Here is a 227,138-nt window from a genome sequence, read left to right on the forward strand (position 1 = left end):
GGCGGCGCCCCCCCCCCCCCCCCGGCTGCGGGCGGCGACCTGGGCCTGATCTCTCTGGAGGTCGAGGGCCAGCCGCTCGGCGCGCGAGGGCAGGGGGGCTGCGGCCGGCTGGCTCGCCGCGGCGGGGGCGACGGCGCCGGCCCGGCCGCGGTCGGCCCGGGGCGAGGGGAGGCGGAAGGCGAAAGCCATGACGCAGGCGCCGATCACAAGCGCGGCCTGGCCGGCGGCGAAGACGAAGACCAGCGCTGCGGCGCTCATGGCCGTCTGCGGGTTCAGGCGCTGGGCCAGCCGTTGTTCGGCCAGCGTCGCGATCCAGGGCTCGATGACCGAAAGCATCAGGACGATCAGGAGCCAGGCCACCAGGGGGGTGAGGGCCGCGGCGGCGATGGCGCGCACCCAGCCCACGAACAGGCCGCGGGTGGCGGGGATCAGCGCCAGGACGATGAAGACCGGGCCGATGGCGGTCAGGACGCCGATGGCCAGGGTGGCGGCCGAGATCACACCCGCGCTGGCCAGGAAGAGGACGCCCGAGGCCGCGGCGGTGGTTTCGGCGGCGGCGGCCTGCGGGCTGGAATAGCCCTTGGCGTTCGGCCCGGCGAGCTGGCCGTAGGCCGCGCCGGTCTCGCTGAACTCGTCATAGGCCGCCTGGAGCCCGTCGACCGGGCGCGACGCCAGCGAGGTCCCGTCCTCGGTGAATGGGGCCGAGACGATGGCCGCGATCTCGGTCGGCGCGCGGCCCGCCACGTCGAACACTAGCGACTGGAAGGTGGCCCAGCTGGTCACGAGCGCCAGGATCAATCCCACCTTCAGCGCGATGCCGGGGGCGTCCGAGAGGCGGGCGGCGCCCTGGGCGAACAGCATCCGGTAGCCGATCAGGGCCACATAGATCGTGAGGATCGCCGTGACCGCACCCTGGAAGACGGGTGAACCCGAAGTCAGCGCCGTATAGCCGCCCTCGGCGTAGACGCGCGTCTGGCATTCTACCGTGGCGAGCACGCCCCGGATCACGCCGTCGTCGATCATGGCGGCGCAGGCGGTGCTCATGCCGCGTTCCGACCCTCGCGGGGCTCGCCGCCGGCCATGAAGCGGGGGAGCCAGGCGTCAGGGGCGTCGCCCACCTCGCCGCGCAGGGCGTCGAGCCGGCGCACGGCGCGCTCGGTGCCGGCCAGCACGGCCAGCTCGCCCGACAGGCCGGTCAGGTCCAGCCGGGCGACGACGCTGTGGTCGCCGCGCTTGATGAGGAAGCAGCGCGAGGTGTCGGGCAGGGTGCGGACCAGCTCGAACTCGTGCTCGGTCAGGCCGAAGCCGTCCACGTAGTCCGCCGCCTTGGCGCGGGCGTTGGGGAAGAAGATCTGGGTGGCGGCCTGCTCGATGATCGCCGAGGCGATGCGGCTGTCCAGCGCGTCCGATGCGCTCTGGGTGCAGAAGCCCACCACGCCGTTGCGCTTGCGGATGGTCTTCTCCCAATCCTTGATCCGGCGGACGAAGACCGGGTCGTCCAGCACCTTCCAGCCCTCGTCGACCACGATCAGGGCCGGGTCGCCGTCCAGCCGCTGCTCCAGCCGGTGGAACAGGTACATCATGGCCGGCACGCGGACGGTGGGCGAATCCAGCAGCCGGGTCATGTCGAAGCCCAGGATGCGGGTCTCGACGTCCAGCAGGTCGGCCTCGTTGTCGAACAGCCAGGCGTGGTCGCCGCCGTCGCACCAGGCGGCCAGACGGGCCGAGAGGTCGCCCGCGTGGGGCCGGCGCGCGCCGCGGAACAGCTCGCGCAGATAGCGCAGGCGCCGATGGCCGGGCGGCTGGGCGAAGTTGGCGTCGATCGCGTCGGCGATCATCAGCCGGTCCTCGGCGTCCAGCACCTCGCCTTCGGAGGTGAGGAGCTGGGCCACCCATTCGGCCAGGAACGCCCGGTTCCCCGGCGTGTCGGACAGGGCCAGGGGGTTGAAGCCGGTGGGCTCGCCCGGCGAGATCACGTCGTAGCGGCCGCCGATGGCGCGGATGAAGGGCTCGGCGCCGCGGTCCTTGTCGAAATAGGCGATCTTCGGCTTCAGCCTCTCGGCCTGGGCCAGGAGGAAGGTGAGCAGCACCGTCTTGCCCGAGCCCGAGGGGCCGATGACGGTGAAGTTGCCCAGGTCGCCGTTGTGGAAGTTGAAGTGGTAGGGGCCGAAGGCCGTGGTCTCCAGCACCGCGATGGCCGGCCCCCAGTGGTTGCCGTCGGCCTGGCCGGTCGGGTGGTTGTGGAAGCTGGCCAGCCCCGCGAAGTTGCCGGCTGAGATCAGCGCCTTGCGCGAGATGAAGCGGAAGTTCCCGGGGAACTGCGCCCAGAAGGCGGGTTCGAGGTTCACGTCCTCGCGCACGGCCACGGCGCCGGTCTCGGCCAGGGCCGACTGCACGTCGGCCACGCCGGCGTCCAGCGCGTCCAGGCTGTCGGCCTTGGCCAGGATGGTCAGGTGGTGCTCGCCATAGGCCGCGCGCCCGGCGCCCACGTCGTCGCGGGCCTGGGCCAGTTCGCCGCGCAGGCTGTAGGCGTCGTCCTCGGCGGCCTTGAGGCGGCGCAGCGCCAGGCCCATGCGGTCCAGCGCCGCCTGGCGGTCCACGAACGCGAAGCTCTCGGTGAGCACCATCTCCATCGGCAGGCGCAGGACGCCGTCCAGCAGGCCGGGGGCGGTGCGGGCCGGATAGTCCTTCACCGACACCATCGCGCCGAACGCAGGCTCGGACGCGCCGGGGCCGAACTCCATGGCGTCGAGGCCGAAGCTGAGCCGGCGGGTCCCGAGCGCCTGGGCGAAGTCGCCGCCGGGCGCCAGCACGGGCCGGAGCTCGCCGTTCAGGATCAGGCCCAGGAACTCGGCGGGCTCGGAGCGCTGGGCGCCGCCGGGGCCGTCGTAGCGGCCGAGCGTGCGCGCGCCATAGGGGGCCAGGGCCGCGGCGAAGGCCTCGCGCGTGGCGTGCAGCTCGCGCAGGTCGCGGGCGATCTCGCCGTCGCGGGCGCGGGGTCCTTTCATCAGCCGTTCGAGGAGACCGGCCGAACCCTGGGTCGGGCGCAGGACGAGGGTCAGGAAGATGTCGTTGACGTACAGGCGGCGGCTGGCGAGCTGATCGCGCCACCGTTGGTCGAGGGTTTCGCAGAAGGGCTCTTCCGGCGGCGGCGGGAAGGCCGGCGTCACGCGGCGGCGCACGACATGGTGCCAGAGCGCCAGCCGCGAGCTGGCGGCGCCGCGCAGCACGGTCTCGCGAACGGCCTTGCGGTAGTTGAGCTCCTCGTCGGGCGCGGTCTCGAACGGGAAGCCCGCCAGATGCAGGGTCTGGATCAGCACGCCGTCCTTCGTGCGCAGCGTCACGTCGTCGGCGTGGGCGAGGTAGGGCAGCCGGTCGCCGACTGCGGCCTCGCGCGGGGCCAGGATCCTGGCGGCCGCGGTCGTGAGGAAGGTGTCGCTCATGGCCTGTACGAGTTCCCGCGCCAGAAGCTGAAGTTCTTCACTCGCGGGCAGGTGGAGAGCCGGGTGACCCAGAGATCGAAGAAGCGCGGCTCACGCAGGGATCCCACATAGCCGACAGCGTGGATCACGGCCGCGATGAGCAGCGCCCAGAAGGAACGGGTGATCAGGAACGCCTCGGCCGTCACGACCAGGTTGAGGACCATGTAGGGATAGGTGACGCCGCCGATCATCTGGGGCCGCGTGAGCGCCGCGAAGACGGGATCGGAGGCCAGCCGGCTCATGGTTCAGAGCCCCCCGGCCAGGGAGCGGATGCCGGCCACGATGGTGACGGCGCCGAAGATGATGAAGATGCCGACCAGGGTGACGATCCCGCGCCGCCAGTCGAAGCGGCCCACCAGCATCAGATAGCCGATGATGGCCACCGCGATGACCGCCGCGGTGGTGGCGAGATTGCCGAGCAGGGTGCCCTGGACCCAGTTCAGCGCCGCCAGAAGGGGTGACGAGCCGGCCGGATCGGCCTGGGCCTGAGCGTGCGCGGGCGCGGCTGCGAAAGCCAGAACGGTCGTGAGGGGGAAAAATCTCTTCATCGGTCTCACTCCGCGCGGGCGCCCAGGGCCGCGGCGGCCCCGAGGCGCGAGAGGATCGCGCGCACGTAGGTTTGGGTTTCGGCATAGGGCGGGACGCCGCCGTACCGTTCGACCGCCTTGGGGCCGGCATTGTAGGCCGCCAGCGCCAGCTTCAGATCTCCGAACCGCCGGATCTGCTGAGCCAGATAGGCTGCGCCGCCGTCGATATTGCCTTTCAGGTCCGAGGGGTCCACGCCGAGGTCGCTAGCGGTTGTTGGTAACAGTTGCATGACACCGCGCGCGCCTTTTGACGAAACCGCCGCATGATTGAAACGCGACTCCTGCCAAGCCACCGCCTCGACGATCTCGGCCGGCACGGCGTGGCGCTCTGACGATTCCCGGATCAGCCGGATCACCTCCTCCGGCGGCGCGCGGACCAGCGGGGCGGGCTCGGGCGGGAGAATCGGCGTGACCCCCGCCGACGTGTGAACCTGCGGGCCGGCGTAGGTGGTCACCGCGCCGTCCTCGCCGATCTCCAGAACCTGGGCGGCCGCGCCTGACGCCGAGGCCATGACCAGGGCGACGGCCGATCCAAGAACCCCGAACTGCATCGCCTTGAGCGCCATCTTCCGCCCCGATCCCGAGCCCCGACGTTAGCCCATAGGCCCTCGGCGCGACCAGTACGCATCTCGAGCGCGGTGGAATTGCGACAAGGCGTCGCCGGTGCGCGTCGGCGTCGCAACGGAGGCGCCACGAAACCGAAGCCGAAGTGTCATCCGCCTGTCCGCGCGCTGTCACCGGCGGTCCCTAAGAACGCCCCCGACGGCGGGGAGACGGCTCCGGGGGATGGCTTCGGACGGAGCGCCCGCCTGCACGCACAAGCGTCTCGCGGGAGATCAACATGACCGGCGTCAAGCTCAAACTCATCCTCGTCAGCTCTCTGAGCGCGCTCGCGCTGGCGGGCTGCGGCGGGGCGGACAACGTCGCCTCGCCCGGCGAAGGCGCCTTCCCGCCCACCAGCGGCGGCGGCGGTGGCGGGGGTGGCGGCACGACGCCGCAACCTGGCCAGCCGGCTGCGGATTGCCCGACGGGCTTCTCCAACGTGGGCCTCGTAGCCAACGGCACGCTGCGCGCCTGCCAGCTTCCGTCCCTCATCCTGGGCAACCTCGTGGTGCCCAACCGCGACGGCACGGTCTACGCGATCAGCGGCCGGACGGATGTCGGCCAGGATCGCGGCGCCGATCCGAACAATCCCATCGCCGGCGCACAGCAGGGCATCCTGACCATCGAGCCGGGCGTCCGGCTCTTCGGCTCGGGCGGCCTGGACTATCTGAACATCGTCCGCGGCTCCCAGATCTTCGCCGAGGGCACCGCCACCAGCCCCATCATCTTCACCAGCCGCTCGAACATCGACGGCAACTCGGGCGCCGACCTCATCGGCCAGTGGGGCGGCATCGTGATATCGGGCCGCGCTCCGATCGCGAGCTGCCCGGCCGGCACGACGCCTCCGAACATCAACTGCGTGGCCACCTTCGAGGGCGGCGTGTCGCTCTACGGCGGCAACAGCCCCACCGACAACTCGGGCCGGCTGCGCTACATCCAGGTGCGCTATCCGGGCTTCGAGGTGCAGCCCAACCGCGAGCTGAACGGCATCACGTTCAACGGCGTCGGCTCGGGCACCACGGTCGAGTACGTCCAGGTCCACAACTCGTCGGATGACGGGATCGAGTTCTTCGGCGGCACCGTGAACGCCAAGCGCGTCGTGATCACCGGCGCCGACGACGACAGCATCGACACCGACGAAGGCTGGCGCGGCGGCATCCAGTACCTGATCATCCGCCAGCGGGCGAACGGCGGCGACCGCGCCTTCGAGATGAGTTCGGCCGGCGTCCAGGCGTCGCTGAACTCGCAGCCCAAGATCGCCAACTACACCGCCATCGGCTCCACGCGGACCGGCGCCGGCGACGTTCAGATCCTCAACACGGGCACTGGCGGCCGCTTCATCAACGGCATCCATGTGTCCACGAACCCGAACACGGCCTGCCTGGACGTGGACGACACCTCGACCGTCGCCGCCGCGCCGCGGTGGGACTCGGTGGTCTTCGCCTGCGCCATCGCCTTCCGTGAAGACACCAACGTCACCGCCGCCCAGGTGGCGACCCTGTTCAACGCGGGGGCCAACAACTCCTCGACCCACACCTCGACCCTCTCGGGCTTCGTGAACGGCTCGAACGAGATGGGCCGCGTGGCGACCAATCCCCAGGCGATCTACGCCTTCTTCGACAACGTGACCTACATCGGCGCCGTTCGGGACGCGAGCGACACCTGGTGGCAGGGCTGGACCTGCGGCCTGTCCACCGGAAGCAGCTGCTGAGCCGGCGAGGCGGGGTCTTCGGACCCCGCCGCCTTCGCGCGATGTCGAACTCCAGAGGCCATCCTCACATGACCCATTTCAAGCGCCCGCTCGCCGGGCTTCTGCTTTGCACGACGGCGCTGATGGCGCCCGCCCTGGCCTGGGGCCAGGATCCCGGGACCGAGGTGGACGAGGTGGTGGTCCGCGGCAAGTACATCCCCGAAGTGATGCGCGAGACCTCCGAGGTGGCTTCGATCGTCACCGCCGAGGACCTCGTGCGCCAGGGCGACGACACGGCGGCGGCGGCGCTGACGCGGCTGGCCGGCCTGAGCCTCGTCAGCGGCCGGTTCGTCTATGTGCGGGGCCTGGGCGAGCGCTATTCGTCGGCCTTGCTGAACGGATCGCCGCTGCCCAGCCCGGAGCCGCTCCAGCGGGTGGTTCCGCTGGATCTCTTCCCCTCGAACATCCTGGCGGGCGTCACGGTCCAGAAGACCTACTCGGTCAACTATCCGGGCGAGTTCGGCGGGGGGCTGATCGACCTGAACACGGTGGGCGTGCCCGACCGGCCGTTCGTCGCCATGGGCGTCAGCCTGGGCATGAACTCCTCCACCACGCTGAAGCGGGGGCTGACCTACTTCGGCGGCGGAAACAGCGACTCGTTCGGCGTCGACGACGGCACGCGCGAACTCCCGCTGCTGATCCGGCGCGGCATCGAGACGGGCAAGCGGATCGACTCGTCGAACTTCGATTCGACGACCCTCACGGCGATGGGCCGCAGCTTCCAGAACGCCAACATCAACCTGCTCCAGTCGACCGACAACGTGCCGATCAACGGCAGCTTCGATGTCTCCGCCGGGACCGCCTGGAACTTCGACTGGGGCCGGCTCGGCGTCGTCGGCATCTTCGGATACGACAACGGCTGGTCCACGCGCCGCGCGACCCAGCAGGAGGGCGTGGTGAACCTGGACGGCCTGTCGGTCCAGGAAGACCTGTTCTCGAACTCGACCCAGAACGACATCGTCCTGAACGGGCTGACCCAGGTGGCCCTCGAGCTGGACAACCACAGCTTCAAGTGGACCAACCTCTACGTCCGCAACGTGACGAAGGAGACCCGCTCGGTCACCGGCGACAGCGCCCGGGCCAGCAACACGATCCGGGACGACTCCACCGCCTGGTATCAGCGCGAGCTGATCGACACCCAGATCACCGGCCGGCATGAGTTCGGGGACCTGGAGATCCTGTGGCGGGGCTCCTACGCCCGGACCGAGCGCGACGTGCCCTACGAGCGTTCGCTCCGCTACCGGCTCGTGGGCGGCGAATACCTGCACAACCCGCAGCTCGATGCGAACTTCATCCGGTTCAGCGAACTGGAGGACAAGACGTCCGGCGCGGGGATCGATTTCCGGTACCGCCTGCAGAACCCCTGGATCGCCGACCTCACCCTCTCGGGCGGCTACGCCTGGTACGACAACGAGCGCATCTCGGACTCGCGGGTCTTCCGCTTCACCATGAACTTCACCCCGGACCTGAACTTCCAGCGCCAGCGGGTGGACTTCCTCTATTCCGACTACAACATCGGTCCCGAGGGCCTGATCCTTCGGGAGGTCACGGGTTCGGACGGGGCGGCCGCCTACTCGGCCAGCCTGGTCACGCACGGCGCCTATATCCAGGGCGAGGGCGAGATCGCGCCCGCCGTCCGCGCCACCCTGGGCGTGCGCTTCGAGACCGGAACCCAGGACGTCCAGGCGATCGACCTGTTCTCGCCCACTCCGCTTGAAGGCCGCAGCCTCAAGAACGACTACTGGCTGCCGGCCGCCACGGTCACCTGGAACTTCGCCGAGGACCAGCAGCTCCGTTTCGGCGCGTCCAAGACGATCGCCCGCCCACAGTTCCGCGAGCAGGCGCCGCAACTCTACCTCGATCCGGAAAGCGACCGGACCTTCATCGGCAATCCGTTCCTCTTCGACAGCGAGATCATCAATCTCGACGCCCGCTACGAGCGGTATTTCGACCGTGGGCAGTTCGCCACGGTGGGCCTGTTCTACAAGGACATCGACCGGCCCATCGAGTCGGTGGTGAACGAGTCCGGCTCCGGCCTGCAGCAGAGCTTCCTGAACGCGCCGCGGGCCGTGGTCTACGGCGCCGAGGCCGAGTTCAAGAAGTTCTTCGAGTTCGAGACGGGCCAGAGCTGGGTCGACAATGTGCGCTGGCTGGTCGCCGCCAACTACACCTACACGAAGTCCGAGGTGAAGGTGGGGGCGGACGACGTCGTGTTCCCACGCACCAACCTGGGCCTGCCGGCGCCGGCGCGGAACTTCGTCATCGACGGCACGCGGCTCCAGGGGCAGTCGAAGCACCTGGGCAACCTGCAACTGGGCTTCGAGACGCTGGACGGCATGACCCAGGCGACGCTTCTGGCCAACTACGCCAGCAAGCGGAGCACCGCGCGCGGCCAGGCGGGCGCGCCCGACTTCGAGCAGAAGCCGGGCGTGATGCTGGACTTCACCTTCCGCCACAAGTTCGAGCTCTGGGGCCAGGCGTTCACGGCCGGCGTCGAAGCCCGCAACCTGCTGGGCGAGGAGTTCGACGAGTTCCAGAAGCGCGGGGGCGACATCATCCGGCTCAACAACTACGAACTGGGCCGCAGTCTTTCGATCAGCCTTTCCGCCAGGCTCTGAGCCGGCGGCCCTTCTCGGGAAACAGCCGGCCCGGCGTCCGTGCGCCGGGCCGTCGCTGTCCGCTGCGGCCCCGGATACTACGAGTGATCCGGAAGTGTCGCAGAATCGTCACGGAACTTTTGCCGGGGCCACCCGTGCAGTAGCGTTCGCCTCCTGAAGAGCGGCATGGAGCCGCCGAAGGAGGAACAAGCGATGCGGCTCATGATCTGCGCCCTTGCGGTCTCGGCCTTCTCGATGGGCGCGGCTGTGGCGGGGGACGCCCCCTCGGCGGCCGCCAAGGCGACCGACGCGGCGGCGCGTACGGCCCCGGCCCGCACGGTCTACATCTGCGATTCCACGCCCGAGACGCGCCGTGGGTTCGCCCGGGAGTTCGGCCGGACCGAGTTCGTCACGGCCCGCGACGCCGTCGCCCGCGGCCAGGCCTGGGCGGCGCCCAAGTGCGTGACCTCGCTCGAGGCTGCGCGCCTCAGGGAACTGGCGGCCCGCTAGGCGCGGGCTCGCCGAACGCGGGCTCGCCGAACGCGGGGTCTTCTGCGTCCGTTTCGCTGGGGGCCAGAGGTTCGGGCGGCTTTCCCGCGCGGATCGCCTCCACCATCGCGATCACGGCGTCGGCGACGACCTCGGGCCGGTCATTCTGGACCAGGTGGGACGAGAACACCGTGCGCTGCCAGCCGAAACGGACGTTCGACGCCATCTGCATGTGTTGCAGCTCCCATAGGGAACGCGGCCTGTCATAGCCGACCTGAGGGGCGGTCGCAGCCGTGTCGGATGCGGTTATGACGTAGGTGGGAACCTCGGCCAGGACGTACCGCGTCCGGCTTGCCTGGGCCGACGTCGAGGTGAAGATGGCGTCCAGCTCGGAGAGCCGGTTGCGCCAGGTCTGGGGATCCCGGGCGATCTCCGCGGCGCGTGCGCCGCCTCTCTGACAGTCGCCCCACGCAGCATCGGGGGGTGTTCCAGGCCGCTGGGGCGCCTCGGCTGTCGTCAGGCATCGCTGCAGTCGGCTCCGGATACCGGTGAGGCCGTCGCGGCCGGCGGGCGCAAGACGCTCGACTGTGGGGTCGGCCAGAACCAGTCCCTTGACCTCCTGCGGGCGCCGCGCCGCGAACAGCCGTGCGTAGAGGGCGCCTGCAGAATGGCCGACCAGCACGTAGGGGCCTTGCAGGCCGGCGGCGTCCAGGCCTGCATCGAGGTCGCGCGCGATCGCGGCGCCGTCCCGGGGTTCCGGGCCGGGGCTGCTGAAGCCGTAGCCCGCCCGGTCGTAGGCGCAGACGTGCGTGACCTTGGCGATGCGCGGCTGGACCTTGGCCCAGCCGCCCGCGCCGGCGCCGAATCCCGATTCGAGAATCACGGTGGGCGAGCCGCGGCCGCTGCACCGGAAGTTGAGGTTCCGGCTATCTGGCAGTGTGGCGACCGTTCCGGGGCGATCCTCGGCTGACGCGGTGCTCAACGGGCCCGTACCGCAGCTTGCCGCCAGAGCCACGGTCGCCGTCACGGCCAGGACCGGGAGCAGGCGTGACATCCCTCGGGCGGGGCGGAGCGGCATGTGACTTGCACCACGGATAGCGTCCGTTTGACCGGACTCATCGGCTGACCGACAATTGCACAGCGGCGGCAGACTGCTAGTTAGTGACGACGATATTCTCGGAGGGGGCTGGTGGAGACGGTCTACGATTGGATCACCGTGGCGATCTTCGGCGCCCTGGTCGTGCTATTCCTGCACAGGTCGGTGCAGCCCGGGGAGCCGCAGGACACGATCCTGCACTATCTTCCCCCCTCCGTGGGGTGCGCTGTGGCCAACTGGTTCGGCAACGAGGGGCAGGGCCTGATCTCGTTCCTGATCGTCCTGGTGGTGCTCGTCTACATCGTCCTTGTCCTGAAGCCGTTCGGCATCAAGTTTCCGCCTGAGAAGCGGTAGCTAACGGTCGGGCCCATACCGGTGGAGCAGGCGTAGGCCCACATCGCCGACGCTCGACCACAGGCTCAGCGCACCGCTCCACTGTCGCCCAGCAGGCATGGCGCAGTCCGCAGGATGATCGAGAGGTCGAGCCAGAACGAGCGACGTTCGACGTACTCCAGATCCAGCGCGACGCGGCGGCGGACATCGTCGGCGGTGTCCACAGGACCGCGAGACCCGTTCACGGCGGCCCAGCCGGTGAGGCCGGGCTTGATCCGGTGGCGGTGAGCGTAGGTCTCCACCAGCTTGCTGGCCTCAGCGCCGCCGCTGAGCATTCCGATGGCGTGGGGTCGGGGACCGACGACCGACATTTCGCCGGTGACGATGTTGAAGAGTTGCGGGAGTTCGTCGAGGCTGGTCCGGCGGATGAAGCGACCCACGCGGGTGACCCGATCGTCGTCGGCCGTCACCTGCCGTGCGGCGCGGTGGTCGCTGACCTCGGTCCGCATCGAGCGGAACTTCCAGACCGTGATCTCTTCGTTCATGAGGCCGTGGCGTTTCTGTCTGAAGAAGACAGGCCCCGGGCTGTCCAGCTTGATGGCGAAGGCCACGGCTGCCATCACGGGGGCGAGGGCCACGAGCGCGCCAAGGCTGAGCGCGAGGTCCAGGATCCGCTTCGCGAGCAGATAGCCCGAGCGTTCCGTGGCGCCGGAGACGTGCATCAGGTCGAAGTCGGCAATGCGGCCCATCGCCCGCGACTGCGCGTCTTCGTCATCCTCGTCCAGCAGCAGGGAGATGGGATTGGGGACCGGCGCCAGGCGTTCCAGCAACTGGGCGATCCGGGGCCCTGCCCGCGGGGGCACGGTGATCACGATGCGGTCGACGAAGGGTAGGATGCGATAATCGATGAGGTCGGCGGTCTTGCCCAGGACAGGAACGCCATGGATATCCGGCCCGACCCGGTCGCGGCGGTCGTCGAAGACGCCCAGGATGTTGACGTCGCGGGTCCGGAGCGCCCGACGGATCAGCCGCTGCGCCGCAGGCGTGCCGCCCACTACGATCAGATTGGGGGTCAGCAGGCCTCTGGCTCGCAGACGGCCAAGTACCACGCCCCATGCGAGGTGCGTGGACATGAGCGCGGTGGCCGCCGCCGCCGCCCACGCCACACAGGCGATGGCCGGGAAGGTCGGGTCTAGCAGTCCGCAGACGGCGCCGGCGCCTCCACCCGCGGCGCCCGCTGCGATCAGGAGGCGGCCGAAGCGGCGGCGAAGCCGCTCCCGCATGTTCATCGAGTAGGCCCCGGTGGCGACCAGAAGGACCAGGGCCAACATCGGCGCTCCCAGCCACATCACCGGGGGCAGCGACATCGCGGCGCTGGCGATCCATGAGGCCAGGATCAGCGCCAGAGCGTCCCCGGCCTGAAACAGGCGCGCGAGGCCTGAACCGGAGATGCGGGAACGGACAGGCTGGAGACGTTCGGGTCGGAAGGGGCCGCGGCGTGCGGGACCTGTGACTTCCTTTTCGGGAAGGGCGCGATGTGCGCCGCTGTCGTCCGCCATTCTGGCTTCCCCTCGATCCTTGTCGGCGGGGACTCTAGCGGCCGGCCCTGAGCGATCCGTTAAGGCGGCGGATCAGTAGGCGTTGGTGTCCCCGAAGACGAGGGGAATAGTCCGCCAGACAATCTTCACGTCCAGTCCGAAGGACCAGGTGTCGATGTACTCGTTGTCGGATTCCACCCGGTCGAGGATGGCCTGGAACTCCCTTACCTCGCCACGAAAGCCGCAGATCGCAGCATATCCCGTCAAGCCTGGGCGGGCGCGGAAGCGGCGGGCATAGCCCGGAACCTGCTCGGTCCACAGTTCGTCATGCGCCACGGCGTGCGGACGGGGTCCGATCAGAGACATCTCGCCGCGGAGCACGTTGAGGAGCTGCGGCAGCTCGTCGATCGAATACTTACGCAGGATGGCGCCCAGAGCGGTGACGCGGGAGTCGTTCTGGGTGGCCTGCCGCACGACGGCGCCGTCTTCCTCGACCCGCATGGTGCGGAACTTGAAGACGGTGAAGATCACGCCATTCAGGCCGGTGCGCCGCTGACGGAAGAGCGCCGGACCCGGGCTTTCGAGGCGCACAAGAAGCGCCACTGTGAGCAGGAGCGGGAGGAAGAAGAGCAGGGCGCCGGCCGAAAGCACGATATCGAACGCACGTTTGCGGCGGCTGGTCGCCACAGGCATGGCTGCGGGCGCTTCAGTCGCCGGGGGGCGGGGGGCGCCGCGAGGCGTCCATTCGGCCGCCTCGGCGAAGGTGCGCAGCTCCGCCAGGCTATTCATAGCACCGCCGCCGATCCGGCCGTTCGCCGGGGAGTTGACGCAGGAAGGCGTCCATGGCCTCGGCGCTCCAGAGCCTGACGAGCACCCGGGGGCCACGTTCGCTGAGCTCCGTTCGGAACTGTGCAGGACCGTCCGCATCGGCGGCGTTCGCGCCGACGAAGCCGTAGAATGCCGTGCGGATCCTGTCCACGTCATCCTCGATGCCAAACCGCGTTTCAATTCCGGACATGTTCCCCGATCGCCCCGTGGACCATGCCCCTGCCGGAGCAAGAGCCGCGCCAGGGTTCCCGTCCCGTGGGCGGCGTGGTCTGAACTATATTCGGGTCGGCTCCGCATCCGGTTGCAGCCGTGCTTAACAAAATGTCACCGCCGGGCCGTTGGTCCGATCAGTAGGCGTGGGGATCGCGAAATATCACCAGGGCCGTCTTGGCGAGGATCGCCACGTCGAGACCCAGCGACCAGGCGTCGATGTACAGGTTGTCGGCGTCGATCCGATCCTGCATGCCGCGGAGGTCGTGGATTTCACCCCGCAGGCCGTTCACCTGGGCGAGGCCGGTCAGGCCCGGCTTGGCGCGGAAACGATCCGCATAGGGGCCGATACGAGCGCCGTAGTAGTCATCATGAGCCAAGGCGTGAGGCCTGGGCCCGACCAGGGACATATCGCCCTGCAGCACATTCAGAAACTGGGGCAGTTCGTCGAGGCTGAGTTTGCGAAGAATGGCGCCGACGGCGGTGATCCGCTGGTCCCCTCTTGTCGCCTGACGAACGTCGGCGCAGTCCTCCGTCACCGTCATGGTGCGGAACTTGTAGATCGTGAAGATCTGGCCCTGATGCCCCGTGCGCCGCTGCCGGAAGATCACAGGCCCGCGCGATTCCGCGCGGATCGCCAGGGCTATGGTGAACAACAGGGGCAGAAAGACGAAGAGCGCGGCGGCCGCGCCCACGATGTCGATGATCCGCTTGCCGGGGCTGGTCGCCACGGAAAAGGTCGCGGCCGCAGGTTGCTGCGGCGCAGGTGGGATGGGCGCGTCGATCGTCCTGGCGGCGACGTCCGTCATGGCGCTCTCGAAATCACTTCAACCACGCTCGGGCCTACCCGATTTGTTTACCGCAAATGTTAGCCAACTTCCGACACGCGCTGTTTACGCTCGCTGAGCAAAGTGTGACACAGCCCACGAATTGGGCGGCGCCGGAGTAGAAACATGCCGTCCGACGTACCGGTCGAACTGATCGCTCCCAGGACCGTCACGGAGCAACTGGCGCCGCGCCGGCTGCCTGTCGGTATCGGCCTCACGGTTGGCGCCTGCGCCTCGGTGGCCCTGTGGACCGTCATCGCCTTCGGGATTCGTGCGCTCTTCGCCTGACGGCGACTGTCCGCTCAGCGTCCGAAAAACAGCCAAACCCCATAGTTCGAGCGCCTTCTACGCGTCCTCCGGGCTGTGGGTCAATCTGACACACCTGTCGGGGGAGTCTGTGGACAACTCCGCGTCCAGGTTTCCAGGCCCCTTGATCCGACAATCCGGAATTCCCCTGCGGCGCCCCGCGCGCTAGGGGAGGGCGTCTGCCGTCGCCGCCCTCGGGGAGCGCCCGATCTCGACTTCGCCGATCCTTCCCGTGATCCTCTGCGGCGGCGCCGGCGCACGGCTATGGCCGGCGTCCCGCCCCGGCCGATCGAAGCCGTTCGTGCCGCTGACCGGGGAGCGGTCTCCATTCCGCGCCGCCCTGGATCGCGCGCGTGCGGTCGCGACCGGCGAAATCCTTGTCGTCGGCGGTGTGTCGGACGCCGCGCGGATAGGGCGGGAAGCCGACGAGGCGGGCGTCGTCGCCCGGATCGTGCTGGAGCCGTCGCCGCGCGGCACGACGGCCGCCATCGCTGCGGCCGCGGCATGGGCCAGGCGCGGGCCGGGCGATGTCATTCTGGCGATCATGCCGGCCGATCATGAGATTTCCGACGACCGGGCGTTCGCCGCCGGATTGCGCGCCGCCGCGGCCGTGGCGGAGGCGGGGGCCATCGTGACGCTGGGGCTGCGGCCCGCCGCGGCGTCCGACGCGGTGGGCTATATCCTGCCCGGAGCGGCGGAGAATGGCGCCCTGGCCATATCGGGCTTCGTCGAAAAACCCGCCGCCGAGCGGGCGGCCGGCCTGATCCGGGATGGCGCCCTCTGGAACGCCGGAGTCTTCGTCGCCTCCGCCGATGCGCTGGCGGGCGAATTGAGCCGCTGGGCGCCTGCGGTCGCCGCGGCCGTTGAGGCAGGGTTGGAAACGGCGACCGTCTCGGGCGCGTGCGTGAGCCTGGGCCCGGCGTTCGACGCCGCGCCGGCGGTCGCCTTCGACCGGGCGATCATGGAAAAGACGACGCGCGGCGCCGTCGTGCCCGTGGATTTCGCCTGGTCGGACGTGGGCGCCTGGGACGCGGTCCTGGCGGCTTCGCCGCGTGACGCGGGAGGCTCCAGCCTCACGGGCGATGTCCACGCCCGGGATGTCCGGCAGGTGCTGGTGCGCGCGGCGCCGGGGATACGGGTGGCGGTCGCGGGGGTCGAGCGGCTGGCCGTGGTCGCGGAGGCTGACGCGGTGCTGGTGTGCGGTTTGGACGCCGCGCAGTCGGTGCGTGTGTTCGCCGGCGCACGCCCGCCCCCGAAGTTCGCGGACCTGGCGTCCGCCGCGACGGCGCTGGACTCCTGGCTCTCCACGGCGGCCCTGCCGCTCTGGGCGACCGTGGGGGTGGACGAGAGCTCTGGGCTGTTCCGGGAAGCCCTGACCTGGAAGGGCGAACCCCAGGATCCGCGCTGCCGCACCCGCGTACAAGCCCGCCAGGCCTTCGTCTTCGCCGCGGCGGCCCGGGATCGCCGTCCGGGGCCTTGGGACGCCGTGGCGCGGCGGGCGTTCGACGCCTTCCGCAGACGAGCCGCAGGGCCGGACGGCCTGTTCGCGACCGTCCTGTCGCCTGACGGCCGGATCACGGACCCGGAGGCGCGCCTCTATGAACACGGGTTCGTCCTGCTCGCGCTGGCGGCGCTTGGAGACGAGGCCCAGGCGCGGCGGGTGCGTGGCGCGCTTGATCGCTTCCGCCATGCGGCGGGCGGCTTCCGTGAAGCCGGGGACGCGCCGTTCCAGGCCAATGCCCATATGCACCTGCTGGAGGCGGCCCTGGCCTGGGAGGCGATCGATCCGGCGCCGATGTGGCGGGACCTGGCGGACGAAATCGTGACGCTGGCGCTGGAGCGCTTCGTGACGGCGGAGACCGGCGCGCTGCTGGAGTTCTTCGCCGCGGACTGGTCGCCGCTGTCGGGCGACGCGGCGGTGGTCGAGCCGGGTCACCAGTTCGAGTGGGCCTGGCTGCTGGCCGACTGGGGACGAAGGCGAGGAGACCCGCGCGGCGAGGCGACGGCGGCGCGGTTGTACGAAGCGGGGAGGCGCGGCGTGGATGCCGGACGCGGAGTCGCCGTGAACGCCCTGACGCCCCGCCTGGATGTGCGGGACCCCGCGGCCCGCCTTTGGCCTCAGACCGAACGACTGAAGGCGGCCTTGAGCCTGGGCGCCGAGGACGACGCCCTGGAGGCGGCGAACGCCGTCGCGGCGTTCCTGGACACGCCGGTCCGGGGGGTCTGGCGCGAACGCATGTACGCGGACGGCGCGTTCGTGGAGGAGCCGTCGCCGGCGACGTCGCTCTATCACCTGTACCTGGGGATCCGGGAACTGCGGCGGTTCGCGCCCGAAGCGTGCTAGACCGCGGCCATGGTGCTGAACCCCTTCACGCAGACGCCGGCGCGGATCGCGGTCATCGGGCTGGGCTATGTGGGGTTGCCGCTGGCGGTGGCGTTCGCGGCCGCGCATGAGGTGGTGGGTTTCGACATCGGAGCCGAGCGGATCACCGAACTCAGGGCCGGGCGGGACCGGACCCTGGAGGTGGAGCCAGGCGCCCTGGCCGCGGCCGGGCGCCTGACGTTCAGCGACGATCCGGCCGACCTCGCCGGCTGCAACGTCTTCGTGGTGACGGTGCCCACCCCGATCGACGCCTACAAGCGGCCTGACCTCTCGGCCCTGCTGGCCGCCAGCCGCACCGTGGGCGGCGCGATCGGGCCGGGCGGCGTGGTGATCTACGAATCCACGGTCTATCCCGGCGCGACCGAGGAGGACTGCGTGCCGGTCGTGGCCGAAGTGTCCGGCCTCACGTTCAACCGCGACTTCTTCGCCGGCTACAGCCCCGAGCGCGCCAATCCCGGCGACCCGAACCACCGGTTGGCCGACATCGTGAAGGTGACGGCGGGATCGACGCCGGAGGCCGCGGACTTCGTGGACGCGCTTTACGTCTCGGTGGTTCGGGCGGGCACGCACCGGGCCAGTTCGATCCGCGTCGCGGAAGCGGCCAAGGTGATCGAGAACACCCAGCGCGACCTGAACATCGCCCTGATCAACGAGTTCGCCCTGATCTTCCGTCGCCTGGGCGTGGACACGGCCGAGGTGCTGGCGGCGGCGGCGACCAAGTGGAACTTCCTGAACTTCCGCCCCGGCCTGGTCGGTGGACACTGCATCGGGGTGGACCCCTACTACCTGACCCACAAGGCCGAGGCCGTCGGCTACCGACCCGAGGTGATCCTGGCCGGCCGGCGCATCAACGACGGCATGGGCGGACACGTGGCGCGGGAACTGGTGAAGGAGATGATCCGCCGTGGCGTCCTGGTGCGAGGCGCCCGGGTGCTGGTGATGGGCCTGGCCTTCAAGGAGAACACGCCGGACCTGAGGAACACCCGGGTCATCGATATCGTGCGCGAGCTGGAGGACTACGGCGCCGCGGTCGATGTGTGGGACCCCTGGATCGCCGCGGAGGAGGCGGCCGCCGAGTACGGCCTCAACCTGCTCGAGGCGCCCGTGGCGGGGGCCTACGACGGGGTGGTCCTGGCTGTCGCCCACCGGGAGTTCATGGCTCTGGGCGCCGACGCGATCCGGGCGTTCGGGCGTGAGGCGGCGGTGGTCTTCGACGTCAAGGCGGCGCTTCCGAAGGCGGCGGCCGATCTCCGCCTGTAGCCGGACGCCGTGCATGCAGGCGATGGCGCCTATCTCCTGCGCACTTATCCAAAAGCCGGTCCGCAGCCAGGAAGTTCTCTGGCGGGGTGCAATGAACCCGGTCAGCTTGGCCGTGCCCTTCGGGGCGTTTCCTCCCTGAACTCGCCGCGCCTGCTGGGCGCGGCTTTTTCGTTTCAGGCGGATCGTTCGGCGGGCCAAGCAGAAAGGGCGGCTCCCGGAGGAGCCGCCCGCAGCGCGTCGGAGGCGCGCCTCAGAACGTGTAGTTGACCTTCGCGTAGTAGAAGCCGCCCTGCCAGTCGACGATCATGTCCGAGCGGTAGATGCGGCCGTTGGTGGCCGACTCGCCGATCTTGTCTCGGTCGGGGTAGTTGTCGAACAGGTTGCGCACGCCCAGCGTGATGCGCGCCTTCTCGGTCACGTCCCAGCTTCCCTCCAGGTCGATGAAGATCTCGGGGTTCCATTTCTGGATGACGGGGTTCGTCACGCTGAACATGTTCTTGTACGGCCCGTAGACGCTGGCGCGCGCGACCCCGGTGAACGGCCCGAACTTGTGGAACGCGGTCATCGATCCGCGCCAGCGCGGCTCGGAGTGCTTGAAGTCGTAGACGTATTCGCCATCGAAGAAGGTCCGCGTCACCCCGCTGGGGTCGATGATCACCTTCACCTTGTCGATCACCGGCATGTTCCAGTTGAACGCCGTGCTGAGCGTCGTCGTGTGACCGTTCTCCCAGTTGTGGGCGTAGGTCGCCACCACGTCCACGCCCTGGATCTGGGCGTCGAAGGCGTTCTGGAAGAAGTTCACTTGGCCGATGGTGTTGGCTCCCGGCACGTTGGCCGCGATCAGGGCCGCCTGCAGCGCCGGCGTCACGGTGATGGGCGTCACCGCATAGAACATATCGTCGATCTCGATGTAGTAGGCGTCGACCGACAGGGTCATGCCCGGCATCGGCTGGGCCGTGATCCCCACCGAGAAGTTCTTCGACTCCTCGGGCTTCAGCGGCTGGGCGCCCAGGAACTGGGCGACCGGGTTGGTGGCCGGGAACAGGCCCTGGGCCACCGGCTGGCCGTTGTTGATCACCGTCGAGACGATGGTGGTGAAGTTCTGGCCCGTGGTGGGCGCCCGGAAGCCGGTGCCCACCGAGCCGCGGACGGCGAAGATGTCGTTGATCTCGAAGCGGCCGGCCACCTTGTAGTCGACGGTGGAGCCGAAGTCCGAGAAGTCCTCGATCCGCAGGGCGGCCTGCACGAACAGCCGGTCGCTGAGATCGGTGCTGGCCTCGACGTAGGCGGCCTTGGAGTTGCGCGTCAGGCGGCCCGCATAGAGCGGCGGGAAGCCCGGCGCCCCGTTCGAGCCCACGCCCAGGACCGCATAGACCGGGTTGGTGAAGGTGCGGCCGTCGATGACCTGGGTCATCGAGTTGCAGATGATGCCCTGGTTCTGGGGCGCCGTCGGGCGCAGCGTGCGCTGGGTGACGTCGGCCTCGTCGGTGCAGAAGTCGTACGGGTCCTGCTGGGCGTAGGGCCCCGCGATGTAGGCCTCCAGGTTCCCGGCCCGGATCTCGTAGCCTTCCTTGCGATACTCGGCGCCGAAGGCGATCGCGATCGGTTCGGGCGTGAAGCCTGCGAACTCGTAGGTGAAGTCGGCGTTCAGCGCGAGCTCGTCCGAGCGCAGGGTTCCCTGGTTGAACTCGGTCGGGCTGGCCTCGCCCAGCGAGAAGTTCACGGTATGCTCGAGGTCGTAGCGGAGCTTGTCCACGCCCCAGCGGGCGCTGAGGTCGAAGCCGAAGGGGCCGTATTCGCCCTTGTAACCCCCGACGATGGAGTAGTCGGTGACCGTGCCGAAGTATTCTGGCGTGAAGCCCAGCGGAAAGATCTGGTTGGCTGAGAACAGGCGGCCGTCCCGCATCCGGATGAAGTCGTCCAGGTTGTTGGTGGAAGCCCCCACGTCCACCGGATTGCGGTAGTTGAAATCCTCCTTCTGGTGGCTGCGGCCGTAGTTGCCGAAGGCGTAGAGTTCGCCCACGCCCAGCTCGTAGCCGGAGTTCACGAAGACCCGCGTGTACTCGCCCTCGGGCTGGCCCCATTTCTGCGGGATGCGGTTGTAGAGGCCGGCGTAGTTCACGCGCTGGGCATAGGCCGCCGTGAACGGCGTGCCCGGCCCCGTGGTTTCGGTGGCGAACAGCGGGATGCAGAAGCCGGCGTTCTGGTTCGGGATGTTGCGGTTGCAGAAGGTCTGGACCCGCGCCGTCGGCTGTTCGGTAGCGTACTCGAACGAGGCGTGCACGAAGCCGTTTTCGCCCAGGGCGAAACCCTTGTCGCCGCTGATGATGACCGCCTCGCCGTCGCGCTCGTAGTACTGGCCGGCCTGGATCGACAGGCTGCCGCCATCCGCGGAGTCCTTCAGGATGAAGTTTATCACGCCGGCGATGGCGTCCGAGCCGTACTGGGCGCCGGCGCCATCGCGCAGCACCTCCACGGACTTGAGCGCCGAGGCCGGAATCTGTGCGGCGTCCTGGGCCTGGACGCCGCTGCCGCCGGTCACCACGAGGGCCGAGCGGTGCCGACGTTTCGAGTTCACGAGGAGCAGGGTCTTGTCCGAGGGCAGGCCCCGAAGCGAGGCGGGCCGGATGAACGTGGCGCCGTCGGAGATCGGCTGACGGGTCAGGGTGTACGACGGGATCAGCGTCTTGAGCAGGTCCTGCGTGTCGGTCACCGAGATCGACTGAATGTCCTCCGCCGAGAAGGCATCGACCGGCACGGGGGATTCCAGCACCGTGCGCGGCTTGCTGCGCGATCCCGTGACGATGAGTTCCTGAACCGTCTCGGGCTGAGCCGCCGCGGGTGCGGCGATCGTCATGGCGCCCGCGGCGATGCCGGCCAGCAGAAAGCCGCGCTTGGCTCGCGAGGCGGCGGGATGAATGGCGCTTTGCGTGGCGCCAGTAGATACTGTTTTCACTGCAGGACCCCCTCTTTGAATGTTGGGCCCTTCTCTGCGTTCCCCCGCCCCGCTTCGGTCGCTCCGCCAAGTCTTCGACAGCGAGATGTCATGCCTCGTCCGTAGAAGCTGTCGGCGAACACCGATTGATCGGGTGAGGAACGCACCGTGACGTAGTCGAAGCAAGCAGCCATCGCGTACGATTTGGTATCATGCCTCAAAATTGCGCGATGGATTACGAACTGGCCGGGTAAATAATCAAACCTTCGTCTATTTGACTGAAATGAATATTTTGATCTGATAATTTTTGAAGTATTTGAGATTTCTACAATCTCGTCAGTTGTCAAATTCAGTGGCGGTGGGCGCCCGATATCTGGGCGACACCCGGTCGGCATGCAGCCGGGTCGGCGCAATCCCTTGCCAGCCGAGGCTGGTCCGGCGGGATTCCGGAAAGCCGTCGGCCGGGCGGCGCATGAACTGCTCCGGAGTCCCTCATGGGTCTGAGCCGCCGCCGATTTCTCCAACGCCTGGGCGCCGTAGGCGGCTATGGAGCCGCCTATTCAGCCATGACCACCCTGGGTCTCATGGCGGCCACCTCCGCGGGGGCGGCGCCCCGGCTGCCGGCCAATCTGGGATCGGGCCGCACGGTCCTCATCCTGGGCGGCGGTGTCGCCGGACTGGTCGCGGCCTATGAACTGGAGCGCGCCGGATTCTCGGTGACCCTGCTGGAGGCGCGTGAACGACTGGGCGGGCGGAACTGGACGCTGCGCGGCGGCGACAGGGTCGAGATGGCAGGGACGCCCGACCAGACCGTCGGATTCTCGGACGGCGTCTACCTGAACGCGGGACCCGCCCGGATTCCGAGCCATCACGAGGGGCTTCTGGCCTACTGCCGCAAGCTGGACGTGCCGCTCGAGGTCGAGGTGAACTCCAGCCGCAGCGCGTACTTCTGGGCGGCGGGTTCGAACGGCGGCAAGCCCATCCAGATGCGGCAGGGCGTCAACGACACCCGCGGCTATCTGTCGGAACTTCTGGCCAAGGCGTTGAACAAAGGGGCGTTGGACCAGGAGCTCTCGGCCGATGACAAGGCGCGGCTGATGCCGTTCCTGCGGGCCTACGGCGACCTGGACGAAGGCATGGTGTTCCGGGGGACCGAGCGCTCGGGCTTCGCCGAGCTGCCGGGCGCCGCCTCGCAATTCGGATCGCCCCGGTCGCCCGTACCCTTCCGCGAACTCCTTGCGAACGAGCAACTGCGTTCGACGCTGTTCGAGGACATGCTCTACATGCAGGCCACCATGTTCCAGCCGGTCGGCGGCATGGACCGGATCGTGGCCGGCTTCGAGCGGGCGATCCGCAGTCCGATGATCCGAAACGCCGAGGTGACCCGGATCCGTCAGACGGCGCAGGGGGCGGCCGTCAGTTGGCGCGATCGCCGGACGGGCGCCGAGAACCTGGCCCAGGCCGAGTTCCTGATCGTGACCCTGCCGCTGAACATCCTGGCGAAGATCGACACCAACTTCGCCGCTCCGGTGAAGGCGGCCATCGCCGACGTGCCGTACGACTATTCCAACAAGATCGGGTTCGAATCGCCCCGCTTCTGGGAGCGGGAACAGATCTATGGCGGCATCTCGTTCGTGGGCGGCGAGACCTCGCTGGTCTGGTATCCCTCGAACAACCTGCACAGCGAGCGGGGGATGTTGCTGGCCTGCTACGGATCGGGGCCGGGCGCCCGGATGTTCGCGGACCGTCCGCTCGCCGAACAGATGGACATCGCCCGCGGCGTCGTGGGCCGTCTGCATCCGGGTCAGGAAGGCCTGCTGGAAAGGGGCGTGGTGGTGAACTGGAGCAAGATCCCGTTCAACTTCGGTCCGTGGCCGGCCTATGGCGGGCAGGGCGGTCAGGAAGGCCACCTTGACCACCCGTCCTATCGGCTCCTCAATGAGCCTCACGGCCGGGTCTATTTCTCGGGCGCGCACCTCAGCCAGATGCCGGGCTGGCAGGAAGGCGCGGTGCTTTCGGCCTATCGCACGATCGGCTTCCTCGCCGAGCGGGCCTCTCAAACCACGGCGTCGACGGGACGCCGGTCTGCCCCCGCCGCCTGAATCTCGCCGCGGCCTGAACCTCACGGAGCATCAATGCGCAGTCCTGTTCTTCCCGCCCTGATCCTGACGCTGGCGGGGTCGCTGACCGTGGCTGGAGCCGCTCAGGCCCAGAACGTCCACGTCAATCCCTCCAACGGCTTCATCTCGCGGGCGGTGAAGGTGCCGGCGGGCTCCGAGATGCTGTACGTGAGCGGAATCACGCCCCAGGCGGTGTCCGGCGCCCCGGCCGACCGGCCGTTCGGCGACACCAAGACCCAGGTGCAGAGCGTGCTGAAGCAGATCGGCGAGATCCTGGCCGGGCAGGGCTACGGCTTCGAGGACGTGGTGATGATGCGAATCGTCCTGGTGGGCGATCCCGCCAAGGGCGGCGGCATGGACTTCGCCGGCATGATGGAGGCCTACAACGAGGTCTACGGCCCGCTGAAGAACAAGCCCGCGCGCATCACCTCCCAGGTGGCGGCGCTGGTCCGGCCCGGCATGTTCGCCGAGATCGAGGTCCAGGCCGCCAAGCCCGGCAAGTAGGGTCCTAGCGGAGCGTCGCCACCTGGGCGTCGCGGTCGCGGTGGAGGGCGTCGACCGCGGGCGCGTTCAGCTTCGCCAGGGCCGTATCCATGGCGTCGGCGTAGCAGGCGCTCCTGCGCACCGCGACCTGGACGTCGCGCACGCTGCCGCGCTCGGCGCCGCAGGCCTGGGCGGCGGCAATGTCCAGCCGGCGCAGCATCACCGCGGCGTCCTGCGAGTCGGAGAGGTTCAGGCCGCCCGTGCGGACGGCGACCGACGTGCCGGCGAGGGCCGGTGCGGCCGTGAGGGCGGCGACAGCCGCGATGGCGAACAGCTTCATGGGGGACTCCTTCCTGGGCGGCCGGTCGTGATCGCCAGCCTTCGGACCGTAAGGTAGTGCGCGAAAAGGGGGCGGAGAAGCCGCCTATGCGCTTGTTTCACGGGCACGTGACGGAAAGAAGGTCCAGTTCGCCGAAAAATGCTTTGAACCCTTGTGGCGCAAGGGGTTGCGGGGCGGCCTCCGGCCGGCTCAGCGCCAGGAGAGCTGGTTCTTCGGGAGCCGGCTGGACGGGTCGTGGACCTCGATCCGGTGCGGCGGTCGCGGTCCCCAGCGCCACAGGACGAGGTTGGGATCGGCGGGTCCGGCTCCGCGCGCGAAGCTGGGGACCAGAAGCCCTGCCGCCCCGCCGTCGGCCAGGCGGCGGATCGCGGCGTGGGATCTCGGATCGCGGCCTTCGGCCAGGTCCAGCGCCCACGGGCAGGCCAGGGCCGCCGGATCGACGCCCGCGGCGGCGCAGGCGGTGTCGTCTCGGAGGTCGACGATGTCCTCGCAGTCCACCGCATAGCTGCACAGGAGGAGGGGCTCCAGGCGGTGGGCGAAGCCGGCCGAGGCCTCGCGGACCGCGCCCATGGGCGTCAGCGACAGGTAGAGCGCGGGCTGGCCCCGGCGGTTGAAACGGCCGCCGCGCAGGGCCGCGCCTTCGCCCGACAGGGGCGACCAGGACCAGCGGGGGTCGTGGGCGCGATAGGCCTCGCCGGCGAACCTCACCGGAGAGGCCTCAGGCGTAGCCGCCGCTCGCCACGTGATCCAGGTAGTCGCGGACGGCCCCCGCCTGCCCGGCCTTCACGAGGGCCTCGGCGGTCCGGTCGCCGAACGCGGGGATGGGCTCGGCGCGATACCAGGCCATGGCCTGGGCCGGGCCGCCCGCCCAGGCTTCCACGCGGCGCAGGATCTCCAGCATCTCGCGCAGGCGGCCCTGGGTCTTGGGCGCGTTGCGGCGCTCCACCTTCTGCAGCGTCTCGCGGGCGAGGCCGGCGGTCTCGGCGATCTGGGCCTGGGTCATGCCGAAGAGAGCCGTGACGCCGTCGAGGTCCATGGCGCCCGGGCGGCGCAGGACGCCGGCCGCGGAGGGCGCTGCGGCCACCGGGCGCTTGCTGGCGCGAACTCCGGTCCGAACTGTGGCTGAGCGCGCCATGCGCCGGCTCCTTTGCCTCAATACAGGGACAATATGGGCGACATGCCGGCGTCCCGCAAGCGCGTTCAGACCCCGTAGTAGTCGCGGTACCAATCCACGAACCGGCCGACTCCCACCTCCACGGAGGTGGAGGGCGCATAGTCCAGGACGGCGCGGGTCTCCTCGGTATCGGCTTCGGTGGCCGAGACGTCGCCGGCCTGCATGGGCATGAAGTTGATCTCGGCCTTGCGGCCCAGCTTCGCCTCCAGGACCTCGATGTAGCGCATCAGCTCGACGCGGCGGCCGGCGCCCAGGTTCAGGATGCGCCAGGGGGCGGCGCTGGTGGCCGGGTCGGGGTGGGCGGCGTCCCACCGCGGGTTGGCCGCCGGCGGCCGGTCCAGGGCGGCGACCAGGCCGTCGACGATGTCGTCCACATAGGTGAAGTCGCGCTGCATCCGCCCCTCGCCGTAGACGTCGATCGGCCGGCCGCTGAGGATGGCGTCGGTGAACTTGAAGAGCGCCATGTCGGGACGCCCCCACGGGCCGTAGACGGTGAAGAACCGGAAGCCGGTGGCCGGAACGCCGAACAGGTGGGCGTAGGCGTGGGCCATGGCCTCGTTGGCGAGCTTGCTGGCCGAATAGAGGGTGATCGGATGGGTCGCGGCGTCGTGGACGCCGAACGGCAGGGTGGCGTGGTTGCCGTAGACGGAACTGGTCGAGGCGTAGAGCAGGTGTTCCGGCGGATGGGCGCGGCAGCCCTCCAGCACGTTCAGGAAGCCCACGACGTTGGAGTCCACGTAGGTCTCGGGGCTCTCCAGGCTGTAGCGGACGCCGGCCTGGGCGGCGAGGTTCACCACATGGCTTGGTCGGGCCGAGGCGAAGACCGCCGGCATCCGATCGCGGTCGGCCAGGTCGACCGTCTCGTGGCGATAGGTGGGGTAACCCTGAAGGATCGCCAGGCGGGCGGCCTTCAGCCTGGGGTCGTAGTAGGCGTTCAGGCTGTCGAGGCCGACCACCCTCTCGCCCCGTTCCAGCAGGCGGCGGCTGAGATGGAAGCCGATGAAGCCGGCCGAGCCGGTGACCAGGATCGTCAAGGGATGGCCTTTCGCGCCCGCGGGGAAGTCCGCGAAGCGTGCCTAGAGGCGGCCGCGTTGCAAGGACCTTAAGGGATCAGCGCGCGGCGAAGCGCCGGTCGCGCAGCCGGGCGACGCGAGCGCTCTCGGCCGCCGCGGCCGTGGCGCGGGCCTCGGCCACGTCACGGGCGCGGATCTGGGCCATCACGGGGAACAATCCCTGGAGCGATGCGGTGACCACGCCCATGCGCCCTTCACGCCAGCCGCCGCGCGCGAGGTAGGCGGACAGGAACGTCGCTACGCCCCGGGCCACCCCTGTGATCGCGGCGGGCCGTCCGGCGCGGTCGGCCAGATCCTCCGCGGCGAGCAAGGTCCGTCGATCCAGCCGCGCCAGGAGACCGCCGACGTCGGCGCCCAGCATGCGCCGAATGGCCCCCTTCAGCGCGCCGCCGGGCCTGCCCTCGAGCGTCGCGGCGGCGTCGAGGCGGGCCGGCGCCCATGTCTTGAGGCCTCGGCGGTAGAGGCGTGTCCCGCGCCGGGCGCTGAGGGGGCCGACCCAGCCGTCGCGGATCAGCGTGTCCCCCAGGTAGTTGTCGATCGGCAGGTCGTAGTGGTCACCGTCGGGCCGCATCTGGAGGACAGCCCGGATTTCCCACGCCAGGTGCGCATCGATCAGTTCGTCGGGCTCGACTTCGAGGATCCATTCGCCCGTGCAGGCCTCGGCGCCGGCCGCCTTGCGCTGGCTTTCGAGCGGAAAGATGCCGTCCAGGACGAGGCAGCCGTTGCGGCGGGCGATCTCCTGGGAGCGATCGGTGCAGCGATCGGCGACCACCACGACCTCGTCGCAGAAGGACAGCTTGCGCAGGCATTCCGCCAGCATGGCGTCCTGATTCTGCACGCACACGAGCGCTGATAGCCTGATCACCCGGACCCCCGTCCCGATCCTGTCGATTCGTAAGACGCCGCGCGTCCGGAACACCCCCCAGCGTCGCTGTGGGAATCGTCAGAATGTCGCAGCCAGCCTCACGCCGAAGGTCCTCGGGCGCTGTGGGGTGACCTGGCGCACCTCGCCGAAGCTGAAGGGGTTGCCGTAGGCGAAGGTGTCGCCCTCGGCGTCGAAAGGATTGACCACGAAGGCCATGACCCGCCAGTCGCCGGACGCGATCTCGGCGGAGATCCGGGCGCGAAGGTAGGCCTGGCTCTCGGAGGGCAGGGTGGCGTCGAAGCTGAGCGCGGACCGCCCGACATAGCTGGCCTGGCCCACCACGCGGAAGGTGAGGTCGCCGGCCAGCGGTCGTTCGTAGAGCGCCAGGGCGCCGGCCGAGAGGTTCGGCACGCCCGGAAGGTCGTCCCGGATCCGGGTGGCGAAATCGAAATTGGGGTTGCGGATTCGCGAGTCGGAGAGGTTGGCGTTGACCTGAAGAGAGAAGCCGGACGCCCAGTCGTAGGAGACCTCGGCCTCGACGCCGACGATCTGCGCATCCCCGACGTTGGCGGTGTAGGACAGGCCCGACGTCCGATACTGGTCGGTCTGGACGTTGCTCCAGTCGTCGAAGTAGGCGGCGGCGCGTACGGCCAGGCGCCCGTCCAGCCGGCGGACCTTGGCTCCGACCTCGAAGTTGCGCAGGCGATCCTGGGCGAAGGTGGCCCGCTGCTGACGGATGGGGAAGAAGCCGCTGGAATTGAACCCGCCGGGCCGGTAGCCCTCGGAGACGAGGCCGTATACCAGGTCGCCGTTCTGGAACTCGCGCTGGATCGCGAGCTTCGGCGAGAAGCCCTTGAATGTCCGGCGCCGGTCGAATGAGCGGGGACCCAGGAAGCCCTTGGGATCGATCTCCGCCGTCGTATGGACCCGGTTCTCGAAGACGCGGCCGCCGACCGTCGCGGTCCACCCGTCCCCGAACTCGTAGGACGCCTCGCCATAGACGGCGAACTCCGTCAGGCGGTCCTTGCGGAACTCGGTGTAGGGGATCGAGACCCCGCCGGGAGAGAGCAGGCTGAGCTGGGACGGGCTGCGCTCCACGGAACGCGCGCCGTAGACGCCGAAGAGCCAGCCTGCCGCCGTCCCTTCGTGCGAGCGCAGGACGAGGTCCTGGACCAGCATGTTCGAGCGCGTGGTCTCCACATAGGCGCCCAGGTCCGTGGTCGGGGTGGTGAAGATCTCCTCCAGGCGCTCGGTGGCGTCGTACTGGCTGGAGAAGACGTGGTGCACGTAGTTGAGCGACGCGGTGAGGCCGCCCCAGCCGAACGCGCCGTGAAGGGTGGCGCCGCCGTAGGAGAAATCGTTGTTGTGCGCCTCGCGGATCTGATTGGCGCGCCGGGGCGCCGAGCCGCCGCCCGCGTCCATACGGGCGATGGCGTACTGGGTGTCGTTCGAGCGCAGATGCTGCGTGGCGGCCAGAGCGTCGAGTCGCCAGTCGTCGGCGAGCACCATCCGGAGCGCCAGCCGGCCACCGTCGCGCCGGGTCTTGTCGACGTTGGCCAGGCCCAGGTTCACATCGTCGAGGTAGCCGCCCTGGATCTCCTTGTAGGCCACCAGCCGCAGGCCCATCCGGTCCTTCACGATCGGGAGGTTGAGGTAGCCGTCCACCTCGCGGCTGGCGTCGCCGCCTTGCGTGAGCGCGCCGGCGGCCGAAGCGCCGGCGAAGACGTCGGAAAGGTCGGGCTTGGCGGTCACGATCCTGTAGATGCCCGCCAGGGCGCCCGAGCCGTAGAGCGCGCCCTGAGGCCCCCGCACGACCTCCACGCGCTCGATGTCGACCAGACGAAGATCCGGGTCGGGCGCATTGAAGTTCACGGGAGCGTCGTCGAGATAGGTGCCGACCGTCGAGCGGGTCCGGCCTGTGAAGGCGCCGTCCGAGAGTCCGCGGATGAGCAGCTTGTCGCGGCCCGGGCCGAGGTTGGTGGTCAGGACCCCGGCGAGCTGGCCGATGGATTGGCCGACATCGACGCTTCGCGTGCTTTCGACCTGCTGGCGCGAGATGGCGCTGACGCCTGCCGCCAGGCGATCTGCGGCCGCGGTCCTCTTGGTCGCGGTGACGACCACCTCGGACACCAGCGCCGGTGGTCGCTGGGGTTCCGGGCGTGGCGCCTGGGACGCGGGAGGCGGCGCGGGCAGGATCCGCACGGTCTGCCCGTCGATCACCTGCCAGCGGCAGGGGGCGTCCCGCAGCAGCAGACGCAGAGCTTCATTCAGCGTGTGACGTCCGGTCAGCGAGGTCCGCCCGTCGGGGCCGCAGTTGGTGGTGCCCAGCACCGAGACGTTGGCCTGGAGCCCCAGGTCCACGAGGGCGTCGGCGTAGGCGCGGGGCGGTATGGAGAAACGATAGCGTGCGTCAGCGCCTTCGGCGCGCCCCGCCACGCAAGCGAGGGCCACGCCGCCCAGCACCGTTCGCAAAGGCAGGCTGCGCCTGTCTATGGTTCCACGCCCTCGTCAGCGGGCCGGCGCTCCATCGCGCCGCAGGATCAAGCCCGCGTCGGAACGTACCGCGCTTATGGGAACCAGCAAGGCCAGGCGACGAATGACCGCGGCTTGATCGTCGATCACCAGGACCCCCGAGATGGGCGTTGCGGCCAGGGCGGGATCCTCGATGCGGATCGGGGTGGCGAACTGCTGATTGAGATCGGCGACCACGTCGCTGAGGGGCTGTTCGCGATAGACGAGCCGGCCTGAGCGCCAGGCGAACACCTCGGCGGGCTCCGCCGCCGCCACCCGCTCATCGACGACGCCCTCGCGGTGGTCCAGCCGCTGGCCGGGGTGCAGGCGATAGGCGCGTCCGGCGGCGCCTTCGGCGGGCCGCACCTCGACCGCCCCTCGCGCCACCGTGACGCTGAGGCGTCCATCCAGGCGGCGGACGTCGAACTGGGTGCCCACGACCCGCACGGTGCGGTCGCCGGCGGCGATCACGAAAGGCCTGCGCGGCTCATGGGTGACGTCGAAGACGGCCTGGCCGCGCTCGAGCATCACGCGCCGGCCGTCCCGGGCGAGGGTGATCGACAGCGACGTGCCGCCGTTCATATCGACGGTGGAGCCGTCCGCCAGTTCGAGCGTGCGCCGCTCGCCCTTTGCGGTGACGTAGGTCTGGGTCTGCGGAGCGGATAGCTGAGGCGCGACCACGACAGCCAAGACCGCCGCGGCCGCGATGGCGCCGAGGCCGGCGACCGCACGACGGTCGAACGTCCGGGGAGGCTGTTCCCGGCGGGTCGCGAGCGCCTGGCCCACGGACCCGGCCGCCGCAGCGTAGTCCTGGGAGACGGACAAGGCGTCGTCGAAGGCCCGGACGTTGTCGGAGGCCGCCGACAGCCAGGCGTCGAACGCCACCGCCTCGGCATCGCCGAGGTCGTCGGCTTCGAGCCGCACGACCCACGCGGCGGCGTCTTCGCGCCGGGCGTCGTCGTCGTATCGCCGAGCGTTGATCATGAGCCCTTTCGGCGCTGCGGTGAGCAGCGGCCCTCCAAGGGCATAGACGGCGCCGACCCCCCGTTCCCCCCAGGTGTGGGATACAATTTATGGTAGATCATCGCCCCAACCTTGCGGTGAGCGCCTTCAAGGCGGCCGAGACGTGCTTCTCCACGGATTTGACCGACAGGCCCATCACGCGCGCCGTCTCGGCGTGGCTCCGGCCTTCCAGCTTGTGGAGGCGGAACGCGCGCCGCTGCTGCTGCGGCAGGCCGGCTGCCGCCTCGACGAGCTGTCGGAGGCGCTGGCGCGAGGCCACAGCTTCATCGGCGGGGGCGTCGTCGACGATGTCCTCGCGTCCCAGGCTCGCATGAGCCACGACCCGCCAGGCGCTGTCGCGCGCCGCCGCACGGGCCTCGCCGCGTGCGCGGTCCAGCATGACGTTGGTGGCGATGCGATAGATCAGGGCCACCGGGTTCTCGGCGGTGACCTCGGGGTCGCGGGTGGCGAGCTTGAGGTACAGTTCCTGGACCAGGTCCTCGGCCAGCGATGGCGACCCTGTCCGCGCGGAATAGAAGCGCAGGAGGTTGCCCCGACGCTCCATGAAGATCTCCAGCAGGGGGTCGGTCGGGCGCTGCGGGCCCGGATCGGCGCGCGCGCTCATCCCTGGCGCCGGAGCGTAGGGGCGGGCGGGGCGGCGCAGGTCTCCAGGCGGATCATTCGCGCGGCGGTCTCCCGGAAGGGCCGGACCAGAGATGCCGTATTCCAGCCCCTTCGCCAACTTTCGTCTCGCAGCTTCGTTGCGTCCGGATGGGGGGAGAGCTGCTGCGGCGGCGTCCTGGCATGCGACGTCATGGAGTTTGCGGCGCCGGGGGGCGGCCGCTTTCGGGGGTGACGTCAGGGGCGTACGGGCCGCGGGGGAGCGGCCCGTACGCCCATCCTCGGGACGGACCGATTCGCTTCCGAGGCGAATCCGCGTCCCGATTCCGCCGCATGGCGCCTCTATGCAGCCCTATCCACAGACGATCCGTAGGATCAGAGGGACTTGAGTCGCCTTGCGCTGGCCCGCGGTATGCAGGCGAGCTTTCAGTCTTTATGAGATTGCTCTCGGTGAGAGAGCGCAGGGGCTTGTCCCACTGTGCCAAATTGGGGTTCGAGGAGTCGTTGCTTATGAACCAGAAGACCGTACCGGGACTTGCGCCCGCGCCGACGAAACACGCCAAACTCGTCCAGTGGGTGCGTGACATCGCCGAGCTGACGCAGCCGGACAGGGTCGTCTGGTGCGACGGATCCGACGAGGAGTGGACCCGGCTGACCGATGAACTGGTCGCTTCCGGCACCTTGAAGCGCCTGAACCCCGAGAAGCGGCCGAACTCGTTCTACGCCGCTTCCGATCCCCGCGACGTGGCGCGGGTGGAGAGCCGCACGTTCATCTGCTCGGAAAACCCCGAGGACGCCGGCCCGACCAACAACTGGCTCGACCCTGCCGAGATGCGGGCCGACCTGAAGGACCTGTTCGCGGGCGTCATGCGCGGCCGCACCATGTATGTCGTGCCGTTCTGCATGGGCCCGCTGGGGTCGCGGATCAGCCAGATCGGCGTCGAGATCACCGACAGCGCCTATGTGGCCGTGTCCATGCGTGTCATGACCCGCATGGGCAAGGGCGCCCTGGAGATGCTGGGCGACGACGGTTTCTTCGTCCCCTGCGTCCACACCGTGGGGATGCCGCTGGCGGACGGCGTCAAGGACGTCGCGTGGCCCTGCAACGAGATCAAGTACATCGTCCACTTCCCGGAGAGCCGGGAAATCTGGTCGTACGGCTCGGGCTACGGCGGCAACGCCCTGCTCGGGAAGAAGTGCCTCGCGCTGCGGATCGCGTCGGTCATGGCCCGCGACGAGGGCTGGTTCGCCGAACACATGCTGATCCTGAAGCTCACCTCGCCCGAAGGCGTGGTGAAGTACATCGCCGCGGCGTTCCCCAGCGCCTGCGGCAAGACCAACATGGCCATGCTGCAACCCACGCTGAAAGGCTGGAAGGCCGAGACGATCGGCGACGACATCTGCTGGATGCGGTTCGGCGACGACGGCCAACTCTACGCCATCAACCCCGAGGCCGGCTTCTTCGGCGTGGCGCCCGGCACCGGGATCGAGACCAACAAGAACGCGATCGACACGCTGTGGGGCAATTCGGTCTTCACCAACGTCGCGCTGACCGACGACGGCGACGTCTGGTGGGAAGGCCTGACGCCCGAAGCGCCGGCGCACCTGATCGACTGGAAGGGCCGCGACTGGACGCCCGACAGCGCCGAGCCCGCCGCCCACCCGAACGCCCGCTTCACCGTGCCGGCGTCGCAGTGCCCGGTGGCCGCGCCCGAGTGGGAGGACCCGGCCGGCGTGCCGATCTCGGCCATCCTGTTCGGCGGCCGCAGAGCCTCGGCGGTGCCGCTGGTGACCGAGGCCCGCGACTGGCGCCACGGTGTCTTCATGGCCTCGAACGTGGCCTCGGAAGGCACCGCCGCGGCCGAGAACGCCATCGGCGAACTGCGCCGCGACCCGTTCGCGATGCTGCCCTTCTGCGGCTACAACATGGGCGACTACTTCGGCCACTGGCTGAAGATGGGCGAGACCGCTCCGGACCCGGACAAGCTGCCGAAGATCTTCTTCGTGAACTGGTTCCGCAAGGACGAGCGCGGCAAGTTCGTCTGGCCGGGCTTCGGCGACAACAGCCGGGTGCTGAAGTGGATCGTGGAGCGCCTGGACGGCAAGGCCGACGCCGTGGACACGCCGATCGGGCGGGTGCCCGCGCGCGCCAGCCTCGACGTGTCGGGCCTGACGCTGACCGATTCACAGCTAGACCTGCTGCTGACGGTGGACCCGGCCATCTGGGCCAAGGAAGCGGCTCTGATCCCCGAGTTCTACGAACGCTTCGGCGAGCAGACGCCCAAGGCGCTGTGGGACGAGTACGAAGCCCTGGTGACCCGCCTCCAGTCGGCCGGCGCGCCCGCGCGGGTGGTGGCGGCCGAATAGACGGGATTGCGCCGAAGGCGGCGGCCCTCAATATAGTCAGCTGACTAGGTCGCCGTGCACGCCTGGAAACTCGAAACCGCCAAGGCCCGCCTCAGCGAGGCGGTGCGCGAAGCCAAGGCCAACGGCCCGCAGACGATCACCGTGCGCGGCCGGGAGGCCGCCGTCGTGATCTCCGCGGAGGAGTATCGCCGCCTGACGAACCCCGAGGGCGGCAAGCACTGGGTCGATGCGCTGCGCGAGATCGGCCCGATCGACATCGAGTTCGAGCGCGATCCGTCGCTCTTTCGCGATATCGATTTCGACTTGTGAGAGGCTGGCTGCTCGACATCAACGTCGTCTCCGAGCCCATGCGGGCGCGGCCCGACGCCCGGGTGCTTGACTGGCTGCGCGCTGCGCCTCCATCGCGGACGTACCTCAGCGTCCTGACGCTGGCGGAGATCGACCAGGGGATCGAACTGCTCGCCCTGCAGGATCCCAGGCGCGATCGCGTCATCCGCTATCGGGACGAGGTCGGGGCGTGGTTCTCGGGTCGCATCCTGCCGCTCGACAATGAGGCGGTCCGGCTCTGGGGCCGGATGGCGGGGCGCTATCGGAAGGCTTTCGGGGGCAAGGCGCCAGCGGTCGACGCCTGCTGACGGCGACCGCGCAGCATCATCGCCTATATCTGGCCACACGCAATCTCAAGGATGTGCGGAACCTGGGCTGGACCGCCTTCAACCCCTGGACAGACGACCCCGCGGACTTCCCGATCGCGACCTGAGCGGCTCAGCCGCCCGAGACGACCCGCAGGTTCGGTGCGGAGGGCTTTTCGCCGCGGACCTGCGCGACAAGGTCGAACAGGGCCCGACGCACGTCGTCGACGTCGCCGCCGCGCGCGATGGCGGCGAGTTCCTCGAGGTGGCCGGGGGTCACGCGCAGCGCCGAACCGGAGACCACCTCCATGACCTTCGGCGCGGCGGGCAGAGAGGTCTCGGTCTCGTCGAGAAGGGCCTCGGTCAGCTTCTCGCCGGGGCGCAGGCCGGTGATCTCGATCTCGACATCGCGGCGGCCGGACAGCGCGATCATCTGTCGGGCGAGATCCAGGATGCTGACGGGTTCGCCCATCTCCAGCAGGAACAGGCGCGAGTCCTGGCGGTCGTCCTCGTGGCAGGCGGCCGTGGCGTGCAGGACGAGCTGGGCCGCTTCCGGGATGGTCATGAAGAAACGCGACATCTCGGGATGGGTGACCGTCACGGGCCCCCCGCGCTCGATCTGGGACTTGAAGATCGGCACCACCGAGCCCGAGGAACCGAGGACATTCCCGAAGCGGACGGCCGAGAAGCGGGTCCGGCTGTCATTCGTGGTCTGTTGCGCCTGGATCACGGCCTCGGCCAGGCGCTTCGTGGCGCCCATGACGTTGGTGGGGTCCACGGCCTTGTCGGTGGAGATCAGCACCATCTGGCCGGCGCCGCAGGCCTTGGCGGCTTCGGTGACGTTCCAGGTCCCGACGACGTTGGTCAGCAGCCCCTCGGACGGGTGGCGTTCGACCATCGAGACATGCTTGAGCGCCGCGGCGTGGAAGACGAGGTCGGGCGCTTCGCGCTGGAACACCTCGATGGCGCGTGGGGCGTTGCGGACGTCGCAGAGCACGGCCTTCGCCGCGATGTGCGGGAAGGTCTCGCGCATCTCGCGCTCGATCTCGAACAGGGCGGTCTCGGAGAAGTCGAGCAGCGTCAGATGGGCGCAGCCGAAGCTCGCGACCTGACGGCACAGTTCGGCGCCGATGGAACCGCCGGCGCCCGTGACCAGGACGCGCCGGCCGGCCAGGAGGCGGCCGACCGCGCGGCGATCCAGCTCGATCGGGTCGCGCGCGAGCAGTTCTTCGATGTTGATGTCGCGCATCGGGACCAGGGTGAGCCCGTCATGCTGGGCCAGCTCGACGATGGACGGCAGGCGCAGCAGCCGGATGCCGTCCGCCTTCAGCCGTCCGAGTTGCTCGGCCGTCAGGCCCCTGAGCTTGCCGGGCTCCTCCAGGAACAGGATGGCGCGTGGATAGCGGTTCCAGCGGCGCAGATCGGCCAGGGCCTCGTCCAGATTGTCGATCGCCTCCAGGATACACACGCCGCGGACGTTGGCGCCCACGTCGCGCCGGTCGGTGCCGATGATGCCGACCGGCGTGTAGCTGCGGTCATGGCTGCGGGCCATGTCGCGCAGGTACGTGTCGGCCAGCGAAGGTGGCCCGATGAGCAGCAGCGACGGCGTCTGGGCGAGGCGGTCGCCGATGGCCTTGAGGGGGGACAGCGTCTCGAGCGCGTGTTCGTGGATCGCCCGGCGCAGGATGCGGACTCCCATGGCGATCACCATCTGGAAGACCGGCGCCATGATCAGGGTGGAGCGCGGCAGGCCTTCGGCGCGGTCCAGGACGAACACGGCCAGCAGGAAGACGCCCACCGTCAGCAGCGCGCAGCGCGCCAGCACGAGGGCGTCGGGGATCGACACATAGCGCCACGGCGACAGCTCGCGCCGGAAGAGGGCGCCGAACATCCCGGCGATGGCGGCGTAGAGGCCCGCCAGTTGGAAGACGCCCAGGGCGCCCTCCTGGCCGAACCCCAGTTCGGGTTGGGTCGGGGCTACGAAGAAGGCGACGCCAAAGGCGACGGCCGCGAGGAAGGCGTCGAACACGACGGTCTGGGCCCGGACGGCCATCCGCTCCATGCGCCGAACTCCGCTCTCGTGTCGATTCGTCACCATAGGCCGAGGTACGGTCGTCGCCAGTGAAAGTTGCCCGGGCCGTGAAAAACCCGAGCCCGCGTCGGAAATGAGGCCTGGGCCGTCGTGGGGTCGCGGTACTTAGGAAGAGACGCCGGCAGCCGCAAACGAAAAGCCGCCGCGGCGAGCCGCAGCGGCTTTCCCAGATCGAGGTCGGTTTGCGTTACCAGGACAGCGCGATGCTGGCCACGACGCGACCGTCGCCGTACCCGGCGGGGTCATTGGCCTTGGACACGTTGGTGTCGTGGTAGCGGACGTCGAAGCTGACGTTGTCGGTCAGGGCATAGCCCAGGCCCACGTTCCAGGTGGTGTAGTCGAGGCCGCCGTCCTGCTCCTGGCGGCCCAGGGCGGCGCTGATCGAGAACTTGGTCTCGGGAATGTCCATCGAGGCGTTGGCCTCGTAGTAGATGGCGTCGTCCGCCGCGCCGAAGAAGTTGGGCGAGTAGGCGATGGTCGCCCCCAGGGTCACCGGGCCGAACGGCGCCGAGGCCGAGGCGCTGAATTCCCAGAAGTCGTAGTCCGAAGCGCCCTTGTCGATGTAGCCGTAGTAGATGACGCCGAAGTCGAACGAGACGTTGCCCAGGGTGGGCGTGATCCCGGCGTACAGGTCGAACTCGGCATCGGTGCTGTCGAGGAAGTCGACGTTCGAGGCCCACGCCCCGGCGTAGAAGATGCCGGCGGTCACGTCGACGCCGCCGGAGATCTGAGGATCCTGGTCGGTCTGACTGAACCCGCGGTAGACGTAGTCGGTCGCAGCCCCAAGGTTGAAGGAGAACGATGGCGAACCGTCGTCCTGCGCCTGGGCGGCGCCAGCAAAGCAGAGCGTGGCGGCAGCGGCCGCCAGCGCGATCTTGAGCGTTCTCATTGAGTATCCCCTCTCATGTCCGCCCGGTCGCAACCGGCGGGCGAGGCCATCGTCGGCGCCCGGCGCTTCAGATCAACGCGAGGGGAGTGTTGCGCGAGGATGCGGCAAGCCCTGACCAATCGAAAGGCGCCCTGTGCGGCGGGCGCCTTCCTATTGTGCAGTTCCGCGTGGGCGCCAGGCGTCAGCGCTGGGTCAGCGCCGCGAATCCCAGATGCGATCCGGCGTCGACCAGCAGGGTTTCGCCCGTGACGTGGCGCGAGGCGGGGGCCGCCAGGAAGACAGCCGCCGCGGCGATGTCCTCGGGCGTCGAGGCGGCCTTCAACGGCGTGGCGGCGGCGGCGTTGGCGCGCACCTTCTCGGCCGCCTGCTCGCCCAGGCCCTTTCCGAACCAGGGGGTATCGATGAAACCGGGGCAGATCGCGTTGACGCGGATCCTGGGCGCGAGCGCGCGCGCCAGGGACAGCGTCATGGTGTTGAGCGCGCCCTTGGACGCCGCATAGGGCACCGACGAGCCGATGCCGACCACGCCGGCGATCGACGCGGTGTTGACCACCGCGCCCGGGCGCGGGGCGGCCTCGAGCAGCGACCGGCAGGCGCGGACCATCTGATAGGCCCCCACGACATTCACCGCATAGAGGTCGAGGAAGTCCTGACCGGAGACCGCGTCCATGTCGGCATGGTTGGCGAACTTGGTCGTGCCGGCGTTGTTGAACAGCGCGTCGATCCGGCCGAAGGGTTCGGCCGCGGCGGCGATCCGCCGACAGTCGGCGTCATTGGCGACATCGCCCTGGACCAGGACGGCTTCGGCCCCGTGGGCGCGGATCTGCGAAGCCGTCTCCTCCGCGTCGGCCAGGTTGCGCGCATAGTTCACCACGACGGCCTTTGCGCCACGGGAGGCCGTCTCGACGGCGATGGCGCGGCCGAGACCGGTCGACGCCCCCGTGACCAGCACCACGTAGTCCTGAAAATCACCCTGGGCCATCTGGGAGGTCTCCTGCCTTGTTCCACTGTCGTTGTTCGGGCCCCTACTAGCGTCTAAACGCCACCGCATGGAAGAGACCCACCTGACCCAACTCGGGCGTGACGTTCGGGGCTTCGACAGCCCCGAGGCCGCCGTCCTGGAGCGCGTGCCGAATCCCCATCCGGATGCGGCCTATCTGGTCCGGTTCACCGCGCCGGAATTCACCTCGTTGTGCCCGGTCACCGGCCAACCCGATTTCGCGCACCTTGTGATCGACTACGTCCCCAGCGCCTGGCTGGTCGAATCGAAGTCGCTGAAGCTCTATCTCGGCGCCTTCCGCAACCACGGCGCCTTCCACGAGGCCTGCACGGTGGCCATCGGCCGTCGCCTCGTCACCGAGCTGGAGCCGACCTGGCTGAGGATCGGGGGGTACTGGTATCCGCGCGGCGGGATTCCGATCGACGTGTTCTGGCAGAGCGGGCCGCCGCCCGAGGATCTGTGGCTGCCGGATCAGGGCGTCGCCCCGTATCGCGGGCGGGGCTGAAGCGATCTTCGACAGAGGAATTCGTTAATAAAATCTTTTTGTTGAGCCCGAATATTACTGTATTTCAAGTAATTTAAAAGTAAAATGTACCAAATATAGAGTATTGGAGGCGTTGGAGGTTCGCCCTGAAGCTTGGGCGTAAGCCTCCGCCGCGGCGAGACGGGCGAAATCGGGATCGAGAGCGAAGTTCGGGCTTCCCAAGAGCTTTCGGGAAGCCTATAGCAGAACCTGCCCAACTCTCCTCGGGCGTGTCACTTCAGGCCGGGCGTCGCGGAGCGGCGCCCGGCCGCCGTGGTTCTGGGACGGCTGGTGCGGACGCCGAGGTTCAGGGCGTCCAGTGCGTGACGAGCGTGGCGGGCGCCGGGCGTTCCCGCTCCAGTGGCGCTTCCCTGGCGGCGCCGATCATCACGAAGCCTGCGATCCGCTCGTTTTCGGCGAGGCCCAGCAGGGAAACGGCCTCCGGATCATAGCTGTACCAGTCGGTGATCCAGTTGGCGCCGAAACCCATGGCGAGCGCCGCCTGCAGCAGATGGGCGCAGACCGCACCCGCGGAGAGGACCTGTTCCCACTCGGGGATCGCGCCAGGCTTGGGCGAGGCGATCACCGCGACGGCGAGCGGCGGCGCCTTGAGCTTGCCGAGCTTGGCCGCCAGGACGGCGTCTCCGCGCCCCTGGGCCATGGCGTCGAGGCGCGCGGCGAAGACATCCTTGGCGTCTCCGGCCAGGACCACGAAGCGCCACGGCGCAAGCTTGCCGTGGTCGGGGACGCGGGCGGCGATGCGCAGCATGTCGTCCAACTGCGACGCGGTGGGCCCTGGCTCCGTCAGGGTCAGGGCCGGCGCCGACCGGCGCAGGGCCAGGAAGTCCAGGACATCGGGACGGGGCGCGATCGCGAGGGCGGCGCCGAATGCGGGGGCAGAGGGGAGGGCGGAGGTCACCTGCGGGATTTAGGGAGCGTGCGCCCGGAAGCCAACCGGAACGTCCCGTAAACCTTCGCCTAACGATGCCGGGGCAAGGATCGCGATCCTGTGCGGGAGCTTTCAGGAGCCGGATGATGCGCAAGCCCGCCTGGCTCCGGCCTCATGGCGCCCCCTGGGTTCGGGGCGCGGCGACCCCCGTCTTCGACAATCCCTGGATCTCGGTGACGACGTATGCGGCGACGGCGCCGACCGGCGCGGCGGCCACCTATGGTCTCGTGGGCTTCAAGAATGTGGCGGTCGCCATCCTGCCCTTGTTCGAGGACGGGACGACGGTTCTCGTGGGGCAGCATCGCTTTCCCGCGGGCGACTACAGCTGGGAGATTCCGGAGGGCGGGGGGCCGCTGGACCACGATCCGCTCGAGAGCGCCCGGCGGGAACTCGCGGAGGAGACCGGACTCCAGGCGGCCGAGTGGCGCGAAATCCTGCGGGCGCAGCTTTCGAACTCGGTGACCGACGAGCGCGCCGTGGGCTACCTGGCGACCGGCCTGTCGCCGGCGGCCGGCGACGCACGGCCGGACGACACCGAGGCGCTGGCGCAGGTCCGCGTCCCGTTCCGCGAGGCGCTGGACGCGGCGGTCGACGGCCATCTGCAGGACGCGCTGACGGTGGCGATGCTGTTGAAGGCTTTCTATATGGCGCAGCGAGGGCTTCTGGCGCCGGCCCTGTCGCGCGCCATGCTAGGTTGAGGCGAAGGGACCCTGATGGGCCGGGAGGACGCCATGAGTCAGCGCCTGGAGGTCGTGAACCCCACGGCGCCGCCGCCCGTCTGGGCGGCGCTGCGCAACGAGGCCTATGCCGCGGCCAAGAGCGAGGCGGCGCTGGCCAGCGTGCTGGCGGCCGTGATCCTGAACCACGACACCCTGGGCGATGCGCTGAGCTACCAGCTCGCGCGCAAGCTGGGCGACCAGGAGCTGCGGGCGATGAGCCTGCGCGACACGATCGAGGAGGCCTATGACGCCGACCCCGCGCTCGTGGAGACCGCCGAACTGGACCTGAAGGCCGTGTTCGAGCGCGATCCGGCCTGCCGCGGCTATGTCCAGCCGTTCCTGTTCTTCAAGGGCTTCCTGGCGCTTCAGACCCAGCGGGTGGCGAACTGGTTGTGGAACGAGGGCCGCGAGACGCTGGCGTTCTATCTCCAGAGCCGGTCGAGCGAGTTGTTCCAGGTGGACGTCCACCCGGCCACGCGGATCGGCCGCGGCGTGTTCATCGACCACGGCACCGGCATCGTCATGGGCGAAACCGCCGTGGTCGGCGACGACGTCTCGATGCTGCACGGCGTCACCCTGGGCGGGACGGGCGCGGAGCGCGGCGACCGCCACCCGAAGGTCGGCAAGGGCGTGCTGCTGGGCGCGGGCGCCACGGTGCTGGGCAACATCCGGATCGGCGACTACGCGAAGGTCGCCTCGGGTTCCGTGGTGCTGAAGGACGTGCCGCCAGGCTGCACGGCGGCAGGCGTGCCGGCCCGCCTCGTCAACTGCCCGACCTGCGAGGAACCGGCGAAGAGCATGGACCATACACTGGCCGAGGCGGTGTACGATTACGTCATCTGAGGTTTCGTCCCCGGCCGCCTTTCTGTAGGTTCGCGCCGGAATCGACACCCAGGAGCGTCAGCGTGGACGAAAAGACCATCCGCAGGATCGAGGGCCACCTGCGCGGCACCTTCGCCAACGCTCGGATCACCCTCATGCCGCGTCCCAAGCAGAAGGATTCGGCCGAGGTCTACGTCGGCGAGGAGTTCATCGGCGTCGTGTTCGAGGACGAGGACGAGGACGGCTCGTTCATGTTCGAGATGGCGATCCTGGCCGAGGACCTGCCGTAGCTCCGCCTATCGGACGCGCGTGACCGTCAGCGTCCGCGCGGGAACGGGCCCCAGGGGCGGCTGCGGCCGGCGGGAGTCGAGCCAGTCTCCCCACAGATCGCGCGGCAGCAGTGCGACCTGACGGTCGTGGTAGGCTCCGACGTCGGGACCGGGGGCGCAGGTCAACAGCGTGAAGCGGCCCTCGCGGATCAGGCCCGCGACACAGAGGAAGCCGCCCTCCGCGGCCTCGAACAGCCATTTCGACTTGGGTCCTTTGGGCAGGTCGTTGTCGCGGGTGAACTCATAGAAGCCGGTCATCGGGACGAGGCAACGCCCTGACGGGAAGCGTCGGCCTTCCGAGCGGAAGTTGATGACCGGACCACGTGGCCCGGGAAAGCCCCAGGGCAGGTCGGCGAGACGCGCGCCGCCGTCGCCTCGGCCGGCGAGCACGAAGGCCTTGTCGGTCGGCCGGATCGAAGCGCGAGGCTCGAGGTTCGGCGCGCCGCCTTCCCAGTCGACGTCGATCCGGAGCCGGCTGAACGCGTCCAGGATCTCGTCGAGCGCGGCCTGGAAGCGGAACTCGTTGCACATTGTCAGGCTCCAGGCCGAACGTACGTCCGAACCTGACGTACCGCATAGGTAGTGTGACGGTTCTCCAATCCCGCAGGCGATCCGAAGGGAATCTTCCCGAAGGAAGGACGCGGACCGGATTGAGAACAAAGCAAGAACTCTGGATCGTGGGGGTGTGCGTGAAGAAGCCAGTTGATCCGACGCTGAAAGCGCAGCGGGCGGCGCGGGACCGATTGATCCGGCGTGAGCGCCAGGATCGCGCCCGTGCCGAGGCCGCGGAAGTCGCGGCCGGCGTCGCCGAGACCGTGGCGCTCAGCCGGGCGCGGGGGGCGGCGGTGGCGGGGCCGGCGGACAGGGCGCGCGCCGGGCCGCATCGGCGACAGACCGGGCTGGAGACGCTGGCGGCGCGGGGGCGGATCACCCCCGGGGCGATGGTGGCCGGGGTGCGCTACGGCGACGCCTATCGGCGGGTGAAGCATGAGGCGCCCCTGCCTTCCAGCCTCGCGCCGCGGCTCGGCGGTGCGTTCGCGGGGCCCGACCCTCGAAGCGTGATGGCCCAGGCGGAGCGGACCGCGGCGGCGCGCCTCAGGCTGGCGGGCTGGCGGGAGACCCTGTCGCGGCACCCGGACCTCGTGACGGCCTGCGACCTCATCTGCGGTGAGGAGATGACCCCGCGCGAAGCGGCGGGCGCCGACCGCGAGGCCGTACGGCTGGAGACTCTGGTCCGGGTGGCGCTGGACCTGCTGGCGGCCGAACCGTGAAAAGATTTTGCGCCCTGCGTTGGGAACAAGCGCAGCCGTCCTGCATTTCAGGAGCAGGACGCCGCTGGTCATCCCCCCCGACACGGGTGGCGTCCAAAGGCCCTCGGCGTTCCGCGCCGAGGGCTTTTCCCTGGGAGAGGGAGCCGGGCGAGGCAACGCACAGCCCGCCGCCTCATTTCGTCTCCAGCGCCCGCCTGGTGGTGGCTTCGACGGCGGCGCGGGGGATGAGGCGGATGGTGGAGGTCGCCTTGGCGAGGACATTGCCGTCGAGGTCGGTGAGCCGACCTTCGGCGAAGCACGTGGATCGGCCCGCGCGCTCTATCCAGCCCTCGGCCAGGACCCGACCCGGGCGGGCGGGGGCGAAGTAGCTCACTTTCAGTTCCAGCGACATGGGCGTGACGTCCGGGGACCGGGAGATGGAGGCGTGCGCCATCGCCGCGTCGATCCAGCCGCAGACGAAGCCGCCCTGAGCCACGCCGCCCGAGTGGCACATGTGCGGCCCGACCTCGTATTCGATGACCGCGCGACCGGCCTCGAGGCTGACGACGCGGACCTGGCCCAGCGCGGAAGCGAGGCTTGGGGCGGTGGAGGCGGACATGGGCGGGGTTCCTCGGGATCGTTCCTGTCCACGCCGACGTGCCGGAGCCGCGGCGGGAGGGTCAAGAGGCATGGCGTGATCCCACGGCCCGGACTCCAGGGTCGCGCCGAAAGGCGGTCGTGTGCCGCTAGGGAAATCTGGTCATCTGCGCTAGAAATCGGAATCATGCTTCACGTTTCTTTTCTTCGCAGTGGGATGGACGACCGATGAACCTCGACCTGAGCCCGGACGACGAACGGTTCCGCCAGGAGGTCCGGCGCTATTTCGAGACCGAGTACCCCCAGGGAATCCTGGCCAAGGTCCGCAACGGCCAGCGGTTGACCAAGGCGGACCTCCGCGCCTCGGAACAGGCGTTGAGCGCCAGGGGCTGGCTGGCCCCGGGATGGCCCGAGGCCTACGGCGGGCCGGGCTGGAGCGTCACGCAGCGGTTCATCTTCGATGAGGAACTGGAACGGGTGGGCGCGCCCAACGTATCGCCGATGGGCCTGCTCTACGTCGCGCCGGTGATCATGGCGTTCGGTACGCAGGCGCAGAAGGACCGGTGGCTGCCCGACATCCTGGCCTCGCGGGTGTTCTGGGCCCAGGGGTATTCCGAGCCCGAGGCCGGGTCCGACCTCGCCAGCCTGCGGACGGCGGCGGCGCTGGAGGGGGACCACTATGTGGTGAACGGCGAAAAGACGTGGACCAGCCTGGGCCACCACGCCGAGTGGATCTTCTGCCTTGTGCGGACCCAGACGACCGAGCGGAAACAGGAGGGGATCACCTTCCTCTGCATCGACATGGCGACGCCGGGCGTGCAGGTGACGCCGATCATCTCGATCGACGGCGGGCATTCCCTAAACCGGGTGAGCTTCCAGGACGTGCGCGTGCCGGTGGAGAACCGGATCGGCGAGGAGGGGCGCGGCTGGACCTACGCCCGGCACCTGCTGAGCCACGAGCGCACCTCCTACGCCCACGTGGCGGCCAAGCGGCGGCAGATGGAAAGCCTCAAGGCGGCCTCGGCCGCGGCGCCCTGGGGGGATCTTCTGAGGGGGGATCTTCTGGAGTCGCACGGCGGGTTGCGGCGGCGGTTCGCCGAAGTGGAGATCGGGCTGACGGCGCTGGAGATGACCACCTACCGGGCGCTGGCGCCGCTGAGCAGCGGCCAGGCGCCGGGCGACGAGGCCTCGATCCTGAAGATCCACGCGACCGAGACGGCGCAGGCGATCACCGAGCTGTTCGTGGGCCTGGCGGGCGAGTACGCCACGCCGTTCTTCGCGGACCGGCATCGGGATGACTGGCGCGCCGGCCTGGAGGACATCCCCGCGTTCGCCGCGCCGGGCGTGGCGGACTATTTCGCCACCCGCGCCCAGACGATCTACGGCGGGACCAACGAGATCCAGCGCAACATCATCGCCCGCCAACTCGGGCTGTGAGGGCGGGGGCCCCTGAACGGCGGGGACGCCGCAAGGGATAAATCGCGGAGATCGCAGAGATACGCAGAAGGGCGGCGCAGCCTCGGAATCCTCTGCGTTCTCTGCGGTTGAATCCTCGCGCCTCCGGCGCGCGTCGCCGCCCAGTTCTCGCGGGTCAGCCACGGCGCCATGTCCCAGCGGTCGCGGGAGGGGGCGTGGAGCCGGGCGACCGCGCGGGCCGGCGCGGGCGGCTAGCTGTCGAGGCGGTCCAGGCGGGACAGGGCCTCGCGGACGTCGGCGAGGGGGACGGGCTCGGGCGTGCCCAGGAGCCAGCGCAGGCGCGGCTCGTCCTGGACGGCGGAGGCGTCGGACGCCCAGGAGGCCAGGACGGCGCGCTTCTCCGCGGGGGCGAGGCCGGGGTCCTTGAGCACGTCACGGGGATGGGCGAAGCCGACGGCGGGTCGCAGCCACCGCTCGAAGGCGTCGCGCAGGCTGGCGGCGGGCGGCCTGAGAGGCGGCCTGGGCGGGGGTTTCGGAGCGGGCGTGCGGAGGTTGGCTTCAGAGGTGGCGATTCGCATGTCGTCGTCTCCCCGAGGGTTCCTGTGGCGTCCTTTCTCAGGCCGCGCCCGGCGGAAATCGGGGCGCGGACGGCGCAGGATCTAGGTGCGGCGCGCGGAATTTCAAGAGGACGGCGCGGCCACAAATTGTTCTCTATTTGTTCTTGACTTGCGCCCGCGTTCGGGGTAGGGTTGCGTCAACGTCGGAAAGTGCGCCTTGGGGCCATCGTCCCCCGCAGGACGGCCTGAGCTTCGGCGCGTTTCCGGCAGCTTCACCTTGTCGGCTGGCTTCCGCCGCCTTTGCGCGGACGCGGCCCGCCTCTGCCCCGGGGTTCGCCGGGCGGTCGAGGAAAACCCATTCATCACACGCCGCGGCAGGCGGCGAAGGAGGCTCTCATGGGCAGGAAACCCGGCGTGGGCAGGAAATCCGGGCGGCCGGTCCGCTTCTCGCGCCTCCTGGCCGAGGCCATCTGCGAACGGCTCGCCCAGGGCGAGCGCTGGTCGGAGATGTCCAAGGAGGACGGGATGCCCGGCTATGTGACCTTCTACACATGGCTGGAGAAGAAGCCCGGCTTCGCCGCCCAGGTGGCCGCGGCGCGGCGCATGGCGGCGGACTATTGCGTGGACCAGGCGCTGAAGGTGGCCGAGGCTGCGACGAAGGACACGGCGAGCGCCGACCGCCTGCGTGTGGACACCCTCCTGAAGCGCGCCACCCAGGTCGCCACCGAGGGGCGGGACGATCGCGCGGCAGCGGCCCAACCCGACACGCGGCGGGTCGAGGTCGTCTTCTATGCGCGCCACTTCGAGCGCTATACGGACGCGGACGGGCGCCAGGCGGTCCGCGAAGTGGTTCCGCTCTCCCGCCTGGCCGTCAGCGACGCAGACGCCGAGGCGGCGGCCCGGCAGGTGGCCAGCAGGGCGCCGCGCAAGGGCCGGCCGAACTGATGCCGCGGAAGACGACGACGCCGACCGAGGACACACCCCCGGTCTCCAATCTCCTGGAGCTGGGCCTGCCCCGCGCCTGGATGCCGCGGCCGCACCAGGAGCCGCTGTGGCAGGCGCTGCTGGGCGGCGCCCGGCGGGCCGACGTGGTGGCGCACCGGCGATGGGGCAAGGACGAGGTGGCGCTGCACTGGGCCGCCTGGCAGTGCCATGCGCGGGTCGGCAGCTACTGGCACCTGTTCCCCGACGGCGCCCAGGGCCGACGCGCGCTGTGGGACGCGGTGAACCCGCATACGGGCCGCCGCCGCATCCATGAGGCGTTTCCCGACATCATGGGGCCGGAGTTCGTGGACGGGGAGATGAAGGTGCGCCTGCGCAACGGGTCGATCTGGCAGATCGCCGGCGGCGACCACTACAACGGTCTCGTGGGCGCCTCGGTGGCCGGCGTGACGTTCTCGGAGTGGGCGCTGATGGACCCGGCGGCCTGGACCTACATCCGCCCCATGCTGCTGGAGAACGACGGGTGGGCGCTGTTCCTCTGGACCCCCAGGGGACGGAACCACGCGACGCGGTCGTTCGAGGTGCGGGCCAGGCGACCCGACTGGTTCTGCCAGAAGTCACCCGCCACCGAGACGCAGGTGTTCACCCCCGAGCAACTTGAGAACGAGCGGTCCGAGCTGGTCGCGGAACTGGGTTCGACGGAGGCGGGCGAGGCGCGGTTCGCGTCGGAGTACCTCGTCGACTTCGAGGCCGCCGAGCCGGGGACGTACTACGCGAGCCTATTGGGCGAGGCCGAGCGCGCCGGCCGGATCGGGCGCGTGCCCGTGGACCCGTCCCTGCCGGTGGACACGGCCTGGGACCTGGGCATCGACGACTATACGGCGATCTGGTTCTTCCAGCAGGCCGGGCGCGAGATCCGCGTGGTGGACTATTTCGAGACCAGCGGCGAGGGCCTGCCGTCCATCGTGCGGCAGGCGATCGCCGGGCGTGAGGCGCTGTGGGGAGCCCACCACCTGCCGCATGACGTCATGGTGCGGGAACTGGCGACGGGCCGGTCGCGCTACGAGACCCTGCGGTCGCTGGGCCTCGGGCGCATCGACGTGGGGGCGGCGGCGGATCCCGAGGAGCGCGTGAACGCCGCGCGGCTGATGATCCCGATCTGCTGGTTCGACGCGGAACGATGCAGCCTGGGTCTCGAGCGCCTGCGACGTTACCGGAAGCGGTTCAACAGGGCCACGCGCAGCTATGTGGGCCCGTTGCACGACGAAGCCAGCCACGCAGCGGACGCCTTCGGCGCCTATGCGCTCAACCGGCAGGCCGCGCCCGCCGCGGCCAGGCCGCGGCGCGAAGCGAGCCGCCCGGTGGCCGGGCCGCTCTCGTGGATGGCCTGATGTTCGGTCGGCTCCGGTGATCCGGGCCGGCGCGCGTCGAACGCCCGCCACGGCCAATCCGGCAGGCGTTAACGCCTTGGGTTGAAAGGGCGTTAAGGCTGGCGTGGATACGATGAGTTATCAGGCGTTTACCGCCTTCCGCGGTGGCGCCAGGACGTTACCCATGCCGTCGTTCGTACACGACATCCTGCACGTGATCGCCTCGCGACCCCTGACCAGTCTCCTGGCCCTGATCGCGGCGGTTCTCTATGTCCGGCTGATGACGTCCGACCCCCGAACCCATTGACCTGGCCACGCTTGCAACCTTGACTGCGCGACAGCGTTCCAGATCAGAGGCAATGGAGGGTTCGGCATGAACGGCGTGGGACTTATCGGCGCGATCCTGATCGGCATCCTGGCCGGTTGGATCGCGGAGAAGATCATGAAGCGCAACCACGGGCTGCTGACCAACCTGGTCGTCGGCGTGGTGGGCGCGTTCCTGGGCAGCTTCATCGCCACGAGCCTGGGCATCGGCATCGGCTCGGGCGTGATCCCCAGCCTGATCACGGCCACGCTGGGGGCGATCCTGCTGCTGTTCATCGTGGGCCTGATCCGCAGCCGGCGGGCGTAGGGCCGGCGGCGGGGGTCGGCGCGGGGCAGAGCGGGCCGCCTTGGCGCTCTTGGCGTCGTGGCGGTCGTCTTCCCGCGCCTGCGGCGCGCCGTTCGCGGTTGGAGACAGCAGAGGGCGCGCCGGGAAGCGCTCATCCTCGGGCTGGGGCACGTCCGAGGCTGCAAGAGTTCTTATTTTGTTCTTGACGTGCGCCCGCAAAAGATGTAGGGTTCAGTCAACGTCGAGATTTGCGCCCGGCGCGGCCCATCGGGGGGTTGCGGAGGGCGCGTCGCCGCCGGGCGGCTGACGTTTTCGCAGAGAGTTTGTGACGACCGCGGCTCACGGGCCGCGAACCCGCCGGGACGGTCCCGCGCGGGCTCTTGGAGCGGCGATCCGAAGGTATCGCCGCTCCAAGTTTCTGTTTCAACGCGCGTTTTCTCCGAAAACCGGTTCCCACCTTTCGGAACGCGCTCCGACGCATGGGGCCAGGCCTTTGTCCGACGACACCATCCTCGAAGACGCCCGCGAGGCGTTCCGGCTGGCGGCCGACGCCGAGGCGGAGAACCGGCGCGAGGCGCTGGACGACCTGCGCTTCGCGCGCCTGGGCGAACAGTGGACGCCGGACGTCCTGCAGCAGCGGGCGCGGGAGGGGCGGCCGGTGCTGACCATCAACCGGCTGCCGGCGTTCATCCGCCAGGTGGTGAACGACGCGCGGCTCAACAAGCCGGCGATCGCGGTGCACCCCGTGGACGACGCGGCCGACCCCGAGACGGCCGAGGTGTTCAACGGCCTGATCCGCCACATCGAGCAGAGCTCGGACGCCTCGGTGGCCTACGACACCGCGCTGGACTTCGCCGTGACCAGCGGGGTGGGCTACTTCCGGGTCAACACCCGCTATGCGGCCGACGACGGCTTCGACCAGGAGCTGGCGGTCGAGCGGGTGGCGAACCCGTTCTCGATCTATGGCGACCCGGAATCGACCGCGGCCGACAGCGCCGACTGGAACACGGCCTTCGTGGTCGAAAGCCTGCCGCGGGCGGCTTTCGCGGCGCGATGGGCCGGCGCCGAGGCGGCGGACTGGGGCGAGGGCGACGCCGGGGCATGGACCTGGGGCCGGGATGGCCGACCAGGGGCGGGCGAGCGGGTGCGGGTGGCCGAATACTGGCGCCGCGAGCGGGTGAGCCGCACGATCCTGGCGCTGTCGGACGGCCGCGCCATCGAGGAAGCCGCCTATGCGGCGCAGAAGGCGATGTTCGATGCGCTGGGCGTCACCGTGGTGGGGCGGCCGCGGCAGGCGGCGAGCCATCGGGTGACCCAGCGGATCGTCTCGGGCGCGCAGGTGCTGGAGACCATGGACTGGGCCGGACGGTTCATCCCCATCGTGCCCGTCTACGGCGAGGACCTGATGGTGGACGGGCGGCGGCGGCTGCGCAGCCTGGTTCGCGACGCCAAGGACCCGCAGCGGATGTTCAACTATTGGCGCACGGCGTCCACGGAGCTGGTGGCGCTGGCGCCCAAGGCGCCGTTCATCGGCCGCAAGGGCGCGTTCGACAGCGACGCGGAGAAGTGGGCCACGGCCAACACCCGCAGCCACGCCTTCCTGGAATACGACGGGCCCGAGCCGCCGATGCGCCAGCCGTTCGCCGGCACGCCGGTGGGGGCGCTGCAGGAGGCGCTGAACGCCTCGGACGACATGAAGTCCATCATGGGCCTGCACGACGCCAGCCTGGGGGCGCGGTCGAACGAGACCAGCGGCCGGGCGATCATGGCGCGGCAGCGGGAAGGGGACGTCTCGACCTTCCACTACATCGACAACCTGAACCGGGCGATCCGGCACGCGGGCCGCATTCTCGTGGACCTGATCCCGAAGGTGTATGCGACCGCCCGGGTGGTGCGCGTGCTGGGGCCGGACGGCGCGGCGCGGGGCGTCCCGCTCGCGGGCGGCGGAAACGGCGACGGTGGCGCAGCCCTGAAGGCCGCCGGCCGGATCTACGACCTGGGTGTCGGGCGCTACGACCTGACGGTGCGCGCCGGGCCCAGCTTCACCAGCCGCCGGGAGGAGGCGGCGAACCAGATGATCGAGCTGATCCGGGCCTATCCGGCGGCGGCGCCCCTGATCGGGGACCTGCTGGCGCGCAACCTGGACTGGCCCGGCGCCGACGAGATCGCCCAGCGGCTGGCCGCCATGTTGCCGCCCCAGGCGAAAGGCGAGGGGGGCGCCTCGCCCGAGGCCGAGGCGGCGAAGGCGCAGATGGCCGGGCTGGCCCAGTCGTTGTCGGGGGCGCTGGCGGCGGCGCGGGCCGAGGTCGCGGCCCTGAAGCAGGACCGGGCGCACGAGGCGCGGAAGCTGGAGATCGAGGCCTTCGAGGCCGAGACCAACCGGCTGAAGGCCTTGCAGCGGTAGTCGACCGACGACGCTTGCGCTGGCGCAATGTTCTTTATATGTTCCAAGAGGGCGGGCGATGTGGCGAGAGGCTTGGGATCATTCAGGGGCGACGAAGCGCGAGGGCCAGCCGGCGAGGGCCGATATGCATGCGGCGCGCAGGCGGGATGCCTATGCCCAACAGCTGGGCGCGCCCGGCCGGTTCGACGCGACCCAGGGCGTGCCGACGAAGGGCGGCGGGCGGCTGTCGCCCGAGGCTTGCGAGTTCCTCTTCATCGGCGGCGCCGGCGTGGGCGGAGACTATCTCAAAGGCTTCCGCCGTGCGTTTGAGGCGGCGGGCATCCAGAACGTCCGCGTGCCTGGAGAGTCCCACCCGGCGCGGCGCGTACAGTTGGGCTCCGACGTGTCCTGGATCACCAGGATGAACGATCTCGACTTCGCCAGGTCGCTGGTCGGCATGCCGCAGGCGCAGGCGGCCGCAAGGCGGTCGCGGTCGCTGGGGGACGAACAGTTCAATCTGGGCGGCTATTCCTATGGAGCGGCGGCGGCGGCGGCGCAGGCCTATGCCGTGGCCGAAGAGGGGGGCAAGGTGGACAATCTGGTCCTGGTGGGCGCGCCCATCAACGCCGACCTCTATGGGGCGGTCCGAAAGCACCCCAACATCCGGAACGTCATCAATGTCGATCTCGACCAGCATGGCGATCCGATCCGCGCGGGCATGACGGACGATCAGATCGCCAGGGCATTTCCCAGGATCGGGGTGCAGTTCTTCGACCAGAGACACCCCGGCCACTTCTACTACAGTGGCGTAGGCCCCGAGCATGACCGGCGTCGCAAGGGCCTGGCCGACATGCTGGTGGAGCGCGGGGTTCGATGATCGTGCGGGGCGTGGCTGCGGTTCTGTATGCTGTCAGCATCCTCTGGTTCTGCATCTACTACGTCGGGTCTCGATGGCTGTTCTTCTTCTACAATCCAACGGCCCGCGAACTGGTCTGCCCCGGACATCCGGTCCTGTTTGCGATTTTCTGCTGGTACGCCGTCGTGTTCGGGCTGATCGCCCTGGTGATGCGACCCAGCCTGCCGAGGGGCTTGGTGTTCCTGACGCTCGTACTGCTGGATCCACTTCTCCAGACGGGCTGCTGGGTCGCGACCGGGGAGCTCGGGACCATGCCTGGCTATGGCGGGTACTCGGGCTGACTGTGACCGGCGTCGCACCGGCTTGGCCGACACGTTCCTGAAGCGCGGCGCGCGACGACCCTGCGGCAGCCTCAGGAATTTTGAACCGCAGAGAGCGCAGAGGTCCGCAGAGGATGCAGGGATTCGAAGCTGACCCGGCTTCTCTGCGATCTCCGCGTCGCCTCTGCACCCTCTGCGGTTTCTCTTTTCCGGCGCTGACGCGCTGCATGCGATCGCCCTGCTCCCCGAGGGGACAGGTCAGCGCAGCCTTGTCCTTTGCGACGCCACCCATATCCGCTCCGGCGCCGCCGGAGCCCTCACGCCCAAGGAGTCCCATGGCCTACCAAGACCCCATCACTGCGGGCGACGCGCCCGTGCGCCCGGACGGCGAGCTCGAGGTCGTCGAGACGGCCCCCGAGACTTTCGAGCTGGAGCTGGACGGCGAGGTCCACGCGCTGCCCATCGGCTTGAAGGGCGCGTTCCTGCGCCACGCCGACTACACGCGTAAGACGCAGGAACTGGCCGATGGCCGCCGTGCGCTGGAGACGGAGCGCGAGGCCTTCGTCCGCGAGATGGCGAAGGGCCGCGCCGAAGGCCAGCACCGGCGGCAACTCGCGGCTCTGGACGATCAGCTCGCCGCCTTCGAGGCGGTGGACTGGGAAGCCTATGCCGCGGAGGACGCGCGCAGCGCCCAGGCTTTGTGGGCGCGGTTCCAAACCTTGTCCGCCGCGCGCGGGGATCTGGCCGAGGCGGTCGCCCGGGCCGACGAACGCGAGACGCTGGAGGCGGCCCAGGCGGCGGCGCAGGCCATGGCCGAGACCGGCGCGCGGCTGCGCGAGGAGATCGACGGCTGGTCGCCCGAGGTGGCGGCCAGGCTGGTGGAATACGGCGAGGCGTTCGGCGTCACGCGGGAGGAACTGGCCCGGATGGCCGACCCGCGGCTCTGGAAGCTGCTGCACAAGGCCTGGCGGGCCGACGAGGCCGCGCGCGGCGAGGCCGGAGCGCAGGCCCGCAGCCTGCAGCCGGCCGTGGTCCTGGGCGGCGGCGCCGGCGGCGGTGGCGGGGTCCGCGACGAGCTGGCCACCCGCGAATGGATGCGCCGGCGCAACGCCCAGGCGGCGAAGGGAAGCTGAGCCGTCCGACCGACGCCGCGCCAGACCAGCTGAGTTTTCGGGGCCGCCCCGGCGAGCGCGCCGGACAAGGCGGGACCCCGTTCGTGGGGAAGCCCGCTTGCGTCCCCTTTTTCCGACCTGACTCCGCGGCCCTGCGGGGCCGGCGGATCGAGCACGCGCCGGCCCCCGGGAAGGGGCGCGCCTCGATCCGCCCTGCGGCGACCCATCCATTACAGAGGACATCGAGACGATGCCGAACACCATTCTGACGGCCACCGCGGTGACGCGGGAGGCGCTTCGCGTGCTGCACCAGAAGCTCAACTTCGTGGGCACCATCACGCGCGACTATGACGACCGCTTCGCCCAGGACGGCGCGAAGATCGGCGACACCCTGAAGATCCGGCTGCCGAACCAGTACACGGTGCGGACCGGCTCGGTGCTGGACGCCAAGGACACGGTGGAGACCTCCGTGGACCTGAAGGTCCAGACCCAGAAGGGCGTGGACCTGAACTTCACGTCCGCGGACCTGACGCTGGGCCTGGACGACTTCTCGGAGCGCGTCCTGGAGCCGGCGATGAGCGTGCTGGCCGCCAACATCGAGGCGGACGCCATGAGCATGTACCAGGACGTCTACAACCAGGTGAGCAATCACGGCCTGCCCGCCACCTTCGCCGGCGTGCTGGGCGCGCGGAAGATGCTGGTCGACAACCTGGCTCCGCTGACCGGCCGCACGTGCAACCTCAACACCCAGGACAACGTGGACCTGGTGGACGCGCTGAAGGGCCTGTTCAACGACAAGTCCACCATCGCGCGCCAGAACCGCGAAGGCTTCATGGGCCGGACCGCCGGGTTCGACTTCATGGAGAACACCCTGTGGCCCAGCCACACGGTGGGCACGAAGGGCGGCACGCCGCTGGTGAACGGCGCCGGCCAGACCGGCTCGACCCTGGTCACCGACGGCTGGTCGAACAACTCGAACGTGCTGAAGCGTGGTGACATCTTCACCATCGCCGGCGTCTTCCGTGTGCACCCCGAGACCAAGCAGTCGACGGGCCAGCTCCAGACCTTCGTCGTCAACGACGCGGCCGGCGTGACCTCGAACGGCTCGGGCCAGGCCGCGATCTCGATCAGTCCCGCGATCGTGGGGCCGGCAGGATCGCCCGCGAACCAGACGGTGAGCGCGCTGCCTGGGGACAACGTGGCCATCACCGTGCTGGGGACGGGAAGCCAGGCGCACGGGATCAGCCTCGCCTATCAGAAGGACGCCTTCGCCTTCGCGACCGCGGACCTGATGATGCCGCGCGGCGTGGACTGGGCGTCCCGCGAGGTCTTCGACGGCGTGTCGATGCGGATCGTGCGCCAGTACGACATCAACAACGACAAGTTCCCATGCCGTCTGGACGTTCTGTACGGCTTCCGGACGCTGCGTCCGCAACTGGCCTGCCGCCTGGCCAACCGCTGACGTCGAGCCCGCTTTCGACACGGAGCGTCGGCGGGCCGCACGCCCGCCGCCGTTTCCCGCGCCCTTCGCCCTTTCGATCCCCTGGAGACGGCCGCTGCGCGGCCGACGTCCCGCCATGAGGCCTGCCATGAAGCCCTTCACCCCCGCAGATGACGCGACGGCGTCGATCGCCGCCACGACCTCGAGCGCCAGCGCGGCGATCAAGCAGCAACCCACAGGCGCGCACCAGATCCGGCTCTACAACGCCGGCGCCTCCACCGTCTTCTGGGCCCTCGGGCCGTCGGGCGTGACAGCCGCGCTCACGGATATTCCGCTGCCCACCGGCGCCATCGAGGTGATCACCCTCGCCAACGGCGCGGCCAACCCGGCGACGCATGTCGCGGCCATCACGGCTTCGGGATCGGCGACGCTCTATGTGTCGACCGGCCTGGGCCTCTGACGCGCATGACGCTGCATCTGGGCCAACGCGGGCCGGGACATCAGTCGCGGGTCGCGCCGGGCGCCGCCGATCCCGGCGGCCCCGAGAACGCCGAAGCGGCGGCGCTGTTCGCGCGCTTCGAAACCGATCCGGGACCCGAGCGACGCGCGCTGATCGACGCCTGCATCGGGGCGCTCAAGGCGGCCGGGGTGTGGGCCAAGCTCGACGCCTTCTACATGCTGGCCGCGCATGATGCCCAGGCCGCACGGCTCAACTGGATCCAGGACGCTTTCAACCTGCAGCCGGGCGGCGCGGGTACGCTGACGTTCACGGCCGACCTGGGCTGTGAGAACGGCGGCACGGCCGCCTACCTGGACACCGGTTTCAACGACCTGACCGGGTCCGCGCTCTGGACCCAGGACGGGATGGCCGCTGGCGGCTACGTCAATGCGTGGGCCGGCGTCGGCAACTACTTCCTCGGCGTGTTCGGCGCCGCCAACCTGCGGATTGGAGCGTCGGCCAGCAACATCAACACCCGCATCCATTCCGCAGGATCGTTCAATCCGGCGTTCGCCGCCTCGCTTCCCGGCCACGTGGTGGTCGTGCGCAGCGGCGCCGCCAGCAGCCGGGTGCTGCGGAACGGGGCGCAGGTGGGCGGCATCTCCACCGCCGCCAGCATCGCGAGCGTGGATGCGGCTGTCGTCGGGCTGAGATCCGGAGCGTCCCACTGCGCCGACCGCCTGGCGTGCCTGCATCTGGGCGGTGCGCTGTCGAACGCCGAAGGCGCCGACCTGTACGCGGCGATCCTGACCTACCTCACGGCGCTGGGCGCCCAATGACCCGCTAGGCGGGCTCGCGCCCGCCGGCCTGAACACCAGGACACATCATGGCGATCACCACCTATGCCGAGCTGAAGGCGGCGGCGGCGAACTGGCTCGTGCGCGGCGATCTGACCGCGCGCATTCCCGAGTTCGTGACGCTGGCCGAAGCGCGGCTCAATCGTGTGCTGCGGCATCGACTGGCCGAGGCCGAGGCGCCGCTGACGGCGACGGGGGGCGTGCGCCGCCTGTCGTTGCCGGCGGGCTTCACGGAGCCGCTGCGCCTCTGGCTGGAACGAGCTGACGGGCGACTCGAGCTGCCGTTCGTCGAGGCCAGCCTGCTGCCGTTGACGGCGGCGCGCGGCGAACCGGCCGCCTGGTCGATCGACGCCGAGGCCGTGGCTTTCGACCGGCCTTGCGACCAATCATACGGGTTCGTCCTGAGGATGCTGCGCGGGTTTGCGCTGTCGGACGTCGCACCGACCAACGCCCTGCTGTCCGAGGCGCCCGACGTCTATCTGTTCGCCACCCTGGCCGAGGCGGGGCCGTTCCTGCGCGACCCCGAACTGACCGGCGCCTACGAAGCCAGGCTCGAACGGGCGATCGGCGAACTGGACACAAAGCACGCCCGCAGCCGCAAGCTCGGCGCCCTGCGCGTCGAGCGGGGCCTGATGGCCCTGGACGCCGGCCGATGAGCACGCCGACCGTTCTTCCCGTAGGTCCCGACACGCCCGAAGCGTTGCGTCCCCTGCTGCGTTCGCTGGCCGAGGCGGTGGCGGCGCTGGCGTCGCCTGGCGCTCCCACGCCGGTCTTCGCCGCCCAGGCGGACGCCCTGCCGCCGGCGTCGGCGCACCCCTACGCCCTGGTCCTCGTGACCGATCTCCAGACCCTGGCCCATTCGGACGGAACCGACTGGATCCGCCAAGACACGGGAGCCCCGATCCCCTGATGCCTTCCTCCTGGTCCTCATCGCTTCGCTTCGAGCTGCAATTCACGGGCGAGAACATCAACCTTTGGGGCGAGAAGCTGAACGCCGTGCTCGTCCATGCCGACTACGCCATCGCCGGCTGGCTGACGAAGGCGCTCACCGGCCACGCCGCCCTCACCACCACCAACGCCGGCGCCGACGAGGCCCGAGCGGCGATGATCCGGTTCACGGGCGGCGGCGGGCCGTTCACCGTGACGATACCCCCTGTGAGCAAGGCCTACCTGATCTGGAACGCATGCGCCGGGCCGGTCACGATGACCACCGGGGCGCCCGGGACGGTGACGCTGGACGCCGGCGACATCGCCTGGATCGCCACCGACGGCGGGGCGGTGAAGACGCCGGGCTACGGCGGCCTGTCGATCAAGGAGTATGTGGCCGCAGCCGGTTTCTCCCAGGTGGAGTTGCCCGCCCAGACCGCCAACGCCGGCAAGTACCTCAAGACCGATGGTGCGAACGCCACCTGGGAGGCGCCGGCCGCCACCGACCTGGCGGACTACGCCACCGCGATCCAGGGCCTCCAGGTGGCGCTCGCCGTCGCGCTCTAGGCCGAGCGACCTCGAAACATCCGGTTTTTGATCCAAATCTTTATTTCAACAGGATTTTTCTTCCGAACGATTTCCTCGTTCCGGAAGGCGCCTCAGGAGCCCGAACCATGGCCGTAACCCCCAACTCCATCGTCACGCCCCAGACGCCGAGATCCGCGAGCGTGGGGCTGACCACTGGGAACACCACCTTCACCACCTCGCCGACGAATACCGCGCTGCTGGTGACCGCGGGGCCGAACGGCGCGCGGGTGACACGCCTTTGGGCCGTGCCGCTGGAGCAGATCAACGCCGCCAACAACATCCAGCTCTACCGGAGCCACGATGGGGGCACGACCAAGTTCCTGGCGGACTCCAAGCTGATGGCGACCATCAACCCGGGCGCCGCGGTGGCGAATGCGCCGACGGACTTCGGCTATTCGGACGACAACCCGCTGATCCTGGCGGCGAACGAGCGGATTTATGTGGCCGAGGGTCAGACCGAGGCCGTGAACGTCACCGCAGAATGGGCGGACTACTGATGGCCGCGCCGGGGCAGACGCTGCGGGGGCTTGTCGGGCAGGGGATGGATGGGCGGAAGAAGAAATTCTCCACGGCCGCCTTTTGTTATCCGGCCGGCTCGTTCACATGGATATGTCCTGTGTCGGGTTGGTGGCTGTTCACCAACTGGGGGAGCGGTGGGAATAGTGGTGGTGGTAGCCCCGGCGCTAGCGGCGCTTTCACCCAGACCCTTGTCTACCTAGCGAGAGGCGAGCCGGTCGCCATTTTCAATGGCAATCCGTCGTCGGGGTTGAGTAGCACCTTTACATTCCCGACTGGACGCATCGTGGCGGCTGGCGCCGCGATCTCCAACACACCGGGCGGTGCCTCTGGCGGCGACATCAACATTGACGGTTCCCCTGGGGGCTCCGGTTCTCCAACGTCGGATGGCAAGGGCGGTAATGGAGGGATCGCGGGTCTGGGCGCAACTGGTGGCGCAGGCTCACCGGGACGCAGAGGCTATCGCGGGTCTAATGGCGGGACCGGCGGTCCAGGATGTGGCTCCAGTAACGGCGCACTGGCTGGTCTCGGATTTGCGATCATCGTGCGTCAGGACAGCTCTGTTCTGCTGTAAGCAATCGCTTTGGCGTGTTGAACGGCTTCCGAGATCACGGTGTCCCAGTCTCCACGCTTCGGCTGGCGAAAGATGCGAATGGACGGATACCAAGGCGTGTCACTACGCCCTCGAAGCCATCGCCAGTCGGCGTGATGTGGCAGCAGCAAGAAGCAGGGCTTCCCCATGGCTCCAGCGAGGTGGGCGGTCGCCGTATCCACACTGATCACGAGGTCAAGAGAGGCCACCAAGTCTGCAGTGTGCTGAAAATCGCGCGCGCCGGTATCTTCGGGGTCGAGAGAGAGGGTTCCAGTCTGTTTTAACAGGCCCGCAGCGATGTCAGGCGGCATTGAGCGATTCGGGTCTGGGTAAGGATTGCCGCGCCAGGCGATCCCGATGCCTCCTTTCCGAGTTGTAGCCGCGCCACTCAAATATGGACCGCTTGATATGCGCCCTCCCATGAGGCGGGGGAGTGATCCACATAGTACCCAAGCGTCATGCTTTTGGATTTTCACGTCGCCAGAAGCTGCAAATGTAGCGACGCCGAACTGCGACAGCAGGGTGACAAGATCGGGCTTTGTGAAGAGCGTGACCTCCACTCCTTGAGAGCGAAGCATCGGCACGTATCTGGCGAACATGATCTGATCGCCAAAGCCTTGCTCGGGTAGCACCAGCAGCGATTTGATGGGGGAGCCGTCCCACTCTGGAAAGCTCAAACGGCCGCCCCATCCCACTCGGGCCGGACGATGTTCCCACAGTCCCCAACCCTCTTCGTACTTTCCTTCGCGAAGCAGAAGGAAGGCGAGATGAAATTTCGTTCTATCTGAGGGCGCAACTGCGATGGCCCGCCGCAGCACCTTTATCGCCTCGTCTGTGCGCCCCGCAGCATCCTGAGCAACTGCAAATTGTACCACATCCATCATGCTATCTTAGCAATAGAAGGGTTGATCCGCATTGCTCAGCTTCCCTACCCCTGACATCCACACGCTAGCAGGGAGGCACCTCGCAACGCATCCCGAACTCTCCGCAGCCCAATCCGAAACACTGACGGGCGGCCACGCTAGTCCAACCAGAGAGCCGCCCTCCTTCATACTAGGCTGACTCAAGTTCGCCGATGAGCGCGCCGGCTGGAATGCGCCACGCCCTTGCGATGAGGCGGATCTGATCAATCGTGGGTTCGCGCTTGCCGTTCATGATTTCGGACGCCCGTGACCGGGAGCCGATCAGGCGCCCCAGGTCAGCTTGTGTCCGGCCGTTCTGTTCCATCATGAACTTCAGAACCTCAAGCGGACTGGCCTTGGGGATCGGGTAGTGGGCGCGCTCGTAGTGCTCGATGAGAAGCGCGAGCGCTTCCACCCGTGCGCCCGCCTCGGATGCGGGGTCGGGATCGGCGTCGAAGAGCGGGCGGAGCGTCTTCAGGGCGGCTTCATACTCTTCCTCGGTGCGGAGCGCGCGGACCTGACTGAAGTCGATCATGGTCACCACCTCTAGAGCTTCGTGACGTCTATAGCGTCGTACTGTGCATGGGTTCCGACGAAAAGGACCCACAGGCGCCCGGATCGGAAGCCGATCAGGCCCACGATCCGGTATTTGTTGCCCCCGACGTCAAAGACGACCTTGGCGTTTCCGACCCAATCGGCGGTGTTGAAGGTCTTCTTCACGTCCGCGAAGCTGGCCCACTCAGCACTTTCGATGGCAGCATGCCATGCGGCCATCGCCACCAGAGCACTGGCCCGTTCCTGGGCCGGCCGCGAATTGCAGAACTCGATCAGGGTCCGGCGGGCGATGATCCTCATGAACCAACCTTAGCACGTTCCCAACGGTGGAACGAAGGGTCCTGAATATGGAACAAGCTTCCGCAGCGCCACCCAATTGAGAATCCACTGAATGCCCTCGAGCGGCGCGCTCGCCGCATAGAGGTTGTCACGAACCCTGAGTCGTCATGTTGCCTTGGGTAGCGCCCGCCGATGACGATCAAAAATGGAACTTCGATGTCGAAGACTGGCATCGCTGCTTGTACTGCGGAAACGGCTTCCTTGGCGAAGACGTCGACGCTGACTCCTGCACGCGCGGCCTCTGTCAAACCCCGGGTCAGGTCGGTCCCGGGGCGACCTCGAGGACTCCTGCTTTCACCAGCGTCGCGGCGCAGCGGGTGAGGGTGGGGAGACCGACGGAGAGGCGTCGGGTGGCGTCGCCGACGGTGATGTCGCCATCGGCCGCCAGGATGAAAAGACGCTCGTAGAGGTCCAGAGGGGGCGCGAGCGAGCCGAAAAGAGGATGGGCCAGGAGGGCCTTTACATCCGCGGGCGTCGTGCCGGGCGTGACGGCCAGGCGTGTCGCGGCTCCGATCGCGGCCGTAGGATAGTGGCCGAAGGCATGGAAGGGGTCCAGCCGGGCGGCGGAGACCTTGGGCGCGGCCTTGAGCCACTTCGCCGTGGCGGGGTCGGCGACGGCGGCGGCGCGCCGGGCGTTCAGGTCGGCCCACAGCTCCTGGTATTGCCGGTAGACGACGGGCCAGTCGAACAGTTCGCGGGCGCGTCGGCGTCCCGCCTCACCCATGCGGCGGCGCAGATCGGGATCCGCAGCCAGGGTGGCGATCGCGCGCGCATAGCCCGGAATGTCCACGGCGGTGGATGCGCCGGCGAGCCAGCAGTACTGGTCGTAGCTGGCGGCGCTGGTTTCATAGGCCCGCGCCAGCGCCTGGCCCATCCCGGCCGCCGGCGCCCACGTTCGGACGCGGAATCCATCGACGCCGTCGCGGACGGTGTCCTTGTAGCCGTTCCAGTCCGACACCACGACGGGAAGACCGGCCGCCATCGCCTCGACGGGGGTGAGGCCGAACGTCTCCTGGATGCTGTCGGACGGTGAAGCGAAGAGATCGGCCGCGGCCCAGGCCCGGTCGCGGGACGGAGCGTCGCGGCCGTCGACGAAGATCACCCGGACGTCCGGGGCGAACTGTGCAGCGCCGGTCCGATAGGCGGCCTCGACGCCGCTGTGCGCGAACCAGCCGCAGAAGATGACGGCCATCCGCCGGCCGGTCTGCTCCGCGGCGAGCTGGAAGCCTCGGAGGATCGGGATAGGGTGGGCCTTGGCGTGGAAGGCCAGGCGTCCGACGAAGAGGCCCGCGACCTCGTCCTCGGCCAGGCCCAGCGCCGTCCGGGCGGCCGTCCTGGCGGGTGGCTCGAATGCGAAGTCATCGCAATGGACGCCGAGCGGGATCAGCGGAAGTTGAGGTCCCTGCGGACGGATATGTTCGCCGAACCGCCATTGCAGGTATTCGGTCTCGGCCTCCTGGACCCGCCGCACGGTCTCGACCACGGCGCTGGAGGTGCAGATCAGAGCGTCCCACGGCATCACGGCCTCACGCAAGGCGCCGGTGATCTGGTCCATCGAATCGACACTGGCCGTCGTGTGGGTGACCCCGCAGATGGAGAAGGCGGCGGGCCCGGCCCGAAGGCGCAGGCGGGCATGCTTCGCGACCGTGGCGTCAGCGATGTAGAGCATGCCCAACTCGGCGAAGCGGTGAAGGTGGTCCGAGTGGACCCAGTCCGCCGTCGCCGTGGGGTCGATGCCTCGCACAATGTTCGCGAAGCGCTCAGCCGACGCCTTCGATGACGTGAAGCCGTGGATCGGGCGACCCTCGCGCGCCTGGACCGCGGCGCGCAGAAAGCCGTAGCCCGCAGCCTGGCGACCCATCAACTGCGCCTTGGCCATGTCGTAGGCGTCGGGTTCGGCGCGGAGCACGGCCTGGGTGGCATGAGTGTCGGTCACGGGCATCCCTGATCTGTCGTGATGGCCCGAGGTGCGGGCGAGTTCCGGCGACGGTCGAATTCTGGCGGCGGCGGATGAATGAGGCCTCGCGGCCCGCGGCACAAGCCGAGCGAACCTACAAGGATGAGATAGGCATGAAGGCGCCCCTGGATCCCCCGGCCGGCCTGCACGGGGACGATACCGCATATGCGGCCGCCGGCCGCTGGGCTGACGGCTCGAACGTCCGGTTCCGCCTGGGGCGGGCCGAGACCATCGGCGGCTGGGAACGGCTCACGGCCGAGCCGCTGTCGGGAGTCTGCCGGTCGATCTTTCCGTGGACCGACAACGCGGGTGTGCTCGACGTGGCCTTCGGGACCCACGATCACCTCCAGGTTTGGCGCGGCGGCGAGCTCTTCGATGTCACGCCCGAGACGGGCTTCTCGCCCGGCGCCGTCGATGGGGCGGGGTCCGCCGGCTATGGCACGGGCGGATATGGCGTCGGCGGCTACGGGTTGGCGTCGGCCGACGACTACTTCCCGCTGACATGGTCGCTCGCGGCCTGGGGCCAGCATCTGCTGGCCAGCCCGCGGGGGCAGACGATCTTCGCGTGGACGAACGACACGGGCGCGGCGGCGACGCCGCTGGCCAACGCGCCGGAGAACGTGACCCACATGGTCGTGGCGCCGCTGGGCGGCGGCTATCAGGTGTTTGCGCTGGGGTGCAACGAGGAGGTGTCCGGAGACTTCAACCCGCTGTGCGTCCGCCATTCGTCGGTGCGCAACAACACGCAATGGAGCACCTCGGAGAGCGGCTCGACGGCGCGGGAGTACATCCTGACGGGCGGCGGCCGCATCGTAGCGGGCCGGATGTGCGGACCTGCGCTGCTGGTCTGGACGGGCGACGCGCTGTTCCTGGGGACGTTCGTGGGCGCGCTGAACCAGCCGTGGCGTTTCGAGCGTGTCGGGCGGAACTGCGGCCTCATCGGCCCGAATGCCGCGGTCATCGTGGGGCAGGCAGCCTATTGGGTTTCGCCCGACCGGCAGTTCTACCGCTATCCGCTCGGTGGGCAGCCCCAGCCGATCGCCTGTCCCATCCGCAGGGACTTCGCCGAGGAGCTGGCGGCCAGCCAGGGGGACAAGGTGTTCGCCTCGTCCAACGCCGAATTCTCCGAGGTCCGGTTCGACTATCCCGACCGGCGCGACGGCTATGAGAACAGCCGCTACCTCGCCGTGGCCGTGGCGGGGCCCGACGCCGGCGCCTGGCATCGTGGAATCATGGCCCGCACCGCCTTCGTCGACGCCGGGCCCTCGGCCTATCCCATCGCGACGACCTATGACGGCGCGGTATTCCTGCACGAGAAGGGGCGTTCGGCCGATGGCCAGCCCTTCGACTGGCACGTGGAGTCGGCGGAGATCTATCTGGACCCGGAGCGGGTCTCCCTTGTCCGTGGGCTGTGGCCGGATTTCCGGAGTCAGGCAGGACCGGTCCGCGTGGACGTGACGGCCCGGCTGCACCCGCAGGACGAGACGCCGATCACCGCGGGCGCGCAGATGGCCGTGGGGGAACCGAGGACCGACCTGCTGCTCAGCGGCCGGCTGTTCCGGGTGAAGTTCTCGGGGTCGAGCGCGCCAACAGGCGCCCGCATCGGGCGTCCCACGTTCGACACCGCGCCGGCGGGCCTGCTGTGAGCCCGGAGGACTGGCGCCGCGCCGCCCCGGCCCTGCAGGCGGCCCTCGACCACGCCGGGGCGACCCACACCCTGGACGACGTGCGAGGCATGGTCGCGGCCGGAGAGGCGCAGGCCTGGGCGGGCCAAGCCGCCTGGATGGTCACGACGTTGGAGAACGACCCGCGTGACCGACGGCTGATGATCTGGCTGGCGGGTGGCGACTTCGACGAACTGGTGAACCGGCTGCGGCCCGCAGCCGAACGCTGGGCCAAGTCGGCCGGATGCCGGCGGGCGGTGATCGCGGGACGTTCCGGCTGGGAGCGAGTCCTACGGTCGCATGGATATGCGCCGCTGGCGCGTCTCATCGCAAAGGAGCTTTAGATGAGCTTTAAGATCGGCGGCTCGGCGTCGAAGAGCACTTCGACCTCGACCCGCAACTCGCAATCGACCACCACGCCCATCGTTCCGGAGTGGGCCACGGGCGTCACCCAGACGGCCGCCCGCCGGATCGGCGATCTGCTGGGGCAGGACCCCTACAGCTTCGTCGCAGGGGTCGATCCGCTTCAGCGGCAGGCGGCGCAGAGCGCGGCGTCGCTGGGGCAGTGGTCGATCCCGACTCAACCCGGCGTCCCGAGGGCGCCGGACGATGCGGACTGGCTCTCGCCCTACATGACCGCGAACACCCCGTTCGCCTCGGGCGGCAAGGCCTACAACTACGTCGATCCGTATCTGGACCCCTACCTGAACCAGGTGGTGGATGCGACGGCCGCAGATTACGACGCCAACGCCGGCCGCGTGCGGGCGCAGCAGGCGCTGGACCTTGCCGGTTCGGGCGCCTTCGGGGGTTCCGGCGCCGCCATCACCCAGAGCATGACCGAGGGCGAACTGGCGCGCGGGCGGGCGACGGCGCTTTCGGGTCTGCGGTCGCGGGCGTTCGAGCAGGCCCTGGGCGCGGCGGCGGGCGACGCGGACCGAGCGACCCAGGCTCGGATTTCCAACACCCAGGCGGCCCTCCAGGACTGGGCGCAGAAGACCGGCCTGGGTCTGCAGGCGCAGCAGCAGATGCTGGCCGCCGACGCCAACCGGCGCGCCAACGTCGGGGCGCAGGCCGATCTGGGCGCCATCCTTCGGGCGGCCGAACAGGAGCGGCTGGCGGCGCCGGTCACCAGCGCGCAGCAGATCGTGGCCATGCTGAGCGGGCTGCCGATCGGGTTGTTTACCGGGGAGCAGAAGGTCGGGACCGAGACTGGGACGGAGAAGACGAAGAGCGTGGGCGTGAACGCTGAACTCACCGGCCCACTACCAGGCCAGAAGAAGGCCGGCACGTAGTCGGGGAGGTTTATATGGCGACCTCATCCGAGCGGCTGGCCGCGCTGGAACAGCGGCTGAGCGACCACGAGGCGAGATGCGAGGAGCGTCTTTCCGAGATCCGGTCCACTGCGGCGTCCACCCTCAGCGCCGTCGAGGCGCTGAAGGGACGGGCCTGGGGCGTGGCGGCGGCGCTGCTGGCCTGGGCGCTGGCCCAGCTCTGGAGCGCCGGGCTCACCCGCGTCGAGCGTCTGGAGACCGCGCGCGAACGCCCTGTGGTGGAGGCGATCCATGACGCCGCCTATTGAGGTTCGCTGGCTCTGGCGGCGAATCTACACCTACGCCGCGACGCTCATGAACAGCGCCGGCGTAGGCGCGATCGTCTGGAAGCTGGACGACCCCGGCGCGCTGAAGTGGCTGGGGCTGGCGCTGATCGCCGCCAACGTGGTCATGGCCACGCTGTACCTGGCCGGCGCCACGGTCACGGACTGGGCCAAGCTGGCCGCCGCCGCGCGCGGTCCGCGCGACTGACCCTTCCATCAGGAACCGAGCATGACCACACGCCTCACGGCGCACTTCGCGCTGGAAGAACTGACCACGACGCTTCATCGCGGGATCGACAACGCACCGCCCCCCGAGGTGGTGGCGAACCTGCGCCGGACGGCGGAGCGGATGGAGCATGTCAGGGCGATCCTGGGAGATCGGCCCATCACGGTGAGCAGCGGCTACCGCAGCCCGGCCCTGAACCGGGCGGTGGGGGGCGCGCCGCGTTCCGCCCACCTTTCTGGCCAGGCGGTGGACTTCAACTGTCATGGCTTCGGACCGCCCCTGGCGGTGTGCCGGGCTCTCGCGGCGTCCGACCTCTCCTTTGACCAGCTCATCGAGGAGGGGACCTGGGTCCACATCAGTTTCGCGCCTCCATTGCGCCGCCAGATTCTCACCAGGAAGCCGGGCGGGGGCTATGCGTCGGGGCTGCGCGCATGATGCTTCGCCTTCCCACCCGCACGACGCTGGGCCTCGCGGCTCTGGGTCTGATCCTGACCGTCGCCCTGTCCCTCTACTGGAAGGGCCGGCTGGACGGGGCCGCACGCGAACGCCCCAAGGCGGAGGCGGCCCGGGCGCAGGCCGCAATCGGCGCCCTCGAAACCCGCGGAGAACGGGACAGCGCCGCGCGTGCGGCATCCGCAGCGGATGTCGCGGCGGCGGCGACCGGCTCCCTGATCGACATCGCCCGCAACGCCCAGACCTCGGAGGACGCCCTTGCGCCACTGGATCCCGATCGCAGCCGCCGCCTGCATGCTCACGACAGCCGCCTGTGCGAGTGGGCCCCAGAACTTGCCGGCTGCGCCCAGGCTGGAGATGCCGCCGCAGGCGCGACGACCCTGCGACCTGCACCGGCTGCCCGACGCTCCGACGCTGGCCGACCTTGAGGTGGGCTATGCGGCCCGGGGCGCCCAGATCGTAGCCTGCGACGCGGCTCGCCGGCTGGCGGTCGAGACACATGCCGCTGAGCACGCTCTGGAGGATGAAGCTCGCGCGCGCCGACGTTAGACACGATCCAGGCTAGATGAGGGGACAACGCGGGCGCGATCAACGTCCAGTGCGACCGTGACCTGCGTGCCCGGCCCGCTGGGCGCACCCTGAGTCCGCAGCCGTAGCGCCAGACCATCGATGTCCAAGACCAGTTCGTTCATGGCCCCCGCGAAGCGGGCGGCGACGACTTTGGCCGAAACGCCTGTCGCAGCCAACGTCAGTGTCTCCGGACGAACCAGGAGAAAGGCGTCGCCATCGGCGATCCCGGGTGCGGACGCCGTGCCGAAGGGGGTCCTTGCCTGACCATCCCTGACCGTGGTGGGAACCGCATTGACGTCGCCCAGCATGCCGGCGGCTTCGCGAGAGATCGGATTCAGGTAGCAGTCTCTGGGTGTTCCGCGCTGGATCACCGCGCCTCGAGACATCAGCACCAGATCGTCGGCCATGAGAAGCGCGTCCTCGGCGTCATGGGTGACGATCAGGACTGCCGCGTCCGCTTCGCGCAGTGCGGAGAGGACCGTGGCCCGAACCTCAGCACGGAGATGCGGGTCGAGACCGGAGAACGGTTCGTCCATGAGGACGACGGCCGGATCGCGGGCGAGCGCGCGGGCGAGGGCGGCGCGCTGCTGTTCGCCGCCGGACAGCGTATGGGGCCAATCGCGCGTGCGGGACCCCAGGCGAAGCTGGTCAAGCAGGGCCAGAGCGCGCCGACGACGCTCGGCCGCCGGCCGGCCGCGCAGGCCGAACATCACATTCTCGAGCACGTCCAGATGCGGGAAGAGAGCGTAGTCCTGGAAGACGAGGCCGACGCTGCGCCGCTCGGGCGGGACAAACGTCGCCGGGCCCGCCAGCATGGTCTCGCCGGCCAGGATCCGTCCGTCGTCCGGGACTTCGAGGCCCGCGATGAGACGCAACAGGGTGCTCTTTCCGCAGCCCGAAGGGCCGAGCAGGGCCGTGATGCGGCCGGGCCGCAACTCGAGGTCGATACGGTCCACGGCGGTGCGGTCGCCGTAGTGCTTCGTCACACCCTGCACGCGGATATCGGCCGGGCCCAGGCTCACGCGGCGTCCTCTCCGGGCCTTGAGACGGTGATCCGCCGCGTCAGCCAGACGACCACCGGCAGCGCTGCGGCCACGATGAGCAGCGCCGGCCATCCGGCGTTGGCGAGGCGTTCGTCGCGTGCGTAGTTGTCGGCCATTACTGCGAGGGTGTCGAAGTTGAAGGGCCGCAGGATAAGGGTCGCCGGCAGCTCTTTCAGCACGTCGATGAACACCAGGAGAAGCGCAGTCAACAAGGCTCCGCGAGCCATAGGCGCCTGCACCGCGAGCGCCGCGCCCACTTCGCTGCGCCCCAGGTTGCGGGCGGCGGCGACCATCGAAGGTGTCACGCGCGAGAGACCTGCTTCGATGGGCTCCAGCGCCGCGGCCATCAACCGGGCGGCGTAGGCGAAGATGAGAAGCGTCAGACCGACCCAAAGGCTCGCGCTGCCGCCCGGGGCAATTTTCCAGAACAGGGCGGCGGGCGCCAGGAGGCCGATCGCCATGACCGCGCCGGGTGTGGCGTAGCCCAGGCTCGCCAGACGTGCGGTCACAGGGAGGCGGCCGGCGCCGAGGGCCAAAAGAGCGGCCAGGAACACTGTGGCCACGGCCCCCGCGGAGGACAGCGCGACGGAGTGGGCCGACGCCCGCAACAGCCGCGGCCATTCTGGCGTGACGCCCATGGCGGCGAGGCCAAGCCAGATTGCGGGCAGCAGGAAACCGACAGTGAGGAGCACAAGGCAGAAGCCGCTGGCGGCCAGCGCCCTCGCGCCTTTGAGCGGCGACGCTTCGAGGCGCCGCCAGCGGATGTTGGCGGCGTCGTGCGAGCGGCCTCGCCGGCCGCTGCGTTCAATCCACAGGAGTATGGCGGCCGCGGCCATCAGGGGCAGGGCGAACTGGGCGGCCGATGTGAGCGAACCGTAGACGAACCAGGCGCGAACGACGCCGGTGGTCAGGGTCTGGACGCCCAGGAACTGGACCGCCCCATAGTCGGCCAGGGTTTCCATCACCGCCAGGGCGACGCCCGCGGCCAGCGCCGGCCGGCAGAGCGGCAAGGCTGCGCGAAGGACGGCCTGACCCGGCGAGCACCCCAACATCCGCGCAGCTTCCAGCGCCTGAACCGACTGGTTCATCAAGGCGGCCCGCATGGCGAGATAGACATAGGGATAGAAGGCGCAGGACAGCACAAAGGTCGCGCCGCCGAGCGTACGCATATTGAACGGCAGATCCGCCCCCCACCGGGCACGCGTCCATGTACGCAAGTCACCCGCCACGTCCAGAAAATCGGCGTAGGCGTAGGCGACGGCGAACGCCGGGATCGCCAGGGGGAGGGCCAAGGCCCAAGCGAACAGGTCGCGTCCGGGAAAGCGATGCATGGCGACCAGCCAGGCCGCTACGGCGCCCACCACGGCGGTCGATACGGCCACGCCAGCGGACAGGGTGATCGACGACAGGGCGTAACGCGTCAGATCACGCGCCGCGATGTCGGCCGTGGCCTGACCCGACATCGCGGCCGCGACGACTCCGGCCAGAGGCAGCATGGCCAGAGCCGCAGCCAGCAGAGCCAGGATACGCAGCGGCGATCCGTCAACGCCGCCGCGCAAGACCGGCATCACGACCGTGCGCCCCTAGCGCCAGCCCGCCGCGCTCATCAGGGATTGCGCTTCGGATTGCCGGGGGCCGTAGGTCGCCACGGACATCGGGTGGGCTTGGAACCCGGCGTAGGCATCGACCGGCGCCGGGGCCGGCACGGCCGGGTTGGCGGTGAATTCGCTGTTCTTCTCGGCGACGATATTCTGGGCCTCAGGCGAGGCCAGGAATTCCAGGAATCTCACGGCGTTCTCGCGGTTGGGCGCGTTGGCGGCCACGCCGCCTCCCGAGATGTTCACGTGCGCGCCCTGGCCGTCCAGAGAAGAGAATGCCAGCTTCACCTTGTCGGTCACAGCCTTGTCCTTGGCGTCGCCGCCGCCGGCCATGCGGATATAGTAGTAGCTGTTCGTCAGAGCGATCTCGCAGACGCCCGCTCCGACAGCGCGAATCTGGTCACGGTCGCCGCCTTCGGGAGGCCGAGCCATGTTGGCCACCACGCCCTTCACCCACTCTCCGGCCTTCTGGGGACCCCAGGCTTCGATCAGCGCACCGACCAGCGAGAGGTTGTAGACGCTGTCGGCCGAGCGCACGCAGAGCTTCTTGCGGAAACGCGGAGAGGCGATCTCCTCGTAGGTGTCGATCTCCTCGGGCCGCACCTTGGCGGGGTCGTAGGCGACGATCCGAGCCCGGCGGGAGAAGCCGAACCAGCGCCCCTCAGGCTCGCGCAGATTCGCCGGGATGGCCGCCTCGAGCGCCGGCGACGAGGTGGGTTGCAGCAGGTTGGCGTTCTGGGCTCGCCATAGCGCGCCGGCGTCTGCAGCCAGGAACACGTCCGCAGGACTGGACGCGCCTTCGCTGGTCATGCGCGCGATGAGTTGATCGGGATTGCCCTCGATGCGGTTGACCTTGATCCCCGTCTCCTTGGTGAAGCGTTCGTAGAGGGCGAGATCGGCGTCATAGTGGCGCGCAGTGTAGAGATTCAGCTCGCCGGAGTCGGTCGGGGCTCCCGCCTTCTCGGTATTCGATGGGCTGCAGGCCGCAAGGGCCAGCAGGGCGGCTGCGGCAAGAGGAATGGAACGGGTCATGGGGCCTCCTTGGGGGTAGGAAGTCTGCGTCAGGACCTGAGCGCAGTGCGATCAATCTCGGAAAGCCTATGCCGTCCGGTGAGCGCCATTGTCGCTTCCAGTTCGGCGCGTAGCATATGAATGACGTGCGAAACGCCAACGGCGCCGGCGGCGGCCAAGCCCCAGATATAGGGGCGCCCTATGAGAACGGCGCGAGCGCCCAGCGCGAGCGCCTTGAAAGCATCACCGCCGCTGCGAACACCTCCGTCGAACAGTACGGGAGCCCGATCGCCGACAATCCCGGTAACCTCGGGTAGCACATCGAGGCTTGCCGGCTGGCCGTCGAGCACCCGGCCGCCGTGGTTTGAGACGATGACACCATCTGCGCCCTCGTCCAATGCGCGGACCGCATCCTCGGCCGTCATCACGCCCTTCACGAGGATCGGTAGCGACGTCTGGCTCCGGAGCCAGGCGAAGTCGCGCCAGGTCGCGGCCGCGGCGAGCAGCGGGCCGCCCAGCAGGACGGGTTGGCCGGCTCGCGCGGTATGGCTGGGTGGCGGCGGCACGCCGCGCAGGTTGGCGGCTTCGATCTCCGGGGGCAGGCGGAAGGCGGCGCGCTGTTCACGCGGCCGGAAGCCGCTAATCGGGGCGTCCGCGGTCACGACGAGGGCGCCGTAGCCGGCGGCCTCGGCCCGACGGACGAGGTCCAGCGTGACGGCGCGATCGGGCTGGATGTAGAGCTGAAACCAGAGAGGGGTCGCCGCCTGGCTGGCCACGTCCTCAAGCGTGACGCTGGCCTGGGTGCTGACGACAAGGCCGGCGCCGCCCGCCGACGCGCCCAAGGCGGTCGCCAGCTCGCCGTCGGGATGGGCCAGCCGGTGAAAGGCTACAGGCGCGAGAAGGATCGGGAGACCGAAGCTCTGATTGAAGAGCTCCAGGTTCGTGTGGCCATCGGTGAGGTCGGCGAACACGCGGGTGCGCAGCGTCAACTGTGAGAAGGCGCCGACGTTCCGGGCCACAGTGACCTCATCCGACGCGCCCCCGGAGAGGTACGCCCATGCGGGTTCGCTCAAGCGCTCCCGGGCCGCAGCCTCGTAGTCGCCGACAGTCGCTATCGTATGCGGGATTGCCTGAAGCTTCGGCAACGGGCCGCTCACGTCTGCGACCACGACCGGAGGAGGTTGTGGTAGAGGCCAGTCAGCCGCACCACAGACGGGTGGTCGGGCGTATCGACCCGCAAAGCGCGGATGGCGTCGTCCAGTTCCAAGAGCATCTCACGCCGCTCGGTCTCGCGGACCATACTCTCGATCCAGAAGAAGGCGGCCAGGCGCTCGCCTCTGGTCACGGTGGTGACCCGATGGACAGTACGGGCGGAATAGAGCGCCATATGGCCTGCTGGCAGCTTGATGCAGGTGGGGCCGAACTCCCCGTCTATCACCAGTTCGCCACCGTCGTAGTCGTCGGGCTCGCTTAGAAAAAGGGTGGCCGACAAGTCGCTGCGAAGACGGTGCGGGGAGCCAGGAACCGAAAACACTGCGGCGTCCACATGATCCCCATAGACGCCGCCACCCGCATAGCGATTGAATCGCGGTGGGAGCACCTTCAGGGGCAAGGCCCCGGCGAGAAAGCGCTCGTTGCGGGCCAGCCGCTCCAGGATCAGACTCCCCAACTGTGCAGCGACGGGATCGTCGTCGGCCAGTTGCTGGTTCGCCTTCACGCGTTCCGCCACAGGTCCGGCGGTCGCCCGCCCGTCGCGCCAAGAAGCGTCCCGGAGATCCTGGCGAAAGGCGCGAACCTCTTCATGAGAGAGGACCGCGGGGATCGCCAGCATCATCTTCAGGACACTCCCTTGCGTCGCCGCCAACCGGCGGCGAGCCGCCCGTCGGTCAGAAGCGGAATGCGGCCGTCATCAGAAAGGCTCGAGGCGTCCCCAGGGTAGCCCGGCTGCCGTTCCAGTTGGTCGATACAGCATGCTTCTCATTGGTGAGGTTGTCGATGTTCAGCCGCAGATCGATCGTCTCGTTGACCTCATAGGACGCGTAGCCGTGGAGGAGCGTGTAGCTGGGAAGCTTCCCAAACATGCCGTTGGGGATGATCCGGTTCGCATCGTCCGGCCGTCCCAGGAAGGACGAACCGACGTGCTGGACGCCGCCGCCCAGTGTGAGGCCGAACGGGAAGCGGTAGGTGGTCCAGAGGTTGGCGGTCACATCTGGCGTGAAGGCCAGCTTGTCGCCGCTGGCGCGGAGGAACGCGCCGTAGTCGGCGGGATTGGCTCGCCGGCGCACTTCGTCCAAGTAGGCGCTGTGTTTGCGCTCGCTGTCGATCCAGGCGAGACCGCCATAGACTTCCCAGGCCTCGGTGATCCGCCCGGAAACACCGATCTCAACGCCCTGGACGACCTGTTTGCCGTAGCCTTTGAGGCTGTCCGCCGTCTCGCCCACATCGCGCCCGGTGATGGGGGCGTTGCGCTTGACGGTGTGGAAGACCGCGGCCGTGGTCGACAGGCGACCTTCGAACAGGTCCCACTTGAGCCCGACTTCATAGTTGTCGGACCGCACGGTCTTGGCGCCGGCCACAAAGCCCGGGAACGCATTCTCGCCCGTACGCGAAATGTCGGGATTCGAAAGATAGGAGCCGGGGGGCTGCGCCGCCGTGCCAACCGAAGCGTAGAGGCTGGCGTTCGGCGCAGGCTTGTATACGAGGCCGATCTTGCCGCCCCAGTTGGTGTCTGACAGCTTGAAGTTGGCCAGGGCGCCAACGGGCGCTCCGGCGGCGGTCCGGCTCTGGATCTCGGCATCGTAGCTTTCGAGGCGGATGCCGCCCGTGATCTGCCATTGCTCGCCGATCTCGATAGTGTCGTAGACATAGGCTGCGACGGTATCGACCTTGACCTGGGCGCGTTCGGTGGGCGCCAGGACGGCCCCCGCCGCCCGATCCGGGTTGGGGTCGCGCAGGCTGGCTGCAGGAGGATTGACGGTGCCCAGCCGATCGGAGTCGGATTTCTCGCGCGTGAACTCCACGCCCGCGGCGATGCTGTGCGACAGGCTGCCGGAGTCGAACCTGACCGTGAGGTTCGTGAAGTTGGTGAGGGTCTCGTTCTTTCGACGATAGAACTGGGTCTGGGTCGGAACCAAAGTGGTGGCGGCTGTGAAGCCGGTCGGTACGGTGAAGCGCGCGTCGCGGTCCACCTCGGAGAACCGGGTCTGATTGGTGATGCGCAGACCCTCGGCAAACTGCCCTTCGAAGCGCAGAAGCACGGCGTCGCTGCGGGTGTCGTCGAAGTCGGAGCGCAGGCCGTAGAACGCATCGCGCGGCGCGCCGGCGGTCAGCGGATTGTAGGCGGCCGTCCCCTTGATCGAGGCGCCTGGCACGCCCCATTCGGGCCGGTCGTCCTGGCTGACGTGCTCATAGGCGAGGATCGCCCTGAGATTGGGCGAGAGTGTCGCGGCCACCGAGGGCGCAATTCCCCACGTCTTCTTGCGGGCCAGTTCGCGCCCCGGGACGCCACTGTCCTCCAGAACGGCGTTCAGGCGCACCGCGAGGTTGTCTGCCAGTACGTGGTTGATATCGACCAATCCACGCTTGCGGGTCTTCGAGTCATACTGGTCGAAGCCGATACTGACCGCGCCCGAGACGGCGTTCTCGCTCCCCGGGCTCTTGGTGACGATGTTCACGTAGCCGCCAGGGCCGCCACGGCCGTTGTCGGCGGCAGGACCCTTGACCACTTCGACGCGTTCGACGTTGAACACATCACGCGCATAGCTGCCTGAATCGCGCGAGCCGTCGATGAACACGGAGCCGCTGGCGTCGAACCCACGCATGCTGAAGTTGTTGGTCGACGTCGAAAAACCGTTCTCGCCGGCGTTGAAGCTGATGCCCGGCGTGTTGCGCAGCACCTCGGTGAGGTTGCGTGCGCCGCGCTCCTCGATGATCTGCTGAGGGATGACCGAGACGGTCTGAGGGGTGTCGAGCAGCTTCGCCGTGCGCTTGGGCGATTCCGCATCGGTCGCGCCCAGGACCTCCACCGCGCTGACCGGGGTGCCTTGGGAGTCGTCGAACGCCTCGGCGATGGCCGGGCTCGATGACGCCAATGCGCCGACCAGGGCCACAAAGGCCGTTCCCGTCGGTCCCGCCACGGCCTTCCAGCCGGTCTCAGCGCTTTTCGTTCTCTTGTCCACGTCCGTCACACCCATCAGAATGATAGTCACTCGCAGTCGCGCTTTGCGGAGCGCCGGGAGCGAGTGTCAATGGCCGAGGCCGCCAGGACGTTCAGGGCAACACTTTGAAATGATTCAGCGACATACCCGACATGATCTGGTGGCGAATCCGGGGCCGATCGTTCGTCAGCCGTCTCCACCGGCGACCATCCTTGTCGTCGACGATGATCCCGCGATGCGGATCCTGCTTGCCGATCTGCTTCGCAAGAACGGCTTCCACGCTCGCGGTGCGGCGAGTGGAGCCGAAGCCTGCGACGACGTGGCGGCGGGCGATGTGGACCTGATCCTGCTCGACGTGATGATGCCCGGGATGAGCGGTTTCGATGTCTGTCGCGCGCTGAGACGCGATGCGGACGGTGGCCCGCCGATCATCATGGTGAGCGCGCGCGGAGAAGAGGCCGATCGTGTCGCTGGATTGGAACTGGGCGCTGACGACTACATCGCCAAGCCCTTCGCGCAGAGTGAACTGCTGGCGCGCGTCCGCGCGGTCCTTCGCCGAGGCGCGGCGGGGCGTGCGGCGGGGTGGGGGCGGCCCCAGCGTCTGACGTTCCTGGGCTGGATCGTGGATCTGCGCCGGCGAGAGGTCTTCACGCCGTCCGGCGCTCGGGTCGATCTCTCGGGCGCCGAATTTGATCTCCTCGTGGCTCTGCTGGAACATCCGCAACGGGTGATCGGCCGGGCCGCGCTGCTGGAGATGTCGCGTGTCCGGCTGGGAAGCCCGTCGGATCGAAGCGTCGACGTGCTGATCAGCCGACTGAGGCGCAAGCTCGAGGGGGAGGACACAGGCGAGTTGATCCGAACCGTGCGCGGCGCCGGGTACATGTTCGTGCCTGACGTCGAGCAGGTCTAGGAGGTGCTAAGCCGCGTTTGGCCCGACGGACTGGTGGCGCGCATTGCGGTGGTGATGTTCCTGGCGCTGTCGATCGAATGCCTGGGAGGCGAATGGCTGTTTCAACGGGCGGAGGCCGAGCGGGTCGCCGAAGCCCGGCTGCGCAGGCTGGCGGAACACCTCGCGGTCGCCGACCGCATCGTTGCGGACCTGCCTCACGCCACTCGCGATTCCAACCTGCGGCGCCTCTGGCCGGGCGACCCGAACCTGCGCTGGACGGCGGATGCCGACGGGGGGGTGGCTCGTCTCGACGCCGCCCCGATGGAGGAGGTCCGGGCCGCCCTCGACCGTGCGACCCCGGCGTTGTCGTCTCGTGGCGTGCGGCTGTCGGCCACCTCGGCGCCGGGCCGCCTGGCGGGCGCGATGCAGTTGCAGGACGGGTCATGGCTTCGCTTCGAGACCCGGGATGTGGCGCTCGCATCGCCAGTTCTTGAACGCCTGGGGGGGCCGCTCCTGACACTGCTGGCTGGCGTCAGTATCGCCACAGCGGGCCTGGCCGTGATGGTCGCGCGTCCGCTGCGACGGCTGGCCTGGGCGGCCGACCAGGTCGGACGGGCGGAAGACCCCGTGGTTGTTCCGGAAGAGGGGCCGAAGGAGGTCCGGCTGGTGGCCGGCGCCTTCAACGCCATGCGCGACAGGTTGTTGCAGCAGGTGGATGAACGCATGCAGGCCCTGGCGGCCGTCTCGCATGATCTTCGGACCCCGATCGCCCGCCTGCGCCTCCGGACATCGGAAGTCCGGCCGGCCCGGGTCCGCCACGGCGTACAGCACGACCTCGACGACATGGATCGTTTCGTGACGTCCGTGCTCGACTATCTGCGAGGCGGCGACGCCGAGGCGCTGCAGGCCGTGGATCTGGCGACCATCATCCAGACCATTGTGGACGAAGCCCAGGATGCCGGCGCAGACGTATCCTACGAGGGGCCTCGGCGCCTGGAAGCCTCCACGCGGCCCGTGAAGTTGCAGCGGGCTGTCCTGAACCTGGTTCAGAACGCCGTTCGGCATGCGGACAGGACAGTCGTGTCGTTGCGTCGTGAAGGCGCGAGCGCGGTCATCGTGGTCCAGGATGACGGTCCTGGCATTCCGGCCGACAAGCTCGAGGCCGTCTTCCAGCCGTTCTACCGGATCGAGGATTCCCGGAACCGGGTGACCGGCGGCGCCGGTCTGGGCCTCTCGATCGTGCGACGCGCCGCCGTTCGGCTCAAGGGGCAGGTCTCGCTTGTGAACCTCTCGGGCGGGGGCCTGCAGGCGACGTTGGTCATCCCCCTGGAAGCGTCCTCCTAGAGGGGCCGTCGCTGAGCTCTGCTCAAGGCGCGCCGGCTATCCGTCCTGTCCAAACGCGGGCCAGCTCATCGACATGACCACCCGTCGGATCGAGTGGGGACGGGCGGGTTTCGAGGCGCGATTGCGTTGATCGGCGCAGCAATCCAGCGTCTGGCCTCGACCTTCCTAGGTCCGCCGGGGCGGAGGATCGAAGCCTACGGGCAAATAGCCGCGCAGGAAGGCTTCGACCGCCACGGATACCGGACCGGAGATCGGCCGCTTGCCGGCCTCCATCTCGAGGATTCGGCTTTCGCCGTGCTTGTCGGCCGAGCTGAAACGAAGCGCACGGGCGAGGTCCGCAGGAGACCAGCCCATAGCCTCACGCGCCTGGCGCAAATGATCGCCGGTCTCTATCACCGCGCGGCTCCGAGGCTACGCCAGACGGATGAGTGCGCGCCTGTCTGGCCACAAGACACCTTCATATAGAGTTCCATCTCAAAAAGAATGCGGCGTCCGCCTTCGGTCTGCTGGAGCGCGGATGTTCCTAGGGCAGTAGCCTTTCCAGGGCCAGACGCCACGGATGGGCTGGCGCAATTGCTCGGGGCGCACCGCCAGGAGCGCCTTTGTTCCGGCCGGCAGCGCCCCGGGATTGCGGACCGCCAGGCGACCGCAATGTCCGGTGCTGAGGACGGCGCCGGCGGGTGAGGACGATCTCGTCAGTGAGTGCCCCTGGGCTCGAACAGCGCGCTTCTCGGGCTCCAGGCTGGCGATGAACCTTGCTGGGTCCGATGCCGGAAGGTCGGCGATGCCGAGGAAGTCGGGCAGTTCGTTGTCCGTCACGCCGTCGCCTCCGCATTGCGGTAAGGGCGAGAACGGGCGCCGAGCGAGTCCCCCGGATTTCCCCCACCTTGTTGGTATTCGCGAGTTGTTCTGGGGTTTTCCGGTGGGGAGTGGGATGATCTCTATCCCCACTCCCCTAGGAAGAATGGTGCCGCCGGGCAGGATTGAACTGCCGACCTCAGCCTTACCAAGGATGCGCTCTACCACTGAGCTACGGCGGCGAAGGCGGGCGCTATAGCGGGAGCCGGGCGTGACGTGAAGCCCAAATTGACGTCAGGGGCGCTTGACGGGGGAGACCCAGCGCCGCAGGTGGAGCGGATGGCGAAAGGCGACGACGAGGGACGGGGGCCGCGGGATCCGCGCGAGGCGAAGCTGGCCCAGGCGCTGCGGGCGAATCTCCGTCGTCGGAAGGCCTCGGGCGCCGCCCCGCCGGCGCCGAAACCGCAAGGCGTCTCCACGGATTGACCGCTTGGCGCGTCCGCGGCGCGCAGGCTAGATACCCGCGGAGAGGCGCCGCGACGGACTGCGACGCCACGTGCGTCGTAAGGATACCGATTGGATCGCATCGCCATCACGGGCGGCGCGCGGCTGCAGGGCGAGATCCCGATCAGCGGCGCCAAGAATTCGGCCATCAAGCTGATGGCCGCCAGCCTGCTCACCGAAGACCCGCTGCGCCTGACCAACATGCCCCGCCTGGCGGACACCCGGTTTCTCGGGAAGCTGCTTCAGCGCCTGGGCACGGAGGTGGTCGAGCGCGACGGGCCGGACGGGCCTGAGACTTTGCTCACCACCCGCGAGATCGTCAGCGGCTTCGCCCCCTACGATCTCGTCCGGCAGATGCGGGCCTCGTTCAACGTGCTGGGGCCGTTGCTGGCGCGCTCGGGGCAGGCCAAGGTCTCGATGCCCGGGGGCTGCGCCATCGGCGCGCGGCCGGTGGACCTGCACCTCAAGGCGCTCGAAGCGCTGGGCGCCGAGATCGACCTGCACGAAGGCTATGTCTACGCCCAGGCCCCTCGCGGGTTGCGGGGCGGTGAGGTGGAGTTTCCCTTCGTGTCGGTCGGCGCCACCGAACACACCCTGCTGGCCGCCGTGCTGGCCGAGGGGGTGACCGTGATCCGCAACGCGGCCTGCGAGCCCGAGATCACCGATCTCGCGGACTGCCTCAACAAGATGGGCGCCAAGGTCTCGGGCGCCGGAACGCCCACCATCCTCATCGAGGGGGTCGGCCGCCTGTCGGGCGCGACCCATGCCGTCCTGCCCGACCGGATCGAGACCGGCACCTATGCGCTGGCCGCCGCGATGGCGGGCGGCGAGGTGCGGCTGACCCGGACGCGGAGCGACTTCATCCAGGCCCTGATCGACAAGATGGTCGAGGCCGGGGTCGAGGTCATCCCGCACAATGACGGCCTGACGGTCCGGCGGAACGGCAGCCGGTTGCGCGCGGTCGAGGTGACGACCGATCCCTATCCGGGCTTCGCGACGGACCTCCAGGCCCAGTTCATGGCGCTGATGACACTGGCTGACGGCGAGAGCGTGTTCCGCGAGACCATCTTCGAGAACCGCTTCATGCACGTTCCCGAACTGGCCCGCCTGGGCGCCGACATCTCGGTCCACGGCGGGGAGGCGCGGGTGCGCGGCGTGGCGGAACTGCAGGGCGCCCAGGTGATGGCGACTGACCTTCGCGCCTCGGTGAGCCTGGTGATCGCCGGGCTGGCTGCGCGCGGCGAAACCATCGTCAATCGCGTGTACCACCTGGATCGCGGCTTCGAGCGGCTGGAGGAAAAACTGGGCGCCTGCGGCGCGCAGGTCCGCCGCCTCAAGGGCGAAGGGGTCGCGGAGGAAGTCGAGTAGGCATGTCCCAAACGCCGCTCCAGCTCCTGGCCATCGATCCCGACGACCTGGCCGTACTTTCCGTCGCACTGCAGGACGCGGTGGCCAAGGTGGGGGACATCGCCTACGAGCCGAAGGCGCGCCGCCTGACGATCGCCTTCAACCGCTACCGATGGGAGGCGGGCGGCCGCCAGCGGGTGCGATCGGCCCTGCAGGTGGGCGGGGTGATGGGGGTCCAGACCCGCCGGATCCGCCGCGAGCGTCGGGATGCGGTGGTGGAGCTGCTGTCCCTGGACTTCAAGGCGGGCGAGGCGCCCGGCGGCGTGCTGATGCTGACCTTCGCAGGGGGCGGCGACCTGCGGGCGCAGGTGGAGTGCGTGGACGCGGTTCTGGCCGATGTCTCGGCCCCCTGGCCCACGCCCAGGACCCCGCAGCACGGCGCGTGAGCGGATAGCCTTCGGGCGCCGCGACGGGTAAGAGAGCGCGCCATGCGCCGTTTCCATTTCTCCGATCCCGGGTTCGACACCGCGTTCCCGGCCTTCGTGGCCGAGCGCCGGGACACGCCCGAAGAGGTGGACGCCATCGTTCGCGACGTGCTGGCGGCGGTTCGCGCCGAAGGCGTGGCCGCGCTCATCCGCTACGCACGTGAGTTCGACCGGTTCGAGCTGACCGAGGCGAACCTGCGGGTGCCGGCCGAGGAGATCGAGGCGGGCGCGGCGGAATGTCCTGCCGACGTGCGCGACGCCATCGCGTTCGCCGCCCGCCGCATCCGCGCGTACCACGAGCGGCAGCGGCCCGCGGACCAGCGGTTCACCGATGAGGCGGGTGTCGAACTCGGCTGGCGCTGGACGCCGCTGGAGGCCGTGGGAATCTATGTGCCCGGCGGCCGGGCCGCCTATCCTTCCACGGTGCTCATGAACGCGGTGCCCGCCGCCGCCGCCGGCGTCGGCCGCATCGCGATGGTGACGCCCCCCGGACGCCTCCAGCCCGCCGTCCTGGCCGCCGCGAAGGAAGCCGGGGTGACCGAGATCTGGCGCGTGGGCGGCGCCCAGGCTGTGGCGGCCCTCGCCTACGGCGCGGGACCTGTCCGGCCGGTGGACAAGATCGTGGGCCCCGGCAACGCCTTCGTCACCGCCGCCAAGCGTCGGGTCTACGGGACCGTCGGGATCGACGCCCTCGCCGGACCGTCCGAGATCGTGGTGGTGGCCGACGGCCTGAACAATCCCGAGTGGATCGCCGCCGACCTCCTGTCCCAGGCCGAACACGACCCGGCCGCCCAGTCCATCCTGATCACGGACGACGAGGCCTTCGCGGCGCGCGTGGAAGCCGCTCTCGAGGCGCAACTCGGCGCGCTGGCGACGGGCGAGGACGCCCGCGCCTCGTGGCGGGACCACGGGGCGGTGGTGATCGCGCCGCTGGACGAAGCCCCCGGTCTGGTGGACCTGATCGCGCCCGAGCACGTGGAGTTCGCGACGGATGCGCCCGAGCGCCTGGCCGACCGGGTGCGCCATGCCGGGGCCATCTTCCTCGGCCGGCACGCGCCCGAGGCCGTGGGCGACTATGTCGCGGGTTCGAACCACGTGCTGCCGACCAGCCGCGCGGCGCGGTTCTCGTCGGGCCTGTCGCTGTTCGATTTCCTGAAGCGCACCTCGATCATCCGGTGCGACGAAGCCGCGTTCGCGGCTCTCGCGCCGGCGACGATCGCGCTGGCCGAGGCGGAAGGGCTGCCTGCCCACGCCCGTTCCGCCGCGATCCGGATGGGGCAGGGCGCCTGAGGTCAGGAACCCTCGGCGACGGCCGGGCGTTGCCGGCCGAAGTGTCCGAGGTTAAGCCCAGAACGTGTTTGTAACTGCAGAATCCTCCGAGGCGTCGGCCGACGCCGCGACGAAGCCGGCCTTCACCGAACAGGTGGTCGCCACGACGACAGGCGTGGTCGACCACCTCCTGAGCCTCGACCCGCGCATCGCCGGCCTGAATCTCGTCGCCTCCGCCATCGTTGTTGCGCTTGCTGTGGGCCTCGTCTGGGGCGTGGGCCGGGTGCTCGACTACTGGCTCGCGCGGGTCTCGGTCGCGGGGGCTGCGGCCGAAGCCGAGGAGGCGCGCACCCGGAAGGCGGCGCGCCTCACCTGGGCGCTCTTCCGGCTCAGCGTAGGACTGGCGGTCTTGGCCGTCCTGCTGGATGTCTGGGGCATCGACGTCCGGGCGTGGCTGTCCGGGGGCGCGGGGGCCCGGCTGGTGCGCCTCGTGCTGGTGGTGCTGTTGGCGACCGCGCTGGTGGAGCTCGCGGGCTTCGTCATAAAGCGGCTCATCGACGGCTTCGCGCGCCGGAGCGGCGATCCTCGCCGGGCCGCGCAGCTCCGGACGCTGGGACCGCTTCTGACCGGCAGCGCCCAGACCATCCTGGTCGTGGTCGGCGTGCTCACGGTGCTCACGGAGATCGGCCTCAAGGTCGGTCCGATCCTCGCCAGCGCCGGCGTCCTGGGCATCGCCGTGGGTTTCGGGGCCCAGACCCTGGTGAAGGACTTCCTGACCGGGGTCTTCCTCATCGCCGAGGATGTCGTCTCGGTGGGCGACAACGTCCAGATCGGGAGTTCCAGCGGCACGGTCGAAGCCATGACCCTGCGCACGATCCGCCTTCGCGACGCGAACGCCACGCTGCACATCTTTCCGTACAGCGAGGCCCAGGTCATCCATAACCGGACCAAGGTCTTCTCCTCGTACCTCGCCGAAATCCCGATCAGCTATGACAACGACGTCGACCGGGCGCTGGAGGTCGTGCGCAAGGTGGGAGAGGGTCTTCAGGCCGATCCCCAGTATGGGCGGATGATCACCCGGCCATTCGAGGTGATGGGCGTGGACCGCCTCGCCGACAACGCCGTCTACCTGAAGGCCCGGCTCACGACCCAGCCCCGCGCCCAGTGGGAGATCGGTCGCGAGTTCAACCGACGCCTCAAGAACGCCTTCGACGCGGAGGGCGTCCTCACCCCGGTCAAGACGACGCCGGTCGCCGCCCAGCCGCTGGAGGAACAGTTCCCGGCCGCCGCCGAAGAACCGCCCGCCGACGGCAAAACCTGAACATGGCCTGTCCGCCATCGCGCCGGGGCGGTTCAGATGGGGGCCGCTAGGAACCTGGTCATCACGAGATCCATGACGGACTGGAGATGACCATGCGGATCCTGCCCTCAAAGACCCATCGCGGCCTCGCGACGCCCCTGATCGCCGTCGCCCTGCTCCTGGGTGGAGGCGCGAGCGCCAACGCCGGGGTCCTGGGCTGTACGGCGCCCGGCGGCAAGCAGGAGGCCGGCGCCGTGGTCGGGGCCCTGGTCGGGGGCTTCATCGGAAACCAGGTGGGCGGGCGCAACGCCACCGGAGAGACCGTCGCCGGGGCGGCGCTTGGCGCGGCCGCCGGGTCCGCCATCGGCTGCGAGGCGCAGAAGGATCGCGCCAAATCCGCGTCGACCTACACCCAGGGCGGATATCGTCTGTCGCGAAACGTTTCGCCGGCCCGCTACAGCCGGATCGACGGCCCCTTCGTGGCCCTGAGCGGTGTGAACGTGCGGTCGGCGCCGACCACAGGCTCGGCTCGGGTCGGCCGCCTTCAGAACGGAGAACGCTTTCAGGCGCTGGCCCAGGTGCGTGGGACAGACTGGATCCTGGTGGGCCGGAACGGCGTGGGCGTCGGCTATGTGCGCGGCGACTTCGTGCGGCCGCTCAATCCACGCTACGCCGGCCGTTGATGCGGGGCCGGCCGGACATCCCGCGCCTGCGCGTGGGGTGTCCTTTTTGTCCCAGCTGAGCTGTCTGAGCGGCCGATGCAGACTGTCGGGATGACGAAGCCCCCCGGATTGCAATAAAGCTCCGCCGAGGAGCCATGGCCGAAGACCCGAGCAAGACCCACCGGCTGCAGTCCGTCGAGCTTGACGAGGAGTCGCTCGCGGCGGTTTCGCGCGACCAGGAGCAGGAGCGCCAGATCGCGATCTTCGATCTGTTGGAGGAGAACCACTTCCATCCCGAGGGCGCCGAGGGCGGCCCCTACGACCTGCGGATGGGCCTTCTGGAGAACCGCCTGGTCCTCGACGTCCGCGGCCCTGCCTATGAGCGCCGCCACATCCTGTCGCTGTCGCCGTTCCGGATGCTGATCAAGGACTACTTCATCATCTGCGACAGCTACTATCAGGCGATCCGCAGTTCGACGCCGCAGCAGATCGAGGCCTTGGACATGGGCCGGCGCGGCTTGCACAACGAGGCGTCCGAGCTCCTGCGTACGCGCCTGGGCGGCAAGATCGAGACGGATCTCGATACCGCCCGCCGGCTCTTCACCCTGATCTGCGCCCTGCACTGGCGGGGCTGAGCTTGATGGCGGCGGACCCCGCGAAACGGCTGCCGGACGCCGTTCTCTTCTGCTGCAACTTCAATCAGGTGCGCTCGCCGATGGCCGAATCGCTCCTGAAGACCTTCGCCGGCACGCGGATCTTCGTGGATAGCTGCGGTCTGAAGCGCGGCGATTTCGATCCCGACGAGGACGACATGGAGGTCGACCCGCTCGCCGCCGAGGTCATGCGCGAGGTGGGTGTCGACCTCTCCGGCCACCGCTGCAAGACGTTCGACGAACTGGAGGACGATTCCTTCGACCTGGTGGTCTCCCTCACGCCCGAGGCGCAGCACAGGGCGGTGGAGCTGGCCCGGGGCCGGTCGGCCGAGATCGAATACTGGCCCACACTGGACCCCACCCTGACCGAAGGCTCGCGGGAGCACAGGCTCGAAGCCTACCGCCAGGTCCGCGACGGGCTCGCCCAGCGTATCCGGCGACGTTTCGGCCTGTGAGGAGGCCATCGACGTTGTCATGGCCGATGCGCTATACTGGTCGCCGGAATAGCGGCTCGCGGCCCGACGGCGCGAGCCGTCGTCTTATGTAGAGCCGCTGAGGATCAAGGGAGCCGCATGGCGAAAGAAGAACTGCTGGAGTTTCCAGGCACGGTCAGCGAGGTGCTGCCGAACGCCACGTTCCGGGTGAAGCTTGAGAACGATCACGAGATCATCGCCCATACGGCCGGCAAGATGCGCAAGAACCGCATCCGGGTTTCGGCCGGCGACAAGGTCCTGGTCGAGATGACGCCGTACGACCTGACGAAGGGCCGCATCACCTTCCGCGTCCGCTAGACGGCCCGAGGCTGCGACTTGGCTTCTGAGCCGCGCCTCGTCCTGGCTTCCGCGAGCCCGCGCCGCCTCGAACTCCTGCGTCAGATCGGCTTCGCGCCGGACGCCGTCGAGGCCGCCGAACTGGACGAGACTCCCCAACCCAAGGAAACGCCGCGCGTCCTGGCCGGCCGGCTGGCCGAGGCCAAGGCCGCGCATGTCGCCGCCCGGCGGCCGGGCGAGTACGTGCTCGCAGCCGACACCGTGGTGGCTGTGGGCCGGCGGATCCTGCCCAAGGCCGAGGACCGGCGCGAGGTGGCGTCGTGCCTGAGCCTGCTCTCCGGCCGCGCCCACAAGGTCCTGACCGGCGTATGCGCGCGCGCCCCGGACGGCCGTGCCGCCAGCCGCGTCGTGGAGAGCCGCGTGCGCTTCAAGCGCCTGTCGCCGGCCGAGATCGACGCCTACCTTTCCAGCGGCGAGGGCGTGGGAAAGGCCGGGGGCTACGCCATCCAGGGCCTGGCTGGCGCCCTCGTCATGTCGCTCCAGGGGTCTTACTCCGGAGTGGTCGGCCTGCCGCTGTACGAAACCGCGAGCCTTCTCACCGGCCTCGGTTACCGGCGCTCATGAGCGAGCGTCGCGCCTATCTCGACTCCGGCCTCGGCGAGGATCGCGGCGTGGTCACCCTGGACGGGCGGCCTGAGCGTCTCTTCCTGCGCCGCGAGGGGGATGATCCGCGCCTGCTGCTGGGCGCCCGCCTGGTCGCGCGCGTCGAACAGGTGGAGCCGGCCCTGGCCAGCGCCTTCCTGGACCTGGGGGGCGTCCAGGCCATTCTGCCGTTCAAACCCGACGCACGGCCTGTGCGCGGCGCGGCCGTGACCGTGGAGATCCGAAGCGAGCCCCGCGAGGGCAAGCTGGCGACGGTGCGGACCCTGGGGACGGGGGAGGGGGCGCCCCGACTGATCGAGCCGGCCCCGACGCTCGACCTCGCGGTGCGGGGGCTCGTTCGCGAGGGACGGGTGACGATCGGGCCTGAAGCCCGGCGCGTGGCCGACGAGGCCGAGGACGAGGCGTTGCAGACGATCCACGCCCTGCCGGGGGGCGGGACGATCGCCATCGAACCCACGCGCGCGCTGACGGCCGTGGACGTGGACCTGGGCGAACGCAAGGGGCCGGACGGCAAGCGCGCCGCGCGTCAGGCCAACCTCGCCGCACTTTCCGAGGCCGCGCGCCTCCTGCGGCTCAAGGGGCTGGGAGGCCTGGTGGTGGTGGATCTGGTGGGGCGTGGGCATGATGGCGCGGCGCTTCTGGCGGCGGCCCGCCATGCCTTCGGGCCGGACAATCCCGGCGTCGCCATCGGGCCCGTCGGGCGTTTCGGAACCATGGAACTGTCGATACCGCGCCGCGCCGCGCCCGTCCTGGAGCGGTTGCGGCGACCCGAGGGCGGACTCACGGACGCGGCCCTGGCCCATCGCCTCGTCCGCCGGCTGGAGGCCGAGAGCGCGGCCCAACCGGGAGCCCGGCTCGAAGCCCGGTGCGCGCCCGGTGTGGCCGCGGCGGCCGAATTCCCGGCGCGCCGCCTTCTCGAGCGGATTGGAGCCCGTTTCTCGATCCTCACCGAGGCAGGGCGGCGGCGGGACGACTTCGACGTGGGGCCGGCGCGATGAGCTGTCCCATCTGCGGCAAACCCCCTCTGCCGGCCTATCGCCCGTTCTGTTCGAAGCGTTGCGCCGACGTGGACCTTCAGCGTTGGCTGACGGGGGCCTACGCCGTGCCCGCGCAGGAGGACGAGAGTGGGCCGTCCGGCGATCTCGCCGGGGGCTCCGGGGACGATTGAGGACGTCTCACGGGCCCGCTGGACTTACGGGAACGCCTCTTCTATAGACGCGGCTCCCGCGCGCCGGGACCCAAGCCTGGGTAGCTCAGTTGGTAGAGCAGCGGATTGAAAATCCGCGTGTCGGTGGTTCGAATCCGCCCCCAGGCACCATCGCCCCCAGCACATCGATTTCATCAGCCTGATTTTGTGGGTCCGATTTCGGCGACCTCGGATCGCCGAGATTGCTGCATTGCAGCATGTCGGCGCCGCTTTCGATGGTGAAACGCAGGGCGTGCAGCGCTTCTTGCATGTGCAGCGCACAATCCGTGCGGATGCGTCAGTATTTTGACTGCGGCGGGCAAGCTTCTGCCCCTTGACGCTTCGACAAGGGGTTGCCAAAGGGTCATGCCGCTCTCTTACAAAGCGGTAAGACTTTGGGTTCCTCTCGTGGGAGTTCAAGGCCGTCCGCACCGTTAGAAACGCCAATCCTGCCTCAGTCGGGAGTCCGCGTTTTGGGTCGGGCGCAGCGACAGCGCCTCTGGCGTTTCGGTTCGCGCATGCGGGCTGGGCGCCAGGGTTGTTTCAACTAGGGTGGAGACGCTCTCGCGCGACGACCCTCCGGCCAATCGTGCTAGACCAACCAGGAACTGGCGACAGATGCTCGACAACAAACTCAAGACCACGTTTTCCGCTCTCTTCGGCGCCGCGGCGCTGATGATGAGCGCGCCGGCGTTCGCTCAGGACGCCGCCCCGGCCGCCCCTGCCGCCGCCGATGCGGCTGCGGTCCCGGCCGCCGACGCTGCGCCTCCGGCCCCCGCGGCCGAAGAAGCCGCCGATCCGCCCACCATGAAGAACGCCGGCAAGCTGAATGTCGGCACCATGTTCATGGACTCCGACCCGGTCGTGAAGGTGATCATGATCGGCCTGGCCCTGGCTTCGGTGTTCAGCTGGGCTCTGCTCATCGTGAAGATCCTCGAGTTCAACGCCCTCAACAAGGCGTCGGACGGCTTCGTGGAGAACTTCCGCAGCGCCAAGTCGATCAACGACATGAGCCGCATCGCCCTGTCTGAAGAGTATGACGGGAACCCGCTGGCCGACATGGCCGCCGCCGCCGCCCAGGAGATCGAACTCTCCAAGCAGGCGGGCCTGTCCATCACCGGCGAGCACCGCGACACCACCATCGATCGCGCCCAACACGCCGTGAGCGCCGTTCAGGCGACGCTCGCCCGTCGTCTGTCGGGCGGCATGCAGTACCTCGCGTCGGTGGGTTCGAACGGTCCGTTCATCGGCCTGTTCGGTACGGTGTACGGGATCATGAACTCGTTCATCGGGATCGCGAACACCAACACGACCAACCTGGCCGTCGTGGCGCCCGGCATCGCCGAGGCCCTGCTGGCGACCGGCCTGGGCCTCTTCGCGGCCATCCCCTCGGTTATCTTCTACAACTACTTCCAGACCCGCATCTCCGCTTACGGCGCGCGGTCGGAAGGGTTCGTGGCCGAGCTGATGAACGCGATCTCCCGGCAGCTCGACAAGGGGGCCTAATCTAGATGGCCGCCAAGATCTCCAGTTCCGGAGGCGGGCGCTACCAAGAGGATCAGAACGCCGAGATCAACGTGACGCCTTTCGTCGACGTGATGTTGGTTCTTCTGATCATCTTCATGGTTGCGGCGCCGATGGCGGCCGTGACGGTCAAGGTGAATTTGCCACCGGCCGTCGCCCCGCTCGGCACCAATCCCCCGAAGCCGGTCTACATCTCGATCCAGCCGGGCGGGAACCTGTACATCCAGGACTTCCGCACCGACCTTCCGATGCTGGGCGACGACCTCCGCAAACAGCTGGGCGAGTCGCGCAACCCCGAGAAGGAGCGGATCTTCATCCGCGCGGACAAGGACGTGCTCTACGGCGACTTCATGGGCGTGATGAACATGCTGCAGGACAACGGGTTCTACAGCGTGGCCCTCGTCGGCGAAGACAAGTAGGTGGCGCCCATGTCTGAGACATCACCTGACCACGCCATCGTCCGGCACAATCCGTTCGATGACCCGAAGCCTCCGCGCCGTCCGGGGATGATCATCGCCCTTCTGGTGGCGGTGGTCGTGCACGCCGCGCTCGGGGTGTATCTGTGGAAGGCGCGCTTCGACCCGAAGTACAAGGAGTACTCGGACGAGGTGACGGACGTGTCGATCATCAAGCCCGTCCCGCCGCCTCCGCCGCCTCCGCCGCCCCCGCCGCCCCCGAACACGCCGCCGCCGCCGCCGCCCAAGCTGCAGCCGCGGCCGCCGGTGGCGGTGCCCGACGTGCCTTCGATTCCGCCGCTGCCGGTTCCGCCGGTCGAGCGCCGGATCGAAGAGCCCCGGCCTCCCGCGGCCCCGCCGCCCGAGCCGCCGCGGCCGTCGGTCATCACCAACCCCGATTGGCGTCGTCGTCCCTCGGGTGAGGACATCGCCAGGTTCTACCCCGACCGCGCTTCGCGGATGGAGGTGGAAGGCCGTGCCACCCTCAGCTGCTCGGTCACCGCCCGCGGGACCTTGGAGAACTGCTCGGTGGTCGAGGAGCAACCGGACAACATGGGCTTCGGCGACTCCGCCATGCGCATGAGCCGGCTGTTCCAGATGCGGCCGCAGACCAGGGACGGCCAGCCGGTCGACGGTGGGACTGTGCGGATTCCAATCCGCTTCACCCTGCCGAAGTAGGCGGTCGAACTCCGGACGTCAGGGCCCCGGCTGCGTGAGCAGCCGGGGCCTTTTCGTTTGTGCGCCGACATGTGGGATGTCGGCGACGTGGATACGATGGGCCCGTCCGGCCCGACGGGACGCGCTCCGGCGCGCTTTCCGAAGGACGCGGTTCGACCTTAAGAACGGCGGGCGGCCCCACAGGGAGGGCCTGGAGCCGAAGAACGTGCCGGAACGGTCACAGCCAAGTATGCGGTCCGGAGGCGTGCTGGCGCGTGACCCTGTGGGCGACGGGCTTTTCCTCGCTGTCGTCGCAGCGCTGATGCCTCTCTTTTCGGTGGTGAACACGCTCAGCGTGTTGGACGAACACCGTCGGCGCGGCGAGCGGCTGCCGTTCTGGGAGCCCTTGCTGTGGGAGACGTCCAGCATTGCGATGTGGCTGGCGTTGAGCCCGCTGATCATGGGGCTCACCCGCCGCATCTGGCCCCTGTCGCGGCCGTGGTGGCGCGCATTCGGCGTGCATGCGGCCGCGCTCGCCGGGATCTCCCTGGCGCACGTCGGGGGGATGGGCGCCCTGCGGTGGATCGGGTACGCGGCGGCGGGGCGCGCCTACCCTCCGACAGGCCCCCTGAACCAGTTCCTCTATGAATTCCGCAAGGATGCGCTGGTCTATGCGGGCCTCGTGACGCTCTACATGTGCTGGCGGCTCTATCGCCAGCGGGCCGCGCCGTCTCCGCCGGTCGCCGCAGAGCCGGCCCTCGAGGTGCGTGACGGCGCGCGGCGACATTTCGTGCCCCTCGCCGAGATCGCCTATGTCGAGGCTGCCGGGAACTATGTTGAACTCCACCGCGGGACCCTGCCGATCCTTCATCGTGCGTCGCTTTCGGCGTTGGAGCGCGATCTCGCGGGGGCCGGGTTCGTACGCATTCATCGCGCCCGCCTCGTCCGCCGTGGAGCGGTGGCGCGGGTGGATTCCCGTTCGTCCGGCGACTTCGTCGTGACCCTGTCCGACGGCCGCCAACTCGCAGGTTCGCGCCGCTACAGGCGGCCGCTGCTCGAGCCCCGAGCATAAGCTTGATCCGACGACGCCCGACGACTAGAAAGCGCGCTCACGACACGCCGCCTTAGCTCAGTTGGGTAGAGCGCCAGATTGTGGCTCTGGAGGTCCCCCGTTCGAACCGGGGAGGCGGTACCATCGCAAGAGATTGGAAGGGCTGGGATGTGTCCCGGTCCTTTTTCGTTTCCAGCGCCGATACGCGGCTCGCCCTGCGCGTCCTGCGGGCTTGATCCTTCGCGCTTCGATCCGGACTGTGCCGCCCTGTCGGGGCCGCCCGTCTCGCCTCGGACGAGGCTGCCGCAAGGGGCGCCCGGGCGCCCCTTGCGGATCACGTCAGACCCTGGCTTTCGCCCAGTCGCAGATCAGCGTGGCGGCGGCGTTGCGCACCTCTGGGCTGTCCTCGAAGTAGTGGGCGCCGGGAATCAGTTCGAGGGTTTTGTCCTTCGAGCCCAAGAAGCTGTAGATGTCGCGGGCGTCCTGCGGAAACACGCCCGTGTCCGCCGTGCCCTGGACCACCAGGGCAGGTTCGCTGAACTTCTCCAGGTGGGGCTTGCCCTGGCATTTCGAGGTTTCCAGGCTCCACATCGACAGCCAGGTCTTGATGTTGTTGGCCCGGCCGATGGACGGCGTCCTGTTGGCCACCGCCGGATGGCCCCGGTAGCACATCGGCGTCGGGCGATCCGACGGGTCGATCGTCCCGTCCATCATCCGCAGGTCGCCCCAGCAGCGGAAAAGGGGGAAGACGCGGTCGGGAATGCCGGCGTCGTTGAGGCGCTTGAGTTCGGCCTTGGCCCAGTCGGTGATGCGCTGGTTGCGCGCCCGCTGCGCGGCGCGGTAGCGGGCGATGAACTCGGGCGTGTAGGGCGGCTTGTTGGCCTCGCTGAAAGGGTCCAGTTCGGGATCGGTCGGAATCGGATCGAACTCGTCGATCACCGAGGCGTCCATCCAGTCGGTCAGCACCTCGGGCCGGCCCTGGTGGGCATTGAGCGACACGTACAACTCGGCCTTGGGCAGGGTTTCGTACGCCTCGCGCGCGGCGCCGGTGAGCGCCCCGGCCAGTGTCGGCCGGATGGCCTCGCCCTGGTAGGCGCCCATCAGGGAGCCGCCCCCCGAATTGCCCAGGATGATGACCGTCTCGACCCCGGCCACCTCGCGCAGCCAGCGCATGCCGACGCCGATGTCGAGGATGGCGTGCTCCAGCAGGAACTGGTCCTCGAAGCCGCGATAGCGGGTGTTCCACCCCAGGAATCCGAAGCCCCGCGTGGCGAGGTAGGGGGCGATGTAGTGCTCGGAGAAATCGACGTTGTAGTGCGTGGCGATGAAGGCGGCCTTGGGCTTCTGGCCCTTCGGCGTCCAGTATATGCCCTGACAGGGATGGCCGCCGGCCTGGATGCGGGGCGCCGTCGGTGACGGGAAGCCAAGAAACTGGGTGTCCACCTTCGACAACAGATCGCTCAAGCCTTCCATCGGCGCTTCCCCTGATCCTATAGTTCGGTATCTAAGCAATAGCCGTGGGAGGTGATGATGCAAGGCCTGATGCAGGACATTCCGCTCACTCTGGACCGCATCATCGACCACGCGGCCCGCTGGCACGGCGACCGCGAGATCGTCAGCCGCGACGCCGAGGGGCGGATGAACCGCACCACCTACGCCGCCGCGCACGCCCGCGCGAAACAGGTGTCGAACGCCCTCCGGGCCTACGGGATCGGCATGGGCGACCGCGTGGCCACGATGGGCTGGAACGGCTATCGCCACTTCGAGGCCTGGTACGGCGCCATCGGGATCGGCGCGGTGCTTCATACGCTGAACCCGCGCCTGTTCCCCGAGCAGATCGCCTACATCATCAACCACGCCGAGGACCGGCTTATCCTGGCCGATCCCGCGTGCCGGCCCCTGATCGAGCAACTCCTGCCGCAGTGCCCGACGGTCGAGCGGGTGATCTGGTTCGACGATGATTTCGACGCCTGGATAGCCGGACAGTCCGCCGACTGCGCCTGGGGCGGTTTCGACGAGCGGACGGCGGCGGGCCTCTGCTATACGTCGGGCACCACCGGCAACCCCAAGGGCGTGCTCTACGGCCACCGGTCGAACTACCTGCACTGCCTGATGACGCTGCAGGCCGACGCCCTGGCCCTTTCGGCGCGCGACACGGTCCTGCTGGTGACGCCGATGTACCACGCCAACGCCTGGGGGGTGGTCTATTCGGCGCCTGCGGTGGGGGCGAAGCTGGTGCTGCCGGGCCAGAGGATGGACGGCGCCTCGGTTCACGAACTGCTGGAGACCGAGGGCGTCACCTACTCGGCCGCCGTGCCCACGGTCTGGCAGATGCTCCTGACCCATCTCAAGGAGACCGGCGGCAAGCTCTCCACGCTCCAGCGGGTGACGATCGGCGGTTCGGCCGTCCCCGAGAGCATGATCCGCACCTTCCGCGACGACTACGGCGTGGACGTGATCCAGGGCTGGGGGATGACCGAGACCTCGCCCCTGGCCACGGTCTCGATCCCCGACGCGCGGGTGGCGGCGCTGAGCGACGAGGCGCAGCTCGCCTACAAGCTCAAGCAGGGGCGGCTGATCTGCGGGGTCGACCTGAAGCTGGCGGACGATGCGGGCCGCACCCTGCCGCACGACGGCAGGACCTTCGGCCGGCTGATGGTGAAGGGGCCGACCATCGCCGCGGGCTATTTCCGCGGGGAGGGCGGCGCGGTTCTGGACGCCGAGGGCTTCTTCGACACGGGTGACGTCTCGACCATCGACCCGCACGGCTACATGCAGATCACCGACCGGGCGAAGGACGTGATCAAGTCGGGCGGCGAGTGGATCAGCTCCATCGAGGTCGAGAACCTCGCCGTGGGCCATCCGGCGGCCGAACTGTGCGCGGTGATCGGGGTGGCCCATCCCAAGTGGGACGAACGGCCGATCCTGCTGGTCAAGCTCAAGCCCGGCCGGGAAGCGACCCGCGAAGACTTCCTGGCCTTCCTCGAGGGCAAGATCGCCCGCTGGTGGACGCCCGACGATGTCGTCTTCGTGGACGACATCCCCTTGGGCGCCACGGGCAAGATCGACAAGAAGCTGCTGCGCCAGCGTTTGGCCGACTATCGCCTCCCCGAACTGGAGAAGGCCTGACGCGGGATCAGACGGGAGCGTCGGACGATACGTCGTCCACCTCGGGGGCGAGGTTGCGGCCCACGTGTTGCAGCAGCCGCCGCAGCGCCAGGACCTCGTCTTCCGTCAGGCCGGCGAGCGCGATCTCGTTCACCTCGGTGATGCAGGGCGCCAGGGTCTCGCGCAGCGCGCGGGCCTCGGGCGTGAGGTAGACGTGGGTCTTCCGCCGGTCCTCCGCGCTCTGGCGGCGGACGACGAACCCGCTGCGCTCCAGGCTCTTCAGCGCGGTGACGGTGGTTGGCTCGCGCATGCCCACGCGCCGTGACAGCTCGCGCTGGGTCAGTCCCTCCTCGCGCCAGAGCACGCGAAGGAACCGCCACTGCCCGGCCGTGACCCCGTGGGGCGCGGTCCTGCGTTCCAGCGCCCGGGAGAAGTTGCGGAACGCGATCCGGGTCAGGTAGCCGATGCTGTTGTTGGGGTCGGCGTAGAGATCCGCCGTCGACTCCTTGCTCATGACGGTTCCTTCGCATCCAAACCGCCGACCCGCAATGTGAGGCTGCGCCGCGACCTCCGTCAGGCGGAGCCGAACCATGCCGCCAGGAGGCGGGCGGTGGTCGCCGGCTTCTCCAGTGTCGTCAGGTGGCCGCAGTCCTCGATCACCTCCAGCCGCGCGCCGGGAACCCCGCCGGCGATCTCGGCCTGATGCGCTTCGGTGGTGATGCCGTCCTGGCGGCCCCAGACCACGAGGGTGGGACAGGTGATCCGCCCGAGGCCCGGGCGGCTGTCCGCCCGGCTCATGATCGCCCGCTGCTGCCGCAGGAAGGTCTCGGCGCCGGTGTCGCCGGCCATCCCCCGCACGATGTCGAGCAGCGGGGCGTCCTCCCGGCGTGCGGGATGGACCAGGATGGGAATGCGCTCCTCGGCCACCTCGGCGAACTTTCCCGCCTCCACCAGCCGGATGTAGCCCATGCGCCGCTCGGTCTGGGCCGGGCCGTCGTTGGGCGCGAGCGTCGAGAGCAGGGCCAGCCGGCGCACTCTCTCGGGCGCCTGGCGCAGGACCTCGAAGGCCACGAAGCCGCCCATCGCCTGGCCGGCCAGGTCGAACCGGTCGGGGGCGGCCGCCAGCAGCCGGCGCGCCATGCCGGCGATGGTGTCGTCCTGGGTATGATCCGCCAGGACGACCTCGTGACGGGCCTTCAGGGCCTGGGCGGTGTCGCCCCAGGCGGCGTGGGTCAGGAGCTGGCCGGTGACGAGGACGACGGCCATCAGACCACCTGGTTGAGGAGAGGATCGCCGGCCCGCAGGCGCCGGCAGTTGTCGAAGGCCACGTCCAGGCTGCGCCCCAGCGTCTCGGGCGTCAGCCAGGCGGCGTGCGGGGCCAGGACGACGTTGGGCAGGGCGAAGAGCGGCGCGCTCGGGTCGACCGGCTCGGTCTCGAAGACGTCGAGTCCCGCGGCCGCCAGCCGGCCAGCAGCCAGGGCGGCGGTCAGCGCCGCCTCGTCCACCAGCTCCCCGCGCGCGGTGTTGATCAGGATGGCGCCAGGCTTCATCCGGGCGAGGGCCGAGCCGTCCACGATGCGCCGCGTCTGGTCGGTGAGGGGCGCATGCAGGGACAGGATGTCGGCTTTCGCCAGCAGCGTCTCGAGATCGACGGCGCGCCCGACCGCGTCGGGCTTGGCGCTGCGGGCGGTGTAGATGACGTCCGCGCCCAGGGCCTTCAACACCGGCGCCAGCCGTGTCGGCACGCCGCCATAGCCCAGGAAGCCCACGGTGCGGCCGGCGATCTCGCCGACGCTGTCGATCACGCGCAGGTCCGGCCGCCAGCCCTCTCCGGCGCGCACCAGGGGGTCGAAATAGGTGATGCGGCGCAGCGTGGCGAACATCAGCGCCAGCGTCATCTCGGCCACCGCCTGACTGTTCGTCCCCGGCATGTTGGCGACGGCGATTCCGCGCGCCTTCGCGGTCTCCAGGTCGATGGTGTTCACGCCCACGCCCAGCTTCTGGATCAGCCGCAGGCGGGGCGCCTGGTCCATCATCGCGGCCGTCACGGGCTTCAGGACGTGCAGCAGAACCTCGGCGTCGGCGATCTCGCGGGCGAAGGCGGCCTCGTCGGTCTCGTCCACGGCGGCCCAGGCGAAGCCGTCGGCGGCGGCGCGCGCGCCCAGGTCGGTGATGAAGCCCGGGCTGGCGCGATACTGCAGGACGGCCTTCACGCCAGCGTCCCGGCGACCGAAGGGGGCAGGGCGCCTGCGCCGGCGAAGACGGCGTCGGCGCCCATCTCCTCCTCGATCCGCAGCAGTTCGTTCCACTTCGCCATCCGTTCGGAGCGTGTGAACGAGCCGACCTTGAGCTGGCCGGCGTCCCAGCCGGTGGAGAGGTGGGCGATGCTGACGTCCTCGGTCTCGCCCGAGCGCGCCGAGACGATGGCGCTCCAGCCCAGGGCGCGGGCGGCGTCGAGCGCGGCCTTGGCGCGTGTCACCGTGCCGGCCTGGTTCACCTTCACCAGCACCGCATTGCAGGCGCCGGCCGCGGCCGCCTTGTGGACACGGTCCGCGTTGGTGACCAGGAAATCGTCGCCGATCACCTGCACCCGCTGCCCGAACCGGGCGGTGGCGTCGGCCATGCCGGCCACGTCGTCCTGGCTCACGGGGTCCTCGATGGAGAGGATCGGATAGCGCGCCGCCCATCCGGCCACGCGATCGACCATCTGCGTCGTGGAGAGTTCGGCGCCGTCCAGGGGCAGGCGATAGCCGTCGCCGTGGCCCAGTTCGTTGGCGGCCACGTCCAGCGAGATGAAGACGTCGTGTCCGGCGCGCCAGCCGCTGCGGTCGATGGCGCGGGCCAGGGTTTCGAGGGCCTCTTCGTTCGAGGCGAAGAGGGGCCACCATCCGCCTTCGTCGGCGACACCGGCCAGTCGCCCGCTCTCCTCCATCAGGGCGCCGGCGGCGCGATAGACGTCGGCGGTGATCTCGAAGGCCTGGCGCACGGTCGCGGCGCGGGGGCACATGACCATGAAATCCTGAACATCCGTCCGGCGTCCGGCATGGGCGCCGCCGCCGAAGATCTGCACCTCGGGGAGGGGGATGCGCACGCGCGCGTCGCCGGCCAGGTAGCGCCACAGCGGAAGCCCCTCGGCCGCCGCGGCGGCATGGAGCGCGGCCAGGGAGACGGCGACCGCCGCATTGGCGCCCAGGCGCGCGAAGCCGGGCGTCCCGTCAAGGTCTTCCAGCACGGCGTCCAGCCCCGCCTGATCGCGCACGTCACGGCCCGCGAGGGCGCGGGCGATCTCGCCGTTCACCGCCGCCACGGCGCGGTCCACGCCGAAGCCGCCGAACCGCTCGCCGCCGTCGCGCAGGTCCAGCGCCTCGTGCGCGCCGCGCGAAGCGCCCGCCGGCGCCATCGCCCGGCCCCGCGCGCCGCCCGCCAGGGTGACGTCGGCCTCGACGGTCGGTCGGCCCCGGCTGTCCCAGATCTGCCGGCCGCGGACGTGGGTGATCGTATGCTTCATCGGGCTCCCAGGTGTTGATGCAGGGCGTTCCGCACATCGGCGAACCGCGGGGCGTCGCGCGTCAGGACCGCGACGGCCGCTCCGCGGACCGTCGCCTTGTCCCGCGGGTCCGTCAGGTATTCCACCGGCGACTTGCCGTCGACCCTGGCCAGCAGCAGGGCGGCCAGCAGGGGCGCGGCGCGGGTTTCTAGGTCGCCGGGACCCTCCCAGTCGACGCCGGCGAGATAGCCGTCCAGCAGTGCGTCGAAGGCGTCGGCGAAGGCGGCGGCGTGTGCGGGCTTCCAGACCGCCTTCAACAGGAGGTGGTTGGCGCAGAAGGCGATGTCGAAGGCCGGGTCGCCGTACCAGGCGCATTCCGCGTCCAGCAGGACGGGGCCGGCCGGGCCGACCAGGATGTTCTTCGGGCTGACGTCGCCGTGGACCAGGGCCAGGCGGTGCGTCCGCGTGGCTTCGGCCAGGCTCCGGAGGCGCGGGGCCAGATCGGGATGGGCCTGCGCCGTGTGTTCGAGATATGGGGCCAGGCGCAGGGCCTCGAACAGGGGGATCGTGTCGAACGCGCGCGCGACCGTCGCATCGCCGGCGGTGCGCGAATGCACCCGCGCCAGGCCGGCGCCCAGCGTCCGGGCGAAGCCGGAATCGACGCGGCCGGACGCCAGCTCGGCCTTCCATACCGGGTGATCGGCCGGCTCGAACCACGTCATGGCGAACAGATGGCGGTCGGCGTCCTCGGCCAGGACGCGGGGCAGGACAGGCCCGCCCAGGTCGGCGGCGGCGCGCAGATACGCCGCCTCGTAGGCCGAGCGCTCCACCGGAGCCTGCCAGTCGGCGGCGACCTTGAGCTGTCCCAGGGCGCGCTTGACGCAGATCGGGCCGCTCTCCAGGTCCGCGCGGAACACGTCGCTGGACACGCCGCCCGACAGCGGCGTCAGGACCGGCGTCTCGCCCGCCTTCGTCAGTCCGGCCGCGCGCAGCCAGTCCAGGATGTCGTCGTCCGCCCCCATCGGGGGGTCAGAACGTCTGGCGGAAGACCGCCACGTGGGCGCTGTCGAGGTACTCGTCCAGCCGCGCGATCCTGCCGTCGCGCAGGCGGCAGATGATGACGGCGGGCAGGCTCACGCGCTTGCCGTCCTTCCGCGTGCCGCGCAGCACGTGCTGCTGCACGAAGCCGCCGGGGAACACCTCCACGCGGCGCTCGTCGTAGACCCGGTCGCTGATGCGCCCGACCATGCCCTTCAGGGTGGCCAGGTTCTCGTCGCGCGTCTGGATGGCGTCATCGAAGTTGTGCCAGATCTCGACATCGGGCGTGTAGCTGTCGCCGACGGTCTCGACGTCGCCCTGTTCGATGGCGTCGAAGAAGCGCTTGGCGAACGCGCGCATCGCGGCGTCATCCATCTCCAGTTCCTCCCTCTCGGTCGCCCGCTCTATTCGGCGGGCTGCAGTTTGCGGCGCTTGGCCAGGGGCGTGATCACGTTCTCGTCCCGCACGCCGTCGGCCTTCATCGGCGCATGGGCCACGTCGTCGTCGTCGAACGGCTTCCCGACCCACGAGGCGAACTCCAGGCACACGCCGTCGGGATCGAAGAAATAGACCGAGCGCACGAAGACGTCGTCGGTCACCTCGGCGCTCGATCCGCTCGGCGAGTTGTCGTGGTTGAGGATGGGGGAGACCGTGATCCCCTTGTCCTGCAGCTTCCGGACATAGTCGTCGAACTTCTCGGCGGGCACGTCGAAGGCGATGTGGTTCATCGAGCCGTGCGCGCTCATGAAATCGCCCTGGGTCGGGAGCGCGCTGGGCGCGGCGTGACCCGGCTGGGCCGGCGGCGCGTGCTTGAACCAGAAGAACGCCAGGCTGTCGCCGTTGCCGATGTCGAAGAAGAAGTGCTGCCCGAGGTCGCGGGGCAGGTCGATGGTCTTGATCAGGGGCATCCCCAGGATGTCGCGGTAGAACTTCACCGTCTCGGCCATGTCCTTGCAGACCAGGGCCAGATGGTTCACGCCGCGGATCTCGAACTCGCTGTTGGTCTTCGCCATTGCGATCCTCCCTTGCGGAAAACTTACGTCCTTAGGACTCTAATCGTCAACTTTGTTGACGATGTGGCTGTCAGCTCCGGCGAGCGCCCCCCAGGAAATCGCCGGCGTTGAAACTCTCGGGCGCGGCGATCTCGACGATCGGCTCCTCGCGGTTGTCGTACTCCATACGCAGCGCCCGCGTGATCACCGCGTGCATGGCGTACAGCGTGGTGATGTAGGTGAACTCGAAGATCTCCTCGTCGCTCCAGAAGGTCTTGAGCTTCTCGAACACCGCCGATGGCGTGCGGCCGTCGCCTGCGGTCAGGCAATCGGCGTAGGCCAGCACCGCGCGCTCCTTGTCGTCGAACACGTCCGAGACCGTCCAGTGCGGCACGGCGGCGATCTTCTCTTCCGAGACCCCCAGCCCGCGCAGCGACTTGCAGTGCTGGGAGAAGACGAACTGGCTGCCCTTCACCCAGCCGGCGCGGGTCTGGCCCAGTTCGCGCAGCACCGGGTCGATCTTGCGGTCGGGATGGCGATAGACCGCGAAGCCGTCGACGGCATGCTGGAAGATGTCGGGACAGAGGGCGAAGACCGTCCACCAGTCGCCGGGCGTTCCCGTCGCCGTACCCGGGTTCGCCACCGGATCGCGCCCCTCGCCGAACAGGCGGTCATAGTAGCGGTGGATCACCTCTGCGGTTACTTCGGAGCGGGGAACCTGGCGGAGTTCGGGCATGTGTTCGTCCTTCGCTGTGCGTCGGCCTGGCGGCCGCATCGTTGTCGGGCGGGAAAGGAGAAGGCGCGGGCCGCGCGCGAGTCATCCTGATAATTTTTGTCGGTCCGCGGCCAAATTTTTGTCCATCGCGCCCATCGCCGCGTCAGGCGTCCGACCCCGACAGCGGCGGATCGAACAGCAGCGGCGGCCCCCAGTCCTGCCCGAGAACCCGCGTCACCTGGCGCAGTTCCTCCTCGCCCAGGCGCCGGGCCAGTTCCTCGGTCTGCATGCGGATCGCATGCTGGGCGTCGATGTGCATCGTCTCGCCCAGTTGGGTCGGCGTGACGATCTTCACGCGGCGGTTGGTGGGATCGTCGGTGAGCGACACGATGCCCAGCTCGATCATCTGGTTGATCGTGGCGTGGATCGCCTGGCGGCTGACGCCCATGTTGCGGGCGATATCCGAGGGGCGGTTCACACCCAGGACGATGTGGGCCATCACCATCGACTGCGGCCGGGTCACCTGCGGCCAGCCCCGGGCCCGGAAGTAGTTCTGCAGGCTCTCGTCGCACCAGTAGAAGGCCTGCAACAGCGAGAGCAGGAGCGGCTTCGAGTTTTCCTGTGACGCCACCTACGCCCGTCCCACGGTGTCCCCTTCTGTTTCAGTGGGCCGGTTCCCCGGCTTTGTCAAAAGCGTTGACACTTCGCCCGAAGGCGCCGGCAAATCACTTCGACATCTAATCATATGGTGGGGAGGGAGTTCACGATGAGCGAAGAGGCCGTGACCGGACAGCCGGCGGCGGAGCCCGAGGCCGCCGATGCGCCCTGGGCGCCCAGCGAGGCGTACGGCTTCTACGTGGTCGGCGTGCTGATGCTGGCCTACATGTTCTCGTTCATCGACCGGGTGCTGCTCAGCCTGGTGATCGACCCGATCCGCGCCGACCTGGGCCTGTCCGAGACGCAGATCAGCCTTCTCATCGGCTTCGCCTTCGCGGCCTTCTACACCCTGCTGGGCCTGCCGTTCGGGCGTTGGGTCGATACGCGGGGGCGCCGCAACCTCATCGCCCTGGGCATCGCGCTATGGAGCCTGGCCACGGTCGCCTGCGGCCTCGCCAACAGTTTCTGGCGTCTGTTCGCCGCGCGTATGGCGGTGGGGGTGGGCGAGGCGACGCTCTCGCCGGCCGCCTATTCGATCATCCCGGACTATTTCTCGCCGCAGAAACTGGGCCTCGCGATGGGCGTCTACTACTGCGGCGTCACGCTGGGCGGCGGCCTAGCCATGCTGGTCGGGGGCGTTGTGGTGCAGTGGGCCGCCGCCGCGGCGCCCGTGCTGCCCGTGGTCGGGCAGGTGGAGGCCTGGAAGGTGCCGTTCTTCGTGGTCGGCTTCCCCGGCCTGCTGGTGGCGCTCCTTGTCCTGCTGACCGTGCGCGAGCCGCCTCGCCGCCTCGAAAAGTCCGGGGCCGCCTCGGCCGCCCCGCCGGTGCGCGAAGTGATCGCCTACGTCTGGGAGAACCGGGGCGCCTATGGCCCGGTCTTCGCGGGCTTCTCGGCGGTGGTCATCGGAGGCTATGCCTTCAACGTCTGGGGGCCGGCCTATTTCATGCGTGTCCACGGCTACGATCCGGCCGAGGTGGGGGTGATCTTCGCCCTGGCCCTGGGGGTCTTCGGCACCCTGGGGGTCCTCTCGGGCGGCGTGATCTCGGACTGGATCTCGCGCTCGGGCAAGCTGGATGCGCCGATCCGCGTCTCGATGTGGGGCGCGATCATCCAGGCCCCGCTCTTCGTGGGCGCCTATCTGTCCCCGTGGCCCATCGTGGCGGCGGTGCTCTTCATCGTGGCCATGTATTTCGGCAGCGTCTACGGGGGACTCCAGGCTGCGGCGGTGCAGTCGATGACGCCGAACCGGATGCGCGGCCAGGTGGCCGCACTCTATCTCACGGTGGCCAACATGATCGGCCTGGGCCTCGCGCCCACCTGGACGGCCTGGATGACCGAGAACCTGTTCGGCGGGCCCCAGGGGATCGGAAAGTCGCTGGCGCTCACCACGGCCATCGCCGTCACCACGGGCGTCGTGCTCATGGCGCTGGCGCTGAAGCCGGCGGCGAAGCGGATCGCCGCCTTGAGATGAGGGGACTACTCCGCCGCCTGCCGGCTGCGCGCGTTCCGGGTGGTGAACGTGCGCCAGTCGGACTCCCGGGTCACCACCCCTTCGAACGAGGCGAGGTCCACCTGGCGGACCGACGCCGTCGTTCCGATGGCCGGTTCGCCCTTCTGGACGGCCTTGGCGGCGGCGGCCATCTGGCGGCGGAACTGCACGATGGCCACGTCGGACGACCCCAGGTGGTCCTCCGATCGGTCGGCGATCGGGCCCATGCTCTCCCACATGGCCATGTCCTGCGCCGGGATGCCGTGGATGCCGGTGAAGTCTCCGGCCCGCATGGCCTCGCGATCCTGGAGGTAGCCGTTCTCGAGGTTGCGGACCTTGGTCCAGTCGGCGTTCAGGTCGACGCCGGGGACGGCGGCGCAGAACGTCCGCCAGTTGTCCTGGCTGATTCCCTTCGTGGGGTGCCAGGCCATCCAGTAGAACATGCAGTTCACGTCATCGATCGGCACCAGCATCTGGGCCAGGTTGTACTTGTCGTTCGGCGGGATCAGCACCGTGAAGGGGGCGATGAACACCGTGGTCCGGATGTAGACGTGCGTCTCCGGATTCACGATCGGCCGGCGGATCGCGGCATAGTGGAAGCCGTAGTCCGTGACCTCGGCCTCCAGGCGCGGCGCCTTGTCGTTCGACGGCCGGAGCCACGCGGTCTCGGTGGCTGTCGAGCCTTCGACCTCGGCGGTCGGCATGTTCGTGGAGTGGAGGCTGGACGAGTGGGCGGAGTCGATCGCGCCCTCCAGAACCTGGGCCCAGTTGCAGGCCGCGTGCATCTTCACGATCGAGACCTTCGTGTCGGGCTCCGGCGCCCAGGCCGGCGTCTCGAACGGCCGCACCGCGTCGGCCTCGCCCATCCACACCCAGACGAAGCCGCCGGCCTCGTGGGTCGGGTAGGCGCGGGCTCGCAGGTTGCGCATGCGGCTGTCGGGCGGCTCGGACGACATGTCCACGATCTCGCCGTCCGTGGCGAACTTCCAGCCGTGATAGAGACAGCGCAGGCCACATTCCTCGTTGCGGCCGAAGACCAGCGAGGCGCCGCGGTGGGGACACTTCTCGTCCAGCACCCCCACGCGGCCGCGGGTGTCCCGGAAAACCACCAGATCCACCCCCAGAAGGCGGCTCTTCACCGGCGCGCCGTCCGCCTCGACCTCTTCGGACATGCAGGCGGGAAGCCAGTGCTGACGCATGATCCGGCCCATCGGGGCCTCACCTTCCACGCGGCACAGAAGGTCGTTGTCGGCGGGTCTCATGGGCGGTTCCGGGCGCTCTTGGGGGCGTCGTTGAAAAGACTTAGATATCGAAGTAATTACCTTCCGGAGGCCGCGGAGTCCAGTGCGGCCCCGGACACGTGACGGGAGAAGCATGACCGACCGCATCCTCCGTTTCGGGGTCATCGGCCTGTCGCGCGGCTTCGTCCTGACCCGGCCGATGTTCCTGGGCGACCCGCGCGTGCGCCTCGTCGCCGCCGCCGATCCCCGACCCGAGGCCCGCGCCGCCTTCGAGGCGGAGTTCGCCGGCCGCGCCTATGAGGCCGCGGCGGACCTGTGCGCCGATCCCGAGGTCGATGTGGTCTACGTCGCGTCGCCGCACGACCTGCACGTGGACCATGCGACCGCCGCGGCGCGTGCGGGCAAGCACGTGCTGGTCGAGAAGCCGATGGCCCTGACCCTGGCCGATTGCCGCCTGATGCGCGCCGCCGCCGCCGAGGCGGGCGTCCGCCTTCTGGTCGGTCCCAGCCACGGCTATGACGCACCCGTCGTCCGGGCGGCCGAGCTGATCCGGACCGGCCGCTTCGGCGCGCTGCGGATGCTCACCCTGATCAACTTCACCGATTTCATGTACCGGCCCCGGCGGCCCGAGGAACTGGACCCGGCGGCTGGCGGGGGCGTGGTCTTCAGCCAGGCGGCCCACCAGGTGGACGTGGCCTGCCGTCTGGCGGGCGCGCCGGTCGTCCGCGTGCGCGCCCAGGCCCTGGGCTGGGACCCCGAGCGCCGCGCCGAGGGCGCCTACCAGGCCCTGCTGACCTTTGCGAACGGCGTTTCGGCCAGCCTCGTCTATTCCGGCTACGGCCGCTTCGACACCGACGCCCTCATGGGTTGGGTGGGCGAACTGGGCCAGCGTCGTTCGCCCGACGACTACGGCGCCGCCCGGCGTCGCCTGACCGGCGGCGATGAGGCCGAGCTGAAGCGCCTGCGCGCCTACGGCTCGGGCCCTGCGGCCGAGGCCGAGCGGGTGGGACACGAACATTTCGGCTTCGTGCTGGCGAGCTGCGAGCGCGCCGACCTGCGGCCCACAGCCACCGCCGTCGAGGTGTACGGCGACGCGCGCGAGGTGATCGACCTGCCGCCGCCCGAGGTCCCGCGGCGGGGGGTCGTCGACGAGGTCTGGGCCGCGGTGGTCGAGGGCCGGCCGGCCACGCACGACGGCGCCTGGGGCGAGGCCAACCTGGCCGCCTGCCTGGCCATTCTGGAATCGAGCCGGGAGGGCCGCGACGTCCTCCTGCCACATGGGGGAGACGAACCTTGAGCCGACTGCGCCTGACCCTGGCCTGCTGGGACTATGACCGCACCCGCGCCCTGGCCGACGGCCGGGTCCGTCCCGAAGGGATCGACCTCAACCTGCTGCCGCTGGAGGTGGAGGAGACCTTCTTCCGCATGCTGCGCGGCCGGGAGTTCGACGCCTCGGAGATGTCGCTCTCCTCGTACTGCGTCTCGCTGCAGCGCGAAGACCCGGCGTTCATCGCCATCCCGGTGTTCCCGTCGCGGTTCTTCCGCCACTCCTGCATCTTCGTCTCAAGGAAGAGCGGCATACGCGAGCCGAAGGATCTGGTGGGCAAGCGGATCGGCGTCCCCGAATACCAGATGACGGCGCCGGTCTGGATCCGCGGCATCCTGGCGGACGAGTACGGTGTCGACCCGGCCAGCGTGGGCTATTTCACCGGCGGCGAGGAGGAGCCCGGCCGCGACGAGAAGCTGAAGCTGGACCTGCCGCCGCAGTTCCGCGTGACTCCGATCCCGCCGGACAAGACCCTGTCGGCCATGCTGGCCGAGGGCGAGATCGACGCGTTGCACACCGCCCGGACCCCCTCGACCTTCTATTCGCGCCCCGACGAGGTGCGCCGCCTGTTCCCGGATTTCGTGCCCGTGGAGAAAGCCTACTACCGGCGCACGGGGCTGTTTCCGATCATGCACGTCATCGCCCTGCGGCGGGACGCCTATCTTCAGAACCGCTGGATCGCGCGGTCGCTCTACAAGGCGTTCGTCGAGGCCCAGAAGGTCGCGTACGACAACCTGCGGGTCACGTCGGCGATGATCTCCATGCTGCCCTGGCAGGTCGCGGCGGTCGAGGAGGCGGTCACCGAGCTGGGCGCCGACTGGTGGCCCTATGGCGTGCAGGAGAACCGCACGGTTCTGGACACCTTCCTGCGCTACCACCACGAACAGGGGCTGTCCAAACGCCGCCTCCAGGTGGAGGAGCTGTTCGCGCCCGAGACCTTCGAAGCGTTCAAGATCTGAGGCGGCCGTGGACCTTGCCTCCGAAGACAGCCTGGGGTTCCAGGTGCGACGCTGTCACCGGGCCTTCGACCGGCTGCTGAACGCCCGCCTGGCCCGGCACGGCCTGTCGTCCGGTTTCTGGGGCTTCCTGCGGGCGCTCTGGCAGGAGAGCGGCGTCACCCAGGCGCGGCTGTCCCAGCTCAACAACGTGACCGCCCCCACGGCCGTCACCACCCTGAACGCGATGGCGCGGGCGGGTCTCGTGCGCCGCGAGCGCGATCCGGCCGACGGGCGCAAGCTGCACATCTTCCTGACCCCGCGCGGGCGCCGGCTGAAGGAGGACCTGGTGCCGATGGCGCAGAGGATCAACGAGGCCGCCGCGGCCGGGATTTCGCCGGAAGACCTGCGCACCACGCTTCGGGTGCTCGATCGCATCAGCGCCAACCTCGCCCGCGAGATCGAGCAGGAGTCGGCGCCGTGATCACCTTCTACGGCGGGCCGACGCCCAACGGCCGCAAGGTCGCGATCCTGCTCGAGGAACTGGGGCTGGCCTACGCCTATCGCGGCGTGGACATCCTGGCGGGCGACCAGTTCGAGCCCGGGTTCCTGGCGCTGAACCCGAACAACAAGATGCCGGTCATCGTCGATCCCGATGCGCCCGGCGGCCAACTCGTTCTCTGGGAATCGGGTGCGATCCTGTGGCACCTGGCCGAGACACGCGGCGGCTTCCTGCCCACCGAGCCGCGGGCGCGCGCGATCTGCCACCAGTGGCTGATGTTCCAGATGTCGGGCGTCGGCCCGATGTTCGGCCAGAACGCGCACTTCAGCTTCTATGCCGAGGAGAAGCATCCGTATGCGATCGCCCGCTACGCCAGCGAGGTGGACCGCCTGCTGCGCGTGCTGGACGAGCGACTGGGCGAGAGCCGTTTCCTGGCCGGCGAAGCCTATACGATCGCCGATATCGCGACCTATCCCTACACCCTGCGACAGGTCGAGATGCGCCGCGACGAACTTCCGGGTCTGGCCCGCTGGTCCGACGAGATCGGCGCGCGGCCCGCCGTGGGGCGCGGCATGGACATCGGGCGGGACGAGTTGCGCAAGGAGACGATCGAGGGGGGCCTGGCCGGTCTGACCGACGATCAGCGCTCGATCCTGTTCGGGGCCCGGCAGTACCGGCGACGCTAGCGGCCGGCGCGCAGGGCCGTCTCGAGGCGCTCCAGGCCCTTGGCGACCGAGGCGGCGTCGGCCCCGAAGCCGATGCGCAGGTGGCCGGGCGCGTCGAAATACTCGCCAGGCGTCACCAGGACCCCGTGGTGCTCGTAGAGTCTCCGGGAGAGGGACCGCGTGTCGTCGACGCCGATGATGCGCGGGAAGAACATGCAGCCGTACGGCGGCAGCTCGCCCTCGATGAGGCCGGCCTCGGCCATCGTCCGGGCGTAGCGGGCCACCTGCGGTCGCGTCTGGGCCAGGGACCGCTTCCAGTGGGCCTCGAACACCTCGGGCGCCTCGAGGACGTGGGCGGCCAGCGCGTGGGTCAGTTTCGAAACACCCATGTCCCCGTCGGGCGCCGCCTCCCGGATGCGCGCCACCAGGGCCGGCGCGGCGGCCAGCCAGCCGAACTTGAGCGCGAACAGACCGAAGACCTTCGTCAGGCTGGAGACCGAGACGATGTTGTCGGCCAACCGGGAGGCCGGCTGCGGCGGGACGGCGTCCCCCTGGCCGACGGGCGGGGCGGCGAAGTCGGCGTAGACTTCGTCCACGACCAGCACCGCGCCGACGCGGCCCGCCACCTCGGCCGCCGCCGCGATCTCGGCGGAGTCCAGCAGGACGCCGCTGGGGTTGTGGAGGTTGGTGACGAGCACCGCGCGCGTCCTGGGCGTCAGCCGCCGGGCCAGATCGTCGAGATCCAGCGCGAAGGTGCGCGCGGTGCGCCGGAAGCCCTCGACCCGCGCTCCGGCGTCCTGCGCGGTGCGGGTCAGGATGTCGAAGCCCGGCTGTTCCACCAGGACATGCCCGCCGTCGCCCGCGAGCGCCTTCAGCGCCAGGGCGAGCGCGCTGGTGGCCCCGGTCGTCGTGATCAGCCTGTTCGGTGACAGGCCGTAGCGGCGCGCCAGCGCCTCCACGGCGTAGCGGTTGCCGTCGGCGAAGACGCTGACGTACCGCGGCGACACGCGAAGGGAAAAGGCGTCGCGCACGACCTCCATCAGGTCGGCCGTGGGTTCCGAAATGGTGCTCTCGAAGAGGATGGCGGTGTCGGGATCCGCCTCGCGAAGGCGCACGGCGCCCCGGACCCACTCGGAATAGCTGGCCGCGTCGAACAGGGCGTCGGAGCCGGCGCGACGCCGCGCCTCCGCTGCGCCGGGATGTTGGACTCTGTTCAAGAAGCGGTCCCAATGCGCGCGCGGCCGAAGTGCTGCAGCCTCTATAGCTTAGGCGCCGTGGGCGGAGTTTCTTTGCGATCTCGACCCCTGGCAGGGGAAAATGCGCCGGCCTTATGCGCTCGCTTCTTGGGGTGCGCATAACTCATGCGCCAGGGGCGGAGCCCGGCGTGCGGGGCGGTCGGCGGCGGGGGCCCCTCGCGCAACAACGAAAGGATAATTCGCGCGCGCGCGGCTAGGCTTGCCGCGTCACACCTGCCTCCGGAGCCGTCCCGTCGATGAAGCGCCCGCTGTTCCTCGTCGCCGTTGCAGCCGTCCTGTCGCTTCCGGTGGAGATCGCCTGGGCGGGACCGGCCGCCGAGGCCGCCACGGTCGCACCGGCTCCACGGACCTCCGTGACGCGCCACACGGGCGTCTTCGGCGGCCAGCCGGTCCGCTACACGGCCACCGTCGCCGAAGTCGTGGTGAACGACGCCGAGGGGCGCCCCGTGGGCCTGGCCACCGCCATCGCCTATGTCCGAGACGGGGTGAGGGACCGGGCGAAGCGGCCGGTCGTGTTCCTGTTCAACGGCGGGCCCGGCGCCTCGTCCTCGCCGCTGCACATGAGCGCCCTGGGACCCCACATCCGGCCGAAGGCCGCGCCGGGCGACCGCGCGAGCGGCGGCTGGGCGCCCAATCCCGCCAGCCCCCTGGACGCCATGGACCTGGTGTTCATCGATCCCGTCGGCACGGGCTTCTCGCGCGCCCTGCCGGGCGCCGAAACCAAGGCCCTCTACAGCACCTCGGGCGACGCCGTCGCCGCGGCCGCGGTGATCCGCGCCTGGCTGAAGGCCAACGGCCGCGAGGCCTCGCCGCGCTTCCTGGCCGGCGAGAGCTATGGGACCACGCGCGCGGCCCAGGTCGTGCGGGCGAATCCCGACCTGCGCTTCGACGGCGTGCTGCTGATCGCCATGGCGTCCGAGAGCCCGGGCCGCGAGATGCCCCATGTGGTCAGCCTGCCCACCATGGCCGCGGGCGCCTGGCGTCACGGGAAGGTCGACCGGGCCGGCCGCACGGTGGATCAGCATTTCGACGCGGCCGTCGACTTCGCGCGCACCGAGTACGTCAGCGCCCTGATCCAGGGCGCCAGCCTGCCGCCGGCCGAGCGCCGCCGGATCGCCGGGCGGATGTCGGCCCTGGTGGGCCTGCCGGCCGGCCTCATCGAAGAGAAGAACCTGCGGCTGTCGAAGAACGACTGGATGTTCAACGTCCTGAAGGACCAGGGCCTGCGCACCGGCCTGCTGGACGTGACGGTCACCGCGCCGCTGGAGCCGGGGCAGGACGGCGCCATCGACGACCCGGCCCTGGGCGTCGTGCCCCGCCGTGCGGCCGGTGCGCCTGCCGGCCCCCCGCCGTCGCCGGCGGCCATCGGGCCGGTGGAGAGCCCGGTGGTCGGCCGCTACCTGACCGAGGTGCTGAAGTATCCCGCCGCCGGGCCGTACTACGGGGTGAACTTCGCCGTGAACGCGGCCTGGACGCACGAGCGCGGCCTGAATCCCTTTGAAGGGTTGGCTCAGGCCATGCAGGCCGATCCCGCGCTGCGTCTCTTCTGGGCGGCCGGCTATTACGACCTCACGACCCCGGCCTATGCGGGCCGCTACACCCTGGACCAGGTGGGCGTGCCGCCGGCCCAGCTCACCGCCGCCTACTTCGCCGGTCCGCACGGGGTCTACGAGGGCGCAGAGAACCTCCAGCGGTTCACCGACGCGGTGCGGGCGTTCGTGGCGCGATAGGACGTTTCGCCTTCCGCTGGTCATTGCGGGAGGCCCGGGGGGTGTCGCGGATCGCCGGCGCCGGCCGCCGGGTCAGCCGCCCCAGTAGACGTACTCGCCGTCCGGCGTCTGGGGTTCGGCCAGGGTTTGGTCGAGCATCACCGGAGAGAGGCCGAGCTGGGGCCAGAGCGGCTTGACCTGGGCGGCGTTGTGCCCGGCCAGCAGACGCTTCAGATCGGCCACCTTGTCGGGCATGGCCTCGGCCAGGTTGATCCGCTCGGTGGGGTCGTTGGCGAGGTCGAAGAGCCAGTCCTTGTTCGGACGATCGGTGACCTGCAGCTTCCAGTCGCCTGCGCGGACGACCTGATAGTCGCCGCTGCGCCAGAAGAGGACCTCGTGGGGCCGGCCCCGGCTCTTGCCCGTCACGTAGGGAACCAGGTCCACGCCGTCGATCACACGGTCTCCGGGCAGGGCGGCCCTGGCCGCGGCGGCGGCGGTCGCGAAGATGTCGAAGTGCGAGACGGGGGCGCGATAGGTGGTTCCCGCCGGGATGACCGCCGGCCAACGCATGAGGTATGGCGTCCGGACACCGCCTTCGAAATAGGTCAGCTTCCACCCGCGGAAGGGCCGGTTGAGCTCGGGCAGTCCGACGTAGCCGGCTCCGCCATTGTCGCTGACGAACACCACGAGCGTGTTGTCCCTGAGGCCATCCTCCTCGAGCTGCTGCAGGACCCGGCCCACACCCCGGTCGAGGGCGCGGATCATCGCGGCGTAGACCCGCATCCGATGATCCTTGATGTGCGAGAGGGCCTCGTAGTCCGCCTTGGTCGCCTGCAGCGGCGTGTGCGGGGCGTTGTAGGCCAGATAGGCGAAGAAGGGCCGGTTCCGGTTGGCGTGGATGGCCTTCACCGCCTCGTCGGTGAGGTAGTCGGTGAGATAGGCCTTGGGCCGGAATCCCGGACCGCCATCCTTCTGGGCGTAGAACGGCATCGACTGCCACAGGAACCGGTCGATCGGATCGAAGTCCTGCATGGAGTTGACGACGCGCGGGTCGTCCTTGGGCAGGTACATGGATCCGCTGGTCAGCAGGCTTTCCTTGAAGCCGCGCTTCGTCGCCCCGAATTCCGGCGACTCCCCCAGATGCCACTTGCCGAAGTGAAGGGTGTGGTAGCCGGCGCGCTGCAGGAGATCGGCGAGGGTGATCTCGCTCTGCGGCAGACCCATCTTGGCGAACGGGATCATGTCCTTTTCCCGCTCGGGGAAGGAGATGCCGTTGTGGATGCCGTAGTTGAACGTCCGCATGTTCCGGCCGAGCGCGGGCGGGGCGGGCGTGAACTCGAAGCCGAAGCGGGTCGGATACCGTCCGGTGAGGAGGGCCGCGCGGGACGGCGCGCAGGTCGCGTGACCGGCATAGCCCTGGGCGAAGTTGACGCCTTCCCGGGCGATGGAGTCGATGTTGGGCGTGGGCGCCGCGCCGCCGGCGACCCCGCCGCCGTTCACCGTCAGGTCGTTGTACCCGAGGTCGTCCGCGACGATCAGCACGATGTTGGGCGGTCGGCGCGTCGCGCGCGGGCGGTCCGGGCCCTGTTGCCAGGTGATCTCCATCGGCGGCCCCACCTCGGCGGGGCCGAGGGCCTTCGGGGCGGCGGGCGCCTGCGCCTGGGCGTCCGCGAAGACCGGGGCGCTCGCGGCGACCGCCAGGACGGCGGCGACGGCCGCCGACGCCGCCAGACGGAACTTCATGCGTGGAATCATTTCCGAGCCTTCCCCGTGTAAGCTGGACGGACCTGTCGCCGTCGCGTCGCCGAGCGGCGCGCGCCCCGCGCCTCTAGGGGGCTTCCGCGACGACCTCGTCGCGGACATGCGGCCGCGTGCGGATGTTCAGCTGGCCGGCGAGGCCGGCATGCCGATGGTGGGAGATGGCCTGCATGCCGGGGCATCGCATCATCTCGCTCATCGCGGCGAGAGACGGGTACTCGGCGAGCGCGATCATGTCCCAGAGCTCCCCCACCTCGCCGAGCAGGAGCCCGGTCACGGCGCCGGCGTACAGCGAACGACCGCCATACGAGGCCAGGAGCTTGCGCACCTCCACGGTGTAGCGTGCGTACGCCTCGGCGCCGGTGATGTGGGCGTCCGATCCGTCGGGGTACTCGGCGAAAGGCTTGAACTTCAGAAGGTTGACCATGACGAAGCGGCCGTCCTCCGGTCCGCTGAAGAACGCCTTGGCCTGCTCGCCGCCGGGCTGCACCGCGTTCGTCACCAGCATCACGCCACCTCATCGGGGTTCGAAGTCCCGCCGAGCCTTCCGGCTCAAAAGCGGAATCATAATTCTCATTTATAGGCCTGGATTGCCGTACGCATCAAGGCGTTGCGTCGAGATCGCGAGGTGAAGCTTCCCAGGTATGGCGCTCCAGAGCATGACATGGAGGCGTGCGGCGCGTCGCTTGCCGCGGCGGGGAAGGGCGCACAGGCCAAGCGCCGGGCTTGGCCGCCGGCAAGTCTCGCTACGGCTGGCCGCCACCGCCGGCCCTGGGTGGTGTCCTGGCCCGGCCTACCTCGACGCGGCCCGGATCAGCGTGCGGACGTCCTCGGCGAAGGCTTCGGCGGTGTCGCCCAGGTAGAGCATGTGGCCCGAAGCGTAGCGGCGCAGCATGATGCGGTCGGCGGGCAGGCCGGCCTGCTGGACCTCGTACTCGGCCGGCGCCGTGTGGGTGGCGAGGTCGTAGTAGCCCGAGGCCACAAGCACCCGCATCGTCTGGTTGCGCCGCATGGCGACGGTGAGGTCGGTGGCGAAGCTCTGGCCCGGCGGCACGCCCGTCCGGTTCCAGTTCCAGGCCGGCAGCAGGTCCTTCCAGACGATGGCGCCGTAGGGCCGTTCCATGCGGATCTTCAGGTCGTCGGCCGCCATCTGGTGGAAGGCGGCCACGAAGCCCGGGACATAGCGGCCCATGGCGGGATCGTCGCCCACCGGGTCATTGCCGCTGCCCGCCAGGGGCAGGGTGTAGCGGCTGTCGTAGACGCCCACCTGGAGGCCTTGGTCGGCCAGCAGCCGGCGCGAGAACTCGGCGTCGGACAGGCGCAGCGATTTCGCCCAGATTTCGGTGGGCAGGCCCGTGTATCCCGCCAGCCGGGTGGCGACCGCGTCGCGCTCGGCCGGAGGGAGCTGGCCGGCGCGGTCGCGCTTCAGCGCCTCGGCATAGTCGCCCTGGGCGAAGGCCAGCACCTCCTGGTGGAAGGCTTCCAGGCTGCGGCCCTGGCGGTCGATGCGCTGGTGATACCAGGCGGTGTCGGCCAGGGCGGGCAGTTGCAGCGCCTGGCGCATCTCGGTCCCGCCGGCCTCGCCGGAGGCTCCGCGGGCGCCCAGCGTGGTCCCCAGCAGCACGACGCCGTTCAGGGTGATGCCGCGCATCAGGCCCACATAGAGCGGCCCGCCCATCAGAGCTCGCGGCAGGACGGCGGCGCGGATCGAGCCGTAGCTCTCGCCCATCACGAACTTGGGCGAGCCCCAGCGGCCATGCTCGGTCAGCCACAGCTCGATGAACTGGGCCACGGTGTCGGCGTCTTCGTCGACCCCCCAGAAGTCGGCCGTCGTCCCCTTGCCGACCACCCGGGACCATCCCGTGCCCACGGGGTCGATGAACACCAGGTCCGCCACGTCCAGCACGCTGTAGGGGTTGTCGGCGACGCCGAAGGGCGGGGTGTTGGACGGGTTCACCTCGCGGTCCAGGACGACGCGGCGCGGGCCCACCACCCCCATGTGCAGCCATAGAGACGACGAGCCGGGTCCGCCGTTGAAGACGAACATGACCGGTCGCGTCGGATCGGGTGGCCCGTCCCTGAGGTAGGTGAACGAGAACAGCGAGCCGATCGGGTCGCCGGCGCGGTTGTAGAGGTAAGTCTCGCCGGCGATCGAGGTATAGGCGACCTTCTGGCCCTTCACGGCGATCGTGCGCTTGGCCGTGAACCGCTTCGGAGCCGGCAGCGGCTCGCTCGGGCCGGGCGGCGTGGGCCGCGACATCGGGATGGCGAAGGGACCGGCGGCCTGCGCCGGTGGCGGCTGCGGCGCGCCGGGCGCCTGCGCGAAGGCCGGCTGGGCGAAGGCCGGCTGCGCGGCCATTGCGACGGCTGCGAGGATCAGGGCCGTTTTCATGCAGGCGGGGCCTTGGGCAGGGCTTCGAGCAGCCGGTCGACGTCGTTCATGTCGTTGAACACCGAGAGCGAGACGCGGAAGCGGTGGGCGGAGACGGTCATTCGCACGCCGGCCTCGGCCAGCGGCCCGGCCAGCCTGGCGCGGGCGTCCTTCAGGGCGAAGGCGACCAGGGGCGTGCGGCTGCCCTCGGGCGTGAGCGGCCGGTAGCCGCGCCGGCGCAATTCACCCTGGATGGCGTCGGCCATGGGCTGGCGCCAGGCCTGGATCGCCGGCACGGTCAGCTCGTGGATGAAGCCCAGGCTGTGTTCGAGCTGGACCACGCCTGTCCATGACGTCGTGCCCATGGCGAACTTGCCCGCCGCGCCCCTGGCGTATCCGTACTCGGCCGGGAGGTCGCCCGGAGGATCGAAGGGATAGAGGTGCGTCTGGAAGCGGCCGCCGACCTGATGATAGCCCCACCACGGCCGCTCGACGCGATCCTGGATCTCGCGGCGCACATAGAGGAACGCGAGCCCGAAATCGCCCATCAGCCATTTGTACGAAGAGCAGGCCGCGAAATCGACGCCGGTCGCCCGAAGGTCCAGCGGCGTCGAGCCGGCGCCGTGGACGATGTCGGCGTAGACCAGGGCGCCGTGGGCGTGGGCGATGTCGCACACCCGCTTCAGGTCGTGCTCGAAGCCGTTGACGGTCGAGACATGGCTCAAGGCGACGAGACGGGTCCGGCCGTTCACCGCGGCCTCCAGCGCCGACATCTCGATACGGCCATCCGGTGTCATGGGCAGGGTGACGACGTCCATCCCGGCCTTGGCCAGCTCCCCGTAGGTGTAGAACGAGCCGAAGAAGTGCAGGGCGTCGGTCACGATCCGCCCGCCGCCCCGAGGCACGCCCAGCGACGCCAGGACGAGGTTCTCGCCCATGGTCGTGGACTGGACGATGCAGAGTTCGTCGGGGGCGGCGCCCACGAGCGCGCCAAAGGCTTCGACCACCGCGCGTTCCTTGGCGCCCATGTCGTAACCTGGCCAGGGGCCGTCGCGGGTCTTGAAGCGCAGATAGTCCTCCAGCGCCGCTTTCGCGCCGAGGGGCATCGGATGGGTGGAGCCGGCGTCCAGATAGACATAGGGCATCTTCGCGAACGCGGCCTTCGCGGGCAGCAATCTCGTGGTTCCCGAGAGGACTCCCGAGGCGGCGTGCGCGGTCGCTGGGGCCGCGGCGGCGCCGGCGACCAGGGCTCTGCGGGTGACGTCCATCGGGGCTCCTTGCCGAGCGCAGGCTAGCCGGGGGTGGCCGAATTATCCTTCCGAAGTTGAAGTCCGGCGTCGTTGGAGGCGAATGATTTATCCAACCGTCACCGGAACTGACGGGCGGTCAGCGGCACCGCCATCGTGCTCTTCTGGGCCGAGAGGGTCACGATGGAACGAACGTCCACGACGCCCGGCAGCTTCAGCAGCACCGAGAAGATGAAATCCTGATACCAGGTCACGTCCGGCGCCAGGATCTTCATCATGGCGTCCATCTCGCCGAAGACGGTCCAGCATTCGAGGATTTCGGGTATGCTGTTGATCGCTCGGTAGAATTGAGCGCGCTCCTGTTCGGTGAGAGTGGTCATCTTCACCTGGGCGAAGATCTGCATCTTGAAGCCCAGCTTCTCCTGGTCGACCACAGCCACCACCGCCTTGATGTAGCCTTCCTCCCGCAGGCGCTGGATGCGCCGCCAGCACGGCGATTGTGACAGGCCCACCCGCTCGGCGAGTTCGCCGGTCGAGAGTGAGGCGTCCCGCTGCATGATCTCCAGAATCTTGATGTCGATGGCGTCGAGGGCCGCAGGCATAGAAATCTCCCCACAGGATGATCGTGTGCATAGCGGTTGCGTGTCTGGATACTGTCAAGGCAGAGACGCGTCGCGCCTTCGCGATTTGCGGGCCGCACCAGGAAATGCATTGGGCATGCGCGCTCCTTGCGCAGCCTGCATGATCAATCTGTGTCAGCCGGACTACGGTTCCAAGAACGAAAAGAAAAACCGGCCGGCGGGCCCTACCGTCCGAAGAGGGCAGGGGTCCGGCTGAGGACACGCGTAAACGCGGCTTCGGCGCTCACGTCACACCTGGGGGAACAGGATGAGCGGCAATTCCATTCGCGGGCGGATGCTGGCGTCGACGGTGCTCGGCGGGCTGATGCTGATCGGCGCCGAACCGGCCCTGGCGCAGGCGTCGGGGACCCAGGCGTCGGGGACCCAGGCGGGCGTTTCCGAGGTCGGCGAGATCGTCGTCACCGGCTCGCGGATCCGTCGCGCCGAGACCACCACCGACGCGCCGGTCACGATCCTGGACGCCCAGACCCTGACCGACCGGGGCTTCATCCAGGCGGGGCAGGCGATCAACGAGCTGACCTCCAACATGCCCCAGTTCTCGATGGCGGCCGGCAGCGGCTCGGCGGCGGGCAACGGGCAGCAATTCCCCAACCTCTTCGGCCTCGGCGCCGGGCGCACCCTGACGCTGGTGAACGGCCGCCGTTTCGTGACCACCTCGGCCGGCGCCGGCGCGGGGGCCGGCGCGGGCGAGCGCGTGGTCGACACGAACACCATTCCCACGGGGCTGATCCAGCGGGTGGACATCGTCCAGGCCGGCGGCGCGGCCGTCTATGGTTCGGACGCCATCGCCGGGGTGGTGAACTACATCCTGAAGCAGGACTTCGAGGGCCTGGAGCTCGACGCCCAGTACGGCATCAGCTCGCGCGACGACTATCCGCAGTACAGCATGCGCGCGACCGCGGGCCGGAATTTCCTCGACGATCGCGCGAATGTCGCCGTGAACGCGGAATGGTCCAAGACGCGGCCGCTCTACGACTACGACCGCCCGCGCTCGAACCTGGGCCGGGTCACGATCTCGAACCCGCGCAACACCGGGCCGGCCGACGGCATCCCCGGCGTGACCGAGAACCTCAACACCCGGTTCGTCAGCTTCAACGCCAACGGCGTGCTGTTCAATCCGGGCCCGCCCTTCGCCAGTTCGATCTACCGCGTGAACGGCGTGCCGCAGCAGTTCAACGCGGCCGGCACGGGGCTCATCCCCTACGATATCGGCAATCTGCTGAACAACGCCGTTCCGCCCTTCACCAGCGGCGGCGACGGCAACCCCTATCAGGAACTGGCCGCGCTCTATGCCGGCGTCGAGCGCTGGAGCGGCACGCTCATCGGCCACTACGACATCACCGACCGCATCAAGCTGTCGGGTGAGCTGCTGTTCGCCCGCGTCGAGACGCGCGACCCCTATGGCAATCAGGCCAGCAACACCGTCCTGAACAACGCGGCCAGCGGCGCGGGCGCCATCTCGATCTCGCGCACCAACCCGTACCTTTCGCCAGCGGTTCTCGCGGTGATCGGCCCGGCCGGCGCGCCGCTGACGCTGTCCAAGTGGTGGAGCGATCTGCTGCCCACGCGCGAGCAGAACTACCAGACCGATACGGTCCGCGCCCTGGTCTCGCTGGACGGGGACTTCGACCTGGGCGAGCGCAACTTCTACTGGAGCCTCTCGTTCAGCCACGCCGAGACCGACGGCAAGATCCGCGGCTATGGCGTCTACACGTCGCGCTTCAACAACGCGATCAACGCGGTGCGAAACGCCCAGGGCCAGATCGTCTGCGGCATCAACGCCGATGCGACGACGGCGAACGACGATCCAGCCTGCGCTCCGATCAATCCGTTCGGCGTCGGCAACGTGAGCCCGGAGGCGCGCCTCTACGCCACGACCCAGACCGGCCAGGACTACCTCAACACCCAGGACGATTTCCTCGCCACCTTCGGCGGCGACCTCTTCACCCTGCCGGCGGGCAAGGTGAAGTTCAGCGCGGCCTACGAGCACCGCGAGGAAAAAGCCAAGTTCGTGCCCCTGGAGTCCCTTCAGCGCGGCTTGACGGGATCGCAGGTCCCCACCGTGGCCAGCGGCGGCGCCTACAACACCGACGAGCTGTCGGGCGAACTGCTGGTGCCGGTGCTGGGCGGTGACTTCTCGCTGCCCTTCGCCCGCTCGGTCGAGCTCAACGGCGCCTATCGCTACGTCGACAACTCGATCGCGGGCAAGGAAGACGTCTGGGGCGTGGGCGGTCGCTGGGAGGTCGTCCAGGGCTTCACGGTGCGGGCCTCGCGCAGCCGCAACTTCCGTGCGCCCAACCTGGACCAACTCTTCGCGCCCCAACGCACCGCCCTGGGCAACTCGGGCAACGACCCCTGCGACGCCGACCGGATCGCCGGCGGCCCCAACCCGGCCGTCCGCCTGGCGAACTGTCAGGCGCTGTTCGCGGCCAACCCGGGCTACGGCCCGCTGGCCACCTTCCAGAACCAGTCCGAGAACTTCTCGCGCGCCCTCATCACCTCGGGCGGCAACCCCGATCTGCGCAACGAGATCTCCAAGACCTGGACCTACGGCTTCGTGTTCCAGCCCACCTTCATCCCGGGACTGACCATCGTCGCCGACCGGGTCGAGGTCGACCTGAAGGATGGCCTGTCGTCCTTCACGCCGCAGAGCTTCATGGCCACCTGCTACGACAGCACGCCGCAGCCGGCCGACATCTGCGCCACCTTCACCCGCGACGCCGAAGGCAACACCGCCACGGCGCGCTCGACGACCTTCAACGCCGGCCGGATCACGTTCCGGGGCGAGGTGTACAACATCAACTACACCTTCCCGATCGGCCGCTACTTCGATGATCGGGACCTGGGCGAGCTGGAACTGAACCTCGAGGCCACCCGGATCGAGAAGTACGAGATCTCGGTGACGGGCGTGGACCGCACGCGGGTCGACAACACCTCGTCCACGACGGATTTCGGCCCGTCGCCCGACCTGTCGATGCGGCTGGATGCGCGCTACCGCAAGGGACCGTTCCGCTTCAGCTACTCGATGAACTACCTGTCGCCGGTGAAGCTGACCTACACCTCGACGATCGAGGACACCCCGACGCCGACGGTCAAGGAGAACTTCCGGCACAACGTGTCGGCCGCCTACGACTATCTCAACTACACCCTGCGCATCGGCGTCACGAACCTGACGGACGAGGAGCCCTCGTTCCCGACACGGACCTACGGCGATATCCTCGGCCGGCGGTACTTCGTGGGCCTTCGCGCCAGCTTCTGAATCGCGCGGCCTTCCCCCGGATCGCGCAGAGACGGCGACGACGCACCCCCACGCGTCGTCGCCGTTCCCGTTTTCCGCTGGGGCGGAGAAGGGGTGGAGAAGGGGCGGATATCGCCGGAGGGTTCGATATGGTCGCCAGCATCGCAGGTCTGAGCGTCTTCGACGCCGCCGCCGTGCGGGAGAGGCTGACCTACGGGGCGGCTATTCCGCGGGTGCGCGAGGCGATGATCGCGCTTTCGGACGGCCGCGCCCGCCAGCTTCTGCGCAGTTTCATCGGCCTGGGCGAAGGGCGCACGTTCGCCATCATGCCGGCCGCCCTTTCCGAGCGCGAGGCGTTCGGCGCCAAGCTGGTGAGCGTGTTCCACGACGGCCAGGGCCGGAAGGCCCACGAAGGCCTGGTCGTGCTCTTCGATGGCGGATCGGGCGCACCTGTGGCCCTGGCCGACGCCGGCGAGGTCACGGCGATCCGCACCGCCGCCGCCAGCGCGGTCGCGACCGACGCCCTGGCCCGGAAGGATGCGCGGGTCCTCGCGATCGTCGGGACCGGCCGGCAGGCCGAGGCCCACATCGCCGCCCTGCGCCAGGTGCGCGACTTCGACGAGGTGCGGGTCTGGGGCCGCGATCCGGCGCGGACGGCGGCCTTCGCCCAGGCTCACGGCCTGGCCCATGATCCGGCGGCCGGCGACCTGCCCGGCGTGCTGGCCGGCGCCGACGTGGTGTGCACGGTCACCGCGTCCGTGGACCCGGTCGTCCGGGGCGAATGGATATCGCCGGGCGCCCACGTGAACGTCGTGGGCTCCAGCGGGCCGGGCCAGGCCGAGATCGACGCCGCCCTGGTGGCGCGGGCGCGCTTTCTCGTGGACCACAGGGAGCACGTCCTGGCCCACGGCGGCGAGTTCCTGCGCGCCAAGGCGGCGGGCCTGGTCGGCGACGACCACATCGCGGGCGAAATCGGCGAGGTGCTGACCGGGAAGATCGCCGGTCGTGCGTCAGATTCGGACGTGACGATCTACAAGTCCCTGGGCCACGCGGTCCAGGACCTGGCGGTCGTGGCCTGGCTGCACGAAAGGACCCTGGAATGCGCGTGATCGATCGCGAGGAGGTCGCGCGGAAACTGACCTACGAGGTCTGCATCCCGCTGGTCCGCCAGGCCATGATCGCCTTCTCGCGCGGCGAGACGCGGCAACTGCTGCGCGCGATCATCCCCCTGGCCGACGGTAGGATGTTCGGGATCATGCCGGGCGCGCTGGGCGAGCGGGCGGTGTTCGGCGCCAAGCTCATCAGCGTCTTTCCCGACAATTTCGCCAGGGGGATGCAGTCGCACCAGGGCGTGGTGGTCCTGTTCGACGGCGAGACCGGCGCGCCCGTCTGCGTGGCGCACGCCGGCGAGATCACGGCCATCCGCACCGCTGCGGCCAGCGCCGTGGCCACCGACGCCCTGGCGCGGCCCGCGGCCTCGCGACTGGCGGTGCTGGGCTACGGCGAGCAGGCGGCCACCCACATCCGGGCGATCGGGCGGGTGCGGCGGCTGTCGCGCGTGTCGGTCTGGGGCCGCGATCCCGGCCGGGCGGCCGCCTTCGCCGAGCGCATGGGCGCCGAGACGGGGATCGCCACCGTGGCCGCCAAGGACGCCGAGGCCTGCGTCGCCGAGGCCGAGATCGTCTGCACGGTCACCAACGCCCGGGAGCCGATCCTGCTGGGCCGCTGGATCACGCCGGGCGCGCACCTGAACCTGGTGGGCTCGAGCTACGCCGGCCCGACCGAGGTGGACCACGACGTGGTCACCGTCTCGCGCTTCGTCGCCGACAGCCGTGAGGGCGTGCTGGCCCAGGGGGCGGAGTTCCTGAAGGCCCGGGAAGCCGGGCTCGTCGGCGACGATCACGTCGTGGGCGAGATCGGACAGGTGCTGGCCGGCGACATCCCCGGCCGCCAGTCGCCCGACCAGATCACCGTCTACAAGTCCCTGGGCCACGTGGTGCAGGACCTGGCGGCGGCGAAGGCGCTGTACGAGGCGGGTTAGGGGCCGGGCGCTACCGTCCGCTCACCAGCGCGCGGATGTCGTCGCTGAACTGCACGCGCACCGGCGTCTCGCGGTACATCATGTGGCCGCCGGGATAGCAGCGGAACGACATGGCGGCCTTGAGGGCGGGCGGCAGGCGCCGCGCGGTTTCGTCGTCGCCGGCGCAGTTGGCGAGCGAGTCGTAGAGGCCCGAGGCCACCAGCACCTTCAGCTTCGGATCGAGCGCGACGGCTTCGGCCGTGGCCGGCAGCGGCGGCCCCAGCTTGGGCGGCCCGGCGCCGGTGCGCACCGCCTCGGCGATAGCGGCCTGGCGTTCCTCGGGCGTGACGGGGCCGGTGGCGTAGTCCCAGCGCGCGCCGACGGTCTGAGGCGCTGTGCCGTCGGGGAAGTAACCGTCGGCCAGGGCTTCGAGGCCCACATAGGGCAGGTCGGTGCGGTAGCCGAGATCGCCCCGCAGATAGGCCAGGATGGCGCCGCGCGCGGAGGCCCTGGGTTCGTCGGCGATCCGCATGTCGAAGACGTTCAGCATCCTGCCGGGGACCAGCTCGGTGCGGAACTGGCGCGGCGTGATCGTCAGGGTCTTGCGGTCGATCCGTTCGGCGGGAAGGCCGGTCAGCCGCGACAGGCCGGCGGCGATCGTCTCCCGCTCTTCCGGCGTCAGGCTGTCGCGCCGGGCCAGCGCCGGGCCGTAGACGTCGTGCGCCCAGGCCTCGGCGGCCCGGCGCACGGCCTCGGGCGTCGCGCCCACGTCGGGGGCCAGCCGGCCGTGGTGGAGCGCGGTCGCCGCATAGCCCGCGATCCGCAGGTGGGTGACCGGCGCGTCGTCGCCCAGCCGCGAGAGGCCGGTCCCGCCTGAGATCAGGCCCAGGCCCGCGACGGGAATCCCGCGCGTCATGAGCGCGTGGCCGACATTGGCCGCGCGGCCGGCGCCCCAGCTCTCGCCGATCAGGTAGAGCGGCTGGGCCTCTGCGCCGTGCAGCAGGCGCCAGGACCGGACGAACTCGGTCACCGAGGCCACGTCGCCGAGCGTGCCGTAGAAGGCCTGCGCGTCCTCGGCCGCGGCCGGGCGGCTGAAGCCCGTGCCGATGGGGTCCACGAAGACGAGGTCGGCGTGGGTGAGCCAGGTCTCGGCGTTGTCGACCAGGCGGCCGTCCTCGCCGCGCTTCGGCCCCGCCACCTCGAAGTGCAGCGTCGCCGAATTCGCGCCCGGCCCGCCGTTCCAGACGAAGGCCAGGGGCCGCGGCTTGCCAGAAGGCGGCTTACCGGGCGAGGGGACGCGGTAGGCGATGTAGAACATGAACCCGCGCGGCTGGCCGGTCTCGGCGTCGCGGATGGCGATCCTGCCCGTCTCGGCCTCGTAGCGCAGCGGCTTGCCGCCGATGCGGATCTCGTGCCGCGTGACGACGGGCGCCTCGGCGGCGGGCAGCGCGGCTGCGGACGTTGCGGTCAGGGCCAGGATGAAGGCCGTGGCGGCGGCGCGCCAGAGGCGCGGTATTTCGGACATGAACACCACAAAGGTCACGGAGGGGCGCGCACTCTCGAGAACCTTGGCGTCTTGGCGGTCTTCGTGACCTTTGTGGTCTTCGTGTTTCCCCGGGGGCGCCGACGCGCCGCCGGCGGGTCTGGGACGCAAGCCGCGCATCTTCATCCTACTGCGGCGCTCCACCGGTCACCCAGGCGCGGATGTCGGCGTTGAAGGCCTTCAGCGTGGGCTCGTGGGTGTAGGCCATGTGGCCGCCTTCATACTGGCGCTGGAACACCCGGTCGCGCGGCCAGTCGCTCTTGGTCACCATGTAGCGGGCGGGGCCGACGGTGGTGGTCAGGTCGTAGACGCCCGTGCCGATCATCAGGCGGAACTTCGGATTGGCCCGGAAGGCTGGACCGATGCGCGCCTGATAGTCGTAGTCGAGGAAGGGGCCGCCAGGCCCCAGCGTGCCGTTCCACGCCCAGCCCGAGGTTCCGGGCGCGCCGCTGCGGTAGTCGTCGGGCGAGCGGGCGACGCCCAGGTTCTGCCGGTAGTGGGCCAGCATGGCCGGCCGGGTGAGGCCGATGACCGGGCCGAAGGGGTCCTGGGGCCGCTGGCCCGCCGCGGGCGCAGGGCCGGCGTAGCGCGCATCATACATGCCGAGGAGCTGGTCTTCGCCCTTCAGCAACTCGCGCAGGAAGGCGATCTTGGTGATCTGCAGGTCGTTGGCCAGGTAGTAGTCGGCGCCGATTCCCGTCATCGCCTGGAGCTTGTCCGCCACCGCCCTTCGCTCGGTGGCCGGCAGGTCGTGGCCGCGGAGCAGGGCCTGAAGGTACTCGCCCATCCCCCAGGCGTAGGACTCGTCGATCACCGCCTCGATCGGCCTGCCTTTCCAGGCCGGCGCGCGGCCGTGGTAGGCGGCGACGGCGGCCAGCGACGTGAGGTTGGTGGCGTAGGCCAGGACGTTCTTCGCCCGCTGGCTGGTCTCGATCATGTTGACCGCCTGACCGAAGAGGAACACACCCTCCAGCGGCATGACGCCCGCCAACTGGCCGGCCATGAGGGCGGCGCGCAACGTGCCGTAGCTCTCGCCCAGCACGTACTTTGGCGAGGCCTCGCGGCCGTTGGCCCGGCACCAGGCGATCACGAAGTCCGAGACCGACTGGGCGTCGCCCTCGACCGAATAGAAGTAATCCCGTTTCCCGGCCGGCAGCACCCGCGACCAGCCGGTCTCGGCCGGGTCGATCAGGACGATATCCGCCACGTCCAGCACGGTCTCGGTGTTGTCCACCAGTTCGAGGCCGAGCGTCGGCGCCTTGGGATCCTGGGCGACGCGGTAGCGCTTGGGGCCCAGGGCCAGCATGTGCAGGGTGGCCGACGACGAGCTTGGTCCGCCGTTGAAGGTGAACAGAACCGGCCGCTTCGAGGGGTCGATTTTCTCGGCGACATAGGACGTGGTCACGAACCGCGCCGTGGGCTGGCCATCGGCGCCAGTGATCAGGGTCTCGCCGACAGTGGCCGCGTAGGCGACCTTGCGGCCGTTGAAGACGCCAGAGCGCCGCGTCACCACCGGCGCCGTGGCCGGCGCCTGGGCCACCGTCGGCTGGGGGAGGGCCGTCGGCTGGGCGAGGGCCGGGCCGGCCGCCGCGGCCACGGCGCCCGCCGCCAGAAGGTCGCGCTTGGTGAGGCCCGCCATCGTCGTCTCTCCTGTGAGCCCGGGCTGCGGGATCGCGCCCCCTCCATCCCCTGGAAGGCCGAGACGGAGGGGGCGCGGCATTCGAGCCCGGCATGTGACCCGAACAGGCTAGCGAGGCCTTGGCGGATTTTCATTGCGTTATGGGCCAGAGCCGCAAGCGGCGGAGAATAGGCTATGTTGCAGCCGCGCTGGCGCTGCATTGAACCTGTCGCACTTCCGCGAGCTTTCCAGCAGATCGAATAGAAATACCGTCGCCCCGAGGTACGATGTTGCAAGCTCGACCTGATCGATCCCTGGGGTGACCGCATGCCGATCCGCGCCGCTTTCGTCCTGGCCGCGCTGGCCCTCGCCACGGCTCAGCCCGCGGCCGCGGCGACGCAGAGGTTCACCGTCCTGGCCAACGGCGAGAAGGTCGGCCACCTGGTCGCCGAGCACGCGGGACGTACCGCCTCGGTCGACTACGCCGTCGACAACAACGGCCGCGGGCCGAAGGCGAAGGAGCAGATCCGCTTCGACGCGGCCGGCATGCCGGTCTCGTGGACCATCGAGGGCAGCTCGCTGTTCGGCAGCCTGGTCAGCGAGCGCTTCACCTGGGCCGACGGCCAGGCCGAATGGACGAGCCAGGCGGACCAGGGCCGCCAGCCCGCGGCCAAGCCTGTCCTCTACGTCGGCAACGACGTCAGCCCCTGGATGCTGGGCGTCTACGTGAAGGCGCTCCTGAAGGCGCCCGGCCGCACCCTGCCGGTCCTGCCCGCGGGCGGCATGAAGCTCACCGAGGTGCGCAAGATCACCGTCGGTGAAGGCAAGGCGGCGGTCCCGCTCACGGTCTACGAACTGGCCGGCATCGACCTCAGCCCCGACTACGTGCTGGTGGATTCCAAGGGCGAGCTGTTCGGCGTGGGCGGCGGCCGGCTGATCCGCGAGGGCTACGAGGCCCACGCCCCGCAGCTCGAGGCCATGCAGCGCGAGATCTCCATCCAGCGCGCCGAGGACGCCGCGCGGAAGCTGGCCCATCGCTTCGACGGGCCGGTGCGCATCCGCAACGTGCGCATCTACGACCCCGAGACCCTGACCGTAGGCGCGCCGTCCGAGGTGGTGGTCTTCCGCGACCGCATCGCCGGCGTGGCCCCGATGGGCGCCGCGACGCCCGTCCGCGCCGGCGAGACGCTGATCGACGGGCAGGGCGGCGTGCTGATGCCGGGCCTGCACGACATGCACGCCCATTCCAGCTTCTCGTCCAACCTGTTCAACCTGGCGGCCGGCGTCACCGCCGTGCGCGACCAGGGCAACGACAACGACGCCCTGCTGGCGATGATGGAGGGCCTGCGGACCGGCCGCCTGATCGGCCCGCGGATCGTGCGCAACGGCTTCCTGGAGGGCCGCAGTCCGTTCTCGGCCCGCAACGGCCGCATCGCCGACAGCCTGCCCCAGGCGCTGGACCACGTGCGCTGGTACGCCGACCACGGCTACTGGCAGGTCAAGATCTACAACAGCTTCAATCCCGACTGGGTCGCCCCCGTCGCGGCCGAGGCCAAGCGCCTGGGCCTGGGCGTGAGCGGCCACGTGCCGGCCTTCTCCTCGCCCGACCGGGTGATCCGCGACGGCTACGACGACATCGCCCACATCAACCAGCTCATGCTGGGCTGGATCCTGGACCCGAAGGAGGACACGCGCACCCCGCTGCGCCTGACCGGCATGGCCCGGGGCAAGGACCTGGACCTCAAGTCCGAGCGCGTGCAGGCGACCGTGCGGCTGATGAAGGAGCGAGGGACCGCGCTGGACACCACCGCCATGATCCTGGAGCGCCTGATGCTGTCGCGGTCGGGCCAGGTGCAGGCGGGCGACGCGCCCTATCTCGACCACGCGCCGATCGGCTACCAGCGCTATCGCAAGCGCAGCTTCGTGACGATCAACACGCCCCAGGACGACGCCGACTACCAGGCCGGGTTCCGGAAGGTGCTGGAGGTGGTGAAGATGCTGGACGACGCCGGGATCCAGCTCCTGCCCGGCACCGACGACGGCACGGGCTTCTCCTCGCACCGCGAGATGGAGCTCTACGTCCAGGCCGGCATCCCGGCGGCCAGGGCGCTGCGCATCGGCACCCTGGACGCCGAGCGCTACTTCGGGCGCGACCACGAGCTGGGCGCGATCCAGCGCGGCAAGCTGGCCGACGTCATCCTGCTGGACGGCGATCCCACGGCCGACATCCGCAACATCCGCAAGGTGCGGATGACCATGGTGGGCGGCGTGGCCTTCTATCCGGCCGAGATCTACGAGCACCTGTCGGTGAAGCCGTTCGCCCCGCCGCCGCCCGTCTCGAAGGCGCCGTGAACATGAGGCGCGTGATACAGGCGATCCTGGCGGCGCTGATCCTGGCCGCCGCCCATCCGGCCTGGGCGGCCGAGCCGCCGTGGCTGGACCTGGTGATGACGCCCAAAGCCACCGGCGGCGGCGACAGCCGGCTGGCCGTCCGCATGACCCTGGAGGCGCCCGGGCTGAAGGCCGGCGAGGGGCTGGTGCGCCTGCCGCTCTCGCTGGTGGGGATCCCCTCGGCCCGCTACGACGGCCAGGCCCTGACCGCGCGCGACGCCCGGGGGCCGCTGGCGCTCTTCCAGTCGGAGGAGCCGCCGACGCCGCAGGGTGTCTACCGGCGCTGGAGCGTGGGCCGCGCCACCGTGGGCGACGTCACCGTCAGCTTCGACGCCCCGCCCAGGCGGGTGACCGCCGCCACCAACAACGGCCCGCTGTTCGACCTGCGCGAGGACGCCGGCGGCTTCATCGGCGCCGGCGTGACCTTCCTGGCGACGCCGGTGAAGCCGGGGCCGTGGCGGGTGCGCCTCAAGTGGGACCTGTCGGCCGCCCCGCCCGGCTCGCGCGGCGTCTGGTCGATGGGCGAGGGCGACGTGGAGCGCACGATTCCGTCCGACGCCCTGGCCTTCAGCTACTATGCCGCCGGCCCGCTGAAATCGTATCCGGCGGAGGGCGGAGAGGACTTCGCCGTCTACTGGCTCCCCGAGCCGCCGTTCGACGCCGCCGCCCTAGGCGAGCAGGTGCGCGCGCTCTACGCCAGCATGGCGAAGTTCTTCGACGACGCGGGCGGCAGCTACCGCGTCTTCATCCGCACGAACCCATTCCCGGGCACGGGCGGCACGGCGCTCGCCCGCTCGTTCGCCTTCGGCTACCTGCCGTCCGCGAACCCGACGCTGGAGAGCCTGCAGGGGCTGGTGGCGCACGAGATGGCCCACACCTGGCCAGCCATGCAGGGCGAGCACGGCGACACCGCCTGGTACAGCGAAGGCGCGGCCGAATACTATTCGCTGTTCCTGTCGTGGCGGGCCGGAGCCGTCGACGTCGGGCGGGTGGTGAAGACGCTGAACGAGCGGGCCGAGGCCTATTACGCCAATCCCCACCGGGCGCTTTCCAATCCGGAGGCCTCGAAGATCTTCTGGACCGACCCCGTCGCCCAGACCGTGCCCTATGGCCGTGGCTTCCTCTATCTGGTGCGGACCGAGGCGGCGATCCGCGAGGCCTCGGGCGGGCGGCGCAGCCTGGACGACGTGGTCAAGGCCCTGCGCCAACGGCAGGTGAAGGGAGAGGGCCACGGCGTCGCCGACTGGCTGGCCCTGGTGGGCGCCGAGATCGGCGCCGAACGGGCGAAGGCCGACTACGAACACATGGCCGCGGGCGGGCTGCTGACGCCGCCGCCCAGGCTCTATGCGCCCTGCCTGAAGGTCGAGGCCACGACGGCGCGGCCGCTGTGGCTGGGCTTCGCGCGCAGCTCGCTGAACGACGACCGCGTGGTGGCGGGGCTGGAGGCTGGCTCGCCCGCGGCGGCGGCGGGCCTGCGGGACGGCGACGTGATCGTCGAAGCCAGCGATTTCAACGTCGTGCGGCGCGATCCTGCGGCGACGATGGACCTGACCGTGCGCCGCGGCGAAGAGGTGCTTAAGTTTGGTTTCCTGCCGCGCGCGGCGCCGGTGGAGGCCTGGCGCTGGGCGCGCGATCCGGCGGCGCCCGAGACATCCTGCCGGTTCTGAGGGGGATCATGACCGAACAGCTTCGCCACGGCGTCCGACTGATCGACCTCGTCATGCTGGGCGCCGGCACGGCGATCGGCGCGGCCATCTTCTCGGTCCTGGGGCCCGCGGCCCAGGTGGGCGGAAACGGCATCCTCATCGCCGTGGGGATCGCGGCCCTGCCGATGGTGCTGTTCGGCCTGGTCTACGCCTTCATGGCCTCGGCGGTGCCCAAGACGGCGGCGTCCTACGAATGGCAGCGCGAGTTCACCCATCCCCTGATCGCCTTCGGGATCGTCTGGCTGCGCGTGCTGTCGAACGCGGTGGTCATGATCATCCTGGCCCAGGTGCTGGTGAACTACCTGGGCATGGTGATCCCGCTGCCGGCCAAGCCGGTGATGCTGGCGTTCTTCGTGGCGGTGTTCGCGATCAACTACGTCGGCGTGGCCGTGGCGGCGCGGGTGCAGACGGTGCTGATGCTGGGCCTCCTGGCCGTGTTCGCCGTCTTCGTGGCCGCGGGCGCCCCCAGCCTGAAGCCGCAGCTCTTCGTCGAGGCGGCCGGCGGCGGCTGGCTGCCGATCCTGGCGGCCCTGCCGCTGATGATCCAGCTCTTCCTGGGCATCGAGACCGCCACCGAGGTGGGCGAGGAGGTGGCCAACCCCAAGACCACGGTGCCGCTGGGCCTGGCGCTGGGCCTGCTGCTGACGGTGGTGGTCTACCTGGCGATCTCGTTCACGGCGCTCAGCCTGGTGGGCGCCGAGGCGCTGGCGTCCAGCCAGGCGCCGCTGCTGGACGCGGCCAAGGCGGCCATGGGGCCGGCGGCGACGCCCATGATCGTGATCGCCGCGGTGCTGGCCCTGACCAAGTCGATGAACGCCATCTTCCTGGTCTTCTCGCGCTTCCTGTTCGCCATGGGCCGCTCGGGCGAGCTGCCCTCGGCGCTGGGGAAGATCCACCCCAAGTACGGCACGCCGCACGTGGCGATCGTCGTGGCCTTCGCGGCCTCGGTGGCGGGCCTCCTGCTGCCCTCCAGCCTGCTGTTCCTGCTGATCGCGGTGAACATCCCCACGATGATGAAGTACCTGGGCTCATGCCTGGCGGCCTTCAATGTCGCCAAGGACCGCCCCGACGTGCACGCCCAGGCGCGCCTGCGCTTCGGCCGCGGCACGGTGATGACGCTCTCGGCCCTGGGCATGGTCGCGGCCCTCGTCATCGCGGCCCTGGGCTTCAGTTCGGACTGGCGCCCCTACGTCCTGCTTTCCGTCTGGCTGGCGATCGGCCTGGCCTACTACGCGTGGCGCCGCCGGGGACGCGTTTCCCCCAACGCCTGATCCCGGGGCCTGCGGCTCCCATCGCCTGCGCCTCCTCCGCGACGCCGCCCGGGAATTCTTCCCGCAACCGGCGAGCGAGCTTGCCTCCGCTACAGGTTTCCGGTCGAGTACAGTGGAGCTTGGGTTGAAGGCGGACATCGCCGAACGGCGGGCTGCACGCGTGAGGGGGAGTCAGCAATGCCGATCGTAACGACCCATGAGGCTCTGCTTTCGGGCTACACTTGGAACGGGATCAACACGCCCACCCGCCCGACTTTCCTGACCTTCTCCTTCGACGCGGCGGCCTCGGCGACCTTCGCGGGCTCGCTTCCGCAGGCCTTCCTCGACAGCTTCCGGGCCCTGTCGGCCGTCGAGCAGGACATCGTCCGCCAGGCCTTGAAGATATGGGCCGACGCCAGCGGCCTCACCTTGTTCGAAGTTCCGGCCGGGCAGGGCGACATCCGCATCGGCACGTACAACTTCGCCGTTGGCCCCGAGGACATCGAAGACAGCGCGGCCTTCGCCTACAACCCGTTCGTTCTGAACCTGCCCGACGGGGCGTGGGAGGAGGACTTCGGCGGCGACATCTTCTTCGACTACGGGCAGGTCGATCTCGAGACGGCGCTGCACGAGATCGGTCACGCCCTGGGGCTGAAGCATCCCTTCGAAGGGTCGACCACGCTCGACAGGAACCTGGACAACACCGGCCAGACGGTCATGAGTTATGTCGCCGGGTCTGCGGCCGTCACGGGTCTCGGGCCGCTGGACATTGCTGCGATCCAGCAACTGTACGGCGGCCCCGATAGCGACGGGACCCATGTCGCGTCGTGGTCATGGGACGCCCAGGCCGTCAGGCTGACCCAGGCCGGAGGGCCGGGGAATGACACCCTCGCGGGCGTGGCTGTGGCCGATCGGATCACGGCCGGCGCCGGCAACGACTATGTGATGGCCCGGGGGGGCGCCGACACCATCGACGGCGGGGACGGAAACGACACCCTCGCCGGCGGGGACGGGAACGACACCGTCGCGGGGGGCTTCGGCGACGACATCGTCGATGGTGACAACGGCGACGACAGCCTGACCGGCGGCGCGGGCAACGACGAACTCTGGGGCATGAACGGCGCCGACACGCTGGCGGGCGAGGAAGGCGACGACACGCTCAACGGAGGAGCCGGGGCCAACAGGCTCATGGGTGGGGTCGGCGACGATGTCATCGTCGTGTCGTCGGGCCTGAACACCGTCGACGGTGGTGAAGGCTATGACGAGATCTGGTTCTCAGCGTCGTCCTCGGCCGGTGTCCTTCTGAGCTATGCGAACCTGACGGCGGGCGGCGGCTCGTTCATCAACATCGAGTCGGTCGTGTTCTTCGGTGGGGCCGGTGCGGACACCATACAGGGGGGCAGCCTGCACGACGTCCTCCTGGGCGCCCAGGGCGCCGACTCGCTGGCGGGCGGCGCCGGCGACGACATCCTTTTCGGTGACACCGGGGCCGACACGCTGGCGGGCGGCGAAGGCGACGATCTGATCGACGGCTGGAGCGGTGACGACTGGATCATCGCGAGCGGCGGAGCTGACGAGATCTATGGTGGAACCGGGATCGACACGCTCGACTTCTCGGGCCTGCTCAGCGGGGTGAACGTCGCCATCAACACGCGCAACGTGATCATGGGCGCTTCTCAGGTCATGGCCGAGATGGAGAACATGATCGGCACGCCGTACGGCGATCATCTCAAGGGCGACGGCGGCGACAACCGCATCTTCGGCGGCGGCGGCAACGACACCGTGATCGGCGGCGACGGCGCGAACTACCTGCGTGGCGACGAGGGCAACGACAGCCTGATGGGGGGCGCCGGCTTCGACGACATCAACGGCAACATGGGCGACGACACCGCCTCGGGCGGGCTGGGCGACGACTGGGTCGTCGGCGGCAAGGATCAGGACCGCCTCTTCGGCGACGAGGGCGACGACATCGTCTACGGCAACCTCGGCGACGACACCCTGGACGGCGGTCCCGGAAACGACGTTGTCCGCGGCGGGCAGGGGAACGACACCCTGACGGGCGGCGCCGGGAACGACTTCATGTCCGGCGACCGCGGCGACGACACGGTGGCGGGCGGCGCCGGGGCCGACATCTTCCACATTTTCGCCGAGGCCGGGATCGAGCGGGTCCTGGACTTCAACCTCGCCGAGGGCGACAGGGTCATGCTCGCGCCCGGGAGCCAGTACACCGTGAGTCAGGTCGGCGCCGATACGGTGATCAGCCTGGTGGGAGGCGCGCAGATGATCCTTGTCGGCGTCGCCATGAGCGGCCTGACGGGCGACTGGATATTCGGCGCCTGACGTCGCGCGGGGAGCCGCGCAATCCTTCGCGGCCTGCCACTGGCGGCGAATGGTGCTAGCTGGTGGCGACAACCGGCGGAGAGGTCATGGCGCGTGCGCTGGGGCAAGCAGGAGGCGTCCGGGGGCGCCGGCGCAAGGGCGAGGGGCCGGATCTGCGCGAGTCCATTCTGGACGCGGCCGAGGCGCTGTTCTCGCGGCACGGCTTCTACGGGGTGACGGTCCGCCAGGTGGCCGCCGAAGCCGGCGTCGACACCGCGCTCATCCACTACTACTTCGGCGCCAAGCGGGAACTCTTCGAAAGCGTGTTCGCCCGCCGCGCCGGAATCCTCAACACCGCCCGCCTGGACGCCCTTCGGACCTATGCCGAAACCCATGCCGGGCGCCTCTCGGCGGAAGGGATCATAGAGGCGTTCATCGATCCTCTCATCCAGCGCGCCCTGACGAACGATGAGGGCTGGCGGAACTATTTTCGGCTCGTCGCCCTGGTGAACAACACTCCGGCCTGGGGCGGCGAGACGATGCACCGCTTCTTCGATCCGGTCGTGCAGAAGCTCATCGACACCCTGGCCCTGGCCCTGCCGCGGGCCGAGCGGCGCGACCTCTACTGGGCGTATCAGTTCCTGACCGGGGCGATGATGCTCACGCTTTCGGAGACCGGCCGCATCGACCAGCTCTCGGACGGCCTTTGCCGGTCCACCGACATGGGGGCGATCCGGGAACGGCTCTATGCTTGGTGCGCGGCGGGCTTGGAGGAACTGGTTCGGCGGGGACGCTGAGTCCCGCGTGGGTCACGGTTTTGGCGGTGCAACATCTCGTCGCACCCCTGCCGCCCATATGTCCGCAACGACTCTTCAGGTTCCGTGCGTACGCATCGCCCAGGCGTGCTTCGGAGGAAAATTCCTGAAATAAAACAACTATATGATGCTGAATTGGGCGGCGGTTCAGCCGAGGGTGGTCCGTGGTCCCTGCACCGGGAACAGGATGTTCCGTACGGCCTGCGGGATGTATTTCATGTTGGAGTGAAATTAGGGCTTGCGTGCGCTGCAGCAAAGGCGCAGAAAGGTCCTGCCCTTTTGGGCGTTTCCTCCCTAATGAACTGGCCGCGCCTCCGGGCGCGGCCTTTTTTTTCATCGAGGGCCGTCGCTCGCCCGGCCTGGTTGCGTCGCTGCGACGCGCGGCCGTCGGCGGAGCCGCCGGACGCCTTTTGTCCCGACGATACCACCCAAAATGGGGGCGTAAGCCTGGCGCGCGCCGCTGCCACGCCGAGCGCCTCATGAAGACGTCTGACGGTGCGATCTCAGCCGGGAAGTGCGGTTTGCCGACCTTGAGGCGCACCGGGCCGAAGTCGACGATCTCCGCCGTTTTCGGACGGCCGGCTTCGGGTGGCGGACGTTCCGCCGGAAGCTACTAACCCTCTGACACGTCGCGAGTTCCCGGCTTGGTGCGACGGATGATCGCTGTTCTGGAAACCGCCCGTCAGGGTTGCTTGCTTTCCCGTTTTCGATGGTCGAGTTTCGAATTCATGGGGGGGCGAATGATTCAAGACTCAGAACATGGCAAGCGTCTGGCCCAGAACCTCGTCGAACTCCTTGCTCCGTACGAGGAAGAATTGATCCAGCTCGAACAGGACGCGCCGGCGTTTGGTCCGCTTCGACGGGCCTTGGGTATCGCCATTGCTGAGGCTTGCTACGTCATCTCGGATATGCCTTCACGTGCGGAGAACGTTGTTCCGCCAGCCGATGATCCGGCGAGCCAGACGCGATAGAGCAGATCCGCCCCAAGGAGATCCAAGATCACTCATGGCCAGCAAACCAGAAGCCGCCGCTGACCCGGTCGACGTGGCGGTCGGCGCGCGGATCAGACTGTTGCGTAAGGTTCGAGGCTTGTCGCAGCAAGCTCTGGCGGAAGCCGCCGGCGTAACCTTCCAGCAGATCCAGAAATACGAACGGGGGGCAAACCGCGTTTCGGCGTCCATGCTGCAGCGCATCGCAAAGACCCTTGGCGTTCCGGTCGCCGAGATGTTCGGCGAGACGTCCCCGTCCAGCGGCGCCGTGGACGAGGTCGCGGCGCTTCTGGCCGAGCCGGGCGCGCTCGAACTGCTGAAGGCCTATGCGGGCCTGCCGCGCGGCGTTTCACGCTCAGCGCTGGTGGAGTTCGTGCGAAGCCTGCGCCAGCCAGGCTGACCCAGGCGGGCGGGCCTCCCCACGGCCCTTTCGCGCCCGGCCCCGGAGACGGGCCGGATGTGGCGATCCCGGGCGACCGTTTGCAGGTGATGTCGGGGGGCGGATAGGATCGCGGCGTCTCCGCCGCTTTCGAAATATTGGTGTAATGTCCCTTGGTGAAGGTGACGCCCGTCTCACTTTTCGTGGGCGCCAGGCGAAGACCAATCAGGCGAAGACCAATTCGGGGGAGCCGCCATGATCCAAGTCCGTTCGATCCCGTTGCGTCGGCTTCTGGGGGTTCTCGCTGTCTCGGCGTTGGGTTCCACGGTCGCCGGATGCGCCAGCGATCCCGCGGCGCCCGGCGCGATCGGCGCCCGGGCTGCGGCCGACTCCGCGGCCACGGCGGCGGCGGGCGTGGACAACTTCATGCTGGTGGACGCCGACCTGGAGGCGCACGAGCTCTTCCGCATGACCGACGCCAGGGCGGTGGTGCTCGTCACCCAGGCCAACGGCGACGCGGCGCTGCGCGGCCAGGCCCCGGCGCTGAACGCCCTGGCCGAGGCCCAGGCCGCCAATGGTGTGAAGGTGCTGCTGCTGAACTCCAACCTCAGGGACAGCCGCGAGGCCGTCCTGGCCGAGGCGGAAAAGGCGGGCTACCGCCAGCCCATCCTGCTGGACGTGAACCAGCTCGTCGGCGAGAGCCTGGGCGTCACCCGCTCGGCCGAGGCCATCGTCATCGACACGCGGAGCTGGACCGTTGCCTGGCGCGGTCCGGCGAACGGCCTGGCCGCCGCCCTCGACGCCTTCAACGCCGGCCGCCCGATCCCGTCGGTCCGGATGGCCCTGGCCGGCGCGCCCATCGCCTTCCCGGCGCGGTCGATCGACAAGACCAGGATCTCGTACGGCAAGGAGGTGGCGCCGATCATCGAGGCCAAGTGCCTCGCCTGCCACCAGGAGGGCGGCATCGCGCCGTTCGCGCTCTCCAGCTACGAGATGGTGAAGGGCTTCTCGCCCATGATCCGCGAGGTGCTCCGCACCGATCGCATGCCGCCCTACAACGCCGACCCGCACGTGGGGAAATTCTCGGACGACAAGAACCTGAAGCCCGAGGAGATCCGGACCCTGGTCCACTGGATCGAGGGTGGCGCGCCGCGCGGCGACGGCCCCGATCCGCTGGCGGGCAAGACACACGTGGCCGCCGACTGGCCGCTGGGCAAGCCCGACCTGATCCTGAACATCCCGGCGTTCACGGTGCCGGCGTCAGGCGTGGTCGACTATCAGCGGCCGGCGATCGCCAATCCCCTGACCGAGGGCAAGTGGATCCGCGCCACGACGGTGAAGCCGGGCGACCGCCAGTCGGTCCACCACATCCTGACCGGCTGGATGAACGAGATGCCGGCCAACGGCCAGTCCTCCGAGACGCGCTGGCGCGGTTCCGTCGGCGGCTACGCCGTGGGCGCCGAATCGACCGTTTTCGACGGCAACGTGGGCACCTACCTGCCGCCTGGCGGCGCGGTGGGCTTCCAGATGCACTACACGCCCTACGGCAAGGAGGCGGTCGACAGCTCGCAGATCGGCGTCTACTTCCATGACAAGCCCCCCGAGTTGATGATGCGCAGCGTGACGGTGATCGACACCTCGATCTCGATCCCGCCCAACACCGCGCGCCACAGGGAGACGGCCTACGTCGAGTTCCCGAGCGACGCGCTGCTGTACGCGGCCTTCCCCCACGCCCACTACCGCGCCTATTCGAACGACCTTTGGATCCAGTACCCGGACGGCAGGAAGACGCTGCTGCTGGCCCTGCCGCGATACGACTTCAACTGGCAGCGGGCCTATACCTTCGCCGAGCCGATCAGGATCCCGGCCGGCTCGCGGATCATCGCCAACTACGTCTACGACAACTCCAGGCACAACCCGGCCAACCCCGACCCGAACATCACCGTCACCTGGGGCGAACAGAGCCACGAGGAGATGCTGTTCACCTCGCTGCAGTTCCGCTGGGCCGACGAGACCTCGGCCAATCAGGTCGACTCCGACGGCCGCCTCGCGCCCACGCGCCTGATGGGGATGATGGACGACAACCTGGACGGCAAGCTGCAGAAGGCCGAGCTCAGGGGCCGCATGGGCCAGATGCTGGCCGGCGTCTTCGACCGCATCGACACCAACGGCGACGGCGCCATCGACAAGGCCGAGTTGGCCAAGGCCCAGTCTCTGCTCCCGGGCCGGCGGCGCAGCGCCGGGACCGCGGATGCGGCGCCGGCGCCGAACACCTCGGGCGGGCGTTAGGGGGCGCGTCTCTCTCTCTCTCTCTCTCTCTCTCGTCATGGCCGGCCTTGTGCCGGCCACCCATAAACGCAGGCGCTCGAAAGGATGGTCGCGGCGTGGCTGCGAACCTGTGGACCTCGGTGTCTATGGGTGGCCGGCACAAGGCCGGCCATGACGAGAAGGGGGGAGGGGGTAGGCGAGGCGCGCTACCGCCCCGCCTGCTCCTGCGCATAGCCGAGCTGTTCGTTCAGGCGCTCCAGCACCTGGATGGCGGCCTCGGGCACGACGGTGCCGGGGGGGAAGACGGCGGCGACGCCCATCTCCTCCAGGGCCTTGAAGTCCTCGGGCGGGATCACGCCGCCCACGAACACCAGGATATCGGGCCGGCCCAGCTTCGCCAGCTCGGACTTCAGCTCGGGCACCAGGGTCAGGTGGCCGGCGGCCAGCGAACTGGCGCCCACCGCATGCACGCCCGTCTCCACCGCCTCGGCGGCGGCTTCCGCCGGGGTCTGGAACAGGTCGCCGATCTCGACGTCGAAGCCCAGGTCCGCGAAGCCCGAGGCGATCACCTTCTGGCCGCGGTCGTGGCCGTCCTGGCCCATCTTGGCCACCATGATCCGCGGCTTCCTGCCATCGGCCTGGGCGAAGGCCTCGGCCATGGCCTTGGCCCGCTCGCCGGACGGGGTCGAGCCGGCCTCGCGCAGATAGACGCCCTTCACGGCGTCGGCGTTGGCCTTGTGGCGGTCGAACACCTTCTCCATGGCGTAGGACATCTCGCCGACCGTCGCCTTGGCGCGCGCGGCGTTCACGCACAGCTCCAGCAGATTGGCCTTGCCGGCCGCGCCGGCCGTCAGCGCGTCCAGCGCGGCGGCCAGGGCCTCGGGATCGCGCTCGGCCTTCAGGCGGTTCAGCTTGGCGATCTGGGCGTTGCGGACGGCCGTGTTGTCCACCTTCAGGACCGGGATGTCGTCCTCCACCTCGGGACGATAGCGGTTCACGCCCACCACCGACTGCTTGCCGGAATCGATGCGCGCCTGGGTGCGGGCCGCCGCCTCCTCGATGCGCCGCTTGGGCAGGCCGGCCTCGATGGCCTTGGTCATGCCGCCCAGCGCCTCGACCTCGGCGATGTGCTCCAGCGCCCGCTCGGCCAGGTCGGCGGTCAGCCGCTCGACGTAGTAGCTGCCGCCCCACGGATCCACGACGCGCGTCTGGCCGCTCTCGATCTGGATGAAGAGCTGGGTGTTGCGGGCGATCCGCGCCGAGAAGTCGGTGGGCAGCGCCAGGGCTTCGTCCAGCGAGTTGGTGTGCAGGCTCTGGGTCTGGCCGCCCGTGGCGCCCATGGCCTCGATGGCCGTGCGCGGCACGTTGTTGAACACGTCCTGGGCCGCCAGGCTCCAGCCGCTGGTCTGGGTGTGGGCGCGCAGGGCGAGCGAGCGGGAGTCCTGCGGGTCGAAGGTCTCCTTCATCAGCTTGGCCCACAGCAGCCGGCCCGCGCGCTGCTTGGCCACCTCCATGAACATGTTCATGCCGGCGCACCAGAAGAACGACAGGCGCGGCGCGAACTTGTCGACCGTCATGCCGGCGGCGACGCCCGCGCGGACGTACTCGATCCCGTCGGCCAGGGTGTAGGCCAGCTCCAGGTCCAGCGTCGCCCCGGCTTCCTGCATGTGGTAGCCGCTGATCGAGATCGAGTTGAACCGCGGCATCTCCTTCGCGGTGTAGGCGAAGATGTCGGCGATGATCCGCATCGAGGGGCCGGGCGGATAGATGTAGGTGTTCCGGACCAGGAACTCCTTCAGGATGTCGTTCTGGATGGTGCCGGTCAGCTTCTCGTGCGGAACGCCCTGCTCCTCGGCCGCCACGATGTAGAGCGCCAGCACCGGCAGCACCGCGCCGTTCATGGTCATCGACACGCTCATCTTGTCGAGCGGGATGCCGTCGAACAGCGTGCGCATGTCGAGGATGGAATCGATGGCCACGCCGGCCATGCCCACGTCGCCGGGCACGCGCGGGTGGTCGGAATCGTAGCCGCGGTGGGTGGCCAGGTCGAAGGCGATGGACAGGCCCATCTGCCCCGCCGCCAGGTTGCGGCGGTAGAAGGCGTTGGAATCCTCGGCCGTGGAGAAGCCCGCATACTGGCGGATGGTCCACGGGTTGGTGGCGTACATGGTGGGGTAGGGGCCGCGCACGAACGGCGCCAGGCCGGGATAGCCGCCCAGCGCCGTGAACGCCGCGGCGTCGTCGGGGCCATAGGCCGGCTTCACGTCGACGCCTTCCGGCGTGATCCAGGGCGCGCCGGTCGGGCGGGCGAAGGCGCTCACGTCGCCGTCGAACGGCAGGGTCGAGAAGTCGGGGAATGGGCTCATCGGTCGTCTCCCCTGCACAGATTGTCATCCCGGTTTCGCGCAGCGAAGACCGGGACCCATCCCAGGGCCGTGCGTCGATGTCGCACGATGCGCTCGACATCGACGCCGCACCCCTCCGGAGGGATCGACGCCGCGTTCGTTCGTGGGTCCCGGTCTTCGCTGCGCGAAACCGGGATGACACCGGTTGTTGCATGGCATGCGGTGTTCATGGGCGATCGCCCCGCCCCGTTGAGGACGTCCGCCGTCACGCCGCCGCCTCGTAGGCTTCCGACAGGCGCACCGGCGTCAGGGCCACGCAGCGGCCGTCGGGGCCGGGCAGGCGAGCGTCGGCGGGGTCCAGCGTCGCCGGCGTGGCCGGATCGACGTCCACCGGCGCGTCCTCGGTGGGCGGGAAGGCGGTGACGCCCAGGATCTTGGGCGCGCCCCGCGCCGCGTTCGCCGCCGCGACGTCTCGCGCGACGAGGCCGGATTCCAGCGCCGGGATCAGGCCGCCGGCCGCCTCGATGGCCTGGAATTTCGCCCAGGCGGCCCGCGCGATCTGGCCGGTCAGGGCCTCGACATAGCCCGAGCCGGCCGCGGGGTCGGACACGCGTCCGATCTCGCCTTCCTCCATCAGCACGAGCTGCGCGTTGCGGCTCTGGCGGCGTCCGAAGGTGGTCGGCAGGCCGAGCGCGTCGGTGAAGGCCCCCAGCACCACGGCGTCGGCGCCTCCGGCCGCGGCGGCGAAGCCAGCGGCGGTCAGGCGGATCATGTTGGTCCAGGAATCCTTGGCCGTGAGCATCCGCCGCGACGAGCGGGCCTCGATCCGCGCCGCGGCGCCGGCCCCGCTGGCCGTGGCGATCCGGGCGAACACCTGCCGCGCGGCGCGCATCTTCGCGAGGCTGAGGAAGTAGTCCGCGTCGGTGGCGACGCCCAGGGTGATCCGGCCGAACGCCTCGCCCACGGGCAGGCCCGCGCGGACCAGGGCCTTGGCGTAGGCGAGCGACGCCGCCCCGGCGACGGCCACCTCCAGCGCCTCGCCGCCGCCGGCCTCGTGGGCGACGCGGCCCGAGGCCAGGAAGAGCTGGGCGTGGGGATAGGCCTGGGCCAGGCGCACGCCCACGGTGGCGGCGCTGACCAGATGGCTTTCGATGGGACCCGGGCTTGCGCCGGCCGCCGCGAAGGCGCTCAGCGGGTCCATGTGGACGTTCAGCTTTGCGCCGGGCGACGACTTGGCGACGGCGTGCAGGGCGTCGGCGGCCCTGGGCCCGTGGAAGCCTGCGTCGAGCCCCACGGGGGCCAGCTCGACCACGACGTCCCTCAGCGCGCGCGCCAGGGCGTCGGGCGTGGCGTGGCCCGCCACGATCACCGAGGCGGCGCCGCCTTCCAGGTCGGCCAGCAATTCGGCGTTCACGCGCGCGGGGTCGGGATGGGCCGAGAGCACCCGCAGGTCCCACGGCCGCTCGGCGTCGTAGGGTCGAACGGGGAAAGCGGCCGGCGTGGGCGCGGCGGCGTACAGCGGCGCGATCGGCAGGCCCTCGACGGTGGCCTTGTTCAGGCTCTCGAAGGGCTTGTCGCCCAGCGTCTTGGCCACCAGGGCGCGCCAGGCGTCTTCGCCGGCAGGCGTGATTCCGGAGTCGAGACGGGCGAGGTCGGCCATGCGGCGAGATGCGCTTCCGCGCCCGCGGGCGTCAAGTTCACGCAAGGGGAGAGTAGGGGCGGCTACAACTCCTGGATCAGCCGCCAGAAGCGCTTGGTGGTCACATACTCGCGGTTGCCGATGGCGTCGGGTTCGGCCCCGTTCAGCACCGCGCCGATGTCGGCGGCCATGGCCGGGCTGCGGACATAGTAGCTGTGACGCGCCAGCGGGTCGCCGCGTCCGCCCACATGGCGGCAGTCCACCAGCACGATCTTCTTCGGGATCAGGTCGATCAGGCGCGGCCCGTCCGAGCCCAGGCGGTCGGGATTGGACTTGGTCTTGTCCGAGATGAGCAGGGCGCGGTCGTCGGGGTTGAAATAGACGGTCACCTGCCGGCCCAGCCGCGGCAGGAGCCGCAGTTTGGTGTCGGTCTCGAAGGCGTCGTCGTCCTCGTCGGGCGCGGCCAGCATGATCTCGTGGAAGACGCGGGTGAGCGCCTTGGGCTCCTTGACCAGCGCCGCCTGGAGTCCCTGGCGCAGGACGTAGCACCCCATGCTGTGCGCCAGCAGGTGCAGCCGTCGCTCGCAATAGGCCTGCGCGTTCAGCTCTTCCAGATAGTCGCGCAGCTTCAGGTAGGTCCGGCCCAACGCCGGCCCCGAGGCCCGGGCGTCCTCCCGGTCGCTGTAGTAGGACATCAGGGGCACCGCCTGGCCATCCGAAGGCCAGCTGAACACCACGATGTTCACGGGCTCGCCGTTGACGCGGACGTCCTGCGCCAGCCGGGCGCCGGCCTCCAGCGCGCCGGTGAAGCTGACGTTGAATCCGTGGATGAACACCAGGGTGTCCGACTTCTCGCCGCTCATCAGCCGGCGCAGGTCTTCCAGGAAGCGGTCCGAGCCCCCCTGGATCCCGGTGGCCGTCTTGCGCTCGGCATAGACCGTCACCTTGGAGAGCTTCGGCCCGTCCGACCCGGCGCCGGCGTCGAAGTCCGCGTAGCCGAACCGCAGCGCCGCCACCCCGTCGGGATTGAAGCGCGGCCCGAACGCCTGGAGCTTGTTGCCGGGCTGGAAATTCCTGTTCGTCGCGAAGAAGACCCGAACGCCCGCCATGGGCCTCCCCCGGTGCAGCTTTTGAGCGATTGGAACAACTCTAGGGGGAGTTTGGCGCCGGCGTCCAGTTCCCCGCGGCGGGTCGTGCGGCGAGGTCGCGAATCCGCTGTGCGCCCCGGTGTTCGCCGGCGGCTTCCAGAAAGGCGGCAAGCTTGGCGAGTCCCTGATCCCCTTCGGCGGCGTCGAGGCCGGCCAGAACCTCGGTCTGCTGGTCGGCGGTCAGCCCGGGTATGTCGAAAACCACATCCCGCCTCCACGTCGGCTCGGATGAAAGCGCTGCGAGCCATGCCTCGGCGGCTTCCTGCGTCTTGTCGCTCCGACCATGCCGGGCGTGGACCTCGGCGATCTTCAGCAGCGCCTCCCGCCCGTCGCGTCGCGCGTCCGGATAGGGCAGTCTCCGCATGAAGTCGGCCTTCTTGCGCAGCAGTCCGACGGCGGCGTCCGCCTTCGCTATGTCGCCGCCTGTCCGGGAGGGCAGGCCTTGGAGTTCGCCGATGAGGCCCAGTACGCCGATGGTCTCGATGTTGTCCGGCCCCAGCGCATCACGCCGTATCCGATAGGCTTCGGCGGCGCTCGCGTCCGCGTCGGGCGACGGATCGGCTTCATCGGCGATGATCAGGGCGACGGCGTAGTCGTGCAGCAGGACCGCGAGTTCGGGGTCGTCGGGCCCGAACGCCGTCCGTCCGGCGGCGACGGCGCGCTTCAGGTAGGGCAGGGACTCGGCCTCGTAACCCGGCTCGCGGATGAGGACCCCGAAGGCGGACAGCGCATCGGGCAGCATGGTGCTATGTTTGCCGTGCCGGGTTTCGAGGTCCTGAAGAAGCTGCTCGAAGGTTGCCTGTCCTCCGGCCAAGTCTCCGCCCTTGATCTGTGCGAGGGGCGCGGCGACCAGGGTTTCCATGACTTCGGGGCTGAGCCGGTTCTTCGTCTCGGGAGCACCCAGCGCGTCAGCCGCTCCCGCGGCGCCGGGCGACCGGGCCGGGTCGGCCTCGGCGAGACCGCCGGCGATGATGGTCGCGGCCGCGGCGGCGGCCAGCATCTTCAATCGCATTCGCGCTTCTCCCCTTCGAGCCTGTCAGCCGCCGGGTTCGGCTGCAAGGCGCCGCTTGACGCTTGCGGACGTGTGCGTACAACGTAAATGGAACACTCTTTCCCCCTTTTCGAGGATGCGCTTCATGGCTCTGCCGCCCGTTCTGCGTGACCGTCTCCGTCTGCCGGTGATCGGCTCGCCGCTGTTCATCATCTCGGTTCCGGACCTGGTGATCGCCCAGTGCAAGGCGGGGATCGTGGGGTCGTTCCCGGCGCTGAACGCGCGGCCGGCCTCGCTGCTGGACGAATGGCTGCACCGGATCACCGAGGAACTGGCGGAATGGGACCGCGATCATCCCGACACGCCGTCGGCCCCCTATGCGGTCAACCACATCGTCCACAAGACCAACGACCGGCTTGAGCATGACCTGGAAGTCTCGTGCAAGTGGAAGGCGCCGGTCGTCATCACCTCCCTGGGCGCGCGCGAGGATGTGAACAAGGCCGTCCATGCCTCGGGCGGCGTCGTGCTGCACGACGTCATCAACTCCACCTTCGGCCGCAAGGCGGTGGAGAAGGGGGCCGATGGCCTGATCACCGTGGCGGCCGGGGCCGGCGGGCACGCCGGGGTGCTGTCGCCGTTCGCCCTGGTGCAGGAGATCCGCGAGTGGTTCGATGGCCCGGTAGCGCTGTCGGGCTCGATCGCGAACGGACGTGCGATCCTGGGCGCCCAGGCCATGGGCGCCGACCTCGCCTACATCGGCTCGGCGTTCATCGCGACCCAGGAGGCCAACGCCGACCCGGGCTACAAGCAGATGATCGTGGACTCGTCCGGCGACGACATCGTCTACACGAACCTCTTCACGGGCGTTCACGGCAACTACCTGCGGCCCTCGATCGTGGCGGCGGGCCTCGATCCCGACGACCTGCCGCATTCCGATCCCTCGAAGATGAACTTCGGCTCGGGCGGTAACCAGAAGGCCAAGGCCTGGCGCGACATCTGGGGCTGCGGCCAGGGGATCGGGGCGCTGAAGGAAGCCCCGACGACGGCCGAGTACGTCGCCCGCCTCGCCGCCGAATACGAGGAGGCCAAGGCCGAACTGGCCCTCAAGACCTCGTTCACCGCCGGTCGGGCGCTCCTCGCCGCGGAATAGGGGTTTAGGAAAACTGCGCTGGCTTCCAGCTTATTCAGACTGAATCCATAGGAATAAGAGGTCTAGGTTCCGCCCCGCTGAAAACGAGGGGGATCCCGCATGACTTCGCTTGCGCTTCGACGCGCCCGTCCGGCCGCCATCCTTGCGGCTCTGCTGTGCAGCGCCGCGCCGGCCGCCCTGGCCCAGACGACGGCCCTGGCCCAAAAGGCGGCTCCCGCCGCGGAGAACCACGCCGCCGTGGTCTCCGCGGTGGCCGAGGCCGCAGATTCCACCACCCTCGGTGAGATCACGGTCACGGCGCGTCGGCGCGCGGAGACGGTGCAGGACATCCCGTTGGCGGTGTCGGTCGTGGCCGGGGACAAGGTCGACGCGACGGGCGCCTTCAACGTGGGCCGCCTGCAGCAGCTCGCACCGACGCTGCAGTACTACTCGTCCAACCCGCGCAACACGGCGGTGAACGTTCGCGGCCTGGGCGTACCCTTCGGCCTCACCAGCGATGGCTTCGAGCAGGGCGTCGGCTTCTATGTGGACGATGTCTATTATGCCCGCGTGGCCAGTGCGACGCTGGACTTCCTCGATGTCTCCCGGATCGAGGTGCTGCGCGGCCCGCAGGGCACGCTCTACGGCAAGAACACCACGGCCGGCGCCGTCAACATCACCACCAACCAGCCGACCTTCGACTTCGAGGCCAAGGCCGAGGTGTCGTTCGGGAACCTGGACTTCAAGCAGGCCAAGGCCGCCGTCTCGGGGCCGTTGACCGACACCCTCGCGGCGCGGTTCGCCGTCTCCACGACCACCCGGCGCGGCACGATCTACAATGTCACGAGCCAGCAGTGGATCAACGGGCAGGACAACCTGGGCCTGCGCGGCCAGGTCCTCTACCGGCCCAACGACGATCTCGCGATCACCCTGGCGGCCGACTACAACAAGCAGGACGCCGAGTGCTGCGCCCAGATCTTCGTCCGCACCGGCGCGACCCAGAGGCCTCTGAACCGGCAATACGCGGCCCTGGCCGCCGCCCAGGGCTACACCGTCGTCAGCACCAATCCGTTCGATCGGCTGACGGACGTGGACGCCAACCTCAACGCCGGCAACGAGATCGGCGGCGCCTCGGTGCGCGTCGTGTGGAACGTCGGCCCGGGAACCCTGACGTCGGTCACCGCCTGGCGCTACTGGGACTGGAAGCCGGAGAACGACCGCGACTTCCTGGGGCTGCCGATCGTCACGAAGTCGCAGAACCCGTCCCAGCAGGATCAGTACTCCCAGGAGTTGCGCTACAACTACGGCAGCGAGCGCCTGGACGTCGTCGTCGGCGCCTTCGCCTTCAAGCAGCGGATCGACACCCAGGGAACCGAACAGCACGGGCCCGCATCCAGCCGCTGGAACATCAATCCCAGCAGCGCGCTCGCCAACGATCCCAGCGTCCTCAACGGGCTGACGGCGCTGAACACGCAGTACCTCAAGAGCACCAGCTTCGCGCTCTTCGGCCAGGCGAGCTGGAAGGTGAACGAGCGTTTCACCATCCAGCCCGGGGTCCGGATCAACTACGACAAGAAGGAAGGGTACTACGAGCGTCGGGTCGTCGACGGCCAGGGCTTGCCCGTGCTGGTCGGTCAGACCGACCCCCGCCGGGTCGCCCAGCTCGCGGTCTTCACGCCCCAGCTCAGCGCGCCGGACTTCAGCGACTGGAACTTCAGCTACGACCTGACGGCAAGCTACGCGTTCGCGCCGGAAATCCGGGGCTATGCGACCTACGCCAAGACCTTCAAGACCGGCGGCATCAACCAGAACGGCCTGCCCACCGACGCCGCGGGCAATCCCATCCTCGCGGCGGGTTCGATCAAGCCCGAGGACGTCGACCATTTCGAAGCCGGGCTGAAGACGCAGTTCTGGGATCGGCGCGCCACCCTCAACCTCGCGGCCTTCCGCACCGACATCAAGGACTACCAGGCGACGGTCACCAACGGCCAGCTCGGCGTGCTGCGCGGTTACCTGGCGAACGCCGGCAAGGTTCGCAGCCAGGGCTTCGAGTTCGACTTCTCGGTCCAGCCCAGCGAGCGGTTCACGGCCTATGTGAACGGCGCCTACACCGACGCCACCTATCGCAAGTTCGTCGACGCGCCGTGCCCGCCGGAGCTTTCGGGCGGGACGACGGCGGGCGCGGGCCAGACGCCCAGCGCGCCCGGCACGCCCGGCGGACTCAGCCCCGCCAACTGCGACATCTCGGGCCAGCGCCTGCCCGGCGTCTCGAAGTGGAGTTTCTCGTTCGGTGCGGAAGCGAACTTCCCCGCCACGTTCCTCGGGCGGGAAGGCGAGGTCTACCTGGGCTACGACGGCAGCTACCGGTCGAACTTCTCGTCCAACGCGTCGCCCTCGATCTACACCTGGGTGGACGGCTATTCGCTCTCGAACTTCCGGGTCGGGTTCCGTACGCCGGAGGGGATCAACGTCTTCGGCTGGGTGCGTAACGCCTTCGACGAGAAGTACTTCGAGCAACTCGCCGTGGGGCCCAGCAACACCGGCCTGATCGCCGGTCAGCCCGGCGACCCCAGAACCTACGGCCTGACGCTCAAGGCCGCCTTCTGAGGCGCGTTCCGGACCTTGAAGGCGCCTGCCCGCGCGGGCGCCTTCTTCGTCGTCCGGGAGGACCCCATGACGCTTCCGACCCGACGTGGGCTGATGATCGCCGCCGCGGCTGCGGGCCTCGCCGCCTGTTCGCAGCCGGCGGGTCGGCGCGGGGCGGCGGGGCTGCTGAACGTCAGCTATGACGTGACCCGCGCGCTCTACAAGGAGATCAATCCCCTGTTCGCCGAGGACTGGCGGCGCCGGACCGGCCGCGAGGTCGCGGTCGCCCAGAGCCACGGCGGCTCGGGCAAGCAGGCCCGGGCGGTGATCGACGGGCTGGAGGCGGACGTCGTCACCCTGGCCCTCGCCGGCGACATCGAGGAGATCGCGGACCGCGCGGGCTTTCTGCCGCAGGACTGGCAGGCGCGCCTGCCCCACAACTCGGCGCCCTACGCCTCTACGGTCATCTTCCTGGTGAGGAAGGGCAATCCGAAGGGCGTCCGGGACTGGCCCGATCTGCTGAAGCCGGGCCTGGCGGTGATCGCGGCCAACCCCAAGACCTCCGGCGCCGCGCGCTGGGCCTATCTGGCGGCCTACGCCCAGGCGTTCCGGGCGGGGGGCGAGGCGGGCGGGCGCGACTTCGTGCGGGGCTTGTTCCGCAACGTGCCCGTGCTCGACGGCAGCGGCCGTGGATCCACGACGACCTTCGCCGAGCGCGGGGTGGGGGACGTCCTGCTCACCTGGGAGAACGAGGCCTATCTGACGATCGAGGAGTTCGGACCGCACTTCGAGGTCGTCTATCCCTCGAGCTCGATCCTCGCGGAACCGTGCGTGGCCCTGATCGACCGCAACGTCGACCGCCGGGGTACGCGCGAGGTGGCCGAGGCCTATCTGAGGTTCCTGTATACGCCCGCCGCACAGGACGTCATCGGCCGGCGCCATTATCGCCCCCGTGATGCGGTGGCGGCCGCGAGGTACGCCGCGACCTTCAAGCCCCTGCCGCTGGTGACGATCGACGAGGCTTTCGGGGGCTGGAAGGTCGCCCAGGCCGTCCATTTCGCCGACGGAGGCGTCTTCGATCAGGTCCAGAAGGCCGGGTGAGAGGCGCGGGGACAGAAAATCTGCAGGCGCTTGCAGCGTAATCCTTGTTACTTGATGGGAATAGTGTGGGCTATCTGGCGCCGCGCGGATCGGGGGCGCGCCCGCCGCGTTGCCTGTCTGGTATGTTCTCCGGAACCTGCGGGAGCCGTCGTCATGTCGATCGATCCACCCCGGAGTCGCCGCTGGCTTGTGGCTGGCGGTCTGGCCGCCGCGGCGGCCGCGCCCGTTCCCGCCCTCGCGCAGCGGGGCCGGGGAGTGTCGCTGCTGAACGTCAGCTACGACCCCACGCGAGAGCTCTACAAGGACGTCAACGCCGCCTACGCCGACTACTGGAAGCAGCGTACGGGCCAGACGCTGACGATCAACCAGAGCCACGGGGGCTCCGGCCGCCAGGCCAGGGCGGTGATCGATGGTCTGGCGGCGGATGTCGTCACCCTGGCCCTGGCCTACGACATCGACGAGATCGCCACGCGCGCGAAGCTGCTGCCCGAGACCTGGCAGTCCCGCCTGCCCGACAACTCGGCGCCCTACACCTCGACCATCGTGTTCCTGGTGCGGAAGGGCAATCCGAAGGGTGTCCGCGACTGGGCCGACCTGGTCCGCCCCGGCGTCCAGGTGATCACCCCCAATCCGAAGACCTCGGGCGGCGCCCGCTGGAACTACCTGGCCGCCTACGCCTGGGCGCTGCGCCAGAAGGGCGGGACGCCCCAGTCCGCCGAGGCCTACCTCACCCGCCTGTTCCGGAACGTGCCCGTCCTGGACACCGGCGCGCGCGGATCGACCACCACCTTCGCCGAGCGCGGCATCGGGGACGTCCTGCTGGCCTGGGAGAACGAGGCCTATCTGTCCCTCGACGAGTTCGGCGCGAAGTTCGACATCGTCTACCCCAGCCTGTCCATCCTGGCCGAGCCGGCGGTGGCGCTGATCGACCGCAACGTCGATCGGAACGGCACGCGCGTGCAGGCGCGGGGGTATCTGAACTTCCTCTACAGCCCCCTGGCGCAGGACCTGATCGGCAAGCACCATTTCCGGCCGCGCAACGCCCGGGCGCTGGCGAAATACCGGACGAAGTTCCGTGAACTGCCTCTCGTCACCATCGACGGGCAGTTCGGCGGTTGGAAGAAGGCCCAGGCCGAGCATTTCAGCGACGGCGGCGTGTTCGACCGCATCTACAGGCGCTGACGGCCCATGACCGCCGCCGCCCTGCCCAGCGCGCCATCCCGGCTGCGCCACCGATGGAAGCAGCCCAGCATCCTGCCGGGCTTCCCGCTCGCCATGGGCTGGACGCTCACCTGGCTGGGCCTGATCGTCGTGCTGCCGCTCACCGCCCTCATCCTGCGGCCGTGGGAGCTTGGACTCGGCGGCGTCTGGGCCACCCTGACCGAACCCCGGGTCCTGGCCGCGCTGCGGCTCAGCTTCGGCGCCGCGGCTCTCGCCGCCCTGACGAACCTGCCCCTGGGCCTGCTCGTCGCCTGGACGCTCACACGCTACGAGTTTCCCGGGCGGCGCATCGTCGACGCCTTCGTGGATCTGCCTTTCGCCCTGCCGACGGCCGTCGCCGGTATCGCGCTCACGGCGCTCTACGCGCCCACCGGCCCCCTCGGCGCGCCCCTGGCCGCGGCCGGGATCCAGGTCGCCTACACGCCGATCGGGATCTATCTCGCGCTGATGTTCATCGGCCTGCCGTTCGTGGTCCGGACGGTCCAGCCGGTGCTGCAGGACCTCGACCGCGAGGTCGAGGAGGCGGCCCAGACGCTGGGCGCCACCCACCTTCAGCGCTTCGGCCTGGTGATCCTGCCGGCGGTGCTGCCGGCGCTGATCTCCGGCTTCAGCCTGGCCTTCGCCCGGGCGGTCGGCGAGTACGGCAGTGTGATCTTCATCGCCGGCAACATGCCGCTGAAGTCCGAGATCGCCCCGCTGCTGATCGTCATCAAGCTCGAACAGTACGACTATGCCGGCGCCGCGGCCGTGGGCCTGGCCATGCTGGTCATCTCGTTCGGCGCGCTGCTGGCCGTGAACGGCCTGCAGTTCTTCCTGGCCCGGCGGGGCCGCGCATGAACCCTGGCGTCCGCCTGCCGGGCTTCGCGCCCCTGATGCTGCTGGGCGCGCTGACCGTGCTCGCCCTCCTGATCGTGCTGCCTCTGGGCGTCGTCTTCCAGCAGGCGCTGAGCCAGGGCTTCGCCCGCTATCTCGAACCGCTGGCGCATCCCGATTCGCTGGCGGCCATCCGGCTCACCCTGCTGGTGGCGGCGATCTCGGTGCCGCTGAACGCGGTCTTCGGCGTGGCCGCCGCCTGGGCGATCGCGCGGTTCGAGTTCCGGGGCAAGAGCCTGCTCGTCACCTTCATCGACCTGCCGTTCTCGATGTCGCCGGTGGTCTCGGGCCTCGTCTGGGTGCTGCTGTTCGGCGCCCAGGGCTGGTTCGGCCCCTGGCTGATGGAGAACAACGTCAAGATCATCTTCGCCACCTCGGGCCTGGTCCTGGCCACGGTGCTGGTGACCCTGCCGTTCGTGGCCCGCGAGCTGATCCCCCTGATGCAGGACCAGGGCGCCGACGAGGAGGCCGCCGCGCTCACCCTGGGCGCCGGCGGCTGGACCACCTTCCGGCGGGTCACCTTGCCCAACATCCGCTGGGCGCTGCTCTACGGGGTCCTGCTCTGCAACGCCCGCGCGATGGGCGAGTTCGGCGCGGTGTCGGTCGTCTCCGGCAGCATCCGGGGCCAGACGACCACTTTGCCGCTGCACGTCGAGGTGCTCTACAATGACTACGAATTCGTCGGCGCTTTCGCGGCGGCCTCCATCCTGGCCGGACTCGGCCTCGTCACCCTCGTCCTCAAGTCCTTCCTCGAATGGCGTCATTCCGGTGAACTTTCGGCCAGCCGACGACACTAGCGCCGCCACGGCCCTCGAGATCAAAGGCGTCTCCAAGGCGTTCGGGCGGTTCCCGGCGCTGAAGAGCGTGTCTCTCCAGGCGCGCGAACGCGAGTTCCTGGCGCTGCTGGGCCCCTCGGGCTCGGGCAAGACCACCCTGCTGCGGGTGCTGGCCGGGCTGGAGACCCCCGATTCCGGCGAGGTGCGGTTCGGCGGCGAGGACTTCCTGGCGCTGCCCGTGCGCCGCCGCCGCGTGGGCATGGTGTTCCAGCACTACGCCCTCTTCCGTCACATGACGGTGGCCCAGAACATCGCCTTCGGCCTGACGGTGCGCAAAGCTTCCGAACGTCCCGCGAAGTCCGAGATCGCCGACCGGGTGAACAACCTGCTCCAGCTCGTCCAGCTCGAGGGCCTCGACAAGCGCTATCCCTCGCAGCTCTCGGGCGGCCAGCGGCAGCGCGTGGCGCTGGCGCGGGCCCTGGCCATCGAGCCCCGGATGCTGCTGCTGGACGAGCCGTTCGGCGCCCTCGACGCCCAGGTCCGCCGCGAGCTGCGCCGCTGGCTGCGCGAGCTGCACGACCGCGCCGGCGTCACCACCGTCTTCGTCACCCACGACCAGGAGGAGGCCCTCGACCTCGCCGACCGGGTGGCGATCCTGAAGGACGGCGAGCTGGTCCAGCTCGGCACGCCGAACGAGGTGTACGAGAACCCGGCCGACCCCTTCGTCTTCGACTTCCTGGGCCAGACCTGCCGCATGCCGGGCGTGGTGGAGCAGGGGCGGCTCCAGGTGGCCGACTGGGTGTCCGAGGCGCCGGCCGGCGCGCCGCAGGGCGCGGTGGAGGTCTTCTTCCGGCCCGACGAGGTGTCGTTCGGGGCGCCCGACGCGCCGGGCCTGCTGGCCCAGGTGAAGGGCGTGGCCCAGCGCGGGCCGGACGTGCGGATCGATTGCCGCGTCGGCGAGGCGGACGTCGAGTTCCAGGCCCACGGTCCGACCTTGCCGCAGGGCGTCGGCGCCGGCCTCTCTGTCCGTGTCCTGCCGCTGCGCCCCCAGGTGTACGCCGCCTGACGCGCCGCCGGAACGCGCCGCCGGCGCGGCCTTTCGGGCACGAAGACCACCAGGGCGCCCAAGCGCCGCGGGTCTGCCCTTCATGGTCTTCGTGGTCTTCGTGTTCCAGGCGCCCATGCGCCCCAGGACCTTTGGAGACGTCAGCCCTTCGGCGCGCGGCCGTTCATCTCGTCGCCGGCGTCCTTCGACAGCCGCACGAACCAGAGCATCGAGATCATGGTGAAGAGGCCACACGCCACGAACGCGGGGGCCACCACCTCGGCCGTCAGCCGGGTCTCGCCGTGGAGCGTCATCAGCAGGTGCAGCAGGCTGGCGGCCAGGCCGATCCCGACGGCCTGGACCAGTTGCTGGACCATCGACGAGGTGATCGCCGCCCGGCTCATCTCCGGCGGTTCGATTTCGGCGTACGCCATGCCGTTCAGCGCGGTGAACTGGAGCGAGCGGAAGAAGCCCCCGACGCCGAGGATCGCCATGATCGCCCAATGCGGCCAGTCGGGCCTGAACAGCGCATACGACATGAAGCTGACGCCCACGATCACCGCGTTCACCAGCAGCACCGTCCGGAACCCGAAGCGGCGCAGGATCGGGGGCGCGGCCGTCTTCATGGCCAGCGCCCCGGCGGCCGAGATGAAGGTCATGGTCCCGGCCGCGAATGCGGACAGCCCGAACGACACCTGCAGCAGCATGGCCAGCAGGAAGGGGTTGGCGCCCATGGCCGTGCGCATGAAGGCGCCGCCGACCGTCGCGGCGTTGAAGGTGGGCTTGCGGAAGATCGACAGGTCGACCACCGCATGCGGCGTCCGGCGCGCGTGCCGGCCGTAGGCACCGAGGCTCAGCGCGCCCAGGGCGAGGAGTCCCGCGACCCGCCATGGCGAGACGGCCTCCGCGCCCAGGCTCTCGAAGGCGAAGATCAGCGCCGCCAGGCCGAGTCCGGTCAGAAGGATGCCGGGAATGTCCACCGGCGTCGGAGCCTCGGCCCGCACCTCGGGGATGTAGCGGCGCACGAGGAAGAGCCCGGCGGCCGCGATCGGCAGGTTCATGAAGAAGATCCAGCGCCAGTCGGCGAAGGTGACGATGGCGCCGCCGACCACCGGCCCGACCACCGGCCCCAGCAGCGCCGGCATGGTCACGACCGACAGCGCGCCCACCAGCTCGGACTTGGGCGTGCTGCGCAGCAGGATCAGGCGGCCCACGGGCATCATGGTGGCGCCCGCGGCGCCCTGGATGAATCGCGCCGCGATCAGCGACCAGAAATCGGGCGCCAGGCCACACGCCATCGAGCCCACGGCGTAGAGCACGATGGAGGCCAGGAAGACGCGCCGGGCCCCGAAGCGGTCGGCCAGCCAGGCCGACAGGGGCAGGAACACCGCCGCCGACAGCATGTAGACGGTGATCGCCACGTTCAGCCTGAGCGGCTCTACCCCGAACGTCTCGGCCATGGCGGGCAGGGCGTTGACGATCACCGTGGCGTTCAGGGTCTGCATCAGCAGCGCCGAGCCGATGATGGCGGGCGCCACCCACCCGCGCGTGATGCGCCCGGAGTCTCGGGGCGCGGCGGCCTCCGGGGCGGTCTGAAGCGGCTCGTCGCTCGGGCTCACAGGTCGGCCAGCCTTTCCAGGGCCGGCGCCGCTTCGGCCAGCAGGCGGCGTTCCGCCGGGGTCAGTTGCGTCAGGCGCTCGACCAGCCAGTCGTTCCGCTCCTGGCGGATCTCGTCCAGCTTGCCCTGGCCGGCCGGGGTGATGGTGAGGCCGCACCGGCGTCCGTCGCTGTCGTCCCCGCGGCGGGCCAGCAGGCCGGCGGCCTCCAGCCGCTTCACCTGCAGGCTCATGGTCGGACGGGTGATCCGCTCGGCGTCGGCCAGGGCGCTCACCCCGATGCCCGGCTGCTTGCGCACCTGGACCAGCACCAGCACGTCCTGGGCCGACAACCCCGTACGCTGTCCTGCCTGCCGCAGCCGGCGCGACACGTGCAGAACGGCCGGCCGAAGGGTTTCGGCCAGGGCGACGATGTCGGGCGGCGTCTGGGGCATTCCGGAACTAGGTAGTTAGGTTGGCTAACTACCTAGTTCCGGCAGCTTCCGTACGCAAGCGCCTGTCTCACGAGAAGGCCGCCTTCCTGAACCTTCGGGGCGGCTGCGTTCAGAGAACGCCCAGCATCTCGGCCACCAGCGGGTGGCGGACGATGTCGCGGTCGCCCAGGCGGACCACGGCGACGTTGCCGATCTCCTCCAGCTTCGACGCCACGGGCGCCAGGCCCGAGATCTCGGGCAGCAGGTCGGATTGGTTCGGGTCGCCGGTGACGACCATCGTGGAATGCCAGCCGAGGCGGGTGAGCAGCATCTTGAGCTGCCCGTAGGTGCAGTTCTGCGCCTCGTCGATCACCACGAAGGCGTTGTTCAGCGTCCGGCCGCGCATGAAGCCCACGGGCGCGATCTCGATGGCGCCCTCGCTCATCAGCGCTCGCACGCGCTTCATCGACAGCCGGTCCGACAGCGCGTCGTAGAGCGGGCGCAGGTAGGGTGCGAGTTTCTCCTCGGCGTCGCCGGGCAGGAAGCCGATGCTCTCGCCGGCCTCCACCGCGGGACGCGACAGCACGATGCGGCCCACGCGCCCGCTCTCCAGCGCCTCCACCGCCTTGGCGATGGCGAGATAGGTCTTGCCCGTGCCCGCAGGTCCCAGCGCCAGGACGAGGTTGCGGGCGTCGACGGCGTCCATCAGCGCCTGCTGGCCCTCGGACTTGGCCTTGATGGTCTTGAGATAGCCCTGGTCCCGCCCCGGAACGCGATCGTCGTTGTGATGCGCCAGCGGCGACCAGCCGCGGTCGAGCGGCAGCCGGCGGATCTTGTCGTCTCCCTCGAACTGTCCGGCGTCGAACGCGCCTTCGCGCAGCTGTCGCTTCAGAGCCCGCTTGCTCATAAGGCCTCCTCAGGGGGCTGGAAAAATCGGGGCAAGAAAAAAGGGCGTCCCATGTGGGAACGCCCTTCGGATGGTGGGAGAGAACGGCGGCGGCGCGATGCGCGGCCCGGCGACCCGAGAGGCGGTCCTGCCTCGCTTGCGTGGCCGGGCGATGGGGCCCGGGGGATCGACAGACTCTGCGCCATCCAACTCCGTCCAGCGCGAGACGCGGGGCGGAAACCCCGCGACGGCTTTCGGGAAGGCTTTCGCCCCCTCGAATCGCCCGACTAGAATGATCCTAACGCCCTTTCCGAGTCGTTAAACCGGGGCGCGAGCAAAGAAAAGGGGATGTGACTTGGCTGTCTACAACTTGGGCAATGTGACACCTGAGCTACCGAATGATGACGAATACTGGATCGCGCCGACGGCAGCCGTTATGGGGCGGGTGATTCTGAAGAAGAACGCCTCGGTCTGGTGGGGCGCCACGCTGCGCGGCGACAACGACCCCATCGTGGTGGGCGAGGGCTCCAACATCCAGGACGGCAGCGTCCTGCATACCGACACCGGCTCGCCCCTCACCATCGGGCGGGACGTGACCGTGGGCCACATGGTCATGCTCCATGGCTGCACGATCGGCGATGGCAGCCTGGTGGGCATCGGCTCGATCGTGCTCAACGGCGCCAGGATCGGGAAGAACTGCCTGATCGGCGCCGGCGCCCTGATCCCCGAGGGCAAGGAGATCCCGGACAACTCGCTGGTCATGGGCGCGCCGGGCAAGGTGGTCCGCGAACTCAGTCCCGAACAGGCGTCCCGCATCGGGTTGGGCGCGGCGCACTATGTGGAGAACTGGCAGCGCTACAGGCGGGAACTCGCTGCAATTTCCGGGAAGTAGACCGAAAGCTCGGCCAGCGCCTGTCCGGTCGTCCGGAAATGGATTCCGTGCAGGCCGAGGGCGCGCGCTGCTTCGACGTGGCCGGGGAGGTCGTCGACGAACACCACATCCCCCGCCGCAGCCTGCAGCCGCGAGAGCAGGGCGCGATAGATTTCGGGATCGGGCTTGGTCAGCCCGACGTCATGCGACGAGACCACGCCTTCGAACACGCCGGCGAATTCGGGCCGAGACATGATCTGCGCCTCGGTTGAGAGCGTGTTGGTGAGCGCGAACGTCCTCACGGCCTTGGATCTGAGTTCGCGGACCGCGTGGGCCAGTCGCGCATTGAAATCGCTGAGGTAGGCATACTCGGCGAGCGCGCGGATCAGCAGCCCCTCCAGGCCCAGCCGCGCACCGGCTGCGGCGAAGGCTTCTTCGGCCGTCATCTGTCCGACCTGCGCCGCGCGATGCTCAGGCGAACTGGAGAGCACTGCCTCGATCGTCGCACGATCAAGTCTGGTGTGCGCGGTCCAGCGGTCCCAGAACGCGTCGTCAGGCCAGCCACGGTAGAAGACCCCGCCGATGTCGAGCACGAGGATGGGCATCGCCGCCTTATGCCAGTTGACGGACGCAACGTCCGCCCGGAACGCTGGGCCAAACGGGAGGACGCCATGGCTTACGAATTCATCAAGGTCGACCGCGACGGGCCGATCACCACCATCACGCTCAACCGCCCCGACGTGATGAACGCGATGCACTCGCCGGCGCACTTCGAGATGGACGAGGCGCTGAACGCCTTCGCCGCCGACCCGGAGCAGTGGGTGGGGATCGTCACCGGCGCTGGCGACCGGGCGTTCTCGGCCGGCAACGACCTGAAGTACCAAGCCTCGGGCGGCCAGATGAAGAGCCCGCCGTCCGGCTTCGCCGGCCTGACCGCGCGCTTCGACCTGACCAAGCCGCTGATCGCGGCGGTGAACGGCGTGGCCATGGGTGGCGGCTTCGAGATCGCGCTGGCCTGCGACATCATCGTGGCGTCCGACAAGGCGGTGTTCTCGCTGCCCGAGCCACGGGTGGGGCTGGCGGCCCTGGCCGGCGGGCTGCACCGGCTGCCGCGCGCCATCGGGACCAAGCGCGCCATGGGCATGATCCTGACCGCCCGCCGCGTCTCGGCCGACGAGGGCAAGGAACTGGGCTTCGTCCACGAGGTCACCTCGGCCGAAGACCTGATGCGCGTGGCCACCGATCTCGCCAAGGGCATCTGCGAACTCGGCCCGATGTCGGTCCGCGCCTCCAAGCAGGCGGTCTACCAGGGCCTGGACGAGGCCAGCCTGGAAGCGGCGCTGAAAGGGCAGAACAGATACCCCGCCGTGGCCGCGCTCTATACGTCCGAGGACTTCAAGGAAGGCCCGCTCGCCTTCGCCCAGAAGCGCGCGCCGCAATGGAAGGGGCGGTAGCGGGCGTCAGAGTTCGACGGAGGCGACGATCGGCGGCGCGGGCTTCTTCTGCTGCGCGCGGACGCCAACTACGAGAGCCGGTTCTCGCGGATCGACGCCGACCTTCTGCGCCTGAAGTGGATGACGGGGTTCATCCTCGCGGGCGTCAGCGGGCTGATCCTCAAGAGCTTCTTCGGATAGCGTCTCCAATACCGACGGAAGCGTGACGCCGGCGTCACTTTTTGTCGGCCGCGGCCTTGTCTCCCTCCGGCGCCTTTGTCAGTTTGCCGCCAACTGAACAATGATCAGGGGAGGGCGGGCCGTGGCGGACCGTTTCGACTACATCGTCATCGGCGCCGGCTCGGCGGGCTGCGTGCTGGCCAATCGCCTGACCGAGGACGGAACGACGAAGGTCCTGCTGCTGGAGGCCGGCGGCAAGGACAAGTCGCTGATGGTCACCATGCCCGCGGGCGTGGGCGGACTGATCAGCAAGCAGAACCCGTTCAACTGGGGCTTCTGGACCGAGCCCGAGCCCAACCTCGACAACCGCAAGCTCTGGTGGCCGCGGGGCAAGGGCTGGGGCGGCTCGTCCTCCATCAACGGCATGATCTACATCCGCGGCCATGCCCGCGACTACGACCAGTGGCGCCAGACGGGCCTGGCCGGCTGGGGCTATGCGGACGTCCTGCCCTACTTCAAGCGCTCGGAGAGCCTGGAGGGCGGCGGCGACGCCTGGCACGGCGGGGAAGGGCCGCTGCACGTCTCCAAGGCCGCCTCGCCGAATCCCATCTATCGCGCCGCCATCGAGGCGGGCGCCCAGGCGGGACATCCGGTCACCAAGGACTTCAACGGCTATCAGCAGGAAGGCTGGGGCCCCTACCAGCTCACGATCCACAAGGGCGAGCGGTGGAGCGCGGCGCGGGCCTACCTCTATCCGGCGCTGTCGCGCCCGAACCTGACCTGCCTCACGGGCGCGCGGACCAGCCGCATCCTGATCGAGGGCGGCCGCGCGGTCGGCGTCGAGGTCGTCACCGACAAGGGCGAACGCCAGACCTTCCACGCCGACGGCGAGGTGATCGTGTCGGCCGGGGCCGTGCAGTCGCCCCAGATCCTCCAGCTCTCGGGAATCGGCGCCGGCGACGAACTGGCCAGGCACGGGATCAAGGTGGTCCACGAGTTGAAGGGCGTCGGCGAGAACCTCCAGGACCACCTGGACGTCTGCATGAACTGGGAATGCCCGCAGCCGATCACGATCCACTCGCTGCGCAAGGGCGTGAAGACGCTCTTCATCGGCATGGACTACGTCTTCCGCCGCCAGGGCCTGGGCCGGGAGAACATGCTGGAATCGGGCGCCTTCCTGCGCTCGCGGCCCGACCTCGACCGGCCGGACCTCCAGGTCCATACTGTGCTGGCCATGATGCAGGACCACGGCAAGGTGGCGATCAAGAAGGACGGCTTCACCTTCCACGTCTGCCAGCTCCGTCCCGAGAGCCGTGGCCGGGTGGGCCTGCGCAGCGCCGATCCGCTGGCCGATCCCGCGATCTTCGCCAACTACCTGTCGGCCGAGGAAGACCGTCGCGCGATGCGCCAGGGCGTGAAGATGATGCGCGAGGTGGCGGCCCAGGCGGCGCTCAAGCCCTACATCAAGGAAGAGTATTCGCCGGGCGCGGGCGTGCAGTCTGACGCCGACATCGACGCGTGGATCCGCCGCTCGGCCGAGACGATCTATCATCCGGTGGGCACGTGCCGCATGGGCGCGGCGGGCGACGCGCTGGCCGTGGTCGACGGCGACTGCCGGGTGCAGGGCCTGTCGGGCCTGCGGGTCGTGGACGCCTCGGTCATGCCGACCCTGGTGGGCGGCAACACCAACGCCCCCACCATGATGATCGCCGAGAAGATCGCCGACTCGATCCGTGGCCGGGCGTTCCTCACGCCGGACGACGCGCCGGTCTACGAGGACGGCCGCCAGGCTGCCTGAGCCGCCTGCCGTTCGCGCTTCGCGAACGGCAGGCGGGCGCCGCTCGCGAAGCCGTCGTGCGCCTTCGCGCAGAGGCCGATGCGGTCCAACGCGGTTTCGGCGACGGGTGGGGCATCGCTTCACCAACCGGGACCGCCGATGATCTTGCGTAACCTCCTGGTCGGCCTCGCCGGCCTGGGCCTGGGCTTGGGCCTGACCACGACCGCCGCGGCTGCGGCCGAGACCGCGGACCTCACCGTCACCTTCAGGGGCATGACCGCGCACCAGGGCGCCGTCCTGTTCGTGCTCGCCGACAGCGAGGCCTCGTACGACGACAAGGCGCCGCCGCGGGCCAGCGGCATGGCGAAGGTGAGCGGCGCGGAAGCCTCGCAGACCCTCACGGGCCTCGCGCCCGGCCGCTACGCCATCAAGGCGTTCCACGACGTTGACGGCGACGGGAAGATGGGGACGAACCCCTTCGGCATGCCGACCGAGCCCTTCGCCTTCTCCAACGACGCCCCGGCCATGATGGGCCGGGCGCCGTGGGCGGCGGCGGCCTTCGAGGTGAAGGCCGGCCGCAACGTCCATCAGATCACGATCGACTGAGGCCGCGTCATGGATCGCCGCGAACTCCTCTTCGGCCTCGCCACGACGGCGGCGGCCAGCATCGTCACGCCCGAAGTCGCCCGCGCCGCCGCCCAGGCCGACCGGGCCGCCGCCTCCGGCCTGGACTGGCGCGTCGCCTTCGCCGACCTGGACGCCGACATGCCGCGCACGCCCATGCGGCGGGTGCGCGGCCGGCCCCCGGCGGGGCTGTCGGGCAGTCTGTACCGGAACGGTCCCGGCAAGTTCCACCGGCCGGGCGGCTCGGTCGCCCACTGGTTCGACGGCGATGGCCTGGTGCGGGCCTTCCGTATCGCCGACGGCCAGGCGACCCTCGAGGCCCGCTTCGTCGACACGCCCAAGCGCCGCGCCGACACGGCCGCGAACGCCGTCGTGACCTCGGGCTTCGGCACGCCGGCGGGACCCGGCGCGCGGCTGCGCAACGGCGACGACGCCAACGCCGCCAACATCTCGGTGATGCGCGTGGGCGACGAGCTCTGGGCGCTGTGGGAGAGCGGCTCGCCGATCGCGCTCGACCCGGCCGACCTGTCGACGAAGGGCCCGCGGACCCTGCGTCCCGACCTGGCCCACGCCCCGTTCCTGGCCCATCCCCGCCGCGAGCCGGGCGGCGACATCTGGAACCTGGGCGTGTCGGGCGCGCGGGCGATGGTGTGGCGGCTGGGGGCGGACGGGACGCTGAAGTCGGCGCAGATGGTCGAGCTGCCGATGGCGAGCTACGTCCACGACTTCACCGCCACCCGGCGGCATCTGGTGCTGATCCTCCAGCCGTGGGTGCAGTCGCGGATGGCGCAGCCGTTCGCCGACAGTTTCGAATGGAAGGCCGACCTGGGGACCAAGGTGCTGGTCCTGGACAAGGACGACCTCTCGGCCCGGCGGGTCTACGAGCTGCCGTCCGCCTTCGCCTTCCATTACGGCGCGGCCTGGGAGGAGACGGACGGGACCATCCGCTTCGACGGCTGCTTCAGCCCCGACGCCAGCTTCGCCACCGAGAACGGCCGCCGGCTGATGCAGGGGACGTGGACGCCCGAACCGTCGCCGGACCTGGGCCTGGTCACGCTGCGGCCCGACGGCCGCGCGCGCCTGGAGCCCACGGGCGTCTCCGCCGAGTTCCCGCGCACCGACGGCCGCGTCTCGGGCGGGCCGCGGCGCTGGACCGTCCACGCCACGGGCGGCGGACGGGACACCCCGCTGTTCAACGGCGTGGCCGCGCACGACTGGAAGGACGGCCGCAGCGACGTCTTCCTGTTCGGCGCCCACCAGCTCACCGAGGAGGCCGTCTTCGTGGCCCGGCCGGGCGGGACGGCCGAGCTGGACGGCTGGCTGCTCATGCCCTCGGTCAACACGCGGGCGAGGGCCACCGAGCTGCACGTCTTCGACGCGCGGCGGATCGCCGAGGGGCCGCTCTGCACCTGGCGCGCCGACCGGGTGCTGCCCGTCAGCCTGCACGGCGGGTTCGTGCGGGGGTAGGGCGAGCGCCCCCTCCGTCTCGGCCTTGCAGGCCGAGCCACCTCCCCCGCAGGGCGGGGGAGGAGCGAGCTCAGTCGGCGGGTTTCGGATCGGGGACGACGATCAGGCGGAAGGCGGCCTCGGGCTCGAGCCAGGCCTGGGCGGCGCGGCGGACGTCGGCGGCGGTGACCTGGCGGGTTCCGGGGATGATCTCGCGCGTGGCGTCCAGGCGGCGGGGATCGGCCTGGGCGCCCGACAGCTCGGTGAGCCAGTAGCCGTTGGTGAGCTGGGCGCGCTGGAGGGCCTCGATCCGCGGGGCCTTGGCGCGGGCCAGCTCGTCGGCGTCGACGTCCTCGGCGCGCAGGTCGGCGGCGATCCTGGCGACGTCGTCGAAGAAGCCCGGCAGCTTGTCCGGCGGCGCCTCGATGGTGGCGGCGATGAAGCCCCAGCCGGTCCAGACCAGGCTGTGCAGCGAGCTGACGTTCGGCGAATAGGTCACGCCCTGGGCCTCGCGGAGCTGCTCGGTCAGGCGCAGCTTCATCACCTCGCGCAGGACGGCGGTGTCGCGCGCCTGCTGCGGGTCGGCCCAGTAGTCGGTGGTGGCCCAGGCCATGTACGCCATCGCCTGGTCGGCGCGGCCCTTGTGGGTCAGGACCAGGGGCTGGGCGTTCCCGCCGGGATAGGCGACGGCGCGTTCGGCGGGCGGCAGGTCGCGCGGGGCGCGGCGCGGGGGCAGGGCGCCGAAGGTCGCCGCCACCTGGGCGATGGCCGCGTCCACGGTGATGTCGCCGACGATCACCACCTCGACCGCGCCCCGGGCGAGGTCGCCGGTGACGGCGGCCTTGAGGTCGTCCAGACGGCCGTTGGCCACCTCGTCGCGGCTGGGGAAGGTCCAGCGGCGGTCGCCCGAGTGGATGATCCCCTGGAGGTCGCGGGCCAGGACGCCGCCGCTGGTGGCCTCGTACTGGTCGTGGATCGTCCGGCCGCCGGCCTTGATGCGGGCGAAGGCGGCCTCGCGCCAGGCGGGCTCGGTCATGTAGGCGGCCAGCACCTGGAGCTGGACGGGCAGGTCGCCGGTGCGGGTCGCGCCCGACAGCACGAAGGCGTCGTCGGTGAAGCTGAAGCGGCCGCCGTAGACCCTGGACGCCAGCACGCGCTCCATGTCCTCGACGGCGATCTTCGCCAGGCCGCCCTCCATCAGGGCGGCGGCGGCCCAGTAGGGGCTCTGGCGGTCGCGGGGCAGGCCGGCCATGCCGCGGCCCACGTTCACGCGCACCAGCACCTCGTCGTCGCGGAAGTCGGTGGGCTTGACGGTCAGGCGGACGCCGTTGGCAAAGCGGACGAAGGTGGTCCCGAGGTCGGCGACCTCGCGGCGGCCGGCGACGCGGCCGGGCTTGCCGAAGCGTTCGTAGGGCCAGGCGGCGGCCGTGGCCTGGGCGGGCGGGGTGACGGCCACCGCCTGCGATTCCGCGAGGGCGGCCAGCAGCGCGCCTTCGCCGCCGTCGACCGGCGTCGGCGACGCCATGAAGACCAGCGGCCCCTGGCCCTGGAACACGGTGCGCAGGGCCGCGTCGACCGTCCCGGCCGCCAGGCCCTTCACCGCGTCCTCGAACAGGGCCAGGTCGTCCTCGGGCGAGGTGACCACGGTGTGGTCGGCCAGGGAGGCCAGGATCTCGCCGGCCAGGTCGGCCGGGCGGCGCGTGGCGGCGCCGGCGGCGGCGGCGCGCAGGCGGGCGCGCGTCTCCTCGACCTCGCGGTCGACTTCGTCCTGGCGGACGCCGTACTGGACGATGCGGCGCTGCTCGCGCTCGGCGGCGGCCAGGGCCTCGCGCCAGCGCCCGGCCTCGGCGCCCACGCCGACGGTGGCGATCTCGGCGGCGTCGTCCTGCTGGAACTTCGAGGCGCCGGCGGCCAGGAACGGCGGGTCGGCGCCGCGGGCGATGACGGAGTAGCGGCGGTTCAGGACGGCCAGGCCCAGGCCCTGGACCAGGTCGGCGCGCCGCTGGGCGATGGTGTCGGGCGCAAGGTCGGGCGGGGCGACCCAGGCGATCTGGAGCGACTGGGTGACGCCCGGGTCCACCACCAGCCGGGCCTCGGCGCCGCGGGGCGCGACGGGACCCTGGGGCGGGCCGGCCCGGGCCGGCGCGCGGACGGTCCAGCCGGCGAAGGCGTCGCGGATCTTCTGCTCCATCCGCTCGACGTCGAAGTCGCCCACGGCCACGAAGACCGCGCGCTCGGGCCGGTACCAGGCGTCGTAGAAGTCGGCGATGCGGGCGGCGGGCGCGGTCTTCAGCACCTCCACCGAACCGATCGGCAGGCGGGTGGGCAGGCGCTGGCCCTTCAGCAGGAAGTCCAGGCGCTGGACGACCACGCGGTAGCCCGGGGTGTCGCGGGCGCGCTCCTCGGAGAGGATGACGCCCCGCTCGCGGTCGACCGCGCCGGGGTCGATGGTGAGGTTGAAGGCGGTCTCGCGCATCAGCTTGAGCGAGGTGTCCATTGTCTCGTCGTTGGTGCGCGGCAGGTCCAGCTTGTAGATGGTCTCGGAGAAGCCGGTGGAGGCGTTGGTGTCGGCGCCGAAGGCCAGGCCCAGGCGCTCCAGAATCTTCACCATCTCGCCCTCCTTGACCTCCTTCGAGCCGTTGAAGGCCATGTGCTCGAGGAAGTGGGCGAGGCCGCGCTGGTCGTCGGTCTCCATCATCGAGCCGGCGTCGATCCAGAGGCGGAAGGCGGCCTGGCCCGGCGGGACCGCCTGGCGACGGACGGCGTAGCGCATGCCGTTGGGCAGGGCGCCGAAGCGGATGGCCGGGTCGGCGCGCAGGTCGGACCGCGCCTGGGCCCATTCGCCGGCGGGGGCAGGGGCTAGATTCTGGGCGGGTGCGGGGAAGGCGACGACGAGAGCCAGGACGGCGGCGAGCGCGGGGCCGACGGCCCGGAGGAGGTTCATCGAGGAAAGCTCAACGGTTCACGGATCGGCCCGCACCTTCGCCAAGCGGCGCGGCGGCGGCAAGGCGCGAATGGGGCGGGGCGAGGCCGAGGGCCTGTCGGGCGCTGCGCCGTTTGGGAACCACGAAAAACACGAAAGGACACGAAAGGGCGTCCGGTCCTTGAGCCTCCGCGCGAGCGGGGGCTCCGTCATGGAACCGCGGAAAACGCGGAAGGGCGCGGGATCGCAGCTTTGCCTTCCGCGTTTCTCCGCGGGCTTCCGCGGTCCCGTGCGGGGGCGCCGCTTCGCGGCCTGTCAGGACCGGACGCCCTTTCGTGTCCTTTCGTGTTTTTCGTGGTTCTTCAAAGGGGCGCTTCGCGCCGTCCGCGGATTCACGCCGCTTCCAGCGCCCACACCCCGGGCTCCGCAGGGGGAGGCGTCAGCTCGAGTTGAAGGGGTGGTCGGGGACGATGCGGCGGGGGGAATTCGCGAAGGGGTCCGGGCTGGGCGGGGAGACCGGCGGGGGCGGGTCGTGCGGGGGGATGTCCCAGCGGGTCCCCCGCGATGACGGCGCCGATGACGGGGACGGTGGTTCTGGCGAAGGCGGTTCTGGCGAAGGCGGTTGGGGCGGCGGCGGTTCGGGGTCGCCCCAGCCCGCTTCGGGTTCGCCGTCGTCGCAAGGCGGTTCGGGCTCGGAATGGAGTTCGGGCGGCGAAACCTCGCGGGCCTCGCCTTCGATGATCGAGGGCTCGGGACCTTCCTCGTCCTCGGGATCGTCGTCGTCCCAGGCTTCGTCGCCGTTCGGGTCGGGCAGGCCGATCTGGCGGCGGAGGGTGGCGATGACGTCCTCGATGGGCGTGTCGGCGAAGCTCTCGTCCAGGAGGTCGTCGTGCAGGCGCTCCTCCAGGTCCTCCAGGTGCATCCGCACGGTGTCGGCGTCGTCGTCGTTCTCGGGGTCGTAGGCCTCGGCGACGGCCCTCTGCATCCACATCCGCACATGGGTCTTGCGCCGGCGGATGCGGCGGGCGGCCTCGCGGTCAAGGATGGCCTCGCACTCCATCCGCTCGCGGCGGTCGTCGGTGCGCAGCTTCGATTCCAGGGCCAGGCACTGGCGCACGCAGCGCGCGACCCGGGCGAACTGGGCGGCGGCGCCCTGGCGCAGCCCGGCCGTCTCGGCCCCCGGCGTCTCCCCCAGGGCTTCCCCCAGGACCTGGGCCTTCATCTCGCGCGCCACCTCCAGGCCCATCTCGGCCAGTTCGGCCAGGATCCGGCCGTGGCGGGCTTGCATGTCCTCGGGCATGTCCTGGGGCTCGTCCATGGAGCCGCAGCCAAGCATGCCGGTACGTCAGAATCGGTCGTAGGCTCGGCGATGGGCGCGATTTTCCGCGTCAGGCCGCGTCGCGCCAGGGGATGGGGTCGGCGAGGGCGACGGCTTCGGGCGTGAGGGCGCAGCGGTAGGCCAGGACCTCGACGCCGTTCGCCGCGGCGTGATCGAGGCCGCGGGCGTAGGCCGGGTCGAGCTCGGCGCAGGCGGCGAAGAGGCCGCAGTCGCCGCGCTGGATCACGAACAGCATCACCGCCCGATGACCGGCCGCCGCCATCGCCTCCAGCTCGCGCAGGTGCTTGAGCGACCGGGCCGCCACGCAGTCGGGGAACTCGGCGAGGCCCGAGGTGCGCATGAGGTGGACGTTCTTCACCTCCAGCCAGCAGGGCGGGCGCCCGGGGTCTTCCAGCAGGAAGTCGATGCGGGAGTTCTGGCCGTAGCGGACTTCGCGGCGGGTCGAGGCGTAGCCGGCGACCTCGGGGATGGCGCCCTCGGCCAGGGCTTCGGCGACGAGGCGGTTGGGGTGGAGGGTGTTGATCCCCACGAGGCCGCCGTCGGCCTCGACCAGCTCCAGGGTGTGGGCCAGCTTGCGCTTGGGATCGTCGGAGCGCGAGACCCAGGCGGGCAGGCCGGGGGTGTTCAGGCCCAGCATGGCGCCCGGGTTGGGGCAGTGGGCGGTGACCGGGGTTCCGTCGTCCAGCACCACGTCGGCGAAGAACCGCTTGTAGCGGCTGACCAGGGTTCCGCGGACGAGGGGCGAGGGGAAGCGCATGGCGGGCGGATCAGGCGATCGCCTGAAGGCCCTTGGCCCGGACCAGGTTCAGGAGCTTCAGCGACGGGCCGTCGGGCCGCTTCTCGCCCCGCTCCCACTTGCTGACGGCGTCCTTGCGGACATTGAGGTAGTGGGCGAACACAGGCTGGGACACCTGCTCGCGCTCGCGCAGGGCCCGGATCTCCGCTGGCGTCATGGGCTCGACCGGCGTGAGGCACAGGGCGTCGAACTCGCGCAGGGTGGCCTTGCCGACCACGCCCGCCCGGTGGAGGCCGGCCACGGTGTCGTGGACCGATGCGAGGATTCCGGATTTCGCCCGTCGGTCAGCCTTCGTCATCTGCCGCAACCTCCACAAACTCGCCCGCGGCGATCGCCTGGCGGACCGCCACGTCGTCCAGATCGAGCAGGACCGCCGCCAAGCTCTTCAGCGCGGCCAGCTCGGCCGCCGAAACATTCGCCCTCTCGTTCTTGGCGAAGCCGTGAACGAAGAAGAGGTGGGCGCCCGTCCGAAAGGCGACGATTGTCCGGAAGCCCCCGGACCTGCCGCCGCCCGGCCGGGCGAGCCGCTGCTTGAAGACCCCGCCGCCCAGGTCGACGTCGCAACGCCCCGACTCGATCCGCTCGGCCGCTTCGGCCAGCGCCGCGTCGTCGAGGCCGGCCTTTCGTACGTAGCGGGCGAACGCCTTGGTCTTGTATCGGCTCATTCGGCGCCCATTCACAAAGTATAATTCCAAGGACTACATTTTTCAATGTCCGCCCCGACAGGATAGAACAGCGGCGCCGGCGTCCGTCGAGGCCGCCATCAGGACCCTGAGGAACCGATGCCCGAGCCCGATCGAGTCACCGCCGCGGTCCTGGTCATCGGGGACGAGATCCTGTCGGGACGGACGCAGGACACCAACCTGCGCGACATCGCCCGATACCTGGGCGTGATCGGCATCGACCTGGCCGAGGCGCGGACGGTGCCCGACGTGCTGGGCGAGATCGTGGACGCGCTGAACGCGCTGCGGGCCCGCTACGACTATGTCATCACCACGGGCGGGATCGGGCCGACGCACGACGACATCACCGCCGACGCGGTGGCCGCGGCGTTCGAGGTGGAGCTGCACGAGCACCCCGAGATCATCGCCATGATGGAAGCCCGCTGGGGCGGCGAGCTGACGCCGGCGCGGCGGCGGATGGCGCGCGTGCCGGTGGGCGGCGCGCTGGTGAAGAACCCGGTGCAGGGGCCGCCCGGCTTCACCATCGGCAACGTCTTCACCCTGGCCGGCGTGCCGCAGATCATGCGCGGGATGCTGGAGGACGTGGGGCCGCGGATGCGCGGCGGGCGGCCGACGGTGTCGCGCACCGTGCGGGTGGACGGCTCGGGCGAGGGGGTGATCGCCGCGCCGCTGGAGGCGGTGGCGCGGGCGCACCCGGACATGTCGCTGGGCAGCTATCCGTTCTTCGGGCCGGACGGCTACGGCTCGAACCTCGTGCTGCGCAGCCGCGACCCCGAGGCGCTGGCCGCCGTGGTGGTCGAGCTGATCGCGGCGCTGAACGGCGCGGGGATCGAGAACGTGCGCGAGGTCCAGGTGGCGTAGCCGGCCGGCGCGGCGGGGCTTGGCGATGTCGGCGGGCGGAGCGAGCGGGCTGCGCGAAGCGCTGGAGGCGCGGCAGGTCGCGATCTATTTCGCCGCGGTGCTGGCGGCGGCCGGGCTGGGCGCGGCGGTTCCGGGGGCCGCGGCGCTGGAGGCGGCGATCAATCCGGCGCTGGCGATCATGCTGTTCGCCACCTTCCTGCAGGTGCCGCTGGCCGACCTGGGCCGGGCGCTGACGCGGGTGCGGTTCCTGGGCGCGCTGCTGGCGGCGAATTTCCTGGTGGCGCCGCTGCTGGTGCTGGCCCTGGTCCAGATGCTGCCGCCCGATCCGCTGCTGCGGCTGGGCGTGCTGCTGGTGCTGCTGGCGCCCTGCATCGACTATGTGGTGACGTTCGCCCACATCGGGCGGGCCGACGCGCGGCTGCTGCTGGCGGCGACGCCGGTGCTGCTGCTGGTCCAGATGCTGCTGCTGCCCGCCTACCTGGGCCTGTTCCTGGGCGATGCGGCGGCGGGCCTGGTCCGGGCCGAGCCGTTCCTGCACGCCTTCGCCTGGCTGATCGCCGCGCCGCTGGCCCTGGCGGCCGCGGTCCAGGCGCTGGCGCGGCGGGGAAAGGGTGGTGCGGGGGGCGAGCGCCTGCTGGGCGTCCTGGGCCTGCTGCCCGTGCCGGCCACGGCGGTGGTGCTGTTCGTCGTGGTCGCGTCGGTGACGCCGCAACTGGGCCTGGCGCTGGACGGCGCGGTCCGCGCCCTGCCGCTGTACGTGGCCTATGCGGTGCTGGCGCCGCTGCTCGGCTGGGGCGTCGCGCGACTGGCCCGGCTGGACGCGCCGGCGGGGCGGGCGGTGGCGTTCAGCGCCGGCACGCGCAACTCGCTGGTGGTCCTGCCGCTGGCGTTCGCCGTGCCGGGCGGGGCGCCGCTGCTGCCGGCGGTCGTCGTCCTGCAGACCCTGGTCGAGCTGGGGGCTTCGCTGGCCTACATGCGCCTGATCCCCAGGCTGGGCGCCCGTGGCGCGGCGAGCCGGTAGGCCGCGCACTGCGTGGTTGCAGTCTGCGCGGCGGAAGGCCAGAACCCCGCCCCGATGCGTCGCCACCTTTCCGCCGTGTTTCGCGGCCCGTCCCCGATCAAGCCGCGGGAAGCGGTGCGCGCCGCCGTCGGCGCCGGGCTGGGCGTCGTCGTCTGCGGGCTGCTGGCCCGCGCCGCGGTGGACGGCGGGCCGTCGCTGACGCCGCTGCTGGTCGCGCCCGTCGGGGCCTCTGCGGTGATGGTGTTCGCGATCCCGGCCAGCCCGCTGGCGCAGCCCCGGTCGGTGATCGGGGGCAATACGCTGGCCGCCGTGGTCGGCGTGGCCTGCGGCCTGACCTTCCGCGAACCCGCGCTGGCCGCGGCCGTGGCGGTGGGCGGGGCGCTGATGGTCATGGCGCTCCTGGGCTGCCTGCATCCGCCGGGCGGGGCGATCGCCCTGGGAGCCGCCCTGGCCGGGAGCTCGTCGCAGCCGGTCGGTTTCGACCACGCGCTGATCCCGGTAGGCCTGTGCTCGGTGCTGCTGGTGGCCCTGGCGATCGTCTACGGCCGGCTGACGGGCCACGCCTATCCGCACCGGGCGCCGGCGCGGGCCAATCGCCACCGGACGCGGGACGCGCCGGCGGCCCAGCGCCTGGGCTACACGCCGGCCGACCTGGACCGGGCGCTGGCGCAGTACGGCGAGCTGCTGGACGTGGACCGCGACGACCTGGACGCGCTGTTCCGACAGGTCGAGATCCAGGCGCACCGGCGGCTGCATTCGCAGATCTTCTGCGGCGAGATCATGTCGCGCGACGTGATCTCGGTGGCGCTGGAGCAGAGCGCCGAGAGCGCGCTGGCCTATCTGCAGCAGCGCGAGCTGCGCGCCGCGCCGGTGCTGGACGCCGACGGACGCCTGGCCGGGATGGCGCGCCGCGCCGAACTGCTGGCGGCCGGCGACCGGACGGTCGCGGCGGCGCTGGACCCCTTCGTGCACACGGTGGGGCCGGAGACGCCCATCGATGCGCTGCTGCCGATGCTGTCCAGCGGGTCGACCCACGAGGCCATGGTGCTCGACGGCGAGCGCCGCCTGGTGGGCATCATCACCCAGACCGACCTGCTGGCGGTCCTCTACCGCGCCCACGTCGTCGAAGCGGTGATGGCCAACGCCGCGTAGGACCGGCCCCGGCCCCTCAGGCGGCGGCCAGGTTCTCCAGGCGGGTGAGCCAGTAGTCGGCGTCGTAGCCGTCGTCGCCGGTGAGGTAGCGCCAGAGCTTGACGCGGTTGACCATCTCCAGCCGCCCGGTGTCGTCCTCGAACCAGGGCTCGGGGGTCATCAGGATCTGCTCCACCGACGGCGGCTGGGGGCCCTTGAGGTAGAAGATCGGCCGCTGCTGGCCTTGCGGCTCCAAGGTCGAGACGTCGAACTTCCGCACCTGGGGCTCGCGCGGGTTCATGCGGATCTTGAACATGGTGCGCGTCCGGTCCGAGCGGTTCACGCCGCCGCCGTGCCAGACGCCCGAGTGCAGGAAGAGGAGCGTGCCCGCCTCGCAGACCATGTGCTGCTGGCCGCGGACGTTCTGGTAGCGGGCCAGCGCCGCCTCGCTGACCTTGCGCAGGTGGGTGCCGGGGATGAAGCGCGTGCCGCCCATCTCGCGGGTCACGGCGTGCGGATAGTACATGATCTGCACGTCGAACGCCCGGCGCGGGTCGATGGTGGAGTCCTGGTGCGTGTGCTGCGAGACGTTCTCGCCGCCCGCGGCCTCGTGGTAGGCGGGCGGGAAGGTGACGTGCAGGAAGTGGTGGTCGAAGCGGGGATCGTCGCCCACCAGGCTGCGGATCGCGCCGGCCACGACGGGCAGCTCCAGCATCCGGGCCAGGGCCGAGCCCTGGGCGTAGGCGCGGGCCAGCGGCGTGCCCGCCGGCGTCTCGGGGATGTCGGCCTCGGCCAGCATCCGGCCGTAGGCGGCGCGCAGCTTGCGGCCGGGCTCGGGGGCGGCCACCTCGCCCACCTCGTCCAGGAACTGGCGGTTGATGTCGTCGGGGACCACGGCGTCGAAGCGCAGGAAGCCGCGGGCGGCGAAGCTGGCCATCTGATGCGCCGAGAGCAGGGGAAGGCCGGTCATGGGACAACCTCTTCGAGCTGTTCGAACCAGAACTCGTACTTCAGGTAGCTGACGTCGAACTCGGCGCCGGGGACGTGGGGGTTGAGCTGGGAGGCCTGGAACAGGCGCCAGCCGTCCTTCAGGGCGTCGAGGCCGGTGCGGTAGGGCGGCTCCTCGCTGTCGCCGGCCATGTGGCGCTCACGGCCCGTGCCGTCGTAGCGGGACCAGCCGACGACGGTGGAATCCAGCGCCGAGTTGGAGAGGTAGAGCACCAGCACGCTCTGTCGCCGCATTCCGTTTCCCCCATCGGCCCGAGGGTGGCGCCGCGGCGGCGGAAGGGAAAGGGCGACGCCACGGAAAGGCAGGCTGACGCTTGACCTCCCCTAGGGGCGCCCGCGACAAGTCGCGCCAACAATCGTGGAGGATATCCGAGATGGCGTTCAAACCCTTCGACCTGACCGGCAAGGTCGCGCTGGTGACCGGCGGCAACGGCGGCATCGGCCTGGGGATGGCCGAGGGGCTGGCGGCGGCGGGCGCCAAGGTGGCGATCTGGGGCCAGAACCCGGAGAAGAACGCCAAGGCCGAGGCGGCGCTGAAGGCGCATGGCGGCGAGGTGCTGGTCCAGAAGGTGGACGTGGCCGACGAGGCCTCCATCGTCGCGGGCGTCGCCGAGGTGCTGAAGACCTTCGGCCGCCTGGACTTCGTGGCCGCCAACGCCGGCATCGGCGGCGGGGCGCCGTTCGAGGAGATGACCACCGAGAAGTGGCGTCGGGTGACGACGGTGAACCTGGACGCCGTGTTCTGGACGTTCCGCGAGGCGGCCAAGCACATGGTGGAGCGCGCGAAGGCCGGCGATCGCGGGGGTTCGCTGGTGGTCACGTCGTCCACCTCGGCCATCCATGGCGCGCCGCGGAACCAGGCCTATGCCTCGACCAAGGGCGCGGTGCTGTCGATGGTCCGCGGGCTGGCCGTCGAGTACGCCCGCCACGGCATCCGGGCCAACTCGATCCTGCCCGGCTGGATCGCCACCGACATGACCTCGGGCCTGCAGGCCAACGACAAGTTCAACGACAAGGCCATCGGCCGGGTGCCCATGCGGCGCTGGGGCGAGGGCGACGACTTCTCGGGCATCGCGGTCTACCTGGCCTCGGACGCCTCGAAGTTCCACACGGGCGACAGCTTCGTCATCGACGGCGGCTACACCATCTTCTGAGGAGGTCGCCGTGGCCGACCGCTACGCCCGCTACGTGCGGCTGAAGTTCGAGCGGCCCGCCGAGGGCGTGCTGCGGATCGTGATGAGCAATCCCGGCCGCCTGAACGCGGCCGACGCCGACATGCACCGCGAACTGGCCGAGGTGTGGCGCGACGTGGACGCCGACCCGGACGCGCGCTGCGCCATCCTGACCGGGGAGGGGAGCGCGTTCTCGGCCGGCGGCGACTTCGAGATGATCCAGGGGATCGTCGACGACTTCGAGGTCCGCGCGCGGGTGATGCGCGAGGCGCGCGACATCGTCATGAACATGGTCGACTGCCAGACGCCGGTGGTCAGCGCGATGCGCGGCGTGGCGGTGGGCGCGGGCCTGGTCTGCGGCCTGCTGGCCGACGTCTCGATCGCCACGCCCGACTGCCGGATCATCGACGGGCACACGCGGCTGGGCGTGGCGGCGGGCGACCATGCGGCGATCGTCTGGCCGCTGCTGTGCGGCATGGCCAAGGCGAAATACTACCTGCTGACCTGCGACCCGCTGGACGGGGCCGAGGCCGAACGGATCGGCCTGATCTCGCTGGTGGCCGAGGACGCCGAGCTGGACGCCCGGGCGCTGGCGGTGGCGACCAAGCTGGCGAACGGCGCGCCGCGGGCCATCGCCTGGACCAAGCACGCCCTGAACCACTGGCTGCGCAGCGCCGGGCCGGCGTTCGACGCCTCGCTGGCGCTGGAGTTCCTGGGCTTCACAGGGCCAGAGGCGGCCGAAGGCCTGGCCTCGCACAGGGAGAAGCGCAAGCCGAAGTTCGTGTGAACGCGGCCGTTAACCCGACGCTTCCCTGACCGGGGTCATGATGCGCCCTTCTCGGTCTCTGGGGAGGGCGCCGACGATGACCGGATCCTACACGCTCCTGGCCGCCGTGCGGCGCAAGGAACTGCCGACGCGGCTGGTGCTGGCCGCGGCGCTGGCGGGCATCGGCTACTGGCTGGCGCCTTCGGTCTGGCCGGCGGCGTGGTTTGCGCTGGTGGTCGTGACCCAGTTCGCCGACTGGGCCGTCTATCGCGGCATCACCCGCGAGCCGGACACCCGGCGGACGACGGTCTGGGTGCTGGCCACCTTCGCGTCGACGGCGGTCTACACCTCGCTGGGCGCCTACCTGTGGCTGGCCGGCGGGCAGGCGGGTCAGCTCTTCGGGATGCTGATCTCGGCCGGCGGGCTGCTGCACGTGACGATCCACATGCACCACGTGAAGTCGCTGCTGATGGCCGCGGCCCTCCCGCACGCGCTGGTGTTCTTCTCGATGCCGCTTCGCGGCGTGCTGGCCGGCGACGTCCACATGTGGGCCCTGGTGGCCGGCGCGGTGATGTATGTGGCCCACCTGCTGGTGGCCTTCCGCCAGGCGAACTCCACCACGCGCCAGCTGGCCGACGAACGCAACCGCGCCGAGCAGGCCAGCAAGGCCAAGTCGGATTTCCTGGCGACGATCAGCCATGAGATCCGCACACCGATGAACGCCATCGTGACGGCGGCGCACCTGCTGCGCGGCTCGCGCCTGAACAAGGCCCAGCGCGAGCAGGTGGAGATCCTGACCGACGCCAACGACGTGCTGCTGAGCCTGCTGAACGACGTGCTGGACCTGTCGAAGATCGAAGCCGGCAAGATGGCCCTGGAGTACGCCGACGTGGACCTGCGGCGCACGGTCCAGGGGCTGCACCGCCTGTGGCGTCCGCGGGCGGCGGCCAAGGGGCTGGAGCTGAGGCTGGAGATGGCCGACGACGCGCCCGCCGCCGTCTCGCTGGATCCCCTGCGCCTGAAGCAGATCCTCTCGAACCTGATCTCCAACGCCGTGAAGTTCACCCAGAAGGGGGCGGTCACGATCCGGCTCGCGGCCGAGGCGCGCGGCGACGGCGAGGTCCTGGTCTTCGACGTGGCGGACACCGGGGCCGGGATTGCGCCCGAAGCGGCGGAGCGGCTGTTCGACGCCTTCGAGCAGGGCGAGGCCGGCACCACACGCAAGCACGGCGGCAGCGGCCTGGGGCTGGCGATCAGCCGCCGGCTGGCCACCCTGATGGGGGGCGGCCTGGGGGTGGAGAGCGAACCGGGGCATGGCTCGACCTTCCGGCTGGTCCTGCCGCTGGTCCGCAGCGTGGCGGACACCGAGGCGGCTCCCGAGGATGCGGCCGCCGGCGGCGAGGACGCGCTCCGGAACATGGAGGTGCTGGTGGCCGAGGATCATCCGGTGAACCAGCGCGTGCTGGAGTTGCTGCTGGCGCCGCTGGGGTGCCGGCTGACGTTCTGCGAGGATGGCGGCAAGGCCGTCGACCTGGCGGCGGGGCGGCCGTTCGACGCGATCCTGATGGACATGCAGATGCCGGTGCTGGACGGGCTGGAAGCCACGCGCCGGATCAAGGCCGGCGGCGGGCCGAACGCCGGGACCCGGGTGATCGCGCTGACGGCCAACGCCCTGGAGCATCACCGCGCCGCCTGGGCCGAGGTGGGGGTGGAGGCGTTCGTGAGCAAGCCGATCGACGCGGGCCAGCTCGTCGCCGCGCTGACGCGGGCGGCGACGGACGCGGCGGTGCGGCAGGCGGCCTGAGCGCCTCGAACTCCCTCAGTCGGTGAAGACGACGGTCTTGCGGCCGTTGAGGAGGACCCGGTCCTCGAGGAACCAGCGGACGGCCCGGGCCAGGACGCGGCGCTCGATGTCGCGGCCCTTGCGGACCAGGGCGGCGGGCGTGTCGCGATGGCTGATGCGCTCGACGTCCTGTTCGATGATCGGGCCTTCGTCGAGGTCGGCGGTGACGAAATGGGCGGTGGCGCCGATCACCTTCACGCCGCGGCTGTGGGCCTGGTGATAGGGACGCGCGCCCTTGAAGCCCGGCAGGAACGAGTGGTGGATGTTGATGCAGCGCCCCTCCAGCTTCCCGGCCAGGTCCGCCGAGAGCACCTGCATGTAGCGCGCGAGCACCACGAGTTCGGTTCCCGTCTCCTGGACCAGCTTCCAGAGCCGGGCCTCCTGCTCGGGCTTCGTCTCGGCCGTCACGGGCAGGTGGCGGAAGGCCACGCCCTGGAGGTCGGTGTGGGGATAGGTCGAGGCCGGGTGGTTGGAGACCACGGCGGTGATGTCCATCGGCAGCTCGCCCTGGCGCCAGCGCCACATGAGGTCGGCCAGGCAGTGGTCCTGCTGCGACGCCAGGATCATGACCCGGCGGCGCTCCCTGCGACCCCGCAGCGTCCAGGTCATGTCGTGGTCGTCGGCCAGCGGCTGGAAATGGGCGCGCCAGGCGTCCACGCCGGCGTCGCCCGGATCGAACACCACGCGCATGAAGAAGCGACCGGTCTCCTGGTCGTCGTACTGCTGGGCGTCGAGGATGTTGGCTCCGCGCTCGAAGAGGAGCGTCGAGACGCGGGACACGATGCCGGGGCGGTCGTTGCAGGAGAGGGTGAGTATCATCGCGCGGGGCCTCTGCACGCCCCGCGCGGAGGCCGTCAAGCGCCTGATCTCCGAAAGGACCGATCGGCGCAACGCCGGCGAACGCCCGGCGCGCCGCGATCCCGCATTGCGGCCACGCCTGTTCGGCGCGAAGACTGGCCCTGAAGACTGGCCATCTTGCACAGGATCGAGGCCCGAATGCGGATCACCCACGCCCTCGCCATCGCGGTCCTGGCCGTCCCGATCGGGACGGCCCCCGCGCCGGCGGCCGCCCAGCCGGCGTCGCCGGCCGACGCCTGTTCGCTGGCGATCCGCTACGCGGTCCAGGACCGGTTCCCCCAGGCGCGGGGCGTGCGCATCCGCAGCGCCGACGTGAACCAGGGCGGGCGCAACCAGGCGCGCGTCTCGGGCCGGGGGGAGTTCGAGGACCGCAACGGCGGCGAGGCCCGGTTCCAGTACGGCTGCACCTACAACCACCGCAGCGGCCGCACGTCGCAGCTCGACATCAGCGACGTCCACCACAAGGACGGCGGGTCGAACGGGGCGGCGGTGGCGGGCCTGGTGATCGGCGCCATCGTCCTGGGGGCCATCGTCGCGGGGAGCAACAAGGACAAGGACCGGGACCGGGACGACGACTGGCGCAACGACGAGGTGTGGAGTCCCGCCAGCGGCGTGCGCTGCGTCCAGCGCGAGCGCGCCTGCTACAAGAACGGGCGCTTTTCGCAGTCGTGGACCGACCGGATCTTCTACCGCTGAGCGGTCAGGCGCCGGCCCGGCGCTCGCCAGCCTTGTCCTTGGCCGCCTTGTCCTTGGCGGCCTTGCTCCTGGAGGCGTCGCCGACGGGCGGGGGGTAGCGGAAGCCTTCGCCGCGGCTTCCTGCGGCCGCGAGCTGTTCCGCGGCGAAGTCCCAGTCGGCGAGGTTGTCGAACCAGCGCTCCAGGAACCGCTTCCGGTCGTTCTTGTGGTCCAGGTAGTAGGCGTGCTCCCAGACGTCGCAGACCAGGAGGGGATAGATCCCGTCCTTGACCAGGGTGTCGTCGGCGTCGTGGGTGGAGATGACCTTCAGGCCGTCAGACCCCGTCACCAGCCAGGCCCATCCCGAGCCGAAGTGGCCGGCGCCCTCGGCGACGAAGGCGGCGCGCAGGTCGTCCAGGCCGCCGAACGCCGATTCGATCGCGGACTTCAGGTCGCCTGAGGGGCCCTTGCCCCCGGTGGGGCGCATCGAGCGCCAGAAGAAGGCGTGGTTCCAGGCCTGGGCGGCGTTGTTGAACAGCGACTTGTCGCCCTTGCGGTGCGCCTCGCGCACCACCTCTTCCAGGGGCTTGCCGGCCAGGCCCGCCTTGGGCGCGAGGTCGTTGGTCTTGTCGACGTAGGTCTTGTGGTGCTTGCCGTGGTGGGTGCGCAGGGTGTCGGCCGACATGAGCGGCGCGAGCGCGTCTTCGGCGTAGGGGAGGTCGGGCAGGACGTACATGGCAGGCTCCGGAGGAAGGCCGTGGAAAGCTTCGACCTCTCCAACACCCGCCGGCGCGAGCCGTTCCGGGGCGGCGCCGAGATTCCCATTGCGCATCCCCCCTGGAACAGTGTGAATTGCGCCGAGTCGGAAGGAGGGCTGGCCCGCAGCCATCCTTGTGACGAACCAGACCTCCGAGAGGGGGTCGCCGGCGTCGACACGGGACGCCCCAGGGGTTGGATATGGGGGCTTACCGAGCGCTTTCAGGCGCTGCGGCGACGCTTGCGTTCGCCGTAGCGCCAGCCGTGGCGCATGCGCAGTCGACGACACAGTCAAGACAGGAACTGAACCCGGCGGGGCGCACGCAGATGCAGGCGCCGCCGGCGGCCGACCTGTTCAGCGCGCCGGGCGCCGGGCCGTGCCCGCTGGCCGAGAATCCGGCCGCGCTGACCGTCACCTCCGTGACGTTGAGGGGGCTGGAGTCGGTTCCGGCGGCCGAGCTGGCGCCCGCCTATGCGGCGTTCCTGAACCGGCCGGACGGGGACGCGGGCGACCTCTGCAAGATCCGCGACGCGGTGGCCGAGGCCCTGTTCGACCGCGGCTTCCTCGTGCGGGTCGAGATTCCTGCCCAGACGATCGATGGCGGGGCCGTGACCCTGGAGGTGATCGAGGCGCGGGTCGCCAACGTCACGCTGCGGGGCGACCCGGGCCCGGCGGCGCCGGCGCTGGAGCGCTACGCCGAGCGGCTGCGCGGCATGGCGCCCTTCGATATCGCCCGCGTGCAGCGCTACATCCTGCTGGCCTCCGACGTGCCGGGGATGAAGGTGCGGGCCTCGGTGCGCCCCAGCACGTCGGGCGAGCGTGGGGCGGTGGACCTGGACCTCCATGTCGTGCGCGACGAGGAGGAGGCGATCGTCAACGCCCAGAACCTGCAGGCGCGGGCCACGGGGCGGTGGGGGTTCCTCGGCCGCTACGACCTGAATGCGCGCAGCCGCTACGGCGAACGGACCACACTGGTCTTCTATCGCACCATCAAGAACGAGCAGTGGGTGGCCCAGGGGCTGACCGAGGCCCGTTTCGGCTCCGAGGGCCTGGTGGTGCGCGGCGGCCTCGCCTATGGCGAAAGCCACCCCGGCGGGGCGCTGGCGGGGCTGGGCCTGAAGAGCGAGAGCCTGATCGGATCGGTGGAGGCGGCCTATCCGCTGGTGCGCAGCCGGCGGAAGAACATCTGGGTGGCCGGCGGGGTCGAGGTGATCGACCAGACCACGAGCCTGGGCGGGGCGGCCAAGCTCATCGACGACGAGCTGCGCGTGGCCTATGTGCGGGCCGAGGGGGACCAGACCGTCTACTACGGCTACCGGCCGGTCCTGCTGCGCGGCCAGGTCGGGCTGCGCCAGGGCCTCAACGTCTTCGGGGCGACCGACAAGGGCGACCGGCTGCTGTCGCGCGCCGAGGCCCGGCCCTCGACCTGGAGCCTGACGGCCGAGGGCTCGATCCTCACGATGCTGACGCCCACGCTCGCGGCCTATGTCGAGGTGTCGGGACAGTATGCGGGCAAGCCCCTGGCGGCGTACGAGGAATTCTCGGTGGGCTCGCTCACCGTGGGGCGCGGCTACGATCCGGGCTACATCACCGGCGACAAGGCCCTGGCCGCGTCGTTCGAGCTGCGCGGCGGGCCGTACCAGCCGCGGGCGGGCCTGACGGTCAGCCCGTACGCGTTCTTCGACATCGCCCATACCAGCGACCACGACCGGACCGGCTACAGCCAGACCCTGACGTCGGTCGGCGTCGGCGTGCAGATCCCCGTGCGGGAGCGCTGGACGCTGGACGTCGGCTACGCGCAGCCGCTGGACAAGCGCGCCATCGACCGCAGCAAGCCCCCGGGGCGGCTGCTCGTCAACTTCACCGCGAGGTTCTTCTGATGCCTGCCTCGACACGTCTCCGCCGGCTGGCCGCCGGCGTGGCCCTCGCCGCCCTCACGGCCGCGGCCCTGGCCCCGAACGGGGCCGCCGCCCTGCCGGTCTACAGCGGCGACTTCCAGGTCAGCGCCGGCGGCGGCGCGCCCTTCATCAACACCCTGGGGTCCGACCTGGTGATCGTGGACCTCAACGCGCCGCGGACCATCATCGACTGGACCAGCTTCAACCTGGCGGCGGGCGAAGTCGTCTCCTACGCCTTCGAACAGAACAACTGGATCGCGCTCAACCGCGTGCCGAGCGGCCCCATCGAGATCGACGGGTTCATCAGCGCCGCGCGCAGCGCCGGGTTTCCGCTGGACACCGGCGCGACCGCGGGCGGCAACGTCTGGTTCTATTCGCCCGACGGCGTGATCTTCGGCCCCAACGCCCGGGCCAACGTGGGCGGCCTGCTGGCCACCAGCGCGGCGGTCAATCCGGCCCAGTTCCTGAACCCGTCGAACCTGACCATGCGCTTCACGGGGTCCGGCGGCGGCGGGCCGGTCACGATCGCCGGCGGCGGCACGTTCACGGGGCGGGGCCACCTGGCCTTCGTGGCCCCGCGGGTGACGTCCGAGGCGGGCGCCACGATCAACGCGGGCGACCTGGGCACGGCCGCCTATGGCGGGGTGGACACCTACGACATCACCTTCATCCCGATCGGCGACAACGACCTGGCGTTCTTCACCTTCCAGGTGCCGAGCGCCGCGGCCGGGACCCCGTTCTCCGAGGCGCTGAACCTGGCGGGCCAGACCACGGGCGCCAACGTCTACCTGCTGGCCATGAGCCGGGCCGCGGTGACCAGCCAGCTGATCAATGCGCCGGGCCTCCTGGTGGGGGCGTCGTCCGAGACCCGCTACGGCCAAGTCACCATCTCGACCGGCCGCAACATCGTGCTGGGCCAGGTGGGCCACGGCGAGGAGACCCAGCAGGTCGCGGGCGTCACGACCGGCTCGGTGCGCATCGGCGAGATCAACGCCATCGGCAACGTGAACATCTACCTGACCGGCACCGGCTCGATCGGCGACCTGACGGTGGACACCGGCGTCCGCGCCGGCCAGGGGCTGCTGATCGCGGCCAAGGACATCAGCGTCGGCTCGGGCGGCCTGTCCTCGGGCGACACCGGGATCAACTTCGGCAGCATGATCATCGACACGTCGGGATCGGTCAGCACGCCCCGCCTCACGGCGCGGACCGACATCTTCGTGACGCCCGGCGCCGCGGCCGCGGGCCGCCCGAACGGGCCGGGGGTGCTGGACGTCGGAGCGGTGACCGCGGGCGGCGAGATCCGCCTGATCGGCTCGTCCGTCACGGGCACGGTCCTGAATTCGGGGGGGCAGACCCAGATCTTCGCCACCCTGCCGGTCAACCTGTCGTCCCTGAGCACGGGCGGCTACACCCGGATCAGTTCCGAAGAGACGATCACCGTCGGCTCGGTGAGCGGCGTCGACCTGGACATCCGCTCGGCCCTCGGCGTCACGGCGAGTTCGCTCACGGGCTCGGCCTCGGTGCGGGTCGGCACCGGCGGCCCGGCCGTCATCAGTTCGATCTCGGGGCCGACCCTCAATCTCGAGGCGCCCTCGGCCCGGCTGGGAACGGTGTCCATCCCCGGCGAGGCGCGCATCCGCACGCGCAACCTGGACCTGCTCAGCAGCCTGACCGCGGGCGAGCTGATCCTGGAGCTGACCTCGCCTTCGGGGCCCCTCCTCATCGGGGGCGCGGACGATCCCGGCCTGACGGACGAGGAGATCGGACGCATCCAGGTGACCGGCGGCCTGACGATCTACGCCGGCCAGACGGCGACGACGATCAACGAGCCCGTCCTCACGTTCGCCGACATCGAGGTCGGCGACCTGACGATCGATCCCACCCGCATCCCGCGCCTGACCCTGGCGGCCAACTCGGGCCGGGAGGTCCGGATCGGCGGCGTGCTCAGCGTCACCGGGCCGGGCGGCGACCTCCAGATCGGCATGCCCGAGGCGGCCAGCCCCTGGGCGCCGGGCGCCATCATCCTGACCGGGTCGATCGGTTCGGCGTCGGGCGACGCGGTCGCCGGCTTCACCGACGTGCATGCGTTCCGGAGCGTCCGGATGCACGCGACGAACGACATCCTCATCGGCTCGCCCCGTTTCATCGACCTGATCTCGCCCGTGCCGGCGGACCAGATCGACATCGGCGCCGGACGTCCCGAGGGCGTGGCGCCCGTGGACGACGAGGTGGACCGGCTGTTCATGGTGGCGGGCGCGGTGACGCTCACGGCCAACGACCGCATCGTGCAGCAGAACACGGGCCTGACCACCGAGGCGGGCCTGTACCTCACGGGCGAGGGGATCGAGGCCAGCGAACCGCTGCTGACCGTCGGCCGGGCGCAGGTGGGCGACCTGTTCGGCGCGTTCGCCACCGCCGACGGGCTGCTCTCGATCGGCCGCGCCGGGGCGTTCTCGAGCCGGATCGTGCGCGAGCCTGGAGACACCACGGCCGGCGCGATCCGCATCAACGGCTGCCCGCTCGGCATCGGCTGCGCGACATTCACGCCGGCCAACCAGTTCCGGGTGGAGCAGTTCCGGCCAGCCGGCCCGCGGGGGGCGCTGGATCCGCCCATCCTGACCCCGCCGCCGCCGCCGGACGACGACGAACGCGAAGCGGAAGCCGTGACCACCGGCGCCGGCAACGAAGAGATCTGGCGGAGGGACCGATGAGCCCGCTCAAGACCTATGCGCTCCTGTCGGCGTCGTTCCTCGCCGTTGGGGCCACGCTGGCCGCCGGCCCCGCGCTGGGCCAGGTCCGGGGCGCGGCGCTTCCCGAGGTGTTCCCGCTGGGCCAGAGCGGCGCCAGCGGCGCCGTCTGCGAGGCCGTGCGCGACTACCAGGACCCGATGGGCCAGAGCGGCGAGGCGCGCGCCTGGCGTATCCGGTGCCGCGGCTACTCCACCACCCTGGGCCGCCTCTACCAGCTTCCGGCCACGCGGGCCGGGGCCTGGCGCGAGGCGCTGGCCGTGCGGGCGCAGTGCGCCCCGGCCCAGGCGGCGCCCGGCGGCCTGCCCGGCACGCTGGCGGCCTGTCGCCTGGGCGGAGCCGAGGGCGCGCCCTATGTCGTGTTCGCCGCCGAGGACGGCGGGGCGGTCACCGCGGTCGAAGGGCTGGCCCCGCTGTCCGACATCCTGGAGACCGGGCTGAAGGTGGCGTTGGGCCTGGCCAAGGCGCCCGCCTCGACGCAGGTCCAGACCTCGGCGGCCCAGGCCGAGATCGCGGCGGACTTCCCGAACATGGCGGGCCTGGCGGCTGCCGAGGCGGCGGCGGCGGTCGACCCCGAGCGCCTGCGCGCCCGCGGCTATGTCCAGAACAACGAGTGGCGGTTCGACGAGGCCGAGACGGCCTTCCGGGCGCTGGTCACCGAGGGCGAGGCGCGCAACGCCCCGCCGTCGCTGCGGGCCGAGGCGATGCTGAACCTGGCCATGAACATCTCCAACGGCGGCCGGTTCGAGGAGGCCGAGGCCTATTTCGCCGACGCCGAGGCGCTGATCCCGGCTGGCGACCTGACGACGCGCGCCCGGAGCCTGAACTATCGCGCGCTGCACGCCCGCAACCGCGGGCGGTTCGACGAGGCGGTGCGGCACGCCCGCGCGGCGCTCAGCCTGCGCGCCCAGGTCCATCCGCAGGGGACGGCGGCCACGGCGGCCGGTCCGGCGACCTCGGCGGTCGATGGCTCCCTGGTCATCGACGCCGGCACGGCGCGGCGGCTGAACGCGCCGTCGCCGGCCCAGAGCCAGATCGAGGCTCCGCGGGTGAGCCCGGCCGAACAGCTCGCCGTCCAGGACGCGCAGGCGTGGCAGGTGATCGGCACGTCCCTGGCGGCCCAGGGCCGGGTCGCGGAGGCGCGCCAGGCCCTGACGCGGGCCCAGGACATCCTGGTCCGCAGCGCCGCGCTGGGCCGGCTGACGGCCTGGCTCCAGAGCCGGGTGACGGCCGACCTCGCCGAACTGGACCTGCGCGAGGGGCGCGCCGCCCAGGCGGCGGCGGGCTATCAGCGCGCGCTCGGCCTCCTGCGCACGCGACATGCGGGCAGCACGGGCGAGGGGGCGCTGCTGCTGGACCTGGGCCGAGCCCAGGCGGCGGCGGGCCAGGACGACGTCGCCCTGGCCACGTTCGGGCGGGCGATGGAGATCTTCCGCGCCCAGCGGGGCGGGCTGGGCGACTCGGCCAACGCCTCGGCACCCTATTTCGACCTGCTGCTGAAGGCGATCGCGCGCGATCCGGGGCGGGCCGGCGAGTACGGCGCGCGTTTCTTCGACGCCAGCCAGACGGTGGTGTCCAGCGCCACGGCCGAGACGGTCAACCGCCTGGCCGCCCGCGTGGCGGCGGGCGACGGCCAGATCTCCGGCCTCTCCCGGGCGTTCGAGGACGCGCGGCGGCGGGTGCGCGCCACCGAGAGCCAGATCGCCGCGCTGCAGGCCGAGGGCCTCTATACCGACGACGTCCGCGCCCAGATGGAGATCATCCTGAACGTGGAGCAGGCCGAGGCCGACGGCCTGGAGGCCAGGATGCTGGCGGCCAATCCCCGCTACAACCAGCTCGTCGCGCCCGGCGCGTCGGCGGCCGAGATCCAGGCGGCGCTGAAGCCGGACGAGTCCTATGTGAAGCTGCTGCCCCTGGGCTCGCGCACCTACGGCGTCCTCCTCACGAAGACGGCGGTCCGGCCCTATGCGGTGGACATGGGGCGCGGCGAGGTGGACGCGGCGGTCCGGCGGCTGCGCGAACCGCTGGAGCCGACCGAGAGCCTGATCCCGTTCGACGCGGCCGCCTCGGCGGCGATGTTCGACAAGCTGTTCGGCCCGGTGAAGGCCGAGGTCCTGGCCTCGCGGCATCTGGTCTACGAGCCCGAGGGGCCGCTGGTCTCGCTGCCGGTGGCGCTGTTCGTCACCGACGCGGGCTCGATCCGCAAGGGCGCCGACGGCGAGACCGACTATGTCCGCACCGCGTGGCTGGGCAAGACCGTGAGCTCATCGCTGGCGGTCTCGGGCGCCAGCTTCCTGCAGTCGCGGGCCTTCGCGCCCTCGGCGGCCCGGCAACCCTACCTGGGTTTCGGCGACCCGGCGATGCCGCGGGCCGAGGCGCGGGCCTTCACCTCGGTCACGCGCTCGTTCGTCCGCCGCAGCGCGGCGCTGGAACGGGTGTGCGGCGAGACGCGCAACGCGCTCCTGCGGATGGAGGCCCTGCCCGAGACGGCCGCCGAGGTGCGGCAGGTGGGCGCCAGCCTGGGGACCCCCGGCGCCGTGGTCGTGGGCGCCGAGTTCACCGACGACGCCATCCGCGCCCGGAGCGACCTGAACGACTACCAGGTGCTCTATTTCGCCACCCACGGCCTCCTGCCGCAGCCCGACGCCTGCGTGCCCGAGCCGGCGCTGGTGACCTCGCTGGGGGGTGACGATTCGGACGCGCTGCTGGATTCGAGCGAGATCCTGAACCTCCGCATCGACGCCGATCTCGTGGTGCTGGCCGCGTGCGACACGGGGGGGCGTGGGGCCAGCGTGGACCGGACCGGCCTGACCGGCGGCGGCGAGGCCCTGGGCGGGCTGACCCGGGCGATGGTCTATGCCGGCTCGCGGGCCATGGTCGTGTCGCACTGGTCGGTGGATTCCGAGGCCTCGGTGCGGCTGATGACGGGCCTGTTCGCCTCGGCCGCGCCCAGCATGGCCGAGGCGCTGCAGCAGTCGCAGGCGGCGCTCCAGGCCGACGCCGAGCACGCCCACCCCTACTTCTGGGCGCCGTTCACCCTGGTGGGCGACGGGGCGCGGGCGCTGCCGGCCCTTGCGCGGCGGACGCAGACCGCCGCGCGTTAGCCGCGGAAAAAGGGGCGCGGCGGACGCAGACCGCCGCGCGTTAGCCGCGGAAAAGGGGCGCGGCGGATACGCCGCGCGGGGGCCGGGACGTGGAAGACGCGGCGGCGGTCGACCGCCGCGTCAGGGGCTGCAGCCTTCCGTCGGCGGCGTCAGGCGCGGGTGACCTGCCAGACGCCGTTGCGGTCGCGGCAGGCGTTGAGGCGCTCGGTGTAGCTGGGCTGGCCGCGTTCGTTGATGGTCTGGAGGACCGTCTTGCACTCGCCGCGTCCCTGGCCACCTCCCTGGCTGTTTCCGTAGCCGCCGCCCACCGGCGTGACCACGCCGCGCGAGACATAGCCCTGGATCCAGCCGTCCTCGATCACGGCCAGCCAGCCGCCGGCGACGCCGCCCGCCACTTCGATCTCCTCGCCCGGCCGCAGGCGGTCGACGACGGCGGCGTTGGTGCTGGGCCCGGCGCGCATGTTGATGCGGCTGTTGGCGGTATAGGTCCCGCCCACGTCGCTGGCCCGGGTGGCCGGCGTGACGCCCGAGGCGTAGCGCCAGCGGCCCGTGTAGCCCTGGGAGCCGCCGCCGTAGCCGCCGTTGTTTCCGTAACCGCCGCCGTAGTTCCCGCCGGTGGCGCCGATCACCTCGATGCGCCCGGTCGCGCCGGTGGTCGGGTCGCTCCAGGTCTGGGGACGTCCCGTGTCGAGGGCGCGCTCGAACGCCACCTGGGCGTCCTGGGCGCTCTTGCGGTCCATCCGGCAGCCGATGTTGTTGCCGATCATCGAGCCCAGGCCCGCGCCGATGACGGCGCCCAGGGTGCGTTCGTTCTTCGAGATCTGGCTGCCGGCGAGGGCGCCGACCAAGCCGCCGACCACCGCGCCCGTGGTGTTGCCGCTGCCGGCCGCGTCGCAGCCGTAGAGCGAGCCCAGGCCCTGGGCGGAGGCCGCCTGGGGCGCGGCGAGCGCCAGGGCGAAGCCGGCGAGGGCGGAAGCTGTCACGAGACGGGGCATGGGGGTCCTCCTGGACGTTTCGCCCATGATGGGCCAACTCGCATGAGAAGGCCAAGCCCTGCACGCCGCGCGCGTGTGGGCGGAGCGGCCGGAAGCGTCGTCTCGCTCGCCACGGACGCGCCGGCGCGCGCCGCCCGGACGCGCCGATCTGTGTGGACGCAGGTCGCCCAGCTATGGCAAGCCGGGCCGTCACGCGGGCGTGGCGGAATTGGTAGACGCAACGGACTTGGGCTTCGGCTTCGAGTGCGCCGGGGGAAACCCCAGACGTAGAACCGCTCAAATTCGGGGAACCCTGTCAGATGGGAATCCCGAGCCAAGCCTGAGGGGGAATCCTCAGGAAGGTGTAGAGACTAGACGGGCGGCGCCTGTAGCCTGCGGGCCAGGGCGAAGGGATAGTCCAGACCACGAACGCCCGGGCTCCTCAAGCCGGGCGGCGGCGAAAGCCGAAGTGGTACGAAAATCCGTAGGGCCGCGAGGCTCGTGCCGGTTCGACCCCGGCCGCCCGCACCACCGCGAACAGCGCGACCTGGCACGATGCAGAACGAGCCAACCTCGCGGCGCTCCCATCGGCCATGCTCGCCGTTGGTCAGGCTTCGTCCTTGCAGAGGCTACCGCTCTTGGAGGCGAGCACCGGATTGATGGCGAAACCGCGCATTCAGTCGTCGAAGGACACTCCGGAAGCGATCTCGCGCGGCACCGAGAGGACGGCGGCTCGCTGTTGCGGCGGCAGGAAGGCCCCGTCGCGTGCCTCCCTGCTGTGATCGCCGGCTTTCCTAGCCAATGCGAGTTCCACAGCTCGCGCCCGGCCAAGCATCCTGAGGTTCCTCCCCAGGCTGGTTGAGGACGCCGAGCAGAATAGGATGCGCGCCCGCCCCATGCGAGGAGTTGTACCCTCGCGGGACTCGCCGGCCGTGGCCCGGGCAAGCGTGACTGCGCCCGGGGTGATCCGTTCGTTCCGCTTGTCGCGCGCTTCCGGGTCCGCATACTCCGACCACGACAGTCGGACCCCGGGCACGCCCAGCGAATCGTCGGCGTTCAGGAGCGGCTGGGCGTCGCCTGTCGAAAGAGGACATTCGCCAGATCGTGCCCGTGTCTAAGGGCCGGCTCAGATGGGCTGAATTGCGCGAGGAGTTGGAGCCGACGGCAGTGGTCTCTACAGCGTCAGAGCTGGTTCAGCGTCGCAACGAATGATCTTAAACCTCCCCCATGGCCCACGCAATTTCGAGTCAGGGGGATCAATGTCAATCATTCACCGCGCCATCGAGAAAGTGCGGCTCTACTGTTTTCGTTCCGCGGAGTATGAAAGTCTCCGCTTGCGCGAATGGTTCAGGCGCGACTTCGACATCACGGTCGGCCTTTACTCGTATGGGTGTTTCGATCGCCATCGAATCTCAGGGCCAATCGAGATTGGACGATACTGTTCATTTGCCAGGACGGCTCGGATCATCAATGCAAATCATCCGTTCGATGCCGTCACCACTCATCCAATTCTTTATGAGCGGGCATTCGGCGTCGTCGATCGCAACTACGCTACGCCACGCCGGCTAGTAGTCGAGGACGATGTCTGGGTCGGCCACAACGTGATCGTGACGCCGGGATGCGCCGTGATTGGTCGTGGTGCGATTCTCGGAGCCGGCGCTGTCGTCACCGGCGACGTGCCCCGGTATGCGGTGGTCGGTGGCAATCCGGCGCGCGTGATCAAGCCGCGCTTCCCACCAGATGTTCAAGCGGCGCTCGAAGCTTCACTCTGGTGGAAGGTCAGCAAAGTCGAATTCAACGACGTCTTCCGCACCAACCCAGAGCTTCTTCTGCACCCGACCGCCGAGGCGCTGCTCTCATGGCGCCCTTATGATCGCGACGCGGAAGTTGACCCCATGAGCTGCATGGCTCCGCTTCGATGACGGTTCCCGCTGCGAGTGCGCCGCCCTATACGGGTCCCCTCTTTGTGGTGGGCGCGCCCCGGTCGGGCTCGGAGCTGCTCTGCGCCAGCTTGAACCGTCATCCCGCGATCTGCATCGTGGGAGAAACCCACTACTTTGCGGATCTACGCAGACGCCTGCGCAGTGGCCAAAGCCCCCTGACTGAGGACGAGGCCCAGATCTGTCGAGCCCATTTCGCCGATCTACATCACCGTTATGGGTCATCTAGTCTTGCCGGTACTTGCGCCGCGCTGCCCGCGTCGACGGGCGAAGCATCAACCGGCGATGCGGAGTTCGAAAACTTCTGCCGCGAACAAGCTCGGCGACGGGGCAAGTGGCTCTGGGGTGAGAAGACGCCTCGTCATATCTTTCAGGCTGATCAGATCTTGGCCGCCTTTCCGGGGGCTCGCATTCTGGTTCTCGTGCGAGATCCTCGCGGCGTCGTGGCGTCGTACCGCGACTGGCGCAATCAATGGCTGTTTCAGGAGAAGGTGGACGATCGGCTGTTGCAGGCGAGCGCACGGGAGGATCGACGAATCCGAGCGTCCTACAGTCTGCCCATCATAGCATTGCTGTGGAAATCCGCAGCCCGAACGGCTCGCCGCCTCAAGGCGCGTCACGGTCAGTCTCGCGTCAAGATACTTCGCTTCGAGGACCTCCTGGACGAGCCGCAAGTGTTCCTGAGCCGGATTTGTGACTGGCTCGGCGTCAAATTCGACCCGGCGATGCTCGACATGATGGTCGTCAACAGCTCCTACGTCGCGCCGGGGACGCGGCAAGGACGCGATCGGGGGGCCATCATGAGGTGGCGGCAAGCCCTCAGCCCGAACGAGATCGGCCTTGTGGAGGCGTTGGGCGGAAAGGAACTCGAACGCTTTGGCTACGAAGCCACGGGCCTGCGCGGCTCGGTGATGTTCGCAGCGCGAGAAATCGTGTCGATCCCGGTGACCTTCATGCGGGCGTTGCTCGCCAATCGAGATCGACTGGGGCGTATAGGCCCTTTCTTGCTCGAAAGATTGAAGGCTCTCATCTGAACCCGCCGATCGCATCCCTGCCTTGGACAGGCAGATACTTGCGCGTGCTGGGTGTGGAGCTAAAACGATGGATGAGCTTGGGGGGCTCATGTGATGCGTGCGGCTCGTTTAGTGTCAGAAGTCTCGGTTGTGGCTCCGCTGGGCGTCAGTTCAAGGCGGGTCCTGATCATCGACCTCAACAACTTCTCGAGCTTCCCAACTCTTTCGATCGGCCTTCTGGTGGCGTCGCTGCGCAACGCGGGATGTGACGTTCGTCTGCTGTCACCGCTCGCCTATGACGTCGAGGCGTCCGAGCGGGAACGCTCCGAGCTCATCCTGGACCACTGGAAGCGTCGGCTCCACCTCTCCACCTGGGCGCCGGCCGCCCCCGTGCGAGAGGCGGCCCGCGCGGTGCGTAACTGGTGGAACAACCGCCCCCATCCGCGGGTGCTCTCGGAGGCGGCCAAGGCGCTTGCGGACAAGCCTGACGTGCTGATGCTGTCGGCCTATCTGCAGCACTATCCTACGGTGGTGGAGTTGGGGCGCCTGGCGCAAGCCGCCGGCGTGCCGTTGCTTCTGGGCGGACCGATGTTCAACATCCCGGAGACCGCAGCCGCCTGGCGGACGGTGCCTGGGCTCGTCGCGCTATATGGCGGGGAAGCGGATCTAAGCGTCGGCGCATTGGTGGAGGCTGTGGCCGCGGGTGGGGATCTCCTCGCGTTTGATGGCGTGGTGCTTCCCGATGGCCGCGCCGCACGAGAAGCTCCGCCGCTTCGCCAGCTCGACAGTACGCCTGTGCCGGACTTCACCGACTTCCCCTGGGACCGCTACAGGGTTCGGATCATCCCCCTCATGACCGGCCGCGGCTGCCAGTGGTCGAAATGTACGTTCTGCAGCGACGTGGTGTCCGCCAGTGGTCGCACTTTCAGGACCAGAAGCCTCGACACCGTGCTCCATGAAATGCGGGAACAGGCGCGCCGGCACGCCACGTCGAACTTCCTCTTCCTCGATCTGAAGCTCAACTCCAACCCAGCCATGTTCCGGGGCTTGGCCGAACACATCCAGGATCACGTTCCGGGCGCGGAATGGATTGGAACCGTGCACGTCGACCAGAGGGCCGACAATGGGTTGTCCCGTCGGGACCTGAGAGCGGCCGTGGCTTCTGGAATGAGGCGGATCAGCTTCGGGCTCGAGAGCGGCAGCCAGCGCCTGCTGGATCTCATGAACAAGGGGAGCCGGGTGGAGGCGAACGCCGCATTCGTCCGCGAGGCCCATGAAGCCGGACTGAGCGTGCGGTGCACGATGATGAAGGGATATCCGGGTGAGACCGCCGAGGACCTCGAACAGACCGCTGCCTTTCTGGACAGCTACGGCCCCTATATCGACCGTGTCCGGTTCAACGACTTCAGCCTGCTTCTGGGCACTCCCGCGTACGAAGCCGCCAAAGCCGATCCCTCGCAATATCCGGATCTGCGGCTGAAAGGGCAGGACGCCCGGCGCGCTCGCAATGGCTACGCCCGGCTGGGCGCAGACACGCGTCGATATCGCCGAGCGAAGGCGCAGGTTCTGCGGTCCGTCTATGAAATCAACCGTCGGCGGATTCGGTCGTCGGCGCGCGCCTTCGACGGTCTGATGTGAGCCGCTCCTTCATCGATAGCCGATCGTCGTCTGATCCCCTGCGTCGGCGGCTGCGGCGACTCTCTCCGTCCGAGCGCGCGGAGGAGGCGAACGCCTTCCTCGACCTGTACTTCCGCGAGGGGGACGCAGATCCTTCGGACCGGGCCTCGCGGCAGCGGGAAGTCCGGCGGGACCTCGAGCGGCACGGATTCTATCGCCACACGACCGAAGAGCTGGCCTTCGGCGCGCGGGTGGCTTGGAGGAATCATGGCCGGTGCATCGGTCGCCATGTCTGGAAGGCGCTCGACGTCCTGGATTGTCGCGGCCTGACGGAGCCCGACGCCGTCGCCGCTCAGACGTTCCGGCATCTGCGGGAGGCAGACAACGGCGGCGACATCAGACCCACGATCTCGGTGTTTGCGCCCGTAACCGGGGACCAGACCCCGGTGTGGATCGAAAGCCGGCAGGTGGCTCAGTACGCGGGATACCTCGAGACGGGAAGGGTCGTGGGGGACCCGGCCAACGTCGAGATGACCCGCATATGTGTTTCTCTGGGCTGGCGCCCGCCGAGCACACGCTCGCACTTCGACCTGCTGCCCCTCCTGCTCCGCGATGCATTCGGGCGTCGGCTTGTCTACGCCACGCCCGAGGGATCGGTTCGGGAGATCGAGATCCGACACCCTCACTACCCTGAGTTCGCCAGCCTGGGACTGCGGTGGTACGCAATGCCCCTCGTCAGTGACATGATCCTCACCATCGGAGGCATCGACTACCCCTGCGCGCCGTTCAATGGCTGGTACATGGCCACCGAGATCGCCTGCAGGAATCTGTTGGACACCTACCGCTACGACCTCGTGAACGCGGTCGCGCGCTGCATCGGGGCCGATACCCGCGACCCTCTATGGAAGGATGATGTGGTGCTGGAGCTCAACCGGGCCGTCATCGCCTCGTTCCGGGACGCCGGGGTTCGTCTGGTGGATCACCACCAAGCCAGCGCCCAGTATCTGGACTTCGATCGAGCTGAGAGGGCCAACGGTCGGATGCCCTCCGGCGACTGGGCCTGGATCGTTCCCCCCCAAAGCTCGGCGCTATGTCCCGTCTTCCATCATGCGATGACCGACCTGAAGGACGTGCCAAACTTCTATCGCTCGCGGGCCACGGACGGAGCGGACCTCAGTCTCAGCCGCGTGACGGAGGAACGCGGGCGGATCCTCACACGCGCGGACAACTGGCGACGGCGCTGGCGAGATTGGCGGCGGCGGGAGATCTGAGCATGACGCCTGAGGCGCGGACATTCGCCGCGGATGAGTATCGAGCACTTCGGCGAGAAATCGAGCTGCGGATCATCTTGCAGAATGTGACCCTGATCTCCTTGGCATTCGTCTTCAGCGGCGCCTTCCTTTTGCAGGTGCTGCGTCCGGACGCTCGATACCAGCTCGCGGCTGGATACAGTTTCGCCGCAGGCATGTTGTCGCTGTATTGGATTCACAGCGGCGCCCGCACTCTGCAGATCAAGACCTATCTTCGATACACCTTGGAGCCGCGGCTCGGGGGCGAATCGGGGTGGGAGACGTGGCACGACGTCAACCGGGTTCAAGGGGCGCTCGGTTCGCGCTGGTTTATCTCCACCAAGGGAGTGCTGGTGGGCTCCCAGATCACCTGCCTCTCGCTCGCCTGGATTGCGGGTGGCCCGGTAGGCATCGATAAGGTCTACGCCACTCTTGTTGCCCTCGCTGTCGTCTCGACCGCCATTCTGTTGCGTCGCCCGAGACTTTCACCGGAAGCCTACCGCATCCCATCGGCCTCGCCGCTATAGCCGCGCCACCAGAAGTTGCGGCGCCTCAACACCTCGCGAGCACTTGCGTCTGTGATAGCCTTGGCGGCCACTCGCAGCAAAACGCCTATCCGGATGAGACCTTGCGAAAGCTCCAGGGGTCCGCGCGCATGTGTTGCGTAGAGCGTGAGAACGCCCCTGATCATCATCATGCGGCGCTTGGCCCGTGACGATGAACTCGCGCTTCCCACATGCAAGTAGCCCGCAGCGCCGACGCTGATCGTTCGGCGCCCCAAAGCGCCGATGCGGAGACAGAGATCCACATCCTCGCCGTATAGGAAATACCGCTCGTCGAAACCTCCGGCACGCTGCCACGCTTCTTGGGCGATGAGCATGAAGGCGCCGCTGACAGCCGGCGTCGGCTGAGCCTGGCGCGAGCCCTGCCGAACCGCACGCGGCTTCCCCAACCCGGAGCGGAGGCCGACGGCGTAGCAGAGCGCACTCCAAACACTTGGCGCATCGAGGCAGGAAGAAGGGATGGGGAGTCCGTCGGGCGTACGACCAAGCCCGCCAAACACTCCACCGTCTGGATAGCGAAGTGAGGCAGCAAGAAGCATATCGATGGCGTCCGGCTCGATGCGCGCATCCGGGTTCAGCAATAGAATCCACTCAACGTCTTCGGATTTCGAGGCGACGGCCCGATTCACTGCAACTGCGAAGCCCAGGTTGACCGTTGAACGGATCACCTGGACGCTGCGATGCGTCTCTGCGATCGTCGCGGAGCGATCGTTGGACGCGTTGTCGAAGACGGTTACGGTCAATTCCGCCCAGCTGCTGCGGATTGATCCTAAGCATGCGGATAGATCGCGTTCGCTGTTGTGACTGACGATCACAACATGGATGCGCGGGCGCGATGAGAGGATCCGAGTGTGGCAGGGCGTACGCTTCGGGGTCCAGCCGGATGCTTGCTCCGTACGACAGGCGGTCTTGGCGCGGGCGATCGCCTCCACAGCTAAGAAGCCTGGAAGATGTCGCCAGATTTGCGGCGACGTTAAAACAAGGCTCAAGCGACTGGCGGATCTGGCTCCAGTCCCATTCCACTTCGGGGCGGCGGGCGCTTCGGGCTCGGCGCGTCCCGCCATCATCCGACCCTCTCGGGCAGAGCGTAGCCACCGCGTCCGCGTTTCAACGAGGTTGCGCCAGCCCTGCGGGAGATGCACGAAGATCGCAGCGTCCGGAAGGGCGGCCTGCCGCTCTCCCGCGAAACGTGCGCACACAAAGGCGTCGTCGCCGGTGATGGGCGGAAACGCGCCCCAAAGCGACCTTCCAGCCTGATTCACGGCGTAGCAGCCACCGCCGATCACTCCGTTTCGCACTGCGGGCATCGTGTGCCAGACACTCCCGAAAGCTCGAGCTGCCCTACAGCTATCGTGAGCGATGAACAGCCTTGGGCCAGCGAGCAGGGGCTCGGCCATCTTGTTGAGAGCCGCGTGCAGCCGGCTCAAGAGTCCAGGGGCCGGCACGACGTCGGCGTCCAAGTAGACCACAGGCACGCGCCGTCGGAAGGCTTCGGCGGCGTTGAGCGCGTGAAACTTGCCTGGGGCGGACACCAGAACCCGGAGTTCATGCCCCTGCTCTTCAAAGCGGACGCCCAGGCTCGCCGCTACCGCGGCGGCCTCCGCTTGTCCTTCTCCGTTCAGCACGAGGACGACCCTAAGGTTCAACTCGCCGGCGTCCCACAGGATCGCGGTGAGGCATGCCGCAAGTCCCGAGCCTTCACCACGCGCAGGGATCACCACGTCCAAGCCAGAGGCTTCCCTGTCCACTAGATCCGAGGCGTCGCGCGTCGAGCCGGCGCCAGCGCTCATCGAATCGGCCCACGGGCAAAAGGTGCTGAACTCACGAACTCTCCCGCAGCCGGCGAAGCAACCTCAGAGCACGAAGCTCCCACATTCCGCGCTCGGGTGGTATCTCAAGTGCGGTCAAGCCGCTGCGGGGGGGGCGTGTGGTTCGCAAGGCCTTGACGATGCAGGCGCTCCGGCATGCTCCGGTCATGTATCGGCGGTTGCGTCGCGCCCACTACTGCGCGGTCGGCCGCGATGCAGGCATGCGCGTCCTGATCAAGAGCCTGGTGCGGCCGGATCGCGCCTGCATCGACGTCGGGGCCTACCATGGTGTCTTCGTGGACGAATTCGTCCGGACGGGGGCGCAGGTCGTGGCCTACGAACCGAACGCGGCGTTGGCGCCCATCCTTGCGCGGATGTTTCGCGGCCGGGCGACGATTGTCCAGGCGGCCGTATCCAGTGTTTCCGGGGCGGCCAGCCTGCGCATTCCCGACGATGACGCCGCCCTCGCCACGATCGAGCCGGCAAATCGGCTTGTCGCCTGCCCCATGCTCACGGAACAGGCCGTGAGATGTGTGACGCTGGACAGCCAGGACCTTCCCCCCGTTGGCTTTCTCAAAATCGATGTGGAAGGTCACGAGATGGCCGTCCTGGAAGGCGCGGCGGAACTCCTGCGCCGGGACCTGCCCACCATCCTCGTGGAAGCCGAGGAGCGACACCGTCCTGGTGCGGTGTCCTCCGTGTGCGAGCACTTGGCTGAGCTTGGCTATCGAGGTCATGCCCTTGCTGACGGGCAGATCCTCCCTCTCCAGGGTCCGCTCGACAGTTTGTCGGCAACAACCCCGAACGCGCGGGATTTCCTGTTCAATCCGGCGAGGCGGGAGTTGTCTTCATGACCCGCGCGACCCATCCGGTCCGCATGTGAGAGCCCACGTCGTCACGCACGGCGCCGGCCGGGACATCGGAGCCTGCCTGAGGTCGCTCGGATCGCGGCGAGCGAAATTGCAGGTCATCGACAACGCCCCTGCTGATGCGACGCTGCCGGGAGTCGAGGTCTGCGGAACCGGCGCGGCCGCGCTCGCGCTCGGGGTGAACCCAGGGTTCGCGGCGGCGGCGGTGAATCTGGCGTGTGCGCCGCTGTGGGGCTCGACGCCGCCCTCCTTGTCAATCCCGGCGTTGCGCTGCGATCTGACGCGCCCGATCAGCTTCCGGACCGTCCGGTCATGGAACCGGTCGTGCGGCCGGGGAGGCGGCCTTGGCGGGGAGTCTGGCGGGGAGTCTGGCGGCGGCGGGCGGAAGGGAGGCGAGGGTGGCCACGGCTGAAGTGGGCGTGACGACGGGGCGGAGGCCCCGCTTGCTCTACCTTACCCAAGAACTGCCGGATCATGCGGATACAGGACACAAGATCCGCACGCTTCAACTCCTCTCCGCCGCAGCTTCGGAGTTCGCGACCACGGTGGCGGGGTTTGTGGACATGCACGCGGGGGAGAGCCAGTTGGGCAGAGTCCTGCCAGACGTGTCGATCATCTCGGAACCGCAGCCCATCCGGATCCGGCGTGACCCCATGCGCCTCGCCGCCACGCTTGGCCAAGCCTATGCGAGCCGCAGGCCCTATTCGCTGCAGAAGTTCAGCAACCCCCGGCTCAGCGCCCGATTGGCGGCGCTCTCCCGAGTCGACACGCCAGATATCGTGTTTTCAACGGTTCAGATGTCCGCCTACCTAAGGCTCTTTCCCACCGCTATCCAGGTGGTCGACGCCCACAACATCGAACACCGGCTCTGGGAGAGTTTTCGGCTCGACCGATGGCTTGCGCGGTGTGTCGCCCGGCGAGAGGGACGCTATCTCGCTGCCCTAGAAACGCGGCTCTGGCGGGAGTGCGCGGGCGTCGTGGCCATCTGCCGCGAAGATGCGGAGATCGTCCATGAAGCTGCGGCGAACACGATGACGGTCGTCATCCCGCCCTGGGCGCGTCCGCCGACCGGATCGTCCTCGACATTGGCGCAAGCGGACGTCGGCCTGCTCGGCGTGTGGTCGTGGGCGCCCAACGAAGCGGCCCTGGAGGTCGTCGCTCAACAACTCGCGCCCGAATTGGCGGCTCGCGGCGTAACGCTTCGGGTTTCGGGGCCCGGAGTGTCAGAATCGATGCAACGGCGGCTGCTGAGGCTCGGTGTGGATGTGACCGGCTACCTGCCGCAGCTGAGTTCCTTCTATGACTCGGTCGACCAGATCCTCGCCCCATATTGGGAAGGAGGGGGCGTTCGGCTCAAGGTCCTCGAGGCGATCGCCTGTGGCAAGCCGGTCGTGGGGACACCATTGGCGTTTCGGGGGATCCTGGGCGCCGCGGAGCATGCCAAGGGGGACACGCCTTCGTGCCTGGTGCAACAGGTGCTCGCCAACAAGGCCGGCCTTGGGGCCGCCCGCATGCGAGCCCGAGCGCTGCGCGAGCAGGTCACCGCTTTGCATTGTCCGCGAAAGTCTGGCGAGACGCTTGTCGCATTCTTCGGTTCGCTCTTGGCTGACCGCGAAGCCCGGGCCGCAAGGTCGGCGACAAGCCTCAGGCGGACTTAAAATCCGCTTCTGCCTGGCAGAGCGCCGGTTCGAGCCCGGCCGCCCGCACCGCTTCCAGGGGCGCTGCGGAGGCGACAGGCCGGCCTTGCGAGGGCGGTTCGGAGCGTGGGGCGTGCGTTCACAGCCTTGGATATCGGTTCTGAAAATCTAAACCATTCGGCGAGACGCTTTCCGTGGACCCTGCGGGTCCCCGGGAGGAAGGCGGAACGGGCATGGCGCAAGACCCCGTCGTGACGCTGGCGCAGGCCGTGGAGCGGCTCGCGGGCGTGGAGGACGCCCTTGAGGTGGCGGCCGTGGTGCGAACGGCGGCGCGGAGCCTTTCGGGCGCCGACGGCGTGGCGGTCGTCCTGCGCGACGGCGACCGCGTGCGGTACGTGGACGAGGACGCGGTGGGACCGCTCTGGAAGGGCGGCGTCTTCCCCATGGACGCCTGCATATCGGGCTGGGCGATCGCACATCGCCAGCGCGTGGTGATCCCCGACGTCTTCGCCGATCCCCGGATCCCGCACGAACTCTATGCGCCCACGTTCGTGAAGAGCTGCGTGATGACGCCCGTGGGCCGCCCCGACCCGTTGGCGTGCATCGGAGCCTACTGGCGCGAGGTGCGCGAGCCCACGGGCGAGGAGCTGGCGGCGCTGGACGCCGTGGCCCGCGCCACGGCCGGCGCGCTGGAGAATCTGCGCCTGCGCCGGGCCCTGGCCGACGCGCTGGCGCGCGCCGAGGCGGCGAACCGCGCCAAGAGCGACTTCCTCACCAACATGAGCCACGAGATCCGCACGCCGCTGAACGGCGTCGTGGGCGGCCTGGCGCTGCTGGAGGCGACCGCCCAGTCGCCCGAGCAGGCCCGGCTGACGGCCATGCTGCAGGCGTCGAGCGCCGACCTGGAAGGCGTGCTGCACGACGTCCTGGACTTCGCCCGGCTGCAATCCGAGACGGCGAGGCTGGAGGTGACGGCCTTCAACGTGGCCGACGCCGTACGCGAGGTGGCGCGGCTGTTCGAGCTGCGGTTCGGCCGCAAGGGCCTGGACTTCCGGGTCGAGGTCGATCCGGCGGCCCAGGGGTGGCTCAGGGGCGACCGGGGCGCGGTCAAGCAGGTGCTGGCCAACCTCGTGCAGAATGCGCTGAAGTTCACGCAGACGGGCCGTGTGGTCGTCTCGGTGGACGCCCCGGCGGCGGGGCAGGTGCGCCTTTCGGTCGCCGATACCGGCGTCGGGATTTCCGAGGACCTGCGGGCGCGCATCTTCGAGAGTTTCGAACAGGCCGACAGCTCGAGCACCCGCGCCGCGGGCGGCCTGGGCCTGGGGCTGGCGGTCGTCCGGCGGCTGGTGGACCTGATGGGCGGGGAGGTCTCGCTGGAGAGCCGTCCCGGCGCGGGCTCGATCTTCACCGTCTCCATACCGCTGGCGCGCGCCGAGCCGCCGCGCGCTGAGCCGGCCCTGCGGGCGGTCGCCGCCCCGGACGACGAGGCCGCACGCATCCTGGTGGTGGACGACCACCCGGTGAACCGGACGCTGGTGAGCGCGCTGCTCGACACGATCAGCGCCGAGACCGTGGAGGCCGAGGACGGGCAGGCGGCCTGCGAGGCCTTCGCGCGGGAACGGTTCAGCGCGGTGCTGATGGACATCCAGATGCCGGTCATGGACGGGCTCACCGCCACCCGCCGGATCCGGGCGTTCGAGCGGGAGTCCGGTGCGAACCCCACGCCGATCATCATGCTCAGCGCCAACGCCCTGCCCGAGCACATCGAGGCCAGCCGCGAGGCGGGCGCCGACCGCCACCTGGCCAAGCCGGTCTCGCCGGCCCAGCTGTTCGACACCCTCCAGGCGGCGCTGACCGGCGGCCTTCGCGCGGCCTGAAAGGCGCCGGACCCGAAGCCCGGCCGGCGCGCCGCGATCTGGCGCACTCCGCAAGGGACGGCTGCACAGGGGCGCGGATCACCTTAAGGTTTCCTTCGCGGGCGGCGCGCTAGCCTCTGGCCGGGCGCCCGCCAGAGGCGCGTCGAGGACGTTCAGGTGTCGGAGATGGAGCGGCGTTCGAGCCAGGCCCTTGTCGCGGCCCTGCTTTGCGGCGGCTACACGCTGAACCTCTGGCTGACCAACGTCATGCGGGTCGAGGCCGGCGGCGTCGACGCGATCTGGACCGCCAACGCCTTTGTCATCGGCGCCATCCTGCTGCTGCCGCGGCGCTGGACGCCCGTGTGCCTCGCCGCGGGCTTCACGATCCAGGTTGGGGTCATCCTTGCCTTCGGCAACACGCTGTTCGACGCCACGGCCTATTCGCTGCTGAATTTCGTCGAGGCCATCATCGTCAGCCATCTCGCGCGGCGCCTGAACGCGGTGCGCCTGACGACCCCCGGCCGCTTCGCGCGCCTGATCTTCCTGGCGCTCCTGCCGGTCCTGATCGTGGGGTCCGGGATCGTCGGGCTGGTCGCCCAGGCCCTGTACGGCGAGTTCCCGACGGCGATGGTCCTGAACCGCCTGGCCGCCAAGTTCCTCGGCATGTCGCTGGTGCTGCCGGCGATCCTGCTGCTCGGCCACCGCGTCGCGCCCATGGCCGCGGCGAGGCCCCTGTGGGAGGCCGTGGCCGGGGGCGTGCTGGTGACCGGGCTGGCGGCCCTCCTGGCGACGCCGGCCGCGCCGCTGGCCCTTCTCAGCCTGTTTCCCGCCGTGACGCTGCTGGGGCTGCGCATGGGGCCGCGGGCCGTGATCCTGGCCATGGTGCTGATCTGCGCGGCCATGCTGTCGGTGGGGCTGACGATCGGACGCTCGCCCATCCTCGCCGGCGAGATGACCCTGAGCGAGCAGATCACCGTGATGCAGGTGTATCTGGCGATGGTCTTCGCCACCGGCATCGTGACCGCGCTCACCGCGACGCACCAGCAACGGCTACGGGCGCTCCTCACCAGCCGGGCGCGCGGCGACCGGCGGGCGCGCGACCGCGCCCAGGCCGCGTCGGTGGCCAAGACCGAGTTCCTGGCGACCATGAGCCACGAGATCCGCACCCCCCTGAACTCGATCATCGGCTTCGCCCAGGTGCTGGAGCGGACCGACCTGCCCGAGGCGGCGAGGCGGCAGATCGGAGTGATCCGGCGATCGGGCGACGCCCTGCTCACGGTGGTGAACGACATCCTGGACTTCTCGAAGGTCGAGGCCGGCCGCCTCGAACTCGACCCCAAGCCCGTCGACCTGATGGACGTATGCCGCGACGCCCTGGCGATCGTGGAGGAGGCGGCCGAGCGCAAGGGCCTGAGCTTGGAGATGACGGTGGCCGGCGACCTCGCGGAGGCCTACGTCTGCGACGACCACCGCCTGTGCCAGATCCTGCTGAACTTCCTCAACAACGCGGTGAAGTTCACGGAAGCGGGGCAGGTCACCCTGGCGCTGACCGTGACGCGGGCGGGCGAGCGTGACCTGATCCGGTTCGCGGTGGTCGACACGGGCGTGGGGATCCCCGAGGACGCGCAGCCGGTCCTGTTCGACCGCTTCCGGCAGGTGGACGGATCGATCGGCCGCACCTATGGCGGGACGGGCCTGGGCCTGGCTATCTGCAAGGGCCTCGCGCAGGTCATGGGCGGCGAGGTGGGCGTGCGCTCCACGCCCGGCGCGGGCTCGGAATTCTGGATGGAAGCGCCGATGGCGCGGACGGCGCGCCCGGCGGGGACGGGCAGGGCCGACTCGGGCGCGGTCGAAGTGTCGGCGCACATCCTGCTGGTGGACGACCATCCGGTGAACCGCGATCTGGGCCAGGCGGTCCTGACCATGTTGGGCTGCACCGTCGACCTCGCCTGCGACGGACACGAGGCCGTGGAGATGGCGCAACTGGGCCGCTACGACGCCATCCTCATGGACGTGCACATGCCCGGAATGGACGGACTGGCGGCCACCCGCGCGATCCGCGACCTGGAGGGGCCGGCGGCCCGGACGCCGGTGATCGCGATGAGCGCGGACGTCCTGCCCGAGCAACTGGCGCGGATGCAGGCGGCCGGCATGGTCGACAGCGTGGCCAAGCCGATCAACATCGAGAAGCTGCACGCCTGCCTGCAGGCCTGGGTCGGGCGCGACGCCGACGGCGCGCCCATCGCCTCGGCCGCCGCCTGACCGCGCCTGGCTGTCGCAGCGCCTGGCCGGATCAGCGTCGAAACAGGGGAACCGCAGAGGGCGCACGGGAGCGCGGAGGGCGGCTTGCGCCGCCGCTCCAGCCGCACGCGACAGCGCGAGGCCTTTGCGGCGGGTTCGATCCCGGAGCTTCCGGTCTCCCGGCGGCCTTTACCCCGCCGCGTCCAGCGCCGTGTCCAGGTCGGCCAGGATGTCGTCGATGTGCTCGATCCCGATGGAGAGGCGCACGTAGCCGGGCGACACGCCGGTGGCGAGCTGCTCGGCCTCGGTGAGCTGGGAATGGGTGGTCGAGGCCGGATGGATGGCCAGGCTGCGCGCGTCGCCGATGTTGGCGACGTGGTAGAAGAGCTGGAGGCCGTCGATGAAGCGGCGGCCCGCCTCGACGCCGCCGTCCAGCTCGAAGCCCACGAGGCCGCCGTAGCCCCCCTTGAGGTAGCGGTCGGCGCGGGCGCGGGCCTGGGCGGTGTCCTTCGTCGGATAGATCACACGCGTCACCCGCTTGTGTCCGGCCAGGTAGTCGGCGACGCGCTGGGCGTTGGCGCAGTGACGCTCCATGCGCAGGTGGACCGTCTCCATGCCCTGGAGGATCTGGAAGGCGTTGAACGGCGAGAGCGCGGCGCCCAGGTCGCGCAGCAGGATGACGCGGGCGCGCAGGATGTAGGCGATGGGCCCCAGCGGCTTCACCGCCTGGGTCCAGACGGCGCCGTGGTACGAGGGGTCGGGGGTGTTGAGCAGCGGCTGGCGTGCGGCGTGCGCCTCCCAGTCGAAATTGCCGCCGTCCACGATCAGGCCGCCGATCGAGGTGCCGTGGCCACCCAGGTACTTGGTGGCCGAATAGACGACGATGGCCGCCCCGTGGTCCAGCGGCCGGCAGAGCAGCGGCGCGGCGGTGTTGTCCATGATCAGCGGCACGCCCAGCTCGCGGCCGATGGCGGCCACCTCGGCGATGGGGAACACGTCCAGCTTCGGATTGGGCAGGGTCTCGGCGTAGTAGGCGCGGGTCCGCTCGTCGGTGGCGCGGCGGAAGTTCTCCGGATCGTCCGGCGAGACGAAGCGCACCTCGATGCCGAGGTCCTTCAGCGTGTTGGCGAACAGGTTCCAGGTGCCGCCGTAGAGGGCGGTGGAGCTGACGACGTTGTCGCCGGCGCGGGCGAGGTTCTGGATCGCGAAGGCCGAGGCGGCCTGGCCCGAGGCCACCGCCAGGGCGCCCACGCCGCCCTCGAGCGCCGCGATGCGCTTCTCCAGCACGTCGGTCGTGGGGTTCATGATGCGGGTGTAGATGTTGCCCAACTCCTCCAGGGCGAACAGCGCCGCGGCGTGGCGGGTGTCCTGGAACTGGTAGGAGGTGGTCTGGTGGATCGGCACCGCCACCGAGCCCGTGGCGGGGTCCGCCCGCCAGCCGGCGTGGACGGCGAGGGTGTCGGGGCGAAGGCCGGGTCCGGACATCAGGGCGCTCCTCTCATTCTTCGAGAAGCGGACTAGCCTCCGGCGGAGGTTCCGGCAACCGGTGCGGCCGTGCTGGCGCGGACGACCAGGCGGTGCGGCAGGGTGACGTTGCGGGGGGCGGCGGCCTGGCCCGACAGGATCTCGAGCAGCAGGCGGACCGTCTCGTGGCCGATCTCGGCCATCGGCTGGCTGACGGTGGTGAGCGGCGGATCGAGGTAGGCGGCGAAGCGGATGTCGTCGAAGCCCACGAGCGAGACGTCGCGCGGGCAGGCCAGGCCCAGGCCGCGCAGGGCGGCCAGCGCGCCCATGGCCATCTCGTCGCTGAAGCAGAAGAGGGCGGTGGGCGGCGTCGCGGCCGACAGCATGTCGCGGGCCAGCGCCGCGCCGGCCTCGACCGAGAAGTCGCCGGTGGCGACCGCAAGGCCCTCGACGGCGCCAGCGGCCTGAACGCCGGCAATCTGGGCGGCGGCGCGGACGCCGGCCAGGCGGTCGCGGCTCAAGGGGCTGGCCAGGGGGCCGGTGACCACGCCCACACGGCGGTGGCCCAGGCCGTAGAGGTGGGCCATGGCCTCCGCGGCGGCCTGCTGGTTGTCGATGTGGGCCGAGGAGACGGCCAGGGCGGGGCTGTATTCGCAGCCGTTGACGATGGGCGCGCCGGGCCCCAGCGCGGCCGCCATCTCGGCCAGGGTGTCGGACAGGCGGTGGCCCAGGAAGATCAGGCCGTCGGCCTCCTTGCGCCGCAGCATGGCGGCATACTGGTCCTCGCGCTCGGGCTCGTGGCGGGTGTCGCCCAGCAGGACGGAATAGCCGGCGGCGCTGGCGGCCTCCTCCACGCCCCGGATCACCTGCGAGAAGAAGGGATTCGAGATGTCGGGCACCGTCACCAGAATCTTCTGCGTGCGCAGGGTGCGCAGCATCTTGGCGGCCACGTTGGGCGAGTAGCCCAGGCTGTCCACCGCCGCCAGGACACGGGCGCGGGTGGCCTCGGCGACGCGGCCGGGCGCGCTGAGCACGCGCGAGACCGTCGCGGTCGAGACCCCCGCGCTGCGGGCCACATCCTGAATCGTCGCCATGCGCGCGACACTGGCGACGGCGCCGCCTGGATGCAACCGGCGTGGATCGCGCGTTCGCGGCGGCTGCGCGCCGCAGGCGCGGTCCTTTGGACACGAAGACCACGAAGGTCGCGAAGACCACGAGGGGATACTTGCCAATCCGGAGGGCTGAGGCCTGCGAGCGAGCTTCGTGGTCTTCGCGACCTTCGTGGTCTTCGTGCTTCCTGGGGTGCTGACGCGCCCCGTGCGGCGCCCGCCGTTGCCCCGCCGGATTGGCTCTGCTACCCATGCAATCGATTACATCGCCGAGGCGGCGCCGCGCGAACGAGCGCCGTCCTGAGAGGCGGATGGGGGAGGCGAGATGACGGTCCAGGCGCGGCTGTTCCTGATGATGGTGCTCCAGCTCGCCGTCTGGGGCGCCTGGGCGCCCAAGCTGTTCCCCTACATGACCATGCTGGGCTTCGCGCCCTGGCAACAGTCGCTGGTGGGCAGCTGCTGGGGTGTCGCCGCCCTGGCCGGGATCTTCTTCTCGAACCAGTTCGCCGACCGCAACTTCGCCGCCGAGAAGTTCCTGGCCGTGAGCCACCTGCTGGGCGGGCTGGCGCTGGTGGCGGTGGCGTTCTCCACCACCTTCTGGCCGTTCTTCCTGGCCTATCTCGTCTACAGCCTGCTGTACGTGCCGACGCTGTCGGTCTCGAACTCCATCGCCTTCGCCAACCTGAGCGACCCGGCCCGGCAGTTCGGGGCGGTGCGGATGGGCGGCACGGTGGGCTGGATGCTGGTGAGCTGGCCGTTCGTCTTCCTGCTGGGCGCCCAGGCCGACGCGCACCAGGTGCGCTGGATCTTCCTGGTGGCGGCCATCGTCTCGTTCGCGCTGGCGGCCTACAGCCTCACCCTGCCGCACACGCCGCCCCGTCGGGACGCCGAGGGACTGGACAAGCTGGCCTGGCGGCGCGCGCTGGGCCTGCTGGGCGCGCCGTTCGTGGCGGTGCTGTTCGTCGTCACCTTCATCGATTCCGTGATCCACAACGGCTACTTCGTCATGGCCGACGCCTTCCTGACCGAGCGGGTCGGGATCGCCGGCAACCTGTCGATGGTGGTGCTGAGCCTGGGCCAGCTCGCCGAGATCCTGACCATGCTGGTGCTGGGGGCGGTGCTGGTGCGGCTGGGCTGGAAGGCGACGATGATCGTCGGCGTCCTGGGCCACGCGGCGCGGTTCGCGGTGTTCGCCTTCTTCGCCGACAGCATGCCGGTGATCGTCGCGGTGCAGCTCCTGCACGGGATCTGCTACGCCTTCTTCTTCGCCACCGTATACATCTTCGTGGACGCGGTGTTCCCCAAGGACGTGCGGACCAGCGCCCAGGGCCTGTTCAACCTGCTGATCCTGGGGATCGGCAGCGTGGTGGCCAGCTTCCTGTTCCCGGCGCTGATGGGGGCCTTGCGCGACGGCGTCACGGGGATGGTCGACTATCGCACGCTGTTCATGGTCCCGACCGGCATGGCGCTGGTCGCCGTGATCCTGCTGGCCTTCTTCTTCCGGCCGCCCGAGCGCGGCCCCACCGGGCCGGTCGCCCCATGACCCGCGCCTTCCCGATCACCGGAGACCTCGCATGCGGACACCCCTGCCTGACCCCTCGCGCCGCGGATTCCTGGCGGCCGGCGCCGCGCTGGCGGCGGCGGCCATGACCGGCCCGGCCTCGGCGGCGCAGCCGTTCTTCAAGCGGGTCGGCCTGCCGATCGGCATCCAGCTCTACACCTTGGGGCCGGACGCGGCGAAGGACCTGGACGGCACGCTCGCGGCGCTCGCCGGCATGGGCTACCGCAATGTGGAGCTGGCCGGCTTCCTGGGCCGCAAACCGGCCGAGATGCGCGCCGCGCTGGATCGCGCCGGGCTGAAATGCGCGTCGGCCCACGTGCAGGCGCGCGCGCTGGGCCCCGACGGCGGCTTCGACAGCGATCTGGACAAGCTGGCCGAAGGCCTGGCCGCCGTGGGCGCCGCCAACGCCGTGATGCCCAGCCCGCGCATCCCCGACCGCCTGGCCGGCCGCCCGGCCGAGGGCGAGAGCATCGGCGACTTCTACCGGCGCGTGACCGGGGCGCTGACCCTGCACGACTGGCAGATGAACGCCGCCTTCCTGAACGAGAAGGGCGCTGCGCTGAAGAAGGCCGGGATCAAGGTCGGCTACCACAACCACAATTTCGAGTTCCGGCCGCTGGGGGGGAACAATGGGGGCGAGACCACGGGCATGGAGGTCCTGCTGAAGGAGACCGACCCCGACCTGGTCACCTTCGAGATCGACGTGGGCTGGGTGGCGGCGGCCGGGCTGGACCCCGTGGCGCTGATGCAGGCACACAAGGGCCGCTTCACCATGATGCACGTGAAGGACCTGAAGGCCGGGACCGAGCCCAACTTCGCGCTCAGCATGCAGCCCACCGAGATCGGTTCAGGCAAGCTGGACTGGAAGCGGCTGCTGCCGGCGGCGCATGCGGCCGGGGTGCGCGGCTTCTACGTCGAGCAGGAGCCGCCGTTCGAGCGGCCGCGGATCGAGGCGGCGAAGATCAGCCACGACTTCCTGGCCGGGGTGACGGCTTGATCGCACGCGGGCCCATAAGGCTGGCCATGGCCGGCGGCGGGCCCGGAGCGTTCATCGGCCCGGTCCACCGCATGGCCGCCGAGCTGGACGGCAAGATCCGGCTGGTGGCGGGCGCGTTCAGCCGCGACGCCGGCCGCAACGCCGAGGCGGCGCGCGCCTGGGGCGTGGCGCCGGAGCGGGCCTATGCGGACGTGGACGCCCTGATCGCGGGCGAGGCGGGGCGTGCGGACGGGGCCGAGCTGCTGGCCGTGACGACGCCGAACCACGTCCACTTCGCCCAGTCGGCGGCGGCGCTGAAGGCCGGGCTGCACGTGATGAGCGACAAGCCGGCGACGCTGACGCTGGCGCAGGCGCGGGAACTGGCGGGCGTCGTGGCGGCGTCGGGCCGGCTCTATGGCCTCACCTATGTCTACACCGGCTATCCGATGGTGCGGGAAGCGCGCGAGATCGTGCGGCGCGGCGACCTGGGCGCGGTGCGCAAGGTGGTGGTCGAGTATGCTCAGGGCTGGCTGAGCGCGCCTGTCGAACGGCAGGGCAGCAAGCAGGCGGAATGGCGCGCCGACCCCGCGCAGGCGGGGGCGGGCGGGTGCATCGCCGACATCGGGGTGCATGCCTTCAACCTGGCCGAGTTCGTCGTCGGCGACCGGGTGGGGCGGCTGTGCGCCGATGTGGCGGCGGTGGTCCCGGGGCGCACGTTGGACGACGACTGCAACATCCTGCTGCGGTTCTCGGGCGGGGCGCGGGGCGTGCTGATCGCCTCGCAGATCTCGGCCGGCGCGCGCAACGGGCTGAACATCAAGGTCTATGGCGAGCGCGGCGGCCTGACGTGGTCGCACGAGCGGCATACCGAGCTGACGGTGGACTGGCTGGACGGGCCGACCCAGGTGCTGCATGCGGCGTCGCCCTATCTGGGCGCGGCGGCGCGGGCGGGGTCGCGGATTCCCACGGGCCATCCCGAGGGGTTCGTCGAGGCCTTCGCCAACCTCTACGGTGACATGGCCGACGCCATGGTCGCCGGGCGCGGGGACGCGGGGCTGGTTCCGGGCGTGGAGGAGGGCGTGCGTGGCATGGCCTTCGTAGAGCAGGCGGTGGCCGCCAGCCGCGCGGACGCCGGCTGGATCGAGCTGGACGGGAGCCCCGCATGAAGACGCTGAAGGGACCGGGGATCTTCCTGGCGCAGTTCGTCGGGGCCGAGCCGCCGTTCGACCGGCTGGAGACCCTGGCCGACTGGGCGGCCGGGCTGGGCTATGTGGGCCTGCAACTGCCGACGGGCGGGGCGGACTCGATCTTCGACCTGGAACGCGCGGCCGAGAGCCAGGCCTACTGCGACGACATCGCCGGCATGCTGGCCGACAAGGGATTGCAGATCACCGAGCTGTCGACCCATCTCCAGGGCCAGCTCGTGGCGGTGCATCCGGCCTATGACGAGCTGTTCGACGCCTTCGCGCCCGCCGAGCTGCGCGGCCGCCCGCAGGCGCGGCAGGAATGGGCCGTGCGTCAGGTCAAGGCGGCGGCCGTCGCCAGCCGGCGGCTGGGCCTGAACGCCCACGCCACCTTTTCGGGCGCCCTGGCCTGGCCCTACCTCTATCCGTGGCCGCAGCGGCCGGCGGGCCTGGTGGACGAGGCGTTCGGCGAGCTGGCGCGCCGCTGGCGGCCGATCCTGGACGCCTTCGACGAGGCCGGCGTCGACGTCTGCTACGAGATCCATCCGGGCGAGGACCTGCACGACGGGGCCACCTACGAGCGGTTCCTGGACCTGGTGGGCGGCCACCCCCGGGCCTGCCTGCTGTACGACCCCAGCCACTTCGTGCTGCAGCAGCTCGACTACCTCGCCTACATCGACCTGTACCACGAGCGCATCCGGGCCTTCCACGTGAAGGACGCCGAGTTCCGGCCGAACGGGCGCTCGGGCGTCTACGGCGGCTATCAGGGCTGGGTCGAGCGGCCGGGGCGGTTCCGCTCGCTGGGCGACGGGCAGGTGGACTTCGGGGCGATCTTCTCGAAGCTGGCGGCCTACGACTATCCGGGCTGGGCGGTGCTGGAGTGGGAGTGCGCGCTGAAGCATCCTGAGGACGGCGCACGCGAAGGCGCGCCCTTCATCCGCGACCACATCATCCGCGTGACGCCGCACGCGTTCGACGACTTCGCCTCGGCGGGGACGGATGCGGCGCGGAACCGGCGGCTGCTCGGGCTTTGATCCCGCCTCCCGCGCGACGTGTTTGGGATTGGGGACCACGAAAGACACGAAAAGACAGGAAAGGGCCGGGGTGTGCTTCGAGCCTTCGCGCGAGCGGAGGCTCCTTCATGCAACCGCGGAAAACGCGGAAGGGCGCCGAATCGCAGCTTCGCCTTCCGCGTCTCTCCGCGTTTTCCGCGGTTCTTTCCATGCAAGGACGCCGCTTCGCGGCCTGCCAGGACCGGACGCCCTAAGGCTTGCGGCTACGACAGAAGCGGACGTAGGGAGCGCAAGGGGTGCAATCTGTCCTTCCGCCTATTCCCTTCGCCGGGTGGGAGACGCATCAGCGCAGGGGCTGGATGCGGATGTCGCGGAACTCGATGGGGTGGCCTTCGCTCTGGAGCGCGATGTAGCCACTGGCGATCTCCAGCTTGCCGCCCCGCGCGGCGATGACGCGGCGGGCGTCGGCGGCGGCCAGGGGATCGTCGGGGTCGAGGGCCGGGGCGCTGTAGCGATGCACGACCTGGCCGTCGATGCGCTGGATGATGTGGCCATCCGGGAGGACCTCCAGCTCCAGGTCGACCCAGGTCCCGTTGGGAATGGTCGGGCCGGACGACGGCGTGCAGTGGGCGGGCTGACGCTTGCCGTCCGGCATGGTGACGACGATCCCCGGCGTGCAAAGGGCGCCGGTGGGCCGCGGGCCGGGGCCGCGGGCGCCCAGGATCTGGAACTCGATGGAGACGGGAAAGGCCTGGTCCAGGCCCATGCTCTCGGGGCTCTGGGCGTGGAACATCACCCCGCTGTTGCCGATGGCCCAGGCCGGCGTGTCGGGCAGGGGCGGCTCCAGCACGCGGTACTGAAGCCGCAGGCGATAGGCGCTGAACGGCGTCCTGTGGAACAGATGTCCGAAGCGGTTCTGGAAACGATCGTAGCCCGCGTAGCTGACGCGGATGGCGCCGTCCTGGGCCACGAAGGTTTCACGCCAGTTCTCGCCGGCGGGATGGCCCGCGATCTTGGGCGTCCAGCCGTCCAGCGTGCGGCCATCGAAGAGGGGTGTCCATTCCGGCTCGGCCGGGGCGTGGGCGCAGGCGGCCAGAGACCCTGCGGAAAGGGCGAGCGCGGCGCAGCCGGCCGCGAGGCGGCGAAGCATCGGAACAGTCCTCCCGGGGCGGCGGTTCTCGCGGATTCGACCCCGCTCCCGCTTGCAATGTAATCGATTGCATGTGAGCCTGCACCTCATTCGAACCGGCGGCGCGAACGACCGCCGGGCGGAGCCGTCCAGGCTCCGAGGGGGAGACGTCGATGGCCAATCTCAACACCCGCTGGCGGCAGGAGAACACCTACGACGCCATCGTCGTCGGCAGCGGCATGACCGGCGGCTGGGCGGCCAAGGAGCTGAGCGAAAGGGGCCTGAAGACCCTGGTGCTGGAGCGCGGGCGCATGGTGCGCCACCTGGAGGACTATCCCACCGCGGCCACGCACCCGTGGGAGGTGAAGTATCCCCGCGCCAAGCTGCCGCCGGACGAGCTGAAGGCGAAGTACCCGGTCCAGAACCGGACGGGCTATGCGCTGACCGAATACACCCAGCACTTCTTCGTCCGAGACGACGAGAACCCCTACACCGAGGATCAGCCCTTCGACTGGATCCGCGGCTACCACGTGGGCGGCCGATCGCTGCTGTGGGCGCGGCAGAGCTATCGCTGGTCGGACCTGGACTTCGAGGCGAACGCGAAGGAGGGCGTCGGGGTCGATTGGCCCGTCCGCTATCGCGACATCGCCCCCTGGTACGATTACGTCGAGCGCTACATCGGCGTGAGCGGCCAGGCCGAGGGCCTGCCCCAGCTTCCGGACGGCGTGTTCCAGCCGCCGATGGAGATGAACTGCGTCGAGAAGGTGCTGAAGGCGAAGACCGAGGCGCGCTTCCCCGAGCGGCGGGTCACCATCGGCCGCTGCGCGCACCTGACCGAACCCACGGAGGAGCAGATCGCCCTGGGCCGCGGCAAGTGCCAGCACCGCAACATGTGCATGCGCGGCTGTCCGTTCGGAGCCTACTTCAGCTCGAACGCCGTGACGCTGGTGGCGGCCGAGAAGACCGGGAACTTCAAGCTCCGCCCGCATTCGATCGTGACCGAGATCCTGTACGACGCCCGGAAGGGCCGGGCCAGCGGCGTGCGCGTCCAGGACGAGGCCACCGGCGAGGTCATGGAGTTCTATGCCAAGGTGGTCTTCCTCTGCGCGTCGGCGCTGAACTCCACCTGGATCATGATGAACTCGACCAGCCGCCGGTTCCCGAACGGCTTCGGCAACGGCAGCGACCAGCTCGGCCGCAACATCATGGACCACCACCTGGGCGTCGGCGCGATGGCCGAGGCGCCGGGGTACGAGGACCGCTACTACTCGGGCCGGCGGCCGAACGGCCTCTACATCCCGCGCTTCCGGAACCTGGGCGACGCGGCCACGAAGCGGAGCGACTACCTGCGCGGCTTCGGCTACCAGGGCGGGGCGGGGCGGCCGAACTGGGACCGCAACCTGCACGCCGCCGGCCTGGGCGCGGCGCGCAAGGACGAACTGAGCCAGCCCGGCCCCTGGATGGTGCGCATCGGCGGCTTCGGCGAGATCCTGCCGCACGCCGACAACCGGGTGACCCTGAACCGCGACCGAAAGGATCGGTACGGCCTGCCAACGCTGCGGTTCGACGCCGGCCTGCGCGGGAACGAGACCGCCATGCGCCGTGACATGAAGACCGCGGCGGTCGAGATGCTGGAGGCCGCCGGCTTCACCAACGTGGTGGGCTATGAGACCCCGTCGCCGCCGGGCCTGGGCATCCACGAAATGGGAACGGCGCGGATGGGGCGCGATCCGAAGACGTCGGTGCTGAACGCGCACAACCAGGTCCACGAGTGCCGCAACGTCTATGTCACCGACGGGGCGTGCATGACCTCGGCCTCGTGCGTGAACCCGTCGCTGACCTACATGGCGTTGACCACGCGCGCCTGCGCCCATGCGGTCGAAGCCGGCCGCAGGGGAGAGCTGTGATGCAGAGCCGCCGCGACGCGCTCCTGACCTTCGCCGCGGCCTGGGGCGTGCTCAGCCTGCCGGCCGGGGCGGCGGCGCAGCCGGCCGTGGCCGTCGGCGCGAATCTGGGTTGGACGCCCAGCGGCGTCACCCTGAGCCAGGCGCAGGTGCTGGACGCCCTGGCCGAGCTGATCGCGCCGGCCACCGACACGCCGGGCGCCCGGGAGGCCGGCGTTCCCGCCTATGTGGACCGCACCATCGCCGGCTACTGCACGGCCGCAGAGGCCGGCGAGTTCCGCGGCGTGCTCGACGCCCTGGACGCGGACGCCCGCGCCCGGCACGGGAAGGGCTTCGCCACGCTGTCCATCGCCGATCAGGCCGCCATAGCCGCGACCTACGACAGGGGGCAGAAGTTCAGCCCCTTCGGACGGCTGAAGGAGGTCGTCCTGGTGGGTTACTTCAGCTCCGAGCCCGGCGCGACCGTGGCGGTGCGGTACGATCCCATCCCCGGCGACTACAAGGGCTGCATCCCATTGTCGGAGGTCGGGCGGGCCTGGGCGCTCTGAGGAGGCCTGGTTCTCCGCCTTCGGAGAGGCAGGCTCAGGCCCGGCGGCGGGGTGCGCCGGCGCCGGCGAGTTCCCAGGCGGCCACGACGCCCCGCTCCGCCAGCCCGGCGAACAGGCGCTGGAGGTCGGACGCGTGCTCCTCGATCAGGGCCCGGATCTGGGGCCGCGAGAGCAGGCCGGGTGCGATGGTCACGCCCTGAGCCGTGCGCACGCAGACTCCGGCGTCGATCAGCATGACGAGATGGCGGCGCATGGTCTCGCCGGGCAGCCCGGCCCGGCGGGCGAGGGACGAGGCGCTGGCGGCGCCGTGGCAGGCCGCCGCGTCCGCCGGCCCGAGCGCGGCGTCCAGCACAGCCAGCAGGGCGAGCGCCGAGGTCAGGTCGCCCGCCACCCGGTGGAGATTCTCGACGCTCCGCAGGATGAAGTCGGCGATCAGGCGCGCCGCGCCGCGCATGGGAACGCCGTCATCCACGTCGTAGGCGGCCGGCGGCAGGGGGTCGAGCAGGTCGCCGGCCCGGAGGTCGGCATAGAGCTTCAGGAGGCGCCCGTGCGCCGCCCGCACGCTCTCCAGATAGGCCGGCGACGTCAGCCAGGCTTCCGGGATCACTACGCCGGCGGTGGACGAGGTGTGACAGACGCCCGCCGCCTCCAGCCGCTTCAGCCGCCGCCGGGCGGTCTCGAAGGGAACGCCCAGGGAATTGGCGATGGCGTTGACGGTGGCGGGCCGGCGGGCGGTGTCGGGCGCGGCGTGCTCCAGCGCGCCATAGGCGCGGCGCGCCTCGGGATCCCGCGTGAGGGGCGCGATGTTGGCCTGGTTGATGGCGAGCACGAGCAGGGCGTCCATCGGATCGAGCCCCGCGAGCCCGGCGGCCACCTCGTCCAGCGTGAACCCCAGCGACAGCCTGGCCAGGGACCATACGCGGGGGGACGGGAGCGCCATGACCCGTTTCATGCGCCTCGCATCGCAGAGGAGCAAGGCTGGGCTGTGGTCGAGCTTGGTCGTGCGGCGCGGGATCAGCGCCCGGTGGCGATCACCACGAAGGGCGCCCAGTAGGCGGGATGCGCCCACTCCGGGCGCCAACCGGGCAGGGGCGCGCCGTCCGGCAGCCGGCCGGTGCGGACGGCGCGCATGGCGACCTGGAGCGCCTCGGCCCGGGAGAGATCGGGGTCGGCGCGCTGGGCGGCGATGGTCCGGGCGGTGAGGGCCGAGGTGGCGTCGTCATAGACCCGCCAATGGCTGACCATCAGGGCGCGCGCCCCGGCGTGCAGGAAGGCGTTGGCGAGGCCGGACAGGTTGCGGCCTCCGGGAGATCCGTCAGGCCCGGCGGTGTTGCACGCCGACAGGATCACCCAGTCGGCCTGAAGGTGCAGAGCGGCGGCCTCGGACGCGGTGAGGACGCCGTCGTCCTCGGGGGTCGCCTCGGCGGGCGGGGTCAGCACCAACCCCGGCTCGTCGAGGCCGGGAATCTCGCTGGAGAGGATCCCGTGGGTGGCGATGGCCACCACGCGGGCCTGAGACAGGCGGGACGACGCCTTCAGCGCCGCTTCGGTGGCCGCGTCGCCCAGGCGGACCGAGGCCGCAGGCGCGCCCAGGACCCGCGCCATCGCCCGGAGTTCGTCGGCCGTGCCGGGCAGGGGGCCATAGGCGGCGTGAAGGGCCCTGGGGTCGGCCAGCCGGCGCGTGGCGGGACCCACCTTGCCCTGCTGGAGATTGGGGGCGCCGAAGCCGGCGAACGTCCAGGGGCGGTCGCGGCGCCGGGGCGCGGGCGGGCCGGCGCGCAGGCTGGCGACGGCGGGCAGGACGGTGATCGCATAGCGATCGGCCAGCCACGCCGCCTCGGCGCCGTTCGCAGGCGGCCGCACGACGGCCAGGCTCAGAGGAAGGTTGGCCAGCGCCCCGTCGGTGCTGACGAACAGCCGCCGCGCGCCGGACAGCGCGCCCTCCACGGGCCGGATCAACTCGGCGTAGAGCGCGTGCGCCGCGGCGTGGTCGAACGGCTGGAGCCCCTCGTCGGCCGCGCCGGGAGGGCAGGCGTCGTCGTCCATCTGGCACCGCAGCCGTTGGACGCGGGCCTCCGTGGGGCGCCGGGCCCCCTCGACGCGCAGCCACGCGATGCGGGAACGGGTCACCGCGAAGACATGGATGTCCTCGCCCGCAGGGGTGAGCAGCAACAGCCCCTCGTCGAGGCGGAGGCGTCGCTGGAGGTCCTGGAGCGGGAGCGCGCGCGCCGTGGTGGCTGGTGGCGACGGCCAGGGTCCGATCCGGCGCTCCAGGGCCGCCACCTCGGAGGCGACGGCGTCCAGCGCGGCCCCGATGCGAGCTGTCTCGGCGGGATCGTTGGCGGGCAGCGCGCCCAGCAGGCGGCTCTCCAGCGCGCGGGCCTGCCGGGTGAGGTCCTGTCGGACGCGGGCGGTGCGGGCGTCGGCCGAGGGCAGGGCGGCGCGGGCCGCCGTGTCGGCCACGGCGCCGGCCGCGGGCGTGGCCGTGAGGTCCTGGGCGGCCAGGAAGGCGGCCTCCTGGATGCGCGGCAGGTCCTCGGGCGAGCGCCGGGCGGCGTTCCAGGCGTGATCCAGGTAGCGCCGCAGCATCCGCACCTCGGGCGCGTCGTCGGCCCCCCGGAGCGGCGCCGGGCCGATCCCCGCGAGGGTGGGAGGCTCGCGCTCCAGGACGATCGCGACCGCGCGTGAGGCCAGGGCCTCGGCCGGGGCGGCGGCGCCGCGGCGAGCCTCGTTCTGCGCCAGGACATCGTAGGCGCGGGCGGTCAGCGGATGGCGCTCGCCCAGGCGGTCCTGGCGGATACGGAGGGCCTGTCGCAGGAGCGGATCGGCGCGCTTCGTGTCGCCGCGGGCCTGGAGCGAGGCGCCCAGGGCGGCGTAGGCCCGGGCGGTGGCCGGATGCGCTTCGCCACGGCCGGCGCGCAGGGCCTTGAGGGCCGGTTGCTGGAGCCGGACGGCCTCGCGGGCGTGGCCGCGTGCGGTGAGCGCCTCGCCCAGGGCGATCTGCGCCAGGGCGGCTTCGACGCTGCGCCGGCCGTGGAGGGCCTGCCGGGCGCGCAGGGCCTGGCGGAGGATCGGATCGGCTTCGGCGGCGCGATCCTGGGCCACGAGGTTGGCGGCAAGGCCGAGGCTGAAATCGGTCGGGTCCATGGGACTGGCGTCAGCCTCCCGCGTCCCGGCGATCTCCACGGCGCGACGGTGCAGGGGCTCGGCCACCGCCGGGCGGCCCTGGGCGTCGAGATTGGCCGCCATGCGCGAATAGGCGCGGGCGGTGTCGGGGCCGTCGGGGCCCCGACGGCTGAGCGCCAGCGCTCGCCGGTGCATCGGCTCGGCCTCGGCGTACCGGCCAAGGTCGTCCAGGGCCTCGGCCAGTGCGGAAAGGTCGTCGGCGATCCGGCGGTCGCCCTCGCCGAATCGCGCCACGTCGATCTCGTAGGCCAGGCGATAGAGCGGTTCGGCGTCGCCCGCCCGGCCATCGGCGCGGCGGACGTCGGCCAGGGCGGCCGCAGCGGCGGCGGTCTCGAGGCCCTGAGGGCCGAAGCGGGCCCGGGTCGAGTCCAGGAGCGCACGGCGTAGCGGTTCGGCCTCCGAGAACCGGCCCAAGCGCTCCAGCGCCGCGGCGCGGTTCGCGCCTGCGAGCATCGTCTGCGGGTCGTTCGGGCCAAGGCCGGCCAGGGCTGTCTCGTAGGCGCGGCGGAAGAACGGCTCGGCCTCCGCGTCGCGGCGCTGCTTGGCCAACGCCTTGCCGACCCACGACCAGGACGCCGCGGCGGCCGGCGAGGCCGCGCCGTGGATCTCGGCTTCCAGCCGCGCGCGCCGGCGGCTTGCCCGTTCGAGCCGCCGCCAGTCGCCGGTGGCCTGGGCGTTCTCGGCTTCGTCCACCAGGCGAAGCCACACGGCCTGCTCGGCCGGCGTCGGATCGCGTGCGGCCGCCGCGGGCACACCGGCCGCGGCGAAGATCAGGGCCGCGCTGGCGACGACGCCCAGCCGGCCGGACGCGAGACGCATGCGACCGTCCCTTCCAGAATCACCCCGAGAGAAGCCTAGTCGTTTCCGGGGCGGGTGCGCATGGGGCCGTACGCCGCGGCAGCGCCGATATATCCGAGCGTGGCGGCGCGCTGGATGGCCTGGGAGCGGCCGGCGGCGTGGAGCTTGCGGGCGGCGTTCGTCACGTGAAAGCGCACGGTCGGCAACGAGATGGCCACCAGTTCGCCGATCTCGGCGTCGGTCTTGCCGGCCGCCGCCCACTTCAGCACCTGGATCTCGCGGCGGGTGAGGCGGAGCGGCGTCCCTTCCCGAACCGCCACGGCGTCGCCATAGGTGGCCACGAACCGCAGAGCCAGGCCGTGGAGCGTCACGGCATGGCGCTCGAAGACGGACACGATATCCAGGCCGGTGTCGGGCGTCGCCCAGACGACGGCGCCGATCACCCCGAGCGGCAGGTAGGCCGGGGCGATGATCGCCGCGCCGACCCCGTAGGTCTCGATCGCGCCTTCGTTGGTGACGGCGTCCAGCGCGGCATTGGGGCGCCAGGACCCGAAGCGGCCGTCCCGGAAATAGAAGGGCTCCGAGCAGACCCGCGTCGCGTGGATGAACGCCGCCTTGAGGGCGAAGCCGTGATCCTCCCAGTAGCGCAGCTCAGGGTCGAGCCAGCGGAACACCGTCTCGGCGAACGGCCGCCCGTCCAGCCCGCGGGGCGGCCGGGCGGCGCCGATGTCGGCGGCGACCGCCACATAGGGCAGGGCGAGGCGCGCGCCCGAGGCCGCGATCTCGCGGGCCAGGGTCTCGGCTTCGGCCAATGCGGCCAGGGGTGAACGCTCGTCGGCCATGGTGGCGGCGGGGACCCTATCACTTCCGCTAGCTTGTTCGCCCCTCGCGCCGTCCGCAAGCTGCCGTGATGCGCCCCTCGCAATGGGCGCGCCAAGAATGCGCCTGGAGCGCAAGGGGAGGAAGTCTATGCGTTTGCGGAAGTACGCCGCCTCGTCGGCTGTGCTGGCGATGGCCTGCGGGGGCGCTCCGGCGCTGGCCCAGGGATACCAGGGCGACGTCGCCGAGGTCGAGGCGATCATCGTCACCGCCCAGAAGCGCGAACAGAACCTGCAGGACGTGCCGATCGTGGTGAACGTCGTGTCCGGCCAGCAGCTCCAGGACGCCGGCGTGCGCGACGTGAAGGACCTGCAGGTCCTGACTCCGGGCCTCAGCGTCACCTCCTCGACGGGCGGCGCGCAGACCTCGATCCGAATCCGCGGCGTCGGCACCATCGGCGACAACCCCGGCCTGGAATCCTCGGTGGGCACGGTGATCGACGGCGTCTACCGCGCCCGCAGCGGCGTGGCCTTCGGCGACCTGGGCGAGCTGGAACGGATCGAGGTGCTGAAGGGGCCGCAGGGCACCGTCTTCGGCAAGAACACCTCGGCCGGGGTCATCAACGTGATCACCAAGGCGCCCGAGTTCGACTTCGGCGCCAGCGCCGAGGCGACCTACGGGAACCACGACCAGCGCGGCGCCGCCGTCAGCGTCACCGGCCCGATCGGCGAAACAGTCGCGGGGCGCCTCTTCGCGGCGGTGCGCAAGCGCGACGGCTTCTATGACGTGGCCAACGGCGCCGGCCCCAGCACGCAGAAGGACAACGACGACCAGGACGTGGTGACGATCCGTGGCCAGCTCCTCTGGCTGCCGTCCGACACCCTCACCGTGCGGTTCCTGGCGGACTACACCGAGCGCAACGAGCACTGCTGCCTGAACGTCACCACCCTGGTCGGGCCGACCGGGGCGATCATCGACGCCCTGGCCGCCGATGCGGGCACGCTGCGCCCGGCCGACCCGTTCCGCCGACTGGCCTACGCCAACCGCGAATCGAACCAGGACATCAGGGAGAAGGGCGTCTCGCTGCAGGCGGACTGGGAGATCAACCCCGACGTCACCCTGACTTCGATCACCGCCTTCCGCGACTGGAAGAACTATCAGGCCAACGACATCGACTTCTCTTCGGCCGACATCTGGCACCGACCCGACGATGGTCGGACCTTCAGTAAATTCAAGACGTTCTCACAGGAAGTGAGGGTGGCCGGGCGAAGCGGCCCCCTCGACTGGATGATCGGCGGCTACGTCTCGGACGAGCAGCTCGACACCAGCGCCTTCACACCCTACGGCACGGCCTACGAGACCTACTTCAGCCTGCTGCTGTCGGGTGGCGCCAACCCCACGGCGGTGTCGGCCCTGACCGGCCTGCCGGCGGGCTCGAACTTCATTCCCGGCCAGGGCGCCTATGACCGCTACGACCATTCGAGCCGCGGCTGGGCGATCTTCACCAACAACACCTGGCGGATCGCCGAGGGCCTCGATCTGACGTTCGGCCTTCGCTACAGCGACGACACCAAGAAGGTCTTCTCCCAGTACCGGAACACCGCGCCCGGCGCCGCCTGCGCCGCGGCCATCGTCCGCCCGATCCCGGCGGCGGCCCGCTCGGCCCTGTGCGCGCCCGGTTCGGACCCGGCGTTCGACAACGCGGACACCCGCCAGAAGCGCAGCGAGGACCGCCTGGGCGGCACGGCCAAGCTGAGCTACCGCTTCAACCCCGACGTGATGGCCTATGTCTCGTACGCCAACAGCCACAAGAGCGGCGGTTTCAACCTGGACAGGGCCCGTCTCGGCGCCGGGATCATCAACCCCGACACCAGCTTCGACGCCGAGACGGTGGAGAGCTGGGAAGCGGGCCTGAAGACGCAGCTCTTCGGCAATCGGCTGATCCTGAACGCGGCCGCCTTCGACCAGACGTTCAAGGACTTCCAGCTCAACACCTTCACCGGCATCAGCTTCGTGGTGGCCTCGATCCCGAAGGTGACGTCGAAGGGCGTGGACATGGATCTGGTGTGGCGCACGCCGATCCCCGGCCTGACGGCGACGGGGGGCGTCACCTATGCGGTCACCCAGTTCGGGAACTTCACCCCCGGCCCCGGCATCGGGCCGCGGCTGCCCACGTCGCGGCTCTCCTACGCGCCCCTGTGGTCGGCTTCCTGGTCGGCGGCCTATGAGACCGACGTCGCCGAGGGGCTGAAGCTGCGGGCCAGCCTCTCGGGCCGCTATACGTCGCCCTACAACACCGGATCGAACCTGGACCCGCTGAAGATCCAGAAGGAACTGACGCTGTGGAACGGCCGGATCGGCCTGGGCTCGGCCGATGAACGCTGGACGGTGGAGCTGTTCGCGCAGAACCTGACCAACGAGGACTATTTCCAGGTGGTGGTGGACCAGCCCCTGCAATCCGGCACCTTCGCCGCGTTCCTGGGCGCGCCCCGCACCTGGGGCGTCACCCTGCGTTCCAAGTTCTAGACGAGGATACATGGATCTCGAACTGACCGCCGGCGACGTGGCGTTCCGGGACGAGGTGCGCGCCTTCCTGAGCGCGCACCTGACGCCCGAACTGCGCGCGGCCGGCGCGGCGCTGACCAGCGTCTTCTGCGACCCTCGCCACAGCCTCCCGTGGCAGCGCATCCTGCACGCCAAGGGCTGGGCGGCGCCGTCGTGGCCCCGGGAATACGGCGGCCCGGGCTGGAGCGAGGTGCAGCGCGCCATCTTCGCCGCGGAATGCGCGCGGGCGGGCGCGCCCAGCCTGGCGCCCATGGGCCTGAAGATGGTGGGGCCGGTCATCATGGGCTACGGCACGCCCGAGCAGAAGGCCTACTACCTGCCGCGCATCCTCTCGGGCGAGGACTACTGGTGCCAGGGGTATTCCGAACCCGGATCGGGATCGGACCTGGCGTCGCTTCAGCTCCGGGCCGTAAGTGATGGAGATCACTACGTTCTGGACGGGTCGAAGATCTGGACGACGCACGCCCAGCACGCCAACCGGATGTTCTGCCTGGTGCGGACCTCGACATCGGGCAAGCCGCAGCAGGGGATCACCTTCCTGCTGCTGGAGATGGACACGCCGGGGATCAGCGTGAAGCCGATCATCACCCTGGCCGGCGAGCACGAGGTGAACCAGGTGTTCTTCGATAGCGTGCGCGTGCCCAAGTCGGGCCGGATCGGCGAGGAGAACCAGGGCTGGACGGTGGCCAAGTACCTGCTGGAGTTCGAGCGGGGCGGCGGCTCGGCGCCAGGGCTCCAGGTGGGGCTCCAGCGCGCGCGGCGGATCGCGGCGGCGGCCCACGACGACGATCCGGCCCACCGCCGGCGCCTGGCCGAGGCCGAGATCGCGGTGACGGCGATCGACATCTCGGAGCGACGGGTGCTGTCGGCGCTGGCCGGCGGCAAGAATCCGGGTCCGGCTTCGTCCATGCTGAAGATCAACGGGACCGAGGCCATGCAGCGGGTGGACGAGTTGTCGATCGCGGGCCTGGGCGCCTACGCCTGGGCCGACCAGCCCGAGGCGCGGGAACCCGGCGCCAATGCGGAGGCGGTGGGGCCATCGGAAGGGCTGGTCGCGATGCCGAGGTATCTCAACAATCGCGCCGCTTCGATCTACGGTGGCTCCAACGAGATCCAGAGGGACATCATCGCCCGGCTCGTGCTCGGGCTATGACGGAGGACACCATGTCGACGCTGCTCAACCTGCGCCGCCCGCCGTATCGCACCTATTCGATCACCCAGCTCTGTCGCGAGTTCGGCGCCACGCCCCGTGCGCTGCGCTTCTACGAGGAGCAGGGGCTGCTCTCGCCGGCCCGGCGGGAGACGGCGCGGGTCTATTCCTACAAGGACCGGGCGCGCCTGCAGCTCATCCTGCGCGGCCGGCGGGTGGGCCTCTCCATCGCCGAGATCCGCGACATCCTGGACACCTACGACGAGGAGGGCGCTCCGGCGCAGGACGCCGAGGCCCTGCGCATCCACCGGCGGCGGATCGAGCAGCTCCAGGCCCAGCGCCAGCACGTGGACGAGGCGATCGCCGAACTCACGGGCGCCTGCGAGGCGCTGCAGCGCAAGTACCCCGAACTGAAGGACGGCGGGACGGCCTGAGGCGGGTCAGACTTCCGGCGCCCAGCTCCGGAATCCGTGAGGGGGTGCAACGGGCAGGGGCGCGCGGATGGTGAAGACGGCGCCGCCTTCGCTGTGGGCCGTCAGGGTCCCGTCCAGGTCGCGGACCAGCGCCGCCAGGATCGACATGCCCAAACCGCTCTGGCCTAAACCGCTCTGGCCCAAACCGCTCTGGCCGAAGCCACTCCGGCTCTGGTCGGCGTCGAGGCCCCTGCCGCGGTCGGCGACGGTCAGCGCCAGCTCGCGGCCGTCGCGTCGGCTGGTGACGACAAGGCGCCCGCCCGGCTGGCCGTCGTAGGCGTGCTTGGCGGCGTTGATGGCCAGCTCGTTGACCGCTATGGCCAGTTTCTGGGCCATGTCGCCGGGAACGCGGGTCAGGTCCGAACTGATGGTGCAGTTCAGGCCCGTGGAGGCCGAGATCGCCTGGCACAGGCCCGCAAGGAAGCCGCCCAGTTCGACCTGATGCTGGTCGGCATGGTCGTGCAGGTAGCGGTGGAGTTCGCCCACGGCGACTAGGCGCGCGTGGCTGGCCTCCAGCGCGGCCCGGGCGACGGGGTCACGGGCGCGGAGCTGTTCGAACACCAGCATGTCGGCCGCGAGCTGAAGGCTGTTGGCGATGCGGTGGTTCAGCTCCTGGATCTGCCGTTCCTGACTGGCGAGCTGGGCGCGGGCGGCCGAAAGCTCCCGGGCGAGGGCGTGCGACGAGTTTGCGGCGGTGGCGAGCATGGGGGAGTCCCCGATCGGCGTGAGGCCATTCCTGTCGAGGCGCCGCATTTTGCGTCGTCAGACCTGTAACCAGGGAGGTCACCCTGTGTTCCCGGACGTTGAAGAATAAATCGGGCGAAACAACGGCGTAGAGCGCCTGATTACTGACGAGATCGCCGAAAATTAACGTCGCATTAAGATTCGGACGAACTAGACGCAGACGATGCCCGACCGAGAGTCGGTATATCCGCCATCCGCGTACGCCACTTCGCCGTTCACCAGAACGGTGTCGACGCCTCGGGCGGCTCTGACATAGCGCATGCCGTCGCCGGGCATGTCGAACGCGGGAACCTCGTCGGCCCGGTCGATGCTCGCAGCGTCGAAAACCACGATGTCGGCGGCCAGGCCGGGCGCCAGCCGGCCGCGGTCCTTCAGGCCCCAGATGTCGGCGGTCTCGGCCGTGATCTTGGCGACGGCCTTCTCCAGTGACATCGCGCCGGTCTTCCGCACGAACTCCGAGAACAGATAGCCGGTGTCGCCGTAGGTGGAGAACGAGGCCAGGTGCGCGCCGCCGTCGCTGGCGCCGATGTGGACCAGCGGGTGGGCCAGCATGGGGCCGATGCGGTCGGTGAGCTGATGGCCCTGGCTCGCGGACAGGAAGGCCACGTCCAGGCCGTTCTCCAGCGACAGCTCGATCAGGGCGCGGGCGGGAACCTGGCCACGGTCGCGGGCGACTTCGGAGAGCGTCTTGCCGACGAGGCCGGCCGGCGCGGCGTCGCCGCCGCGGATGATCAGGCGGCCCATCATCGCCTCGCCGCCGTCCGGGCCCAGGTCGCCCACCATCTTCTCGACGGTTTCGGGATCGCGCAGGGCGGCCAGCCGCTGGTCCAGCGGCTGGCGCAGGACGCGGACCCAGCGGGGCAGGCGGGCGAAGAACAGGCTGGGGCGCAGCAGGCTGAAGCTGATGTCGATGGGCCGGGTCTGCATCTGCGGCCAGACGCGGGCGCCGTGGGCGAACTGCTCTTCCACCCGGGCGATGGCGCGGGGCGCGTTGTCGGGAACGGCCGCGGTGTCGAACAGGGGCGAGAAGGTGGTGGGGATGCCGTGCTTCAGCGACAGCTCGGCGAGCTGGTCGATGCGGGCGATGGTGATGTCGGTGGCGTAGAACTCGGGCACGCACTGGAGCATGCGGCCGTACTCGCCCAGCACGGCGGCCAGGGCGTCCAGTTCCTCGAACTGGGCGAAGCGGCTGGGGACGGGGCGGCCGGTCTCGTCGATGTCCACGAAGCTGGTGGAGAGGCCGACGGCGCCGGCCTCGAGGCACTCGCGCAGCAGGGCCTGCATGGCCGCGATCTCGTCGGCGGTGGCGGCGCGTTCCTGGGCGGCGGCGCCCATGACCCACAGGCGGATCACGCTGTGGCCCACCAGGGGCGCGACGTTGATGGAGAGACCGTCCTCGATGGCGGCGCGGTAGCCGGCGAAGTCCTCCCAGCTCCAGTCGAAGGCGGTGGTGAACGCCTCGGGCGGCATCTCCTCGATCTGCTGGAACATGCCCACCACGCGGCGGCGATCGCCGGCCTTGATGGGCGCCAGCGACAGCGAACAGTTGCCGGGCACGACGCAGGTGACCCCGTGCTCCAGAGCCGGACGGGCGGCGCCGTCCCACAGGAGCTGGACGTCGAAGTGGGTGTGGGGGTCGATGAAGCCCGGCGCCACGATCCGGCCGGCGGCGTCGATCACGCAGCGCGCCTCGCCCTCGACCTTGCCCACGGCGGCGATGCGGCCGTCCTTGACCGCCACGTCGCCGGCGAATCCGGGTTGGCCCGAGCCGTCGACGACGGTCCCTCCGCGAACGATCAGGTCGAACATCGCACGCCCTCCACGATTTTCCGCCAGGACTGTCCCGTCAGCTCCTCGAGGCTGGCGGCGCCGCAGGCGGCCATCAGGTTCAGTCCCGTCGCCTCGTCCAGCACCACCGGCCCCTCGGCGCCGTTCGGGTGGCGCAGCCGGACCAGCAGCTCGACCGTGCCGTCGTGGCCGGCGACCATCTCGGCCCCGACGATGACGGCTTCAGCCAAGTGGCGGCTCCACGAACACCACGTCCGACCCCAGCAGCAGGCCGGGCGGCCGGCGCATCGCGAAGATGTGCAGGTTCCAGCTCCGGATGAGGTCGGCGGCGGCCTCCGGGCGCTCCTGGGGAAGCGCCCGGCGCGCCAGTTGCTCCAGCGTCTCGTCCGGCCCCGGCGTGACGAACCGGCGCTGGCGCGAGAGCTCGGCCATCGTCAGACGCGCTCGACGATGATGGCCGGGGCCATGCCGCCGGCCGCGCACATGGTGACCAGGCCGCGCTTGAGGTCCCGCCGCTCCAGTTCGTCGACGATCGTGCCGATCAGGATCGAGCCGGTGGCGCCGATCGGGTGGCCCAGCGCCATGGCGCCGCCGTTGACGTTGACCTTCTCGCGGTCGAGCTTGAGGTCGCGGATGAACTTCTCGGCGACGACGGCGAAGGCCTCGTTGATCTCCCACAGGTCGATGTCGTCGGGGGTCAGGCCGGCCTTCTTCAGCACCTTCTGCGCCGCGGGGACGGGCGCGTTCAGCATCAGGGTGGGGCTGTCGCCGACATTGGCCATCGCGACGACCCGGGCGCGGGGCTTCAGGCCGTTCTTCTTCGCATACTCGGCCGAGGCCAGCAGCACCGCGGCCGAGCCGTCCACGACGCCCGACGAGTTGCCGGCGTGGTGGAAGTGCCGGATCTTGAGGTCGGGATAGACCTTGTTGATCAGGCCCGCGAACGTGGTGCCCTTGCTGTCGAGGGGCACGTTGGCCATCGCCTCGAACGACGGCTTCAGGCCGGCGAGGCCTTCCAGCGTGGTCTGCGGACGGGGGAACTCCTCGTGGTCCAGGGCGACCGAGCCGTCTTCGCGCAGCACGGGCACCAGGGCGCGGTCGAAGCGGCCTTCCTTGATGGCCTTGTCGGCGCGCTGCTGGCTGACGTAGGCCAGTTCGTCCAGCGCCTCGCGGGTGATGCCTTCCAGCGTGGCGATGGCGTCGGCGCAGACGCCCTGATGGCTCTGGGGGTGCCTGGCGCGCAGGCGCAGGTTGCCCGAATCCATCAGCATCGGGCCGGCTTCCGGATCCGGCTTGGGCGCGCTGGAGGCCGTGTAGGACATCATCTCGCAGCCGCCGGCGATCACCAGGTCTTCCATGCCCGACATGATCTGGGCCGCGGCCAGGTTCACCGCCGTGATGCCCGAGCCGCAGTAGCGGTCCAGGGTGACGCCCGAAGCCTTGATGTCGTAGCCGGCGTCCAGGGCCGCCATGCGGCCCATGTCGCCGCCCTGCTTGCCGCGCTGGGACGAGGTGCCCCAGATCACGTCGTCGACGTCGGCGGTGTTCAGGTTGTTGCGCTCGGCGAGCGCGCCCAGGACCGTGGCCCCCAGGTGTTGCGGATGGTGGTCGGCGAGCGCGCCCTTGCCGACCTTGCCGATGCCGCGCGGCGTGCGGCAGGCGTCGATGATGTAAGCTTCAGCCATAGTGGGTCCTCGCCGATCGCGGTGTTTCTTCGAGGCGGATCGTCCTCGCCGTCCCTAGGGTCAGTCTAGGGGGAATCCGGCGCCGGCGCCGTCAGGCGGCCACGCCCAACGCCTTCAGCGCGCGGTCCTTCACCGCCTTGTAGTCGACCTTGCCGTTGGGGGCGCGGCCGATGGTGTCGACCACGACGAGCTCGCGCGGAGCCTTGTAGCCGGCGAGCTGGGCGTGGACGTGGGCCGAGAGCTCGGCCAGGGTCGGCCGCGCGCCGGCCTCGGGCTCCACCACCGCGCAGATGCGTTCGCCGAAACGCGGATCGGGCACGCCGACGACCACGGCGTCGCGCACCGCGGCGTGGCGTTTCAGCGCCTCTTCGACCTCTTCGGGGAAGACCTTCTCGCCGCCGGTGTTGATGCAGACCGAGCCGCGGCCCAGCAGCTTCAGCGTCCCGTCGGCGTTCACCTCGGCCCAGTCGCCGGGCACGCTCCAGCGGACGCCTTCCATGACCTTGAAGGTCTTCGCCGACTTCTCCTCGTCCTTGTAGTAGCCCTGCGGCAGAAACCCTGAGACGGCGACGAGGCCGCGCTCGCCCGAGCCCGGCTGCACGCGCCGGCCGTCCTCGGTGAAGACGGCGGTGTTGGGGCCCAGCATGAAGGCGGCGGTCTGGGCCTCCGCGCCCGAGGCCGACGACGAGGCGCCCAGGCCGACGGCTTCGGACGAGCCGAAGCTGTCGGCGATCAGCGCCTGGGGCATGTGGCGGAGCAGGCCGCGCTTGTTCTCCTGGCTCCACATCGAGCCCGACGAGCTCATGGCGCGCACGCTCGACAGGTCCCAGCGGCCAGGGTCGGCGTCCAGCGCCTCGAGCATGGGCGTGGAGAAGGCGAGGCCGACGATGACGATGTTGGTGGCCCCGAGGCGCTGGACTTCGTCCCAGAGCTCGACGGCGTCGAACCGGCGCGAGGGCAGGGCGCAGACCGTGCCGCCGCCGTTGAAGGCGATGAAGGCCGAGAACTGGCCGGTGCCGTGCATCAGGGGCGCGCAGACGATCATGGTGGCGCGCAGGTGCTCGGGGCCCTGGATGCGCGCGATCAACTCGGGGATCGACGTGGCCGGCGGAATGCCCTGGGCCGCATTGCCGCCGGCGCCGATCACCTGGAACAGGTCGTCCTGGCGCCACATGACGCCCTTGGGCATGCCGGTGGTGCCGCCGGTGTAGAGCAGCAGGAGGTCGTCGCCGCTCACGCCCCACGGCGCGCGGACCGGGCGCGCCTCGATCGGGCGGGCCACGACGGCGTCGTAGTCGGCGGCCCAGGCGGGGACGGGATGGCCCGGCTCGGCGACGGCGATCCAGGCCTTCACCTTGGGCAGGCGGCCGCGGATCCTCTCCAGCACGTCGGTGAAGCCGGCATGGAACACCACGGCTTCGGCGTCTGCGTTCTCGAAGAGATAGGCCACTTCTTCGGGGCCATATCGGTAGTTGGTGTTGACCGGGGCGAAACCGCCCTTGAAGGCCGCGAAATAGGCCTCGAGGTACTCCGGGCCGTTGTAGAGATAGCCCGCCACCTTGGCCTGGCGGCCCAGCCCCGAGGCGATCAGGTGGTCGGCGAGCGCGTCGGCCCGACGGTCGAACTCGCCCCAGGTGACGACACGCTCGCCGTGGACCAGCGCCGGCCTGTCCGGCTGCGAAGCCGCGATCGCTTCCCAGACCGTGGCGAAGGTCCAAGCCATGACTGCCATCCTCCCGAAAACCTTTTGTCCTCGGGGAAGTTGGCCGCCTGCCGCCGGGTCATGTCAAACCGTCCCTGCCGTCAGACGGGCACGGCGGTGGTGTATTTGATCTGCTCCATGGCGAAGGCGGACGAGACGTCCGACAGCGGCACGGCGGCGATCAGGCGCTTGTAGAAGGCGTCGTAGGCGGCGATGTCCTTCACCAGCACCTTGAGCAGGTAGTCGGTGTCGCCCGAGAGCCGGTAGAACTCGACCACCTCGGGCATGGCTGCGGCGGTCCGGGCGAAGGTGTCGAGCCAGTCCTGGTCGTGGCGGCTGGTCTTCACCGACACGAAGACCGCGAGGCCGAGGTCCACCTTGTTCCGCTCGACCAGCGCCACGCGCCGCGAGATGACGCCGGCGTCGGTGAGCCGCTTCACCCGCTTCCAGCAGGGCGTCTGCGACAGGCCCACGTGCAGGGCGAGGTCGGCGATGGGCACGGTCGCGTCGCGCTGGAGCTCGCGCAGGATGCGCCGGTCGATGGGATCCAGAACAAAATCCATGCGTCGCCCCTCCTCGGGAGAACGAAGTTCTACAGGAGCCGGGCGGGGCGGACCAGACGGAAGGCTGCGCCAGAAGTCTGGCCACGAACCCACACGAGAACCACGAACGGGCGGCGGAGAGCGCCGGCGCTTGGGTCTGCGAGGCCGCGAAGCGGCGCCTCTCAAGTTTGAAGGAACCACGGATTGCACGGATTCACACGGATGATGGCCGCTGCGCCATCCGTGTGAATCCGTGCAATCCGTGGACAAATGATACTGAGCCTCCGCTTGCGCGGAGCCTTGGGGACGACCCCGCCCATTCGTGGTTTTCGTGTAGTTTCGTGGCAGGATTCCTCCCCCGGCGTCAGTGCTCGGCAGGCGGCGGCGCCTGGATCGGCGCGGGCTTGGCGAAGGGGACGATCAGGAGGGCGGCGGCGAACAGGAGGGCCATGAGGACGTAGGCGTCGGCGAAGGCCAGCGTCACCGCCTCGCGGCCGACGATGCGGCCCATCACCGCCTCGGCCATCTGCATCGCGCGGGCGCCGTCGGGCGTCCAGGCCTGGGCCAGTTGCGCCAGGCCGTCCAGGGCCTCGCGGGCGCGGTCGGGCTGTTCGCCCAGGGCGGCGGAGAGGGCCGCGGCGTGGGCGCGGGTGAAGTCGATGAGCCAGGTGTTGACCACGGCGATGCCGATCGCGCCGCCCAGGTTGCGCATCAGGTTGAACAGGCCCGAGGCGTAGCGGAGCTGGTCGGGCGGCACGCCGTTCAGCGCCATGCCCACCGCCGGGACGATGCAGAGCAGCATGGCCAGCCCCCGCATCACCTGCGGCCAGAACAGTTCCCAGAAGCCCCACTCGGGCGTCACCTGGGAGAACATCCACTGGGAGATGGCGAACATGGTGAAGCCCACGGCGATCACGTAGCGACCGTCCACCCGGGTGGAGAGGCGGGCGGCGATGGGCGCGGTGACCGTCATGGCGATGCCGGTGACGAAGACGGTCATGCCGATCTGGAGGCTGGAGAACTCGCGCACGCGGCCCAGGTAGACCGGCGTCAGGTAGGTCACCGCGTAGAGGCCGAAGCCGATCACCACGTTCAGCACGCAGGCCATGGCGAAGGTGGGCCGCAGGAACGGCGTCAGCTTCACGACCGGCATGGTGGAGAAGAACGTCCGCTCGAAGAAGACGACGGCGCCCACGAACGAGATCCAGGCGGCGGCCAGCACCGCCTCGTCGTTGAACCACTCGTGCCGCGGGCCTTCCTCCAGCACATATTGCAGTCCGCCCAGGAACACCGCCAGCGAAGCCACGTGCAGCCAGTCGATCCGGCGCAGCATCCGAGGACTGGCGGTGTCCACCTTGCCCAGGAGGGGGAACAGCAGGGTGATGGCGACGCCCGGCACGATGTTCATGAAGAACAGCCAGCGCCAGTCCACGTACTCGGTGATCAGGCCGCCCACCGTGGGGCCGAGGGTAGGGGCCAGCGTGGACACCATCCCCAG

At 69.9% G+C, this 227,138-nt stretch carries 203 protein-coding genes, 4 tRNA genes and 1 pseudogene (1 of these 208 running past the window's edge); 118 read left to right on the forward strand and 90 right to left on the reverse strand.

Annotated elements, in window-relative coordinates:
• The 5 genes from WG212_RS10070 to WG212_RS10090 all read right to left on the reverse strand — a co-directional run.
• On the reverse strand, nt 1–1,044 hold a 1,044-nt coding region (locus tag WG212_RS10070; RefSeq protein ID WP_337186963.1), incomplete at its 3' end, for a type IV secretion system protein.
• Nucleotides 1,041–3,443: a VirB4 family type IV secretion system protein gene (locus tag WG212_RS10075; protein ID WP_337186964.1), complete on the reverse strand. Its 2,403-nt coding sequence runs from the start codon at nt 3,441–3,443 to the stop codon at nt 1,041–1,043. The genes WG212_RS10075 and WG212_RS10070, both read right to left, overlap by 4 nt.
• Nucleotides 3,440–3,724, reverse strand: a complete 285-nt coding sequence (locus WG212_RS10080; RefSeq protein WP_337186965.1) for a type IV secretion system protein VirB3 — start codon at nt 3,722–3,724, stop codon at nt 3,440–3,442. Before WG212_RS10080 ends, WG212_RS10075 begins: the two co-directional genes overlap by 4 nt.
• A gap of 3 nt (nt 3,725–3,727) precedes the next feature.
• Complete coding sequence (locus tag WG212_RS10085; RefSeq protein WP_337186966.1) at nt 3,728–4,030, reverse strand: TrbC/VirB2 family protein; 303 nt, start codon at nt 4,028–4,030, stop codon at nt 3,728–3,730.
• Nucleotides 4,031–4,035: 5 nt separating this feature from the next.
• Complete coding sequence (locus WG212_RS10090) at nt 4,036–4,635, reverse strand: lytic transglycosylase domain-containing protein (protein WP_337186967.1); 600 nt, start codon at nt 4,633–4,635, stop codon at nt 4,036–4,038.
• A 275-nt stretch (nt 4,636–4,910) separates the two neighbouring features.
• Between WG212_RS10090 and WG212_RS10095 the strand changes: the two genes are divergently transcribed.
• The 3 genes from WG212_RS10095 (at nt 4,911) to WG212_RS10105 (ending at nt 9,529) form a co-directional block, all read left to right on the forward strand.
• Nucleotides 4,911–6,383: a hypothetical protein gene (locus WG212_RS10095; RefSeq protein WP_337186968.1), complete on the forward strand. Its 1,473-nt coding sequence runs from the start codon at nt 4,911–4,913 to the stop codon at nt 6,381–6,383.
• Nucleotides 6,384–6,451: 68 nt separating this feature from the next.
• Nucleotides 6,452–9,040 carry a TonB-dependent receptor gene (locus WG212_RS10100; protein WP_337186969.1) on the forward strand — a complete coding sequence of 863 codons (2,589 nt, stop codon included), beginning with the start codon at nt 6,452–6,454 and terminating at the stop codon, nt 9,038–9,040.
• A 192-nt stretch (nt 9,041–9,232) separates the two neighbouring features.
• Entirely contained in the window at nt 9,233–9,529 is a 297-nt protein-coding gene (locus tag WG212_RS10105; RefSeq protein ID WP_337186970.1) for a hypothetical protein, read from the forward strand.
• Here WG212_RS10105 and WG212_RS10110 read toward each other — a convergent pair.
• Nucleotides 9,507–10,562, reverse strand: a complete 1,056-nt coding sequence (locus WG212_RS10110) for an alpha/beta hydrolase (RefSeq protein ID WP_337186971.1) — start codon at nt 10,560–10,562, stop codon at nt 9,507–9,509. The genes WG212_RS10105 and WG212_RS10110 overlap by 23 nt on opposite strands.
• A 135-nt stretch (nt 10,563–10,697) precedes the next feature.
• On the opposite strand from WG212_RS10110, the gene WG212_RS10115 reads away from it, so the two are divergent.
• Nucleotides 10,698–10,958, forward strand: coding sequence for an XrtV sorting system accessory protein (locus WG212_RS10115; protein ID WP_337186972.1), 261 nt, complete (start codon nt 10,698–10,700; stop codon nt 10,956–10,958).
• A 65-nt stretch (nt 10,959–11,023) separates the two neighbouring features.
• Here WG212_RS10115 and WG212_RS10120 read toward each other — a convergent pair whose 3' ends face one another.
• The 4 genes from WG212_RS10120 to WG212_RS10135 all read right to left on the reverse strand — a co-directional run bounded on the left by WG212_RS10120 (nt 11,024) and on the right by WG212_RS10135 (nt 14,322).
• Complete coding sequence (locus WG212_RS10120; RefSeq protein ID WP_337186973.1) at nt 11,024–12,496, reverse strand: exopolysaccharide biosynthesis polyprenyl glycosylphosphotransferase; 1,473 nt, start codon at nt 12,494–12,496, stop codon at nt 11,024–11,026.
• A gap of 72 nt (nt 12,497–12,568) precedes the next feature.
• Nucleotides 12,569–13,264: a sugar transferase gene (locus WG212_RS10125; RefSeq protein ID WP_337186974.1), complete on the reverse strand. Its 696-nt coding sequence runs from the start codon at nt 13,262–13,264 to the stop codon at nt 12,569–12,571.
• Entirely contained in the window at nt 13,257–13,493 is a 237-nt protein-coding gene (locus tag WG212_RS10130) for a hypothetical protein (RefSeq protein WP_337186975.1), read from the reverse strand. The genes WG212_RS10125 and WG212_RS10130 overlap by 8 nt, the downstream gene beginning before the upstream one ends.
• Nucleotides 13,494–13,650: 157 nt before the next feature.
• Nucleotides 13,651–14,322, reverse strand: a complete 672-nt coding sequence (locus tag WG212_RS10135) for a sugar transferase (protein WP_337186976.1) — start codon at nt 14,320–14,322, stop codon at nt 13,651–13,653.
• Nucleotides 14,323–14,466: 144 nt separating this feature from the next.
• Here WG212_RS10135 and WG212_RS10140 point away from each other — a divergent pair, with 144 nt between their 5' ends.
• The 3 genes from WG212_RS10140 (at nt 14,467) to WG212_RS10150 (ending at nt 18,289) form a co-directional block, all read left to right on the forward strand.
• Nucleotides 14,467–14,628, forward strand: a complete 162-nt coding sequence (locus WG212_RS10140; RefSeq protein ID WP_337186977.1) for a hypothetical protein — start codon at nt 14,467–14,469, stop codon at nt 14,626–14,628.
• A gap of 250 nt (nt 14,629–14,878) precedes the next feature.
• Nucleotides 14,879–16,990, forward strand: a complete 2,112-nt coding sequence (locus tag WG212_RS10145; protein ID WP_337186978.1) for an AGE family epimerase/isomerase — start codon at nt 14,879–14,881, stop codon at nt 16,988–16,990.
• A gap of 9 nt (nt 16,991–16,999) precedes the next feature.
• Entirely contained in the window at nt 17,000–18,289 is a 1,290-nt protein-coding gene (locus WG212_RS10150; RefSeq protein WP_337186979.1) for a nucleotide sugar dehydrogenase, read from the forward strand.
• Between the two features lie 250 nt (nt 18,290–18,539).
• Here the strand turns inward: WG212_RS10150 and WG212_RS10155 are convergent, their stop codons facing one another.
• Entirely contained in the window at nt 18,540–21,146 is a 2,607-nt protein-coding gene (locus WG212_RS10155; protein WP_337186980.1) for a TonB-dependent receptor, read from the reverse strand.
• Nucleotides 21,147–21,790: 644 nt separating this feature from the next.
• Here WG212_RS10155 and WG212_RS10160 point away from each other — a divergent pair.
• On the forward strand, nt 21,791–23,326 hold the full coding sequence (locus tag WG212_RS10160) for an FAD-dependent oxidoreductase (protein ID WP_337186981.1): 1,536 nt from the start codon (nt 21,791–21,793) through the stop codon (nt 23,324–23,326).
• 33 nt (nt 23,327–23,359) lie between these two features.
• A complete protein-coding gene (locus tag WG212_RS10165; RefSeq protein ID WP_337186982.1) occupies nt 23,360–23,848 on the forward strand; it encodes a Rid family hydrolase in 489 nt (162 codons plus the stop codon).
• A 4-nt stretch (nt 23,849–23,852) separates the two neighbouring features.
• Here WG212_RS10165 and WG212_RS10170 read toward each other — a convergent pair whose 3' ends face one another.
• The 8 genes from WG212_RS10170 to WG212_RS10205 all read right to left on the reverse strand — a co-directional run bounded on the left by WG212_RS10170 (nt 23,853) and on the right by WG212_RS10205 (nt 31,417).
• Nucleotides 23,853–24,167, reverse strand: coding sequence for a UrcA family protein (locus WG212_RS10170; RefSeq protein ID WP_337186983.1), 315 nt, complete (start codon nt 24,165–24,167; stop codon nt 23,853–23,855).
• 189 nt (nt 24,168–24,356) lie between these two features.
• Nucleotides 24,357–24,875 (reverse strand): RES domain-containing protein, encoded by a 519-nt coding sequence (locus WG212_RS10175; protein WP_337186984.1) that lies wholly within the window; start codon nt 24,873–24,875, stop codon nt 24,357–24,359.
• Between the two features lie 10 nt (nt 24,876–24,885).
• Entirely contained in the window at nt 24,886–25,251 is a 366-nt protein-coding gene (locus tag WG212_RS10180) for an antitoxin Xre/MbcA/ParS toxin-binding domain-containing protein (protein WP_337186985.1), read from the reverse strand.
• A gap of 116 nt (nt 25,252–25,367) precedes the next feature.
• Nucleotides 25,368–26,375, reverse strand: a complete 1,008-nt coding sequence (locus WG212_RS10185) for an NAD-dependent epimerase (RefSeq protein WP_337186986.1) — start codon at nt 26,373–26,375, stop codon at nt 25,368–25,370.
• A 76-nt stretch (nt 26,376–26,451) separates the two neighbouring features.
• Nucleotides 26,452–27,279, reverse strand: a complete 828-nt coding sequence (locus WG212_RS10190) for a glycosyltransferase family 2 protein (RefSeq protein ID WP_337186987.1) — start codon at nt 27,277–27,279, stop codon at nt 26,452–26,454.
• Between the two features lie 78 nt (nt 27,280–27,357).
• Nucleotides 27,358–29,730, reverse strand: a complete 2,373-nt coding sequence (locus WG212_RS10195; RefSeq protein WP_337186988.1) for a TonB-dependent receptor — start codon at nt 29,728–29,730, stop codon at nt 27,358–27,360.
• A 57-nt stretch (nt 29,731–29,787) separates the two neighbouring features.
• Entirely contained in the window at nt 29,788–30,774 is a 987-nt protein-coding gene (locus WG212_RS10200) for a FecR domain-containing protein (protein WP_337186989.1), read from the reverse strand.
• 97 nt (nt 30,775–30,871) lie between these two features.
• Nucleotides 30,872–31,417, reverse strand: a complete 546-nt coding sequence (locus WG212_RS10205) for an RNA polymerase sigma factor (protein WP_337186990.1) — start codon at nt 31,415–31,417, stop codon at nt 30,872–30,874.
• A gap of 506 nt (nt 31,418–31,923) precedes the next feature.
• On the opposite strand from WG212_RS10205, the gene WG212_RS10210 reads away from it, so the two are divergent.
• The 3 genes from WG212_RS10210 to WG212_RS10220 are packed head-to-tail and all read left to right on the forward strand — an operon-like array spanning nt 31,924 to nt 34,415.
• On the forward strand, nt 31,924–33,780 hold the full coding sequence (locus WG212_RS10210; RefSeq protein ID WP_337186991.1) for a phosphoenolpyruvate carboxykinase (GTP): 1,857 nt from the start codon (nt 31,924–31,926) through the stop codon (nt 33,778–33,780).
• A 54-nt stretch (nt 33,781–33,834) separates the two neighbouring features.
• Complete coding sequence (locus tag WG212_RS10215) at nt 33,835–34,089, forward strand: type II toxin-antitoxin system Phd/YefM family antitoxin (protein WP_337186992.1); 255 nt, start codon at nt 33,835–33,837, stop codon at nt 34,087–34,089.
• Complete coding sequence (locus WG212_RS10220) at nt 34,086–34,415, forward strand: hypothetical protein (protein WP_337186993.1); 330 nt, start codon at nt 34,086–34,088, stop codon at nt 34,413–34,415. The genes WG212_RS10215 and WG212_RS10220 overlap by 4 nt, the downstream gene beginning before the upstream one ends.
• A gap of 130 nt (nt 34,416–34,545) precedes the next feature.
• Here WG212_RS10220 and WG212_RS10225 read toward each other — a convergent pair whose 3' ends face one another.
• The 3 genes from WG212_RS10225 to WG212_RS10235 form a co-directional block, all read right to left on the reverse strand.
• Nucleotides 34,546–36,474 carry a nucleoside-diphosphate sugar epimerase/dehydratase gene (locus tag WG212_RS10225; RefSeq protein ID WP_337186994.1) on the reverse strand — a complete coding sequence of 643 codons (1,929 nt, stop codon included), beginning with the start codon at nt 36,472–36,474 and terminating at the stop codon, nt 34,546–34,548.
• A 217-nt stretch (nt 36,475–36,691) separates the two neighbouring features.
• Nucleotides 36,692–37,393, reverse strand: a complete 702-nt coding sequence (locus WG212_RS10230; RefSeq protein ID WP_337186995.1) for a TorF family putative porin — start codon at nt 37,391–37,393, stop codon at nt 36,692–36,694.
• A 181-nt stretch (nt 37,394–37,574) separates the two neighbouring features.
• On the reverse strand, nt 37,575–38,375 hold the full coding sequence (locus tag WG212_RS10235; protein WP_337186996.1) for an SDR family NAD(P)-dependent oxidoreductase: 801 nt from the start codon (nt 38,373–38,375) through the stop codon (nt 37,575–37,577).
• Between the two features lie 67 nt (nt 38,376–38,442).
• On the opposite strand from WG212_RS10235, the gene queF reads away from it, so the two are divergent.
• On the forward strand, nt 38,443–38,898 hold the full coding sequence (gene queF, locus WG212_RS10240) for a preQ(1) synthase (RefSeq protein ID WP_337186997.1): 456 nt from the start codon (nt 38,443–38,445) through the stop codon (nt 38,896–38,898).
• Between the two features lie 325 nt (nt 38,899–39,223).
• On the opposite strand, the gene WG212_RS10245 is transcribed toward queF, so the two are convergent.
• Entirely contained in the window at nt 39,224–39,835 is a 612-nt protein-coding gene (locus WG212_RS10245; protein ID WP_337186998.1) for a nitroreductase, read from the reverse strand.
• Between the two features lie 113 nt (nt 39,836–39,948).
• Here WG212_RS10245 and WG212_RS10250 point away from each other — a divergent pair, with 113 nt between their 5' ends.
• The 3 genes from WG212_RS10250 (at nt 39,949) to WG212_RS10260 (ending at nt 41,696) form a co-directional block, all read left to right on the forward strand.
• Nucleotides 39,949–40,563 (forward strand): NUDIX hydrolase, encoded by a 615-nt coding sequence (locus WG212_RS10250; RefSeq protein ID WP_337186999.1) that lies wholly within the window; start codon nt 39,949–39,951, stop codon nt 40,561–40,563.
• Nucleotides 40,564–40,596: 33 nt separating this feature from the next.
• Nucleotides 40,597–41,427, forward strand: a complete 831-nt coding sequence (cysE, locus tag WG212_RS10255) for a serine O-acetyltransferase (RefSeq protein ID WP_337187000.1) — start codon at nt 40,597–40,599, stop codon at nt 41,425–41,427.
• A 62-nt stretch (nt 41,428–41,489) separates the two neighbouring features.
• Nucleotides 41,490–41,696, forward strand: coding sequence for a DUF3126 family protein (locus tag WG212_RS10260; protein WP_337187001.1), 207 nt, complete (start codon nt 41,490–41,492; stop codon nt 41,694–41,696).
• A 6-nt stretch (nt 41,697–41,702) separates the two neighbouring features.
• Here WG212_RS10260 and WG212_RS10265 read toward each other — a convergent pair whose 3' ends face one another.
• A complete protein-coding gene (locus WG212_RS10265) occupies nt 41,703–42,266 on the reverse strand; it encodes an SOS response-associated peptidase family protein (RefSeq protein WP_337187002.1) in 564 nt (187 codons plus the stop codon).
• A 158-nt stretch (nt 42,267–42,424) separates the two neighbouring features.
• Between WG212_RS10265 and WG212_RS10270 the strand changes: the two genes are divergently transcribed.
• Nucleotides 42,425–43,006: a hypothetical protein gene (locus WG212_RS10270; protein ID WP_337187003.1), complete on the forward strand. Its 582-nt coding sequence runs from the start codon at nt 42,425–42,427 to the stop codon at nt 43,004–43,006.
• Between the two features lie 172 nt (nt 43,007–43,178).
• Here the strand turns inward: WG212_RS10270 and WG212_RS10275 are convergent, their stop codons facing one another.
• The gene (locus WG212_RS10275; RefSeq protein ID WP_337187004.1) at nt 43,179–43,604 is read right to left on the reverse strand and encodes a PaaI family thioesterase; all 426 of its coding nucleotides are present in this window, start codon (nt 43,602–43,604) and stop codon (nt 43,179–43,181) included.
• 206 nt (nt 43,605–43,810) lie between these two features.
• On the opposite strand from WG212_RS10275, the gene WG212_RS10280 reads away from it, so the two are divergent.
• Nucleotides 43,811–45,019: an acyl-CoA dehydrogenase family protein gene (locus tag WG212_RS10280; protein WP_337187005.1), complete on the forward strand. Its 1,209-nt coding sequence runs from the start codon at nt 43,811–43,813 to the stop codon at nt 45,017–45,019.
• A gap of 230 nt (nt 45,020–45,249) precedes the next feature.
• Here WG212_RS10280 and WG212_RS10285 read toward each other — a convergent pair whose 3' ends face one another.
• Nucleotides 45,250–45,576 (reverse strand): hypothetical protein, encoded by a 327-nt coding sequence (locus WG212_RS10285; RefSeq protein WP_337187006.1) that lies wholly within the window; start codon nt 45,574–45,576, stop codon nt 45,250–45,252.
• 375 nt (nt 45,577–45,951) lie between these two features.
• Here WG212_RS10285 and WG212_RS10290 point away from each other — a divergent pair, with 375 nt between their 5' ends.
• The 15 genes from WG212_RS10290 (at nt 45,952) to WG212_RS10360 (ending at nt 57,897) form a co-directional block, all read left to right on the forward strand.
• A complete protein-coding gene (locus WG212_RS10290; RefSeq protein WP_337187007.1) occupies nt 45,952–46,500 on the forward strand; it encodes a hypothetical protein in 549 nt (182 codons plus the stop codon).
• Nucleotides 46,500–47,888, forward strand: a complete 1,389-nt coding sequence (locus WG212_RS10295; protein ID WP_337187008.1) for a hypothetical protein — start codon at nt 46,500–46,502, stop codon at nt 47,886–47,888. Before WG212_RS10290 ends, WG212_RS10295 begins: the two co-directional genes overlap by 1 nt.
• 163 nt (nt 47,889–48,051) lie before the next feature.
• Complete coding sequence (locus tag WG212_RS10300; protein WP_337187009.1) at nt 48,052–48,174, forward strand: hypothetical protein; 123 nt, start codon at nt 48,052–48,054, stop codon at nt 48,172–48,174.
• Between the two features lie 66 nt (nt 48,175–48,240).
• Nucleotides 48,241–48,498, forward strand: coding sequence for a GlsB/YeaQ/YmgE family stress response membrane protein (locus WG212_RS10305; protein ID WP_337187010.1), 258 nt, complete (start codon nt 48,241–48,243; stop codon nt 48,496–48,498).
• A 472-nt stretch (nt 48,499–48,970) separates the two neighbouring features.
• Nucleotides 48,971–50,881, forward strand: coding sequence for a portal protein (locus tag WG212_RS10310; RefSeq protein WP_337187011.1), 1,911 nt, complete (start codon nt 48,971–48,973; stop codon nt 50,879–50,881).
• A gap of 124 nt (nt 50,882–51,005) precedes the next feature.
• Complete coding sequence (locus WG212_RS10315; protein WP_337187012.1) at nt 51,006–51,737, forward strand: hypothetical protein; 732 nt, start codon at nt 51,006–51,008, stop codon at nt 51,735–51,737.
• An 11-nt stretch (nt 51,738–51,748) separates the two neighbouring features.
• Nucleotides 51,749–52,057 (forward strand): hypothetical protein, encoded by a 309-nt coding sequence (locus WG212_RS10320; RefSeq protein ID WP_337187013.1) that lies wholly within the window; start codon nt 51,749–51,751, stop codon nt 52,055–52,057.
• Nucleotides 52,058–52,371: 314 nt separating this feature from the next.
• Complete coding sequence (locus WG212_RS10325) at nt 52,372–53,169, forward strand: hypothetical protein (protein WP_337187014.1); 798 nt, start codon at nt 52,372–52,374, stop codon at nt 53,167–53,169.
• Between the two features lie 229 nt (nt 53,170–53,398).
• On the forward strand, nt 53,399–54,610 hold the full coding sequence (locus WG212_RS10330; RefSeq protein WP_337187015.1) for a P22 phage major capsid protein family protein: 1,212 nt from the start codon (nt 53,399–53,401) through the stop codon (nt 54,608–54,610).
• A 127-nt stretch (nt 54,611–54,737) separates the two neighbouring features.
• The gene (locus tag WG212_RS10335) at nt 54,738–55,049 is read left to right on the forward strand and encodes a hypothetical protein (RefSeq protein WP_337187016.1); all 312 of its coding nucleotides are present in this window, start codon (nt 54,738–54,740) and stop codon (nt 55,047–55,049) included.
• A 5-nt stretch (nt 55,050–55,054) separates the two neighbouring features.
• A complete protein-coding gene (locus tag WG212_RS10340) occupies nt 55,055–55,867 on the forward strand; it encodes a hypothetical protein (protein WP_337187017.1) in 813 nt (270 codons plus the stop codon).
• Nucleotides 55,868–55,914: 47 nt separating this feature from the next.
• Entirely contained in the window at nt 55,915–56,541 is a 627-nt protein-coding gene (locus WG212_RS10345; RefSeq protein WP_337187018.1) for a hypothetical protein, read from the forward strand.
• Nucleotides 56,538–56,795: a hypothetical protein gene (locus WG212_RS10350; protein ID WP_337187019.1), complete on the forward strand. Its 258-nt coding sequence runs from the start codon at nt 56,538–56,540 to the stop codon at nt 56,793–56,795. Before WG212_RS10345 ends, WG212_RS10350 begins: the two co-directional genes overlap by 4 nt.
• A complete protein-coding gene (locus WG212_RS10355; protein ID WP_337187020.1) occupies nt 56,795–57,379 on the forward strand; it encodes a hypothetical protein in 585 nt (194 codons plus the stop codon). Before WG212_RS10350 ends, WG212_RS10355 begins: the two co-directional genes overlap by 1 nt.
• Before the next feature lie 107 nt (nt 57,380–57,486).
• A complete protein-coding gene (locus tag WG212_RS10360) occupies nt 57,487–57,897 on the forward strand; it encodes a hypothetical protein (RefSeq protein ID WP_337187021.1) in 411 nt (136 codons plus the stop codon).
• A gap of 568 nt (nt 57,898–58,465) precedes the next feature.
• Here WG212_RS10360 and WG212_RS10365 read toward each other — a convergent pair.
• The 4 genes from WG212_RS10365 to WG212_RS10380 all read right to left on the reverse strand — a co-directional run bounded on the left by WG212_RS10365 (nt 58,466) and on the right by WG212_RS10380 (nt 62,240).
• Nucleotides 58,466–59,392, reverse strand: coding sequence for a glycosyltransferase family 9 protein (locus WG212_RS10365; RefSeq protein ID WP_337187022.1), 927 nt, complete (start codon nt 59,390–59,392; stop codon nt 58,466–58,468).
• 169 nt (nt 59,393–59,561) lie between these two features.
• Nucleotides 59,562–59,945 (reverse strand): helix-turn-helix domain-containing protein, encoded by a 384-nt coding sequence (locus WG212_RS10370; RefSeq protein ID WP_337187023.1) that lies wholly within the window; start codon nt 59,943–59,945, stop codon nt 59,562–59,564.
• Nucleotides 59,946–59,956: 11 nt separating this feature from the next.
• Nucleotides 59,957–60,265: a type II toxin-antitoxin system HigB family toxin gene (locus WG212_RS10375; RefSeq protein WP_337187024.1), complete on the reverse strand. Its 309-nt coding sequence runs from the start codon at nt 60,263–60,265 to the stop codon at nt 59,957–59,959.
• A gap of 295 nt (nt 60,266–60,560) precedes the next feature.
• A complete protein-coding gene (locus tag WG212_RS10380) occupies nt 60,561–62,240 on the reverse strand; it encodes a glycosyltransferase (RefSeq protein WP_337187025.1) in 1,680 nt (559 codons plus the stop codon).
• Nucleotides 62,241–62,374: 134 nt separating this feature from the next.
• On the opposite strand from WG212_RS10380, the gene WG212_RS10385 reads away from it, so the two are divergent.
• Genes WG212_RS10385 through WG212_RS10415 form a run of 7 tightly spaced genes read left to right on the forward strand, consistent with a single transcriptional unit; the run spans nt 62,375 to nt 66,626 of the window.
• The gene (locus WG212_RS10385) at nt 62,375–63,907 is read left to right on the forward strand and encodes a hypothetical protein (RefSeq protein WP_337187026.1); all 1,533 of its coding nucleotides are present in this window, start codon (nt 62,375–62,377) and stop codon (nt 63,905–63,907) included.
• Nucleotides 63,904–64,269 carry a hypothetical protein gene (locus WG212_RS10390; RefSeq protein WP_337187027.1) on the forward strand — a complete coding sequence of 122 codons (366 nt, stop codon included), beginning with the start codon at nt 63,904–63,906 and terminating at the stop codon, nt 64,267–64,269. Before WG212_RS10385 ends, WG212_RS10390 begins: the two co-directional genes overlap by 4 nt.
• Complete coding sequence (locus tag WG212_RS10395; RefSeq protein ID WP_337187028.1) at nt 64,270–65,217, forward strand: hypothetical protein; 948 nt, start codon at nt 64,270–64,272, stop codon at nt 65,215–65,217.
• A gap of 14 nt (nt 65,218–65,231) precedes the next feature.
• The gene (locus WG212_RS10400; protein ID WP_337187029.1) at nt 65,232–65,504 is read left to right on the forward strand and encodes a hypothetical protein; all 273 of its coding nucleotides are present in this window, start codon (nt 65,232–65,234) and stop codon (nt 65,502–65,504) included.
• Entirely contained in the window at nt 65,488–65,727 is a 240-nt protein-coding gene (locus tag WG212_RS10405; protein ID WP_293383683.1) for a hypothetical protein, read from the forward strand. Before WG212_RS10400 ends, WG212_RS10405 begins: the two co-directional genes overlap by 17 nt.
• A 21-nt stretch (nt 65,728–65,748) precedes the next feature.
• Nucleotides 65,749–66,180 (forward strand): D-Ala-D-Ala carboxypeptidase family metallohydrolase, encoded by a 432-nt coding sequence (locus WG212_RS10410; protein ID WP_337187030.1) that lies wholly within the window; start codon nt 65,749–65,751, stop codon nt 66,178–66,180.
• Entirely contained in the window at nt 66,177–66,626 is a 450-nt protein-coding gene (locus tag WG212_RS10415) for a hypothetical protein (protein ID WP_337187031.1), read from the forward strand. The genes WG212_RS10410 and WG212_RS10415 overlap by 4 nt, the downstream gene beginning before the upstream one ends.
• Nucleotides 66,627–66,743: 117 nt before the next feature.
• Here the strand turns inward: WG212_RS10415 and WG212_RS10420 are convergent, their stop codons facing one another.
• The 6 genes from WG212_RS10420 to WG212_RS10445 are packed head-to-tail and all read right to left on the reverse strand — an operon-like array spanning nt 66,744 to nt 74,628.
• Complete coding sequence (locus WG212_RS10420; protein ID WP_337187032.1) at nt 66,744–67,790, reverse strand: ABC transporter ATP-binding protein; 1,047 nt, start codon at nt 67,788–67,790, stop codon at nt 66,744–66,746.
• The gene (locus WG212_RS10425) at nt 67,787–69,379 is read right to left on the reverse strand and encodes an iron ABC transporter permease (RefSeq protein ID WP_337187234.1); all 1,593 of its coding nucleotides are present in this window, start codon (nt 69,377–69,379) and stop codon (nt 67,787–67,789) included. Before WG212_RS10425 ends, WG212_RS10420 begins: the two co-directional genes overlap by 4 nt.
• 15 nt (nt 69,380–69,394) lie before the next feature.
• Complete coding sequence (locus WG212_RS10430) at nt 69,395–70,441, reverse strand: extracellular solute-binding protein (protein WP_337187033.1); 1,047 nt, start codon at nt 70,439–70,441, stop codon at nt 69,395–69,397.
• Between the two features lie 29 nt (nt 70,442–70,470).
• Nucleotides 70,471–71,565 carry an alpha-hydroxy acid oxidase gene (locus WG212_RS10435; protein ID WP_337187034.1) on the reverse strand — a complete coding sequence of 365 codons (1,095 nt, stop codon included), beginning with the start codon at nt 71,563–71,565 and terminating at the stop codon, nt 70,471–70,473.
• Between the two features lie 8 nt (nt 71,566–71,573).
• The gene (locus WG212_RS10440) at nt 71,574–72,254 is read right to left on the reverse strand and encodes a Fe2+-dependent dioxygenase (protein WP_337187035.1); all 681 of its coding nucleotides are present in this window, start codon (nt 72,252–72,254) and stop codon (nt 71,574–71,576) included.
• 52 nt (nt 72,255–72,306) lie between these two features.
• Nucleotides 72,307–74,628: a TonB-dependent siderophore receptor gene (locus tag WG212_RS10445; RefSeq protein ID WP_337187036.1), complete on the reverse strand. Its 2,322-nt coding sequence runs from the start codon at nt 74,626–74,628 to the stop codon at nt 72,307–72,309.
• A 79-nt stretch (nt 74,629–74,707) separates the two neighbouring features.
• Between WG212_RS10445 and WG212_RS10450 the strand changes: the two genes are divergently transcribed.
• Complete coding sequence (locus tag WG212_RS10450) at nt 74,708–75,487, forward strand: response regulator transcription factor (protein WP_337187037.1); 780 nt, start codon at nt 74,708–74,710, stop codon at nt 75,485–75,487.
• Between the two features lie 33 nt (nt 75,488–75,520).
• Entirely contained in the window at nt 75,521–76,810 is a 1,290-nt protein-coding gene (locus WG212_RS10455) for an ATP-binding protein (RefSeq protein ID WP_337187038.1), read from the forward strand.
• A 165-nt stretch (nt 76,811–76,975) separates the two neighbouring features.
• Here the strand turns inward: WG212_RS10455 and WG212_RS10460 are convergent, their stop codons facing one another.
• A complete protein-coding gene (locus tag WG212_RS10460; RefSeq protein WP_337187039.1) occupies nt 76,976–77,206 on the reverse strand; it encodes a helix-turn-helix transcriptional regulator in 231 nt (76 codons plus the stop codon).
• A gap of 569 nt (nt 77,207–77,775) precedes the next feature.
• Nucleotides 77,776–77,850: transfer RNA gene (locus WG212_RS10465), tRNA-Thr, on the reverse strand.
• Nucleotides 77,851–78,184: 334 nt separating this feature from the next.
• Between WG212_RS10465 and murA the strand changes: the two genes are divergently transcribed.
• From murA to WG212_RS10550, 17 genes are all read left to right on the forward strand, one after another.
• Nucleotides 78,185–79,480, forward strand: a complete 1,296-nt coding sequence (murA, locus tag WG212_RS10470; protein ID WP_337187040.1) for a UDP-N-acetylglucosamine 1-carboxyvinyltransferase — start codon at nt 78,185–78,187, stop codon at nt 79,478–79,480.
• 2 nt (nt 79,481–79,482) lie between these two features.
• The gene (locus WG212_RS10475; RefSeq protein ID WP_337187041.1) at nt 79,483–79,905 is read left to right on the forward strand and encodes a DUF2948 family protein; all 423 of its coding nucleotides are present in this window, start codon (nt 79,483–79,485) and stop codon (nt 79,903–79,905) included.
• Nucleotides 79,906–79,947: 42 nt separating this feature from the next.
• A complete protein-coding gene (hisD, locus tag WG212_RS10480) occupies nt 79,948–81,234 on the forward strand; it encodes a histidinol dehydrogenase (protein WP_337187042.1) in 1,287 nt (428 codons plus the stop codon).
• Nucleotides 81,235–81,298: 64 nt separating this feature from the next.
• Complete coding sequence (locus tag WG212_RS10485) at nt 81,299–82,534, forward strand: mechanosensitive ion channel domain-containing protein (protein ID WP_337187043.1); 1,236 nt, start codon at nt 81,299–81,301, stop codon at nt 82,532–82,534.
• A 92-nt stretch (nt 82,535–82,626) separates the two neighbouring features.
• A complete protein-coding gene (locus WG212_RS10490; RefSeq protein WP_337187044.1) occupies nt 82,627–83,196 on the forward strand; it encodes an SH3 domain-containing protein in 570 nt (189 codons plus the stop codon).
• 134 nt (nt 83,197–83,330) lie between these two features.
• Nucleotides 83,331–83,810 carry a UPF0262 family protein gene (locus WG212_RS10495; protein WP_337187045.1) on the forward strand — a complete coding sequence of 160 codons (480 nt, stop codon included), beginning with the start codon at nt 83,331–83,333 and terminating at the stop codon, nt 83,808–83,810.
• A gap of 5 nt (nt 83,811–83,815) precedes the next feature.
• A complete protein-coding gene (locus tag WG212_RS10500) occupies nt 83,816–84,283 on the forward strand; it encodes a low molecular weight phosphatase family protein (protein ID WP_337187046.1) in 468 nt (155 codons plus the stop codon).
• A gap of 117 nt (nt 84,284–84,400) precedes the next feature.
• The gene (gene infA / locus WG212_RS10505) at nt 84,401–84,619 is read left to right on the forward strand and encodes a translation initiation factor IF-1 (protein ID WP_111458197.1); all 219 of its coding nucleotides are present in this window, start codon (nt 84,401–84,403) and stop codon (nt 84,617–84,619) included.
• A gap of 18 nt (nt 84,620–84,637) precedes the next feature.
• Complete coding sequence (locus WG212_RS10510) at nt 84,638–85,222, forward strand: Maf family nucleotide pyrophosphatase (protein WP_337187047.1); 585 nt, start codon at nt 84,638–84,640, stop codon at nt 85,220–85,222.
• Entirely contained in the window at nt 85,219–86,259 is a 1,041-nt protein-coding gene (locus WG212_RS10515) for a ribonuclease E/G (protein WP_337187048.1), read from the forward strand. Before WG212_RS10510 ends, WG212_RS10515 begins: the two co-directional genes overlap by 4 nt.
• The gene (gene yacG, locus WG212_RS10520; RefSeq protein ID WP_337187049.1) at nt 86,256–86,429 is read left to right on the forward strand and encodes a DNA gyrase inhibitor YacG; all 174 of its coding nucleotides are present in this window, start codon (nt 86,256–86,258) and stop codon (nt 86,427–86,429) included. Before WG212_RS10515 ends, yacG begins: the two co-directional genes overlap by 4 nt.
• A gap of 74 nt (nt 86,430–86,503) precedes the next feature.
• Nucleotides 86,504–86,579 (forward strand) — tRNA-Phe (locus tag WG212_RS10525).
• 486 nt (nt 86,580–87,065) lie between these two features.
• Nucleotides 87,066–87,953, forward strand: coding sequence for a MotA/TolQ/ExbB proton channel family protein (locus WG212_RS10530; RefSeq protein ID WP_337187050.1), 888 nt, complete (start codon nt 87,066–87,068; stop codon nt 87,951–87,953).
• 5 nt (nt 87,954–87,958) lie between these two features.
• A complete protein-coding gene (locus tag WG212_RS10535) occupies nt 87,959–88,390 on the forward strand; it encodes a biopolymer transporter ExbD (RefSeq protein ID WP_337187051.1) in 432 nt (143 codons plus the stop codon).
• A gap of 9 nt (nt 88,391–88,399) precedes the next feature.
• Nucleotides 88,400–89,104, forward strand: coding sequence for an energy transducer TonB (locus tag WG212_RS10540; RefSeq protein WP_337187052.1), 705 nt, complete (start codon nt 88,400–88,402; stop codon nt 89,102–89,104).
• A 301-nt stretch (nt 89,105–89,405) separates the two neighbouring features.
• On the forward strand, nt 89,406–90,155 hold the full coding sequence (locus tag WG212_RS10545; RefSeq protein ID WP_337187053.1) for a LytTR family DNA-binding domain-containing protein: 750 nt from the start codon (nt 89,406–89,408) through the stop codon (nt 90,153–90,155).
• A gap of 46 nt (nt 90,156–90,201) precedes the next feature.
• A tRNA-His gene (locus WG212_RS10550) sits at nt 90,202–90,278 on the forward strand.
• Nucleotides 90,279–90,473: 195 nt separating this feature from the next.
• Here WG212_RS10550 and WG212_RS10555 read toward each other — a convergent pair.
• Nucleotides 90,474–91,598 (reverse strand): hypothetical protein, encoded by a 1,125-nt coding sequence (locus WG212_RS10555; protein WP_337187054.1) that lies wholly within the window; start codon nt 91,596–91,598, stop codon nt 90,474–90,476.
• Between the two features lie 66 nt (nt 91,599–91,664).
• Between WG212_RS10555 and WG212_RS10560 the strand changes: the two genes are divergently transcribed.
• Complete coding sequence (locus WG212_RS10560; RefSeq protein ID WP_337187235.1) at nt 91,665–93,263, forward strand: long-chain-fatty-acid--CoA ligase; 1,599 nt, start codon at nt 91,665–91,667, stop codon at nt 93,261–93,263.
• Between the two features lie 7 nt (nt 93,264–93,270).
• Here the strand turns inward: WG212_RS10560 and WG212_RS10565 are convergent, their stop codons facing one another.
• From WG212_RS10565 to WG212_RS10605, 9 genes are all read right to left on the reverse strand, one after another.
• The gene (locus WG212_RS10565; RefSeq protein ID WP_337187055.1) at nt 93,271–93,756 is read right to left on the reverse strand and encodes a MarR family transcriptional regulator; all 486 of its coding nucleotides are present in this window, start codon (nt 93,754–93,756) and stop codon (nt 93,271–93,273) included.
• A gap of 59 nt (nt 93,757–93,815) precedes the next feature.
• Nucleotides 93,816–94,508 (reverse strand): alpha/beta fold hydrolase, encoded by a 693-nt coding sequence (locus WG212_RS10570; protein WP_337187056.1) that lies wholly within the window; start codon nt 94,506–94,508, stop codon nt 93,816–93,818.
• Nucleotides 94,508–95,455 (reverse strand): NAD(P)-dependent oxidoreductase, encoded by a 948-nt coding sequence (locus WG212_RS10575; protein ID WP_337187057.1) that lies wholly within the window; start codon nt 95,453–95,455, stop codon nt 94,508–94,510. Before WG212_RS10575 ends, WG212_RS10570 begins: the two co-directional genes overlap by 1 nt.
• Nucleotides 95,452–96,750 carry a phosphopyruvate hydratase gene (gene eno / locus WG212_RS10580; RefSeq protein ID WP_337187058.1) on the reverse strand — a complete coding sequence of 433 codons (1,299 nt, stop codon included), beginning with the start codon at nt 96,748–96,750 and terminating at the stop codon, nt 95,452–95,454. The genes WG212_RS10575 and eno overlap by 4 nt, the downstream gene beginning before the upstream one ends.
• Nucleotides 96,747–97,751 (reverse strand): aminoglycoside phosphotransferase family protein, encoded by a 1,005-nt coding sequence (locus WG212_RS10585; RefSeq protein ID WP_337187059.1) that lies wholly within the window; start codon nt 97,749–97,751, stop codon nt 96,747–96,749. Before WG212_RS10585 ends, eno begins: the two co-directional genes overlap by 4 nt.
• Before the next feature lie 7 nt (nt 97,752–97,758).
• Complete coding sequence (locus WG212_RS10590; RefSeq protein WP_337187060.1) at nt 97,759–98,142, reverse strand: nuclear transport factor 2 family protein; 384 nt, start codon at nt 98,140–98,142, stop codon at nt 97,759–97,761.
• Nucleotides 98,143–98,171: 29 nt separating this feature from the next.
• Entirely contained in the window at nt 98,172–98,780 is a 609-nt protein-coding gene (locus tag WG212_RS10595) for a VOC family protein (protein ID WP_337187061.1), read from the reverse strand.
• A 70-nt stretch (nt 98,781–98,850) separates the two neighbouring features.
• Nucleotides 98,851–99,495, reverse strand: a complete 645-nt coding sequence (locus WG212_RS10600) for a carboxymuconolactone decarboxylase family protein (protein ID WP_337187062.1) — start codon at nt 99,493–99,495, stop codon at nt 98,851–98,853.
• Nucleotides 99,496–99,637: 142 nt separating this feature from the next.
• Complete coding sequence (locus WG212_RS10605; RefSeq protein ID WP_337187063.1) at nt 99,638–100,105, reverse strand: MarR family winged helix-turn-helix transcriptional regulator; 468 nt, start codon at nt 100,103–100,105, stop codon at nt 99,638–99,640.
• Nucleotides 100,106–100,240: 135 nt separating this feature from the next.
• Here WG212_RS10605 and WG212_RS10610 point away from each other — a divergent pair, with 135 nt between their 5' ends.
• On the forward strand, nt 100,241–101,602 hold the full coding sequence (locus tag WG212_RS10610; RefSeq protein ID WP_337187064.1) for an MFS transporter: 1,362 nt from the start codon (nt 100,241–100,243) through the stop codon (nt 101,600–101,602).
• Nucleotides 101,603–101,607: 5 nt separating this feature from the next.
• Here WG212_RS10610 and WG212_RS10615 read toward each other — a convergent pair whose 3' ends face one another.
• Nucleotides 101,608–102,882 carry a Rieske 2Fe-2S domain-containing protein gene (locus WG212_RS10615; protein WP_337187065.1) on the reverse strand — a complete coding sequence of 425 codons (1,275 nt, stop codon included), beginning with the start codon at nt 102,880–102,882 and terminating at the stop codon, nt 101,608–101,610.
• A 112-nt stretch (nt 102,883–102,994) separates the two neighbouring features.
• Between WG212_RS10615 and WG212_RS10620 the strand changes: the two genes are divergently transcribed.
• The 4 genes from WG212_RS10620 to WG212_RS10635 are packed head-to-tail and all read left to right on the forward strand — an operon-like array spanning nt 102,995 to nt 106,311.
• A complete protein-coding gene (locus tag WG212_RS10620) occupies nt 102,995–104,158 on the forward strand; it encodes a Gfo/Idh/MocA family oxidoreductase (RefSeq protein ID WP_337187066.1) in 1,164 nt (387 codons plus the stop codon).
• A complete protein-coding gene (locus tag WG212_RS10625) occupies nt 104,155–105,147 on the forward strand; it encodes an ABC transporter substrate-binding protein (protein ID WP_337187067.1) in 993 nt (330 codons plus the stop codon). The genes WG212_RS10620 and WG212_RS10625 overlap by 4 nt, the downstream gene beginning before the upstream one ends.
• Nucleotides 105,148–105,154: 7 nt before the next feature.
• Nucleotides 105,155–105,607, forward strand: coding sequence for a MarR family transcriptional regulator (locus tag WG212_RS10630; protein WP_337187068.1), 453 nt, complete (start codon nt 105,155–105,157; stop codon nt 105,605–105,607).
• Nucleotides 105,604–106,311 (forward strand): glutathione S-transferase N-terminal domain-containing protein, encoded by a 708-nt coding sequence (locus WG212_RS10635; protein ID WP_337187069.1) that lies wholly within the window; start codon nt 105,604–105,606, stop codon nt 106,309–106,311. The genes WG212_RS10630 and WG212_RS10635 overlap by 4 nt, the downstream gene beginning before the upstream one ends.
• Here the strand turns inward: WG212_RS10635 and WG212_RS10640 are convergent.
• Nucleotides 106,308–107,507, reverse strand: a complete 1,200-nt coding sequence (locus tag WG212_RS10640; protein ID WP_337187070.1) for a pyridoxal phosphate-dependent aminotransferase — start codon at nt 107,505–107,507, stop codon at nt 106,308–106,310. The two genes, WG212_RS10635 and WG212_RS10640, sit on opposite strands and share 4 nt — an antisense overlap.
• Before the next feature lie 275 nt (nt 107,508–107,782).
• On the opposite strand from WG212_RS10640, the gene WG212_RS10645 reads away from it, so the two are divergent.
• Entirely contained in the window at nt 107,783–109,276 is a 1,494-nt protein-coding gene (locus tag WG212_RS10645) for a hypothetical protein (protein WP_337187071.1), read from the forward strand.
• A 72-nt stretch (nt 109,277–109,348) separates the two neighbouring features.
• Here WG212_RS10645 and WG212_RS10650 read toward each other — a convergent pair whose 3' ends face one another.
• The 5 genes from WG212_RS10650 to WG212_RS10670 all read right to left on the reverse strand — a co-directional run bounded on the left by WG212_RS10650 (nt 109,349) and on the right by WG212_RS10670 (nt 115,233).
• Nucleotides 109,349–110,998 carry a sulfatase-like hydrolase/transferase gene (locus WG212_RS10650; RefSeq protein ID WP_337187072.1) on the reverse strand — a complete coding sequence of 550 codons (1,650 nt, stop codon included), beginning with the start codon at nt 110,996–110,998 and terminating at the stop codon, nt 109,349–109,351.
• A gap of 85 nt (nt 110,999–111,083) precedes the next feature.
• Nucleotides 111,084–111,521 carry a DUF1330 domain-containing protein gene (locus WG212_RS10655; RefSeq protein ID WP_337187073.1) on the reverse strand — a complete coding sequence of 146 codons (438 nt, stop codon included), beginning with the start codon at nt 111,519–111,521 and terminating at the stop codon, nt 111,084–111,086.
• A gap of 285 nt (nt 111,522–111,806) precedes the next feature.
• Entirely contained in the window at nt 111,807–113,405 is a 1,599-nt protein-coding gene (locus WG212_RS10660) for a hypothetical protein (protein WP_337187074.1), read from the reverse strand.
• Complete coding sequence (locus WG212_RS10665; RefSeq protein ID WP_337187075.1) at nt 113,402–114,652, reverse strand: aminotransferase class V-fold PLP-dependent enzyme; 1,251 nt, start codon at nt 114,650–114,652, stop codon at nt 113,402–113,404. The genes WG212_RS10660 and WG212_RS10665 overlap by 4 nt, the downstream gene beginning before the upstream one ends.
• A 98-nt stretch (nt 114,653–114,750) precedes the next feature.
• The gene (locus tag WG212_RS10670) at nt 114,751–115,233 is read right to left on the reverse strand and encodes an Lrp/AsnC family transcriptional regulator (RefSeq protein ID WP_337187076.1); all 483 of its coding nucleotides are present in this window, start codon (nt 115,231–115,233) and stop codon (nt 114,751–114,753) included.
• A gap of 286 nt (nt 115,234–115,519) precedes the next feature.
• On the opposite strand from WG212_RS10670, the gene WG212_RS10675 reads away from it, so the two are divergent.
• The 3 genes from WG212_RS10675 to WG212_RS10685 all read left to right on the forward strand — a co-directional run bounded on the left by WG212_RS10675 (nt 115,520) and on the right by WG212_RS10685 (nt 120,551).
• On the forward strand, nt 115,520–118,531 hold the full coding sequence (locus WG212_RS10675) for a TonB-dependent receptor (protein ID WP_337187077.1): 3,012 nt from the start codon (nt 115,520–115,522) through the stop codon (nt 118,529–118,531).
• A gap of 128 nt (nt 118,532–118,659) precedes the next feature.
• Nucleotides 118,660–119,619 carry an ornithine cyclodeaminase family protein gene (locus WG212_RS10680; RefSeq protein WP_337187078.1) on the forward strand — a complete coding sequence of 320 codons (960 nt, stop codon included), beginning with the start codon at nt 118,660–118,662 and terminating at the stop codon, nt 119,617–119,619.
• On the forward strand, nt 119,610–120,551 hold the full coding sequence (locus tag WG212_RS10685) for an ornithine cyclodeaminase family protein (protein WP_337187079.1): 942 nt from the start codon (nt 119,610–119,612) through the stop codon (nt 120,549–120,551). Before WG212_RS10680 ends, WG212_RS10685 begins: the two co-directional genes overlap by 10 nt.
• A 10-nt stretch (nt 120,552–120,561) precedes the next feature.
• Here the strand turns inward: WG212_RS10685 and WG212_RS10690 are convergent, their stop codons facing one another.
• Together WG212_RS10690 and WG212_RS10695 are read right to left on the reverse strand one after the other, a co-directional pair.
• Entirely contained in the window at nt 120,562–122,055 is a 1,494-nt protein-coding gene (locus WG212_RS10690; protein WP_337187080.1) for a peptidase S10, read from the reverse strand.
• Nucleotides 122,056–122,200: 145 nt separating this feature from the next.
• The gene (locus tag WG212_RS10695; protein ID WP_337187081.1) at nt 122,201–123,712 is read right to left on the reverse strand and encodes a hypothetical protein; all 1,512 of its coding nucleotides are present in this window, start codon (nt 123,710–123,712) and stop codon (nt 122,201–122,203) included.
• A gap of 306 nt (nt 123,713–124,018) precedes the next feature.
• On the opposite strand from WG212_RS10695, the gene WG212_RS10700 reads away from it, so the two are divergent.
• The 8 genes from WG212_RS10700 (at nt 124,019) to WG212_RS10735 (ending at nt 135,829) form a co-directional block, all read left to right on the forward strand.
• Complete coding sequence (locus WG212_RS10700) at nt 124,019–126,043, forward strand: amidohydrolase family protein (protein ID WP_337187082.1); 2,025 nt, start codon at nt 124,019–124,021, stop codon at nt 126,041–126,043.
• Between the two features lie 2 nt (nt 126,044–126,045).
• The gene (locus WG212_RS10705) at nt 126,046–127,749 is read left to right on the forward strand and encodes a hypothetical protein (RefSeq protein ID WP_337187083.1); all 1,704 of its coding nucleotides are present in this window, start codon (nt 126,046–126,048) and stop codon (nt 127,747–127,749) included.
• 8 nt (nt 127,750–127,757) lie between these two features.
• On the forward strand, nt 127,758–129,059 hold the full coding sequence (locus WG212_RS10710; protein ID WP_337187084.1) for an amino acid permease: 1,302 nt from the start codon (nt 127,758–127,760) through the stop codon (nt 129,057–129,059).
• A 177-nt stretch (nt 129,060–129,236) separates the two neighbouring features.
• Nucleotides 129,237–131,378, forward strand: a complete 2,142-nt coding sequence (locus WG212_RS10715; RefSeq protein WP_337187085.1) for a matrixin family metalloprotease — start codon at nt 129,237–129,239, stop codon at nt 131,376–131,378.
• 86 nt (nt 131,379–131,464) lie between these two features.
• Nucleotides 131,465–132,154: a TetR family transcriptional regulator gene (locus WG212_RS10720; RefSeq protein WP_337187086.1), complete on the forward strand. Its 690-nt coding sequence runs from the start codon at nt 131,465–131,467 to the stop codon at nt 132,152–132,154.
• A 674-nt stretch (nt 132,155–132,828) separates the two neighbouring features.
• Nucleotides 132,829–133,143: a hypothetical protein gene (locus WG212_RS10725; protein WP_337187087.1), complete on the forward strand. Its 315-nt coding sequence runs from the start codon at nt 132,829–132,831 to the stop codon at nt 133,141–133,143.
• Between the two features lie 34 nt (nt 133,144–133,177).
• Nucleotides 133,178–133,561, forward strand: coding sequence for a helix-turn-helix transcriptional regulator (locus WG212_RS10730; protein WP_337187088.1), 384 nt, complete (start codon nt 133,178–133,180; stop codon nt 133,559–133,561).
• 234 nt (nt 133,562–133,795) lie between these two features.
• Nucleotides 133,796–135,829, forward strand: coding sequence for a hypothetical protein (locus WG212_RS10735; RefSeq protein WP_337187089.1), 2,034 nt, complete (start codon nt 133,796–133,798; stop codon nt 135,827–135,829).
• A gap of 185 nt (nt 135,830–136,014) precedes the next feature.
• Here WG212_RS10735 and scpA read toward each other — a convergent pair whose 3' ends face one another.
• The 4 genes from scpA to WG212_RS10755 all read right to left on the reverse strand — a co-directional run bounded on the left by scpA (nt 136,015) and on the right by WG212_RS10755 (nt 141,940).
• Entirely contained in the window at nt 136,015–138,174 is a 2,160-nt protein-coding gene (gene scpA / locus WG212_RS10740; RefSeq protein ID WP_337187090.1) for a methylmalonyl-CoA mutase, read from the reverse strand.
• Nucleotides 138,175–138,418: 244 nt separating this feature from the next.
• Nucleotides 138,419–139,813: a methylmalonyl-CoA mutase family protein gene (locus WG212_RS10745; protein WP_337187091.1), complete on the reverse strand. Its 1,395-nt coding sequence runs from the start codon at nt 139,811–139,813 to the stop codon at nt 138,419–138,421.
• Between the two features lie 62 nt (nt 139,814–139,875).
• Complete coding sequence (locus WG212_RS10750) at nt 139,876–140,901, reverse strand: alpha/beta fold hydrolase (protein WP_337187092.1); 1,026 nt, start codon at nt 140,899–140,901, stop codon at nt 139,876–139,878.
• A 40-nt stretch (nt 140,902–140,941) separates the two neighbouring features.
• A complete protein-coding gene (locus WG212_RS10755) occupies nt 140,942–141,940 on the reverse strand; it encodes a hypothetical protein (RefSeq protein ID WP_337187093.1) in 999 nt (332 codons plus the stop codon).
• Nucleotides 141,941–142,076: 136 nt separating this feature from the next.
• On the opposite strand from WG212_RS10755, the gene WG212_RS10760 reads away from it, so the two are divergent.
• The 7 genes and pseudogenes from WG212_RS10760 to WG212_RS10790 all read left to right on the forward strand — a co-directional run bounded on the left by WG212_RS10760 (nt 142,077) and on the right by WG212_RS10790 (nt 150,683).
• Nucleotides 142,077–143,081: a nitronate monooxygenase family protein gene (locus WG212_RS10760; protein WP_293381038.1), complete on the forward strand. Its 1,005-nt coding sequence runs from the start codon at nt 142,077–142,079 to the stop codon at nt 143,079–143,081.
• Between the two features lie 285 nt (nt 143,082–143,366).
• Nucleotides 143,367–145,667, forward strand: a pseudogene (locus WG212_RS10765) (TonB-dependent receptor); the annotation flags it as partial.
• Nucleotides 145,668–145,733: 66 nt separating this feature from the next.
• Nucleotides 145,734–146,747 carry a sulfate ABC transporter substrate-binding protein gene (locus tag WG212_RS10770; protein ID WP_337187094.1) on the forward strand — a complete coding sequence of 338 codons (1,014 nt, stop codon included), beginning with the start codon at nt 145,734–145,736 and terminating at the stop codon, nt 146,745–146,747.
• Between the two features lie 153 nt (nt 146,748–146,900).
• Nucleotides 146,901–147,929, forward strand: coding sequence for a sulfate ABC transporter substrate-binding protein (locus WG212_RS10775; protein ID WP_337187095.1), 1,029 nt, complete (start codon nt 146,901–146,903; stop codon nt 147,927–147,929).
• A 6-nt stretch (nt 147,930–147,935) separates the two neighbouring features.
• On the forward strand, nt 147,936–148,805 hold the full coding sequence (gene cysT / locus WG212_RS10780; RefSeq protein WP_337187096.1) for a sulfate ABC transporter permease subunit CysT: 870 nt from the start codon (nt 147,936–147,938) through the stop codon (nt 148,803–148,805).
• Nucleotides 148,802–149,638: a sulfate ABC transporter permease subunit CysW gene (cysW, locus tag WG212_RS10785; protein WP_337187097.1), complete on the forward strand. Its 837-nt coding sequence runs from the start codon at nt 148,802–148,804 to the stop codon at nt 149,636–149,638. The genes cysT and cysW overlap by 4 nt, the downstream gene beginning before the upstream one ends.
• Nucleotides 149,610–150,683, forward strand: a complete 1,074-nt coding sequence (locus tag WG212_RS10790; RefSeq protein WP_337187098.1) for a sulfate/molybdate ABC transporter ATP-binding protein — start codon at nt 149,610–149,612, stop codon at nt 150,681–150,683. Before cysW ends, WG212_RS10790 begins: the two co-directional genes overlap by 29 nt.
• A gap of 140 nt (nt 150,684–150,823) precedes the next feature.
• Here the strand turns inward: WG212_RS10790 and WG212_RS10795 are convergent, their stop codons facing one another.
• From WG212_RS10795 to WG212_RS10805, 3 genes are all read right to left on the reverse strand, one after another.
• Nucleotides 150,824–152,281: an MFS transporter gene (locus tag WG212_RS10795; RefSeq protein WP_337187099.1), complete on the reverse strand. Its 1,458-nt coding sequence runs from the start codon at nt 152,279–152,281 to the stop codon at nt 150,824–150,826.
• Nucleotides 152,278–152,712, reverse strand: a complete 435-nt coding sequence (locus WG212_RS10800) for a MarR family transcriptional regulator (RefSeq protein ID WP_337187100.1) — start codon at nt 152,710–152,712, stop codon at nt 152,278–152,280. Before WG212_RS10800 ends, WG212_RS10795 begins: the two co-directional genes overlap by 4 nt.
• A 109-nt stretch (nt 152,713–152,821) precedes the next feature.
• Nucleotides 152,822–153,598, reverse strand: coding sequence for a PhoH family protein (locus WG212_RS10805; RefSeq protein ID WP_337187101.1), 777 nt, complete (start codon nt 153,596–153,598; stop codon nt 152,822–152,824).
• 334 nt (nt 153,599–153,932) lie between these two features.
• On the opposite strand from WG212_RS10805, the gene WG212_RS10810 reads away from it, so the two are divergent.
• Nucleotides 153,933–154,469 carry a gamma carbonic anhydrase family protein gene (locus tag WG212_RS10810; RefSeq protein ID WP_337187102.1) on the forward strand — a complete coding sequence of 179 codons (537 nt, stop codon included), beginning with the start codon at nt 153,933–153,935 and terminating at the stop codon, nt 154,467–154,469.
• On the opposite strand, the gene WG212_RS10815 is transcribed toward WG212_RS10810, so the two are convergent.
• Nucleotides 154,433–155,053 carry an HAD family phosphatase gene (locus tag WG212_RS10815; RefSeq protein WP_337187103.1) on the reverse strand — a complete coding sequence of 207 codons (621 nt, stop codon included), beginning with the start codon at nt 155,051–155,053 and terminating at the stop codon, nt 154,433–154,435. The two genes, WG212_RS10810 and WG212_RS10815, sit on opposite strands and share 37 nt — an antisense overlap.
• Nucleotides 155,054–155,119: 66 nt before the next feature.
• Here WG212_RS10815 and WG212_RS10820 point away from each other — a divergent pair, with 66 nt between their 5' ends.
• From WG212_RS10820 to WG212_RS10835, 4 genes are all read left to right on the forward strand, one after another.
• Nucleotides 155,120–155,902 (forward strand): enoyl-CoA hydratase-related protein, encoded by a 783-nt coding sequence (locus WG212_RS10820; protein ID WP_337187104.1) that lies wholly within the window; start codon nt 155,120–155,122, stop codon nt 155,900–155,902.
• Between the two features lie 301 nt (nt 155,903–156,203).
• Nucleotides 156,204–157,859 carry a choline dehydrogenase gene (locus WG212_RS10825; RefSeq protein ID WP_337187105.1) on the forward strand — a complete coding sequence of 552 codons (1,656 nt, stop codon included), beginning with the start codon at nt 156,204–156,206 and terminating at the stop codon, nt 157,857–157,859.
• 138 nt (nt 157,860–157,997) lie between these two features.
• A complete protein-coding gene (locus WG212_RS10830) occupies nt 157,998–158,444 on the forward strand; it encodes a DUF2141 domain-containing protein (protein WP_337187106.1) in 447 nt (148 codons plus the stop codon).
• Between the two features lie 9 nt (nt 158,445–158,453).
• A complete protein-coding gene (locus tag WG212_RS10835) occupies nt 158,454–159,929 on the forward strand; it encodes a carotenoid oxygenase family protein (RefSeq protein ID WP_337187107.1) in 1,476 nt (491 codons plus the stop codon).
• A gap of 70 nt (nt 159,930–159,999) precedes the next feature.
• Here the strand turns inward: WG212_RS10835 and WG212_RS10840 are convergent, their stop codons facing one another.
• From WG212_RS10840 to WG212_RS10860, 5 genes are all read right to left on the reverse strand, one after another.
• The gene (locus tag WG212_RS10840; RefSeq protein WP_337187108.1) at nt 160,000–162,852 is read right to left on the reverse strand and encodes an insulinase family protein; all 2,853 of its coding nucleotides are present in this window, start codon (nt 162,850–162,852) and stop codon (nt 160,000–160,002) included.
• 418 nt (nt 162,853–163,270) lie between these two features.
• Nucleotides 163,271–164,149, reverse strand: a complete 879-nt coding sequence (locus tag WG212_RS10845; RefSeq protein ID WP_337187109.1) for a hypothetical protein — start codon at nt 164,147–164,149, stop codon at nt 163,271–163,273.
• A 70-nt stretch (nt 164,150–164,219) separates the two neighbouring features.
• Nucleotides 164,220–164,927: a DNA/RNA nuclease SfsA gene (gene sfsA / locus WG212_RS10850; protein ID WP_337187110.1), complete on the reverse strand. Its 708-nt coding sequence runs from the start codon at nt 164,925–164,927 to the stop codon at nt 164,220–164,222.
• Between the two features lie 10 nt (nt 164,928–164,937).
• Complete coding sequence (locus WG212_RS10855) at nt 164,938–165,264, reverse strand: DNA-binding transcriptional regulator (protein WP_337187111.1); 327 nt, start codon at nt 165,262–165,264, stop codon at nt 164,938–164,940.
• Complete coding sequence (locus WG212_RS10860) at nt 165,251–165,631, reverse strand: type II toxin-antitoxin system RelE/ParE family toxin (RefSeq protein ID WP_337187112.1); 381 nt, start codon at nt 165,629–165,631, stop codon at nt 165,251–165,253. The genes WG212_RS10855 and WG212_RS10860 overlap by 14 nt, the downstream gene beginning before the upstream one ends.
• A 117-nt stretch (nt 165,632–165,748) precedes the next feature.
• Here WG212_RS10860 and WG212_RS10865 point away from each other — a divergent pair, with 117 nt between their 5' ends.
• Genes WG212_RS10865 through WG212_RS10875 form a run of 3 tightly spaced genes read left to right on the forward strand, consistent with a single transcriptional unit; the run spans nt 165,749 to nt 168,683 of the window.
• Entirely contained in the window at nt 165,749–166,510 is a 762-nt protein-coding gene (locus WG212_RS10865) for a competence/damage-inducible protein A (protein ID WP_337187113.1), read from the forward strand.
• Between the two features lie 25 nt (nt 166,511–166,535).
• On the forward strand, nt 166,536–167,531 hold the full coding sequence (locus tag WG212_RS10870) for an arsenic resistance protein (RefSeq protein ID WP_337187114.1): 996 nt from the start codon (nt 166,536–166,538) through the stop codon (nt 167,529–167,531).
• A 54-nt stretch (nt 167,532–167,585) separates the two neighbouring features.
• Entirely contained in the window at nt 167,586–168,683 is a 1,098-nt protein-coding gene (locus WG212_RS10875; protein WP_337187115.1) for an HPP family protein, read from the forward strand.
• A gap of 16 nt (nt 168,684–168,699) precedes the next feature.
• On the opposite strand, the gene WG212_RS10880 is transcribed toward WG212_RS10875, so the two are convergent.
• Together WG212_RS10880 and WG212_RS10885 are read right to left on the reverse strand one after the other, a co-directional pair.
• Nucleotides 168,700–169,632 carry a phytanoyl-CoA dioxygenase family protein gene (locus WG212_RS10880; RefSeq protein WP_337187116.1) on the reverse strand — a complete coding sequence of 311 codons (933 nt, stop codon included), beginning with the start codon at nt 169,630–169,632 and terminating at the stop codon, nt 168,700–168,702.
• Nucleotides 169,629–169,904 (reverse strand): hypothetical protein, encoded by a 276-nt coding sequence (locus WG212_RS10885; protein ID WP_337187117.1) that lies wholly within the window; start codon nt 169,902–169,904, stop codon nt 169,629–169,631. The genes WG212_RS10880 and WG212_RS10885 overlap by 4 nt, the downstream gene beginning before the upstream one ends.
• 140 nt (nt 169,905–170,044) lie before the next feature.
• On the opposite strand from WG212_RS10885, the gene WG212_RS10890 reads away from it, so the two are divergent.
• The 3 genes from WG212_RS10890 to WG212_RS10900 all read left to right on the forward strand — a co-directional run bounded on the left by WG212_RS10890 (nt 170,045) and on the right by WG212_RS10900 (nt 173,412).
• On the forward strand, nt 170,045–170,824 hold the full coding sequence (locus WG212_RS10890; RefSeq protein WP_337187118.1) for an SDR family oxidoreductase: 780 nt from the start codon (nt 170,045–170,047) through the stop codon (nt 170,822–170,824).
• A gap of 10 nt (nt 170,825–170,834) precedes the next feature.
• Nucleotides 170,835–171,629 (forward strand): enoyl-CoA hydratase/isomerase family protein, encoded by a 795-nt coding sequence (locus WG212_RS10895; protein WP_337187119.1) that lies wholly within the window; start codon nt 170,835–170,837, stop codon nt 171,627–171,629.
• A gap of 76 nt (nt 171,630–171,705) precedes the next feature.
• Nucleotides 171,706–173,412, forward strand: a complete 1,707-nt coding sequence (locus WG212_RS10900) for an ATP-binding protein (protein WP_337187120.1) — start codon at nt 171,706–171,708, stop codon at nt 173,410–173,412.
• A gap of 15 nt (nt 173,413–173,427) precedes the next feature.
• Here WG212_RS10900 and purU read toward each other — a convergent pair whose 3' ends face one another.
• Nucleotides 173,428–174,270 carry a formyltetrahydrofolate deformylase gene (gene purU / locus WG212_RS10905; RefSeq protein ID WP_337187121.1) on the reverse strand — a complete coding sequence of 281 codons (843 nt, stop codon included), beginning with the start codon at nt 174,268–174,270 and terminating at the stop codon, nt 173,428–173,430.
• A gap of 177 nt (nt 174,271–174,447) precedes the next feature.
• Between purU and WG212_RS10910 the strand changes: the two genes are divergently transcribed.
• On the forward strand, nt 174,448–175,005 hold the full coding sequence (locus WG212_RS10910; protein WP_337187122.1) for a hypothetical protein: 558 nt from the start codon (nt 174,448–174,450) through the stop codon (nt 175,003–175,005).
• Nucleotides 175,006–175,009: 4 nt separating this feature from the next.
• Here WG212_RS10910 and WG212_RS10915 read toward each other — a convergent pair whose 3' ends face one another.
• The gene (locus tag WG212_RS10915; RefSeq protein WP_337187123.1) at nt 175,010–175,720 is read right to left on the reverse strand and encodes a superoxide dismutase; all 711 of its coding nucleotides are present in this window, start codon (nt 175,718–175,720) and stop codon (nt 175,010–175,012) included.
• A gap of 347 nt (nt 175,721–176,067) precedes the next feature.
• Between WG212_RS10915 and WG212_RS10920 the strand changes: the two genes are divergently transcribed.
• The 3 genes from WG212_RS10920 to WG212_RS10930 are packed head-to-tail and all read left to right on the forward strand — an operon-like array spanning nt 176,068 to nt 183,493.
• Nucleotides 176,068–177,621, forward strand: a complete 1,554-nt coding sequence (locus WG212_RS10920; RefSeq protein ID WP_337187124.1) for a ShlB/FhaC/HecB family hemolysin secretion/activation protein — start codon at nt 176,068–176,070, stop codon at nt 177,619–177,621.
• Nucleotides 177,621–180,353, forward strand: coding sequence for a filamentous hemagglutinin N-terminal domain-containing protein (locus WG212_RS10925; protein ID WP_337187125.1), 2,733 nt, complete (start codon nt 177,621–177,623; stop codon nt 180,351–180,353). The genes WG212_RS10920 and WG212_RS10925 overlap by 1 nt, the downstream gene beginning before the upstream one ends.
• Nucleotides 180,350–183,493 (forward strand): CHAT domain-containing protein, encoded by a 3,144-nt coding sequence (locus WG212_RS10930; RefSeq protein ID WP_337187126.1) that lies wholly within the window; start codon nt 180,350–180,352, stop codon nt 183,491–183,493. Before WG212_RS10925 ends, WG212_RS10930 begins: the two co-directional genes overlap by 4 nt.
• 149 nt (nt 183,494–183,642) lie before the next feature.
• Here WG212_RS10930 and WG212_RS10935 read toward each other — a convergent pair whose 3' ends face one another.
• Complete coding sequence (locus WG212_RS10935) at nt 183,643–184,488, reverse strand: glycine zipper 2TM domain-containing protein (protein ID WP_337187127.1); 846 nt, start codon at nt 184,486–184,488, stop codon at nt 183,643–183,645.
• 1,238 nt (nt 184,489–185,726) lie between these two features.
• Here WG212_RS10935 and WG212_RS10940 point away from each other — a divergent pair.
• The 5 genes from WG212_RS10940 to WG212_RS10960 all read left to right on the forward strand — a co-directional run bounded on the left by WG212_RS10940 (nt 185,727) and on the right by WG212_RS10960 (nt 190,853).
• Nucleotides 185,727–186,389: a CatB-related O-acetyltransferase gene (locus WG212_RS10940; protein ID WP_337187128.1), complete on the forward strand. Its 663-nt coding sequence runs from the start codon at nt 185,727–185,729 to the stop codon at nt 186,387–186,389.
• Nucleotides 186,386–187,441 carry a sulfotransferase gene (locus WG212_RS10945; RefSeq protein WP_337187129.1) on the forward strand — a complete coding sequence of 352 codons (1,056 nt, stop codon included), beginning with the start codon at nt 186,386–186,388 and terminating at the stop codon, nt 187,439–187,441. The genes WG212_RS10940 and WG212_RS10945 overlap by 4 nt, the downstream gene beginning before the upstream one ends.
• A 129-nt stretch (nt 187,442–187,570) precedes the next feature.
• A complete protein-coding gene (locus WG212_RS10950) occupies nt 187,571–189,058 on the forward strand; it encodes a radical SAM protein (protein ID WP_337187130.1) in 1,488 nt (495 codons plus the stop codon).
• On the forward strand, nt 189,055–190,308 hold the full coding sequence (locus WG212_RS10955) for a nitric oxide synthase oxygenase (RefSeq protein ID WP_337187131.1): 1,254 nt from the start codon (nt 189,055–189,057) through the stop codon (nt 190,306–190,308). Before WG212_RS10950 ends, WG212_RS10955 begins: the two co-directional genes overlap by 4 nt.
• A 2-nt stretch (nt 190,309–190,310) precedes the next feature.
• Nucleotides 190,311–190,853, forward strand: a complete 543-nt coding sequence (locus tag WG212_RS10960) for a hypothetical protein (RefSeq protein WP_337187132.1) — start codon at nt 190,311–190,313, stop codon at nt 190,851–190,853.
• Here WG212_RS10960 and WG212_RS10965 read toward each other — a convergent pair.
• On the reverse strand, nt 190,823–192,610 hold the full coding sequence (locus tag WG212_RS10965) for a glycosyltransferase (protein ID WP_337187236.1): 1,788 nt from the start codon (nt 192,608–192,610) through the stop codon (nt 190,823–190,825). The two genes, WG212_RS10960 and WG212_RS10965, sit on opposite strands and share 31 nt — an antisense overlap.
• 206 nt (nt 192,611–192,816) lie before the next feature.
• Here WG212_RS10965 and WG212_RS10970 point away from each other — a divergent pair, with 206 nt between their 5' ends.
• The 5 genes from WG212_RS10970 to WG212_RS10990 all read left to right on the forward strand — a co-directional run bounded on the left by WG212_RS10970 (nt 192,817) and on the right by WG212_RS10990 (nt 199,321).
• Nucleotides 192,817–193,551 (forward strand): FkbM family methyltransferase, encoded by a 735-nt coding sequence (locus tag WG212_RS10970; protein ID WP_337187133.1) that lies wholly within the window; start codon nt 192,817–192,819, stop codon nt 193,549–193,551.
• 458 nt (nt 193,552–194,009) lie between these two features.
• On the forward strand, nt 194,010–195,224 hold the full coding sequence (locus WG212_RS10975) for a glycosyltransferase (protein WP_337187134.1): 1,215 nt from the start codon (nt 194,010–194,012) through the stop codon (nt 195,222–195,224).
• Nucleotides 195,186–195,272 (forward strand) — tRNA-OTHER (locus WG212_RS10980). Before WG212_RS10975 ends, WG212_RS10980 begins: the two co-directional genes overlap by 39 nt.
• A gap of 164 nt (nt 195,273–195,436) precedes the next feature.
• Nucleotides 195,437–197,080 carry an ATP-binding protein gene (locus WG212_RS10985; protein WP_337187135.1) on the forward strand — a complete coding sequence of 548 codons (1,644 nt, stop codon included), beginning with the start codon at nt 195,437–195,439 and terminating at the stop codon, nt 197,078–197,080.
• 165 nt (nt 197,081–197,245) lie between these two features.
• Nucleotides 197,246–199,321 (forward strand): ATP-binding protein, encoded by a 2,076-nt coding sequence (locus tag WG212_RS10990; RefSeq protein ID WP_337187237.1) that lies wholly within the window; start codon nt 197,246–197,248, stop codon nt 199,319–199,321.
• A 168-nt stretch (nt 199,322–199,489) separates the two neighbouring features.
• Here the strand turns inward: WG212_RS10990 and WG212_RS10995 are convergent, their stop codons facing one another.
• Together WG212_RS10995 and WG212_RS11000 are read right to left on the reverse strand one after the other, a co-directional pair.
• The gene (locus WG212_RS10995) at nt 199,490–200,785 is read right to left on the reverse strand and encodes a PLP-dependent transferase (RefSeq protein WP_337187136.1); all 1,296 of its coding nucleotides are present in this window, start codon (nt 200,783–200,785) and stop codon (nt 199,490–199,492) included.
• A 32-nt stretch (nt 200,786–200,817) separates the two neighbouring features.
• Nucleotides 200,818–201,858, reverse strand: coding sequence for a LacI family DNA-binding transcriptional regulator (locus WG212_RS11000; RefSeq protein WP_337187137.1), 1,041 nt, complete (start codon nt 201,856–201,858; stop codon nt 200,818–200,820).
• A gap of 340 nt (nt 201,859–202,198) precedes the next feature.
• Between WG212_RS11000 and WG212_RS11005 the strand changes: the two genes are divergently transcribed.
• Genes WG212_RS11005 through WG212_RS11020 form a run of 4 tightly spaced genes read left to right on the forward strand, consistent with a single transcriptional unit; the run spans nt 202,199 to nt 206,628 of the window.
• The gene (locus WG212_RS11005; protein ID WP_337187138.1) at nt 202,199–203,416 is read left to right on the forward strand and encodes an MFS transporter; all 1,218 of its coding nucleotides are present in this window, start codon (nt 202,199–202,201) and stop codon (nt 203,414–203,416) included.
• A gap of 31 nt (nt 203,417–203,447) precedes the next feature.
• Entirely contained in the window at nt 203,448–204,431 is a 984-nt protein-coding gene (locus WG212_RS11010; protein ID WP_337187139.1) for a sugar phosphate isomerase/epimerase, read from the forward strand.
• Between the two features lie 26 nt (nt 204,432–204,457).
• A complete protein-coding gene (locus tag WG212_RS11015) occupies nt 204,458–205,576 on the forward strand; it encodes a Gfo/Idh/MocA family oxidoreductase (protein ID WP_337187140.1) in 1,119 nt (372 codons plus the stop codon).
• On the forward strand, nt 205,573–206,628 hold the full coding sequence (locus WG212_RS11020; protein ID WP_337187141.1) for a sugar phosphate isomerase/epimerase: 1,056 nt from the start codon (nt 205,573–205,575) through the stop codon (nt 206,626–206,628). Before WG212_RS11015 ends, WG212_RS11020 begins: the two co-directional genes overlap by 4 nt.
• Nucleotides 206,629–206,950: 322 nt before the next feature.
• On the opposite strand, the gene WG212_RS11025 is transcribed toward WG212_RS11020, so the two are convergent.
• Nucleotides 206,951–207,757, reverse strand: coding sequence for a DUF1080 domain-containing protein (locus WG212_RS11025; protein WP_337187142.1), 807 nt, complete (start codon nt 207,755–207,757; stop codon nt 206,951–206,953).
• A 152-nt stretch (nt 207,758–207,909) separates the two neighbouring features.
• On the opposite strand from WG212_RS11025, the gene WG212_RS11030 reads away from it, so the two are divergent.
• Complete coding sequence (locus WG212_RS11030; protein WP_337187143.1) at nt 207,910–209,643, forward strand: GMC family oxidoreductase; 1,734 nt, start codon at nt 207,910–207,912, stop codon at nt 209,641–209,643.
• Nucleotides 209,643–210,188, forward strand: a complete 546-nt coding sequence (locus WG212_RS11035; protein ID WP_337187144.1) for a gluconate 2-dehydrogenase subunit 3 family protein — start codon at nt 209,643–209,645, stop codon at nt 210,186–210,188. Before WG212_RS11030 ends, WG212_RS11035 begins: the two co-directional genes overlap by 1 nt.
• A gap of 34 nt (nt 210,189–210,222) precedes the next feature.
• On the opposite strand, the gene WG212_RS11040 is transcribed toward WG212_RS11035, so the two are convergent.
• The 3 genes from WG212_RS11040 to WG212_RS11050 form a co-directional block, all read right to left on the reverse strand.
• Nucleotides 210,223–211,128, reverse strand: coding sequence for a hypothetical protein (locus WG212_RS11040; RefSeq protein ID WP_337187145.1), 906 nt, complete (start codon nt 211,126–211,128; stop codon nt 210,223–210,225).
• A 74-nt stretch (nt 211,129–211,202) separates the two neighbouring features.
• Nucleotides 211,203–214,193, reverse strand: a complete 2,991-nt coding sequence (locus tag WG212_RS11045) for a CHAT domain-containing tetratricopeptide repeat protein (RefSeq protein WP_337187146.1) — start codon at nt 214,191–214,193, stop codon at nt 211,203–211,205.
• Between the two features lie 35 nt (nt 214,194–214,228).
• On the reverse strand, nt 214,229–215,014 hold the full coding sequence (locus tag WG212_RS11050) for a helix-turn-helix transcriptional regulator (RefSeq protein ID WP_337187147.1): 786 nt from the start codon (nt 215,012–215,014) through the stop codon (nt 214,229–214,231).
• Between the two features lie 127 nt (nt 215,015–215,141).
• Here WG212_RS11050 and WG212_RS11055 point away from each other — a divergent pair, with 127 nt between their 5' ends.
• From WG212_RS11055 to WG212_RS11065, 3 genes are read left to right on the forward strand one after another with little or no spacing between them, the layout of a single operon-like run.
• Nucleotides 215,142–217,517 carry a TonB-dependent receptor gene (locus WG212_RS11055; protein ID WP_337187148.1) on the forward strand — a complete coding sequence of 792 codons (2,376 nt, stop codon included), beginning with the start codon at nt 215,142–215,144 and terminating at the stop codon, nt 217,515–217,517.
• Between the two features lie 10 nt (nt 217,518–217,527).
• Complete coding sequence (locus tag WG212_RS11060; protein ID WP_337187149.1) at nt 217,528–218,709, forward strand: acyl-CoA dehydrogenase family protein; 1,182 nt, start codon at nt 217,528–217,530, stop codon at nt 218,707–218,709.
• A gap of 11 nt (nt 218,710–218,720) precedes the next feature.
• The gene (locus WG212_RS11065; protein ID WP_337187150.1) at nt 218,721–219,140 is read left to right on the forward strand and encodes a MerR family DNA-binding transcriptional regulator; all 420 of its coding nucleotides are present in this window, start codon (nt 218,721–218,723) and stop codon (nt 219,138–219,140) included.
• A gap of 6 nt (nt 219,141–219,146) precedes the next feature.
• On the opposite strand, the gene WG212_RS11070 is transcribed toward WG212_RS11065, so the two are convergent.
• The 8 genes from WG212_RS11070 to WG212_RS11105 all read right to left on the reverse strand — a co-directional run.
• The gene (locus tag WG212_RS11070) at nt 219,147–219,884 is read right to left on the reverse strand and encodes a sensor histidine kinase (protein WP_337187151.1); all 738 of its coding nucleotides are present in this window, start codon (nt 219,882–219,884) and stop codon (nt 219,147–219,149) included.
• 189 nt (nt 219,885–220,073) lie between these two features.
• Nucleotides 220,074–221,732 (reverse strand): amidohydrolase family protein, encoded by a 1,659-nt coding sequence (locus WG212_RS11075; RefSeq protein ID WP_337187152.1) that lies wholly within the window; start codon nt 221,730–221,732, stop codon nt 220,074–220,076.
• On the reverse strand, nt 221,720–221,941 hold the full coding sequence (locus WG212_RS11080) for a hypothetical protein (RefSeq protein WP_337187153.1): 222 nt from the start codon (nt 221,939–221,941) through the stop codon (nt 221,720–221,722). The genes WG212_RS11075 and WG212_RS11080 overlap by 13 nt, the downstream gene beginning before the upstream one ends.
• On the reverse strand, nt 221,934–222,143 hold the full coding sequence (locus WG212_RS11085) for a hypothetical protein (protein ID WP_337187154.1): 210 nt from the start codon (nt 222,141–222,143) through the stop codon (nt 221,934–221,936). Before WG212_RS11085 ends, WG212_RS11080 begins: the two co-directional genes overlap by 8 nt.
• Nucleotides 222,144–222,145: 2 nt before the next feature.
• On the reverse strand, nt 222,146–223,396 hold the full coding sequence (locus WG212_RS11090; protein WP_337187155.1) for an acetyl-CoA C-acetyltransferase: 1,251 nt from the start codon (nt 223,394–223,396) through the stop codon (nt 222,146–222,148).
• Between the two features lie 91 nt (nt 223,397–223,487).
• Nucleotides 223,488–225,119, reverse strand: a complete 1,632-nt coding sequence (locus WG212_RS11095; protein ID WP_337187156.1) for an acyl-CoA synthetase — start codon at nt 225,117–225,119, stop codon at nt 223,488–223,490.
• Between the two features lie 80 nt (nt 225,120–225,199).
• Nucleotides 225,200–225,661, reverse strand: coding sequence for an Lrp/AsnC family transcriptional regulator (locus WG212_RS11100; protein ID WP_337187157.1), 462 nt, complete (start codon nt 225,659–225,661; stop codon nt 225,200–225,202).
• A gap of 343 nt (nt 225,662–226,004) precedes the next feature.
• Nucleotides 226,005–227,138 carry the 3' portion of a DHA2 family efflux MFS transporter permease subunit gene (locus WG212_RS11105; protein ID WP_337187158.1) on the reverse strand. It continues 429 nt past the right edge of the window, so 1,134 of the gene's 1,563 nt are visible here — the last part of the coding sequence; the start codon falls outside the window, past its right edge; it ends in the stop codon at nt 226,005–226,007.

The sequence above is a fragment of the Phenylobacterium sp. genome (genome assembly GCF_037189685.1).
GTDB lineage: Bacteria > Pseudomonadota > Alphaproteobacteria > Caulobacterales > Caulobacteraceae > Phenylobacterium.

Bases quoted from the DNA above. Each gene is read 5' to 3' on its own strand.
- WG212_RS10075 (WP_337186964.1), bottom strand. From the start codon at position 3,443: ATGAGCGACACCTTCCTCACGACCGCGGCCGCCAGGATCCTGGCCCCG.
- WG212_RS10080 (WP_337186965.1), bottom strand. From the start codon at position 3,724: ATGAGCCGGCTGGCCTCCGATCCCGTCTTCGCGGCGCTCACGCGGCCC.
- WG212_RS10085 (WP_337186966.1), bottom strand. From the start codon at position 4,030: ATGAAGAGATTTTTCCCCCTCACGACCGTTCTGGCTTTCGCAGCCGCG.
- WG212_RS10090 (WP_337186967.1), bottom strand. From the start codon at position 4,635: ATGGCGCTCAAGGCGATGCAGTTCGGGGTTCTTGGATCGGCCGTCGCC.
- WG212_RS10095 (WP_337186968.1), top strand. From the start codon at position 4,911: ATGACCGGCGTCAAGCTCAAACTCATCCTCGTCAGCTCTCTGAGCGCG.
- WG212_RS10100 (WP_337186969.1), top strand. From the start codon at position 6,452: ATGACCCATTTCAAGCGCCCGCTCGCCGGGCTTCTGCTTTGCACGACG.
- WG212_RS10105 (WP_337186970.1), top strand. From the start codon at position 9,233: ATGCGGCTCATGATCTGCGCCCTTGCGGTCTCGGCCTTCTCGATGGGC.
- WG212_RS10110 (WP_337186971.1), bottom strand. From the start codon at position 10,562: ATGTCACGCCTGCTCCCGGTCCTGGCCGTGACGGCGACCGTGGCTCTG.
- WG212_RS10120 (WP_337186973.1), bottom strand. From the start codon at position 12,496: ATGGCGGACGACAGCGGCGCACATCGCGCCCTTCCCGAAAAGGAAGTC.
- WG212_RS10125 (WP_337186974.1), bottom strand. From the start codon at position 13,264: ATGAATAGCCTGGCGGAGCTGCGCACCTTCGCCGAGGCGGCCGAATGG.
- WG212_RS10130 (WP_337186975.1), bottom strand. From the start codon at position 13,493: ATGTCCGGAATTGAAACGCGGTTTGGCATCGAGGATGACGTGGACAGG.
- WG212_RS10135 (WP_337186976.1), bottom strand. From the start codon at position 14,322: ATGACGGACGTCGCCGCCAGGACGATCGACGCGCCCATCCCACCTGCG.
- WG212_RS10140 (WP_337186977.1), top strand. From the start codon at position 14,467: ATGCCGTCCGACGTACCGGTCGAACTGATCGCTCCCAGGACCGTCACG.
- WG212_RS10150 (WP_337186979.1), top strand. From the start codon at position 17,000: ATGGTGCTGAACCCCTTCACGCAGACGCCGGCGCGGATCGCGGTCATC.
- WG212_RS10155 (WP_337186980.1), bottom strand. From the start codon at position 21,146: ATGACGATCGCCGCACCCGCGGCGGCTCAGCCCGAGACGGTTCAGGAA.
- WG212_RS10160 (WP_337186981.1), top strand. From the start codon at position 21,791: ATGACCACCCTGGGTCTCATGGCGGCCACCTCCGCGGGGGCGGCGCCC.
- WG212_RS10165 (WP_337186982.1), top strand. From the start codon at position 23,360: ATGCGCAGTCCTGTTCTTCCCGCCCTGATCCTGACGCTGGCGGGGTCG.
- WG212_RS10170 (WP_337186983.1), bottom strand. From the start codon at position 24,167: ATGAAGCTGTTCGCCATCGCGGCTGTCGCCGCCCTCACGGCCGCACCG.
- WG212_RS10200 (WP_337186989.1), bottom strand. From the start codon at position 30,774: ATGATCAACGCTCGGCGATACGACGACGACGCCCGGCGCGAAGACGCC.
- WG212_RS10205 (WP_337186990.1), bottom strand. From the start codon at position 31,417: ATGAGCGCGCGCGCCGATCCGGGCCCGCAGCGCCCGACCGACCCCCTG.
- WG212_RS10210 (WP_337186991.1), top strand. From the start codon at position 31,924: ATGAACCAGAAGACCGTACCGGGACTTGCGCCCGCGCCGACGAAACAC.
- WG212_RS10225 (WP_337186994.1), bottom strand. From the start codon at position 36,474: ATGGAGCGGATGGCCGTCCGGGCCCAGACCGTCGTGTTCGACGCCTTC.
- WG212_RS10230 (WP_337186995.1), bottom strand. From the start codon at position 37,393: ATGAGAACGCTCAAGATCGCGCTGGCGGCCGCTGCCGCCACGCTCTGC.
- WG212_RS10235 (WP_337186996.1), bottom strand. From the start codon at position 38,375: ATGGCCCAGGGTGATTTTCAGGACTACGTGGTGCTGGTCACGGGGGCG.
- queF (WP_337186997.1), top strand. From the start codon at position 38,443: ATGGAAGAGACCCACCTGACCCAACTCGGGCGTGACGTTCGGGGCTTC.
- WG212_RS10250 (WP_337186999.1), top strand. From the start codon at position 39,949: ATGATGCGCAAGCCCGCCTGGCTCCGGCCTCATGGCGCCCCCTGGGTT.
- cysE (WP_337187000.1), top strand. From the start codon at position 40,597: ATGAGTCAGCGCCTGGAGGTCGTGAACCCCACGGCGCCGCCGCCCGTC.
- WG212_RS10265 (WP_337187002.1), bottom strand. From the start codon at position 42,266: ATGTGCAACGAGTTCCGCTTCCAGGCCGCGCTCGACGAGATCCTGGAC.
- WG212_RS10275 (WP_337187004.1), bottom strand. From the start codon at position 43,604: ATGTCCGCCTCCACCGCCCCAAGCCTCGCTTCCGCGCTGGGCCAGGTC.
- WG212_RS10280 (WP_337187005.1), top strand. From the start codon at position 43,811: ATGAACCTCGACCTGAGCCCGGACGACGAACGGTTCCGCCAGGAGGTC.
- WG212_RS10285 (WP_337187006.1), bottom strand. From the start codon at position 45,576: ATGCGAATCGCCACCTCTGAAGCCAACCTCCGCACGCCCGCTCCGAAA.
- WG212_RS10290 (WP_337187007.1), top strand. From the start codon at position 45,952: ATGGGCAGGAAACCCGGCGTGGGCAGGAAATCCGGGCGGCCGGTCCGC.
- WG212_RS10295 (WP_337187008.1), top strand. From the start codon at position 46,500: ATGCCGCGGAAGACGACGACGCCGACCGAGGACACACCCCCGGTCTCC.
- WG212_RS10300 (WP_337187009.1), top strand. From the start codon at position 48,052: ATGCCGTCGTTCGTACACGACATCCTGCACGTGATCGCCTCGCGACCC.
- WG212_RS10305 (WP_337187010.1), top strand. From the start codon at position 48,241: ATGAACGGCGTGGGACTTATCGGCGCGATCCTGATCGGCATCCTGGCC.
- WG212_RS10315 (WP_337187012.1), top strand. From the start codon at position 51,006: ATGCATGCGGCGCGCAGGCGGGATGCCTATGCCCAACAGCTGGGCGCG.
- WG212_RS10325 (WP_337187014.1), top strand. From the start codon at position 52,372: ATGGCCTACCAAGACCCCATCACTGCGGGCGACGCGCCCGTGCGCCCG.
- WG212_RS10330 (WP_337187015.1), top strand. From the start codon at position 53,399: ATGCCGAACACCATTCTGACGGCCACCGCGGTGACGCGGGAGGCGCTT.
- WG212_RS10335 (WP_337187016.1), top strand. From the start codon at position 54,738: ATGAAGCCCTTCACCCCCGCAGATGACGCGACGGCGTCGATCGCCGCC.
- WG212_RS10340 (WP_337187017.1), top strand. From the start codon at position 55,055: ATGACGCTGCATCTGGGCCAACGCGGGCCGGGACATCAGTCGCGGGTC.
- WG212_RS10345 (WP_337187018.1), top strand. From the start codon at position 55,915: ATGGCGATCACCACCTATGCCGAGCTGAAGGCGGCGGCGGCGAACTGG.
- WG212_RS10350 (WP_337187019.1), top strand. From the start codon at position 56,538: ATGAGCACGCCGACCGTTCTTCCCGTAGGTCCCGACACGCCCGAAGCG.
- WG212_RS10355 (WP_337187020.1), top strand. From the start codon at position 56,795: ATGCCTTCCTCCTGGTCCTCATCGCTTCGCTTCGAGCTGCAATTCACG.
- WG212_RS10360 (WP_337187021.1), top strand. From the start codon at position 57,487: ATGGCCGTAACCCCCAACTCCATCGTCACGCCCCAGACGCCGAGATCC.
- WG212_RS10365 (WP_337187022.1), bottom strand. From the start codon at position 59,392: ATGATGGATGTGGTACAATTTGCAGTTGCTCAGGATGCTGCGGGGCGC.
- WG212_RS10370 (WP_337187023.1), bottom strand. From the start codon at position 59,945: ATGATCGACTTCAGTCAGGTCCGCGCGCTCCGCACCGAGGAAGAGTAT.
- WG212_RS10375 (WP_337187024.1), bottom strand. From the start codon at position 60,265: ATGAGGATCATCGCCCGCCGGACCCTGATCGAGTTCTGCAATTCGCGG.
- WG212_RS10385 (WP_337187026.1), top strand. From the start codon at position 62,375: ATGAAGGCGCCCCTGGATCCCCCGGCCGGCCTGCACGGGGACGATACC.
- WG212_RS10395 (WP_337187028.1), top strand. From the start codon at position 64,270: ATGAGCTTTAAGATCGGCGGCTCGGCGTCGAAGAGCACTTCGACCTCG.
- WG212_RS10400 (WP_337187029.1), top strand. From the start codon at position 65,232: ATGGCGACCTCATCCGAGCGGCTGGCCGCGCTGGAACAGCGGCTGAGC.
- WG212_RS10405 (WP_293383683.1), top strand. From the start codon at position 65,488: ATGACGCCGCCTATTGAGGTTCGCTGGCTCTGGCGGCGAATCTACACC.
- WG212_RS10410 (WP_337187030.1), top strand. From the start codon at position 65,749: ATGACCACACGCCTCACGGCGCACTTCGCGCTGGAAGAACTGACCACG.
- WG212_RS10415 (WP_337187031.1), top strand. From the start codon at position 66,177: ATGATGCTTCGCCTTCCCACCCGCACGACGCTGGGCCTCGCGGCTCTG.
- WG212_RS10425 (WP_337187234.1), bottom strand. From the start codon at position 69,379: ATGCCGGTCTTGCGCGGCGGCGTTGACGGATCGCCGCTGCGTATCCTG.
- WG212_RS10430 (WP_337187033.1), bottom strand. From the start codon at position 70,441: ATGACCCGTTCCATTCCTCTTGCCGCAGCCGCCCTGCTGGCCCTTGCG.
- WG212_RS10440 (WP_337187035.1), bottom strand. From the start codon at position 72,254: ATGATGCTGGCGATCCCCGCGGTCCTCTCTCATGAAGAGGTTCGCGCC.
- WG212_RS10450 (WP_337187037.1), top strand. From the start codon at position 74,708: ATGATTCAGCGACATACCCGACATGATCTGGTGGCGAATCCGGGGCCG.
- WG212_RS10475 (WP_337187041.1), top strand. From the start codon at position 79,483: ATGTCCCAAACGCCGCTCCAGCTCCTGGCCATCGATCCCGACGACCTG.
- hisD (WP_337187042.1), top strand. From the start codon at position 79,948: ATGCGCCGTTTCCATTTCTCCGATCCCGGGTTCGACACCGCGTTCCCG.
- WG212_RS10490 (WP_337187044.1), top strand. From the start codon at position 82,627: ATGCGGATCCTGCCCTCAAAGACCCATCGCGGCCTCGCGACGCCCCTG.
- WG212_RS10495 (WP_337187045.1), top strand. From the start codon at position 83,331: ATGGCCGAAGACCCGAGCAAGACCCACCGGCTGCAGTCCGTCGAGCTT.
- WG212_RS10500 (WP_337187046.1), top strand. From the start codon at position 83,816: ATGGCGGCGGACCCCGCGAAACGGCTGCCGGACGCCGTTCTCTTCTGC.
- infA (WP_111458197.1), top strand. From the start codon at position 84,401: ATGGCGAAAGAAGAACTGCTGGAGTTTCCAGGCACGGTCAGCGAGGTG.
- WG212_RS10515 (WP_337187048.1), top strand. From the start codon at position 85,219: ATGAGCGAGCGTCGCGCCTATCTCGACTCCGGCCTCGGCGAGGATCGC.
- yacG (WP_337187049.1), top strand. From the start codon at position 86,256: ATGAGCTGTCCCATCTGCGGCAAACCCCCTCTGCCGGCCTATCGCCCG.
- WG212_RS10530 (WP_337187050.1), top strand. From the start codon at position 87,066: ATGCTCGACAACAAACTCAAGACCACGTTTTCCGCTCTCTTCGGCGCC.
- WG212_RS10535 (WP_337187051.1), top strand. From the start codon at position 87,959: ATGGCCGCCAAGATCTCCAGTTCCGGAGGCGGGCGCTACCAAGAGGAT.
- WG212_RS10540 (WP_337187052.1), top strand. From the start codon at position 88,400: ATGTCTGAGACATCACCTGACCACGCCATCGTCCGGCACAATCCGTTC.
- WG212_RS10545 (WP_337187053.1), top strand. From the start codon at position 89,406: ATGCCTCTCTTTTCGGTGGTGAACACGCTCAGCGTGTTGGACGAACAC.
- WG212_RS10560 (WP_337187235.1), top strand. From the start codon at position 91,665: ATGCAAGGCCTGATGCAGGACATTCCGCTCACTCTGGACCGCATCATC.
- WG212_RS10565 (WP_337187055.1), bottom strand. From the start codon at position 93,756: ATGAGCAAGGAGTCGACGGCGGATCTCTACGCCGACCCCAACAACAGC.
- WG212_RS10570 (WP_337187056.1), bottom strand. From the start codon at position 94,508: ATGGCCGTCGTCCTCGTCACCGGCCAGCTCCTGACCCACGCCGCCTGG.
- eno (WP_337187058.1), bottom strand. From the start codon at position 96,750: ATGAAGCATACGATCACCCACGTCCGCGGCCGGCAGATCTGGGACAGC.
- WG212_RS10585 (WP_337187059.1), bottom strand. From the start codon at position 97,751: ATGGGGGCGGACGACGACATCCTGGACTGGCTGCGCGCGGCCGGACTG.
- WG212_RS10590 (WP_337187060.1), bottom strand. From the start codon at position 98,142: ATGGATGACGCCGCGATGCGCGCGTTCGCCAAGCGCTTCTTCGACGCC.
- WG212_RS10595 (WP_337187061.1), bottom strand. From the start codon at position 98,780: ATGGCGAAGACCAACAGCGAGTTCGAGATCCGCGGCGTGAACCATCTG.
- WG212_RS10600 (WP_337187062.1), bottom strand. From the start codon at position 99,495: ATGCCCGAACTCCGCCAGGTTCCCCGCTCCGAAGTAACCGCAGAGGTG.
- WG212_RS10610 (WP_337187064.1), top strand. From the start codon at position 100,241: ATGAGCGAAGAGGCCGTGACCGGACAGCCGGCGGCGGAGCCCGAGGCC.
- WG212_RS10615 (WP_337187065.1), bottom strand. From the start codon at position 102,882: ATGAGACCCGCCGACAACGACCTTCTGTGCCGCGTGGAAGGTGAGGCC.
- WG212_RS10620 (WP_337187066.1), top strand. From the start codon at position 102,995: ATGACCGACCGCATCCTCCGTTTCGGGGTCATCGGCCTGTCGCGCGGC.
- WG212_RS10645 (WP_337187071.1), top strand. From the start codon at position 107,783: ATGAAGCGCCCGCTGTTCCTCGTCGCCGTTGCAGCCGTCCTGTCGCTT.
- WG212_RS10650 (WP_337187072.1), bottom strand. From the start codon at position 110,998: ATGAAGTTCCGTCTGGCGGCGTCGGCGGCCGTCGCCGCCGTCCTGGCG.
- WG212_RS10655 (WP_337187073.1), bottom strand. From the start codon at position 111,521: ATGCTGGTGACGAACGCGGTGCAGCCCGGCGGCGAGCAGGCCAAGGCG.
- WG212_RS10660 (WP_337187074.1), bottom strand. From the start codon at position 113,405: ATGAAAACGGCCCTGATCCTCGCAGCCGTCGCAATGGCCGCGCAGCCG.
- WG212_RS10665 (WP_337187075.1), bottom strand. From the start codon at position 114,652: ATGGACGTCACCCGCAGAGCCCTGGTCGCCGGCGCCGCCGCGGCCCCA.
- WG212_RS10670 (WP_337187076.1), bottom strand. From the start codon at position 115,233: ATGCCTGCGGCCCTCGACGCCATCGACATCAAGATTCTGGAGATCATG.
- WG212_RS10675 (WP_337187077.1), top strand. From the start codon at position 115,520: ATGAGCGGCAATTCCATTCGCGGGCGGATGCTGGCGTCGACGGTGCTC.
- WG212_RS10680 (WP_337187078.1), top strand. From the start codon at position 118,660: ATGGTCGCCAGCATCGCAGGTCTGAGCGTCTTCGACGCCGCCGCCGTG.
- WG212_RS10685 (WP_337187079.1), top strand. From the start codon at position 119,610: ATGCGCGTGATCGATCGCGAGGAGGTCGCGCGGAAACTGACCTACGAG.
- WG212_RS10690 (WP_337187080.1), bottom strand. From the start codon at position 122,055: ATGTCCGAAATACCGCGCCTCTGGCGCGCCGCCGCCACGGCCTTCATC.
- WG212_RS10695 (WP_337187081.1), bottom strand. From the start codon at position 123,712: ATGGCGGGCCTCACCAAGCGCGACCTTCTGGCGGCGGGCGCCGTGGCC.
- WG212_RS10700 (WP_337187082.1), top strand. From the start codon at position 124,019: ATGCCGATCCGCGCCGCTTTCGTCCTGGCCGCGCTGGCCCTCGCCACG.
- WG212_RS10705 (WP_337187083.1), top strand. From the start codon at position 126,046: ATGAGGCGCGTGATACAGGCGATCCTGGCGGCGCTGATCCTGGCCGCC.
- WG212_RS10710 (WP_337187084.1), top strand. From the start codon at position 127,758: ATGACCGAACAGCTTCGCCACGGCGTCCGACTGATCGACCTCGTCATG.
- WG212_RS10715 (WP_337187085.1), top strand. From the start codon at position 129,237: ATGCCGATCGTAACGACCCATGAGGCTCTGCTTTCGGGCTACACTTGG.
- WG212_RS10720 (WP_337187086.1), top strand. From the start codon at position 131,465: ATGGCGCGTGCGCTGGGGCAAGCAGGAGGCGTCCGGGGGCGCCGGCGC.
- WG212_RS10725 (WP_337187087.1), top strand. From the start codon at position 132,829: ATGATCGCTGTTCTGGAAACCGCCCGTCAGGGTTGCTTGCTTTCCCGT.
- WG212_RS10730 (WP_337187088.1), top strand. From the start codon at position 133,178: ATGGCCAGCAAACCAGAAGCCGCCGCTGACCCGGTCGACGTGGCGGTC.
- WG212_RS10735 (WP_337187089.1), top strand. From the start codon at position 133,796: ATGATCCAAGTCCGTTCGATCCCGTTGCGTCGGCTTCTGGGGGTTCTC.
- scpA (WP_337187090.1), bottom strand. From the start codon at position 138,174: ATGAGCCCATTCCCCGACTTCTCGACCCTGCCGTTCGACGGCGACGTG.
- WG212_RS10745 (WP_337187091.1), bottom strand. From the start codon at position 139,813: ATGGCCGACCTCGCCCGTCTCGACTCCGGAATCACGCCTGCCGGCGAA.
- WG212_RS10750 (WP_337187092.1), bottom strand. From the start codon at position 140,901: ATGGCGGGCGTTCGGGTCTTCTTCGCGACGAACAGGAATTTCCAGCCC.
- WG212_RS10755 (WP_337187093.1), bottom strand. From the start codon at position 141,940: ATGCTGGCCGCCGCCGCGGCCGCGACCATCATCGCCGGCGGTCTCGCC.
- WG212_RS10760 (WP_293381038.1), top strand. From the start codon at position 142,077: ATGGCTCTGCCGCCCGTTCTGCGTGACCGTCTCCGTCTGCCGGTGATC.
- WG212_RS10770 (WP_337187094.1), top strand. From the start codon at position 145,734: ATGACGCTTCCGACCCGACGTGGGCTGATGATCGCCGCCGCGGCTGCG.
- WG212_RS10775 (WP_337187095.1), top strand. From the start codon at position 146,901: ATGTCGATCGATCCACCCCGGAGTCGCCGCTGGCTTGTGGCTGGCGGT.
- cysT (WP_337187096.1), top strand. From the start codon at position 147,936: ATGACCGCCGCCGCCCTGCCCAGCGCGCCATCCCGGCTGCGCCACCGA.
- cysW (WP_337187097.1), top strand. From the start codon at position 148,802: ATGAACCCTGGCGTCCGCCTGCCGGGCTTCGCGCCCCTGATGCTGCTG.
- WG212_RS10800 (WP_337187100.1), bottom strand. From the start codon at position 152,712: ATGCCCCAGACGCCGCCCGACATCGTCGCCCTGGCCGAAACCCTTCGG.
- WG212_RS10805 (WP_337187101.1), bottom strand. From the start codon at position 153,598: ATGAGCAAGCGGGCTCTGAAGCGACAGCTGCGCGAAGGCGCGTTCGAC.
- WG212_RS10815 (WP_337187103.1), bottom strand. From the start codon at position 155,053: ATGCCCATCCTCGTGCTCGACATCGGCGGGGTCTTCTACCGTGGCTGG.
- WG212_RS10820 (WP_337187104.1), top strand. From the start codon at position 155,120: ATGGCTTACGAATTCATCAAGGTCGACCGCGACGGGCCGATCACCACC.
- WG212_RS10830 (WP_337187106.1), top strand. From the start codon at position 157,998: ATGATCTTGCGTAACCTCCTGGTCGGCCTCGCCGGCCTGGGCCTGGGC.
- WG212_RS10835 (WP_337187107.1), top strand. From the start codon at position 158,454: ATGGATCGCCGCGAACTCCTCTTCGGCCTCGCCACGACGGCGGCGGCC.
- WG212_RS10840 (WP_337187108.1), bottom strand. From the start codon at position 162,852: ATGAACCTCCTCCGGGCCGTCGGCCCCGCGCTCGCCGCCGTCCTGGCT.
- WG212_RS10845 (WP_337187109.1), bottom strand. From the start codon at position 164,149: ATGGACGAGCCCCAGGACATGCCCGAGGACATGCAAGCCCGCCACGGC.
- sfsA (WP_337187110.1), bottom strand. From the start codon at position 164,927: ATGCGCTTCCCCTCGCCCCTCGTCCGCGGAACCCTGGTCAGCCGCTAC.
- WG212_RS10855 (WP_337187111.1), bottom strand. From the start codon at position 165,264: ATGACGAAGGCTGACCGACGGGCGAAATCCGGAATCCTCGCATCGGTC.
- WG212_RS10860 (WP_337187112.1), bottom strand. From the start codon at position 165,631: ATGAGCCGATACAAGACCAAGGCGTTCGCCCGCTACGTACGAAAGGCC.
- WG212_RS10865 (WP_337187113.1), top strand. From the start codon at position 165,749: ATGCCCGAGCCCGATCGAGTCACCGCCGCGGTCCTGGTCATCGGGGAC.
- WG212_RS10870 (WP_337187114.1), top strand. From the start codon at position 166,536: ATGTCGGCGGGCGGAGCGAGCGGGCTGCGCGAAGCGCTGGAGGCGCGG.
- WG212_RS10875 (WP_337187115.1), top strand. From the start codon at position 167,586: ATGCGTCGCCACCTTTCCGCCGTGTTTCGCGGCCCGTCCCCGATCAAG.
- WG212_RS10880 (WP_337187116.1), bottom strand. From the start codon at position 169,632: ATGACCGGCCTTCCCCTGCTCTCGGCGCATCAGATGGCCAGCTTCGCC.
- WG212_RS10885 (WP_337187117.1), bottom strand. From the start codon at position 169,904: ATGCGGCGACAGAGCGTGCTGGTGCTCTACCTCTCCAACTCGGCGCTG.
- WG212_RS10890 (WP_337187118.1), top strand. From the start codon at position 170,045: ATGGCGTTCAAACCCTTCGACCTGACCGGCAAGGTCGCGCTGGTGACC.
- WG212_RS10900 (WP_337187120.1), top strand. From the start codon at position 171,706: ATGACCGGATCCTACACGCTCCTGGCCGCCGTGCGGCGCAAGGAACTG.
- purU (WP_337187121.1), bottom strand. From the start codon at position 174,270: ATGATACTCACCCTCTCCTGCAACGACCGCCCCGGCATCGTGTCCCGC.
- WG212_RS10910 (WP_337187122.1), top strand. From the start codon at position 174,448: ATGCGGATCACCCACGCCCTCGCCATCGCGGTCCTGGCCGTCCCGATC.
- WG212_RS10915 (WP_337187123.1), bottom strand. From the start codon at position 175,720: ATGTACGTCCTGCCCGACCTCCCCTACGCCGAAGACGCGCTCGCGCCG.
- WG212_RS10920 (WP_337187124.1), top strand. From the start codon at position 176,068: ATGCAGGCGCCGCCGGCGGCCGACCTGTTCAGCGCGCCGGGCGCCGGG.
- WG212_RS10925 (WP_337187125.1), top strand. From the start codon at position 177,621: ATGCCTGCCTCGACACGTCTCCGCCGGCTGGCCGCCGGCGTGGCCCTC.
- WG212_RS10930 (WP_337187126.1), top strand. From the start codon at position 180,350: ATGAGCCCGCTCAAGACCTATGCGCTCCTGTCGGCGTCGTTCCTCGCC.
- WG212_RS10935 (WP_337187127.1), bottom strand. From the start codon at position 184,488: ATGCCCCGTCTCGTGACAGCTTCCGCCCTCGCCGGCTTCGCCCTGGCG.
- WG212_RS10940 (WP_337187128.1), top strand. From the start codon at position 185,727: ATGTCAATCATTCACCGCGCCATCGAGAAAGTGCGGCTCTACTGTTTT.
- WG212_RS10945 (WP_337187129.1), top strand. From the start codon at position 186,386: ATGACGGTTCCCGCTGCGAGTGCGCCGCCCTATACGGGTCCCCTCTTT.
- WG212_RS10960 (WP_337187132.1), top strand. From the start codon at position 190,311: ATGACGCCTGAGGCGCGGACATTCGCCGCGGATGAGTATCGAGCACTT.
- WG212_RS10985 (WP_337187135.1), top strand. From the start codon at position 195,437: ATGGCGCAAGACCCCGTCGTGACGCTGGCGCAGGCCGTGGAGCGGCTC.
- WG212_RS10990 (WP_337187237.1), top strand. From the start codon at position 197,246: ATGGAGCGGCGTTCGAGCCAGGCCCTTGTCGCGGCCCTGCTTTGCGGC.
- WG212_RS10995 (WP_337187136.1), bottom strand. From the start codon at position 200,785: ATGTCCGGACCCGGCCTTCGCCCCGACACCCTCGCCGTCCACGCCGGC.
- WG212_RS11000 (WP_337187137.1), bottom strand. From the start codon at position 201,858: ATGGCGACGATTCAGGATGTGGCCCGCAGCGCGGGGGTCTCGACCGCG.
- WG212_RS11005 (WP_337187138.1), top strand. From the start codon at position 202,199: ATGACGGTCCAGGCGCGGCTGTTCCTGATGATGGTGCTCCAGCTCGCC.
- WG212_RS11010 (WP_337187139.1), top strand. From the start codon at position 203,448: ATGCGGACACCCCTGCCTGACCCCTCGCGCCGCGGATTCCTGGCGGCC.
- WG212_RS11015 (WP_337187140.1), top strand. From the start codon at position 204,458: ATGGCCGGCGGCGGGCCCGGAGCGTTCATCGGCCCGGTCCACCGCATG.
- WG212_RS11020 (WP_337187141.1), top strand. From the start codon at position 205,573: ATGAAGACGCTGAAGGGACCGGGGATCTTCCTGGCGCAGTTCGTCGGG.
- WG212_RS11025 (WP_337187142.1), bottom strand. From the start codon at position 207,757: ATGCTTCGCCGCCTCGCGGCCGGCTGCGCCGCGCTCGCCCTTTCCGCA.
- WG212_RS11030 (WP_337187143.1), top strand. From the start codon at position 207,910: ATGGCCAATCTCAACACCCGCTGGCGGCAGGAGAACACCTACGACGCC.
- WG212_RS11035 (WP_337187144.1), top strand. From the start codon at position 209,643: ATGCAGAGCCGCCGCGACGCGCTCCTGACCTTCGCCGCGGCCTGGGGC.
- WG212_RS11040 (WP_337187145.1), bottom strand. From the start codon at position 211,128: ATGGCGCTCCCGTCCCCCCGCGTATGGTCCCTGGCCAGGCTGTCGCTG.
- WG212_RS11045 (WP_337187146.1), bottom strand. From the start codon at position 214,193: ATGCGTCTCGCGTCCGGCCGGCTGGGCGTCGTCGCCAGCGCGGCCCTG.
- WG212_RS11050 (WP_337187147.1), bottom strand. From the start codon at position 215,014: ATGGCCGACGAGCGTTCACCCCTGGCCGCATTGGCCGAAGCCGAGACC.
- WG212_RS11055 (WP_337187148.1), top strand. From the start codon at position 215,142: ATGCGTTTGCGGAAGTACGCCGCCTCGTCGGCTGTGCTGGCGATGGCC.
- WG212_RS11060 (WP_337187149.1), top strand. From the start codon at position 217,528: ATGGATCTCGAACTGACCGCCGGCGACGTGGCGTTCCGGGACGAGGTG.
- WG212_RS11065 (WP_337187150.1), top strand. From the start codon at position 218,721: ATGTCGACGCTGCTCAACCTGCGCCGCCCGCCGTATCGCACCTATTCG.
- WG212_RS11070 (WP_337187151.1), bottom strand. From the start codon at position 219,884: ATGCTCGCCACCGCCGCAAACTCGTCGCACGCCCTCGCCCGGGAGCTT.
- WG212_RS11075 (WP_337187152.1), bottom strand. From the start codon at position 221,732: ATGTTCGACCTGATCGTTCGCGGAGGGACCGTCGTCGACGGCTCGGGC.
- WG212_RS11085 (WP_337187154.1), bottom strand. From the start codon at position 222,143: ATGGCCGAGCTCTCGCGCCAGCGCCGGTTCGTCACGCCGGGGCCGGAC.
- WG212_RS11090 (WP_337187155.1), bottom strand. From the start codon at position 223,396: ATGGCTGAAGCTTACATCATCGACGCCTGCCGCACGCCGCGCGGCATC.
- WG212_RS11095 (WP_337187156.1), bottom strand. From the start codon at position 225,119: ATGGCTTGGACCTTCGCCACGGTCTGGGAAGCGATCGCGGCTTCGCAG.
- WG212_RS11100 (WP_337187157.1), bottom strand. From the start codon at position 225,661: ATGGATTTTGTTCTGGATCCCATCGACCGGCGCATCCTGCGCGAGCTC.